At 42.4% G+C, this 230686-nt stretch carries 174 protein-coding genes and 3 pseudogenes (2 of these 177 only partly in view); 93 read left to right on the top strand and 84 right to left on the bottom strand.

The window, feature by feature from the left end:
- The 4 genes in view from AC5FX4_RS21570 to AC5FX4_RS21555 are tightly spaced (at most 15 nt apart) and all read left to right on the top strand, a layout consistent with a single transcriptional unit that may run on beyond the window.
- On the top strand, window positions 1-713 hold the final stretch of the coding sequence (locus AC5FX4_RS21570; protein ID WP_493608474.1) for a hypothetical protein. 1279 nt of this gene lie to the left of the window's left edge; the window shows 713 of its 1992 coding nt (coding positions 1280-1992); the start codon falls outside the window, past its left edge; it ends in the stop codon at window positions 711-713.
- A 2-nt stretch (window positions 714-715) separates the two neighbouring features.
- The gene (locus tag AC5FX4_RS21565) at window positions 716-1156 is read left to right on the top strand and encodes a hypothetical protein (protein WP_493608473.1); all 441 of its coding nucleotides are present in this window, start codon (window positions 716-718) and stop codon (window positions 1154-1156) included.
- Window positions 1157-1171: 15 nt separating this feature from the next.
- Window positions 1172-1396 carry a Y-family DNA polymerase gene (locus tag AC5FX4_RS21560; RefSeq protein WP_493608472.1) on the top strand — a complete coding sequence of 75 codons (225 nt, stop codon included), beginning with the start codon at window positions 1172-1174 and terminating at the stop codon, window positions 1394-1396.
- Window positions 1377-2417 (top strand): DUF4113 domain-containing protein, encoded by a 1041-nt coding sequence (locus tag AC5FX4_RS21555; RefSeq protein ID WP_493608772.1) that lies wholly within the window; start codon window positions 1377-1379, stop codon window positions 2415-2417. The genes AC5FX4_RS21560 and AC5FX4_RS21555 overlap by 20 nt, the downstream gene beginning before the upstream one ends.
- A 220-nt stretch (window positions 2418-2637) precedes the next feature.
- Here the strand turns inward: AC5FX4_RS21555 and AC5FX4_RS21550 are convergent, their stop codons facing one another.
- A complete protein-coding gene (locus tag AC5FX4_RS21550; RefSeq protein ID WP_493608471.1) occupies window positions 2638-2799 on the bottom strand; it encodes a hypothetical protein in 162 nt (53 codons plus the stop codon).
- A gap of 585 nt (window positions 2800-3384) precedes the next feature.
- On the opposite strand from AC5FX4_RS21550, the gene AC5FX4_RS21545 reads away from it, so the two are divergent.
- The 6 genes from AC5FX4_RS21545 to AC5FX4_RS21520 all read left to right on the top strand — a co-directional run bounded on the left by AC5FX4_RS21545 (window position 3385) and on the right by AC5FX4_RS21520 (window position 13850).
- Window positions 3385-5793, top strand: coding sequence for a phospholipase D-like domain-containing protein (locus tag AC5FX4_RS21545; protein WP_493608470.1), 2409 nt, complete (start codon window positions 3385-3387; stop codon window positions 5791-5793).
- A gap of 223 nt (window positions 5794-6016) precedes the next feature.
- A complete protein-coding gene (locus tag AC5FX4_RS21540; RefSeq protein WP_493608469.1) occupies window positions 6017-7684 on the top strand; it encodes a hypothetical protein in 1668 nt (555 codons plus the stop codon).
- A 13-nt stretch (window positions 7685-7697) separates the two neighbouring features.
- The gene (locus AC5FX4_RS21535) at window positions 7698-8747 is read left to right on the top strand and encodes a hypothetical protein (RefSeq protein ID WP_493608468.1); all 1050 of its coding nucleotides are present in this window, start codon (window positions 7698-7700) and stop codon (window positions 8745-8747) included.
- Between the two features lie 693 nt (window positions 8748-9440).
- A complete protein-coding gene (locus AC5FX4_RS21530; protein WP_493608467.1) occupies window positions 9441-11708 on the top strand; it encodes an amidohydrolase family protein in 2268 nt (755 codons plus the stop codon).
- Window positions 11709-12081: 373 nt separating this feature from the next.
- Complete coding sequence (locus AC5FX4_RS21525; RefSeq protein ID WP_493608466.1) at window positions 12082-12999, top strand: lipase family alpha/beta hydrolase; 918 nt, start codon at window positions 12082-12084, stop codon at window positions 12997-12999.
- The gene (locus AC5FX4_RS21520) at window positions 12996-13850 is read left to right on the top strand and encodes a lipase secretion chaperone (RefSeq protein WP_493608465.1); all 855 of its coding nucleotides are present in this window, start codon (window positions 12996-12998) and stop codon (window positions 13848-13850) included. The genes AC5FX4_RS21525 and AC5FX4_RS21520 overlap by 4 nt, the downstream gene beginning before the upstream one ends.
- Window positions 13851-14062: 212 nt before the next feature.
- Here the strand turns inward: AC5FX4_RS21520 and AC5FX4_RS21515 are convergent, their stop codons facing one another.
- From AC5FX4_RS21515 to AC5FX4_RS21500, 4 genes are all read right to left on the bottom strand, one after another.
- Window positions 14063-15043, bottom strand: coding sequence for a hypothetical protein (locus AC5FX4_RS21515; RefSeq protein WP_493608464.1), 981 nt, complete (start codon window positions 15041-15043; stop codon window positions 14063-14065).
- A 137-nt stretch (window positions 15044-15180) separates the two neighbouring features.
- Window positions 15181-15612, bottom strand: coding sequence for a styrene oxide isomerase (locus tag AC5FX4_RS21510; protein WP_493608463.1), 432 nt, complete (start codon window positions 15610-15612; stop codon window positions 15181-15183).
- Between the two features lie 182 nt (window positions 15613-15794).
- Window positions 15795-16379, bottom strand: coding sequence for a Crp/Fnr family transcriptional regulator (locus AC5FX4_RS21505; protein WP_493608462.1), 585 nt, complete (start codon window positions 16377-16379; stop codon window positions 15795-15797).
- A gap of 259 nt (window positions 16380-16638) precedes the next feature.
- The gene (locus AC5FX4_RS21500) at window positions 16639-17508 is read right to left on the bottom strand and encodes a TolB family protein (protein WP_493608461.1); all 870 of its coding nucleotides are present in this window, start codon (window positions 17506-17508) and stop codon (window positions 16639-16641) included.
- A 401-nt stretch (window positions 17509-17909) separates the two neighbouring features.
- Between AC5FX4_RS21500 and AC5FX4_RS21495 the strand changes: the two genes are divergently transcribed.
- Window positions 17910-18434: a cytochrome b gene (locus AC5FX4_RS21495; protein ID WP_493608460.1), complete on the top strand. Its 525-nt coding sequence runs from the start codon at window positions 17910-17912 to the stop codon at window positions 18432-18434.
- 17 nt (window positions 18435-18451) lie between these two features.
- On the opposite strand, the gene AC5FX4_RS21490 is transcribed toward AC5FX4_RS21495, so the two are convergent.
- Window positions 18452-18817, bottom strand: a complete 366-nt coding sequence (locus AC5FX4_RS21490) for a cupin domain-containing protein (protein ID WP_493608459.1) — start codon at window positions 18815-18817, stop codon at window positions 18452-18454.
- A 218-nt stretch (window positions 18818-19035) separates the two neighbouring features.
- On the opposite strand from AC5FX4_RS21490, the gene AC5FX4_RS21485 reads away from it, so the two are divergent.
- Window positions 19036-19701, top strand: a complete 666-nt coding sequence (locus AC5FX4_RS21485; protein WP_493608458.1) for a cytochrome b — start codon at window positions 19036-19038, stop codon at window positions 19699-19701.
- A 53-nt stretch (window positions 19702-19754) separates the two neighbouring features.
- On the opposite strand, the gene AC5FX4_RS21480 is transcribed toward AC5FX4_RS21485, so the two are convergent.
- Window positions 19755-20579, bottom strand: coding sequence for an RNA polymerase sigma factor (locus tag AC5FX4_RS21480; protein ID WP_493608457.1), 825 nt, complete (start codon window positions 20577-20579; stop codon window positions 19755-19757).
- An 876-nt stretch (window positions 20580-21455) separates the two neighbouring features.
- Here AC5FX4_RS21480 and AC5FX4_RS21475 point away from each other — a divergent pair.
- Window positions 21456-23393, top strand: a complete 1938-nt coding sequence (locus tag AC5FX4_RS21475; RefSeq protein WP_493608456.1) for a hypothetical protein — start codon at window positions 21456-21458, stop codon at window positions 23391-23393.
- A 51-nt stretch (window positions 23394-23444) separates the two neighbouring features.
- Complete coding sequence (locus tag AC5FX4_RS21470; RefSeq protein WP_493608455.1) at window positions 23445-23738, top strand: EamA family transporter; 294 nt, start codon at window positions 23445-23447, stop codon at window positions 23736-23738.
- Between the two features lie 59 nt (window positions 23739-23797).
- Here AC5FX4_RS21470 and AC5FX4_RS21465 read toward each other — a convergent pair whose 3' ends face one another.
- From AC5FX4_RS21465 to AC5FX4_RS21445, 5 genes are all read right to left on the bottom strand, one after another.
- Window positions 23798-24985 (bottom strand): aminotransferase class V-fold PLP-dependent enzyme, encoded by a 1188-nt coding sequence (locus AC5FX4_RS21465; RefSeq protein ID WP_493608454.1) that lies wholly within the window; start codon window positions 24983-24985, stop codon window positions 23798-23800.
- A 17-nt stretch (window positions 24986-25002) separates the two neighbouring features.
- Window positions 25003-25866 carry a tryptophan 2,3-dioxygenase gene (kynA, locus tag AC5FX4_RS21460; RefSeq protein ID WP_493608453.1) on the bottom strand — a complete coding sequence of 288 codons (864 nt, stop codon included), beginning with the start codon at window positions 25864-25866 and terminating at the stop codon, window positions 25003-25005.
- 202 nt (window positions 25867-26068) lie between these two features.
- Window positions 26069-26551: an aldolase/citrate lyase/malate synthase family protein gene (locus tag AC5FX4_RS21455; RefSeq protein WP_493608452.1), complete on the bottom strand. Its 483-nt coding sequence runs from the start codon at window positions 26549-26551 to the stop codon at window positions 26069-26071.
- Window positions 26552-26886: 335 nt separating this feature from the next.
- On the bottom strand, window positions 26887-29532 hold the full coding sequence (locus AC5FX4_RS21450; RefSeq protein WP_493608451.1) for a M9 family metallopeptidase: 2646 nt from the start codon (window positions 29530-29532) through the stop codon (window positions 26887-26889).
- A gap of 71 nt (window positions 29533-29603) precedes the next feature.
- Complete coding sequence (locus AC5FX4_RS21445) at window positions 29604-33236, bottom strand: PKD domain-containing protein (protein ID WP_493608450.1); 3633 nt, start codon at window positions 33234-33236, stop codon at window positions 29604-29606.
- Between the two features lie 769 nt (window positions 33237-34005).
- Between AC5FX4_RS21445 and AC5FX4_RS21440 the strand changes: the two genes are divergently transcribed.
- From AC5FX4_RS21440 to AC5FX4_RS21400, 9 genes are all read left to right on the top strand, one after another.
- Entirely contained in the window at window positions 34006-35670 is a 1665-nt protein-coding gene (locus AC5FX4_RS21440; RefSeq protein WP_493608449.1) for a S8 family serine peptidase, read from the top strand.
- 142 nt (window positions 35671-35812) lie between these two features.
- Window positions 35813-37762, top strand: a complete 1950-nt coding sequence (locus AC5FX4_RS21435) for a M4 family metallopeptidase (protein WP_493608448.1) — start codon at window positions 35813-35815, stop codon at window positions 37760-37762.
- A 360-nt stretch (window positions 37763-38122) separates the two neighbouring features.
- Window positions 38123-39628 (top strand): DUF3612 domain-containing protein, encoded by a 1506-nt coding sequence (locus tag AC5FX4_RS21430; protein ID WP_493608447.1) that lies wholly within the window; start codon window positions 38123-38125, stop codon window positions 39626-39628.
- A gap of 2 nt (window positions 39629-39630) precedes the next feature.
- Window positions 39631-40479, top strand: a complete 849-nt coding sequence (locus AC5FX4_RS21425; RefSeq protein ID WP_493608771.1) for a helix-turn-helix domain-containing protein — start codon at window positions 39631-39633, stop codon at window positions 40477-40479.
- Window positions 40480-40570: 91 nt separating this feature from the next.
- Window positions 40571-41710 carry a helix-turn-helix domain-containing protein gene (locus AC5FX4_RS21420; protein WP_493608446.1) on the top strand — a complete coding sequence of 380 codons (1140 nt, stop codon included), beginning with the start codon at window positions 40571-40573 and terminating at the stop codon, window positions 41708-41710.
- Window positions 41711-41820: 110 nt separating this feature from the next.
- Complete coding sequence (locus tag AC5FX4_RS21415; RefSeq protein ID WP_493608445.1) at window positions 41821-42525, top strand: DUF4386 domain-containing protein; 705 nt, start codon at window positions 41821-41823, stop codon at window positions 42523-42525.
- 171 nt (window positions 42526-42696) lie between these two features.
- On the top strand, window positions 42697-44088 hold the full coding sequence (locus AC5FX4_RS21410; protein WP_493608444.1) for a S41 family peptidase: 1392 nt from the start codon (window positions 42697-42699) through the stop codon (window positions 44086-44088).
- Window positions 44089-44333: 245 nt separating this feature from the next.
- Entirely contained in the window at window positions 44334-44804 is a 471-nt protein-coding gene (locus AC5FX4_RS21405; RefSeq protein ID WP_493608443.1) for a DUF2059 domain-containing protein, read from the top strand.
- Between the two features lie 102 nt (window positions 44805-44906).
- Window positions 44907-45290, top strand: a complete 384-nt coding sequence (locus AC5FX4_RS21400) for a hypothetical protein (protein ID WP_493608442.1) — start codon at window positions 44907-44909, stop codon at window positions 45288-45290.
- A 33-nt stretch (window positions 45291-45323) separates the two neighbouring features.
- Here the strand turns inward: AC5FX4_RS21400 and AC5FX4_RS21395 are convergent, their stop codons facing one another.
- The 4 genes from AC5FX4_RS21395 to AC5FX4_RS21380 all read right to left on the bottom strand — a co-directional run bounded on the left by AC5FX4_RS21395 (window position 45324) and on the right by AC5FX4_RS21380 (window position 49135).
- Window positions 45324-46508, bottom strand: coding sequence for a right-handed parallel beta-helix repeat-containing protein (locus AC5FX4_RS21395; RefSeq protein ID WP_493608441.1), 1185 nt, complete (start codon window positions 46506-46508; stop codon window positions 45324-45326).
- Window positions 46509-46674: 166 nt separating this feature from the next.
- Window positions 46675-47097 carry a hypothetical protein gene (locus tag AC5FX4_RS21390; protein WP_493608440.1) on the bottom strand — a complete coding sequence of 141 codons (423 nt, stop codon included), beginning with the start codon at window positions 47095-47097 and terminating at the stop codon, window positions 46675-46677.
- 133 nt (window positions 47098-47230) lie between these two features.
- Window positions 47231-48559, bottom strand: a complete 1329-nt coding sequence (locus tag AC5FX4_RS21385; protein ID WP_493608439.1) for an NAD(P)/FAD-dependent oxidoreductase — start codon at window positions 48557-48559, stop codon at window positions 47231-47233.
- An 18-nt stretch (window positions 48560-48577) separates the two neighbouring features.
- Window positions 48578-49135 carry a GNAT family N-acetyltransferase gene (locus AC5FX4_RS21380; RefSeq protein ID WP_493608438.1) on the bottom strand — a complete coding sequence of 186 codons (558 nt, stop codon included), beginning with the start codon at window positions 49133-49135 and terminating at the stop codon, window positions 48578-48580.
- Between the two features lie 280 nt (window positions 49136-49415).
- Between AC5FX4_RS21380 and AC5FX4_RS21375 the strand changes: the two genes are divergently transcribed.
- A complete protein-coding gene (locus tag AC5FX4_RS21375; RefSeq protein ID WP_493608437.1) occupies window positions 49416-50858 on the top strand; it encodes a chitinase in 1443 nt (480 codons plus the stop codon).
- Between the two features lie 59 nt (window positions 50859-50917).
- Here the strand turns inward: AC5FX4_RS21375 and AC5FX4_RS21370 are convergent, their stop codons facing one another.
- A complete protein-coding gene (locus AC5FX4_RS21370; RefSeq protein WP_493608436.1) occupies window positions 50918-52300 on the bottom strand; it encodes an FG-GAP repeat domain-containing protein in 1383 nt (460 codons plus the stop codon).
- Window positions 52301-52620: 320 nt separating this feature from the next.
- On the opposite strand from AC5FX4_RS21370, the gene AC5FX4_RS21365 reads away from it, so the two are divergent.
- Window positions 52621-53820 (top strand): RsmB/NOP family class I SAM-dependent RNA methyltransferase, encoded by a 1200-nt coding sequence (locus AC5FX4_RS21365; protein ID WP_493608435.1) that lies wholly within the window; start codon window positions 52621-52623, stop codon window positions 53818-53820.
- On the opposite strand, the gene AC5FX4_RS21360 is transcribed toward AC5FX4_RS21365, so the two are convergent.
- Window positions 53817-54407: a LysE family translocator gene (locus tag AC5FX4_RS21360; RefSeq protein ID WP_493608434.1), complete on the bottom strand. Its 591-nt coding sequence runs from the start codon at window positions 54405-54407 to the stop codon at window positions 53817-53819. The genes AC5FX4_RS21365 and AC5FX4_RS21360 overlap by 4 nt on opposite strands.
- A 430-nt stretch (window positions 54408-54837) precedes the next feature.
- Here AC5FX4_RS21360 and AC5FX4_RS21355 point away from each other — a divergent pair, with 430 nt between their 5' ends.
- A complete protein-coding gene (locus AC5FX4_RS21355; RefSeq protein ID WP_493608433.1) occupies window positions 54838-56424 on the top strand; it encodes a winged helix-turn-helix domain-containing protein in 1587 nt (528 codons plus the stop codon).
- Window positions 56425-56426: 2 nt separating this feature from the next.
- Here AC5FX4_RS21355 and AC5FX4_RS21350 read toward each other — a convergent pair whose 3' ends face one another.
- From AC5FX4_RS21350 to udk, 6 genes are all read right to left on the bottom strand, one after another.
- Window positions 56427-57338, bottom strand: a complete 912-nt coding sequence (locus AC5FX4_RS21350; protein WP_493608432.1) for a glycoside hydrolase family 16 protein — start codon at window positions 57336-57338, stop codon at window positions 56427-56429.
- Between the two features lie 400 nt (window positions 57339-57738).
- Window positions 57739-58242 (bottom strand): GNAT family N-acetyltransferase, encoded by a 504-nt coding sequence (locus tag AC5FX4_RS21345; protein ID WP_493608431.1) that lies wholly within the window; start codon window positions 58240-58242, stop codon window positions 57739-57741.
- Window positions 58243-58245: 3 nt separating this feature from the next.
- Window positions 58246-60675 carry an SAM-dependent methyltransferase gene (locus AC5FX4_RS21340; protein WP_493608430.1) on the bottom strand — a complete coding sequence of 810 codons (2430 nt, stop codon included), beginning with the start codon at window positions 60673-60675 and terminating at the stop codon, window positions 58246-58248.
- A gap of 90 nt (window positions 60676-60765) precedes the next feature.
- The gene (locus AC5FX4_RS21335; protein WP_493608429.1) at window positions 60766-61014 is read right to left on the bottom strand and encodes a hypothetical protein; all 249 of its coding nucleotides are present in this window, start codon (window positions 61012-61014) and stop codon (window positions 60766-60768) included.
- A 334-nt stretch (window positions 61015-61348) separates the two neighbouring features.
- On the bottom strand, window positions 61349-62572 hold the full coding sequence (locus AC5FX4_RS21330; RefSeq protein ID WP_493608428.1) for a NupC/NupG family nucleoside CNT transporter: 1224 nt from the start codon (window positions 62570-62572) through the stop codon (window positions 61349-61351).
- 17 nt (window positions 62573-62589) lie between these two features.
- Window positions 62590-63219, bottom strand: a complete 630-nt coding sequence (gene udk / locus AC5FX4_RS21325; RefSeq protein WP_476288858.1) for a uridine kinase — start codon at window positions 63217-63219, stop codon at window positions 62590-62592.
- Between the two features lie 302 nt (window positions 63220-63521).
- Here udk and AC5FX4_RS21320 point away from each other — a divergent pair, with 302 nt between their 5' ends.
- From AC5FX4_RS21320 to AC5FX4_RS21295, 6 genes are all read left to right on the top strand, one after another.
- Window positions 63522-64736, top strand: a complete 1215-nt coding sequence (locus AC5FX4_RS21320) for a phosphopentomutase (protein WP_493608427.1) — start codon at window positions 63522-63524, stop codon at window positions 64734-64736.
- A gap of 15 nt (window positions 64737-64751) precedes the next feature.
- Entirely contained in the window at window positions 64752-65453 is a 702-nt protein-coding gene (gene deoD / locus AC5FX4_RS21315; protein ID WP_493608426.1) for a purine-nucleoside phosphorylase, read from the top strand.
- A 215-nt stretch (window positions 65454-65668) separates the two neighbouring features.
- A complete protein-coding gene (locus AC5FX4_RS21310; RefSeq protein ID WP_493608425.1) occupies window positions 65669-66640 on the top strand; it encodes a YfgM family protein in 972 nt (323 codons plus the stop codon).
- 121 nt (window positions 66641-66761) lie between these two features.
- Entirely contained in the window at window positions 66762-67502 is a 741-nt protein-coding gene (locus AC5FX4_RS21305; protein WP_493608424.1) for a ferredoxin--NADP reductase, read from the top strand.
- A gap of 5 nt (window positions 67503-67507) precedes the next feature.
- The gene (locus tag AC5FX4_RS21300; protein ID WP_493608423.1) at window positions 67508-67825 is read left to right on the top strand and encodes a hypothetical protein; all 318 of its coding nucleotides are present in this window, start codon (window positions 67508-67510) and stop codon (window positions 67823-67825) included.
- A 28-nt stretch (window positions 67826-67853) separates the two neighbouring features.
- A complete protein-coding gene (locus AC5FX4_RS21295) occupies window positions 67854-68744 on the top strand; it encodes a hypothetical protein (protein ID WP_493608422.1) in 891 nt (296 codons plus the stop codon).
- Here AC5FX4_RS21295 and AC5FX4_RS21290 read toward each other — a convergent pair.
- A complete protein-coding gene (locus AC5FX4_RS21290) occupies window positions 68719-69591 on the bottom strand; it encodes a TPR end-of-group domain-containing protein (RefSeq protein ID WP_493608421.1) in 873 nt (290 codons plus the stop codon). The two genes, AC5FX4_RS21295 and AC5FX4_RS21290, sit on opposite strands and share 26 nt — an antisense overlap.
- A gap of 147 nt (window positions 69592-69738) precedes the next feature.
- Here AC5FX4_RS21290 and AC5FX4_RS21285 point away from each other — a divergent pair, with 147 nt between their 5' ends.
- Complete coding sequence (locus AC5FX4_RS21285; protein ID WP_493608420.1) at window positions 69739-70458, top strand: substrate-binding periplasmic protein; 720 nt, start codon at window positions 69739-69741, stop codon at window positions 70456-70458.
- Between the two features lie 7 nt (window positions 70459-70465).
- On the opposite strand, the gene AC5FX4_RS21280 is transcribed toward AC5FX4_RS21285, so the two are convergent.
- Entirely contained in the window at window positions 70466-71374 is a 909-nt protein-coding gene (locus AC5FX4_RS21280) for a histone deacetylase family protein (RefSeq protein WP_493608419.1), read from the bottom strand.
- Window positions 71375-71499: 125 nt separating this feature from the next.
- Between AC5FX4_RS21280 and AC5FX4_RS21275 the strand changes: the two genes are divergently transcribed.
- A complete protein-coding gene (locus tag AC5FX4_RS21275) occupies window positions 71500-72507 on the top strand; it encodes an L-threonylcarbamoyladenylate synthase (RefSeq protein ID WP_493608418.1) in 1008 nt (335 codons plus the stop codon).
- Window positions 72508-72568: 61 nt separating this feature from the next.
- On the opposite strand, the gene ribBA is transcribed toward AC5FX4_RS21275, so the two are convergent.
- Window positions 72569-73714, bottom strand: coding sequence for a bifunctional 3,4-dihydroxy-2-butanone-4-phosphate synthase/GTP cyclohydrolase II (gene ribBA / locus AC5FX4_RS21270; RefSeq protein ID WP_493608417.1), 1146 nt, complete (start codon window positions 73712-73714; stop codon window positions 72569-72571).
- Between the two features lie 861 nt (window positions 73715-74575).
- On the opposite strand from ribBA, the gene AC5FX4_RS21265 reads away from it, so the two are divergent.
- The gene (locus tag AC5FX4_RS21265) at window positions 74576-76531 is read left to right on the top strand and encodes an alpha-amylase (protein ID WP_493608770.1); all 1956 of its coding nucleotides are present in this window, start codon (window positions 74576-74578) and stop codon (window positions 76529-76531) included.
- A 37-nt stretch (window positions 76532-76568) separates the two neighbouring features.
- On the opposite strand, the gene AC5FX4_RS21260 is transcribed toward AC5FX4_RS21265, so the two are convergent.
- Window positions 76569-77579, bottom strand: a complete 1011-nt coding sequence (locus AC5FX4_RS21260; RefSeq protein WP_493608416.1) for a tetratricopeptide repeat protein — start codon at window positions 77577-77579, stop codon at window positions 76569-76571.
- 125 nt (window positions 77580-77704) lie between these two features.
- Here AC5FX4_RS21260 and AC5FX4_RS21255 point away from each other — a divergent pair, with 125 nt between their 5' ends.
- From AC5FX4_RS21255 to feoB, 6 genes are all read left to right on the top strand, one after another.
- Window positions 77705-78292, top strand: a complete 588-nt coding sequence (locus tag AC5FX4_RS21255; protein ID WP_493608415.1) for a GNAT family N-acetyltransferase — start codon at window positions 77705-77707, stop codon at window positions 78290-78292.
- Between the two features lie 113 nt (window positions 78293-78405).
- Entirely contained in the window at window positions 78406-79479 is a 1074-nt protein-coding gene (locus AC5FX4_RS21250; protein ID WP_493608414.1) for a DUF418 domain-containing protein, read from the top strand.
- Between the two features lie 74 nt (window positions 79480-79553).
- A complete protein-coding gene (locus AC5FX4_RS21245; RefSeq protein WP_493608413.1) occupies window positions 79554-79697 on the top strand; it encodes a hypothetical protein in 144 nt (47 codons plus the stop codon).
- 94 nt (window positions 79698-79791) lie between these two features.
- Window positions 79792-80043 carry a DUF2999 family protein gene (locus tag AC5FX4_RS21240; protein WP_493608412.1) on the top strand — a complete coding sequence of 84 codons (252 nt, stop codon included), beginning with the start codon at window positions 79792-79794 and terminating at the stop codon, window positions 80041-80043.
- Window positions 80044-80270: 227 nt separating this feature from the next.
- Window positions 80271-80501 carry a FeoA family protein gene (locus AC5FX4_RS21235; RefSeq protein ID WP_493608411.1) on the top strand — a complete coding sequence of 77 codons (231 nt, stop codon included), beginning with the start codon at window positions 80271-80273 and terminating at the stop codon, window positions 80499-80501.
- A 13-nt stretch (window positions 80502-80514) separates the two neighbouring features.
- Window positions 80515-82617 carry a ferrous iron transport protein B gene (gene feoB, locus AC5FX4_RS21230; RefSeq protein ID WP_493608410.1) on the top strand — a complete coding sequence of 701 codons (2103 nt, stop codon included), beginning with the start codon at window positions 80515-80517 and terminating at the stop codon, window positions 82615-82617.
- 47 nt (window positions 82618-82664) lie between these two features.
- Here feoB and AC5FX4_RS21225 read toward each other — a convergent pair whose 3' ends face one another.
- Both AC5FX4_RS21225 and AC5FX4_RS21220 read right to left on the bottom strand, forming a co-directional pair.
- Window positions 82665-83297 (bottom strand): LysE family translocator, encoded by a 633-nt coding sequence (locus AC5FX4_RS21225; protein WP_493608409.1) that lies wholly within the window; start codon window positions 83295-83297, stop codon window positions 82665-82667.
- Between the two features lie 83 nt (window positions 83298-83380).
- Window positions 83381-84241 (bottom strand): trypsin-like serine protease, encoded by an 861-nt coding sequence (locus AC5FX4_RS21220; protein ID WP_493608408.1) that lies wholly within the window; start codon window positions 84239-84241, stop codon window positions 83381-83383.
- 208 nt (window positions 84242-84449) lie between these two features.
- Between AC5FX4_RS21220 and AC5FX4_RS21215 the strand changes: the two genes are divergently transcribed.
- Both AC5FX4_RS21215 and AC5FX4_RS21210 read left to right on the top strand, forming a co-directional pair.
- Window positions 84450-85301, top strand: coding sequence for a DUF417 family protein (locus AC5FX4_RS21215; protein ID WP_493608407.1), 852 nt, complete (start codon window positions 84450-84452; stop codon window positions 85299-85301).
- Window positions 85302-85380: 79 nt separating this feature from the next.
- On the top strand, window positions 85381-86109 hold the full coding sequence (locus AC5FX4_RS21210) for a substrate-binding periplasmic protein (protein ID WP_493608406.1): 729 nt from the start codon (window positions 85381-85383) through the stop codon (window positions 86107-86109).
- 7 nt (window positions 86110-86116) lie between these two features.
- On the opposite strand, the gene AC5FX4_RS21205 is transcribed toward AC5FX4_RS21210, so the two are convergent.
- On the bottom strand, window positions 86117-86548 hold the full coding sequence (locus tag AC5FX4_RS21205; RefSeq protein ID WP_493608405.1) for an Lrp/AsnC family transcriptional regulator: 432 nt from the start codon (window positions 86546-86548) through the stop codon (window positions 86117-86119).
- A gap of 349 nt (window positions 86549-86897) precedes the next feature.
- Here AC5FX4_RS21205 and ctlX point away from each other — a divergent pair, with 349 nt between their 5' ends.
- From ctlX to AC5FX4_RS21190, 3 genes are all read left to right on the top strand, one after another.
- Window positions 86898-87809: a citrulline utilization hydrolase CtlX gene (ctlX, locus tag AC5FX4_RS21200; RefSeq protein WP_493608404.1), complete on the top strand. Its 912-nt coding sequence runs from the start codon at window positions 86898-86900 to the stop codon at window positions 87807-87809.
- A 34-nt stretch (window positions 87810-87843) separates the two neighbouring features.
- The gene (locus tag AC5FX4_RS21195; RefSeq protein ID WP_493608403.1) at window positions 87844-89259 is read left to right on the top strand and encodes an alanine/glycine:cation symporter family protein; all 1416 of its coding nucleotides are present in this window, start codon (window positions 87844-87846) and stop codon (window positions 89257-89259) included.
- A gap of 133 nt (window positions 89260-89392) precedes the next feature.
- Window positions 89393-91600, top strand: coding sequence for an immune inhibitor A domain-containing protein (locus AC5FX4_RS21190; protein WP_493608402.1), 2208 nt, complete (start codon window positions 89393-89395; stop codon window positions 91598-91600).
- Window positions 91601-91670: 70 nt separating this feature from the next.
- Here AC5FX4_RS21190 and AC5FX4_RS21185 read toward each other — a convergent pair whose 3' ends face one another.
- Window positions 91671-92087 carry a VOC family protein gene (locus AC5FX4_RS21185; protein ID WP_493608401.1) on the bottom strand — a complete coding sequence of 139 codons (417 nt, stop codon included), beginning with the start codon at window positions 92085-92087 and terminating at the stop codon, window positions 91671-91673.
- Window positions 92088-92404: 317 nt separating this feature from the next.
- Between AC5FX4_RS21185 and AC5FX4_RS21180 the strand changes: the two genes are divergently transcribed.
- A complete protein-coding gene (locus tag AC5FX4_RS21180; RefSeq protein WP_493608400.1) occupies window positions 92405-92827 on the top strand; it encodes a cupin domain-containing protein in 423 nt (140 codons plus the stop codon).
- Here AC5FX4_RS21180 and AC5FX4_RS21175 read toward each other — a convergent pair.
- Window positions 92824-93408, bottom strand: a complete 585-nt coding sequence (locus AC5FX4_RS21175; protein ID WP_493608399.1) for a DUF6151 family protein — start codon at window positions 93406-93408, stop codon at window positions 92824-92826. The genes AC5FX4_RS21180 and AC5FX4_RS21175 overlap by 4 nt on opposite strands.
- A gap of 163 nt (window positions 93409-93571) precedes the next feature.
- Between AC5FX4_RS21175 and AC5FX4_RS21170 the strand changes: the two genes are divergently transcribed.
- Entirely contained in the window at window positions 93572-94201 is a 630-nt protein-coding gene (locus AC5FX4_RS21170) for a DUF6058 family natural product biosynthesis protein (protein ID WP_493608398.1), read from the top strand.
- Between the two features lie 155 nt (window positions 94202-94356).
- Window positions 94357-95850 (top strand): PKD domain-containing protein, encoded by a 1494-nt coding sequence (locus AC5FX4_RS21165; RefSeq protein ID WP_493608397.1) that lies wholly within the window; start codon window positions 94357-94359, stop codon window positions 95848-95850.
- A gap of 37 nt (window positions 95851-95887) precedes the next feature.
- Here AC5FX4_RS21165 and AC5FX4_RS21160 read toward each other — a convergent pair whose 3' ends face one another.
- Together AC5FX4_RS21160 and AC5FX4_RS21155 are read right to left on the bottom strand one after the other, a co-directional pair.
- Window positions 95888-97090, bottom strand: coding sequence for an IS256 family transposase (locus AC5FX4_RS21160; RefSeq protein ID WP_493605020.1), 1203 nt, complete (start codon window positions 97088-97090; stop codon window positions 95888-95890).
- 44 nt (window positions 97091-97134) lie between these two features.
- Window positions 97135-97401: a hypothetical protein gene (locus tag AC5FX4_RS21155; protein WP_493608396.1), complete on the bottom strand. Its 267-nt coding sequence runs from the start codon at window positions 97399-97401 to the stop codon at window positions 97135-97137.
- A gap of 326 nt (window positions 97402-97727) precedes the next feature.
- Here AC5FX4_RS21155 and AC5FX4_RS21150 point away from each other — a divergent pair, with 326 nt between their 5' ends.
- Window positions 97728-99062: an IS5 family transposase gene (locus AC5FX4_RS21150; RefSeq protein ID WP_493608395.1), complete on the top strand. Its 1335-nt coding sequence runs from the start codon at window positions 97728-97730 to the stop codon at window positions 99060-99062.
- A gap of 332 nt (window positions 99063-99394) precedes the next feature.
- On the opposite strand, the gene AC5FX4_RS21145 is transcribed toward AC5FX4_RS21150, so the two are convergent.
- From AC5FX4_RS21145 to AC5FX4_RS21115, 7 genes are all read right to left on the bottom strand, one after another.
- Complete coding sequence (locus AC5FX4_RS21145; protein WP_493608394.1) at window positions 99395-100120, bottom strand: hypothetical protein; 726 nt, start codon at window positions 100118-100120, stop codon at window positions 99395-99397.
- Between the two features lie 278 nt (window positions 100121-100398).
- Window positions 100399-101118 carry a hypothetical protein gene (locus tag AC5FX4_RS21140; protein WP_493608393.1) on the bottom strand — a complete coding sequence of 240 codons (720 nt, stop codon included), beginning with the start codon at window positions 101116-101118 and terminating at the stop codon, window positions 100399-100401.
- Between the two features lie 15 nt (window positions 101119-101133).
- Complete coding sequence (locus AC5FX4_RS21135; RefSeq protein WP_493608392.1) at window positions 101134-103656, bottom strand: LamG-like jellyroll fold domain-containing protein; 2523 nt, start codon at window positions 103654-103656, stop codon at window positions 101134-101136.
- Window positions 103657-103675: 19 nt separating this feature from the next.
- The gene (locus AC5FX4_RS21130; RefSeq protein WP_493608391.1) at window positions 103676-106408 is read right to left on the bottom strand and encodes a DUF6603 domain-containing protein; all 2733 of its coding nucleotides are present in this window, start codon (window positions 106406-106408) and stop codon (window positions 103676-103678) included.
- Window positions 106409-106508: 100 nt separating this feature from the next.
- Window positions 106509-106958: a hypothetical protein gene (locus AC5FX4_RS21125; protein ID WP_493608390.1), complete on the bottom strand. Its 450-nt coding sequence runs from the start codon at window positions 106956-106958 to the stop codon at window positions 106509-106511.
- A 197-nt stretch (window positions 106959-107155) separates the two neighbouring features.
- Window positions 107156-111349, bottom strand: coding sequence for a hypothetical protein (locus AC5FX4_RS21120; protein WP_493608389.1), 4194 nt, complete (start codon window positions 111347-111349; stop codon window positions 107156-107158).
- Window positions 111350-111369: 20 nt separating this feature from the next.
- Window positions 111370-113508 (bottom strand): hypothetical protein, encoded by a 2139-nt coding sequence (locus AC5FX4_RS21115; protein WP_493608388.1) that lies wholly within the window; start codon window positions 113506-113508, stop codon window positions 111370-111372.
- Window positions 113509-114068: 560 nt separating this feature from the next.
- Here AC5FX4_RS21115 and AC5FX4_RS21110 point away from each other — a divergent pair.
- Window positions 114069-114707 (top strand): DUF6058 family natural product biosynthesis protein, encoded by a 639-nt coding sequence (locus AC5FX4_RS21110; RefSeq protein ID WP_493608387.1) that lies wholly within the window; start codon window positions 114069-114071, stop codon window positions 114705-114707.
- Between the two features lie 73 nt (window positions 114708-114780).
- Here AC5FX4_RS21110 and AC5FX4_RS21105 read toward each other — a convergent pair whose 3' ends face one another.
- The gene (locus tag AC5FX4_RS21105; RefSeq protein WP_493608386.1) at window positions 114781-115296 is read right to left on the bottom strand and encodes a flavodoxin family protein; all 516 of its coding nucleotides are present in this window, start codon (window positions 115294-115296) and stop codon (window positions 114781-114783) included.
- A gap of 170 nt (window positions 115297-115466) precedes the next feature.
- On the opposite strand from AC5FX4_RS21105, the gene AC5FX4_RS21100 reads away from it, so the two are divergent.
- Together AC5FX4_RS21100 and ltaE are read left to right on the top strand one after the other, a co-directional pair.
- Entirely contained in the window at window positions 115467-116345 is an 879-nt protein-coding gene (locus tag AC5FX4_RS21100) for a LysR family transcriptional regulator (protein ID WP_493608385.1), read from the top strand.
- A gap of 100 nt (window positions 116346-116445) precedes the next feature.
- A complete protein-coding gene (ltaE, locus tag AC5FX4_RS21095) occupies window positions 116446-117462 on the top strand; it encodes a low-specificity L-threonine aldolase (RefSeq protein ID WP_493608384.1) in 1017 nt (338 codons plus the stop codon).
- A 60-nt stretch (window positions 117463-117522) separates the two neighbouring features.
- Here ltaE and AC5FX4_RS21090 read toward each other — a convergent pair whose 3' ends face one another.
- The 4 genes from AC5FX4_RS21090 to AC5FX4_RS21075 form a co-directional block, all read right to left on the bottom strand.
- Window positions 117523-118308: a hypothetical protein gene (locus AC5FX4_RS21090; RefSeq protein ID WP_493608383.1), complete on the bottom strand. Its 786-nt coding sequence runs from the start codon at window positions 118306-118308 to the stop codon at window positions 117523-117525.
- Window positions 118309-118537: 229 nt separating this feature from the next.
- On the bottom strand, window positions 118538-118858 hold the full coding sequence (locus AC5FX4_RS21085) for a hypothetical protein (RefSeq protein WP_493608382.1): 321 nt from the start codon (window positions 118856-118858) through the stop codon (window positions 118538-118540).
- A gap of 328 nt (window positions 118859-119186) precedes the next feature.
- Entirely contained in the window at window positions 119187-121214 is a 2028-nt protein-coding gene (locus AC5FX4_RS21080) for a tetratricopeptide repeat protein (RefSeq protein WP_493608381.1), read from the bottom strand.
- Between the two features lie 82 nt (window positions 121215-121296).
- Window positions 121297-121461 carry a hypothetical protein gene (locus tag AC5FX4_RS21075; protein ID WP_493608380.1) on the bottom strand — a complete coding sequence of 55 codons (165 nt, stop codon included), beginning with the start codon at window positions 121459-121461 and terminating at the stop codon, window positions 121297-121299.
- Between the two features lie 759 nt (window positions 121462-122220).
- Here AC5FX4_RS21075 and AC5FX4_RS21070 point away from each other — a divergent pair.
- Complete coding sequence (locus tag AC5FX4_RS21070) at window positions 122221-123318, top strand: ISAs1 family transposase (protein WP_493608379.1); 1098 nt, start codon at window positions 122221-122223, stop codon at window positions 123316-123318.
- A 369-nt stretch (window positions 123319-123687) separates the two neighbouring features.
- Here AC5FX4_RS21070 and AC5FX4_RS21065 read toward each other — a convergent pair whose 3' ends face one another.
- Window positions 123688-124254, bottom strand: coding sequence for a hypothetical protein (locus AC5FX4_RS21065; RefSeq protein WP_493608378.1), 567 nt, complete (start codon window positions 124252-124254; stop codon window positions 123688-123690).
- Between the two features lie 552 nt (window positions 124255-124806).
- On the opposite strand from AC5FX4_RS21065, the gene AC5FX4_RS21060 reads away from it, so the two are divergent.
- Window positions 124807-126009, top strand: coding sequence for an IS256 family transposase (locus AC5FX4_RS21060; RefSeq protein ID WP_493605020.1), 1203 nt, complete (start codon window positions 124807-124809; stop codon window positions 126007-126009).
- 6 nt (window positions 126010-126015) lie between these two features.
- Here AC5FX4_RS21060 and AC5FX4_RS21055 read toward each other — a convergent pair whose 3' ends face one another.
- Both AC5FX4_RS21055 and AC5FX4_RS21050 read right to left on the bottom strand, forming a co-directional pair.
- A complete protein-coding gene (locus AC5FX4_RS21055; protein WP_493608377.1) occupies window positions 126016-126192 on the bottom strand; it encodes a hypothetical protein in 177 nt (58 codons plus the stop codon).
- Window positions 126193-126769: 577 nt separating this feature from the next.
- A complete protein-coding gene (locus AC5FX4_RS21050) occupies window positions 126770-127663 on the bottom strand; it encodes a LysR family transcriptional regulator (protein ID WP_493608376.1) in 894 nt (297 codons plus the stop codon).
- A gap of 151 nt (window positions 127664-127814) precedes the next feature.
- On the opposite strand from AC5FX4_RS21050, the gene hutH reads away from it, so the two are divergent.
- Complete coding sequence (gene hutH, locus AC5FX4_RS21045; RefSeq protein WP_493608375.1) at window positions 127815-129308, top strand: histidine ammonia-lyase; 1494 nt, start codon at window positions 127815-127817, stop codon at window positions 129306-129308.
- Between the two features lie 12 nt (window positions 129309-129320).
- Window positions 129321-131321, top strand: a complete 2001-nt coding sequence (gene hutU / locus AC5FX4_RS21040) for a urocanate hydratase (protein WP_493608374.1) — start codon at window positions 129321-129323, stop codon at window positions 131319-131321.
- A 49-nt stretch (window positions 131322-131370) separates the two neighbouring features.
- Here hutU and AC5FX4_RS21035 read toward each other — a convergent pair whose 3' ends face one another.
- Complete coding sequence (locus AC5FX4_RS21035) at window positions 131371-133035, bottom strand: hypothetical protein (RefSeq protein ID WP_493608373.1); 1665 nt, start codon at window positions 133033-133035, stop codon at window positions 131371-131373.
- Window positions 133036-133344: 309 nt separating this feature from the next.
- A complete protein-coding gene (locus AC5FX4_RS21030) occupies window positions 133345-133731 on the bottom strand; it encodes a RidA family protein (RefSeq protein ID WP_493608372.1) in 387 nt (128 codons plus the stop codon).
- Between the two features lie 193 nt (window positions 133732-133924).
- Here AC5FX4_RS21030 and AC5FX4_RS21025 point away from each other — a divergent pair, with 193 nt between their 5' ends.
- Window positions 133925-134833, top strand: a complete 909-nt coding sequence (locus tag AC5FX4_RS21025) for a phytanoyl-CoA dioxygenase family protein (protein WP_493608371.1) — start codon at window positions 133925-133927, stop codon at window positions 134831-134833.
- 258 nt (window positions 134834-135091) lie between these two features.
- The gene (locus AC5FX4_RS21020) at window positions 135092-135496 is read left to right on the top strand and encodes a PH domain-containing protein (protein WP_493608370.1); all 405 of its coding nucleotides are present in this window, start codon (window positions 135092-135094) and stop codon (window positions 135494-135496) included.
- A 311-nt stretch (window positions 135497-135807) separates the two neighbouring features.
- On the opposite strand, the gene AC5FX4_RS21015 is transcribed toward AC5FX4_RS21020, so the two are convergent.
- The 11 genes and pseudogenes from AC5FX4_RS21015 to betI form a co-directional block, all read right to left on the bottom strand.
- Complete coding sequence (locus tag AC5FX4_RS21015) at window positions 135808-136296, bottom strand: 2TM domain-containing protein (RefSeq protein ID WP_493608369.1); 489 nt, start codon at window positions 136294-136296, stop codon at window positions 135808-135810.
- A 265-nt stretch (window positions 136297-136561) separates the two neighbouring features.
- Window positions 136562-136732: pseudogene (locus AC5FX4_RS21010) on the bottom strand (TorF family putative porin); the annotation flags it as partial.
- A 49-nt stretch (window positions 136733-136781) separates the two neighbouring features.
- A complete protein-coding gene (locus AC5FX4_RS21005; RefSeq protein WP_493608368.1) occupies window positions 136782-137768 on the bottom strand; it encodes a hypothetical protein in 987 nt (328 codons plus the stop codon).
- Window positions 137769-137776: 8 nt separating this feature from the next.
- On the bottom strand, window positions 137777-137995 hold the full coding sequence (locus tag AC5FX4_RS21000; RefSeq protein WP_493608367.1) for a hypothetical protein: 219 nt from the start codon (window positions 137993-137995) through the stop codon (window positions 137777-137779).
- A gap of 536 nt (window positions 137996-138531) precedes the next feature.
- A complete protein-coding gene (locus tag AC5FX4_RS20995) occupies window positions 138532-139056 on the bottom strand; it encodes a rhomboid family intramembrane serine protease (RefSeq protein WP_493608366.1) in 525 nt (174 codons plus the stop codon).
- Window positions 139057-139226: 170 nt separating this feature from the next.
- Complete coding sequence (locus AC5FX4_RS20990) at window positions 139227-139634, bottom strand: hypothetical protein (protein ID WP_493608365.1); 408 nt, start codon at window positions 139632-139634, stop codon at window positions 139227-139229.
- Between the two features lie 186 nt (window positions 139635-139820).
- Window positions 139821-140516 carry a TorF family putative porin gene (locus AC5FX4_RS20985; protein ID WP_493608364.1) on the bottom strand — a complete coding sequence of 232 codons (696 nt, stop codon included), beginning with the start codon at window positions 140514-140516 and terminating at the stop codon, window positions 139821-139823.
- A 13-nt stretch (window positions 140517-140529) separates the two neighbouring features.
- Window positions 140530-141747 (bottom strand): BCCT family transporter, encoded by a 1218-nt coding sequence (locus AC5FX4_RS20980; protein WP_493608363.1) that lies wholly within the window; start codon window positions 141745-141747, stop codon window positions 140530-140532.
- Between the two features lie 173 nt (window positions 141748-141920).
- Window positions 141921-143588, bottom strand: coding sequence for a choline dehydrogenase (gene betA, locus AC5FX4_RS20975; RefSeq protein ID WP_493608362.1), 1668 nt, complete (start codon window positions 143586-143588; stop codon window positions 141921-141923).
- 11 nt (window positions 143589-143599) lie between these two features.
- Entirely contained in the window at window positions 143600-145090 is a 1491-nt protein-coding gene (gene betB / locus AC5FX4_RS20970) for a betaine-aldehyde dehydrogenase (protein WP_493608361.1), read from the bottom strand.
- On the bottom strand, window positions 145080-145670 hold the full coding sequence (betI, locus tag AC5FX4_RS20965; RefSeq protein ID WP_493608360.1) for a transcriptional regulator BetI: 591 nt from the start codon (window positions 145668-145670) through the stop codon (window positions 145080-145082). The genes betB and betI overlap by 11 nt, the downstream gene beginning before the upstream one ends.
- 388 nt (window positions 145671-146058) lie before the next feature.
- Here betI and AC5FX4_RS20960 point away from each other — a divergent pair, with 388 nt between their 5' ends.
- A complete protein-coding gene (locus AC5FX4_RS20960; protein WP_493608359.1) occupies window positions 146059-146289 on the top strand; it encodes a hypothetical protein in 231 nt (76 codons plus the stop codon).
- Window positions 146290-146482: 193 nt separating this feature from the next.
- Complete coding sequence (locus AC5FX4_RS20955; protein ID WP_493608358.1) at window positions 146483-146650, top strand: hypothetical protein; 168 nt, start codon at window positions 146483-146485, stop codon at window positions 146648-146650.
- 51 nt (window positions 146651-146701) lie between these two features.
- On the opposite strand, the gene AC5FX4_RS20950 is transcribed toward AC5FX4_RS20955, so the two are convergent.
- The 6 genes from AC5FX4_RS20950 to AC5FX4_RS20925 form a co-directional block, all read right to left on the bottom strand.
- On the bottom strand, window positions 146702-147718 hold the full coding sequence (locus AC5FX4_RS20950; protein ID WP_493608357.1) for an acyltransferase family protein: 1017 nt from the start codon (window positions 147716-147718) through the stop codon (window positions 146702-146704).
- 200 nt (window positions 147719-147918) lie between these two features.
- Window positions 147919-149301: an amidohydrolase family protein gene (locus tag AC5FX4_RS20945; protein ID WP_493608356.1), complete on the bottom strand. Its 1383-nt coding sequence runs from the start codon at window positions 149299-149301 to the stop codon at window positions 147919-147921.
- 91 nt (window positions 149302-149392) lie between these two features.
- Window positions 149393-150430, bottom strand: coding sequence for a helix-turn-helix domain-containing protein (locus AC5FX4_RS20940; protein ID WP_493608355.1), 1038 nt, complete (start codon window positions 150428-150430; stop codon window positions 149393-149395).
- 39 nt (window positions 150431-150469) lie between these two features.
- Complete coding sequence (locus AC5FX4_RS20935; RefSeq protein WP_493608354.1) at window positions 150470-152038, bottom strand: tetratricopeptide repeat-containing sulfotransferase family protein; 1569 nt, start codon at window positions 152036-152038, stop codon at window positions 150470-150472.
- A 71-nt stretch (window positions 152039-152109) separates the two neighbouring features.
- Complete coding sequence (locus AC5FX4_RS20930; protein ID WP_493608353.1) at window positions 152110-154563, bottom strand: TonB-dependent receptor; 2454 nt, start codon at window positions 154561-154563, stop codon at window positions 152110-152112.
- Between the two features lie 484 nt (window positions 154564-155047).
- Entirely contained in the window at window positions 155048-155641 is a 594-nt protein-coding gene (locus tag AC5FX4_RS20925; RefSeq protein ID WP_493608352.1) for a carboxymuconolactone decarboxylase family protein, read from the bottom strand.
- A gap of 111 nt (window positions 155642-155752) precedes the next feature.
- On the opposite strand from AC5FX4_RS20925, the gene AC5FX4_RS20920 reads away from it, so the two are divergent.
- Complete coding sequence (locus tag AC5FX4_RS20920; protein ID WP_493608351.1) at window positions 155753-156331, top strand: MarR family transcriptional regulator; 579 nt, start codon at window positions 155753-155755, stop codon at window positions 156329-156331.
- A gap of 70 nt (window positions 156332-156401) precedes the next feature.
- Here the strand turns inward: AC5FX4_RS20920 and AC5FX4_RS20915 are convergent, their stop codons facing one another.
- Window positions 156402-156857 carry a nuclear transport factor 2 family protein gene (locus AC5FX4_RS20915; RefSeq protein WP_493608350.1) on the bottom strand — a complete coding sequence of 152 codons (456 nt, stop codon included), beginning with the start codon at window positions 156855-156857 and terminating at the stop codon, window positions 156402-156404.
- Window positions 156858-157009: 152 nt separating this feature from the next.
- On the opposite strand from AC5FX4_RS20915, the gene AC5FX4_RS20910 reads away from it, so the two are divergent.
- Both AC5FX4_RS20910 and AC5FX4_RS20905 read left to right on the top strand, forming a co-directional pair.
- Window positions 157010-159178 (top strand): S9 family peptidase, encoded by a 2169-nt coding sequence (locus AC5FX4_RS20910; protein ID WP_493608349.1) that lies wholly within the window; start codon window positions 157010-157012, stop codon window positions 159176-159178.
- A 188-nt stretch (window positions 159179-159366) separates the two neighbouring features.
- Window positions 159367-160703, top strand: a pseudogene (locus tag AC5FX4_RS20905) (IS5 family transposase).
- Window positions 160704-160770: 67 nt separating this feature from the next.
- Here AC5FX4_RS20905 and AC5FX4_RS20900 read toward each other — a convergent pair.
- Window positions 160771-160956, bottom strand: coding sequence for a hypothetical protein (locus AC5FX4_RS20900; protein ID WP_493608348.1), 186 nt, complete (start codon window positions 160954-160956; stop codon window positions 160771-160773).
- A gap of 134 nt (window positions 160957-161090) precedes the next feature.
- Complete coding sequence (locus tag AC5FX4_RS20895) at window positions 161091-161630, bottom strand: hypothetical protein (protein ID WP_493608347.1); 540 nt, start codon at window positions 161628-161630, stop codon at window positions 161091-161093.
- 554 nt (window positions 161631-162184) lie between these two features.
- Between AC5FX4_RS20895 and AC5FX4_RS20890 the strand changes: the two genes are divergently transcribed.
- A complete protein-coding gene (locus AC5FX4_RS20890) occupies window positions 162185-163030 on the top strand; it encodes an alpha/beta fold hydrolase (protein ID WP_493608346.1) in 846 nt (281 codons plus the stop codon).
- A 76-nt stretch (window positions 163031-163106) separates the two neighbouring features.
- On the opposite strand, the gene AC5FX4_RS20885 is transcribed toward AC5FX4_RS20890, so the two are convergent.
- Entirely contained in the window at window positions 163107-163526 is a 420-nt protein-coding gene (locus AC5FX4_RS20885) for a hypothetical protein (protein WP_493608345.1), read from the bottom strand.
- A 321-nt stretch (window positions 163527-163847) separates the two neighbouring features.
- On the opposite strand from AC5FX4_RS20885, the gene AC5FX4_RS20880 reads away from it, so the two are divergent.
- Window positions 163848-166394: a putative bifunctional diguanylate cyclase/phosphodiesterase gene (locus tag AC5FX4_RS20880; RefSeq protein WP_493608344.1), complete on the top strand. Its 2547-nt coding sequence runs from the start codon at window positions 163848-163850 to the stop codon at window positions 166392-166394.
- Here AC5FX4_RS20880 and AC5FX4_RS20875 read toward each other — a convergent pair.
- Together AC5FX4_RS20875 and AC5FX4_RS20870 are read right to left on the bottom strand one after the other, a co-directional pair.
- Complete coding sequence (locus AC5FX4_RS20875; protein ID WP_493608343.1) at window positions 166383-167024, bottom strand: response regulator; 642 nt, start codon at window positions 167022-167024, stop codon at window positions 166383-166385. The genes AC5FX4_RS20880 and AC5FX4_RS20875 overlap by 12 nt on opposite strands.
- The gene (locus AC5FX4_RS20870; protein WP_493608342.1) at window positions 167017-168123 is read right to left on the bottom strand and encodes a sensor histidine kinase; all 1107 of its coding nucleotides are present in this window, start codon (window positions 168121-168123) and stop codon (window positions 167017-167019) included. Before AC5FX4_RS20870 ends, AC5FX4_RS20875 begins: the two co-directional genes overlap by 8 nt.
- Before the next feature lie 168 nt (window positions 168124-168291).
- Here AC5FX4_RS20870 and AC5FX4_RS20865 point away from each other — a divergent pair, with 168 nt between their 5' ends.
- Window positions 168292-169047: a hypothetical protein gene (locus AC5FX4_RS20865; RefSeq protein ID WP_493608341.1), complete on the top strand. Its 756-nt coding sequence runs from the start codon at window positions 168292-168294 to the stop codon at window positions 169045-169047.
- A gap of 54 nt (window positions 169048-169101) precedes the next feature.
- Here AC5FX4_RS20865 and hemH read toward each other — a convergent pair whose 3' ends face one another.
- Window positions 169102-170121, bottom strand: coding sequence for a ferrochelatase (gene hemH, locus AC5FX4_RS20860; protein ID WP_493608340.1), 1020 nt, complete (start codon window positions 170119-170121; stop codon window positions 169102-169104).
- 326 nt (window positions 170122-170447) lie between these two features.
- Between hemH and AC5FX4_RS20855 the strand changes: the two genes are divergently transcribed.
- From AC5FX4_RS20855 to AC5FX4_RS20840, 4 genes are all read left to right on the top strand, one after another.
- A complete protein-coding gene (locus tag AC5FX4_RS20855) occupies window positions 170448-171998 on the top strand; it encodes a methyl-accepting chemotaxis protein (RefSeq protein WP_493608339.1) in 1551 nt (516 codons plus the stop codon).
- 116 nt (window positions 171999-172114) lie between these two features.
- On the top strand, window positions 172115-172774 hold the full coding sequence (locus AC5FX4_RS20850; RefSeq protein ID WP_493608338.1) for a TetR/AcrR family transcriptional regulator: 660 nt from the start codon (window positions 172115-172117) through the stop codon (window positions 172772-172774).
- Window positions 172767-174119 (top strand): efflux RND transporter periplasmic adaptor subunit, encoded by a 1353-nt coding sequence (locus AC5FX4_RS20845; RefSeq protein ID WP_493608337.1) that lies wholly within the window; start codon window positions 172767-172769, stop codon window positions 174117-174119. The genes AC5FX4_RS20850 and AC5FX4_RS20845 overlap by 8 nt, the downstream gene beginning before the upstream one ends.
- Window positions 174116-177232, top strand: a complete 3117-nt coding sequence (locus AC5FX4_RS20840; RefSeq protein ID WP_493608336.1) for an efflux RND transporter permease subunit — start codon at window positions 174116-174118, stop codon at window positions 177230-177232. Before AC5FX4_RS20845 ends, AC5FX4_RS20840 begins: the two co-directional genes overlap by 4 nt.
- Here the strand turns inward: AC5FX4_RS20840 and nosR are convergent.
- Window positions 177183-178535, bottom strand: a complete 1353-nt coding sequence (gene nosR / locus AC5FX4_RS20835) for a response regulator c-di-GMP phosphodiesterase, NosR family (RefSeq protein WP_493608335.1) — start codon at window positions 178533-178535, stop codon at window positions 177183-177185. The genes AC5FX4_RS20840 and nosR overlap by 50 nt on opposite strands.
- An 87-nt stretch (window positions 178536-178622) precedes the next feature.
- Here nosR and AC5FX4_RS20830 point away from each other — a divergent pair, with 87 nt between their 5' ends.
- From AC5FX4_RS20830 to AC5FX4_RS20795, 8 genes are all read left to right on the top strand, one after another.
- Entirely contained in the window at window positions 178623-179738 is a 1116-nt protein-coding gene (locus AC5FX4_RS20830; protein WP_493608334.1) for an HDOD domain-containing protein, read from the top strand.
- A 1-nt stretch (window position 179739) separates the two neighbouring features.
- Complete coding sequence (locus AC5FX4_RS20825; protein WP_493608333.1) at window positions 179740-180279, top strand: heme NO-binding domain-containing protein; 540 nt, start codon at window positions 179740-179742, stop codon at window positions 180277-180279.
- A gap of 2 nt (window positions 180280-180281) precedes the next feature.
- A complete protein-coding gene (locus AC5FX4_RS20820; protein WP_493608332.1) occupies window positions 180282-181238 on the top strand; it encodes a sensor histidine kinase in 957 nt (318 codons plus the stop codon).
- Window positions 181239-181790: 552 nt separating this feature from the next.
- Window positions 181791-184919 carry a glycosyl hydrolase family 18 protein gene (locus AC5FX4_RS20815; RefSeq protein WP_493608331.1) on the top strand — a complete coding sequence of 1043 codons (3129 nt, stop codon included), beginning with the start codon at window positions 181791-181793 and terminating at the stop codon, window positions 184917-184919.
- A gap of 53 nt (window positions 184920-184972) precedes the next feature.
- A complete protein-coding gene (locus AC5FX4_RS20810) occupies window positions 184973-186409 on the top strand; it encodes a lytic polysaccharide monooxygenase (protein ID WP_493608330.1) in 1437 nt (478 codons plus the stop codon).
- Between the two features lie 113 nt (window positions 186410-186522).
- A complete protein-coding gene (locus tag AC5FX4_RS20805) occupies window positions 186523-188982 on the top strand; it encodes a glycosyl hydrolase family 18 protein (RefSeq protein ID WP_493608329.1) in 2460 nt (819 codons plus the stop codon).
- A 179-nt stretch (window positions 188983-189161) separates the two neighbouring features.
- Complete coding sequence (locus AC5FX4_RS20800; RefSeq protein ID WP_493608328.1) at window positions 189162-189389, top strand: DUF2798 domain-containing protein; 228 nt, start codon at window positions 189162-189164, stop codon at window positions 189387-189389.
- Between the two features lie 172 nt (window positions 189390-189561).
- On the top strand, window positions 189562-190245 hold the full coding sequence (locus AC5FX4_RS20795; protein ID WP_493608327.1) for a substrate-binding periplasmic protein: 684 nt from the start codon (window positions 189562-189564) through the stop codon (window positions 190243-190245).
- Between the two features lie 20 nt (window positions 190246-190265).
- Here the strand turns inward: AC5FX4_RS20795 and AC5FX4_RS20790 are convergent, their stop codons facing one another.
- On the bottom strand, window positions 190266-191783 hold the full coding sequence (locus AC5FX4_RS20790; RefSeq protein ID WP_493608326.1) for a phospholipase effector Tle1 domain-containing protein: 1518 nt from the start codon (window positions 191781-191783) through the stop codon (window positions 190266-190268).
- Window positions 191784-191910: 127 nt separating this feature from the next.
- Here AC5FX4_RS20790 and AC5FX4_RS20785 point away from each other — a divergent pair, with 127 nt between their 5' ends.
- The 3 genes from AC5FX4_RS20785 to AC5FX4_RS20775 all read left to right on the top strand — a co-directional run bounded on the left by AC5FX4_RS20785 (window position 191911) and on the right by AC5FX4_RS20775 (window position 195535).
- Window positions 191911-193854, top strand: coding sequence for a RecQ family ATP-dependent DNA helicase (locus AC5FX4_RS20785; protein WP_493608325.1), 1944 nt, complete (start codon window positions 191911-191913; stop codon window positions 193852-193854).
- Between the two features lie 68 nt (window positions 193855-193922).
- Window positions 193923-194327: a hypothetical protein gene (locus AC5FX4_RS20780; RefSeq protein ID WP_493608324.1), complete on the top strand. Its 405-nt coding sequence runs from the start codon at window positions 193923-193925 to the stop codon at window positions 194325-194327.
- A gap of 17 nt (window positions 194328-194344) precedes the next feature.
- On the top strand, window positions 194345-195535 hold the full coding sequence (locus AC5FX4_RS20775) for an anhydro-N-acetylmuramic acid kinase (RefSeq protein ID WP_493608323.1): 1191 nt from the start codon (window positions 194345-194347) through the stop codon (window positions 195533-195535).
- On the opposite strand, the gene AC5FX4_RS20770 is transcribed toward AC5FX4_RS20775, so the two are convergent.
- On the bottom strand, window positions 195532-196020 hold the full coding sequence (locus AC5FX4_RS20770; protein ID WP_493608322.1) for a hypothetical protein: 489 nt from the start codon (window positions 196018-196020) through the stop codon (window positions 195532-195534). The two genes, AC5FX4_RS20775 and AC5FX4_RS20770, sit on opposite strands and share 4 nt — an antisense overlap.
- Window positions 196021-196614: 594 nt before the next feature.
- Between AC5FX4_RS20770 and AC5FX4_RS20765 the strand changes: the two genes are divergently transcribed.
- From AC5FX4_RS20765 to AC5FX4_RS20745, 5 genes are all read left to right on the top strand, one after another.
- Entirely contained in the window at window positions 196615-198525 is a 1911-nt protein-coding gene (locus tag AC5FX4_RS20765) for a M12 family metallopeptidase (RefSeq protein WP_493608321.1), read from the top strand.
- Window positions 198526-199361: 836 nt separating this feature from the next.
- Window positions 199362-201377, top strand: coding sequence for a methyl-accepting chemotaxis protein (locus AC5FX4_RS20760; protein ID WP_493608320.1), 2016 nt, complete (start codon window positions 199362-199364; stop codon window positions 201375-201377).
- Window positions 201378-201493: 116 nt separating this feature from the next.
- Window positions 201494-202591, top strand: coding sequence for an ISAs1 family transposase (locus AC5FX4_RS20755; protein ID WP_493608319.1), 1098 nt, complete (start codon window positions 201494-201496; stop codon window positions 202589-202591).
- A 73-nt stretch (window positions 202592-202664) separates the two neighbouring features.
- Window positions 202665-203042 carry a VOC family protein gene (locus tag AC5FX4_RS20750; RefSeq protein ID WP_493608318.1) on the top strand — a complete coding sequence of 126 codons (378 nt, stop codon included), beginning with the start codon at window positions 202665-202667 and terminating at the stop codon, window positions 203040-203042.
- Window positions 203043-203102: 60 nt separating this feature from the next.
- Window positions 203103-203660 (top strand): GNAT family N-acetyltransferase, encoded by a 558-nt coding sequence (locus AC5FX4_RS20745; protein ID WP_493608769.1) that lies wholly within the window; start codon window positions 203103-203105, stop codon window positions 203658-203660.
- A 104-nt stretch (window positions 203661-203764) separates the two neighbouring features.
- Here AC5FX4_RS20745 and AC5FX4_RS20740 read toward each other — a convergent pair whose 3' ends face one another.
- Window positions 203765-204577 (bottom strand): alpha/beta hydrolase, encoded by an 813-nt coding sequence (locus tag AC5FX4_RS20740; protein WP_493608317.1) that lies wholly within the window; start codon window positions 204575-204577, stop codon window positions 203765-203767.
- A gap of 393 nt (window positions 204578-204970) precedes the next feature.
- Between AC5FX4_RS20740 and AC5FX4_RS20735 the strand changes: the two genes are divergently transcribed.
- From AC5FX4_RS20735 to AC5FX4_RS20710, 6 genes and pseudogenes are all read left to right on the top strand, one after another.
- Window positions 204971-207892 carry a LamG domain-containing protein gene (locus tag AC5FX4_RS20735; protein ID WP_493608316.1) on the top strand — a complete coding sequence of 974 codons (2922 nt, stop codon included), beginning with the start codon at window positions 204971-204973 and terminating at the stop codon, window positions 207890-207892.
- A gap of 259 nt (window positions 207893-208151) precedes the next feature.
- Window positions 208152-208721: a flagellar basal body FlgE domain-containing protein gene (locus tag AC5FX4_RS20730; protein WP_493608315.1), complete on the top strand. Its 570-nt coding sequence runs from the start codon at window positions 208152-208154 to the stop codon at window positions 208719-208721.
- 218 nt (window positions 208722-208939) lie between these two features.
- A complete protein-coding gene (locus AC5FX4_RS20725; protein ID WP_493608314.1) occupies window positions 208940-210055 on the top strand; it encodes an ATP-binding protein in 1116 nt (371 codons plus the stop codon).
- Window positions 210056-210172: 117 nt separating this feature from the next.
- A complete protein-coding gene (locus tag AC5FX4_RS20720; RefSeq protein ID WP_493608313.1) occupies window positions 210173-210430 on the top strand; it encodes a hypothetical protein in 258 nt (85 codons plus the stop codon).
- Window positions 210431-210570: 140 nt separating this feature from the next.
- Complete coding sequence (locus tag AC5FX4_RS20715; protein WP_493608312.1) at window positions 210571-211455, top strand: PhzF family phenazine biosynthesis protein; 885 nt, start codon at window positions 210571-210573, stop codon at window positions 211453-211455.
- Between the two features lie 9 nt (window positions 211456-211464).
- Window positions 211465-211587, top strand: a pseudogene (locus tag AC5FX4_RS20710) (IS3-like element ISAma2 family transposase); the annotation flags it as partial.
- Between the two features lie 243 nt (window positions 211588-211830).
- Here the strand turns inward: AC5FX4_RS20710 and AC5FX4_RS20705 are convergent.
- The 4 genes from AC5FX4_RS20705 to AC5FX4_RS20690 form a co-directional block, all read right to left on the bottom strand.
- Window positions 211831-212643 (bottom strand): reverse transcriptase family protein, encoded by an 813-nt coding sequence (locus tag AC5FX4_RS20705; protein ID WP_493608311.1) that lies wholly within the window; start codon window positions 212641-212643, stop codon window positions 211831-211833.
- Between the two features lie 719 nt (window positions 212644-213362).
- Window positions 213363-215267 carry a UvrD-helicase domain-containing protein gene (locus AC5FX4_RS20700; RefSeq protein ID WP_493608310.1) on the bottom strand — a complete coding sequence of 635 codons (1905 nt, stop codon included), beginning with the start codon at window positions 215265-215267 and terminating at the stop codon, window positions 213363-213365.
- Window positions 215268-215275: 8 nt separating this feature from the next.
- Window positions 215276-217234 carry an ATP-dependent nuclease gene (locus tag AC5FX4_RS20695; RefSeq protein ID WP_493608309.1) on the bottom strand — a complete coding sequence of 653 codons (1959 nt, stop codon included), beginning with the start codon at window positions 217232-217234 and terminating at the stop codon, window positions 215276-215278.
- A gap of 588 nt (window positions 217235-217822) precedes the next feature.
- Window positions 217823-230686 carry the 3' portion of an amino acid adenylation domain-containing protein gene (locus AC5FX4_RS20690; RefSeq protein WP_493608308.1) on the bottom strand. The gene runs 7452 nt beyond the window's last position, so 12864 of the gene's 20316 nt are visible here — the last part of the coding sequence; its start codon lies beyond the right edge, outside the window; its stop codon occupies window positions 217823-217825.

Here is a 230686-nt window from a genome sequence, read left to right as displayed (position 1 = left end):
AAGTAGGTTGTACCTTACCTAAATTGAGCGCTCATGACTTTAGGCGTTCATTTGCAGTATTTTTTAGGCGCTATGGATTCGGCACCTCTTCAACAATCAAATTTCAGTACAAGCATAGCAATATTAACATGTCTGACTACTACGGTAATAACGCTCAGCTTCAGTCCATGGAAGATGTTTTATTAGATACCGATTTAATCCAGTTGATGCATGAAGAAGGAGTTAACTTAGGGGTGGATATATTTGATGAAATATACAATGAATCAGAGGCTCTAAGTGGTGCCGGTGGAGAGCGTATCACCAAAGACAAATTCGAAAAGCTGAGTACTGGAGAACGCACGTACATGACACGGGGTGAAATTGAGCGTCTAGTTCGCAGCGGAACTATTTCTGTTGTCAAGCTACCCACAGGTGGATATTGCATGAATGCCTCTTGCAGCAGAGTTTGCGGTATAGGTGAGTTCGCGGCTGAAATTAAACCTTGTGAACACCAAGTGATCACCGATAAGGAAGCAAAAAAAATCCACCGACAAAATCTACGTTTAATAAAGACATTTCGAGCATTAAACACAGGCGACCCTATGATGAACAGCATACTTATTGCTACCAAGCAGAAGATCAAGCGAAACGAAATTTTAATTTACCAACACGGACTCGAGTTCCAGAGCTTTGAGGATGATGTGGAAGGTACAATAATGACTTCCGGAGTTTAGACATGAAAACAAATGGAACAGCCATAGATCGATTAAGAGCTGCACTTCAACGCTTAATGTCAGGCAAGCCAGTAAGAGTAAAGCTTACAGGAAAATTAACTCTGAACAAAATCAATAATGAAGCTGGATTGGGAAATAGCTATATACACAAGTTTAAAGAATTTATTGAATCCGAAGCTAAGCCTGCTATCGAAACATTTAACTCAGACTACGACCCGATAAGAGCAAAACTACTAGGGAACGAGACCGAACTCTCTGAGGTAGAAAAACTCAAAGTTAAGTTAAAAAAAGAAATTGCTCTAAAGGAGCAATACCGTCAGGAGCGAAATGAAATGATCTCGATAAATAAAAAGCTAGAAGCTCAAAATAGTACTTTGATGTTCAGGACCTATGAACTACAAGAGCAAGTAAACGCGCAAAATGTTGTCAAACTTTCTCGTTAACCAAGGAGACAATAGTTGTTCGCATTAATTGACGGAATAAACTTTTATGCAAGCTGTGAGCAGGTGTTCAGACCTGATATTCGCTTATCAGGATGTTGCGTTTTGTCTAACAACGATGGCTGCGTTGTTGCCCTTAACCGTCGCGCTAAAGATGCTGGGATAAAAAATTTGAGCCTTACTTCAAACAAAAACATATTATTGATAAGCATAAAATCCACGTATTTTCGAGCAACTGTATAAAATCTACGGTGATTTGTCTGCCAAGATGATGACTATTATCGGGGAGTATGTCGATAAACAATTTATTTATTCAATCGACGAAAGTTTCATTTTCAAGCATAAAGTCAATGACTGGTTTGACCATGCAACTGCCATTCGAAGAAGGATCTGGAAAGAGCTTAGACTTCCTGTTGGGGTTGGCTCTAATTTAACTCTATGCAAACTTGCAAACCACTGCGCCAAAAAGGTTGACGGCTATAAAGGCATTGCAGTAATCAAAGATGAATGCTCACGCAAAAAAATGCTAACACAATGTGGTGTAGAAGATGTTTGGGGGATTGGCCGAAAACTAAGTCAAAAGTTCAAAGCGCTGGGGGTGAATTCTGCACTCGAACTCAGCCTATACCCGCCCATGCTTGCACGCCAAATTTTCAATGTCAATGTCGAAAGAACCATAAGAGAACTGAATGGAGAGCGGTGCCTATCATGGGAAGACAGTATAGAGAGGAAAAAACAAATTTGCTCAACGAGAGCTTTCGGACAACAAGTGGTTTGTAAAGATGATCTTAAACAAGCATTAATCAACCACGCAGTCAGAGTTGTGCAAAAGGCAAGAAGACAGAAATCTCATATCAGCCACTTATTAGTGTTTGCCAGTTCATGCCCATTCGATAAGAATCAACGCCCATTTAACGCTTCGGTTACACTAAGCTTCCCTGAGCCAGTAAATGATCCAATACTCATCGCCCAAAAAATCAATGGCTGTATAAATCAAATCTTCCATCAGGGTATTAGCTATAAACGTTGTGGTGTTCGGGCGCTAGAGCTGATAAATTCTGAAAATATGCAGCTAGACTTGCTTTCCCCTGATCCAAACAATCACGACCTTACTGGCACACTCGATTCGATAAACCATCGTTTTGGGAAAGGTACAGTTAAACTAGGAAGCCAAGTTTCTAGCAAAACTTGGGAAATGAAGAGAGAATTCCTCTCTCCAGCATATACGACAAAATGGTCAGACATACCAAAAATCCAGTGTTGATATATGCACCTCACTGGTTCGTATAGGGTCTGGTTTACACTCTCAGTTCGCGTAGGGTCGGATATCAAAGTACCGCGAACCAGTTAAAGATGGTTTAACACTGGTTCGCGTGAGGCGTACTTAATTCAAACTAAATACCCAACGCGGAAACTTGAGGGTAGAAATGGAATCCGATAAATTTTATACATAACATCAATAAACAAAACACTCTAGCAGCAGTTTAAGGTTTGTTTTCATTTCTTGGCCAGCATATTTTAATAGTTACTCGTGATTCATCGTTAGACTCAATATCCAAAGTTCCTCCAAAATGCTCTAGAGTTTTTCTGCAAATAATTAATTCAATGTCATGCTTGCCTGTCTCATCACGAGACTTCTTCGACATTTAATTCACCTAATACTGCTATGAAATAATCATAACATTCTCTAATTAGGTGGCCAAAATCACTATGCCACTACATTCTATATTCCCTTATCAATTCGTATTCTGTTTAGGAAATAGGGTTGAACTACAAAAGCGGTAAAAAACGCCCACTCATAACACTTAAATTTTTGATTATATTGATTTTAGATGTGACCTTTTTTTATTCAGAAACATTACCTAAAAGCGCGGAAAGCCCCTTACTTCTAGTGAGGGGCTTTCCGCGCTTTTAGGTAAAAAATATATGCCCTAAGAAATACTCTATCGAAAACTATTTAATCTTGAAGTCATATAAATCTACTACACGACCTTGTCTCATTACCTCCATTGCTGTGCGGCCAGCAAAAAAAGGATGGTTATTTGGCTTATGTATTTGCAACAGAGCCATATGTAATACTGTGTAATAGATATTTATTCTAGATCAAGCTACAGTCGCTTGAAATTTAGCTACTCCATTTTTTAATTACAAATATTTTATTACTAGCTTATTAACACGCCAGTGTTGGTACTGGATGTACCCCTTAGTCAACTAAATCACAAGGACATGCAATGCACATCTCATCTTACTTAAAGACTATAATCCTTATTATTGTATTATGGTCGACAACGGAAAATGTATTCGCCTCTTCAAATGATTGTGAAGAATATAAATCAAGCAACAAAAGTTACGGTGTACCTCTTGTAGCACTCAAGTGCTCTAAATCAGGAGCTGTATTCAATATTTTCAATGACAGCCGTTACACCCATTTTTATAAAGGAACATGTATAGGACCAATTAGAAACGTAGATGGCTTTCCAGTTTGTGAAAGAGAAGGTGAGCCACCTGGAAGCTATCATAATTTATGCTCTCCCGCCGTGTTTGATAGGAATACTCTTACTCTCAAAGCGCTCTGTGAACAAACAAACTCGACGGGGTACTCCGTACGAAACGATGATGGCGGATTTGGATACCATAAAACCCGTTATTTTAAATACAATGAATTTGATACTAGGGGGTGTAAATATATTTTTGTTAAAAAAGCTACTGGTGTCTTAACTTGCGACAACCTCCCATGGGACGTTGCATCCCATATGCAGGCTGAATACTCCGTAGAAGAGTCCAAAGGCTTATTAAGCTATTTGCCGATAACAGAGTCTACAAAAGTAGAACTGTATAGTGTCCCAGAGTCGGGGAGCAAACCTGTTGACAGATACCTTGCCAAGTTCCGAGAGCTTATAGCATCCACTCAGTCTCACCTGACCATTGCAACTTTATGGGCTTACGAATACTCCACTCAAACCACCATACTACGTGAAGAACTAAAAAAGCTTGCGGAGAGAGCCAATGAACAGAAATCTCCTATATTTGTTCGGTTGTTATATTCCAATGCAGGTGACATAGGCCCAGAAAATATAGATGCGGTTTACCGATTTATTAAGCCAGATAATATGGGAGAGTATTTTAACCTGTACGTATATAAATTCGACTCCACAATTGAAGCTTACGCTGCCAATCACGCTAAATTAGTAGCTGTGGATTCCGCAAAACTACTTGTTGGTGGAATAAATTTCGTAAGAGATGACTACTTAGGAATCCATAAATACGAAGGTATGCCTGTTAATGACCTTTCCCTCTACATCGAACAAAACGGTATTGGATTCTTTGGACATAATTATGTAACACGGCTTCTATCAAAGAGCGACGACTGGCCAAATCATTGGAATTTGAATGGCGGCTCTGTAAGCTATCGCGACTCTCTTGTTGACTTTCCAAATAACGATTCAGTAAACCTTTCTGATGAAGTGGAGGGAGGAGACTATATCCTTGGCGTAGGAAAAACTCAAAGCTCGAATGCTGCGAACCCTAATATCGGGAAGGCCGCTATGTTTCGAATTATGGACCTAGCAAAAAAGGAAATCAACATCACTCAACAATCAATTTTGCATTTCTCTCATTCAGATATTTCTAAGGAAACTTGTGGGAAGATTGGCGATGCTCTCAAACGAGGCGTAAAAGTAAATGTACTGCTGTCTACTCTTAAAGATGATGTGAATATCGATTATACGGCGCACTCAGGGAAGAATAATAAAAAGCTAATAGAGTGTATCATTAATAATACCCCAGACTATGATTCTATCACTGGGAACCTAGCAATACGTCACCTTCATAACCCTGACTTATCGTTCGGATTACTTCATGCAAAGACTGTTAACGTTGATAACAAGTACACTTATGTTGGCTCTCACAACCTCTACTATGATAATCATGGAGAATATGGAGTCATCATCTCCAACAATATGGTTTCCAATAAATTCAAAGGTGACTTTTTTAAGCCTCTTTGGAAGCAATCAACAAGTGCGATTGCCGCAAGAAGAACTTTAGATTCAACTGAATTGAACTCTGAGCGCGAAGGTGTGTGGATTGGCGATACTGGAAGAAATGTTGATCATTCTGGAAATGTAAAATACCAGTTGAATATAGATAAGATAACCACTTTAACTATAAATCTCACATCTACTATAGACACTTATCTATACCTTATAGAGGTAGATCCGGTTACAAAGGAACATATAGTCGTAGCTAAGAATGATGATGGAGGTGAAGGATCAAACTCTAAGATTGAACAGCGGCTCAGCCCTGGTCAATATTACTTAGTCGCCGCTACCTTTAGTGATAATCAGCACGGAAATTTCAACTTATCGATTACCGAGAAGCAGGCTGACGATATATCATTGGATGACTTCAAGAAGGTTGATTCTTCAGTAGGGTGTGGTTCTGGCTTCAACTTAGCTACAGTTCAAGACGTAGAAAAAATCGGAATCGCTAATATTTGCAGAAGTATATTTACCGGCCCTTGGGATATTGCATGGCTCCAAGATAGGTTTGCTGTAAAAGGTGATGGTTACGGCTGCATATATAGAACCAAGCAAACGCCATCTGACTTTATTCACAACGATCTTTGCGTTGCAAGCAAATAGCGCAAACTTACCAATATATTATGCAAGATATCCCGTCCTTCAGGGCGGGGTAGATGATCTTCCCCTTGTAATATAATGTAATATATTTTTTCCAATAACTTGATAAGCTATAGCCATTCGCTGTGTTTACGGGTCTATAGGTTGTTTGAAAAAACACTCTTAAATAAACCCCTATTCATAATGAATGATTAACTTAAAACCATAATAGAATGGAGGCTACAGCTTGATAAAAAATAAAACTTCATTATTACTCTTGATTTCATTTTTGACAACTATGAGTTTAAGCACGTTTTCTTATGCTAACGATTTTGTCATAGGTATTGGTGATGGTGTTTGCCCACCAAATTATTCAATTGCTACGCGTTCTGATATAGAAAGCAATGAGTCAACTGTTCAGAAGCTATTAGATTTTTGGCAAATATCTAGAGTAAGCGATGATGATCCACTATTGGGCTATCAAGGGTTGGGTCATGGGTATGGGTTTACACGTATCCAAGGAACAGATTCCACAGTTTGCAGAAGTAGTGGTGACTCTACTCCACCTGATAGAGGGACTATTATCATTGGAATGGGTGATGGCGTATGTCCAGCAAATTATTCAATAGCTACACGTTCTGATGTTGAAAGAAATAAATCTACTGTCCAGCAGTTACTAGGCTTTTGGCAAATATCTAGAGTAAGTGATGATGATCCACTATTGGGCTATCAAGGATTGGGTCATGGGTATGGGTTTACGCGTATCCAAGGAACAGATTCTACAATTTGCATATTAGGTGGTAATGATACTCCTCCACCTAAGAGACGTAACTTGTCATCTAATTCTTTTTTAGTTTCGAGTGATTCATGCCCTGAAAACTATAGACTGGCGTCGGTGAATGATGTGGAACACATTGGTATAAACCAAATTTGTGATAACGTTTTTACAGGTTACTGGGACATCGCTTGGTTAACAGAGCGATTTGCTGTAAAGGGTAACGGATATGGGTGTTTGTATAGAACAAAGCAGACTCCGTCAAATTATATAAATGACAATTTATGTGTCAGTATGGACGTTAATAATACAGACTTTAGTATACGGCCTCTAAAGTTGTCATTAGTGGATGCTTTGGTCACAGAGCGGTTAAAAGACTATGGTGGAAGATATTGCCCCAAAGGCACCACATTATTAACACATAAAGATTTTGAAAAAGAAGAACTGTTAAACAAATTGTCTTCTTTGTTTAACGAGCACCCAAATGTTAAGAAGGCTGTCATTTCTAATAATTACTACGTAAATAGTAACGAACTCACTCCAAACAATGGAAATATAAAAAACTCTGTTGAATACACTCATGCTATCTGTAAGGAAATCACCGAAATTCCTTTAAACGTTACAAACATTAAATCTACACGCCTTTCTACTACGCAAGGTACAGAAACGTTAGGGAATGGGGTCAGGGTAAACAAATTTATTTTTTATGATTTAGATATTCCGTTAAATATGTCGCAAGAAAACCTCAATCTTGTTACTTCATTAGAAGATGGAGCTAAACAGAATGAATTGAATGAAGGTTTATATATTTATGTATTTAGAACGAAAGATAATCGAATTTTAATTCGACCATGCGATGAAGGTAGGCCAGGTTGTAGTGATGCAAATCGTTATCCAGATAATATTAAACCTAATAATCAAGGATATGATCACGTACGGCATTCTCAACTGAATGGCGGCTGGGAGGATGTATGGTGTTCAGGATTTATCAAAATAGGCCCTCACAGCATTATTGAAGGTATTAATAATGATTCAGGCCATTTTATAGAAAGAGGAGAGGGAAGAACACCTAACTTTTATCAGGGATGCGCAAACTATGTAAAGGAAGAGTTGATGCATCGAAAATTTAATTTCAAATAATATAGGGATGAAAATGAATAACATCTTAATTGCTTTATTGATGACTGTGAGCTTAGGTGTTTCTGCGGGATTAACCACGGATGACTTTAAAGTAGTCGATGAGGATTCTTCATGCGGTGTCGGTTATAAAATAGCGACCGTATCTGATGTTGAAAGTATAGGGAAGCATCAAATATGTTGGAATGTTTTTCCAAGTTCTTATTCTATTGCTTGGCTTCACGATATGTACGCCCTTAAGGGCAGCGGATACAATTGTGTGTTCAGAACAAAAAGAACTCCAAGTGATCATATTGGGAAAAATTTGTGTGTCAAAGTTCAATCTAGTGATGACTTAGGCGGTCCATATTTCCTAACCGGAGCGAGTTCTTTCCAACAAGTCACTTTAGCAGCTAACGCAGCAAAACTCGCTGAATTTGGTAGTTTTTTTGATAGGGGCTTATTTCTGACATCTGTTGAGCCCTTATCCAAGTCTATGGTTACTAACTATTTTAATAAGCTTAATGAAACCGAAATTACATCTACGTATGTTGTTAAAAATGGTCAAGTATATGTTGGGGTGTGGGATTTTTCTAAATACAACGGAAGTATAGATTTAAGCAATTGTGATATTGCTCGTGCCAATGACTATCGTAATGGGCTGTTAATTAATATTGCTATAGAAAATTCTCGTAAAGATAACTGTTTAATTCGTCCCTATAAAGGAAAGGAGTTAATGATACGAGATGCAATTAGCAAACACTTTCTTTTGGCACAAACAGGCGCAAAACTTTCTAATTTTGTTCCGAAAGAATGGGTTAAAAAAAGTGTTGATTATGCCGGTGAAATTAAGATTAGCAAGTTTGGTAACAGCTTTAGTTACAAAATAAATGCTAATAGCGGAACATTTAGACCCAAACCAGGGCAGATCACATGTGATGAAAACGATACTACTTATCTACGGCGTGTAGGAGAAATGTTTGTAGACATATTACACCAACCGCCGACTCATCTTCAACTTGTTAATAGAGATGGAGGATTTACAGACATTCCTTTCGAAGATCAAGGTCACTGCTCAGGTCATTGATTCCCTCCAGCCATATAAAAAGCCACTCAGATAGTGGCTTTTTAGGTGCTCTATAACAATTTGCAATTATGCCTGTATAGCTTATCTCAGCAGATGTAATTTGATTTAACTTAGAAATCCCAACAACTAATGCGAATAATGCACCCCAAAGCGCCCCTTTTTTAGCTTATACATATTTAAAGCATCATCAACCATCTGAACATCAAGTTGTTCAAAATCAAATTCACACTCTAAATCACCAAAAAGCATAGGAGCAACAAAGCCTAGGGCGAATAACAAGAACAAAACTGAAAATGAATCGCCCCGAGTTCATCGGAGACCATTTTGTTTAAGTCAGGCGACTTTACCTGGTGTGTCCGCTTTCGCCGGCTTTGTTGACTCACAGACTTGCTTTGTCTTAATGGAATTGAAGGTATTCGAACTTGCCTGAACTGGTTAATCACCTGGTTTGCAAAAGGTGCACTTAAATCGAACTAAGTTTGGGTCATTGGTTGAGTAACGGTGCGACTTCCTTTTGAATAGGAATCAAAATCGGATTTAGAAATATAACCGAACCTTGAAAGTTGAGAATTACTGAAAATTTTCATCATAATTCTCAACTTTTCACTTAAATACGTTATGAATTTCAAATATAGCCCTCAAGCCCTAACAAATAAGGTTTTTCTCAAGAATTAGTTAATTAAAAGTGTAACGGTGAATAACGATGTGATCACGGTTGACGACAGCAAAAAATTTGAGATAAAGCACGAAGACAAACCAGCGGTTTTGGTTGTTGATGGCATCATCAAAAAGGTAGGGCATAAAGATATAGTCAAAGACATAATTCAAGAAAGTTACCTAGATGCCACAAAATACAATGTTAAATATATTGATTTAAAAGAAAGAACGCTAATGCCTGGTTTTATTGAGCCACATGCGCATTTACAGATCACAGCACAGGCTGGCATGGTGAAAAATTTGATGCCTTGCTTGCCTACCAAATATCAGCAAAAGTTAGATACTGATTACGGCTGGTTTTATTACCCGAAGGATGAAAATGGCCAATCTTCCGCTTGTTATTTGTATTTAGATGAAGCCATTGCTAGCGTGGCACAGGGTTCGCTGGTGAATGGCTGGCTGGTGGGTAATGGTTTAGACCCATCGCGTATGGTGCAAAAGGAATTTGCTGATTTGAGTTTCGATGAACGCCTCAATAAAAATAAAGCGTTTTTAAACTTTCCTATGTCTTATATCAAAGACGAAGCGGGTCGGCCTATCACCGACAAGCCCGTATTTATGTTCGATCAATCAGGTCACCTAGCTTATGCCAATATGAGGGCGTTTGAAAAGTCGGGATTTTGTGATGCCAAAGTGTCGCCTGCCCAGATTGCTGAGCTTCCAACAGAGCTACAAGAAAAAGTACATCAAGTTTATGGTGAATCGACGGGCGATATCACGCTAGGATGCTATGCAACTCAAGAAAAAATGGCACTTAATCAACAAGTTTTAAGCCAACTATGTTTTGACGATGGGGCTGTTGGCATAACAGCCAAGAAAAAAGGTGAAGAAAACGGGCTATGGCAATATTCCGGCTTAATTAAAGAGTCGAGTGCTTTTATGATGTTTGTTAATGCGATAATGTCAAGCACGCCCACTGCAAGAATTAATGTTCGTGGCATGGTCAAACATGGCATGGCAAAGAGTTCAAATGTTAGCTGTCCATTGGTAAGTCATAGTGTAAAAAGTTATACCTCTGACAGTGAAAGTGGCAAGCTCCTGAGTACCATGAAATACATCCTCAATACCTCATCACAACAAGGTGTCACCATGTTTGTAGAAGGCGGTACAACGCCTGATATGAAGAGCAACTATACAAAATTGGTTGATAACGGTGACGCTTATACGCGTATTCGCTCACTTTACGATTGGCGAGAATTTAATGAACACGCTACTCGTGTGCCATTGGAGGATGAACAATATCAAGGTATGTTTTCCGCAGAGGGTATTAAGCTATTGTCAGATGGTTCAACGCAAGGCTGCAGTGCAAACCTGATGGGGGTTTATAGCGAAAGTGGGCTTTGCGAAGCATTTGGCAAAGGCCATGAAGACTATAATCAAGCTCAGATTGAAACCAACTTGCAGAGGTTTGCCGATTGCGGTTGGTATTTCAATATTCATGCAAATGGCGATCAAGCCATTACGGATTCCGTTGGCGCTTTAATCGCTATGAACGCGAGGTTAAGTGACGCCAATAATCAAGATATAGCTTGCAATAACCTTAAGAAACAAACCGACTTTAGCGAGCTACATCATACTATTATCCACTCGACGGTGAGTCATAAGCAAGGTGATAAAAAGCCAATTTCTTACCCGAGCACGATACAAACTTATCTTGATGCTCGAGAACAATTACCTCATTTATCTCCAAGTCACTTGATTGCGCATGTTGCTTATTGGGGAGCGTCGATGAAAAATGAACTTGGTACGGAGCGTGGTGATAATATTGATCCTATGGGCGATGAAAAACGCGCTGGGATCCCTTTTTCAATGCACAGTGATTTAAGTATCAGTCCACTGTTTCCACTTTGGTTTATTGAGCAAGCAGTGACACGTGACACGTGGGAATACCCTGTTTTAGCGAAGGAAGGGAAACCGCTTAACTCACAGCAAACGATATCAATCAAAGATGCCATTAAAGCGGTGACTTTAGTCCCTGCGCAGCAGCACAATATAGGTGACAAACTGGGATCTATAGAAGAAGGCAAGCTGGCTGATCTTATCATCTTGGATAAAAACCCTTTAGATTTCAATACGAACGTTGAAGGTTATCAACCAACAGATATTCATAGTATTAATGTTGAATGTACCTTTATCGCCGGTAAGCAAGTTGCTTGGTACGATCTTGAACTTTTACAAGATAAAAAAGAGGAGTTTAAGGACTCAAAATGTAGCTTCTTGTCTGAGCCAGCATCAGCACTTTAATCTCCCGCTTTATGGTGCTCAAAAATCTGAGCACCATATAAAAACCACTTTTCCCTGCCGAACATATTCCGTAATACACCACATCTTTTGAGTAAAAAACCTAATTCAACGAATTAAATTGAAAATTTTTTTCGTCAACCAATAGCAAAAACTAAAAATAAACATCAATTACTCAAACAAAAGAAACAAAATTAAATAATCAATTAGTTAAGACAACTTCAAACTAGCTTTTATTGAAAAAAACTGCGTTAACACTTGTTGCAAATGTTCGTTAAATACCAATGGGTAGTACAAATTTTATTCATCGAGGCTTGACCTCTGACCACCTTGCTTTATATTTTTGTTACTAAATTGTTATATTTGGAGCAAGGAAATGAAGAGAATTATACTAATAACGTTTATAGGGTTTATGTCGATTTTTGCACAAACTGCGCAATGTGATGACGAGCTGGAATATCCGATTGTGTTAGTCCATGGCTTGTTTGGCTTTGATAACTTGCTTGGTGTGGATTATTTCTATCGCATACCGTCGGCGATACAACAAGAAGGTGGGAATGTATATGTTGCTGAGGTGTCATCGGCACATAATTCAGAACTTCGAGGTGAGCAGCTGCTTGAACAGGTTGCTCTTGTCAGGGCCATTACTGGCAAAGATAAAGTCAATTTGATTGGCCATAGCCAAGGTGCACAAACCATACGCTATGTTGCTTCCGTCAAACCTGAGTGGGTGGCATCGGTCACGAGTATTGGTGGCGTAAACTGGGGTAGCCGCTTTGCTGATGTGGTACGTGGCAGTGTCGATCAAGGTTCATTCTCGGAGCAATTTTTAGCGTCGCTTGCCAATGGCTTAGCGGGGTTGATTGATTTGTTATCAGGTAAAGCAACCGCACCTAAAGATGCATTAGAGGCGCTAGGCGCTTTGACAACAGAGGGCACGGTTGCATTCAACCAAAAGTATCCAGAGGGTGTACCAAGTACTTACTGTGGGCAAGGCGATATGCTGGCCGATAACGACGTATATTACTTCTCTTGGAGTGGTGCAAAAGCATGGACCAATGTGTTTGACCCCGCAGACAACGCGCTTGCAATGTTCTCTCAAGTATTTGATGAAAAAGGCGATGGCTTAGTGTCGTCATGTTCAAGCAACTTGGGCTACGTGATTGGTAACGACTTTAAAATGAACCACCTCGATCAGGTTAATCAAACCATTGGTATTCATCACCTGTTTGAGACCGATCCAGTAACCTTGTATCGCCAGCATATCCGTCGCTTAAAGGCGCTGAGCTTATGAGATATTGGCACCTTTTTTCGCTCGTTAGTTTGGCCGCTGGGGCTCATCTCTTACTCAGTGCGTTGAATGTCACCGAGCAGAAAGCGCATCAAACTAGTATGGCTAAAGAGCTTGTCGAAACTAAGGTGCCTTTGGAAACGATAACGCCTGCAATGCCAGCCAAAGCTGCGCATTGTGGTGCGATCACCAAAGCGCATAAGCACCAAATTGATGATTGGCTGCTGGCGCTGCAAACACAAAGCAAGTTGGATGACTGGCAAGCGAACTTAAGCCGTTTACCCGTTTGCTTACATGTCATTACCAAAGATTATTTGGCTTACAAACAATCGCTGAGTGAGGTGGACGATAACTTAAACCTCCACGAGCGAATGGCAATGCTAACAACTTTGCAGGCACAGCATTTTAGCGAGCAAGTCATTGATGCGTGGTTTGCAGATGAAAACGCGTGGGATAGTAACGCGTTAACACGTTGGCAAATACTCTCCGATAAATCACTCAGCGCTGCGCAAAAAAACGTGTTAATAAGTGCTCATATCAGCCAACTCCCCGAAGGAGAAAAGCAACTAATAAACTTAGCACAAACCTTTAGCCAACTGGCAAAGCAGTGGCAAACAATGGATTACAACCAGTTGCGCGAGTCATATGGCGATGACGCAGCACAGCGACTTATGCAATTACAATCTGAACAACAGCATTGGCAACAACGTGTAGCGAATTTTAAAAAACAACGAGGTGAGATCCTTGTTCGGTTTGAAGATACGCAACAACAAGAGATGATAACCGCGCTTGCCCAATCACTGTTTAGCGATAACGAGCAAAAGCGCCTGCGCATTTTGCTTGAAGAGCAATGATTAAATAATAGGTGCTTGCACAAGTTCTGGTCGGTTAAGTGGCGAAGCTACGCTACCCGATATGGAGTGTTATCGTTTTGTTACAAGTAGACCAGGATAGATCACATTTTCGCCAGAAATTGTTGTTTAAACACGATGAGTAAAATCATTGTAGTCCTACTGTGGATTGCACCTATCTAATACAAGATATTGTGCTTAAGACAGTTTATCCATTATTTACAGTAAAAAGGGGTTTCGGTGCAAAATGACTTATCAGAACCACCAGAGATCAAACGAGATAAAGCTCTAACAGCATCTTTGAATTCTTTCTGATTACTTTCAACATGATTATGGCCTCCGACGTAAACGTTAAAGTAATCAATGTTGAATTTTCTGTTTTCACTGGTCCAATTTGGACTTATCTTATTTTTCCATTTCGAAGACTCACTGCAAGTTACGCAATTGCCTGTTAAGCAATTAATGCTTAAGCTTGGTGGGGACCATATAATAATTACTTCGTCTAAGTTAGTAATATCGGCTTTGCAAACATCGCGAGTCTCTCTAACCGTTTTATATCCTGTTTTACATCTTTCGTTGCTAGTGATTAAATCGTTTGTAATTGTTAAAGTTTGGTCGTCGAATTTAATTTCACTAGTATAATTGTTATTATCTGAAGTATCACATACATATTTTTTTCCTACTTTTGAAACATCAACGGGCGTTGTTCGCATAAAAGATTGAAATGTTCTTAGGTCATGGCGCCTTCCGTTTTCTTTATAATCATCTTTTGGCGTTTTATAAACTGATAACTTATCAAACATTTTGTTGAAGATTGTCATACGGCAAGCTCTGTCACCTTCTAAGGCTGCAGCTGTAGCGTCTTGTGTGAGGCCTTCGAACTCATTTTCTGAGTATGTAGCGCTAGCTGTACCGCCCATGTTCACTAATTTACCTGCAAGTCCTTTCAATTTTGCTGATATTTCACTGTGCAGCTTCACCTGACTTTTTTTCCCCTTGGCTTCTTGAATTGTGTCGCAAATGGATGATGCTGTCTGCTGAATTAACTTTGTCTGTTCTACATCTATATTACTTGCGTAAAGATTCGCGGCGAATAAGGTAGCTGAGAAATAGCAAAGGTATACAGGTATAGAGTTATGAGTCATTGTTTCCTCGTGACATTTAGGTTTTGTATGGCGCATTGAAGTCATTTTCATAAGTTATTATGGGCTGTTACTTAGAATGATTACAGCACATGAGTTTATAATTCCATTTTAGATTACCTTTGTAAACATTGGGCTAAGTGGCAAAGCCACGCCACCCAACAGTGCGTGCTTAACTATTTTTATTACAACTACATAAGTATCGACAATAACCCAAAAACCAAAGCTGTACAGGCTACTAGTGATAGCAGTGACCCAGTACGGACTATAACTTTAACCAAAAACTCAGTAGTGGCGGTTGCTGAAAATCCATCGCCCGCGATTGGAAGCGCTTTACTTGCCCCTGTTAGTGACGCAACCGTTATTCCCAACCAAATAAGTATAAATCCCAATGCACAACCGTAAGCTACAAAAATTTGTATAGATAAAGGTAGCGCTACCAGCGACCAGATGACACCAAAGATCATCAGAGCCATTGCACACTGAACCGCTGTTAAGTGAGCGGAAAGCGCCATCCGAGCGTTTTTTACAGATGGTATGAATGCGCCTTGTATTAAACCTCCAAGGAAAAAAACAGCGCCAATAAAGATAAGGTGTGCACCTATTTTTGTTAGTTCTATCATGGTCTTCCCCATGCATGCATGACGAAAAGCTCAGTGGTGCTATTTACACTCCTGATGTTGCGGATGCAAAGCGGGAAGTATTGTTGGTATTGGCTTTTGAATTTTTGCGAGGTATTCATCGTTAGTCTCCATTGAAAAAACATATGGTAAGCAACGAAATACTAAAATTCCTTCACCTAGATTCATTTTTTTAATTTGCTCAATGTTTGCGGGGCGATACCTAAATAAGAGGCGATATGATATGACTTAACTTGCTTAAATATAAACGGGTATTCGTCAAGTAAACGAGCATATCTTTGAGCTGCAGTCTCTGACATGAGCGAAAGTACACGCTTATATGTTGCGGAATAATATGTGTTATGCATCCAAATTCTTGCTAACTGCTCCCACTTTTTTTCTTGTGATATAAGCTTTTCAAGCTTTGCCAAAGATGTGACATAAAAAACCGAGTCTTCAAGAACTTCAAAATTAAGCATTGACCCTGTTTTTTCATAAAAGCTCACACTATCGTCCATAAAGTGGTTTAAACCATGTTTACTTTTACCGCGAAAATAGAGCTGCCAGGTATGTTCTTTGCCATTCATGTCAACAAGATATGATCTGGCTAAACCACTTTTAATAAACCATATCTCACTAAATACTTTACCCGCACGATGTACGGTTGTTCCTTTTTTGACATGTTTTATATCAAATATTTTGCAAGCACAGGCCCATTCATCATCATCGACAGGAATGTATTGCTCAATCATCTTTTTATAATATTTCATAGACTTATAGTTATTCTTTTATGTTGTGCCTGATGTTTTTATAACACACTAGAGTGCTCTACATTACAACTCTGATGATAAACCGCTAATGATAAAGCCTGCTTTGCTGTCGTGTGACTTTTCACCACTGCGAGCAATCATCATGTAATTGGGTATACTAATAGGTTGATTGGGGCATGGCTAAATTTATGTGACTTATTTAATGCAAGCTGTTCGCTCATGCCTGCCTTGCAGATATGAGCGGTATAACTGACAGTGCTTAGGGCTTTAATTTATACAGAACCTCTGCACTTACCCAATAAATATCGCCGTCAGAGTCTGTAGAATCTAGAGGCATGCGATTGAAGAAAAGGTATTTGCCATCTGGTGATACATAGCCGCCAAGTTCCGCGCCAGCTGAATTAACTTCAGCGCCAAGGTTAAGCGCTTCACCCCAAGAGCCGTCTTTATGTTTAAAGCTGACGTAGAGGTCTGAGTTACCATGACCTTCTTCTCGTTCACTATCCCAGATGAGATAAGACTCATCCGGTGCGATAAAGGGGTGGGCTGTCCATTTTCCTGAGTTGATGTGTGGCGGCAATAGTTTAGGGGGCTGTCGCTTACTATTTTTGATAGTTGATATACGCAGCACATCATTGTTTTTAGCGTCATCAAACACATAGGTGCCATTGTTTGATGAGGTTAAACGCATGATCCCATAGTCTTTTTTATCGATCATCGGGCCAATACTTTTTATCTCTGACCAGCCGTTTTCGGTCAGTGCTCTGTACTTTTTCCCTAAATGCATAATCTTGCCATCGTGGCTCACGATAGGGCGACCAACTCTTGGCCCAACTACTGATTCTTTCCATTGGTTGTTTTCGAGTTTAAAGCGCATGAGCCACCACTTGTTTGCGCCATCTTCTTTCCTTGTAAAATAGAACTCACGCATGTCAGGGGTAAATGAACCACTGAAGTCTCGTCTGTCTATTGAGACATAACCGGGCGCGAATACTTTGGCAGTCATTCCCGGTGGTGTTTGCCCAAGATAAGGCCCCGAGAGTTGCGGCTGTTGTTCTTGGCTAAAACAGCTAAAGCTGCTTGATAAAACAATACTTGATACTAACGCGAGTTTAAAAACTTTGGTCATGACTTACCTCATATTTTGACTTTGACTACTTTTGGATAGACGACAACTATGCTCTCATGTTCGCTTTTTGCATTGCTTGATGTTCGTTTGATTTTTCACTGACTTATTACTGATTTGACTTTAACTTATTGATTGTTAGTGTAATATTTTAATTGAAGGGTGTCTGATTGTGCTAGTTAGTGAAGGAACGTATGCATTGGTGGAGTAACGCATCAATGCTAGCGCAAATTGATATATGTCAGGTCGTTTTTTCATAAGAGATGCACAATAGAACTCAGTAACAGGGCGACTTAACTATCTATAAGCTTGGGTAAGCGTTCTATAAGGTCACTAAATTGTCTATATTTTAACCTTTGCTTAACTTTGCGAGGCGTAGAGTCGGCCAAAAAGGAATTGAGATTATGAATGCGCCATTAAATGAAATGAGGTTTGATTTTACTTCTCGGCTTTTGCATTGGTCGTCTGCGGTCATCATTATTTGGGCAATGATGTCGGGGTTGAGCATCGCATTTTTTGATTTTGGTGATAGCTGGCGAAAGTTGATACAAGAGTTCAATGTCTCTATTACAACTGTGTATATTCCCTTATTTTGCTGGCGGGTAGCGCATATGCTTAAGCGCTGTAAACCTAGTTATCAAAGCGCGTTGACTCCGCTGCAAGTACGCTGTGCATGTATCGCACATATACTAATTTACATACAAGTGGCTTTGGTTTTGGTTTCAGGCCTTTTAATGATGGACAGTCAGTATGATGTTTTTGGTCTTATCGTGTTTGAGCCCATCATTAGCGAAGCACCTGTGCAACGGGCTTTTGCAAAGTTACATCACTATGGCAATTATCTACTACTCGTTTTGGTGATTGGACATGTGCTAGCTGTGATTAAACATCAACTAGCAGGGCGAGCGATTTTAAAAAGAATGCTCTGACAAAATGGCTTTGCAGGTTAAATCCATACGTCGTTTTGTGCAGTGAGTTCACCGCCTGCGTCACCGGTATTTACCACGTTGTTTGGTTCAATGATCATGACTTTGCATTCTTGTTCTGCAAATGGCTTGTGCTCAACGCCTTTGGGCACAACGTACATTTCACCTTGAGATAGCGTGATTGTTTTGTCACGAAATGCGATGTTCAAAGTGCCTTCAATGACCAAAAACACTTCATCAGTATCTTTATGACCATGCCAAGTGAACTCGCCCTGTAATTTTGCTAATTTGAATTGATAGTCGTTCATTTGTGCGATGACTTTCGGTGACCAATGTTCTGTGAATTTTGAAAACTTGTCTTCGAGGTTTATCTTCCCTTGCTGCATCACTTTCTCCGGCTAAAAATATAATGTAGGTGTCAATTTTATTAACAAATCAGTTTTATTATATAGCATGTTTTTACCGCCAAAGACAATTGTTAGATAAATTAAGATAATCATGGCATATATCAAATTTGGATTATATATAATGATAAATTGTGTGGATTTCTGTCATTTTTTAGCATCGTTTTTGTCAAATAGTGGGATGCTACTTAAAAGGAGAAGTGCTTTCCCAAGTAGCTGATTCTTTGAGTTTAGTTATTTTTAATGGAACGATGAAGGCTATGAGGTATACAGTAAACACGCGGGTCGATATCAATGAACTTAAAGCGACGAATAGTTTCAGTGATGAGAATTGTGATAGGGAGCTCAGTGAAAGCGTTATATTTGAAAAGTATCAACCTATTCAAAAGTTTTTTCATTGGGTTTCGGCGGTTGTAATATTGTGGGCAACAATTTCTGGTTTTTCGGTCGCATTCGGTATGTTTTCTGAAGATTATAAAAATATAATTGGAAATTTTAATGTGGCCTTAACTCTGATTTTTATACCGTTTTTTATAATAAGAGTAATTGCGTGCATTTTTTTAGGCAAGCCAAAAGATAGTCGATTTTCAAAGAAGCAAACTAAGCTGGCATGTTTTGCTCATTTACTAATCTATCTGTCCATTTCTTTTGTTCTAATTAGCGGCTTACTTATGATGGAAAGAAATGTAAATTTTGGGATTTATTATACCTTTGAGCCTGTTTTAAATTCTGGTTATTATACGGCGCTATTTCTTGAATTGCATCGATATAGCTGTGCTGTACTCGCCTCTTTCATCTTTGTGCACATACTGGCTGTTTTTTACCATCACAGTAAAGGTGTGAATGTGGTCAGTAAAATGTTTTAACTATATATAACTAATTTATATATCATATTTTTAAAGCTCATTGACTATAGACGTTATGGGCTTATTTCGCTCAAGTCGATTGAACTAGTTTGGCTTACTCTTATTCGTTCTTCAATAAGGTTTATTTTGCCAATATAATCTTTTGCCTTTTGCCATTTCTCTTTATTAAAGCCATTATACGTACTTTTTGAGTTGTGCACACATGCGCGAGTTTCTCTGATAGTGATGTTTGTTTTGCATTGACAGATAGACACTTGCCTGTAATGGTCTGATATAAACTCTACCACAACTTTGCGAGCCCTAGACAAACGTTGTCGATAATTTGCTGTGCTAATGTTTAGGATATTCGCCGCCTCTTGTTGCTCAATGTCAAAAATCTCCCCGAGTAAATACGCTTCTCGGGCTTTAATGTCTAAACATTCGATCATCGCAATGCTGCAAGAGATGCTAAATTCTTCTAATGCTCTTTGATAGTGCGGGGTATCAGACTCTTGGCAATACTCTTGCTCTAAAGTTTCATGAATATTTTCATAAAGATTGTCATGGCGAATTTCTAGTTCGGCTCGTTTTTTATCTCTCATTGTTATTAGTGAATTTATAGCAATTCTATATACCCAGGTTGAAAACTTAGACTCACCTCTGAAATTGTTTAGGTTTCTAAATACTTTAAGTGCAATCTCTTGGCGCGCCTCCTCAGCTTCATCTGGATCATTTAAAAAACGGTATGCGATGGTGTATGCGTGCTTGCTCAGCTTACTAAACAACGCTTCTGTTGCTGCTTTATTGCCTTTTTTAGCTTCAACAACGAGCAAATCTAGCTCTTCATTGTGATTATATGATGCATGTTTAATTCGCCATTTACTACTTTCTTTTTTCATTTTAAACCTAAATAAATCGCAATAATGTTGCTGCTATTGTTGTCTGTATGCTTCTAATTTTTACTTATTTTTAGAGGCTTTCAAAAGGTTTTTATCTTTCTTGCTTTGTTTTTAAATGATTAATTATTCTTCTTTGTTTTGTGATTTCATAATGTTGCCTTTTAATTATTTCAAAAATGGGAAGGTTGTGTTTATTTTTTGAATTATTGTTTGTCACACACGTGTTTTTTATATGTCTAATTGTTCGAAAGAATGTTCTTTATTGCTCCTATATGCTGTGCAAACTGTGGGTTTGCCATAGATTTTATATTTTTTGGCAATAAATAATGAAAAAGTCGTGAAGCAGAAAGCATGCAGGAATAAAAACGGTGAGGGCTGTTTTTTACTCACTTATTCTAAATTTCGGGTGAGCATTTTCATGTTTTATTTCGGTGAAATACCTCCATTCTGAGTGCTGCGGGTACATGTCAGTGTACTAACAAAAAGGTGGCTAGGCTTTACGATTAGTCATGCTGTGTAACATCAAAACGAGACGCAAGATAAATGGCTTTATGAATAAATTCATTGGTTTAAAAAGGGGAGTAGTTATGTAAGTTGCAGTTGAATAACGCTTATCAGAGTTAATTCCAGCATTTAATGGGGGCAGCTTTATCTCAAATGAGGTGTTGGTGAGAGAGGCTTGATTGGGTCTCGTTTTAAAGGGAAGGTGCCATGTCACGCTCAATTGCGCTTGAACTTCTTAATCTGTCAACAGGCTATGAATTCTGATCTGCGATCACTTGCTAGAGTTTGGTGACGCAAAAATTGTCTTTTGTGCTATCAAATTTGGCTTTTTATTAAATGGATGATTATTTAAAAACAAGTTAGAGAACAATTATGAATATCTTATCGAAAGCTTGCCTTTTGGGCGCAATCACGTTTTATAGCAGTCACTCGTTCGCCCAGAATGAAACAATTTATTTGACCAATGAAGATTTTAAATATGGTACTTACATTATTGATGAGCCAGGTACATACGTTTTAAAAGAGGACATTAGCTTCAATCCTAACAGTATTGAAACATTAAGCATCACCGCTATGCAGCGTCCAGATCTTGCTGAGCGTTTTCATTTGGCCTTGCCGGTGAATCCTTATGAGTCAGGGTTTCCTTTGTTTACCCAATACAAGCTCGGTCCGTCTTCAAATAGTGAGTTTGCCCCATTTACTAGCAAATATGATCCTGCAGCTTTTGGTTTGGGGTTTTTTGCTGCGATTGTTGTAAGCGCTGAGAATGTCACGATAGATTTGAATGGCAAAGAACTAAAACAAGGTGAAGAGCATGCTTTAGTGCAGCGTTTCTTCTCATTGATAGAGCTTGCAAATCAGCCATTTATTCCAAAACAAGGGCCTGCTGACTTTGGTCACACGTTTGTTCCTGCAAAGAATGTGGTTATTAAAAATGGTAAGTTAGGCTTGTCTGCACATCATGGCATTCATGGAAATGGCAATGTTAATGTACGTATTGAAAACGTTGACTTTGATGGCTTTGAAGTGGCTGCAGTTGCGCTTAATGGCGTAGATGGTCTTCAGATCACCAATTCGTCTGCAAATAATCAAAAGCATATCCCTGTGGTAGGGCTGTTTTCTGCGGCACAATTTATTAAACACTACGTGAATTATTTAGCGCGAGTAGATTCAGCAACTGTATTGACAGTGAATGGTGTTGAATTGAGTGTGCATGATATTAAAGCGGATCTGGAATCAAGCATTAACGATGCGTTTTGGGACATTGCTAAATATGGCAAAATTGACAGTGTCATACACCCAGATGAATACGCCATGTATTACAATAAATCAGGTCTGCTTGATGGTAACTCTTATTCTTATTTGGTGAATCATATGGGGGTCGCAGTGAATGGTTTCCCTGTTATGCCACAAACTGCGGATAAGTTTCCTGCTCGAAATGTTACGTTTACCAATGTTTCTGTAGAAGAACAGTTTGCAGACATTAAAGAAGTGATTGCAGTTAACAATAATGGTAGCGCAGTGATAGACCCAAATGGTGCTGTTTTTCAACTGTTTAACCGTCATCCAGACACCGGTAGGTTAATTACGATTTCAGATGAGTCTTTAGACAGGGCGACGTATGTGGGTAATGCGGTAAGCAATGCGCAAGCGTTTGTTGCCAAAGCAAAGCTTAATGGTGAGTTTCAAAACGCGCCGTTTGACTTATCTAGACTCAACATTAGTCAAGAATTACTGAACTGGGTGGAAGGTAAGCCGGGCAACGAATACTTGTCATCCATCGTGAATTTACCCAATGGCCTACTTTGCAATGGCGACAGTATGTTCCATGTGAATAAAGGGGTAATCGGTTTTAAACTGGATGGCGCGGAGCATGTTTCATTGGTGAACACTAAAATTGGTAAAATTAAGAACTTCAGTCAACCGGGATCTTCGTTATGTGGCGATCCGAACACGGTGAAGTCGCATCCAGCAGCAACCTTATCTGGCTATGGTGGCACTGCCGCTCGAGGCTATTCTGTTTCGGGCAGCGCATTTGTAAATATCTTTGGTACTGAAATTGGCGAAGTATATTCAGCGCATGGCCATGTGAGTGGTATCGACGTATTAACCAACTCTCAAATGGTGACTTTAAATAGCATTTTGCTGAGTTGGCTTGAAGATGTGTCTGGTGTTTATCATCCTGCGGGTATTGAAGTCAGTAAAGATACTTTTGGTGCGTTTGTTCAGGATGCGTGTTTAAAATCAAACCCAGAAAATACGCTGGTTGATCATAGCCAAATGATTTTTGCTTTCACACCTAGTTGCTAATAACTCCCTTGAAAATGCAGTGAGCACATTTTAATTTTGTGCTCATTGCTTATGTATTTGCAGTCATGGCTGTCATTAGCATATGTGGGTTACGTCTCTACCTTGTTCGCATTTGCGATTTGGGGTTATCTACTGAGTAAGCATAGTGCAGCAAGTGTGACGCCATTTGCTTTGCTGATCCCCATATGTGGCATTATCGGTGCCAATGTCATGTTGCAAGTACAGCTCACTCATCTTGAAATTGTAGGGGCTGTATTGATCATAACGGGGCTTATGATTGGTGTTTTAGGTGGCAGGTTTAACGTAAAGAAAATGACTAAAAAGATGCGTATCGCAAAAGGTTAATTAAGGGCATTCTGGCTCAGTAAGTAGCGTAAACTTACCAACTGAGCCATTTCAAACGTTTAAAAATGACTGGTTGCTATGTCTTCCATCACATTCAATGCTTGTTCAAGCTGGTTTTGGCTAACGTAAGGCGCAGGTCCCAAACGTAGCTGCTCACCTCGGCTATCTGACTGAATGCCATGTTCTTGTAATTTTGCTACCCACTGGCTCGCGTTTGGCGTAGTAAGTGCCAAAAACCCGCCGTTATTGTCATGTTTATGGCTGGCAAACGTAAACGCTTGAGCAAGCTTAGGTACTGCTTCTATGCCGCTTTGTAATGTGGCGATTTGCAGTTGGCTAATCGCGCGCAGTACATTGATATCTAGATTTTGTTGTTCAAAAAAATCAAATACTGCGGCGGCACGATAATGGCTGCTAGGATCGTAGGTCGCGCCTTCAAAGGCATGATATCCAGGCCCATAAGCGACTTGACCAGGAGCTTGATCTAGCACGCTAAACTCTGCATACCAACCAGTAATAATTGGGCTACCGTCGTATCCTTGTGGGATGCGCATCATGCAGTTGCCTTCACCTGCTTGGCAGTATTTGTAGCCGCCAGATACAATAAAAGCATGTTCAAGTTGCCACGCTTTAATATCAAACGGCACCACGTTCAATGCATGATAGGTATCAACTAGACAGGGCACATTGTGTTGATGTGCGTGTTGGGCGACTAAGCCAACATCGCGAAAAATCTCGCTGGTGCCGTAGAATACTGCCGAGATCATGACTGCATCGGTGTGCGCGTCAATTTTATCAATCAGACGTTGAGCTAATGTGTTGCTTGGCGCGACGCTCACCACTTCAATTTGCATATTAAGCTGTTTAAAGCGATTAAGCTGTCTGCGCATGGAGTGAAACTCGCCATCGGTTGTGACGATTTTCACAGGGCGGCCAGTTGGCTTTTTAAAGCAGTTCAAGTCAGATAAAAATCTGAGCAGCAGCTCGTGAGTTGACTCACCTAACGTGATTTGCGCGTTGTCTTCACCGAGTAACTTGGCATAAAAGTTTTTGACCCGCTGTGACTTTTCAAACGCTTTGCCCCATTTATCGTCAACATGGGCGGCGGCATCTTGATAACATTCCAACAAGCCAATTTTGGCAACATTTGGCCATGCTTGATGTGAATGGCCTGAAAGTAAAATGCGCTCGCTGACTTTAAAATCACTGTAGTGAGGCTGCAATGTTAATGAAAGATCCAATGTCATCGTGTGTACTCCAGCGGTTACAGGTGCGTTCTTAGCTCAAAAAGCTCAGGGAAGAAGCTAATATCAAGGGCTTTTTTCAAGAACTCGACGCCCGAAGAGCCGCCAGTGCCCATTTTGTTTCCTATGATGCGCTGCACGGTGTACATGTGTTTGAATCGCCATTGTTGGAAACTGTCTTCAATATCAACAAGCTTTTCAGCAAGTTCGTACAGGTGGAAGTATTTGTCGGCGTTCTTGTACACCGTTAACCATGCATCTAATACGCTTTGGTTTGCTTCGTAAGGCTGGCTAAAATCACGATTAAGCACGCAGTCGTCAATAGCAAGACCTTGCAGTTTTAATGCATGGAGTGCTTCTTCGTACAAACTTGGTTTATGCAAAATGTCGCTTAGTTCAGCATGCACTGAGGGGTTACTTTCATGCACTTTGAGTAGTTCAGCATTTTTGTTTCCTAACAGGAACTCAATTTTACGGTAGCCGTATGATTGAAAGCCCGATGAATGACCAAGCGCATCGCGAAATTTCAAGTAATCAACCGGCGTTAACGTAGAAAGAATGCCCCAAGATTGCGTAAGCTGACTTAAGATTTGCTTTACGCGGGAGATCACCTTAAACGCGTGCCCAAAGTTACTACTTTTAATATTTTCAATGGCCTCATACAGCTCATGACCTGCAAGTTTTAACCATAGTTCGCTGGCTTGGTGGATGATGATGAATAACATTTCATCATGCTGATCCGACAGCGGGTTTTGAGCGTTTAGTATGTGTTCCAAGTTAAGGTAGTCACCATAAGACATATCATCTTTAAAGTCGGTATGAATGTCTTTTTCCATTGCACGATAATTACTTGGCTTGTTGTCTGAGTGGTATGGGCAACTCATAATTTGTTCCTGCCGTTTTAAAAAGTTGAACAACTCGAATTTATTATTCGGTGTTTTCGAGATTGAGCAAGAATAACAACCAATTAACAGAACAACAAAGAAAGCGGTGGCTGAGGTGTTTTGCTGTGTTTATTTTACTTTACAGTATATTGTTCCCACGTAGAGGCGGTTCGAACAAGCCTCTACGACATGGCGGCGAAAATCATAGCGAGTAATCATTCCCATCTTTAGCTGTATATTGCTTTAGACAAGGCGCATGTTGCACACCGTGCAAAAAGCTCATCCATAATCGAGTGAACGCATTTGACTGTGGCGACTGCTCTAGGCTGCTTAATGGTGTTTCGACTTGAATGTCATCAATATGCGCATTGTCAGATTTTCCAGCATCCCCACAACGATTAAATGCCATTTCGATGTGCAAGCCATCGGTCTTTTTAAGTAGCAAGGCTGTTGGGTCATCTTTGTGACCACAAAGTGCAACAAATTGCTTAGGGTACTTCAGACCACAGTGGCTGCCGTCGGCAAAAAATGCCATTAAGTGATTGTAATACACAACGTAATGTGTGACTTGGAGGTGCGAGCCATGGTCGAGCGGGCAATGCTCATCTAGATATTGCTTTGCAATATCAAGCTGCTGGTAGTGTGTTGGTAGTAACTCGAAATTTGAACGGGTAAGAGCAGTCATTCTAAGTTTCCTCATTCTTAAAGTAGATTCATCAGATGTTTTGTGAGAGTTCAAATTGAGTGTATGCAAGTTTTTCTGAAAATTTCACAAAAAGAATTTTACAGTGTAAATTTTACAATCTGTGTGATTTTTATCCGTTGAATGTGCGCCGTTAGATTAACGAATATTGATAAAGCAAAGTTGTATGTGCTAGTGGGGCGCGTTGGCATCGCTTCCTCTGTGAAGAGGCGGAATAGCGTAGAAAAACCAGCGGGGGTGTAGGTGCCGCAACTTGGTATTTCAGTCGATATTCACATGATATTGGTCTAACCCAATATCATGTGAAATGTTAATAACTAACGGGTATAAGAGCCAGTTAGTGTTGCACCGCTAAACATAGGATCAGCGCTTAGCATAATGTAATAGACGCCACCCGTTGTGCTATCAAAGTGGCAGGTTTCTCGGTTTCCGACTTTCCAAGGGCGACAATGATAGTCTTTTTTGCTCGGCTCACTGCCAAATTTGACATGCATGTCCAGTTCACCGGTTCCACCTGTGGTACTAAAGGTAATGTCTTTCGCATCGGCTGGCACGGTCATGGTGTACATCAGTTGACCATGATCGGCGACATTCACAGGGACAGAAACACCATTTTGTAATTCGTTATCACCGCCAATAGGTTGCTGAATATAACGGGCTAATAAGGTGGTATTTTGGAAGCCGTTGTCTGAATCTACGGCAATGTAATGCCAACCTTTTTGTATGTTATCGACGGTAATTGTTTCACTGTTGTCTGGCCCTTTTGATTCATGTGTATACTGCCAGCCGTTGTCTGGGCGACCAAACTCATAGTAAAGGTCCGCATTACCGCTGCCATGGCGTAGCGTGATCTGTAAAGATACATTTTGTAACCCATCTGGCACATACAAGGGATATTCTTTTATTCTGCGGGTGGGATCGGGTGCAACACACAATGCATGACCTGCCTGGCTGCGAGTGTCTGTTGTGGGTGGTTGCACTGCACAGGCATCTACTCCAACATTATCATTGCCTTGTATATCATCGACATTAACGGGCTCAATGGGTGAAGGAGGACGGGTTGTATCGGTACTACATCCGCTAGAATCCACTTGTTGTAACCAACTGGCAAAGGAAGTATCAAATAATTTTTGTGATACCCATTTATCAACAAGCTCAGTGCGATAGCGTTGATATTCGCCGACTTTAAATAACGCTAGCATGTCAAAAAACGCCTCGTTTTGTTGTTCGTACATATACCTTGTTGCAAGGTAGCCCCAATCATAAATACGTGTTTGGCCAACGCCATATTCATTGCTAAAAATGGTGCTGAGCGAATAAGTGCCTTTTCTGGCTTCTTCTATTGCATTGGCGTTACATGTTTTGAGAGAACTATATTCAGCAATGCCTTCGCCAAACCAGACCGTGCGGCCTGCATCATTACTGTCACCAAAATCTCCTTTGGAGATGTATCGTCCTTCTAAATAGTGAACATATTCATGGCGTAAATTCCAGATATCAAAAATAGGTCGCTCAGACACATGCTCATAGGCATAAAATGTGGCTTGATCACCGGCTTTCGCAGGGTCGCCTTCTCGATAGGTGCCGCCGTTACTGGTACTGACGTTAAACAGCACGCCGCCATAGGTCACCCATTCTTTTTTATCGTTGAAGATCACCATTTTCAAAGAGTCGTTGTCATCAGGTGTGACTGGAATGCGATTAGTGCGTAGTAATTGATGGAAGTGGTCGTCGTGGGTTTTTAAGGAATTACAGGTCCATGCTAATTGTGCTTCATCCATGTCTTGAGCCCAAATAAACAAATTGCCTGATGGGCATTCCACGCGATTGTTAAGCACTTGCTCGATAATTTCTGCTCGCTTGTTACACACAGCGTAAGTGTCACATTGGCGGTTGTAGTTAATCGATTCTAAAACCGCTAAGTACAAGGTACGTTCTTTATCGGTTTTTAATGGCCCGTAGGTCGTGAGTACTTTTGAGATCTCTGCGCTCAGTCTCCCCTCAATAGTGGCAAAATGCGAGTCGTTTTTACCTTTGTAAAAGTTAACTAGCTGGTAGCCCAAATTAAATAAATGATAGTCATTGGCTGATTTACGCAGCCAACTCAGGTTGGTGTAAATAAACCCAGTGATAGCGTCAATTAAAGCCGTGTTATGTTGCTGAGCGCGACAGGTTTCGTCTTTGGCACAATCATTTAAAACTTGCCAAAACAATGGGGTAGCCGAACGACCCCAGTCATTGATGTTCTCGTAAGACTCATCGAAACGCGCGAGTACGCCCAGTGCCATGGGGACCAAAAACTGGCCGATTTGCGCATTTTTAATAATGCCCGTTGCGCTTCTAACCACCTGCGCATGAGTGGCGGTTTTATCAAAAAAATGGCTGTTCGCATAGAGGGCATTGACCGCTTGTGTCATGGCTTGTTTTGTTGTTGGATTTACAAAGCGTCGATTATCGTAATACGCATACGCTTTTAACCAATAGAATAGGCTGCTCAGATATGCGGCGTTTGCTTGTCCATCATAGCTGCGAAGTTGGCTTTTTAACTCGGTTATAACGGTATTAAAGTTAGTGTCTGTATATCCACCGAGTGTTAGCGTTTCCGGTTTATCGTTAAATAAAGTATCAATACATTCGCGGCCATAATTTTTTATCGCATCTAAAAATACCGAACCACTGAGGTGGCTAAATGCCTGTGCAGGGCAGGTTTGCGTTGTTGCAGCTTGGCCGCTCATGACCATCAATTGCGGCTCGCTCAGTTTAGGCTGAGCCAAGTTTATCGTTGGTTTATCGCTAGTTGATTTATCGGTGAACATCGCATCGGGTATGTACTCTGCGTGTGCGCTGATATGTGCGACGTCACTGGCATGGTCAAGGGTTCCGATATCTCTATCATTTTGGGCCCAAGCCCAAGTACAGCTTAATGCTGCCACCAAAGGTGTGATCTTAATTGTTTTATACATGTTGTTTTCCTGAGTTGGAGTGAGTGAATATCGGGCACTTTTAATACTCGATTATGCCCGATATTCAAAAGTTACAGTGGGCGACAGCCGGCGACGTCGTAATCTACAACTATCGTGGCACCAGTCGCATCCCCTGAAATTTGTAAGTAGCCCCAGTAACGAGACTGTTCGTTAATTTCATAGAACAGACATTGTTGGTTACCTTGGGAGAAAGAAACGGCATCATGGTCAGTGCCATCCGTTTTTGGCCAGTGGCCGTCACCGAAGTAAACTTTGGCATCAGAGGGGGCATTGATAAGTGTGATGGCTACGGTTTTTGGACCTCGGTCCATGCCTGCGAAGGAGTGGCCGCGCGTGCCATTTATGCAGCGTGGTACATTTGGCGCGAGCGCTCTCGTATAAACACCATCGAAGTCGGCACAGGCGTCTGTTAATGGCGGGTGATCAACATTCACTGTGATGGTGGTATTAGCAGTCATGTTGTCATTGTCTGTCACGGTTAAGGTAACTTGATAAATACCTGCTTGCTCGTAACTGTGTGTTGGATTGGCAAAATTGCTTTGCGTACCATCACCAAAATCCCATTGATAGGCGGTGATCTGCCCATATTGGTCGTCAGAGCCCACGCTGCTGAAATCGACTTGTTGGCCAATTTGTAGCTGCGAAGTTGAAGCTTGGGCGTGAGCAACGGGTGGCTGAGGTGCTGGTGGAATATTCGAGCACTCAGCAAAGCTGCATAATGCCTCTAGTGCGATTACATCAGTGTTATCAACAACACCATCGCCGTTAATATCAAAACTACTGTCGATAGGTAGGTTTGCAGCGATAGCAGCGCTTATGGCATTGATATCATCAGTGTCTACATTGCCATCTTGATCGTAATCGCCGATTGGGAGTACTTGATAGATAACCTGCACACTGGCGCTGGCATTTTTATCATCGGTGACTGTTAGTGTAACTGGGTAGCTACCTGCACGTTCAAAATGGTGTGTAACCACAGCACCTGAGTATGTTAAACCGTGATTTAAATCCCATTTATATTCAACAAGCGTTCCGTCTTGATCGCTAGAGCGAGTACCATCTAGTTGCACCGCAACGCCCGCTCTCACCGTTTGATTGCCACCCGCATCAGCAACCGGCAAACGATTTGGTGCTGAGTGGTCGGCATCACGATGAATATCATAATAAGCTCTAAAACGTAGTGACTCGTAATCTTTAAATGGGTCAATCATAACTTGATAGACACCACCTTGCTCAAACTGACATAGTTCGGTTTGATTTGGTGCTTCCCAAGGGCGACAGTCATACTGAGATTTCGACACAGCTTGATTACGACTTACATGAATATCAGGGTCGCCGTTGTAGTATTCAACAAGTTCAAATGTGACTAACGACGCAGCATCAGGCACAGCAAACTCATAGTGATAAACGTGCCCATTCGCGTGAGTAGCGAGATCTAATTCATCAGCTAAATAAACACGCTCACAGTCGCTACATAATGGCGCATCATTTGGTGAGAGTTCAGTGATCACTGCACTGGTATGTGCCGTCGCGGTATTACCCGAATTATCTGTTACAGTGAGACTAACATTGTAAGTACCGGTGTGTGAGTAGGTATGTGTTGTTTGTGCATCGGTGCTTTGTGTACCGTCGCCAAAATCCCATAAATAAGATTCGATTTTTCCATCCGGATCATTTGAACCTGCACTATTAAATTCAAGCGCATGGCCCACAGCCTCATAGCGAGTTTTGCCATTGACATTAGCAAATGGCAATTGATTTTGTGTGCTGGCAATTTCATAGTAAACCTGAATTGATGCATTGCTATAGGTTTCAAATGGCTCGATGAACAGGTCAAAATCTCCTCCACCTTGGAACTCACAGTATTCTGAGATCCCTTTCCAAGTGAAAGGTCGACAATCGAAATCGGTTTTTGATACAGCACGATTTTTGGCGACATAGAGGTCGAGATCACCGTTTATTTTGATTGTTCCGTCAGCCATTTTGGGGCCTTGATAGCCACCGGGCACAACAACTACGACACGTGATGCCTCTTCAGGCACACTAAATTGAAAATCATACGTTTTACCAGGGCGTTCACTCCACGAGCCGTTGTTTTTGTTCGCCCATAAGTTGTCTATGCTCAATACAGAGTAGCGTTGCTCTCCTTCCTTTAGGTATGGGTCTTCACCCTGAAGCACGCTGAATTTCGAATTACTAAATGACGTAAAGGCATGTACAGAGGCAAAATAAGGTTCAGTCACGTCTGGAATATCGACCGTTGCAAGCTCTCTATCTCCTGCAGAGTTAAAAGACACGATGTCGGCCACCCATTGCTGTGAGTCGTCAGTTGGTGCTGTAGGAGCCTGCCCTTTTGAAACATACATGTCAGGGTCTTCTGTATGTCCATTAAGGTAAAACAAGATATTTTTAGCATCAAAAGGTAAATTTACTTCGAAGGTCTCAATCGCCCCTTTATCCGCAAAAGGGATATCGTGGTTGGCAAGTAACTTTCCACTTGGCTCAACATTCAACCCAGATACGCCATCCCATGGATGCTCACTGTTACTTACATACTGAGCTAGGCCCGTTGCTATCAAATTTTCATTAGACCAAAGTGTATTACGAGCAGGGTTATGCAGCGCTGCTGTCATCCGCATCACTTGCTCTTGGGTGAACATGGCGTAGTTATCGGAGTAGTGCATAAAGTTTTCAGTGTTGGTCGGTTGTCCTAGGCAATTTGGTGCATTATTTTGCATCTCTTTGGGCATAGACATCTGAGGTGTATCGCAGCTTCTGTCACCCGTTGAATCACAAAAGGCTTCGTTGGTAATGGAACACTGGTTGGTTTCGAAGGTATGGATCAGATTAAGCCAGTGACCAAATTCATGGGTGAGCACTGAGCGGAAGTTTTCACTGGTGTTGTTGCCCACATAATGGCCGTTGTATACAACGCGAGCGGTGCCTTGCTCCGTCATTGCAAGTTCAGGATACCAAGCGACGCCAGATTTAGTCACTTTGCCATCATCATATAAATCATGCATGAGATAAACATTCATATAACTGAAGTTATCCCACGCATCAGCCTGTATTTGAGCTAAGGTTTCGTCATCATAATTACCATACCCTTTTTGCTCACGTGCATGGCGAACGATCCCCGAAGTGTCGTTGCCTTGTGGGTCTTTCCCTGCCAACACAAACTCTATATTGAGGTTTTCTCTAATTGCTTGAAACTGTGGTGCTATCTCGGGCGAGTCGATGGATAAACCTTGAAAATCATTATTAAGCTTAGTTAGCGCGTCCTGAATTTTATCATCGGTTAAACATTTTTGTGTTTCATCCGCACAGTTGTATTCATCACCATACACATGAAAAACCACAGGAATATAATAACGCCCTGGAACTGAAACACTATTTTGGAGTAACTCTTCAGTTAGCGACGTACTTTCCATGGATTTAGACATCATAGGGCGTGAGAGCATTTTTGCTGCACGATATTGCTTAGATTCGCGCTGTAGTTCGGACCAGTCTTGACCATTGTCTTCAATGCCGCAATCGGGTGCTAACGCCTGCTGATATTGTTCGTTGTATTTGAGCTTTTCGTGACTCGGCTGCTGCTGGATGGAATGTGTGCTGGCATATGTCGTTAAATGTGCCATACAGGCACCAAACGTACAGATACCGGCTAGGGTTTTGAGTTTCATCTCGTTGTATCCTTGTTGGTAATTAAGCTTCTAATTAAAAACACTTTGATTAGCTTTTAATGGCTCTTTTATTTTCTAAGCTGCTGTTTTTTTTATTTTTAGCGAGTTGATGTTGTTGGTTGTTTGACTACAAAAGTTCGGTAGCTCAAGACATCTCAATAATGATTTAAATTGCAAAAAAAGAGTCATTTCATTCACCTTCTATTTTTAACTGATTGCGTGTGAATTCATCACCGTTTAGTTTCAGAGTCCCAAGAAGCATAGGGTTTATACTCTGAGTATTAAGTTGGTAATTACTTAACGTCTTTGGGCAAATGTGTTTGTCCGTTAGACATTTGTGCAAGATAGGGAAGGTGAATTCCTGTTTACCATAAAGTGTTTACACACCCGATCTTGGCAGATATTTGAAATTTGTTTTTCTAATATCGCAACAATAGTAAATACAAAGTTAAAATTTAAACTAGGAGTAATACGGCTATTTATGCAACAATTTCGGCGTTAGGTGAAGGGGAGATACACTGAAGCGCAGATAGGGAATTATATTAAATACATTAAAATCAAAGGTTAACGTGTTTGTTTTTTAATCTTGGTAAGCTTTTTCTTATATTTTTCTCGGCCCCGTTAACACTTGTGGTCATTTTTTAACAAGTTATACATAAGTAGGCCTATTCAATTGGTCGTAGGTTACTTTTTGATGTAAATGACAGCGATGTCCTTTTCTCTTAAAGCTAGCCAAACCTGTATTCACGTATAACTTAGAGAGTGATTTATGGAAAATATAAAAAGAAAGAGTATCAGTATTGCAATGTGCGTTATCTCAATAGTTGGCTCTACCACCCTTTATGCAAACACCCTCGCTCAAGACAATGTGAAGGAGCGATTTATTATCAAACTCAACCCTGAGTATATTTTGGATGAATTAGGGAAAACGCAATATCTTCATAAAGACATGAATGAAGCAAAAGTAACTGTAATTGATAGTTTTGCGTCAAAGGCTGGATTAACGCCAACAAAACGCTTGTTACAACAAGATGCGGTTGTTGCCTACTTAACGCCCTCAGAACTTAAAATATTAAAAGCAAACCCCAGTGTTAAATTTGTTGAGGCAGATCCAAAGCGTTACCTCTTATCTGAATCTATCCCTTATGGCATAAGCCTAATCCAAGCAAACCAATTACCCGATGTGGGTGCTGCTAATCGTAAGGTATGTATTATGGATACGGGTTATACGTTAGGGCACCCCGACTTACCACATGCGAATATCACTGGTGATGATGGTTATGGCGAGTTTGATTCAGGCAATTGGTTTGAAGATGGGCATGGTCACGGCACGCACGTGGCAGGCACAATCGCGGCGATCGGGGGGAACGATTTGGGCGTTGTTGGTGTTAATCCATCGGGTGAGCTTGGGCTTCATATTGTCAAAGTATTCGACTCACAAGGGAGCTGGACATATGGCTCTACAATCGCTGAAGCGGTTTATCAGTGTGCCGCAGCAGGTGCTAACGTCATCAACATGAGCCTTGGTGGAAATAAGCCCTCTGAACTAGAGCGAGAAGCGTTTAATACCACATACCAACAAGGTGTATTGCATATCGCCGCCGCTGGTAACAGTGGTTTTTTAAACCATCACTATCCAGCCTCTTATGATGATGTGGTTTCTGTGGCCGCGGTTGATGAGCAAGGGATGAAAGCGAGTTTTTCTACCTATAACGATCAAGTTGAAGTTGCAGCGCCGGGCGTAAAAGTGAACTCCACAACCAAAAATGGTGAATATGGGAATATGAGTGGCACTTCAATGGCAACCCCGCATGTGTCCGGTGCAGCTGCACTACTTTGGGGTTACTACCCAAATTGTACCAACCAACAAATTCGTAAGGCGCTTCAGGTAACCGCCTTAGATAAAGGGCCCGTTGGTCGGGACAATGAATATGGTTTTGGCGTGATTCAGGTGCTTGCCGCAAAGCAGTATCTTGACCAACAAGCCTGTGAACAACCAGTAGGCTTACCTGTTGCCGATTTTACCTATAACAGTAATCTTCTTGAATTGACTTTTACAGATAAATCAACAGATAACGATGCAATAGTTAGCCATCAATGGGCATTTGGTGATGGCACCAGCAGTGCGCAGTCCAATCCTATTCATGTTTACGAAAAGGAAGGCACCTACATGGTTCGCTTAGTGGTTACTGATAGTGAAGGTCATCGCGCATTGAAGATTAAAGCAGTAAATGTTGATGATGGTATTGCGCCAATATGTGATGACCGTGCTCAGTGGCAGCAAAATAAACACTATCGCATTGGGGATAAGGTGAAGTACTTAGATAAAAAATATACGGCTATTCACTGGGGAGCCGGAGCAACACCAGATGTGTTTACTCATGTATGGAAGTTTGATGGGTTATGTGACGACCCTACTCAGAACGCATTGTAAGCATCACCTCTGGCTAGACGATGACTTTTAATATCGTCTACCTGCTCATGACTTTAAATGTATCAAGTTCGGTTCAAACCATGTATCAGCATCGTCAGTCAGGTGTATTGCTATACGTGGTTTGATTTTTAGGGATAAGCTAATGAAAAACAAAATCAATAAACATCAATATTTACTCGCTTTGCTCGCTTTTAGTACATCGTCAGTGTGCGCTGCAGAACGGGTTGACGCGAGTGCATTTTATGCTGCTTTAAAGCAAAATCAGTCTGTTTATACGGCAAGTGATGCTAATGTACAAACACTACTGCGTGATGCACAAACCTTGCGCCAAGTTTCGCTACCTTCTGGCATTACAAAAATGCGCAAGCAACAATACTATCAAGGGCTTCCCTTATTGGGAGAGTCTTTCGTTGTGGGCCTCAAGAACTATGATATTTATAGTTTATATGGTGATGTAATAACACACATTAGCGACGATATTACGTCAACAGTACCAAAAATAACAGCAGAAGTAGCGATTCGAAAGATATTGGAATATACACAGCTGAGTCTCTCAACGGTTCAAAATACCACACAAAAGCTGCATGTCTGGCTAGACGAAAACAACAAAGCACATTTAGTTTGGCTGGTTTCTTTTTATAGTGACGTCGTAGTGCCGACTCGCCCCTATTTCATTATTGATGCCCACAACGGCCATATTCTAAAGCAATGGGAGGGGTTAACTCATGCCTCTACACCAATAAAAGCAAGTGGCCCTGGAGGAAATGGTAAAACTGGATTGTACTACTATGGGGCTGAAGATGGGCTTGCAAAGTTCGATGCAATAGAGCGCCAAGGTACTTGCTATTTAGATAGTGCCAATGTGACTACCTATGATATGCGTAACACCACAGGCGAACTGCATTTACACGAATTTGCTTGTTCAGAGAATACCACCAGAGAAGTAAATGGTGCGTTTTCGCCCTTAAACGATGCCCATGCTTTTGCACAGCTTACCGATAAAATGTTCAATGAGTGGGTTAACACGTCGGCGCTTAATTCAAAAATTAAACTGCGAGTGCATTATGGACAAAATAGAGCATCTGCATTTTGGAATGGAGAATTTGTAACCTTAGGAGATGGTACACAAAAAACCTATCCATCCGCTACATTAAGTGTGACATCCCATGAAATTGCACACGGCTTTACGGAGCAACATTCGCAATTGGTTTATAGCGGTCAATCAGGTGGGCTCAATGAAGCCTATTCCGACATTACCGCGGCTGCGCTGAATCAATTTGTACACCAACAATTTAACTGGCAAATTGGTGACAAACTGTTGAAAGAGCCTGGGACCGTCAGGTCAATGGATAACCCCAAAATGAGTCATACCAGCCAGTATCTTGAAGGCACAGACGTACATCGTAGTTCTGGTATTTTTAACAAAGCATTTTATGAACTTGCGACGATGACCGATTGGACCATAAAAAAAGCATTTAAACTGTTTACACTTGCCAATCAGCTGTATTGGACCAGTGATGCCACGTTTGAGTCGGCAGGGCAAGGGCTTTACCAAGCAGCTTTGGATCTCAACTACTGTGTAAACGATGTTGTACTGGCGATGGAATCGGTCGGTGTTTATGATTCAGGTGTAAAGAACGATAGTTACTGCCCAAGTCAAGATCATGACGCGGGGCCTACAGCATTGTTTACGTATAATAAAACGCAGTTGCAAGTCAGTTTTACTGATCACTCAACAGATGATAATGGTATTGCCAGTTATTACTGGGATTTTGGTGATGGTCAGTCGTCAACACTCGCAAGCCCGACACATATCTACCAACAACCCGGGAGTTATCAAGTTCGTTTGACTGTGATGGATAGCAAAAATACACTCGATCACACGTTGCAAACGATTCAGGTTGTCAGCGACAGCTGTCATGTAGCCGCTTGGAAGCCCGATCAGATATATCGCTATCCAGATAAAGCCGCGTATAACAACTTAGTCTATCGGGCTCAATGGTGGACCAAAGGAAATCGCCCAGATCTTAATTCTGGCAGTGGTAAAGTATGGCGCTACGTTGAACCCTGTTCGGGCGGCAGTGCGAACTAAAGTAATACATGGTTAGCGTTGAAGGAGGCATTCAAGTTTTGCCTTGCTTTAGCCATCTTTTCTGAAATAGGGGCAACCTAGCCCCTATGACCGCAGACTTCTTGAACAATTTTCTCTTGGATTAATGCCACCTAGCTTGTTTTCATTAGTGATAGCGCTTTGAGTGTCGCTATTTTATCAATCACTCAACCATCCTATTTGAGTTTGGTGGCTCGATACTTAACTGGGTCAACTTGTGTTATTTCGGTCGTCAAAGTTGAGCGATTTCACGATAATTTCACAAAAATAATTTTACAGTGAAATTTTTACAGGCTGTGCTATTTTTGTACTCAGGATGATCATCTCACTGGAATAAAAATAATGAAAAACGACAGTAGTTTGATGCGAAAATCTCACTTTTTGGGCACAAAAATACGTAATTTACGTAAGCGTAATCATCTGACGTTGGAAGATTTGTCGGCGCGTTGTGTGCGAGTGGATGCGCAAACAGCCCCGTCCGTGTCGTATTTATCGATGATTGAGCGTGGCAAACGGACGCCTAGTGAAGAGATGTTAGAAAATTTGTCTGAAGTATTTCAAAAACCGCTCAGTTGGTTTTTAGACAATGAACCTGAACCTGCGAGTATTATGCCACAAAAGGGTAATCATGGTGGTATTTCTGGCATGGTGTTAGAGCCTAACTTTTTATTTTCTAATGATATTTTGCAAATAGCTATTCCTGAAATGTTGTCACAAGCGGGGATCTCCGGTCGTCAGTTTGCGCAGCTTCTGATCCGCGCTCACCAAGAACATCACCAAAACCATTTCCCTGATTTGGAGCGCGCCGCGGAGGAGGTGGGTAAAAAAAACCTCTATTTAACCTCTGATGGCTTAATGACTACAGCTCAACAGTTTGGTTTAAAGCTCAATTGGTTTAATCAAGACTGTACAAGCAAGATGAATGACGAAGGTGAATGCACTAAGCATCTAGTTACTTCCTATTTTGAACAGCCTAATATTGTGCACTTGAATACACAGCTTAAACACCGAGAAAGTCGCCTCAAATATGATCTCGCGGTGCATATTGGTCATGCGGTTTTGCACAATCGAGAAGGGCTACAATGTAAGCTGACCATTGGGGGAAGTGAGCAGCATGAGGATCTGCGCCATGATACCCCGAATGCACAAGACATTCTTAATGCGTGGCGAGACTTTGAAGCGAGCTTTTTTGCTGGGGCGTTATTGTGTCCCAAGCAGCCATTTAGGCAATTACTCGATAGCGTTGGCTATGAGATCAATGTCCATAAGCAACTCAATATTTCTGCGTCGGTTGTGATGCGCCGTATGACGGTGGTATCGCCCTATCCACACTGGCATTATTTTGATGCCTATCAGCCGGGAAAATTGAAAGCGGTATATCGAGGCAATGGCATTCCGCTGCCGTGGGGGAATATGCGAGCGGTTCAAGACCCTTGTCAGCATTGGGCTGTGTTCAGAAAGTTTGCGCAGATGTCGAGTCAAAGCAGTACGCAGTTATCTATTTTGCTTGTTGAAGGTGAACCACGTTTATATTGCTGCGAATCGGTTCAGGTTTCGGATTTGGCTGGCAACCCTCATGTTTTGTGCGCAGGCGTTGATCTTAACCCTGCGATCGCTGCGCAGGGTCTTGATGTGCGCAGTGTGGTCGCCGAGTTACAAGCATTATGCATCAAGCATGGCGGAGAAAGCGTCATACCGCATCAGTTAAAACAACAACTGATGAGTGTGGCAAAAATTCTAAATATAGGTTGGGTTGAACGCGGCTTGTCGAGTGAAGTTCGTGTGATCTGTACGCGTGGTAAAGCATGCCCTCGTCAACCAGGTTGCTATGAAGGATCATCAAAGTGAAAATGGAGTGCTTGCCAGCCCCTCAATTAAGCCAGTATGTGGAGTGCTTTTGCCTCGAAAAAGTGCTCGGTCTCTACAACGTCGCGCCCCAAGGTGTGTTTGATATTATCATCAATACAACATCATTGTGGTATGGCGAAGATAGACAGTTGCTTGCTCCTTCAATGTGGCTGGCAGGGCTACATACTCGTGTTTACCCGTTATATTCTTCAGAACCAGCATGGCTTTTTACTATACGCTTAAAGCCATTTGCACTGCTGCCATTTAAGCAATTTAATCCCTTAGAAATTAAGAATACACTGCAAAACGTTGAAGGAAGTTTTCATGGCAGAAGTTTAGTCTGTCCGGTCATCGAAAAATTACTGGATGAGACGCTATCACCACAGAAGCGAATGCAACTCGCTGTTGATCTTGCGCAATCTTGGTTGAGCGAGGTTTTGAATAAATTTGATTATACTTTGCCGACGCTCTTTCGTGCCCAAGCTAACTATGTGCTTCATCATAAGGGGGATGTGCAAATTAATGCTTTGTGTCACAACTTTTCATTGAGCAAAGTGACCATGCGTAACCACTTTTTAGCGCACAGTGGTTTGTTACCAAAAGAGCTAAGCCAAATTTGGCGCCTCAATCACTTTTTGTTGTTAGCCCAGTCTCAACAATTTGACTCAATGACGTCGGCTGCTATCGCTGCGGGTTATTACGATCAAGCACATCTTATTCGAGAGTTTAAAACCGTTTTTCACATCACGCCAAAATCTTATTTTAAAAATCAGGAAGTTGATGGAAATACTATCTCTCAAATCCATAAGCGCTTTGTTGGCTCTTACGATCCCATCACGTACAAAAAATAGAGTTATTGAAAATTAGTATGTATTGGGTCGTTAATGCTATCTTGTTGCACAAATAAAAACATTAAAAACAGAGTAGTAAAAGACAAATACCATGAGCATTGATGTTGTAAAAACAGTGATTTATTCAAGCATGCTTGGTGCGATGGCATTGGCATTGGCTGACGCATTTAGCAGACCAAAGCAACTACAGACACGTTTCTTAATTGCGCTGCTGCTGTTTCTCATGGTGAATATATTAGGGGAACTTTACCTATATTCAGGGGCATACCAATTCATGCCCGCTTTAGCGGGCGCGCAATTACCAATCAGAATGTTAATGGGGCCAGCACTGTATTTTTATGCGTATGCCACTATGTCGCCAAACAAAACGTTGCCAAAAAATGCCTACTTATTGGCGCTTTTGGGACCCGTGTTGGCATTTTTAGCCATGATACCATTTGCTTTTGGCCTCAGTTCCGCAGAAAAGTTAGCACTTGCAGACCCGTTAACACGCGATGCTCAGCAATTTAAAATAGCGCTTCTGACTTGCATTAGTACCACATTCATTTTTATCTTTTTCACTGCGTGCTATTTAGTCGCGACCTTAAAGCTACATCACCGTCACTGCCAGCAGCTCATGGAGCGATTTTCTTCTATCGAACGTCAGTCTATGGAGTGGTTTAGAATTGTGCTGTTCCTTTGGGGCGCAGTCTGGTTCATGCATTCAGTTGAATATATATTGGTGTTTATGAAATGGCGCTGGTTTGGAACTGGCATCGTATTCCCATTATTTGAAGCATTGGTACTGATGACATTTGCTCACTTGGCGTTAAAGCAGTCTGTGCTTCAAGAATCCGACAAAGGTCAGCCACACACTGTGAATGTAAGAAGCAAAACGCTCAGCAATCAACGAATGGCGCAAATTGCAGTGCAATTGGAAAAAGTGATGTCAGAAGATCAAATATTTATGGACGAAAACTTGTCTCTAAGCATGCTTTCGAAGGCGATAAACATCAGTGAGAATCATATTTCAGAAACTTTATCACAGCACTTGAACACAAACTTTTTTCACTTCGTAAATGGTTATCGAATAGAGAATGCGAAAATGCTGCTCATCACGACCGATAAATTAGTCTCTACTATCGCTTATGAAGTCGGTTTTAATTCTAAGTCGACATTTAATACGGCGTTTAAAAAGCACACTGGCTTGACGCCATCGGTATTTAAAAAGCAACAAAAAGACGCCTCTTGAAGATAAAATATTGGATTAATTCGTTCGAATAGGCCCATTGCGACGATTTGAAGTACTCCTTTTTTGCACAATCCAGACACCAAACAAATTAACAATTTAAAAGGTGTTTTATGACAGCGCAAAATACTGATCAATACGCAGTGGGCAATAACTTAAATTATGTAAAGATCACGGGCTTTTTGTATTCGTTCATTATTATTCTTGGCTTTATTCCCACTCTTTTGCTAGATAATCGCTTAATTTTTCGAGCCGACGACCCGTTACAAGCAATGGCGCAATTTGAGCAGACATTTCGGTTGTCAATTTCAGGACATTTTCTCATGTATTTGCTTGTTCTGGCGCTGTCTTGGGGGCTATATAGCATTTTGAAGCCAGTTAATAAGCGTTTAGCCTTATTAGGGTTTGCATTTAGAAGCGCCGAAGCGATCTTAGGCTTTGTAACACTTATTTTTTACTTGATGCCTTTGATGATATTGAATGATAGCGATTATTTAAGTGTCTTTAATACGGAAGAGCTAAGGGCTTTGGCTATCTTATTTCTAAAAACCAGTGGTGCGATTTACTATGTGCTGCTGCCCGTAATGGGGATTGGTGCGGCACTTTACTGCTATTTGTTTTATAAATCTAACTATGTGCCTAAGGTGCTGGCAATATGGGGTATGGTTACTTACCTGTCTATGATTGCCTATGGTGTCATTAATGTGGTCATGGTTGATGCGCCAAAATCATTACATTATGCCATGTACCCTGGCGCACTGTTTGAGTTGTTATTTGGCCTTTGGCTATATTTCAAAGGAATAAAAACAAGTAGTTAGTTTTTTATTCGCATAATTGTAGTGGCCTTATTGCTAGTTTCTGTTGAGACGAGCATTAAGGCTTCTTCATACCTCATTATCAATTAATTTGCTCAGCTTAACTTTTTTACAATTTTTGCCCATCGGAGTTTGTTACCGTGTCGATAATTTGTACCTTCAGGATAAGTGACGATGAAAAGCACCGTAACATCAATTTTCAGTAGCCTTGTATTGAGTGGATTACTCAGCATGCCATTACATGCTGCTGAGATCTCACAGCAAACTAAACAACAAACAATCAGCCAACTTTCGAATGTGTTAATTGATGAATATGTGTTTGAAGATGTGGCCAAGACGCTCTCAAAACAACTTCAAGCAGAATTTGAACAGGGTAAGTTTTCACAATATACCGATGCGGAAGACTTTGCTAAAGCGTTAACGCAATGGCTGCAAACGCAGGCGAAAGACCGCCACCTAAGAGTACGCTTGAATCCAAATTCGAAAAGCGCCGCAGGCGCTAAAGCTAGGTTTAAAGATGACCTATTAAAACCAGGGCGCCACGGCGTTAGCTCTCAAGGAGTACTTGAAGTAAGCATGCTTGAAGGCGATATTGGTTATCTAAAACTGAACGCTTTTAGAGGCCTTGAAGACACCAAGCCTTATTTAGATGCAGCGATGCAGGTACTTTCTTCTGCTCAGGCCATTATTATTGATTTGCGAAAAAATGGTGGGGGCTCGCCGCAAACGGTCCAGTATTTATGCAGTTATTTTTTCTCTGAAAAGCTGTTATTAAACAGCCTGTACTATCGTAACACGGAGCAAACTCGTGATTTTTACGTGTTGGACGAAGTGGGGGGAGAGAAGTTGACTGATATTCCGCTTTATGTGCTAACCAGTAAGCGCACCTTTTCTGCGGCGGAAGAGTTTAGTTACAATATGCGCACGCGTGAACGAGCGACTCTGGTCGGTGAGGCGACAGGTGGTGGTGCTAACCCTGGTGGCATGTTCACAATTAATGAAACTTATAGAGCGTTTATTGCTACGGGCACAGCCATTAATCCAGTTACCAAAACTAACTGGGAAACGGTCGGTGTAGAGCCTCATGTGAAAGTTGAACCAGAGCAGGCATTGGATAAGGCCATCGCACTTGCCAAAGAAGCCGTCGATAAAAATTGGCAAAACAAAAAGCAACAAAGACAAAGCGATATAGCCAAGCTTTTCAAATTGATGACAGAGATACAAAGCGATACAGCATACGACGACAAGCAAAAGCATCGCTACTTGGCACAACTGAGAGATTTATTTGTTGCGTTAGAACTGGGTCGTTATGGTTTTTATGAGTTAGCAGAAGAGCAGCTAGAAACGCACCCTCATCTTGCTGCTTTAATGCTAGAAGCAAATAGCCAACAATTTCCAAAAGATGAATATATTTATGAGCTTTGGGCGCAAGCATTAAACAACGGTGGTCAAAGTAAAGCGGCCAAAGAAGTGTTGGAAGCGGGTATTAAGCAAGTACAAAGCGATGCGCAAAAACAATATCTAAAGGATCAGTTGACGCTGTTGAAAGGTAACTCGGCACTGTAACCACTTGTTTGTGATGCAGGGCACTGCGCTGCATCACTATCACCTAATCCTCTATAGAACAAACTTAAAGTAGGATCTTCAAGCGAGTTTCATTCTCTGAATCTAAAGCGGATCTGTCCAAAATTAACGTTTACCTGTAATAGGTTCTGCTGCGATAATATGCACAGCGTTGACGCTTACATATGTGATGAAATATTTGTGCATATCTAAACTGTCGAGTTATTAATTAATCATCGAGAATATAAATGAATTTATTGAAATTAGGTTTAACCATTTCATTGCTCATCATGTCGAACTTTGTAACGGCACAAACTGAAGCGGAAGTAGAAGCTGAAAAGTTGTTGAGTGTTATGGGGATGGAGCAAGCGATGAATGAATCCATGTCTAACATGGTGGACCTGCAAATTCAGCAAAACCCAATGCTTGCGCCTTTTAAACCAGTAATGATGAAGTTTTTTGAAAAGCATATGAGCTGGGAAAGCTTAAAATTCGAATTTACTTACATCTATGCGCAGGCCTTTACTGCTTCAGAGCTTAAGGAATTAAACGCATTCTATGCCACCAAAGTGGGCCAAAAAACCATAGAAAAAATGCCGGAGCTAATGGCTAAAGGCGCGCAAATTGGTATGGCACGTGTTCAAGAAAATATGCCCGAGTTGCAGTCAATGATAAAAGAAGAATCAGAGCGACTTCAAAAACTTGCAGAGCAAGAATAAGATCGTGCTTCATAGGTGAGCTTAACAGAGAGTTTTGTAAGCTCACCTATGATTGCCGAATTTCCCTTTTATAAGTACTTGCTTCAAGTCGAAGAGTTGATTATGAAAAACCTACATTGGAAATCTCTGCGTTTAATTTGGCTCCCTTGGTTTTTGCTTCATTTGTTTGTGTACATTTATTCATCATTTTATTTAGAAACATCAGATGTCGTTCAAAATATTCGGACCTGTATTACCATTTTGGCAATGCTAGGGTGCATTTGTTATGCAATTGGCTTGGCGCTGATCAATCGAACGTTTTGGCAATGCGTGTTTGTTATAGCGGTGATTGATGAAGTGATTGGTATCGTAGAAGAGTCAGGACTTGATACGTTTACTTATTTAGTGGTAGCTCCAATTTATCTCGTATTAGCGCTTTATGCATTTCAAAACAAGTCCATCTGGTTTGATAGTGCTAAATTGGCTCAAAAGCGAGAAGAACAGTAACAGCGATAGCTGCGACTGTTCCAATTGCCGATATTACTTACTTTCGTCGATAATATAATGCTGATTGTTGTGAAGCTCACGCTCAACTTGGTCGTTTAAAAAAGAAAAAGTCATAGGGCGGCGTGCTGCATCAAGTCGACCATTGTTCTCGATGGTGTTGTCGCTGATAACATGCGCTGATGCAGTGTTGGTTGCGTACAAAGTGATGCCATAGGTGCCAGGTTGAATGATTAAATTATCTTTATACACATGAGGTAAACTACCGCTAATTTGCGAATTTTGTTGTGCTGCATTGCGTGCAAAAATGCCGTTTTCACCTGCATTGATGATCTTATTATTGATAACTTTGAGATTGTCGCCATCGAGCATCATGCCGTTGCCACCACTGCGATAGATGAGGTTATCTCTTACTTGAACGTCATCGCCACCCACTTGAATGCCGGTGTTTTGCCAAACTGGCGCAAATGGGCTCACGCCTGTGCGGTAAATTTTGTTGCTGTAAATTTGTGCGTCACCTTTTACTGCGTTTAACTGAATACCATCTGCGGCTGTTTGCTCAAGCTTGTTATTGTGAATACGCACGTTTTCTAGTTTATGGGGGTAGACCGTAGTCACAACGCCATCACATTCTAGTTTGCGACTTAAACCTGTATAACCTACGTACATGCCTTCACCTTCTTCAGTGTGATGGACGTAGTTGTTGTGAATATGAATGCCCGTCATGGTGAAGTTTTCAGCCCAGGTTGCGGGGTCGCAGTTAGGATCGGTTTTGATAAGCATACCTGCAAAGCGCGCACGGTAAATTTCAATATTGTCTATTTCAACTTGTTCGCTTAGTTGGCCAACGCTGAGTGTGCCGCCCAAACGAATGCCATATGGCTGAGCTGGGTCTTGCGAAACGGATGTGAGTCTCAGCCATTTGGATTGTTCAATGGCAATACTGTACTCATACGGTTTTGTTGTTACAACGCCGTCGGCATTGCGAATAACGATAGGTTGCGCCTGTGTGCCTACGATATTTTTGAGTCTGAGTGGTCCTCGTTCCCCTGCGGCTAAACAAACTGTGTCTCCTGGTTGAATATTCATGGCAATGCCATCAACCAAATAATGCGAAGAAGGGATCTCAACATCACATGAATTGTGCGTGGTTGTATCTGCAAAAGCCGGAGTTGCAAATACTGCGGGTAGGCTTAACACTGCGATAGCTGCGTGTTTCATTACTATGTCCTTTATTAGAATGGTCGGTGTCCACAATAATTAAACAAGAAAGGGAAGGTGTTGCAAGAACTATTCAAAAATGGGTTTAAATATACGAAAATGGTATGGAAATTAGAAAATAAAAACGAAAGCGCCATGCGCTTTCGTTTTTCAAACATAAACTATCTTATTGACACTTGATAGAAGCGTATAGTGGATAACACTGGTTTTTGCTACCTGTGCTCTTGTTTTCCCACTTTTTAGAGTACCAGTTGTATTCTGCGTATGAAGACTCGTCTTCACCACACTTTACTGTGCTGCCGCTTGCTTCTTCACGGTGACCGCGCTCTCTACAGAACTGGTTGCCATTTAAAGAATTAACGAAGAAGTTATCAAGATAGCTACCGATCCAAACGCGTGGGTTGTAATAAGTAGTAGAAGTTGTTGCAAGTAAGCCTTCAACTTTAGCCACTTCAACCACAGCTTTTTCAAAAGTTACACCTTCGCCTTCAACTTGCTCAGCGTTGTTTAAAAGAGTAACAGACTCAGCCTGAGCGAATGTCAGCGTAGAAGTAAGTGCCAATAGGCTTAAAGCGATTGTAGTTTTCATAATAGTACCTGTTGTTTTAGTTTAGTTTTAAATGCAGGTACATTTAACGTGGTTTTGATGTACTTTCTGTTTCAAGAATGTTTAGACAAGGTTAAATTATTAAAGTATTCATATGACAAGGATAAGCGAGGTATTAACCCAGCTTATCTTTGAGTTGCGCATATTGGTAATAGGCAAGTTGGCCAAGGCGTCTAAATTGCGGAAAGGGCAAATAAGGCAATGGCGATTGATACAGTGGTAAATCAGGTACCGTTTTGTCTGCGACTAGTTGTGCCATTCGGTAGGCCGCTTGCGCACTAAATGATACACCCGCACCACAATAACCAAGAATATAGCCAACATTGTTTTTGAGGTGCACATGAGGCATGTCGTCTAATGCGGCAGCGATAAAGCCATTCCAATAAAAGTCGTGGTTTATATTTGCTAATGTAGGGAAGCAAGCCGATAAGCCTCGCTTGAGATTTTGTAAATACACGGGGGCGTTTTGGTGTTTGGCAAATACCGCACCTCGACCACCAAATAACAGACGGTTATCGGGTAGCAAACGGTAGTAGTATTTTAGTGTGCGCGTATCCATTGTCACTTGGTGAGTTTTGAGTCCTGTGCGTTCAAGCTCGTCATCAGTGAGTGGTTGAGTCACCAGTACGCTGCTTAAAATTGGCAAGTAACGATTATTGATGGCAGGATGTGATTGCTTGCTATTATAGGCGTTACCCGTGTAGATCACGGTATTGGCTGAAATTTTGACATCGTTGACGTGCAATATATGCACATTTTGCTTTTCTTCAACTTGGTTTACTAAAGCGTTTTCGAACAGTGTTACGCCCGCTTTTAGCACCATATCTCGGTAACCGAGCAATAATTTGAGTGGGTTAATACCAAAACCATCGGGCAGCCGCATGGCACCGTAAGCTTGCTTATTGCGCATGTACGATTGTTCAAGTTCTTCAACGGATAAAAATTCTGCGTCTCCCCCAAGCTTTTGTAAAAACAGTGCTTGTGCTTCCATAGCCTGCATCGCTTTTTGGTTATGGGCGATTTTCAAATAGCCTTTTTCTTGCGGCTCGCAGTTAATCTTGTGTTCTTTGATCAGGTCATCCACACGTTTTACTGCGGCGCTGAACTCATCATATATGCCTTTGCAGGTATCCAACCCCCATTTATTAGCCATTTGAGGATAGCTTAAGCGGCCTGAGCCTTTTAAAACGAAGCCCGCATTACGGGCACTGGCACCAAAGCCAACTTGGTTCGCTTCAAGCACACAACAGTCGATGTTGTGGCGTGTTTTTAAATAGTAGGCGGTGAGCAATCCGCTATAACCTCCGCCAATAATTGCCACGTCAAAATGACTATTGTTTGATGGAGGAGAGTTTGGAACAGGTAAGTTCGCTGTGCTTGACCAATAACTGGGTGCAAAGCCACTGGCTTGGCAATGCGCGTGAGTAAGGGGATCGTAGAACATATTTTTGTACACTTTTAATTAAAATAGCAAAGCCATTTCTGCGGCTTGGCAATGACACTCGTGACCACAGATGGTGCAAACATAGCCATCGTTGATACAGTTTTCTAACCAGCGGTCGTCATGTATTTTGATCAGCTTGCCACCCGCTTTGGAAAAGTATTTTACGGCACCATTACCTGGGCTTTGCTGCCAAAGGTGAGCGACACCCGCTAAAGCGCCTTGCTGGCGCAGCGCAACGACTGCAGCATGTAATAACGATGGACCAATACCTTGCCCCTGCGCCTTTGGTGCAACAGCAATACATTTAAAATAAGCCATTTGTGAAGGCAGAACGGGCCAGCTTTTTGGTGTGCACCATTTATCAATTGGCCACTGCTGCGCAGCGTAGCTGGTTCTAAACCCTAATAATTGATTATGTTCGTCGATTGCAACAAAGCAGGCATTAATGCCATGTTTTGTGCCTGCAGCGACCATTTTTTCAAGTCCTTCACTATCTAGGTAGTTATCACCATGCACTTGGTTGGCAAGTTTGACGACGGCTGGATAATATTCAGGATCTAATTCTTTGATGATCATATGTACTGCCTGTGTTGAATTTTCATTGTTACCTTACTGTGAATTTAAAAAGAAATCTTCATGAAAATGCAGGTACATTTAGAAAAAATCATGTTGAATCTTTTTAAAGATATTAAATAGTTACAAGTTTGGTTGGAATTTAGTCAGGCTTTTCTTGCAAAGATCGCTTGTTTGTTGATGACAAAAAACCATTGACAGCGATGTCATAAGGTTAATACTGTGGTTTGCAGTGTGAATAATATGTTTCTCACTCGATACAACATAAAGGAAGGAAAATAATATGAACAAACTAACTCCTGTGGCGCTGGCGCTCAATATAGCGGCCATTGCCAGCGCAAATGCCATGACAATTCAGCCAGACCCCGAAAATCCGGGTGGCTATTTAGTGTCAAAAGAAGAATTACAACAAGCGGCACAAAGTAAAACGAGTAACCCGATGTATGCTATTTGGGCGAAAGCCCTTGAAACAGCTGATAATGCTATCGTTGAAGCGATTGTACCAGGCGCGCCAAGTAACCCCAATAATGTAAAGCGTGTTGAACGTGTGTTCCCACAATCAGAGTGGAACTTTTTAACCAACATGGCAGCCCCTGAATATACCTATACGCGTTTTTTACGCGCGATAGGCAAGTTTCCTGCATTTTGTGGTGACTACACCGATGGCCGCAATGCGGATGCGATTTGTAAAAAATCAATCGTGACTGCGTTTGCCCATTTTGCGCAAGAAACAGGTGGTCATATTGCTAAAGACAATATCTCAGACAATCCAATGGGCTTGGAAGAGTGGCAGCAAGCTTTGGTGCATGTGCGTGAAATGGGTTGGTCTGAAGGCCAAGCTGGTTACACAACGGGCTGTGGCCAAAACGATTGGCAAAACCGCCGCTGGCCATGCGGAGCGGGTAAAGGCTATTTTGGTCGCGGTGCAAAGCAGTTGTCATATCATTTTAACTATGGTGCGTTTTCAGAAGTAATGTTTAATGGTGATGCCACTGTACTGCTTAACAACCCTGGGTTGGTTGCTGACTCATGGTTAAACCTTGCATCTGCTATTTGGTTTTTCTTAACGCCTCAAGCTCCAAAACCTGCGATGTTGCATGTGATTGACCGCACATGGACACCGTCACAAAAAGAGCTTGATGCAGGCATAGGTTACGGCTTTGGTACCACGATTAATGTGATCAATGGCGGCATTGAGTGTGGTGCACAAAATAGAAATAAAGGCCAACCGGTTAACCGCATTCGCTACTGGGAAGGTTTAGCGCACTATTACAATATTCCAATTGAGTCAGATGAAGAAAATACCTGTTGGCAACAAACGCCGTACGGCAGTTTAAACCTTAACGGTTCTGACGATGTTTTGTATACCAATTGGGAAGGCGATTGGGCGTACTATTCAGATCGTCCAGGTGGTTACTCATTTGAATGTAAGTTAGTGGGTTATCAAACAGCTTATTCGGCCTTGGTGCCGGGCGATTATGAGAAGTGTGTGACCAACTTCTATCAGTCTCACGCGAGCTGGCCTGCGGTGCGAGTGGTAGACAAGCTCGATCCACCTGATGAAGAGCCACCAGTAGGCGATGTTGCTGCGTGGGACGCGAGCAAGGTGTATCTGAAAGGCGACAAAGTGAGCTTCAAAGGTAAAGTTTATGAGGCAAAGTGGTGGACCCAAGGGGATGAACCCGGGACCAGCCAACCATGGCAATACCTGGAAGATGCAAAATAATTAGTTTAAAAAAAGCCGATAGCGGGCGCTATCGGCTTGGCTGTTGAATGTAGAGTAGGCTAGTTCAACAAGGTTTCGATTGAGCTTTTTCCTTTATCGTCGGTAAATTTAAAAACAAAGTCTTGCTTACCGTCTTGGTTCACATCCACCAATAAAATATCCTTGCCACTTTCTGGTAGTTTGTGTTTGATTTTAGTGCGTTTATCACTGAGCAATTGCGCTGAATCGCCATAGTAGACATGGAGGGTTTTGCTACCGCTTTTGAAGATAGCATCGTCTTTACCATCGCCATTAATATCACCCACGTAGAGCGACAATGCATTGTCGTCATCATTCATATTCACGGCCATTTCAACTTCTTTTTCACTCAGTGGTGTTGGTGAAAAGTGGCCGTCACTTTGTTGTTTATAAAAACCAATTTCTACATCAACGTCGGTATTGCCACCGCTTAGTGCCATTGAGGCTATCGTGCCTAAACCAAAATCGATGTGAAATTTTTGCATTTCTAGTTTGCCGTCACCGTCGAAATCATACTCAAACTTGAGTTGTCCAATAGGGGTCGAGCTTGGCAAAGCAATCGCTTGGTTTGAAAAGCCACCCTTGGCATTACCTAAATACAAGTTGTTGGTAACTTCTGCGTCCATCATATCGAACCCGTCACCTTTTGGAATTGAGCGTGTGATCAAATCAACATGGCCGTCGTTATTAATATCCTTGATTTGACTAATCTTACGAGTGTTACCATCGCGCAATGTGCCAAGCTCAACAGGCAGTGGGAGGGTTTTGAGTGTATCGTTGAAACCGGCCTTATTGCTGTAGAGTGCTTGTACTTTTTTATCATTGAAAAAGAGTAAATCTGGTTTGCCGTCATCATTGAGATCAGTAGCAATTGGATTCACGTTGTAACTAAATGAGACATCCAACGTACCTTGCGATATCTCTCCCTTAAAATCGGGTTGTGTGTGATAGGCATATTGAACGAATCCTCCTTCTGGTGTTTGCACATATAAAGAAGAGCTACTAAGCCCTGGTACAACAAAGTCGCTCAAACCATCCTGATTCACATCAATCATAAAATCGAGTTTTGAAAACGTGTTCAGTTCCATTTGGCTATAGAGTGAAGTGGTTTTTACCAATAAAACCGGCTTATCTTTAGTGGCTAAATAAATGCCATCCTTGGCAATTACAAATGCCTGTTCTTTTTTGCTACTGGCGTGTTGGCCATGATCAAAAGCAATTGCATAGTCGGGTAAAACCAGCTGATAGTTTTGGTTGTTCTGCAAATCAATTTCTTCTAGCTGTTTAAGGTCTTTGTTGTAGGCGAACAAAGTGGGCGTTTTAGTCGTCACAAGTGGCATGCTTGTGTAAATAGAAAGGGCTTGAGCTGCCCAAAGGGAATGGCTAAGTGCCAACCCTGTAATACCAATACATAACCTTTTCATATTGTACCCTGTTTATTTGATGCGATGAGCAAGAGACTCCATGTTATCGAACAAGGTATTTCAAACAATTAAGGAGATGTAATGAATTGTAAGAAATGTAATGGTTTAAATGACTTGCAATGCGTACTCAGGTGTTCTCCATAAATAGACAAGTTTTGGATTGGGTTGATTGTAAATTGAAATTCAGTCTCAAATCTATCTCGAAGAAGCGCAGTAACTCGTCACTTTAAAACTTTGACCGATTGCGGCTTGAAAACAGCAATTGATGCGGTTGCACAGGCACGTTACTATACGCCTTTAGCAACAAACCGAGACAAAAAGTGTCTGTAACTCGTCCTTTAGTCGAAACTTTAGCACAATGCATTGAGAATGTGCTGGATGCGCCGACTTATGCTGATAAAGCCCTGACCCAATTATTACAAGATAATCCGCAATGGAGCCTAGAAGAAAGGCACTATGTCGTCATCAATTACTATCATATCTTCCGCTTTAAGCGTTTACTTAGCTATTTGCTTGAACAGGAAAATATCATCAATGACGGCTTTGGATATTGGTTAGTATGTCAGGTTGTGACTCAGCAGCCACTACCTCAGTGGCTAGATGCTCAAGACTATAATTTAGATCACCTTCAGGCAGTATTAGAAAAAGCACCTCAAGCGGTGCGTTTGTCTATGCCAGATTGGTTAGATGAGATGGCGAGTGCGCAATTGGGCGATAACTGGCCTGTAGTCGCCGCAGCACTGAACAAAAGTGCCGATCAGTATCTGCGAGTCAACACCCTAAAAACAGATCTCCCTGCACTGAAAAAGTCGCTTGCTCAAGACGGTATTGACGTATCTGACGTTGATCTTGGCAAACATATCGCGCTCAAAGTGGAGTCGAATAGCCATTTATTTCGTTCAAAAGCCTTCCAAGAAGGTTGGTTTGAAATGCAAGATGCGGGCTCACAACAAATCGCGCAATTACTTCAACCTCAAGCAGGTCAGCGTGTTGTTGATGCCTGCGCGGGGGCGGGTGGTAAAAGTCTGCACATCGCGTCGCTTATGCAAAATAAAGGTTACGTTCTGGCGATGGATATTCACCAGCACAAGCTAGATGCGCTCAAAACACGCGCAAAGAGAGCGGGTGTCCATATGCTAGAAACCCGTTTTATAAAGAACAGCAAAACAGTGAAGCGACTCAAAGATAAGTTTGATCGTGTGCTACTCGATGTGCCATGCTCGGGAACGGGGGTGCTGCGTCGCAACCCGGATGCAAAGTGGTTGCTACAAAGCGAAAACATTGAAAACTTGATGTCACTCCAAGCTGAAATTTTGCAACGTTACAGCCAAATGTGCAAACCTGGCGGTCGTTTGGTTTATGCAACTTGCTCAATTCTACCTTGTGAAAACCAACAACAAGTTGAACTGTTTTTAGCAAATAATCCACACTTTAAATTGGTCGAAGAACTATCGCTTTTACCAGGTGTTAGCAGCGAGTTTGACGGTTTTTATGGCGCAGCGTTAGAGCGCACCGCTTAGTGACTCACTAATACTGAAGCCACCAATAAAATAGCCAACGAGCATGCGCCATTTAAGCGCTTGATATGTTGGTGGCTTTTCAGTACTTTTCCAAGCTTAGCCCCCGCCAGTAGCCATAAAGCATCGATCACGCTTACCACTGCAATGCACACTAAGGCGGTCAGCGCTATGGTATTCAGCTTGTGTGTGTCGCCGATACTAAACTGAGAAAATAAGGTGATCAGAGACGCGTAGGCTTTTGGGTTTATCAAGTTTAGCAACACGCCTTGCGTGAAGCTCGGCAAATCGGCCTCGGATAAATGTGTGGTGCCAGCAAAATAAAGCTTGTATGCCAAGTAAACGAGATAGCCAACACAGGCTAAGGAAAGGCTAGATGCAAGTTCAGGCGAGCTTTCTAGCAAAGAGCTTAACCCCATATTCACCAATAACATAGCAAGCGCTAATCCAGTTAAAATGCCCAGCAAAAATGGTAAATTTCGTCGATAGCCAAAGTTGGCGCCAGAGGCGAGTAGTGAAATCGGTGCAGGTCCAGGACTACCAAATAAAAGTAAGGTCATAAATAGCAAAGAGAACAGAGTGTCGTGCATAACAACTCCTACAAAGCTATGCCACCGAGCTTGTTTGCTCAGGCGCAGCGGAGTCAGTATACGGTGATCAACGATTTTTAAGTAAGGCGTAGAACGGGCATATTGTTGTTAGAATGGCAAACCGAACACATGACTCTCTAGCGCGGTTCTACGAACTTAAGATGTATTATTTACTTTTCAACAATACTTTAAGCTTTGATTACAAAGTGACGACTGTCAAATTGCAAATGGCAAAAAGCCATCCCTTGGGCATCGAACTTGTGCTGTATTGACGTATAAAAAAGCAAAATGTTGAGAGTTTTCAATTTTGTATGTCGCAATCTGAAATAAGTTTGCTGAGATAATTTCATCGTGCTTGTTTTAGGCACTTGAGTTGATTACATTGATGTTGTGTTGAACGATCAAGTAATGAGGGTCTAAAGTCGTATTTATGCCTGTTTATAAGTGCCTTGATTTTAAAATTGATATTATCTCTGGGGTTGTATTGACTCAACAGCAGCGCTTTACGCTGCGCGCTAAAACCCTACAAGTGCTTAAAATATTGCTAGAAAACCGTGAGCAGGTAGTCACGAAGAAGTATTTACTGGATACCATCTGGCACGATGTGGTTGTACAGGAGCAAGTTCTGACACAATCAATTAAAGAGTTACGTGATATTTTTGGTAATGCTGCGATAAAAACCTACCCGCGAGAAGGTTATCAATGGTCTGCGCCCGCTCAATTGCTATCGGCACAGCATGTATTAAAAAAAATGACTTTGCTGAGCGTGTTGGTGATGTGCCTTACAGGCGCTATCGCCGCGGGTGTCAGTAAGTTCTCTGCACGCCAGCAATTAAGCGTTGCATTTTTACCCGTCGAAAACGCCATCCCCGATGGGATCCATCAATGGGTGGGGTTGCGAGGCATGGCGCAGTTGTCAGAGCAATTAAGTCGTTACTCAGATCTTAATGTTGTTGAGCACGACCAAACTTTATATGCACTTGAGTATGTCAAATGGCCAGCGCAGGGCAACACATTAAGTATGCTTCGGCGTAAGCTAAACGCCGATGTATTGGTACAAACAAAAGTCACGGGCTATCCGCAAGATTTTCAATTGCATTACACTCTGTACTTTGTGCATGGTATTGAAAAAGGCGTGGAGTTTGCAAAAACCATTGAGGGGACATTCGACAAATTGACTGCTCGCCTAGCTAGTCGTTATGCAAGTGAATTGAGTGATTTACCAAAAATTTCGCGCACGGATTTTAGCAATGAATCATTTGCCAGAGGGGTTGAACTGTATTTACGTCAAGCCTATGAGCAAGCAATCCCTTTGTTTGAGTCTGCACTTTTAAATGAGCCGCAATTATACGCGGCAAGGCGCTATTTGGCGGCGAGTCATGCCAATTTGGGCGAACACCAAAAAGCCATTGCATTACTTCAACAAAGTATCGAAATCTTTCATGGTTCAGAGCCCCGTGAGCTGATCCGAGCACACTTGATGTTAGGTTATTTACTGATTAACTGGCCGCAAGGAGAGGCGCGCGTTGATGAATTAGAAAACGCACAGTTTTATATAGAGCAAGCACAGGCGTTAGCGCAAACTCAACAAGATGAATTGTTCATTGCTTATACTTATGAGGAGCTTGGTAAAATAAAACGGATGCAAGGCGCATTGAAAGAGGCCACTGAATTATTAACCAAAGCGCTGCAATATCACCAATCTTTTTATGGTCAATATGGACAAACTAATGCGCTGATTGAGTTAGCTAAAGTGGCAGCCGCACAAAGGCATTTTGAGGTCGCACAGCATTATTTACACCAAGCACAAACCATTGCCGATGAAAATGGTGCGCCTGCTAATCAAATATGGGTGCTACTTGCCAAAGCGGATATTGCTAAAGCCCAAGGAAACAACCAAAAAGCGGAGCAATTTGCATTGTTGGCGCAGCAAATTGCTCAAAACAGTGATCAACCACATTTAGTAACGCGCGTCGCATCTTGGTTTGATCAACAGTCACCTTATACGCTGAATTAAAGTTACAGGCTGCAATAGTCTTCGTATTTGGGTTGCCAGTCTGGCACCGAGTCGAGTTGTTTAACTTGTTTTGCTCTAAGTTTGTGGACTTCGCCAAGCACGGCTTGCGTATCGAGTACTTTGTTTTTACTAAAGTAAACCCAATCAATATCTTGGTAATATTGGCGCATTTCTTTGCTTTGCATGATTTGTTCTGGAATGAACCAAAGATTGAAGTTAATGGACATCGCGACCTCTGGATATACATCTGGGCCATGTTCCGCGAATAGTTGCCCATTTACAAAATAACGTAATGTATTATCTGCAACTTGCAGAACTAACGTGTTCCAGCCTTGCAAACTATTTTGAACGGTGCTGTACGCGTTTTTTTTAGTGAAAGGATTGAGCTTGAATGTTTCCCAAGATGTTGCGAACAGGGTTCTATTGCCAGCGCCCCAGCCACCATTGGCCAAGTATTCGAAATCCATTTCGCTGTAATCTGGGTCCATCGGTGCGGCTAGAGGGCTGATGGTATAAAAAGTTTCAACGATGCCATCTCCATCAGGGCCATATTGGGGCTTGTCGTTAAAATACACGCGAGCGGCGTAGGTTCCCTCAAGGTACTTTCTTTTATGACATACTTGGGTATGGCGCGTATTTTGTGCTGTGCCATCGGTTTTTGAAGTCAGCCGCATAACCGTGTTGTTGTAATCCAATGCATCAGGGTGAAAAGACACCCCCTCTTGCCACCATGTAGCCCCTTTGACCCCGGGGTGACCGGTTTCTGTTCGTATTTGCCAACCATTTTTGGCAGCATCGGAAAATGTCTTGTAACTGAAATCATCAAACATGACTTCGCCGTTCGCTAAAACCATATGTGAAGAACAAGCGCTCAGAGCAATAATGCTCAGTAGGTGTGATTTTATTTTTATCATAATTAACTCCTATTTGTTGAAAAGGATGAATTCCTCCAGTGATGGGATAGTGTTAGGAAAAGTTATGATTAAATACCAATTAAATAAAATTAAATTGGCTAGGGATATTTTGATTTATTCGCTAAGAGGTTTGATTTTAAAGGTTATATTTTTATTAGTGTTGCTTGCTGCATTTTTGATAAGTAGAAACATCAAGCGCATTGTGTATACATAAATCGTTTTCAGGTTTTGTATTTATGAGAAGGATCAACACGGTTTGAAGTGAGCAGTAGTATAAGAACAAGTTTTTTTTAATACAGAAGGCATCAGGTAATGGTAGTGCACAAATGGTTTAAGGGCCTTTGTGACCCTTTAATCAATTTAACTTTGGTGCCACGGAGCTTTTCAAGTTGCTTGAGCTTTACTCTATATCTGTTTTGAAATGGGTGAAGCCTCGTTTCTTGTAGTTGTTAAGAGCATGAGGATGGTCAAGATCACAAGTGTGCACCCAAACTCTTTTCGTGTCGCTTATGGACCAAGCGGACTCCAATGCGTGACTAAGCAATGCGCTGCCATAGCCTTTGCCAATAAAGCTCGGAGTCAGGCCAAAATATGCTAGTTCCACATTACCCGAATTTTGTATGTTCAATTCATAATAGCCGGCAATAGCGCCATTGACATACGCAACCCAAGTGCGAATTTGGTTTTCACTAAGGTATTGCTGCCAAGCATCTAAATTCCATGAAAGCTTATCGTTCCAGTTCCACTGTTTACCAATAAACGCATACAAGAATTGGTTAAACTCGGGCTGCTTATGAACCACTTCTATAATTGAAAGGTTTTTAGGGACTGCACAAATCACGACATCATCTTTACTGTGCATTTCTAAATAATAAGTGCGAATTTGGCTTTGATTAGTGCTCATCGGTTAATTGCCCTCTGGATTCGCTATTGCGTGTAATTCATTTAATTTTGCTTTGGCTCTGCTGTAAATAGGATCGAGTTTTAGTGCGTTTTCTAGGTAAGTAACCGCTTCAGTGCAGAGTCCGGTATGGATTAAGCAAATAGCTGTGTTAAAAAAGACGTTTGCTTGTGTAGTTTGAGCGGTTGCCACTTTATAGTACCTAAGCGCACTATCAAAATCCTGCATTACATGGAATAAAGTTGCCACCTCAAATGCAAATTGACCGTTACGCTCCAAGTCGAAATAGTTGTTAAATAGTCTATGCAAGGTATGTGTAAATATTTCTAATTGTGCTGAACTGCATTCATATGTGGCTAAGTAGTCACGGACCTGGGTTTGAATTTGTGTAAGGAGCCATGGGTCGAAGTTGCTCAATCTAAAAAGAGAGCAAATAGAGGTAAGGTCATTATTAGGTGATTGAATGGCTTGTGTAGCAATGGCATGAAAATCGATGGGGTTATTGCGCTCGAAATCCCATTGTAACTTGTCTTTTAAATCGGTAATTGTATCGGCATTATCTTGGTTAACGAAAAAAGCGGATATACCAAGTGGCGTATCGGCATACTCCACATGAACAGAGTCACCCCCTTTGTATTTAAACAGGGTTTTTAACGGGTGAAGATTAACTTGGGAAGAAAAACTACCGTGTACCGCTAGTGATTTTGGCGAAGCGCTTTGTAGCTTATCTAGACTGGACACGCTTTTATCAGATACCAACAATAACATGTTGTTCTGTGTTGCTTCCAAAAAGCCAATTATGGTTTGAGTCAATTCATAAGAAAACGAAATGCTCGTATTTTCTGGTAACAAATGCGCGTAGTCACTGATAAACGAATACAAAGGACTAGAGGTAACAGTCTCCAGTGATGCTTCTTGCAATTGTATGTTTAACATTTCTTTGCTGTCGCTATTACGTATCGCATCAATGTGGAATAACTGTTTTTTAAGTTCGTTATTTTGGACGGTGAAAACATCGTATGGAATGCTATCGATTAAATAGTTTGCGATGAGTACACAAGGCGAGTGTCCAACGATATCCGCGACAGTCTGACTTGCAGAAAAGCCATGATGAGAGCACACATTATATTGTTCTGCTTTCAGTAAGCCAGCGCTTATGTATTTTTTCAATTGAGGTTGCTTTGACCACGTATCTACATTGGTTTGGCTAAAGTCAGTTATTACATACTGAATGTGGAACGTGTCTGTGCACTGTAATTGATGCTGTGCAATTTCATTCAGTATATGAAAAGCGAGTTTTCCGCTTCCTGCGCCCAGCTCTATGACTTTTAATGGCTTTTTAGTGGACAGTTTGCTTTTATTAGTATGGTAATAGTTTAAAATCGCTTTGAAATAGAGTTTAGCGATGTAGGGGCTGTTTGTTATTTGGTGAGGTACTATGTCGTTTGACCAAGCTTTGATACCTTGCTCATGGTAAAACTCAGTTTGCCAGTTCCAAATTTTTGATAAAGACAACGGGACATGTTCTTCATGTATTGTGTCCTGTTTGGGTGACTCTATATGGTTTTCTTGAGGCTGCAAAGAGCTGGCAATAGAGCTCAATGAGCTTTGTGTTTGGGTGGTTGACGCTTTATCGTTAAATTGACCTTTTAAAAAGCGAATGAAATCGTGGCTTCCTTCAGGTGTATTTCCTTCTAAATGCCCTGTAATTCTATATACATTTGCAATATGCCAGCGACGCGCTAGATGCTCGTGCCCTTTTTTAGCGACTAAGGGGGTGGTGTGGTGCCAAAAAGGAAGACGTAAAAAAGATAATGCACCTTGGGTGTGATTGATGTCCCATATATTTTCTAAATGGCCGTTTTTTTCTGCAATGAAGTATTGATGCTCGACATGCTCATTGCTCACCATAATGTGAAAATCAACATAGCCACTCTTCGCCCAGTCGAGAGTTGGGTGATGATCATTGTGAGGGCTAACGTAATGGCCAGGTTCAATACAAGAGATCTGCGTGCCATAGCCTGCTTCTAGTTTTAGCCCCGTTGCTTGCTCTACAAAACGTCGCATTGACTCTGAACTGAGCATGTCTATTAAGCCTATATTTTTAGCCGCAGTGTAAAGAGGGTCGTCCTTATCCCAAAGAACATGGGTACGTGCATGCATTGTTTTGCCAAACCAATCATCATAATTTATTGCTTGTTGTGCTAGCCACTGCGGGTCAATGCTTTTGTTGACCATACCCATCTGCGCATAAAATGTGGCATCTAATATCTCTATTATCCCTTTACATGCTTGTGGGGTGAGTGCTTTATCTACAAGGTGGTAATGATTAGATTGCTTGCTGAAATCAATTAAAGGCGGGCGTTTGTCACCTGTTAGCATGGCTTGCGTGCTTGGCGTAAGCAAGTCAGAGAGGTCCTTTGGAAAACGAAACATGTATTGCTGATCCATATAATTTTAAGACGTGTACAAAGTTGTACATGAAAAGCCAACTTTGGGGTAGTTGGCTTAAAAGCATGTACAGCGTTATTGGTCTTCGTTTTTTGATGCTGCTCCATTGCACGTTGGGGCAAACTCAACAAGGGGGATCACTTTTTGTGATGGATCCACCTTTTTGCGAGACGGTGTAGTCGTGAGCGGTGTGATTGGTGGTGCGATTTTGCAAGCAGGTGCGATCTCTCCTGATGCTGCGATTTTACATTCTTGTGAGTTGAAATCAGCATATTTAGTTGACTCACCTAAATCAAGTTCATGCAGAATATGTACGTTACCCATAATATTGTCCTTTTATTTGGTTTATTGAGGGCATTAGGCACAAAGCCAGTTTAGTGCTATTTGTTTGTTCCTAAAACCTTATACATTGTGTTTTTAGTTGTTAATCATGTCAACGAATATCAATAGATTAGAGAATGCGACTGAATAGAGGGGCAATACTATGTGTTGAGAGTGTACAGATAAAAAATTCTGACTAGAGAAAAGCTAGGTACTAGAAACGATAAAAGGGCCTAGCGGCCCTTTGGTGAAGTATCGTTCAAGTTAGTATGAATACCTTAACCCCTTAAGGCATCCAACCAATTGTTTTGCAAATGCGGCATATCTCGTTAAGTTTCTAAGCTAGCGAGAGGAAAAACCCTGCAATTGCTGCGCTCATTAGGTTAGCCATAGACCCTGCTAAAACCGCCCTGAGCCCTAAGCGTGCGATATCCTTTCTTCGACTTGGCGCCATACCGCCCAGTCCGCCTAGTAAGATGGCTATCGATGATAGGTTAGCAAAACCACATAACGCGAATGTGACAATCGCTTGTGTGTGTTCACTTAACCCATCGCGATAATTCATAAAGTCTAAGTAGGCAACAAATTCGTTAACTACTAGCTTTTGACCGATAAAACTACCGGCAGTTACGGCTTCATTCCAAGGCACACCAATTAGCCATGCAACAGGCGCGAAAACGTAACCTAAAATCTCTTGTAAAGTTAGGGTTGGATGCTCAAACCAAGCACCAATACCGCCTAACATACCGTTTAGTAATGCGATCAAAGCAACAAATGCCAATAACATTGCACCAACGTTAAGCGCCAAGTGCATACCACTTGAAGCACCCGCTGCGGCTGCATCAATCACATTAACAGGCTTATCTTCATCCACTTTTACGTCAGATAAGTCTTGTTTAGGGGTTTCAGTCTCAGGCACAATCATCTTGGCCATGAGGAAACCACCTGGCGCCGCCATAAAGCTGGCTGCGATTAAATACTTCAGCTCAACACCAATTGCCACGTAACCGGCCATTACAGAGCCTGCTACGGTTGCCAAACCACCGACCATGACAGCAAACAACTCAGATTTAGTCATCGTTGGTATAAACGGTTTTACAATCAAAGGCGCTTCAGTTTGACCCACAAATATATTTGCTGTGGCTGAAAGCGACTCTGGCTTAGATGTTTTCAGCAGTTTTTGTAAACCGCCACCTAAAATTTTAATGATCCAATCCATGATGCCTAGGTAGTAAAGTACGGCTACCAAAGACGAAAAGAATACGATCACAGGCAAAACCTGTACTGCGAATATAAAGCCTAAAGAGCTTTTATCCGCAAGCGGTCCAAATAGGAAACCAATACCATCATTGGCGTATCCAATAACCGCAGAGACTGCACCGGACATACTCGCCAAAGCATTTTTACCTGCCTCAACAAAGAGTACAAAGCCACCAATGATGACTTGCATTGCAAACGCAACGCCCACTGTTCTTTTGTTTATAGCGCTACGGTTTGTGGAACAACCGTATGCCACGCTTAGCAGCATTAACATGCCCACTAAGCTCATTATTGTTGTCATGCTTTAAACTTCCCGTTTTATTCTTGCAGTAAATATTTTATTTTACTTTTAATTATATCAATCGCAACGCGATTCATACCTCCACGGGTGACAACCAAGTCTGCATTGTGCTTTGAAGGCTCAATAAATTGATAAAACATGGGTCTTACCGTTGCTTGGTATTGTTCAACCACCGACGGTAAGCTCCTACCGCGTTGCTCAATGTCTCGTTGCATTCGACGCAGTAAACAAATATCTAAAGGTGTATCAATGAACACCTTGATATCAAACTCTTCACTTAATGCGGGATCGCTTAACAGTAGAATTCCCTCTATAATTAATATCTTAGCTGGAGTTACTGTACGCGTTTTATCACTTCGAGTGTGTTGGGCATAATCATAAGTAGGGACTTCAACAGCCTTACCTTGACGTAATTGCTCAAGATGTTCTCGTAGCAAATCATGTTCAAACGCATCCGGATGGTCATAGTTCGTTTGTGTTCTATGTTCAAACGGTAAATGCGATTGATCTTTGTAATAAGCGTCTTCTTCGATAATGGCAATGGCACCCGACTCGAGTTCATTCACCAATTCGTTGTATATAGTTTGCGTAAATAGAGATTTGCCGGAAGCAGACGCTCCAGCAATGGCTATAATTGTTCGTGTCACTAAAGTTCACACCCAGCAGTTGTTAACGTTGGAAGATCACAATAGCAAAAAAGACACGATTAATCTCTTTTGCCTCGCTTAGGATGCAAATTTAACGACTTTGTATGACACAAAACAGGACTTATGTCCTCTGGACCAAAATCAACAACGCCAGGCTATTATTGAATTTTATGATGCTTTTATGATAGCGGACTTATGTCCTGTACGATTTTTTGGAGCAACAATAAAGTAGCAACCCTTGGGAGCAAAAGTTGAATAAATATACGAATGTAAACCCATTTTTTGTAGCAAAGAGGTAAACAATGGCAAGAGCAATTATTTTAATGGCTGACAGCCTAGGCATTGGCGCTGCTCCTGACGCCGAAAAATTCGGTGATGTAGGCGCAAATACGTTTGCCCACCTTTTACAAGCTTACAAAAAAGAAACGGGTAAAGCGTTAGCATTACCTAATCTAAGCCGTTTAGGGCTCGCGGATGCTTGTGAAGCAGCCGGCAAAGAGCAATGTGAGCTGAGCGATCGTCAAGCGCCAATGGCTGCTTGGGGTTATGCCAAAGAGCTTTCTAGCGGTAAAGATACGCCTTCGGGCCATTGGGAAATGGCAGGTGTGCCGGTATTGTTTGATTGGGGTTATTTCCCGAACACAGTACCTTGTTTCCCACAAGCGTTTGTTGACGAATTATGCAAGCGCGCTGATATTCCAGGCATTTTAGGAAATTGTTATGCCTCTGGAACAACGATTTTAGAACAACTGGGTGAAGAGCATGTTAAAACAGGCATGCCAATTTGTTACACCTCAGTTGATAGCGTTTTTCAAATAGCCGCTCATGAGCAATCGTTCGGCCTTGACAAGCTTTATCAAGTATGTGAAATCGCACGGGCACTGCTTGATGAAATGAATATAGGACGAGTAATTGCGCGGCCGTTTATAGGCACTTCGAGTGCCGACTTTATTCGAACGGGTAATCGTAGAGATTATTCAGTAATGCCACCAGCGCCAACAGTGCTAGACAAACTAGCGGCAGAAGGTGGTGAAGTGATCAGTGTAGGTAAAATCGCGGATATTTATGCCCATCAAGGCATTACCCAAAAGCATAAAGCGCCGGGGTTGATGAACTTGCTAGAAAAAACAGCAGAGCTAGTAGATAGCGCGCCTGATCACAGTTTAATTTTCACTAATTTAGTGGATTTTGACGAAAAATTTGGTCATCGCAGAAATGCAGTTGGTTATGCAGAAGCGTTAGCGCAATTCGATGCATATTTACCGACTATACTAGACAAGTTGCAAAGCGATGACTTGTTGTTGATCACGGCAGACCATGGTTGTGATCCAACGGCTCCGGGAACAGATCATACGCGTGAGTATGTGCCAGTATTAGCTTATACGCCGGGTATGAAGAGCGTTGCTCTTGGAGAGAGAGAAAGTTTTGCAGACATAGGTCAAACCCTTGCCCAGTGGTTTAATTTATCTGCGCTTGAATACGGTGAAGGGTTTGTTACTTCACTAAGCAAAGCATAAAGAAGGAAACAAACGATGAGCACACCTCATATTAGTGCAAACAGTGGTGATTTTGCCGAAACAGTTTTAATGCCAGGCGATCCGCTTCGTGCACAATATATTGCAGAGCACTTTTTAGAAGATGCGCGTCAAGTAACTGGTGTTCGTAACATGTTTGGTTTTACCGGAACTTATAACGGTAAGCCGGTAAGTATTATGGGTTCAGGCATGGGCATTCCTTCAATGTCTATTTACGCAAGAGAGCTAATTGTAAGTTATGGCGTAAAAAATCTGATCCGAATTGGTACTTGTGGTGGTATAAGTCAAGACATCAAAATTCGTGATGTTATTTTTGCACAAGGTGCGAGCACAGATTCAAACGTGAACCGTGCGCGTGTTAGAGGCTATGACTTTGCAGCTATTGCAGATTTTGGTTTGTTAGAAAATGGTGTTAATGCAGCACGTAAGTTAGGCATTGAGGCTAAAGTTGGAAATGTGTTTACAACTGATACTTTCTATCAAGCAGACGGTGAGTTTTACAAAGAGTTAGACAAGCTTGGCATCATGGCAGCCGATATGGAAACTGCTGGTATGTATGGTGTTGCGGCAGAATATGGTGCAAAGGCAATGGCACTGTTTACCGTGAGCGACCATGTTATCACGGGTGAAGCAACGCCTGCTGAAGAACGCCAAAGCACATTTAACGAAATGGTAAAAATTGCGCTAGAGTCAATTTAAAAAGTTTTATTTGTGGGGTTAGCAAGCCTACAGATTTAAAGTTCCTTGGTAACGTAATCGCAGAGTTTTGGAGACACGCCTAAAACAAAGCGAATCACACCCAAAAAGCCGCACCTAGTGCGGCTTTTTTTTGTTTGGTATTTATCGACAAACAAGGTCGCGTTCGCTTATCCCAGCTATGCTTGTATTTATCGATAATTGTAAAGAGTATCAGTATGGCCATAACCGCATCCTTACTTTCTGCGTGGATGATGCTCCAAGTGAGTGCACCTCAGGTAGATGAGTTTAAGACTCAAGCATCTAATGACCCACAGCAAGCGTTGCTTGTATATCCCAAATTACTGGAGCAAGCTGTCAACCCTGAAGCCAAAGTCGAAGTCCATTACGAGGCTCTGCTTGCAGCGATGAATGCAGGTGATTGGGAAGCGTATGTGAATATAGTCGAATCTTTAAAAGAATCGACACTGCTCAATCTAACACAGCCTTATACATTTAAATTACTCACACGTATTGGCGTTGCTTATCGGCTGAATTATCAATTAGAACAGGCTAAGTATCATTACAAATGTGCGTTGGATAAATCAGGTAGTGATATTGAGCATACCTTGCTCAAAGTAAATTTAGCCATTGTATATCGCTTATTAGAGCAACCAGCAATGGCGTTTCAGTTGATTGACAGCATTGATGCCGAGCAACTTTCCACCAAAGTGAGAGCGGGTTATTTTGTCGTACGAGGCAATATATTTGAAGCGTTAGGTGAATTTGCTAAGGCGTTGGATAGCTTTGAGCAGGCCTATCATCAGTATATTAAGTTAGACAATCAGCGCTCTCAAATGGGCGTTATGCATAACATTATGGGGTCGGCATTGGCAAATAAACGCCTAGATAAATTCGAAAAATATCGCACTGATTTTAAAGAAAAAATGCGTGAACACCATCCAGACTCCTTAGATTACATACAGTGGCTAGATACCATTGCGGCGATTCAAAAAACGGAAAAAATGTCCGTTACGCAAGAAAAATGGCTCAAGGAGAACGCGCGTCAGTTTACACTGCGTGGCTATAAAGCAGATATCAAGGCGCATTTAATCGCCATTAATGCGGAGCACTTGTATTCTGAAGCCCCTCTCAGCGAAGCGAAAAAAAATACCTTACCAGAGTTTTTAGGCAAGACATGGTGCACCTAGCTTTTGACTTTGTTGACATATCTGCCATGGTTTAAAGAGGTCTTTAAGTGAAATCTCGGGTAAGCAGATCACGCTTTTCGAGGAATGTTATTGATTAAAGTGTCGATGTTGGGGGATTTAAATGGCGCAGTGGAGCAGAGGGAAAGTTTTAGATGTTACATGGTGGACACCCAGTTTATTTAGTTTACAAATTGCGGCCGATATTCAGCCGTTTAAAGCCGGGCAATTTACCAAACTCGCTTTAGAAATTGACGGTAAACGAATTGCAAGGGCTTACTCATTTGTGAATCCACCGGAAGATCCGACACTTGAGTTCTACTTGATTGAAGTGACGGACGGCAGCTTATCGGAACGGCTCGCTCAGCTCAAAGCGGATGATGAGGTATTCGTTGGTTCGCAGGCCAGCGGTTTTCTCACGCTGGACGAAATTCCCGATGCAGATGTACTTTGGATGCTGAGTACGGGCACTGCCATTGGCCCATTTCTTTCGATATTGGCTCAAGGCAAGTTGTGGGAAAGATTTAAAAGAGTAGTATTAGTGCACGGCGTAAGGACGAATGCGGATTTGACGTATCAAAAGCGGATTAAGGAAACGGAAAGCTTATTTGAGCAGTTTTCCTATGTGCCGGTAGTTTCTAGAGAAACGCCCGACAATGGCTTAGCAGGCAGAATAACGCACTTGTGCCAAACTGATGAACTTGCGCAGTTTTGTGGTTTGTCTAGTTTCCCCAGTTCAAGCCACTTTATGATCTGCGGCAATCCTGAAATGGTTAAAGAAACGTCGAGTATTTTAGTGGATAAAGGCTTTAAAAAGCATAGGCGAGCGGAAGCTGGACATATTTCAGTAGAACAATATTGGTAATAATAATGACGGATGATAAACGGATAATACTAGTGTATCGCGTGGAGCCTGGATGTTTGGGCCCAACAGGTTCTGACTTTATAGAAGGGTTCTGCGATTTTGCGAATCAGAAAATTAAGCCTCCAGCCTACGCTGTGTTTAATTTTGTACCACGATACGATAAATCATTGCCTGAGCGCGAGTATAAAGTTGGCAATAAAAACTTATCTGAACTTCAAGCAGAGGCTTACTTAGATAAACTTGGAAAAGATAAAGAAGAATTTGAGGAGCAAATTGATGAGCTGTTATCACATGCGATCGAGGCTTATTTGAAGCGGAAATAACACTATGTATTTTGCTTGTCGCTACTTGTTGAATAAATTACTCCTATTGTACTTAGTTACATTTTCACAAGTCTGTGTTGCCCAGACGATTAAATACGTCGATGCGACAGTACTTCGCAATAACCCAAATAATATTTACTTTGTAAAAGTACTTGAACTTGCTTTGTCTAAAACCCAAACGAATTCAGAGCTTGATTGGTTGCAACCAATGGACGCATTAATTACGCAAAACAGACAGTTTATTGAACTCAAAAAGGGCAACGTTGACGTTATGTGGACAATGCACTCCAAAGCCCGAGAACAGCAAGCGCTCGCAATACAAGTACCATTAGCATTTGGCAGTTATGGTATTCGTTTACTAGTCATCAATCAGCATGATAATCGACTCTTCGATCAAGTTGATAGTATCTCTCAATTGAACAAGATGACGGCTTTAGTGGGCAGAGATTGGCCGGATAAGCAAATATTGGCTGAAAATGGCTTGAACTATAATGACTCAGTGAGTGAAGAAGACTTGTACGGTCTTTTGAATGATAAAGCGGGACGTTATTTTCCTCGGGCGGTGACTGAGGCAAAGGCCGAATTAGCTAACTTAGTCTCGAGCGAACAGCTCGTCGTTTATCCAAAGTTGGTGCTCCAATACCCAACTGTGATGTATTTTTATGTGCGAAAAAACAATCTTGAACTCGCGAAACGATTAGAAAAGGGATTAAAAATGGCTTTAGAAGATGGGAGTTTGAAAGCCCTGTTTTTTTCATTTTCGCATCATAAAGAGGCGTTCTTGTCTTTTGATTTTAGCAAAGCAACACTCATTCATCTCAATAACAGTCAATTGGATGCGCAGAGTGTTGCTGGTATTCTTGCGATGCAAAAGCAATTAATCAGTGATGTGGCTAAGCTTGCTCAATCAACTCATTAAAGCTGGCATTGTCATGTAAGCTCGCAAATGCGGCTTCATGCAACAATTCATTTCTTAGATTCGGCGCGTATTCCAATGCCATACGAATGTCTGCCATAGCGTCAGCATGTTGGTGCAACATGGAGTAAGCACACGCTCGCTGCCAATATGCATAGCCGTAGTCGTTATCCATATCAAGTGCTTGATTGCAAAGCTGTATTGCCACGCCGGTTTGGCCAAGCTCTAGGAGCGCATCCGCTTTATAAGCAATGGCCTCCACATCTTCAGGTTTACGTTTTAAGATCTCATCGTAGATCTCAATTTTTGAGTTCATATCGCTCTCAAGGTTGGCACGCATCCAAAGTGAATGCACCTCATTCGTGATGGTGATCTTTTTGTGGTTATTGAGAATTTCTTCAGAGCGTTCTTTTAGTTTAGATTCAAGAACTTGCAAGCGTTGCTCATATTCTTCAGTAATATTCCCCACACGTTCTTTAACGAGATCTTCCACTTTATTTTTGATGTCACGTAAAGAATTCCAACCGACCACAACGAGTATCGATGCGGTTGCGGTGATGATGAACAATACGTTGTTAATCGTGTCAGTGGTGTATGTCAGCGCGCGGTCGGCTGCATCAAGTTGTGTATGTGTGACTTGTTTAGTGAGATCTTCTCTCAGTTTTTGTTGATCATAGCGAACTGATTTAAGTTCATCTAAAATATACCTTTCTAACAAGGGCTTATACATGGGTTCTTTGAGCTCAGAGAGCACTTTTTGTTGCTCGGCCTCACTTGGTTTGTTGTCAGATTGTGCAGTGGCGCAAATGCTAAACAGCAATAAGCAGAGCAGAAAAGGGATTGATTTCATAACGGACTATACTTTTATTTTTGTTAATTGAGAATGGTGCATGAAGTTGCGCTAAAATGCAAAGAAACCCAGCGTGTGGCAGGCGGTATCGGGTTTATATGCAAGTGTTTGTATTATAATTAACCAAACTTATATAGAGTTGCCGTTATGGAAAAAATTTTCTGGTTGTTAGCGTTCTTCTCTTTCGCAATATGTGCGCAGCCAAAGCTGAATGTCGTGACAGAGGAGTGGGTGCCCTACAATTATACCAATGAGCGAGGGGAAATTGTCGGCAGGGCAACTGAAAAGGTCAAGGCTGTGTTGTCAGACGCACAAGTGGAATACGAGATAAGAAGTTACCCCTGGGTGCGCTCTATGAAATTGACCCAAACCCAAAAGAACACCATGCTTTATTCTATCTATCGTACGCCTGAGCGTGAGTCTTTGTTTTTATGGGCTTGCCCTTTGTTGGCGCCCGTAAAAGAATATTTGTTTAAGCTTCGTGAACGTAAGGATATTAAACTTAATTCGCTAGATGATGCAAAAAAGTATGTTGTTTCTTTGGTAAGAGGCAGTATTGCACACGAATACTTGCGCGCACGTGGTTTTAAAAGTGGCGTGAATTTAGACTTGACCTATGACCCCAGTGCTAGTCCAAGGAAATTGTTGGCGGGCAGGGTCGATTTTATTATTACGACAGAATTCACCGCACATGAACGAATGAAAGAATTGGGTCGCTCGTTAGACACTTTAGAAATAGTCTATGAGGTTAAGAACGCAGATGAAAGAAGGGCATGTTTAGCTTTCAACCGTAACACAGATCCAATTATTATCGAGCGTGTCCGCTTAGCGCTAGACAAGCATAATCAACAATTTGGAAGCCCGTAGGTTGTCGTTAAAGCAATGCAGCTTGTTGTATGACAATACTATGGCGTTTTGCTAAACGCTCATGATTTTTGTCATATCCGCCACCAATCACTGTTGCAACAGGTATTCCTCGGCTTTGACATAGTTTGAGTACTAGCGCATCTCTTTTCTCGATACCTTGCCAACTGATATTCAGTTTTCCGAGCCCATCGTCAGTCCATATGTCCACGCCAGCATCGTAGAGTACGATACTTGGGTTGAGATCTTCCAATAATCCTTGCAAAGTTTGCTCAACGATTTGCAAATATTGCTTATCCTCAATGTGATTTTCTAAGCCAATATCTAAGTCACTAGGCTGTTTTCTAAAGGGAAAGTTTTTTTCACAATGGATGGAGCAAGTGAATATATATGGATTATGTTTAAGCATGGCAGCCGTGCCATCCCCTTGGTGTACATCCAAATCAAAGATTAATACATTGTGTGCGTCGCCTTGCTCAATCAAAGTGGTTGCACAAAATGCTAGGTCGTTCACCATGCAAAACCCGGAACCAAAATCAAAATGTGCATGGTGTGTTCCGCCAGCTAAATGACAGGCGACACCGTGCTGTAAAGCAAGTTGCGCTGTTTTCAAAGTACCTAAAGGTGCGGTGAATGTACGTGCCATCAAAGCTTCAGACCAAGGTAATCCTATGCGTCGCATTGCTTTTTCATTGAGCCTGTTATGCCACAAATCCCACACATAGTTGTCGCAATGAATGTGTTCCAAATCTTTAGGAGAACCCAAGGATGGTTGATGGAGGTTATGCTGGATCAAGCCATCAGCTTTACAACGTTGGTATAACCTAGCGAATTTGCTCATCACAAATCGATGTTTAGGGTCAAAGCTAAACGAGTAATTAGGGTGATAAACCAAGGGTAAATGTGGGTTAAATGTCATGGTGTCATCAATTGCGTATCGGTAGTATTTACTTGTGGTCGCGCCAAACAGTTTTGGTATAATAACGGGTTTGCGATGTCTTCGCGAGTAACGCCCCCATAGTTTAACCTCTAACGAGCACGGTAATGAGTAGTAACAAAACAACTGAAGTATTATCAAAAGGTGATGAGCAGCACTTAGATAAGGCGCTGAGCTATTTGAAGCAAGGGGAGCTAGTAGCTATTCCAACCGAAACGGTTTATGGCTTAGCGGCCGATGCGGCGCAGCCTGAAGCAGTTGCAAAAATTTTTGCTGCAAAAGGTCGACCTGCAAATCATCCGTTGATTGTGCACATTGAGCACGTCAATAAAGTGCAGCAGTGGGCATCGGTTGTACCAGATCATGTTGGTGTTTTGGCTAAAGCGTTTTGGCCTGGACCGCTCACTTTGATCTTACCAAAGGCCTCTCATGTCTCTGAGGTGGTAACAGGTGGTCACGATACCGTCGGTATTCGCGTGCCAAATAATGCCAAAGTCTTGGAGTTACTAGGGCGTTTGGATTCCGGTTTGGCGGCACCATCAGCAAACCCCTATAAGCGCATCAGCCCGACGAATGCTGAGCAGGTGATGTATGGACTTGAAGGAAAAATCGCGGCGGTACTCGATGGCGGTCCCTGTGAGGTTGGCCTTGAGTCGACTATTTTAGATGTCAGCGGTGATGTGCCCACTATTTTACGTGCAGGTCCAATCACTAAATCGCAAATCGAAGCTGTGTTGGGATGTGAAGTATATGCACCTAAGTCACATAATGCGGCGGTTCCGGGCAATGTGAAAGCACATTATCAACCGAGCAAACCGGTTCAGTTAATGACGCATAAAGAAATCGCTGATTGTCTGGCGAAATTGGATAGTTCCACGCAGCAAACGGTTGCCGTTTTGTACTACTCGGAACACATGCAAATCGCGCTTGAAGGATATAGTGCCGTTGCGATGAGAATGTCTAGTGACAAGCAGGCCTATGCGCAAGCGCTATACTATGCGTTGCATCAGCTCGACCAGGCAGAAGTTTCTGAAATTTGGGTTGAAATTCCGCCGAATGAAGAAGCTTGGCAAGATGTACATGATCGGTTAACGCGCTCGGCTGCCAGTCATTAGCCTTTTATGTGGCAATAAATGCAGTCGTCATACTGCATTTATTGTGTGTTTACTCTATTGATTAGACCGTTACTTCTTGTGCGAGCGCAGGGCTCTCTGCAGGCTCGATATATTCAATGACTTTCAGGCCGAACCCTGAAAGTGCTGGGTATTTGCGTGTATGGCCCATTAATCTGATCTCAGTCACGCCCAGATCGGCCAATATCTGAGAGCCTAGCCCCGTTGTTCGAGTGTTTTTGATTTGATTGACGCAAGGTGGCTGGTAGTCGCTGCCAAACATTTCATGACCTTGCAAAGCCCGACTCAGTTGTTCGGTATCTTCACCCCCATTGAGAATGACCAAAGCCCCACCTTCACGACTGATCTTTTCCATAGCTGCCGGTACTGTCCAACTATCACTCGTTGCCTTTTTACTCAGCAGCAAGTCCAGCAGGGTGTTTTGTAAGTGTACTCGCACTAGAGTGGGCCTAGCGTTGCTTATTTGGCCTTTTGTCAGTGCGTAATGGAGCTGACCTTGTACACTATCTTTATAAGTCAATAAGTTAAAGTCGCCAAATTGTGTTGGGAAGTTGCATTGTGCAACGCGTTCAATACTCGATTCATTGAGATTTCTGTATTCAATAAGGTCGGCAATGGTACCAATTTTTAGGTTGTGTTTTTGTGCAAATAGCTCAAGATCAGGACGTCGCGCCATGGTGCCGTCTTCGTTTAAAATCTCAACAATCACGGAGCTTGGCTGAAGGCCCGCTAAACGCGCGAAATCACACCCTGCCTCCGTATGCCCAGCTCGTACCAGTACACCACCATCTTTTGCTTTTAATGGAAATATATGGCCTGGTCTGACAATATCACTTGGTTTTGCTTCTTTTGCGATTGCCGCTTGCACGGTGCGAGCACGATCTGCGGCGGAGATCCCAGTGGTTACACCGGTTGCAGCTTCGATCGAGACAGTGAAATTCGTCGAAAATTGAGCCCCATTTTTTTGTACCATCATTGGTAATTTGAGTTGCTCGCAACGTTCCGTCGTCATGGTTTGACAAATAAGGCCTCGGCCATACATCGCCATAAAGTTAATGACTTCTGGCGTAACATGCTCTGAGGCAACCATGAGGTCACCTTCATTTTCTCTGTCTTCATCATCCATAATGATCACCATTTTTCCTTGGGCGATGTCCGCAATAATCTCTTCCGTGTTGTTTATTTTCATTCAGATTTGCCTCTTTGTCTGATAGCTTACTGTTTTCATTAATTTATTCATATATGTAGTTATGCTTTGAACACTCGGTGCTGGTTAGATGCATTACGGTGTTTTTAGTCAAAGCTCGGTAAATACTAGAAACTTTGCAATGCAAACGAGTGCATAGCTGTTCAGAGCATCTGTGATAGGAGAAGTTAAACGTATACTCACAGAGTCCACTCTCTTCATTCTGTGTTTATCAAGCACTGAAATAATGCTTTGATATTGAATATCATTATTTTCCCTGCTCTCGTTTGCTGCTTTGCTCATTAAAACACTTGCCTTGAGATAGTTTCAATGACTAATACTTAAATTTCATACAAATGACAGCATGGTAACATGGCACAACTATGTGATAATTAGATTAATTCTTCAGCAAAATCACCGTGAGTTATTTGATAGAACCGTTGAGCTGTTTTTTGAAACACTCAATTCGAGTTTTGCTCGTTGCTTAACCTCTCGATTGTTATCGAATTAGCGTAGATGGGGTGTTCTGCAACAGGTATGTTCTTCGCAGAGTACGCTTTGACAGCTTGTATTTCCTGAGTTTTATTCAAAAGCGATATTGCCTTACATGGAAGAGTTGTATTGATGTTTTGAGTCGTGGTTAAGGCTCGGGTTAAGTGTATTTGGTGGCTTCTGCGCACCACCAAAATTCATTCGCGTTTTAAAAATGTGTTTTTTTGCAATGACTGCATACGTATTCAGCGGGATAAAAAGCAGTCAGTGCTCTATGTTGTTATCGGTTTGTAAATAAAATAAATAACATACGAGCACATTATGACAACATTAAATAATCTATCTAAAGTATCGCTTTTGGCTGGCACAACGATGTTGCTATTCGCAAAATCTGCCTATGCTGAACCCACTACATTCGTTCACCTTTTTGAATGGTCATGGCCCGATGTGGCGCAGGAATGCGAGACATTTTTGGGGCCAAACGGTTACGCTGCTGTACAAGTATCTCCACCTAATGAGCACATTCAGGGGAGTCCTTGGTGGACGCGCTACCAGCCCGTCAGTTACCAATTGCAAAGCCGAGGTGGGTCTGAGACGCAATTTAAAGACATGGTGGCGCGCTGTAAACAGGTTGGCGTGAACATTTATGTCGATGCGGTGATCAATCATATGGCGGCTGGAAGTGGCCAAGGTGTTGCTGGCAGCGTTTATGGGGTGAAGCAGTTTCCTATGTATAGTCCCCATGACTTTCATGAGACCTGTGCCATTAATGGAGAAGATTACGGTAACAACCCATGGCGCGTACAAAACTGTGAACTCGTCGGGTTGGCGGACTTAGATACCGACTCCGCCTACGTACAGTCACAACTTGCGGGATACTTAAATACCTTAATGGAAGCGGGTGTGGCTGGCTTTCGACTTGATGCGAGCAAGCATATGCCTGCTTCTGATATTGCGTCCGTTTTATCTCAAGTAAATGGTGAGCCTCTGGTATTTCAAGAAGTGATCGATCAGGGGGGGGAAGCGGTGAGCGCCAGTGAGTACTTTACAAATGGCCTAGTGACAGAATTTAAATACAGCACCAAGCTAGGGCAAACATTTAAGGGTGGTAAACTAGCATGGCTAAGTAACTTCGGCGAAGCGTGGGGCATGATGCCAAGCTACAAATCGGTGGTGTTTGTAGACAATCATGATAATCAACGTGGCCACGGTGGTGCTGGTGATGTTGTCACTTTTGAGGATGGTAAGTTATACGACTTAGCTAATGTGTTTATGTTGGCTTACCCATATGGCTATCCAAAAGTGATGTCGAGTTTTGAGTTTCACGGTGACAGCGATGCGGGGGCACCGAATGTGGTTGTGCATGAAAATGGTCAGCTAAATTGTTTTTCGGATCAATGGCAGTGTGAACATCGCAGAAGCATGATCGCCGGAGCAATGGATTTTAGAAACAACACGACAGCGACTTGGCAGATAAGTAATTGGTGGGATAACGGAAATAATCAAATCGCGTTTTCTCGCGGTGTGCAAGGGTTTGTCGTCATCAACCGCGAGTCGGGGGGGATGCAGCAATCTTTGCAAACGGGGCTAGCGCAAGGAGAATATTGCGATGTTCTAACTGGCAAGCTAAGTGACGATAAAGCGCATTGCTCGGGGCGCAAAGTCGTCGTGCAAGCAAATGGCGTTGCGGATATATCGGTAGCGGGTATGGACGCGCTTGCAATTCATCACAATAGCAAACTTAATAGCGGTGAAACCCCTGTCAACATTAAGCGCACAATTGTGTTCATCAAAGCGCAAACGCAAACAGGGCAAGATATGTTCATTCGGGGTGGCATTGATCATGGCTATGCTCAATCCATTGGTAGAAACTGCAGCGATAATGAACAAGCTTGCGCACTCAAAATCAGTCACAACAATTTAAAAAATCCAACCACTCATGAATGGAAGGCTGGCGACAATTGGCTCGATTGGCGCGCTTTTGAAAACGGACAAGTATCGAGTGCACAAGGTAGCCCACTAGATTGGACAACTCACCTTTGGCCAAGCGAGTGGGGGGCGAAGAAAACCGTTGAGCAAGATGGTTTTGGCGAAACACCTTTGAATCAATATGGTGCGCATTACTGGATGTTTGACGTTCAAATGGACTGTAATAACAGTATCAATGGGTGGTTTGAGTTAAAGGCGTTTGTCAAAAATGGCCAAGGCTGGGAAGGTGATATTCAACAGTCGAATACCCCTTACACTAGTAACAACCATTTTGCTCAGTGTGGAAAAATCAATGTTTTTGAGTTTGGTCAAAACAGCTATCAATACGCCGATTTTTAGTTTTCCAATACTGAAAGGTGAACGAAGTGTTTGCCTTTCAGTCCCCATTCTTGGCGCTGCAAAATCGATGATAGAGTGCCATAGTGACCACTTTTTGCGGTCTAATGCGCTCATATTCTATTAGCTGTTGGTTAAATTGTGCGCTTATCCAAGGTACATTCAGCATGTTGACATACTGTCCCATGGAATGCTTCTGGCCGTATTCGAATAAAAACTCACCATGTTTCAGTGCGTAGGCAAAACGTTCATATTGCTGTTCATTGGGGGCTTGTATTGCACTCACTAAAGCGCGCATCAGCACAAAATGATAAAAATAATGGTGATTAGTGCCTTTGAGCGCAAAGATGTTTTCTTTAACGCTGTTTTGAAATCGCCAAAATAGCACGTAGTTTTTGGATAAGACAACGGCGTTCAATAAATTGAGGCCAATACGTGCTGCACTTTCCGTTTGTCGTGCCAAACTGGCGTCTCTAAATAGTTCCTTGTACAAGGGGATGGCTTGCGTTAACTGACCACTATCAAGGTAATTGTTGGCTAAATTAATTTTAATACGTTGTGTTTGTTGCTCCGTGGTGGCAAGCTGCTGTGCTTGATTTAGTACATGCAATGCGTGCTCATGTTCGCCGTTGTGGACCATAGCAGATTGTAGGTTCAGTAAGGTATGGAACCTGAAAAAATTGTCTGATTCACTTAAATCTAGAGCACATTGATAAGCATTTTGTGCTTGCTCGTAGTGGCCATTTATTCGCAATAATACACCCAGGTTACTGAGTATTTTTGCATGGCGATTGGGTATGTAGGTTTCCCACGAATTGTCAGCGAGTTTGAGTGCAATGTCATTGGCCAGAGCGGGTTGATTACTGATAATGGCTGCGCGAAGAGTCAGTTGGTAAAATTGCGCTGAGCCTTTGTTAGCAGGTAAACTTTGGTAATGATAAAACTGCTGGGCAACCTCTGTAGGTTGCAGATCTAACTGAGTTTTTAGTGCGTTAAGGTCGGGCGGAGTACCTTGTATTAAAGCGATTAACAATGCAAAATTTAGCAGCACTCTCTACTCCACGGGTTGTTCAAAATTTGCCTGTTCATAAACCTGAAATTGAACTTGCGGTTTATAGGTTTAACCTAAGGCAGCAGTGTACCATTGAATAATAGATCATAAAGGAAATAACAATAATGTGGATCAAAAATACGCCACTTATAGGCCGCGTTGTAACTTTAGTGCCGATTAAGATGGCGCATGTTGAAGCGCTACAATCTGCGGTTGAAGATGGTCAAAGTTGGCAGCTTTGGTATGCGAATGTGCCAAAACCTGAGCAAATGCCGGATTATGTTGCCACTGCAATCCAAGGTGCGGAGCTTGGTAATATTGCTTATATCGTCATGCATAATGAAACAAAGCAGGTTGTGGGTACAACACGATACTATCAAGTGGATGATGCTAATCGTCGCGCGGCGATTGGCTACACTTGGTATGCAAATGCAGTAAAAAGAACGGCTGTAAACACCGAAGCAAAACTACTGCTACTGCAAAATTTGTTTGAGTCGTGTGATGCCATCGCCGTTGAGTTTAGGACACACTTTTTTAATCAAGCTTCTCGTAATGCGATTGAGCGTTTAGGCGCAAAGTTAGATGGCATTCTTCGAGCCCATCAAATTATGCCCGACGGTTCGCTTAGAGATACGGCGGTGTATTCAATAGTTGCCTCAGAATGGCCTGCTGTGCGTAATAACCTTGAACACAAACTGCGAAGTCATATGTAATGAGATGTAAAAAAGTACGATAGGTTTATCGCAGATTAAAAACCATTCCTTACAGAAATTCCTCGCCATTATTTTATGCTAGAAATCATCGATTGATACAAGGCAAACAGATAATGGCTACACGGTTATTAGGGATTGATGTTGCGCGCGCCCTCGCGCTATTTGGTATGATTTTAGTCAACTTTAAGCTGGTAATGGGAGCAAAGTCAGGACAAGCGGCTTTATTGTATTTTGCCGGTCTGTTTGAAGGGCGAGCGTCGGCTCTGTTTGTTATTCTCGCTGGTATCGGCTTGAGTATCCTCACTAACAAAGCAATGAAGTCTGATGATCCCTTCCGCCTAAACCTAGTACGCAAGCAGATAATAAAACGAGGTTTGCTGTTACTCGCAATTGGTTTGCTCTATACCCCAATTTGGCCTGCCGACATTTTACACTTTTATGGCTTATATTTTTTGGTTGCAGCCTGTGTTTTTAATGTGTCTAGCAAGCACTTGTTGTGGCTGTGTGTTGCATTTGTCTTTGGCTTTGTAGAGCTATTGTTTTGGTTTGATTATGAACATGGTTGGAATTGGGAAACGCTAGACTATACAGGTTTGTGGACGGGGCAAGGGATGATACGACACATGTTGTTTAATGGGTTTCACCCTGTTTTTCCTTGGGTGGCGTTTTTGCTTTTTGGCATGTGGCTGGGCCGCCAAAATTTCGCTAATAAGCGCTTTCAGCGCTTATTAGCGAAATGCGCTGTGTTTATCTTTGTCGGTATTGAGGGCATGCTTTATATGCTTCGGGCATGGCTGGAAGGTCCCAAGATGGATGTGTCGCCTGAACTGGTCTCTTTGCTGACCTCTAACATGATGCCGCCGATGCCTTATTATATGGTATCCGCCACGTCTACGGCTGTGCTAGTCATTATAGGGTGTTTATATTTGGCTGATAGATACCAGCATGCGCAATGGGTAAATGCGCTGGCAAAAACTGGTCAGCTATCGCTGACATTTTATGTGTTACATGTGATTTTGGGCATGGGAACACTTGAAGCCTTAGGGTTATTGGGCAAACAAACCATAGAAATGGCCCTTATGTGTGCTTTTGTGTTTTGCGGATTATCAGTGCTGTTGAGCATAGTCTGGCTATCATTTTTCAGATCAGGGCCACTGGAAGCGATGTTTCGACGTTTAGCGAAATAAAATGGGAACTAACTTACGGCGCTTAAGTCGAATTAATTTAAGACAATATCACCCATCATAAAAAGAGAATGTGTATGTTTTCGATGGATGTGTTTTTTGCTTCAAAGTTAACGGCATGGTTGACTCATAAACCCAAAGTGGTTGCAGGCTTGAATATAGGCGCAGGAGTCACATTTGTGTCTTCAGGTCTTGCTGTCGCGTTTATGAAACAGCGCTAGGCTTGAAAAACGCAATGTAAGCCATTATTTATAGGTATAATCTGCTTTTGAGTCAGTGCAACTCTGACTCAAGTAACTTATTTAAGGCATAACCATGAACCCTATTTTAGCAATTTTAAAAGAACACAATATCAGCGATGCGCAAGTGAATGAATTATTTCAAACGCTGACTGAGAACCCAATGATGGCAATGGGCATTATTGCCAACTTAGGCATACCTCAAGAAAAGCTACAACAATTGATGGGATTAGTGATGCAAAACCCAGCTTTGATCAAAGAAGCGGTTGAGGAGTTGGGGTTAGACTTTGCAAAAGTTGAAGAAGCGAAAGCAAAGTTAAATCAGTAACACCGTTCTATGTGCGGCGAGTGTTGCCGCCCATATTTTTCTTATTCTCAGCAATACTGACTTTCCTTTTCTCATGCTTTTCTTCGTACTCTGTTTGGATCTTAGAAAGATCTTACTAGAAAGATCAGACTTTATTCTCAGTGCTTCTTTTATTCACTTTAGGAGTGCGTTATTATCCAAGAAAATGGTAATGGGAACTATTGTCACTTGCAATAGCGTTATTTTCTATGACTCTGAACGAATTAAAACCAAAGCAAAAGGCGGTGATTGACGCCTTAAATTATCAAGATATTGCACTTGCGAGCCGTATTATGGCACTGGGCATTGTGCCGGGTGAGCAAATCGAGTTGATGAATGTAGCGCCGATGGGCTGTCCGCTGCAAGTGAAAGTAGGTGATACCCTCGTGAGCGTGCGTAAAAGCGACGCAGATTTCATTTCTTTAACAACAAACACTTAACTAAGGATTGCGGATGAAAATAGCATTAGTTGGTAATCCTAACTGTGGTAAAACCACGCTGTTTAACCGTCTCACTGGTTCCAAGCAAAAAGTAGGGAACTGGCCGGGGGTGACGGTTGAACAAAAAACGGGTCAATTTACTTTAGAAAATGGCGACGTTGTAGAGCTGATAGACTTGCCAGGTTTGTATAGCTTAGAGCAACTAGAGCCGGGCCAAGACGAGCAAATAGCGATCGATTTTCTACGCTCTGGTGGTGCTGACTTTATTATCAATATTGTTGATGCCGCGAACTTAGAGCGCAATCTCATCTTAACCACACAATTGCAAGAGATCGACACACCTATGGTGGTGGTTGCAAACATGGTTGATGTGGCTACTCAGCGTGGTAAATCACTTAATGTTGACTTGTTGAGTGATCGACTTTCGTTGCCTGTTGTGGCGATGGTGGGGTCTACAGGCAAAGGCACGGAGCAGCTAAATCGAGCCCTTGGTGTCGCTTTAAACAAGCAGTTAGAAGACAATGAAAAGCGTGTTGTTAAAGCAATGGAGCCGTCCAGTAGTAACGACCCCGTTGCAGCGACAACGGCGCGATACAAAAAGGTCAGGACGCTCACTCATGGGGTCAACGTGATCTCTCCGGAACGTTCAGATTTAACCGACAGAATTGATAAAATTGTTCTAAATCGGTTCCTAGGCGTGCCTATATTCTTAGCTATGATGTATTTAATGTTTACTATCGCGGTTAACTTTGGTGCGGTATTTATTGATTTTTTTGATATTTTTGTCGGTGCACTGCTGATTGACGGGGTGAAAGAAGTACTCGGTGGCATTGGCGCACCAGCTTGGCTTGGTGTGTTACTCGCTGATGGCTTTGGTGCGGGTGTGCAGCTGGTGGCAACCTTTATTCCAGTGATCGGTGTGCTGTATTTGTGTTTATCGCTCTTAGAAGACAGCGGTTACTTGTCTCGCGCCGCATTTGTAATCGATAGATTAATGTCATCCATTGGCCTACCTGGCAATGCGTTTGTGCCTCTCATTGTTGGATTTGGCTGTAATGTGCCAGCGGTGATGTCGGCGCGTACCATGAATAGAGAGTCAGATCGTTTGTTGACCATTATCATGGCGCCGTTTATGTCATGTGGTGCACGGCTTACTGTATACGCGCTATTTGCAGCGGCGTTTTTCCCAACCAATGGTGCCAATGTGGTGTTTGCGTTGTATTTGCTGGGCATTGTGGTTGCTGTTGGCAGTGGCTTTGTATTCAGAAAGTTGGTTTTTACGGGCGAAAAAACGCCGTCTTACACGGAAATGCCCGCATACCATATGCCGGTTTGGCGCAATATTTGGTTGACGACTTGGCACCGTTTGAAGAATTTTATTATGCGTGCAGGTAAAACCATTGTGATGGTGGTGGTGTTACTCAGTATGCTTAATTCAATCGGCACGGATGGCAGCTTTGGCAATGAAAATACCGATCACTCATTGCTAGCCAAAGGCGCTCAGATAGTGACGCCAGCTTTTAAACCTTTAGGTATTGAAGAAGATAACTGGCCAGCAACTGTGGGTATCGTTACGGGATTATTTGCAAAAGAAGCGATTGTTGGTACGTTAGATGCGCTTTACATTGGTCAAGAGCAAGAAACGACTGAGTATTCACTCGTGAATGCGACGGTTGAAGCAGTGGGCACTATTGGTACAAACCTTGTTGATTTGTTAAGTAATTTAGGCGATCCGCTTGGTTTAGGTGCCTTGGAAGAAACTGACGCCAATAGCAATACTTTACTTACCCAAATGGCCAGTCAATTTAATGGCCAAATAGGTGCGTTTAGCTACTTAGTGCTGATCTTGCTATACACCCCATGCGTTGCTGTATTGGGCGCTGTGAAGCGTGAGTCTGGTGCGCGTTGGATGTGGCTCGTGATTGGTTGGACCACATCACTTGCATACATCTTGTCTACCAGTATTTATCAATTAGCGCATTTTGCGCAGAATCCTGTTTTTGCAAGTACTTGGTTGGCGGTTATGGCAGTGGTTACCTTTGCTTGGTGGCTAGGTCTAAAAGGCTTAGGTAAACAAATGAATAAGCCGCCTACGTATCAAATTAATTTGGGGTGATGGCTAGTTGCCCAAGCGACCATTAAGTGGCTTGGGCCTTAGCAAGGCTAGTTGAATCGCGCTGTCATTTTATCAATTGATGAATATAGTGCATAAGATGCGACAATCAATAAGATAACTCCAGAGCATTTGTTGATTAGATTGGCTGTGCTTTGCTTAGATACTTTAGTAAAGGTGAAAGACAGCAATGAAAGCAACGCGTAATCTAAGACTACCCAAATTAAAAGTAAAATAGCCATTGAAGCGTGAGTGTTGTCAGTGATGTGAAAAAAGGCAGGGAAAAAAGCCATAAAAAATAAAATATCTTTAGGGTTTGAAATCCCAATTAAAAAGCCATTCCTAAACCAAGACGTCTTTATGTCTTTAGTTATATTACTAGTCTCTAAAGAAACTTTTGAACGTAAAATATCAATTGCAAAATACAAAAGGTAAAATGACCCAAGTAGAGTCAAAAGTGCAAGTGCAGTCTCATTCGTAGAAAAAACACCTTGGATCACTAAAAACGATATTGAAATCAATACAATGGAAGCAACGTTAGTTCCAATAATGGTTTTACACCCTGCTGATATGCCTCCTTTAATGCTGCTGTTTGCGACCAGGATAGCAACAGGTCCTGGTGTTCCAAGAAAAATTATAATCGCCGTAATATACATTGCTATCAGTGGGTAATCGACACTCATGCCTCGCTCCTGCTTTTTATTAGAAATGGGGGTTTTGAAAAGCTAAGCGTCTATTGTTATCAAAACAGGGTCAAAATTACTACCTAATTTGTGTTTTTCTTGAACGAGTTAGCCTTTAGTCCTATGTCACCACATACCGTAGGTAGTAATGTCTCTGTTAGCCCCGCAGGTAATTTGGCTAGCTTTGAAGTAGACAGCTGGTGTTGCTTTTGAGCGTCTCCATCCATGATGTCATTTATCCACTGATTGAAATAAGACACACGCGTATAAATCTCTACAATGCCATATTTGCCTATGCCTGCTCCCGTAAACCGAGAGCTAATTCCTAAAATATAAAATGCATTATCGCGGACGAGATATGCAGGGCCACCGCTATCGCCGCCACCGGATACGCCTTCAAAGGGTAACGCATCATTGTTTTTATCAAACTTAAATTTAAGTAACGGGCCAATTGCTTGTTCTACTTTGTTTTGTGCTTTGCGTAAGATGCCCTTGTTTTCAAAGTTATCAATGGTTTGCCCTGTTTTGCCATTGCCTGTACCTCCCACACCAATAAACCAAACCACTTGTTCTCTTTCATCCTCTCCGACATAAGGTATGGCAGGTTTGATGTCGACGATAGGCTGTGCCAATTTTATCAGCGCAATATCATGGCTTTTTCCTGGTGTGTACTCTTTGTGTACAAAAATATTTTCTACTTCATGTAGTTGATTGTTGATAGCAATCAATTTGCCTGATCCTAAACAAAAAGTCGCATGTGCTGCAGTGACGACCCACTGTGGCTTGATCAGTGTGCCATGGGCGCCATCGATATAAAACGTGGCTAAGGGGGGAAAGTCAGTGGCATTCGCTAAATACTTTTTATTGTCCACATCATGTCGAGTAACAATAGCGGTACAGGGCAAGCTGAGTGACAGTAATAGCAGCGCGAGTGTTTTTCCCATGAAGATGATTCCTACGTGATTGTTTAATCAACATACTTACCTTAATAACTTTGGTAATTCAAGCATTTGCTTTTTCAATCAAACTGCGGCGCTAGAAAGTGACAGAATGCTATATTGCGTACACTTCCCCAGATAAACGGATGGGGTGAATGTAAATCTGCATTAACTCGGTCTACCTTGGTCATATTCGTTTTATTGAGCAACTGTAATGAATCATCAGTATTTCAACCATGCAATTAAAATATGTTTAATGATCAGCCTAGCGCTGCTCGGAATTGCTTATTTATTAGATGGCAGTCCTAAAGAAATGGCTTTGATGGTGAGCTTCTATCACCTTGAGCGCTTTCTGACAGCGACTCACTTTAGCTACCTATTTGGTGTTTTAATGTTGTGTACGGCGGTGCTACTCGCATTAGGGCAAAGGCTTCGAATCGCTCAGATCGGTATGTGGCTGTTAGCAGTCATCGCTGTAATACCTTTATTCACTTTGCTTGATGCAAGTCGTTATATTCAAGATCTGGGTGGTTTTCCCATTCTTGGGTCGGGTCAAGGGGTGATCAAGTATTTGGCTTTATTGCCGTTGGGGCTAAGCCTTTTTTACTCAGCTCGATTTTCTCACGCGCAGTTGACATGGCTTAACTATATCCCCGTTGCTACGGTGTTGTTTTGGATTGGTGGACTAAAGTTCTACGAGTTTGAGGCCAAGGGCATAGTGTCACTTGTCAGTACATCACCTTTTATGTCATGGCTGTATGAACTTTTTTCGGTACAGTGGGCATCTAACCTGATAGGCACTTACGACATTTTGATGGCTGCCTTGTTGGCTGTCGCCATTAAAGCCAGAAATAAGCGTTTACTGTTGGTCGCCGCAATGGGTTGCGGTGCCGTGTTTGTTATGACGCAAAGCTTCTTATTTACCGCCAGTGGTGCGTTTAGTTCGCAAACCGTGTTGGCAGGACTGGGTCAGTTTGTGATTAAAGATTTATGGTTTATTAGCAATTTATTGGTGATTTTACACTGCGCATATTTACATGATAGTTGCGAAACTAAGCGGCAGTAACAGAGTTGGTTTTGTACATAAATTGCGCTGAATGCTATAACTAAAGAACGTATCAAACGGCGTGCTCTGAGGTTGTGCAATGAAATTCTGGCTCTTAGGTTGTTTATTTTTTATGAGCCCAGCTTTTTGTGCAACCTATAATGTTCTTGTTTATCATGGCGCTAATCCACCTTATAGCTTCAAAGAACAACAGCAAGTGGTGGGGATCTTTGCCGATATTTTTGAGCGTTTGGCTGAGTTGACAGGGCATGAATTTAAATTCGTCGCTACCTCCGTAGCCCGAGGGCAACGCTTTTTTGATACCAAACAAGTTGATATTGAACCTGGGGTCAGTCCACACTGGCGTATTCATCAAAAAGTACCCGGAATATATACGCAAACCTACGCCACATCGACAGAAGTGTTACTCGCAAATCACGGGAACACGTTAGAAAACATCATTCAAGCCTATGGCAGCGTGGTTGGCAAAGTTAGAGGGTATCGATATGGTTCATTTGAACAGCATTTCGACGAAGATAAACTGCTGATCTATGAAAATGTTTCTGAAAAAGAACTACTTGGTCAACTTGCCTATGGCAGATTAGATTATGTGTTAATTGGTAAAGACACCGCGCATTACTACATGGCCAATAACGTACCGTATCGTCAGTTTAAGTTTGCCTACACGGTTGAAACCGCTGAAGTCGCGATGCGTCTGCAACCACACTTAACCACGTTGCAACAAGAGCTAAATCAAGCACTACAAGTCATGATTGATCGCGATGAAATAGATGCAATCTATATCAAATACACAGGCCAAAAAAATTAGCGTGGGCTTAAGTTGTTGACAGCATAATGCTGGTTTCACTATTCAAAATACCGTTAATTTCTCTTACCTCTCGTAGTACACCGTCAAATTCGCTGAGGTTTGCCGCTTTAATCTCGACAATAAGGTCCCAAGCACCATTGGTGGTATGGATCTTAACGAGTTCGGGAATACCTCTGAGTTTGTGGATCACTTGAGATGTGGACTGACCGACAACCTCAATCATCATTATGGCGCGTACACAGTCACTATCAATTTGTTCATGGACCCGAACAGTAAACCCGAGAATGGCGCCACTACTAATAAGCCGGTCTAAACGGTTTTGTATTGTGCCTCTGGAGACTTTAAGAGAATTAGCCAGCGTTGATACTGATGCGCGGCCGTCCTTTCTTAACACTGAGATGAGTGCTTTGTCTAAAGGGTCATATAAATAAGGTTGCACGTTTCACCATATCGAATATCACTGTCATTAAGCATAGAAATATACATTTTGTACTAAGTGGATATGTAAAATGTCAAAAAATACCACATATTGTATATATTTTTAGCATTTTAACTGCTTTGTTGCCAGTTTATAGTATATCTCTAATTTGCTCACAGCTTCTTGTAGCGAAACGGATAATCGGCATGAACGGGTATCTACAATGGTGATCTGTCAAGTAATCAGGCATAGAGTGCTTGAAAGCTCGCACGATACACTTTGTTCATCTATGGTAATGAATTATGACATTGACTTTGCACGGTGAAATATCTTGCACAAACGAAGTCAGTAGCGCAGTACAGGTTGTAGTATGAATCAATTACAAACGCCCAATGCAGTGGTGATGATCCGCCCTCACCATTTCGTCTCTAACCCACAAACGATGCAAGACAACGCTTATCAAGTCAGCGTTGATAGTAAAAATGTGAGCGAATTGGCTTATCAAGAAGTGTCTAACGTTGTGCGCTTATTACAAAACGCTGGTGTGGCGGTCCACTTATTTGAAGATAAAACGCAGTTAACACCAGATTCTGTGTTTCCAAACAATTGGTTTTCAACCCATAGTGACGGTCAACTGATCACCTATCCTATGTATGCCGCAAATAGACGAGCGGAAAAACGAGAGGACATCATTGAATTTTTACATCAAGAATATGAGGTGGTTTCGAGTACATATTTGAGTCGTTTGGCTGACAGTGGATTATTTTTGGAAGGAACCGGCTCCATGGTTCTCGATCATCAACATAAAGTGGCTTATGCAGTACAATCAAAGAGAACAAATCCGCAATTGGTGGAGCAAGTATGTGAACAGCTAGGATACCGAGCCGTCGTTTTTAATGCCTTTGATGAACAAGGCGTTGCGATTTATCACACCAATGTGTTGATGTGCGTGGCAACTGATTTTGTCATGATAGGAATGGAGTTAGTTGAAAAGCAACAGCAAAACGCGTTACGGTTAATGTTCGAACAACAAAATAAAGCGGTGGTTGAGTTAACACCTAGGCAAATTGCGCAATTTTGCGGCAATGCATTAGAGCTACAAGGGCACGATGGCAGAATATTGGCATTATCTCAAACTGCTTATGATGCGCTTACAAAAGCGCAGCGTACGCTGATAGAGCGTACAGCAAAATTGCTGCCAATGGCGATCCCGACGCTGGAGTCTGCTGGTGGTTCAGTGCGCTGTATGCTAGCGGGAATTCACTTTAAAAAACAACAATAATGAAGCACATAAAAGTGCTCTAATGGGGCTCATTATGGTCAACGAAGTCATCGCAAGTATCAATGGTCTATTGTGGGGAGAAGGTCAGTTATTGATTTACCTTCTACTTTTTGCTGGAGCTTGGTTTTCAATACGCCTCGGTTTTATACAGGTACGTCAGTTTGGTCATATGTTCACCTTGCTCAAGGGAAGCGGTAAGGCAAGTAAGGAAGAGGTCAGTTCATTTCAAGCGTTATGCACGGGCTTGAGCGCAAGGGTGGGAACGGGCAATTTAGCAGGGGTTGCGGTGGCGATTTCGCTCGGCGGCAGTGGGGCTATATTTTGGATGTGGGTCATAGCTTTGTTGGGTATGGCCACTGGTTTTGCCGAAAGTGTGTTGGGCCAAGTTTACAAGGTACGAGATAGCCAAGGTGAATTTAGAGGGGGTCCTGCCTATTACATCGAAATGGGTTTGAATAAGCGATGGCTCGCGATTGTATTCGCGGTATGCTTATTTTTAGGTTATGGCTTTAGCTTTAGCGCCATGCAAACAAATACCATTACCGATGCTTTGTCTTTTGCTTTTGATATTCCTCGCTTTTATTCTGGTTTGGTGATCACAGTACTCGCTGGATCAATTATTCTGGGCGGCTTTAAAGCCATAGCGCGTTTTGCTGAACGTGTAGTGCCCGTCATGGGGATCGTGTTTGTGAGTGCGGCATTGTTAATTACCATTATTAATATTGCAGATGTACCAGCCATGCTCAAAGACGTTTTTCTCAGTGCGTTTGGGTTACAAGAGGCTGGGGCTGGCGCAATGGGGGCTGCAATAAAAAATGGTGTGCAAAGAGGTTTATACTCAAATGAAGCTGGGGCTGGGAGTGTACCCCACGCCTCTGGGGCGGCCAGTCCTGTGCCGAATCACCCTGTAACCCAAGGTTATATCCAAATGCTGGGTGTCTTTTTCGATACTATTGTACTGTGTAGCTGTACCGCCGTAATTATTTTGCTTGCAGATATTGATATTAGCGGTGAAATGGAAGGAATTCGTTTGACGCAAAATGCGATGACAGCACATCTTGCCCAAGGGGGGATTTACTTTGTCGCTGCAGCCATCACCTTGTTTGCGTTCACTTCGGTAGTTGCAAATTTTGCTTATGCAGAGAGTAACTTACATCTGTTTAAACTCGACAATAAGATAGGAAGGAGCATTTATACCTTAATGTATTTGAGCATGATGTTATGGGGCGCAACCGCCACTTTAAAAGAAGTGTGGAGTCTTGCAGATATGGCACTGGGCCTGATGACATTGGTTAATATTTTTGCAATAGTGCTGTTAACGCCCACTGTTGTGGCTTTAACTAAAGATTATCAAACACAAAGACAACAAGGAAAAGAGCCCGAGTTTGAAGCGCAAACAGTCGCGATACAAGGTCATTGCGAATCAGGGATTTGGGTTAAAGAAGGATAAGCTATAACAAAAAGAGATAAATAAACTTGTTAAATAATTATAAAGTAATTGACATTAAATATTAATAAATTTATGTTTGTCCCTTCTTTGGGCCCTTTTGGGTCTCATTATAATAATAAAGAAGGATGTCACCATGGCAAAACAAGCGTTAGTGGCTTTAGCCGTATCACTCGCATGCGGCTACTCATACGCCCAACCCGTTGAAGTAAAGCTAGAGCCTCTTCTAGACAATCAAGGTGGTAAAGCTGAAATAAGCCGAAATCAATTACTAAAAAGCCAGTGGCACTCAGCTCGAGGTAAAGCCAGTGGTAGTGGTTTTGATAATTCAAAGCCGTTAACAGCGCAGGGCCGTGCTTGGTCAGGCAAAGTTACAACAGATAGAGTATTAGCGCTTCTTATCGATTTCCCTGATTATCCAGTTAATGCGGTGACGCCTGATTTAACTAAAAACTACTATTCAGATTATTCGCCAGAGCACTATTACGACATGCTATTCTCGTCAACAGGCTATGCGGGTCCGTCTGGTCAAAATCTGATGAGTATGAAGCAATACTACTTAGATCAAAGTGGTGGCTCATATCAAGTTGAAGGTCAAGTGTATGGCTGGTATACCGCAAAACATAATGCTGCTTACTATGGCGCTCCGGGTGGTCCAGGTCAAGTAGATAGTAATGCACGTGATCTTGTTTTAGAAGCGATTAATCACTTAGCCAATGACCCTAATGTGGACCTGAGTTACTTTGACCAAGAAGATCGCTACGATTATGACGGTGATGGTGATTTAAGAGAGCCGGATGGGGTGATTGACCACGTCATGGTCTACCACTCATCAATTGACCATGCTGCCGGTGGTGGTGCACTTGGTGCGGATGCAATTTGGTCACATCGCTCTTCAGTTGGTTTTCAACCTGTCGGTGGCACGGGCTACTTGATTAATGATTATACGCTTCAACCCGTTGATGGTGCAGCAGGTGTATCAGCACACGAGTATGGCCATGACTTAGGCTTACCAGATGAGTATGACGTTAACTATACCGAAGATGGCTTAGGCGAGATTGATAAAGCACCGGGCTCATTGGTCGGTTATTGGTCAGTTATGTCTGGTGGTTCGTACGGCGGTGAAATATCAGGCACAGCACCAACAGGTATGAGCCCATTTGCGAAACAATATTTACAATCGTCTTTGGGCGGTAACTGGTTCGTCGGTACAGATATTCATGAAAATGACTTAAATGCCACAGGTAGTATTTTCAAATTGGATACAGCGTCAGTACGCGGTGATAACAATGACTATATTCGTATCGATCTAGAAGATAAAACGGTACAAAAGTTAGAGCCCAGCGATAATAAAGGCTTTATCAGCTCTGAATTAGTCGGTTCTGACCTTACCATCTATACAATAGATTTCCCTGTGGATTTATCTGCTCAAGCAAAATCAACATTGTCATTTACAGCGGACTACGACACTGATAGCAATAACTCACTTGTACAAGTTCGTGTGAAAAATGCAGCAGGCGAGGAATTTGTGCTAGATGGTAACATTACCGACACTGCTAGTCGTTTCTCTCAATATATTGGAGCTGGATTCACAGGTTACTCAGGTGGTAAGCGTCAGGCAGAATTTGATCTATCCGCTTTTGCAGGCCAAAACGTAACCGTATCTATGCAATATTGGACATTTAATACTGGTTTCGTCGGTGTGATGTTTGATGATATTGAAGTAGTGTCGGACTCAGGTGTATTGGCAAGCTTCGACGCTGATAATGCGAGCAACCCAGGACTAACTGTGAATGGTTTTGAAGCGTCTAACGGTGAGTTTGATTATCCACATTACTACTTAGTAGAGTGGCGTCAGCACCTTGGTGTCGATAAGTCTCTAGAAAAAACTTTCCGTAATATTAGCTACGAACCAGGTATGTTAGTTTGGTATGTTGACACGTCATACCGTCCAGAAAGCACAGATGGCAGTAATAGAGTTGTGCAAGGTGATAACCACGTTGGTAACCACCCTGGTGATGGTTGGTTAGGTCTCGTTGATGCTGATAGAAACCCAATTATGTATAGCACAGGTGAAATGGCTGGATCTGAAATTCAGATCCGTGATGCGGCATTTAGTTTAGATGTACAAGCGCCTTTTGATTGGAAGAGCATTACTCGCGGCGTGACTTTATCTGACCCATTCGTAAACAATAACCCTCGTTTTATCGACTGGGATGATTACTCAAACTATCGCCGTCCTGCAACGGGCCGTAATATTCCTAAAAAAGGGATTATTATTGATGTACTTGAGCAAAGTGATGACAAATCAGTAGCGTCAATTCGAGTATCAAAAGTTTGGTAATCTAAGCTGTTACTAGGTATAAAGCCACAACATATCAAGTGTTGTGGCTTTTTATTTCGCCTTAATTTATTCAATCATCATTATTTCGTTCGGATGGTATATCACTAAAATATTCAACGAACTCGACTTCGAATCCGTCAGGGTCAATAAAGTAAGCATTGTGTCTGTAAGGATTCGTGTTACTACTCTTGTCTACTGGGTAACCGGCCTCTTCAAGCCTTTTTATTAGCGCATCCAAGTTATTGACTTCAAAAGCATAATGCGCTAAGCCGACTTGGTGGCCTTCTAAGACGCGGTTGTTGCCTTCACCATGATCACTTAGCGCAATGTAGTTGTAGTCATCGCCAAAATGAAGCCAGTGACGTGCTTTTCCATACCACTCACCTTGGCCTTCACTGCGTACATGCCAATGTGGAAATGCGGCTTTATAAAAATGTAACGATTTCTCCATGTTAGAGATAACGATATTTACGTGCTCTAGGCGCATAATTTACTCCCTACTTATTATTCATAGTGTTATTTATTAATTCGATGATCCTGTCTAACAAATTTGGATTCAGTGCCTGTTTAAGTGTCATCTTTCGTTCTCCCCTACGAGTTGAGATAACTTTAGAACCTCAAGTTAACTTTAGGTAAAGGCCTTTTTTCACTTTTTTGACTCTTTCAAGACGGCGTTTAAATCCGTGTCAAGAGGTACGATCTGCTAAATGCAGGTAGTGCTTAAACAAAGAGTTACGATATGCTTGCTGGAACAAAAGGAGCGAGCGATGAATCGTCTGTAATTAAACGAAGGTAAATAACTTAATGAAAGCAATGTTTGTATTTAGTGTGATGGCCGTGTTGTTGGCAAGCTTTGGTGCGAGTTCACAACCAGCCCCTGTCACATTTAGCGAAGTAGTCAAGAGTACCAAAAGTTGGGATGGCAGCGAATTACCACAATATCCAGAGGGAAAGCCTGAAATTACCATTTTAAAAGTCACCATACCTGTCGGTGCCACGGTTGTGGAGCATAAGCACCCAGTCATTAATGCTGGTGTTATGCTCTCTGGTGAATTAACCGTCACATCGCAAGAGGGTAAAGTGCTTAAGTTAAAAGCGGGAGATCCAATCGTTGAACTTGTGGATCAATGGCATACTGGCAAAAATGTGGGCACTGAGCCGGTAGAAATAATGGTATTTTATGCGGGCATAGAAGGTCAGCCATTAAGCATCAAGCACACTGATTAGTGTGCTTGTATTCTTGGCGTGACAATCGGTTTTTTATCATGGTCAAAAAGGCAATTAGGGTGCGCTTTTCCTTGTAGTTTCCAGCGTAACAGGTTCAAAAGGGTGATCAAGACCAGCTTTTTTGATGTATGAGTGCCTAAATAGGAAGCTGGAACTCGACCTAGTGCACCGTTTAAGTGAACTGCGCCTTTTACTGGCCCAACTTTTTCCTCTAATTGCTCATCGTGGATAAAGTTATGGATCAAACCAATGAAGGGCCAACCAGCTCCTAGCGTATTGCCTATGGGCGTGTTACAACATTGCGCATACCAGCGAAATAAACCAGACTCAGACAAACGTAAACACGCCACATGTTCTAGCCCACTCAGGATTTTAAAGTCGCCTATTGGCACTTGTACAATACGAGTGCCACCATACGAATCGACTATATTTTCCGAGCTATGTAGGGCTTTTGCAAATTGTTGGCAATCTTTACAATAACAGCGCAGGTGATTTGAGTTTGCCGCACTAATATTTGACACATTCGCCCGTATGCTGCCACATTGGCAACTAAGGGATAAACTATGTTCCGTATTTTTCATCGTATCTTCCATTAATTTATTAAATGTTTTATATGCAGATAAAACTTATTTTTATATAAATTGTTTTTTAAATAAAAGCGCTAATGGTTTGTTGCTTATTATTATTAGGTTGTGTGATAATGCCAAATTAATACGGAGTAGTATAATTAAGGAAAGTACTTTAGTGCAACTGATCCATTATCTAAATAACTCATTTCTAACTTTACCTCAGTTACTGAATCATACTCAAGTGAGTGAAGCACAGCTTAGGCAGCTGCAACAACAAGGTTTAATGCCGCTAGCCTCTTATCGCTTGAAGCTAAATGTGAATTGTGAATCATTTTTTGGTCCTCATGAACAAAGTGATGAGATTGAATATTATGCGAAAGGTTACACATATTGGCTTGGAATTTTGCAGTCGATGCCATCGGCTGAATGTGCTTTTGAGTTATTTTCGACGCGCTATAAGCAAAAAATCGAAGAGTTGAAGCGCCAAGGCTACCATTGTCACGATCCTAAAGTTAATGAAGGAATAAAAGCTCATATTGAGTCTGAGTGGCCATATTTTCTATCTGGCACTTACGGCTTATGTACACGCTCAGGTTTACCCGAAGACATCGCAGCTAAAGAATTTGCGATTGCTCAAATCAACGAACTTACCGCATTTGAACAACTGAATGAAGTGCAAACTCAAAGACTAAAAAGTGCGGTGGACCTATTGGATAGCGTAAGCTCGCAGTTTGCACCTCATGAGCGCAAGCGCAGTTCACGTTATCGTTTGATTGATGAAGTCAGGCAATTATACCGATTATAATTATTTACATTTGTGATGGTTTTTTGTTAATGAAATTTTTCTTTCTTAGTTCTTATTTTTTGTTGTTTGGTGAATCATTGAAGTGAACTTTGGTGTTATTTAAAATCGCATTTTTAACTTAGTTTTTTAATATAGTCAAAAGGAGAAAGACTATTATGATGTTTGTCGGATTAAAAAGAGATAAACAATTTAAACTCTCTTTATTTGCAGTTTTTTTTTCCACAATGCTATCTGCTTGTGGAGGGAGTAGCGGTAACCGGGACACTGTAAAAAAAAATGAAAATCAACTTCCGACTGTGGTAATAACGGCCATCGCGGATGCTGAATCTGGCAGCGAAGTACGTTTAACAAGTACTGCGAGTGACCCTGATGGAACGATTGCAAGCTACCAATGGTCGCAAAAGTCAGGCCACACTGTGACAATCCGAGATAAAGACCAAGCGAACGCCTCTTTTACCGCTCCGGTACTTGATACCGACAGTACGCTTGAGTTAGAGCTTTTGGTAACCGATGATAAAGGCGGTAAGGCAAAAGACACCATTACTGTGAAAGTAAAACACAGGGTTCCGGGTAATGTGAATTTACCGCCGCTGGTTTCTATATCAGCGCCAGACTCAGTGACATCAGGTACCGAAGTTCGAATGGTAAGTACAGCAGAAGACTCTGACGGAACGATTGCAAGCTATCAATGGTTACAAAAATCAGGCTATGCAGTAACAATCCGAGATAAAGACCAAGCGAATGCCTCTTTTACCGCGCCAGTACTAGAGGGTGATACCACGCTAGAGTTTGAGTTAGTGGTAACGGATAACAACGGCACTAGAGCAGTCGATACGGTGAGTATCAAGGTGAAAACAGCTTTGAGACAAAGCGCCAGAGAATACAGCAGTTACAAAAGTTGTAACGTTGAGACGGCACGTACGGTGTTTGAAAGTTATCAAAATACACAAAGTTTGGCTTCTAAAGTAGCGCTTAGTAAGTGGTTATGTAGTGCGCAAAATAATGTTGCTGATGAGCTGATGCAAAGTATTGTGAATCGCTTTTCTGTGGAAGGTGAAACCAGTACTGTTGAACAATGGAAAGAAGCAAATTGCTCTGTTGAAGATAAATCATACCGAGGCAGTCGAGCTGCGCATGCGCTCATTCAAGTAGCTGATGAGACTACAGTGGCAACTTGGGCTAAATGTATGCAAGACTCCAGTGATAGTCCTTTAGTTTGTTATGCTAAAGAACAGTCTGATGGGGTATTAGTACACGTTGGTATTAAACCTCAACGAGGCCATTTTGTGCCAAGCTCTGCTTTTGTAAAAAACCTTTCAAGCAATGATGTACTGCCAACGACTCTGAATGAGGGAACAACCACAGTGCTTTATCAACGTGATGATGCAATGAAAAGTGCTTATTTTGAGTTGCTAGGTGTTGATAATCAAGGGGTAGAATATAGCTGTGGTTATAGCATGGCTTCTCAAGAACAACTAGAAGCTGATGCATGTGAGCTTGTTAGACAGCAATCCTTAGAGCAGGGGAAGATCACTGAACGTGATTATATTTACTATCGGAATTTTGATGTTGTGCCTTTGTTTGTAAATAGCAATAGTGGGACAAGACCTATCACTATTAGTTGTGAAGGATACAAGCAAGCTCCTTAGTTGAGGGCGTTCAGAATTCTGTGTCAGCTAATTTTGGTTAGATATCTAAGACATCATCCAAGCGCCCATCGAAGTGAATCGCCAGTTGAGACAATGTCATATTCCAGTTCTGAATTGGCATTGTCCATTTCTTAGAAGCATTCAATATCCCAGCATACAGTAGCTTAAGCAAGCTGTTTTCGTTTGGGAAGCCGCCTTTAGTCTTGGTCAGCTTACGGAATTGGCGATGTACAGCCTCGATAGCGTTCGTGGTATAGATGGCCTTGCGAACGTACTCTGGATACTTAAAATAAACGGACAGGTTTGCCCATTTGTTTCGCCAAGAACGGAGCACTATCGGGTAATGTTGCCCCCATTTGGACTCTAAACGCTCAAGTTCCATCTCTGCTGCTTCTTTGCTCACAGCGCGGTAAACTGGTTTTAGATCAGCCATGAACTCCTTTTGATGCTTGGAAGCGACGTACTTCATAGAGTTGCGGATCTGGTGAATAACGCATTGCTGAACTTCTGTATTTGGGTAAATGGTTGCAATAGCTTCAGGGAAGCCTGTCAGCCCATCCACGCAGGCGATCAGGATATCTTCAACGCCACGGTTATGCAGATCCGTTAGTACAGATAGCCAGTAGTTCGCGCCTTCTGACTCAGATAGGTACAGGCCAAGCAGCTCCTTCTTACCTTCGACGTTTAAGCCTAAGATCGTGTACACCGCTTTGCTGACATAGCGGCCATCTTCCTTAATTTTGTAGTGGATAGCATCAAGCCAGACGAACGGATAGAGCGCATCTAATGGTCGTTGCTGCCATTCTTTCAATTCGGGTATCAAACAGTCGGTAACGCCTGTGATGGTAGCCTCAGAAACGTCAATACCATACATATCTTCAACATGGCCGCGGATATCACGATAGCTCATGCCAAGCGAAAACATGGATAAGATCTTGCGGTCGATCTCATCAGTTAACTTAGTCTGGTTTTTCTTAACTAGCTTTGGCTCAAATGAGCCTGCACGGTCACGCGGGGTATCCAGTTCGAAAGTGCCCACTGAAGACTTAACGGTTTTCTTACTAGAACCATTTTTACGGTTAGGCTGCTCGTCATCTACAAGGTGCTGTTCCAGCTCTGCTTTTAAGGCAGCTTCGGTGATCTGTTTGATAAGAGGGGTTAAGAAGCCATCTTTGCCTGTCAGATCTTGCCCTGACTGAAGGGCTTTAATGGCTTGTTCTAAATCGAAGTCTTTGGTCATGTGTCATTCCTGTTTTCTTAATGATACTGAAATGACACAGATTTCTAAACACTACCTTTTAAAAAGTCGCCTATGGGTACTTGCACGATCCGTGTACCGCCATATTCATCAAGTACACTGCTCGAACCATCTAACACTCTTGCAAACTGTCGACAATCCTTGCAGTAACAACGCAGGTGATTTGAGCTTGCAACACTTATATTTTCTACGTGTGCCTGAATACTGCCACATTGACAGTGAAGTGATAACGAAGAAGTGGTATTTGCCATTATATTTTCCGTAACTTGGCTGATGATTTTGGTTTTGATCATACGCGAATTCAAGTGTGAAGTGCACCACTCGTTAAATTTGGTTGCTTTGTCCTTCGAGCAACTGCTTGTAACTCATGGTATCAACTCTTGTTTTTTGGCGATTGCAAAGTACTACCAACCGGCAGTTGATCTCTTCTCACCGTTTAACCATAAGTGGTGTACTTGTTATTTGAATTCGGGGGAGTTTGATTTGCAAAAAGCTATTTAGTCGACACTGAAAAACACTTAATGTATTGATCTTCTTGATGATCTAAACGATCTTACTATCCTCATTTTGCAAGGTTTGTTTTCTCACCCCTCAAAACCTTGCAAAATGGAGATTAAAAATGAAGCCAAAAGCGACTAACCATACACCACAAAAGCAACTGTTCACGATCGAATTGATTGACCTCGTGGCGCCCAACCATGAACTGGTTAAATTGGCCAACATCATTGATTGGCAGCGTTTAGAAGCCGAATTTGGTCAACTTTATAGTGCAGATACTGGCGCATTGGGAAAACCCATTCGGTTATTGGCTGGATTGGAATATCTTAAACAAATTCATAAACTTTCGGATGAAAATACGGTCGCCATGTGGTGTGAAAATCCCTATTGGCAGTATTTTTGTGGGATGCAGTTTTTTACTCATCAGATGCCGTGTGACCCAAGTTCGATGGTTCGCTTTCGCAAGCGAATTGGCGAACAGGGTGCGGAATTGATGTTGTCGCTCACCGTCGATGTCGGACTAAAAGTCGGCGCGGTAAAAGAAAGTAGTTTGCGCGAAGTAGTGGTGGATAGCACCGTGATGGAAAAGAACATCAGTTTTCCAACCGACAGTAAACTGCTTGAACGATGCCGTAAAAAACTAGTCGACCTCGCCAAACACGCAGGTATCACACTGTGGCAAAGCTATGCGAGAGCAGGTGTGAAGGTCGCAAATTCAGTCAGTCGTTATGCGCATGCCAAACAATACAAGCGGATGCGTAAAGCATTGAAAAAACAAAAGTCGTATCTTGGTCGAGTGTTCCGCGACATTCTTCGTAAGTTAGATACCAACCCTTCAGCGGCGATGGTCGTTCAACTCCGCCAAGCTGAAAAACTGCTCAAGCAAGATAAATTCAGTAAATCGAAGCTGTACTCACTGCATGAGCCGCACGTTGAATGCATAGCGAAAGGTAAAAGTGCAAAACCGTACGAGTTTGGGGTAAAAGTCAGCGTAGCAACGACGGTGAAGGAACAATTTGTCCTATGCTGTCATGCCATGCACGGCAACCCTTATGATGGTGACACCTTGTATCGCACCTTGAAAATAGTCGAAGACGTCACCAACATTCGCCCGTTTACGTGTTTTGTAGACCGAGGTTATCGCGGTCATATGGCACAGCGGTATGAAGTCTTTATCGCAGGACAAAAACGCGGTGTGACACCTGCGATAAAGAAAAAACTCAAGCGGCGCAATGGGATAGAGCCCATCATCGGGCACATGAAAAGTGATGGCCATTTGGGGTTAAACCGCTTGAAAGGCATATTGGGCGACAAACTCAATGCCATTTTAGCGGGTATCGGGCAAAACTTCAGAAAAATTCTAAGCCTATTGAGGCTTTTTTACGTCTGGATTTTATGTTGGTTGAAAATGTGTCTGAGTTGGAAAAATCGGACAAATATCGAATTGTTTCGCTAGACTTGCTGTGGATGAATTGGGAACGGAAAGGCTCGGTTAACTGGAAAGCCGAGATTTTCAGAATCGACTATTTAGTATTTTGCATGATAGTTATTAGATACCCGCCTATATTATCATCAAAATATAAACGACGATATCCATCCTCAACCTCTTCCCAAACGAAAGAACGGTACTCATTATAGGCATCTACACTTAATGGTGGACTGAATTTATACCTAAAAATATAATTGAATAAATCTAAGCTATTAAAGTTTGGATTTGATATCTCTTCTGGGTTTATATTGTAGTTTGATGAAAATTTTTTGCTTAAAAACCTATGAATTTCAGCTTGGCTATTGATATGCTTTTTTATGTCTTTTACTTTTTTTGTTAATGAAATTTTGTTTGTCACCTAATTGGTTATCACTTATCATAAGGAAAATAATGCCATCTCTTTGCGCTGTTACTCTATAATCTTGTTTTATCCATGGTTGCTCCATTGAATCAAAAGAGATTAAGTTTTTAAAATCATGGCTGTCTAATTTGCTTAAGATAGGTTTGTCATAGTGGCCTTTAGCTATATAAACTCGAATGTTGCCATAGCTATCATGGTTAAATTGGTTATTTAAGCTTTTCTTTTTCATACGTAGACTCAAATGACCAATAGATGTATCCTTTGGGAAGTGCTTCCAGGCATATTTTAATGGATTTTGTTCCGTTACATCTAACATTAAATTATCCACAGATGTATTGACACCGCCACTTATTCTGAATTTAATAACTTCTCCTTTTTTTACTTCTATTCCTGTATCTAACCAAAGTCTACTTGCTGACAAGAATACTGTATGTTGATTATCTAATGCATGATTTATCTTTTCCTGAATGGCTTCTGATTTGGATAGGTTTTCTATATTGTATTGGTTAAAGGTTAGCGTGGAAGAAATTGCAATAGTTATAATAAATCCACTGCCAAATAACCACTTTAATACAGCAATATTTCCTTTGATTTTTGACCACTCCAACTCTATTTGACGTAGCCGGTCTTCGGAATTGCTCTCGTTATACTTTATATCTGCCATAAATCTGTCCATTTTAATGTTGATTTCGAAGTTTTTTATAAAATATGGCTGTTTTTTATGTGTTTTTTACGGTGCTAAGACCTTATTTCAAGATGTAAATAAGGCCTTAGTTAGCTTCTCCTTTAGAAGGTAGTAGAAAGGTTTATAAAATGGCCTAGGTTTTTATTTTTTCAGGTTTGAAAAAGTCTTATTTAAAATGCCGTTTTTTACTTTAATATAATGAAAAGTTAAAATTAGGAGTGAGCTTATTTCCTATTAAGGCTTGTGATGGTAGTTAATCAGCTTAATGCTTCAATTAAAGCTTTGATTTGAGATTTTTGAGTTGAAAATGATTGTTTAATTGCTTCAATTTCATTTTGCATTTTCTGAAAATCGCTTTGGCGTTCATCCTTTTCAGGGCTTCCTTCGGCGACCCATGCGCTAAAGTCTTTGATAAGCTTTAACTCAAGTCCTGGTGAATATTTAGCCGCGATAGCTTTTTCAACCTGGCGCTGTAAATCGGTCTTCAAAATAAGCGCTTCTTCTAATGAACATACTATGTCTTGTTTCAGTACTTGTTCAATCGTCCAATGCTTTATTTCATTGTTCTCAATGTACTGATAAGGTTTGGCTAACGTTAAGAGGCCTTCATCAATCTGTTCGAGAAGTGTTTTTTCGACTATAAGATTGTCGTAAATTTTTTGATTGGGTTTTATTTTTATTAAACCCTCTTTGACTTGCTTTTCAATACTTTTTTGAACTATCTTGCCTTCTGCAATTTCACTGTTATTTTCCAGATCTAGCAAGCCTTGTTCAACTTGTTGCTCAATGGTAAAAGGAATGAGGTCGCCTTGTGAATTAACTTCAAAATGATCAGGAAGTTGTTCTCCTTCAAACCACGCCAGAACCTGTTCTTTAGTCGCTTCCGGAAATACATCGGCTAATGTAAATGTGCTATCTTTACTAATTGCGGCTGAACAAATGATTTGGTTTGATTGAGAGTCAATAAGTAAGTACATATAAATTATCCTATTTTAAAGAACACGAATTAGTTTAAGAAGGCCCACATAACGAGGAATATTGTTACTGAAGGGGGTATAACCTTGCACTGTATGATAATGGTCACTTTCATTATCGGTGTAACCATCGTGGAAGCTGCCCCAAGTATATGAGTAATAACCACTACCACCTGTATCATGGCCATTCTCCCAGTTTATAACTCCAAACCTACTTCCAGAAGAATTGTAAGTTGATATAGTTTTTCCGCTATACCATAGCCAGTTATGGTTATGTTTTCCTTCACTATTGGTTCTAAAATTATTGTAGTGCCTATGGCTGTCATCCCCACCATAATTAACACCATAAAAGCTGGAAGATGTTTGTCCTCTTACAAAGCGCCCAGTTAAATTAGGCAACGTTTTTCCTCTTAATGAGATATCTACACTTGTATCATTGGAGGAGATTGATGCGCCATTTGCTATCATCCAGCCAGCAGGAATAGGTACCGACAAAGAGGGACGGTACCAATCAATTACGGTTCCTATTGGCACTATGCCTTTGCCACTAAAGACATCTCCTTTAATGGTGCCTGCGACTTCTAACTGCGCTGAGGGCGTGTCTGTACCAATTCCCAAAGAGCCCGTAATTAAAGTATTTCCGGTAAATTTACTGTCACCATTAATTTGCGCGTTGCCGTTGTTTATCATATTACCGTTAATCGATAATCTATATAGCTCATTGGGGGCTGTACCAATACCAACATTTCTATTTCCAGATATTTCTTTATGTACTATCGGTGTTTTTTCGACTTGAACTGTATAGCGACCATCCCAATAACCGGGAATATCTTCATAGTGTATATATAGATTAGTGTATCCAGACTTTTTGTTGGTACGAATGTTACTTAGTGTGATGTTTAGCCGCTCTTCTGCCGCTAAAAACTCTATAGGTGCATAAAAATAAAACTCAACTTGGCTACCAGTATCGTTTTTACTTAGGTCTAGTGTGTGAATATCCCACTGTTCGGTTTCTTCGTTGTATACTCTGTAAGTGAGCGTAGCGGTGATCGCATTTAACTGATCTTTTGAAGCAAGTGCAAAATCAGAATCAGCGCTATCAAACGTTAGTGTAAAACGGGTATTTTTCTCAACATCAGGGTTACCGCTTATGAACTTTATACGGTTCTGATCGGGGTTTAATGCCGATTGTCTCATTATATTCGTTAGCACAATTTTTACTTCGCTCGCAGTACCATCGCTAGGTTGGTCTGAGGTGGCATCATTTAATATCTGATTTGAGCCTAAAATGGATAGACTAAGAGGTAAATCTCGTTTACCAGTCTGATTTACGATATTGACCGGGAGAAGTCGGCTTCCTTCAATTACAGTAGGGTCACTTACATAATTTAGGTTATGATAACTGAGTGCTACCTGAGTGGTTCTCGACCCTACCTCAGCATTGGCACTTATGTAGTTTAAAGGCAAGTCTAAACGACCTGATGGTGACATAGAAAGGTCGCTTTCCCCTGTATAAAGCACGCATAGCATTAACTCATTTCGCTCACCTAAATTGTTAAAGCTTTTTGCTTTCCATCCAGAGGGAGAATCAATGATTTGGGGGACTTCTGCATCTGAAAACGTATTCGCTTTGAATGTAAGTGCAAAATGGTAATTTGAAGGAGTGGGTTCTTCACCAGCTTTACTCTTAATTGTGAGTGCTTGCCCAGATGTATTAATTAGCTCCCAGCTCAGTGTATTTAAATTTGAGTCATGACTGATATAAAGTACATTAACTACCTCATCGTCGATGAATCTGGTGGCAATAGGGTTGGTTTGTTTAAATACGGCTAAGGCAGTTTTATCTTGCTCCATCGCGGTTTTGATTGCGGCTGTACTTAAGACTTCCTCAAACAAGTTAAAACCCGCGAGCTGTCCTTTAAAATAGCCACTATCATTTAGAGTGTTGTTTTGTGCGCTTATTTGTGTGTTAGGGCCAGCATTCTCCCCCGCCCCTAGGCGTATAGCACGTGGGGATGTAGAGGTAGCCTGAACCAAAGAAGTTAACTGCTGTGAATCAACCTTATTGCCATTTACAAACAGAGCAAAACTAAGTGTCTGTGGTTCTATGGTCAATGCTAAGTGGTGCCAATTATCTTGGTTTAATGGGGTTTGACTACTAAGCAAGGTATTTCCAGGTTGAAACAGCTCACATTCAAGTATGCCATTGCTTAGTCGTACTTGTAGTTGGTCATTATCAAAAATAATTTGTGTTGTTGGGGTTATCGCATGGGTTTTATACCAAAGGCAAACTGTCAATGGTAGCGGGGGCAACCTTAATTCGGGGAAAAATTCTATATACCCAACTTGTTCTGGAGTTGGGTTAAACAGGCTGGCGCTACCAAATAAATCATCGGGTGAAGTATCAATATTATCGACAGTTCTCCCTATGTTTTGGTTGGCTTTGTCGTATACTTTGCCATCTGTAAATTCATCTAATGGTACAGATAGACGAGGTAAAACAACTGCATTTTTATGCACAGGTGTATTTGCTTTTGACATCTTGTTTCCTTATTTAACTTTATGCCGCGACCATAGCCGGGCAGACGAGAAATGCTTGATTGAAATTAGCTTGGTAGTTGTGCTCAAAATCTGTATCTAAACGCTTTTTAAGCTGGGTTAAATTGTGATGACTTTTATCTAAGTTAAGGATGTTTAGTATTGAGTTGCGGTTATCTTGATTAGCATCATTCAAGAGAGTTTGCATAAAGGGCTTAATTTTACCTGATTGTGGGTCAGGATCTAACTCCAGTTGCTTCTTCCAGCGCGCCAATCCTGCTCGCTTAGGTACTTTCACATCAAATCTAAAGTTGCGGGTTTCCTGAGCCACTGTTTCATCTGGCAGAGGAGGAATAGTTGGCTTAATTTCAACACCAGCTAGTAAATTGGTAACTAGCTGGGCACTGTTTAAGGAGGTACTGGATGGGTCCCCCCATAGGGCCTCGGGCATATTTTTATGAATGGGTGAAATCACAAACTGGTTGATACAATCATGGCCGTCTTTAGATACTGTTATTTCCCATTTGGATTCATTAAATGTACTTAGCTGCATGGGTTTAACGGAAAAAGCTTTTCCTGTATGACTGACCCCTGAGTTTTCGGTACGTACCTGAGATAAAGGTAATACTGAATCTAAACTGAGTTTAAGTTCTTTGGGATTGACAATTTGGCCGTGTTGTTGAACTTGGCTCTCTCGTTGTGATGTTATCAATCCATCAGTTATGTTAACGGTACAAAACTCATCGTTTGCTGATGATAAAAAATTATTTTTAAATTGAGACCAGGTAAGAGGAGTAGATGCAGGCTTTGTTGAATTTCCTATCGGGATATCAAAGGATATGATGTCCCAATCTATATGGGCTTTTCCCGAAAAATCCGGACCCCAAATTGAAAGACCCGCGCTCAAATGCAAATCAAAACGTTTTTGTACAGATTTTTTGATTTTAAATTTCCATGCGCCAAACCAAGCTGAGCCTTTAAACAAAGCTGAAATACCTACTCGCACTCGCATATCTGCTTGGTAAGCAAAGGGCTGCCAAGCAATTATAAAATCGGCTGCGGCATCAAAATAAGCCTGTACTTTACCGTACAATTCAGCTCCGCCGATGCCTATATCAAAGCCCACGCGAAATGACTCTTCATAGCTGGCTCGCAAATTTCCACCTGCCATCAGCATACCAGGTACAAGCGCATAATAGAGGGAGCCTTTTATGCTGAGGTTACTTGCAATGGGCCAGTTAAATGCGAGCCGAGGCACTTTAGGGTAATGGGCGGGTTTTTTAAACGCAGGATGATAGCCTCCCATCGTATAGACAAAGTCACCCGCATGAGGGCCAGCAAACCAAGTTGACAGTGCAAATCCACCCGTTAACTTACAGTCCCGCGAAAAAAGGTAAGACTCAGGAGTGAGCACCCCCTCGACTTTTAAGTTGTTTTTCTCAAAGTCATATTTGGCTTTATAGGCAATTTCTGCCACGGCTAAGGGGTTGCTTGATTTCGCAGGCACCGCGATTTTTGATACCCCAATCACATCCAGATCTGTTTTAGAGCCAAGCTGCAAAAGTAATAATGCAAATGAGTCAATCAGTTCAAAGCTATTAAACTTTAAGCCAAAAGCTAAAAAGGAGTTACCCGCAGAAGCTGGTAAATAACGAAGCTGACGTTTTAGGTAGGGCATAGGATCGGATTTACCTGCTTCGCTTACCACAGCTTCAACAAATGGAAACGTCTTGATTTCATTGACTTCTGGCACTTTAATTGCGCGGTTATAACCAAACCCAGCGCTGAGACCTGTTACTCTAAAAAAGGTAGGGCCTATACCGATATCGAAATGACTAACACCATAGCAAAAGAGCGAAGGCATACCATTAATTGTTTCATAGGCACCAGTTGCTAGGATATTTAGCTTAGGTGTTTTAATGGTGATCAAACCGCTATAAGCGTTTTTATTTGAGCTGTTATTATTGGTCGTTTTTAATAAAGCGCCTGTAATGGCCACCTGACCCTTATTATATCGAATACCAATGCCGCTGAGATCAAACTCAAGGGCTAGCCTATCTAGAGGAGACTGCGCCGCCAGCCCTTCTAATATCAGGGTCAACGGACCCATGCTTAAGTCTGCATCTAGCAATAATTTTAATGCATCTCCGTTAAGCTGAGCCCCTAGACGTTTAATATACAAAGGTCCTAGCTGAGAGTTTACATCCAGCCAGACTGTTGGTCTTGAATGGGCTTGGGTAATTTCAGATTTTGTATTTAGGCTTTTCAGTTGATGGCTGTTACTTGCTTGACTAACCAGCTCAACTTTTTCGTATATAGGGATGGCTAACGGGGTGCTTCTTCCGTCAAACTCTAGATTGGAAAGAAGCTGAATACGGCTTTCTTTTTGCGTATTCTGGCCTACTTTTTTGCTCAGAGAGTTTAAGAGTAAAGACAGGTTTTTTAACGTTAATGAAAAAGGAATTTTTTTTCCTAAAATAGGGATATCAGCCAAGGCAAGCTCAAACCCTAAATCGGATTTCAGAAATTGTTGATTTTGACTTTTGCTCGCACCAAGTGTAATTGTATTTACCGGGATAGGGGGTACGTGTTGGCGTATTTCGTCCGGTGCAAGTGCATTGAGTTCAATGTCTTTAAACTGACCGATTAGAAAATCGTTCGAAGAGTCATAAGCGCATGTGACCTGATGACCCTTAAATTCGGCATCCACCGAAATTAGCTTATTTGGCCCATCAGAGTTATTTGATCTGTTCATTGCTAACTGGTCCCCAGTTAAAGTGAATGGCGTAGTGAGACGAGCAGAGAGGAAAATAGCGATCTAAGGTCAATGCCTTATCTCGCTATAGGTTACTTAATTACGCGGCGCTGACATACTCAAGCAGCGTCTGCGCTTCGGCAATACCCATTTCGTTAATAATTTTAGGGTTTTGTGTGTCCCATACAATTAAAGAAACAGTTTTAACTTTGATAGGCCAGTCAGCTGTTAGATTGGCAGCGTGAAGCTTAAGTGCAACTGCATATTCTTTGCTTGGCTGTGCCGTCGGTGACTCTTTGACAGAGCTGTAAAAAATCTCCTGTAATGAAAGGCTAAGATCAGAACCAATTGATCCTGGTAAAACAATATCATTGACACCGATAAAGCTACCTAATTCACTGGTTACTTCATCCAGTGTTAGTTGCGGGGCTGGTAACGCTTGGGGTTTACCATATACCACCATCGTTTCCTTGGTATCTTCCTTTTTATATACTGCGTCTACATTACATTTTAGCATTTCTGCTTGAGCTAATACTTGTACGTTAGCCATAGTTATTTCTCCACAAATAATTAATATCTAAATAAAGTTTGAGTTAAATATGTTGAAGTTGAGGTAAATAGGTTTAGATCACGTTAAATTAAGCATTAACACCTCCTTATGATTAAATAAACTGAGAAACGAAAAGTGAAAAGCCGAATATATTGATTTAATGAGTGAGTTTTCGAGTGCACAGATTGAAGCGGTGACTAATTGTTATCCGATGAGGCTTTTCTCAATTTTTGCCAGCCTTCAATCAGTGACTGTGGTGAGTTAAAATGCAAATCTGGATTAACAGAATTGATGCCAACAGCGTAAAGATCCAGCACGTGTTCGACCATGCCTTCTAATCCCTTAAAATCAGAGGAAAAATGAATCTCAGATTTATCATCAACTTTTAATTCTCTATCATCTTTATTCATGACTTGTGCTGAAGAGGCTGATTCATTTATTGATTTCAGCCATTTAACTTGACTCGATAATAAATAATTCCATAAATCAGCTACTTTTTGGTGGGTTTCACTTGGAGCGAGGTCTAAGAAGGCAGTAATAAAGGTTTGCTTTGAGATCCTGGCCTGCGGAAAAACCTCTAACCATTGCTCTGTTTCTTCTGATTTACGCTCAACCCAAGACCAAGCGTGGTCTTTTACGGGTCTCAGCGGCATCTCATATTGCCCTTGTGCTGTTAAAACTGGCGCATGGAGAAAACTGACCTCTAAATTTTCTAGTGCTTCTCGGTAACACTCCTCGGGTATACGTATTTCTTTATTAGGCAATACGCCCACCGTTGCATGAAGACTGCCTTGTACATCCATGAGTAAAGTCATCATTTGCGCGGAGTCAGAGAGGCTCTGATAAAAGTTAATTTCCTCATCAGCGTGCGTTTTTATGTGCGGATCTGGTCGATGATCTGGCACTTGCTCGTTACTTTGAGGGGAATAAAATACTGGATAATGCGCGTTGTCTACATCTCCGTCGCGACTTAGTTGCTCTGACTCGAAGTGGATAACATCTGTGTAGTCTGTGTCTTCAAGCCAATATCCCACTAGTCCATCATTGAGTTGCCCGCTTTCTCCCATCCTCACAGGAAAGTTTACTTTGTCGAACCCATCTGAAGTTCTGCGCTGTTTGCCTATATCTCTTCTAAAGGTATTCCAGTCTTGATTGATCGCAGGCTGACTCGCTAGTTCTAAATTTAGCGAGGCGCGCACAACAGCAATGGGTCTGCCGATCAAAACGGCTGCTCCTTGAACGGCTGTATGTTTTTCTGCATGTATATTGTCTAATGCATCGAGCAAGGTGTTATTGAAATGAGTTAGGAAGTCATGTCCTGAGCTGTTATCGATGTCTTGCTCAAGGGCATCGGCTATAAACTTGGCAACTCTGCGTAAGTGCGAATTGCTTATGTCTGTCCAGTTTTTTGCTGCATCACTATCGATCGCTTGTCGCCAACTACCAGCTTTAAAATAACCAAGTGCGTGACCTTCAGCGTTATAAAACATCAGGCTCTGGTCATGTTTGTTGACTAGAAGCCAGCCACACACAGGGGTATTGTGCGTGGTATTTTGTAGCGGTTTTTTATCGTGTGATGCATCAAGCCAATTCAAATTTAGTCTGGCAGGTTGTGCAAGTCTTGGCGGTAGCTTTATTAAATGTTTACTTCCTGGTGAAGTCATTTTATAGCTACTTAAGACCCGTTCACAGTTTAAATCTTTTACTTGGCCGAAACTATCTACTAATCGCAGCTGCAGTAACTTCAAGCAGCCTGTACGAATAGGGTTAAAAACATTTAATGGGCTGGGAGCCATTGTCAGGCTGTCTGAGATGGCATTTGATACTTGCAAGTCGCTGAATTGTCTGTATTGCTCGAACCCACAAGGATCTTCAACGGGCAATTCTAATGTGTTTTTGTGCATTTGTAGCGCTTGATTAAACCCACCCAAAGACTGGGCTAAGATGGGGGTATCCAGAATATAATTGTAGGCAGACAGCAGTGTATACACAGGATCTGAATACGGTTGGTGCTCATTTATCAAGTAACTTTCTTTGTACCAAGCTTTGATTTTGGCGTGATTTACTTGTAAATATGCGCTATCTGTCAGATCAGATGTAATATCATTATCTCTTTGATATTCATAAACTAAACGTCTTTTTGTGATTAGGTTGTATTCAATATCTGATTTTACCGAGCTATTGGCATGTGCAGTCAATAAGCTGGTTCCTGAATAGATATGACCAATTCGAGCGAGCTTTCCTTTATTTTTTTTCAAAGATAGATCAGGGTCATTTACTCTAGCTTGATAGTTATCTGTAATAAAGCCAGTAGAGTAGAGCCCTTTGTTCTGATGAAGGTTGCTGTTACTTAGGGTTGGGTAAAGCTCTACCTGCCACTCTAAAGCCAGTGGATTCCATGGCTGAGATTGCCAAATCTTTAAATGAGAGTCTGAATTATTCATACATTCGTGGACTTTATTGCTAAGCAAATTGAAATCTCGCTCTGCCACAAAGGGTTTATCATTTGAACTAGTGAAGATTTGACACTCAAGCATCCCATCCTGCCCATGTCGTTTACCTTGTTTAACGCTATCACCATCCATTAGAATTACGGGATCATTGGGTTCCCAAAACCTATGGACTGTGATTTTCTCAAGCCGATAACGTACACCAGCTATTTTTTGCTGTAGCTTGCTACGGATAAAAGTGAGTTTTTGACTCAACTTGACGGCGACTGAGTTTGTGGGGGAGTCTGGCGTAACTGTGTTGTCTGCATTTAAAGTACCTACATAGTTTCGCTTTTGTTTAATGCACGGCATCGCGCTGGATTCTAAATAAAACTTAAGTAGGTCGGCATCAGGATGGTAATCGATTGATTCATCACCAGGATAGCAGCTGACAATATATTTGTACCAATCTGCAAACAGCTGCTTCCTTAGATTTTCTAGTTCCCTCCAGCTTTTGTCATACTCATACTGTAAGGCATTAAGCTCGTTGAGGTTTTGGTTTATCTCATTAAGTTCCGCTTCAGATATCTCTCTTACTGACGGGGAGGCTTCATTTGTAGTGCTTTGCTCTGTTTTGAGCTGCCACTCATATCCACCAGAAGAAGGTTTAAAACCTAGTTCATGGCGCAGCTCTCTAAATCTGGCCATAACGTCGAGCTTTTTTTCTTCCAAACGGAAATTTAGCTGCGCTGCTTCGAGTTGATCTTCAAGTGTTTTCAATGATTCGCTACTGTTACTGCCGCTCTCGAGTAAAGCGTGAGCGACTCTGGCAGATAAGGCTTCTGTTTCTGTATTGGCGATACATAGGCTGACTTCCTTCTTATCGTCTTGGTCTGATGTATCTTTTGGATTGAATTCAAGGCCACCAAAGCACAGCAAATGCGTGGGGTTATCGGGCGACTTGTTTTCCCAGTTAAATTTACTTTTTATTGTTTCGTTTACTTCTTCTGGTGCGGTATTCTTAATCGCTTTATACAGTTCGTCGCTATGCGGGTCGCTATACCAACCGGTAACTTCATATCTAGTATTGCTTAAATCTGCATTTGGGCTTTGATCATGAAAACCAAAAACACTAAAGCAATTTGGATAAAATGCTGCAAAAGTCGGCTCACCATATCCTATGCTGGTTAACGACGGATAGTACTCTGCCTTATCAAATGTTTCTTGCCATGAAGACAGGGGCATTTTTCTCCCCATATAACGATAAGGTTGATTAGACCTGGACTGTGAGTCTATCGGTTGGCGAAGTACTGCAAAGAAACTTTCTACATCACTTTGCTCGTGGTGTGCTAGTTCCTGATTAATTTGCTCAAAAGAAACAGGTTTGAGCCTAAGTGAGCCTTGATTTACATCGTCAAATAGTGTGTTTAATAAGGAGCTGTCTGACTGAATTGATTGAGGAAAACTAGAAACTGAATATTCAAACTGTTTGTATTTAAAAGTTCTTGAGTTGTTATCAAAACACCAGTAATTACTATCGTATGGAATGCTTACGGCAGAGCTCACTTTATCAATACCAGGTGGATATAAATAGTCGCTTTCAACCACCCATTGTTTCTCTATTTCCCAGTTTTGTGTGATTGATGAACTTTTTTTTCGGCGCGTAATAAGCCAGCGGTTGGGAACTTCGGGAAATTTTAGCCCTTGCTCGCCTCGGGTGAGCGCATCTGGCAATGCCCAGTGTAAATGTACGCCTTTACCTAGTACTAGGCGTTTATTTTGAAACGCCTTGGAAGTTATATATTCACTTATGTTGGGTGAATCACTATTAAAACCCTGACTTAAAGCAGGCTCATAGTGTGACTGGCGATGAAAATCAGCCGCTTGCTGAACGACAGTTTCTGATTGACTCTCAATCACGAGCGCATCCAACTGAACTGGCACCATTAAATAGTTTTTCATGATGTTTCCTAAATTTTAGGTTAAGAATTGTCTTGAGAATGAATTATGAAGCGGCCTTTAGATTGGCCTTCCAGCATATACATGCCAAAGTGGCCTGAATGAAACTTATTGTCCTGTGAAGGGGTATCATCACTAATAAAGGTGGTTACGGCTTTGAAGATAGCCTGAAATGTTTGATTTAAATTATCGATGTCTATAATGGGGGTTGGCTGTTCGGGTGATTGATTTTTCACCGGTATGGCAAATTTACTTCCATCGCGATTGGGGATGTAAGAGATGGGGGAACCATCAGGCATAGAAAAAGCTAAATCACTAGCGGCGATCGCGTTTGCGAGTTCTTCAAGTGTTTTATCGACCGTCAAATTTGGGTTGGCTTTTAGTACAGAGTTATAGATAAAGTCTGTCCTACAGTCCTTTTCTAACACTCTTTGCTCGTTATTGATTGATACATCCAGCCCAAAATGCAACCCCTCAGGTTTAAGATAAAGTTCCGCGGTTAACAATTTTCCTTCATATAGACATAGTAGGGAATCTGGGCCTAATATTCGTTTTTTTACAAACGGCATTTTACTTTGTTCTTGTTCTTGCGTTAATGGAAGTTCACCTCCAATCAACTCCGGATAGGCATTACATAGCAAATCAGGGTAGTCGGCGACTAGTTGTGAGCGAACAATAAATCCAGATATTTCTTTATTTACTAAGTGGGTAATAAAGTGAGTGATCTCATTATAATCCTCTAAATTGGGAGTGGTATTTTCACTCACGCGGTGCAGATCCCCTCCTATACTAAACGCTCCGTAAAGTAGACACTCCAACCAGTGCTGGTCCAGTTTGAAAAAACGCACGGACTCCTTGGGCAACATTGCTTCGTTGGGTACTAAATAATTAAATGGCACACCTTCCATCACGGAAAGCTCATGTAACCATGACTTAATGTGTTCTTCTAGTGCTTTTAAATGAGCTTTATCATGGTGCTCATCGCTACCAAAACTCTCTTCAAATACCGTTAGTTTTTTTGAGGAGTCAAACTCAAAGTTTTGATGAATGTGCTCATTTTCATGGTGTTTCCATTGATAAAGTGCAGATGAAAAATGCACGTCATCTAATGCCAGTGCTCTTCCAAGCTGAAATGCGGCAGAATATGACATGTCAAACATGCCTGTATTGTCAATATAGCGGGTGAGCCCATCTGAAAAGTCAGGCAGGTCGCTTAAGGTTTTAAACTCTGTTGGGGTATCTGTTGGATGCAGAGGGCCGCGAAACCATGAAAAGGTGGTATCTGCCTGCCTTAGTTTATGGGGAAGAACGCAGTAGCCCCGTAGGATAAGTTTATTGACTAAATCAATGGCCGTTTGATTTTCATTTTCTAAATTGTGTTCTATTTCTGGCTGCGATAACGTTGATACATCCAGTTGTTCAACTAAGCTTTCGAAGTCTACTTTGTTGTGTTCAAAACACGTAAATTGCCAGCTTTTTAAGCTCGTAAGTTCAATAAAGTCACTGTCACTTTTACCCATGAAATTAAATTCTTGGTTTGAATCACAATAGCGGTCTTCCACGGACACCAAGTGAACATGCGTATTTGAGCCGGGCTTAGGTAAGCGGTTTGCAACAACAATGGCCATTTCAGTTTCAGGGTCTGAGCTTGGACTATTTTGCTTTAATCGAACGTGTGATTGCAGCTGAAGTTCTTTACCTGACGGGATCAACTCTTTTAATAAGGAGCATTGTACATCAAGAAGAACCGTTGATTTATTTACATCACTGCCAGCTGAGTCTGCTTCGTTGACTGTTCTTATTACAACTTTGTTGGTATCCAGTTCTTCTTGGTCAAAAACTAATAGGGTGACCCAGGGCTCAAAAGCCTCGTTACCAAACGCAGAAAGTTCCCAAGGGTAGCTGCTTCGTGTTATTGCAATATGGGGCAAACAGTCGTTATATCGGCCTAGGCGCCCTGGAGGTGGGTACATTCGATATATCAGTGTTTCATTGAGCGAATAACGCTCACTCTGAACTTGAAATTTTAATTCAAATTCATTTTTCTCAGAGCTGTCGTTAATGCCAGCTTGTATACTGGACGCAACATTTAAAACATAATTACCAGCCTCCAGTGGTGGCTTGCGATATCTTAAAAACTTGATTTCTGGTGAATCAACCATGTTATGCACACCTTAGGTATAATATTCAGGTTATTGAAAGTAAAACCGATTAAGAGTTGATAGTGTAAGGAAGTAAATTGGGATTTGCTTTTAGGCAAGCTCCGCCACATCAGTTACATATAAACTGATTAACTATTTACCCTTGTAGTCAATAAACGCTCAGGAAACTGATTTGTGAAATTTTTGTAACTAAATTGTTTTATTATGAGGTGTCGGCACCTATAAAAAGCACCTTGCATGCAGGTTTTTTGGTAATAAAGCGCGATTTACGGCGTTGAAGGAATGAACAAACTGGTAGTGGCATTTATGATTGAATGTATAAACTATTAACGGAAGCACGAAGTACTTCACAACATAACTGGTTTAGAAAAGCTGCTTTTAAAGTGTCTGAATGATATCAATCACCCAGAGCGAGCACCAAAACGTCAATACTGATAGTCGACTAAATAGTCTTTTAGGCGGGCATGATTCTAATTATGAACCACTGTGGTATTATACAGTGCTTTATAATGTGTCGCGCTTAGAATATAGCGCGAGCCAGATTAAGGAAGATATTTGTAATGCAGCTTGTTAACTATTTAAACGATTCATTTTTAACTTTACCTCAACTGCTTAGTAATACCCACGTGAGTGAATCACAACTCAGACAGTACCAAACGCAAGGGGTAATGCCTCAGGCTTCCTATCGATTGAAATTAACTGTGAATTGCGAGTCGTTTTTTGGTCTTCATGAGCAAAATGACGAAATTGAATATTATGCAAAAGGTTACACATATTGGCTCGGAATATTGCAGTCGATACCAGCAACGGAATGTGCTTTTGAGTTGTTTGCAGCGCGTTATACGCAAAAAATCGAAGAATTAAAACAACAAGGATACCGCTGTGAAGATCCTAAACTTAATGAAGGATTAAAAGCACATATTGAGTCAGAGTGGTCACATTTTTTGTCTGGAACCTATGGCCTTTGTACCCGCACTGGTTTACCTGAGGACATTGCCACAAAGGAATTTGCGATTGCTCAGATCAATGAACTCACCGTAGTCGATCAGCTTGATGACGCACAAATTCAAACACTGAAAAGTGCCGTTGACTTATTGGATAGCGCTAGCTCGCAATTTGCACCCCACGAGCGTCAACGCAGTTCTCGTTATCGTTTGATTGATGAAGTAAGGCGGCAGTATAAGCTTGAGCAATGTTAATGGCCACAGAGTGATTTAGTTGTGCTTTACTCGCGTTTAAATCGAGAGTGTAAAGCACGGCCATGCTTACATACTACACTCGAAGCGATTTGACGAAGAGCTCTAGTTCATGCTGATTGTAAGCAAACCCTTCCCGGCAGTTAGCATGCAATAACCCAGCATTATCTATATCAAAATAACTGAATAGCTTTGCAAAAAAACCTTCGAGTATCGGGCACATTAGAGGTTGTGTAGATGTGCTGATCACAAACCCTCGCTTGTTTTTTAAGCCTTTACCAATGAGCTTAACTTGTGGGTTTTCGGTCAATTCAGTCATGCGGTCGATAAGGCGTTTCATGTTTGAAGTGACACTGTGCCAGTAATTTGGGGACGCGAAAATGATATTTTGTGCCCACTCAAGTGCATCGGCAATGGCGTAAAAGTCGTCGTGGGGGTAGTCATTCGCGTAGTTATAATCTTGATAGGTAAGCTTATCGAGCTCAATGACTTTTACTTTGTCCGCATCAAGCTGCGTTTGAACCTGCTGCATCAGTTTATAGGTATTACCTTGTTGGTTGGCACTTGAAAATAAAATAACACTGTTTTGCATATTGTACTCCTTTGAATATGCAGCAAGGTTAAAATCTCAAGTAAGGTTTAAGTAAAGTGCTTTTTGATTGTGGGTAAAAATTAATAGGTACAAACTTTAATTCTATTCACCGAATCAAAGAGGTATGTTTTACTTGTCGGTAGATGTTAAAAGTAGGAACTCAGGTTCAAATGCTCAGAATTACATTAGAACAGTGGCGTATGTTTCGCATGGTGGCAGAGCACGGTGGCTTCAATCAAGCAGCGGAAAAAATTCATAAAAGCCAATCAAGTATCCATAATGCGGTGAGTAAAATAGAACAGTCGCTCGGTGTAAAAGTGTTTTACGTCGAAGGCAGAAAAACCAAATTAACGGCATCTGGAGAAATGTTGTTAAGGCGAGCCAACTATTTACTAGACGAGGCAAAAAAGGTTGAAGCGATTGGACAGACTTTATCCGCAGGTGTTGAAACCTCTTTACGAATTGCGGTCGATGAAGTTTTTCCACATGCCATTTTGTATCAAGCATTAGAAGCAACCTCTTTGGAATATCCTTTGCTGAGAATTGAGTTGCTAGAGTCAATTTTAACGGGCGCACAGGAACTTATAGAAAATGACCGTGCTGATATTGCCATTTCTCCGATTAATTTAGCCGATGGATTTAATGAACAGCTATGTCAAATTGAATTTATACCGGTCTCGAGTCCTGATCATCCATTACAAAAATTAAATAGAGAACTAACGCTTGAGGATATTAAAGCATTTAGACAAATTGTGATCCGAGATTCGGCACATAGTAAAAATACTGATTCAGGCTGGCTTGGAGCCAACCAGCGTTGGACCGTCAGTCACTTACAAACGTCTATTGATATGATCACTAACCAGTTAGGCTTTGCGTGGTTACCCACAAGCTCGATAGAAACACATTTAGACGCTGGAAAGCTCAAAAAATTGCCACTTAATAGAGATACCACGCGCACTTCTCCTTTGTATTTGGTGTATAAAGATGACGATCGCTTGGGTCCGGCTGCGCAAGTTTTTATCGACGCATTGCGGTCGTTATGTGTTTAGAGCCATAACAGTGGCTAGTGCGACTCTCAAGATGTAATTTATAAATAGTAAGCAAACGAGACGCTTACAATTCGATTGAATAAGAAAGGAAGTAAATCCAATGATAGATTTTCGCTCAGATACAGTGACCCAGCCATGCCAAGAAATGCGCTTGCTAATGAGTAATGCCGCAGTTGGTGATGACGTCTATGGTGATGATCCAACGGTAAATGAGCTTGAGCAATGGGCTGCAAAACGTCATGGATTTGAAGCCAGTTTATTTGTTAGTTCAGGTACACAGGCAAACTTGCTGGGTATTTTAAGCCACTGTGAAAGGGGTGATGAGTACCTGTGTGGGCAAAGTGCACATAACTATCGTTACGAGGCCGGAGGTGCTGCGGTACTCGGCTCGGTTCAACCTCAACCTATTGAAAATGAAGCCGATGGTTCATTGTGTTTTAAAAAACTCGCAGCTGCGATTAAACCAGATGATAGTCATTTTGCGCGAACAAAATTACTGAGCTTAGAAAATACCATCGGCGGTAAGGTGCTCAGCTTACAGTACCTAGCACAAGCCAGAAAATTTACCCAAGAAAACAACTTAGCATTACATCTAGATGGTGCTCGTGTATACAACGCGGCCGTTGCGCTCAATGTTGATATTACAGAGATCAGTAAACACTTTGATTCAATGACAATTTGTTTATCTAAAGGGTTGGGCGCACCAGTCGGATCTTTGTTGTTAGGTGATGAAACATTCATTAAAAAAGCGCGTAGGCTGCGCAAAATGCTGGGCGGTGGCATGCGTCAAGCGGGCATTTTAGCAGCAGCGGGACTCTATGCTTTAACCCATAATGTCAGTCGATTAACGGAAGATCATGACAACGCGCAGTATTTAGCGCATCAACTTAATAAGTTACCGGGTTTTAGCTGCGACAATTATCCCGTTCACACCAATATTGTGATGGTGGATATCGAGTCGCATGTTGATATCAAAGGCATAAGTGAGCAGTTAAAAGCGCAAGGCATTGTGATCACGCCTGGTTATCAAGGAATGCGTTTTGTTACCCATAAAGATGTGACAAGACAAGATATTGATACCTTACTTACAGCACTGAACACGTACTTGCTCGCCTAAATCAAAAAATAAAGCGCAGTAGTTGGCCTAGTGCGCTTTGCTACCCTTTCGTTAAAGCAATTATTTGTAAAGGTGGGTCAATTCACTCGGCACTTTGGTAGAAATGCTGGCAACGCGCTCTGTAGTTGTATCGATACCAACAAATGTGGTGGTGTCGTTGCCCGGTACACATAGCGTTGACGTCATTGGGCCTGTGCTGCTATTGATTTGAGGGAAGTGCACACGCGTGATATTAGTAGAATGCGTGTTATGCACAGCTAGGTTCATACAGCCGGCAAGCATTGGAAACTTGATGCCGTTTTGTTTTGTATAAGTTTGCAGATTTGCAATTTTTGAACCTAGGTTATTGGCATTTTCGGTAGTTTGCATACTGGCACGACCGTGATTACTCACTTGCAATGAGGAACGTCCGTAAACAACTAAGTCTGCTGAAGGCGCTGCATTACCCAAAAAGTAAAAATGTACGTTACTTGATGGGATCAAAATAGTTGATTCCGTTTCTTTGTAATCAATGTTGATCCAACTAGAAACCTGTTGGATTGACTTGGTCATAAAAGCACGGCCCCAGTGGATATTAGCCAGCGTAACCGCAGGCGTCATATTTTTGATAGTACAAGATGACTCGTTGTACAACATAATGCATCGGCCGCCATTACTCTGATATTCGTAATCAAGCACGACTTCAAAGGTGTGTGCTGCTTGACCTGAATCAGGCATAGGCACTGAATGAGTGACGCCATCAGTGGTTGCCGCAAGCTTAAAGGTAATATCTTGTGCTGCATTAGCGCTAAAACCTGTAGATGCGAGCGCAAACGCTAACCCCGTTAGAATTGTTTTTGTTTTCATAACTTTTCCTTAGTTAGTTTGTTAAGTGAGATCGATGTAGCGATCCGACGCTCACAGTACCACATGGTAATGCGGTGTATATGAAAAAATTCATAGGGATATGAAATTAATTAAAATGTGTGAGAGGGGATGACGCAGTAACTAGGAAAATTGGCTTACGAATAATGGCTATGAGTAGCTTTATATTTAGATGAGTTATATGCCGAGCATTAACTCGGCACGTTAATAATTACTGCTCGATATAACAGATAACCGCCGCTTGTTGTGGGTTATCCTGTGTATCTTCGATTAGGTAAGACGCCTTTTTAGAGTTTTGACATAAACACATGTCGTAATGACTGATCATATATGCATTACCTACCGCATCTTCATCGGTTTTTTGAATGCTACACGTTGGCTCACGCCAGATTGGGTCCCAGCCGCTTTGACCGATAGCAACGATTTTAATGTTTTTAGGTGCAGTTGCAGCAACGTTTGCTTGCTCAAGATCTACGTTAGCGGTTGCGTTTAAAGCGGTACATGCCAGTAAAGTCGCGAATAACTTTTTCATTTTTCTTCCTTAAGTGAAATGAGTAGTGATAGAGTTTAAACTCTAATCGGTCGCTATTGTAAAGCTGAAATTGCATAATTCAAGTATGAATATATTAATAATTTGATAAATTACTGTGTTGTAACTATTTGATATTTCGTCTTTTTAGAATTGTTTGTGGGGTTTTTATCTCGTTATGTTGTGATAATGTAAGCCACCTTATTGCTAAACATTGTTTGCAGTTATGCAAGTGAAAAGCATCCACATCATCTATGCCAATATGTGCGTGGTCGTTGCCACAAGCATGTTAGCGAAGTGCCATGGAGTAGCACTTATCGTTAATAGACCATTATTGATGGTGTAATATTTTAGGAATGCGAATAATAAAATGTGCACCTTCAGCGTCTTCTACACATTCTATTCTTCCTTCTAATATATGCACGACCGAGTTGTAGATGATATTCAGCCCTAGGCCAAGGTTACCTTCACCCATACGGGTTGTATAAAAAGGATCAAATATGATTTTGCGCTTGTCTTTGTCAATGCCTTCGCCATTATCGACGTAGTGGATAAGAACATGCTGTGTATCATCTTCTTCCACTTTAATAGTGACATGAGGTTCGTCAGTGTCTGCAAACCCATGTTTGACCGAATTTTCAACTAACTGGGTAATGACCTTGAGTAATACAGGGGCGTAAGAAGTGATCTCAAATGTGTTACCGCAAATTTCAAATTGAACGGGTAACGCCAATGTAGGAGTTAGAGTTTTGATATTCTCTTTTAAAAATATTACGGGTGAAAAGGTGGTTAACTCTGTCATTTGTAGTTTGGCAGACATCATTTTAAAACGCTGGATCATATCTGCGGTTTTTTCACTATTTTTTTGGCTTAGTTTAAGCAGCTCGGTAGACTCGTTAATAAACATCCCTAATTGATCGGGGGTTAATGTACGTTCAGTAAACCGCGCAGCGAGCTTTTCGACTAATGACTGGAGCGTTGAGTCGGCGGTGATCACTAAGCCCAGTGGAGTATTGAGCTGATGCGCCATACCCGAAACAAGCGTTGTCATTGCACGCATTTTTTCTGACTCAACCAGTTTTTCTTGGGTGCTTTGTAGCTCATCAAGCAGTATTTGCAATTGACGTTTGCGTTTATTGAGCCGAAACATAAAAACCCAAGTGAGCACAATAATAAGTGAAGCACTTAAGAGTATAACCCAAGCTTGGCGACGCTCTGATTCAGCCATAGCAAGAGTGACTTGATGTGCTTGCTCTAGCTGTTCGAGCTCCATCTCTTTAGTGCGTAACTTAGTTTGCGAGACCATGTAGGCAAGCCCAATAGAGGCTTGCTTGTCAGCAAATTTTTTGGCAATCGCACTATATTGATCTAACGCTTCTAATGCGCCGTGTAAGTCGCCCGTTTTTCTTTTTAACTGACTTTTTAACATCAAAGCTTCTTGTAAAGTTGAGAACTGTTGATGCTGCTTACCTAGCAGTACAACTTCTTCAAGCATTTTAACGGCGTCATTATCTCGGGCTTGCTCTGAATAGGACTTTGCCAGCTCTAGTTTGGGCTTGAGGGTTTTTGAATGGGCATTTTGCACTTGCCAATTATCGATAGCCTGTTTGAGGTGTTGCTCTGCTTTTTCATACAGTTTTTTTGTAGAATAAACGCGGCCAAGATTATACAGCGACCACGATTCATGATACTTGTAGTTGTTTTTTTGCCTGATCTCTAAGGCTTTTTCGTGTAGCGCTAGCGCTTTGTCTATATCCCCTTTTAAAAAGGCCACTTCCCCTAAGTTATTCAGTCCTGTGCCTTGCTGCGAAGTTAAGTTTTCTTTCACCGCTGAGTCGTAAAAGCGTTGAAAGTAATGCTCAGCTTCATCGAGTAAGCCCAATTTTAAATACACATGACCAATGTTGTTCTCTGTTTGATAAATAAACTCCGGACGGCCCAGTAATGGTGCTTCTTGATACGCTTTTAAGTTATATTCAAGTGCCAGTTCGTACAGCTGCGCATTAGAAAAGGCACTGGCAGAAATACTAAAGTAGCTGTACAAAATCCCCGGCTCATCAATATCTCTAGCTAATAGCCTTGCTTGCGCCAGCGTGCTCATGGCCTCTTCAATGCGATCAGCATTGATTTGATACCAAGACTTTAAATAGAGTAATCGGATAGTTTGGGATTCCGCCAACTCGGCTTGATGCTCAGCCAGCGCTTTATCAACTTTGCTAATACCTTCAACAGGTGATTGACCCGCTGCGCGACTGATCTGTGAACGTAATTGACTAAAGGTTTCGTCAGGTAATTTGGCAAGTGTATACAAGGGTAACAACAAACTAAAAACAACAAAAAATAAGCAATGTAACTTCATGCAAATACAGCTTTTGCGACTACAAGAGTATTAAGTCTAGTCAATGTTACCGTGTTTACGAGTTGTACCTACGACTTATTGCTTAGTTGTTCCATTGTTCACGACGCTCGGAAAAATACTTGAGGGTTTGACGGATGGGGTAGATTGAGAGGGCAGTGGCTTCAATCATATTACTGGACCAAGCGCCTGCAACATAGAAAGGTATAAGTACATGGAAGTCATAGTAGCCTCTCGCGATTAACTCCATCAACAAAAGTGCCATATAAACAAAAGCCGCATACATGCATACTCTAGCGGTAATCGAAAATAAGCACCCCTTAATTCTATGGATTAGATAGAATGTTAATAGCAAAGTGAACTTGTAGATTATCATCCCAGTATAAAACACCTTTATATGTGTTATCTTATCGAACTTTAGTGAGAGTAGATGTCTTTCTACCTCAGTTCCCATCAAGTGAAAAGCAGTAAATAAAAAAGCAGTGATAAAGCATGAGTGCAATTCATGTAACTGAAGGGAGTTAAGAAAACGATGTCGGGCAGTGAATAGCGCCCATCGATGTTTGGGAAGTTGCGTAACCAAAAACCACAAAAGAACTAGCAAAAAGTAACAGTTGAGTATCCAGCCTAATTTATAGAATAGTTCATTCATAATATATTCAATTAAGAGCTCTTTCGCGGCGTTCGGCAAAGTACTTTAAAGTTTGACGAATGGGGTAGATGGAAAGTGCTGAGATGGCAAATAAGTTGCAAAACCAGCCTCCAAGCACGTATAAAATACTTAACTTGTGATAATCAAAGTAGCCCCGAGCCACTAACTGCATAAAATGAAGAAGGATTATAACGAAGGTTATATACATGCAAATGCGTGATGTTAACGAAAACATACAACCTTTTAAACGGTGGACGGTAAATAACCACGGCGGGATCGCACTTTGTAAAAAGGCTTTAACACCCGCCTCTTTTCTGATCTAATAACGCCCACATTGTCACTATCTACTTGTTAATTATGTCGTTATTTAGCCACCTTGAACTTGTTGAAGATAAGCGTTCTTCTATCAATCAACATCATGATCTTACTGATGTTTTGTTTCTTATCATCTCGGCGGTTTTATCCGGTTGTGAGGGCTGGAAAGATATTGAAGTGTTCGGGCACAGTAAACTCCCTTGGCTCAGACAGTTCAGAGCCTTTAAACACGGTATTCCAACGCGACATAGCATTGCACGAATTCTTAAAACAGTGGAGACTGATTCATTGGTTTTGGCCTTGTTCAGTTGGGTCAACGAGCAACGGTCTCAATCTGATAAGCCAATCATTGCGTTTGATGGTAAAACCTTGCGCGGTGCCAGTAAAAAACGTGAGGATAACTTACACTTGGTGTCCGCCTTTGATTGTGAGTCCGGCCTAACCTTATACCAGCGCACGGTTGAGAATAAATCCAATGAAATTCCCGCAGTCAGAGTACTATTGGATGTACTAGATATTTCAGATTCAATCGTCACATTGGATGCGTTGCATTGTCAAAAAGCGATGCTATCAAAACTTACCTCACGAGGGGCTGATTATCTGGTTCAGGTTAAAGCAAACCAGAAAACACTCTATAAAGCAGTCACTTCGTGTTTTGAAACTGCCTTTGCCCAAGAGGAGAATTTACCTGAAGATGTACAAGTCAGCAGTGGTCATGGGCGTCAGGAAACGCGCATCACTTATGCACTGAAAGCAGATAAACTGCCTGAAGAGATAAAAGCAAAATGGCCTGGACTCACTTCACTGGTTGCGGTTGAAAGACACAACAAGTCCGGCTCAACAACAAAAATAGATACGCACTTTTATGTTACTTCTGTCGAGCCAGATGCGCAGATGTTGCAAAAAGCCATCCGCCATCATTGGCACATCGAGAACCAACAGCACTGGGTGTTGGACGTGGTGTTTAAAGAAGATGCCTGTCAGATAAGTGAGCCGATTTCTGCGGAAAATATGGCGCTATTCAGACGGGTTGTTCGCAATCTGGTAAAACAGCACACAGGCCGTAAAGATTCGATACGTGGTAAATGCGTTCGGGCTAGTTTTGACGATGAATTTAGGGCAGAGCTTATCTTCGGTTAATGGTTGTTAACGAAGTATGCTCTCACCCTGGGTAAATAACAAAGTTAAGAAGGTAAACTTTTGTATTATCAGGCCAGTATAAAACACTCTGATTCGAGTTGTTAGATCATAGTCGAGTTTAACCAAGTACATTTCTACTTCACCATCTAAGATACAAAAAATGCTATACGTGATAATTGTAATAAAGCATGAATGTAGTTCGTGTAGACTTAGTGAGTGAAGTTGGCTTTTGCGTGCGAAAAAAAGAGATGATTTATAATAGGGAAATTGCATGAGCAAGTACCATACAACTAACAACAAGCAGTAGCTTCTAGCAATCCATCCTAATTGGTATAACAGCTCATTCATAATGACTATCAATCCATATATTTAATTGAGTGCTCTTTCTCGGCGTTCGGAAAAGTACTTTAAGGTTTGCCGAATGGGGTAGATAGAGACTGCTATGGTTTCTGCGATATTGCAAAACCACGTTCCTATTTGGTAAATGGGGCTAAGTTGGTGGTAATCCAAATAGCCTCGTGCGATTAATTGCATAAGCATAAGTGCAACAAAAATCAGAGACATATACATACAAACTCGCGCTGTTCTCGAAAAAAAGCACTCTTTTAATCGATGTAATAAGTACAGGGTTAGTATGAGTGTGAATTTAAATACCATGGTGCCAACATAAAACACTTTAATACGACCAATCTGCTCAAATTTAAGCGAAAGCAGGTATGCTTCGGTCTCAGCGCCAAAAGCGCGGAATACAGTAAATACAAAAACAGTAATAAAGCATGAGTGCAATTCGTGTAACTGAAGTGAGTTAAGAGAACGATGTCGGGCTGTGAATAGTGTCCATCGATGTTTGGGAAGTTGAGTAACCAAAAACCACAGAAGAACTAGCAAAAAGTAACAGTTGAGTATCCAGCCGAATTTATATAAAAGTTCATTCATGATGTTCATTCCTATAAACGCATGGAATTTATTCTAATTTACATAGATGTTTGTTCGGAACCGTTACTGATTTGGTTTGGATGCTGATGCTCGTTTTTCTTTAAAATAGGTTTTCATTGCCAGAAGTGGGTATTTGGCTAGGGCACTGACAGCGATTAACTTACATAGCCACATGCCTAGGGCATATACCATATTGAGGTCGTGATAATCATATACACTTCTTACTACTAGTTGCATAAAAGCCAGAAGCATCACGATGATAGTTGCATAGGTGCACGTCCGAGCTGTGGGAGAAAATGAACAACCTCGAATCAAATGGAGACAAAATAGGGTTAATATAAAAGCAAGTTGAATGATGAGTATACTGGTGTAAAACAGCTCTATAAGTGGTGCTCTTTCCATATCTAACGATAAAAGATACATTTCAGCTTCGGTACCAATCGTGTTAAAGGTCAAGTAGCTAAATGCGGTTAAAAAGCATGAATGAAGTTCGTGAGGTAGTGTTTAGAAATCTGTGTCATTTCAGTATCATTAAGAAAACAGGAATGACACATGACCAAAGACTTCGATTTAGAACAAGCCATTAAAGCCCTTCAGTCAGGGCAAGATCTGACAGGCAAAGATGGCTTCTTAACCCCTCTTATCAAACAGATCACCGAAGCTGCCTTAAAAGCAGAGCTGGAACAGCACCTTGTAGATGACGAGCAGCCTAACCGTAAAAATGGTTCTAGTAAGAAAACCGTTAAGTCTTCAGTGGGCACTTTCGAACTGGATACCCCGCGTGACCGTGCAGGCTCATTTGAGCCAAAGCTAGTTAAGAAAAACCAGACTAAGTTAACTGATGAGATCGACCGCAAGATCTTATCCATGTTTTCGCTTGGCATGAGCTATCGTGATATCCGCGGCCATGTTGAAGATATGTATGGTATTGACGTTTCTGAGGCTACCATCACAGGCGTTACCGACTGTTTGATACCCGAATTGAAAGAATGGCAGCAACGACCATTAGATGCGCTCTATCCGTTCGTCTGGCTTGATGCTATCCACTACAAAATTAAGGAAGATGGCCGCTATGTCAGCAAAGCGGTGTACACTATCTTAGGCTTAAACGTCGAAGGCAAGAAGGAGCTGCTTGGTCTGTATCTATCCGAGTCAGAAGGCGCGAACTACTGGCTATCTGTACTAACGGATCTGCATAACCGTGGCGTTGAAGATATCCTGATAGCCTGCGTGGATGGCCTGACAGGCTTCCCTGAAGCTATTGCAACTATTTACCCAAATACAGAAGTTCAGCAATGCGTTATTCATCAGATCCGCAACTCTATGAAGTACGTCGCTTCCAAACATCAAAAGGAGTTCATGGCTGATCTAAAACCAGTTTACCGCGCTGTGAGCAAAGAAGCAGCAGAGATGGAACTTGAGCGTTTAGAGTCCAAATGGGGTCAACATTACCCGATAGTGCTCCGTTCTTGGCGAAACAAGTGGGCAAACCTGTCCGTTTATTTTAAGTATCCAGAGTACGTTCGCAAGGCCATCTATACCACGAACGCTATTGAGGCTGTACATCGCCAGTTCCGTAAACTGACCAAGACGAAAGGTGGCTTCCCAAACGAAAACAGCTTGCTTAAGCTACTGTATGCTGGGATATTGAATGCTTCTAAGAAATGGACAATGCCAATTCAAAACTGGAATATGACATTGTCTCAACTGGCGATTCATTTTGATGGGCGCTTGGATGATGTCTTAGATATCTAGCCAAAATTAGCTGACACAGAATTCTGAACGCCCTCGTTCGTGATGCTGGATAGTTGATAGATCCTTTTTTACTCCAAAGAATAACTTCCATCGCATTTTTGAAAACTTAATTAACCAAAAAGCAACAACAAAGAGTTCTACCGCTATTAGGAGCCAGCTTAATTCATAAATAAATTCATTCATACCTATTCCTTTAATGTGTTTATCCTATCCCATACAGGAATATAGAGTCGTTTGATAGAAATTGACTGCGGCCATTTGTGGGGGTTGATTACTTCCACTAGTGCCACCACCTACCTGCCGAGATTGCTCCTTTGACAGCGACTTTAATTTCTTTGCTTTTAGATTTAATTTAATTGAGGTTTTCATAATCCAGTCCTTATTTATTGATATACATCCCTCACCTCAAGAGGTGAATGTTAACCTTGAGTACACAAAATAGCAACAAGCTTAATGTTAACTCCCACGTATTAGGTTGGTTTGTATGAATTTATTTATACGCATATACCTGCCTGTGCTCAATAGTAAGCGGCAGTCAAAGTTATGTTACTGTGCCGAGATTAGTTCAACAAATAAAATATTTAATACGTTGGTCGCACGGTAATGCTGACGTTGCGGGTTTGGATGTTTAATAACAAGCAATAGTGGTGATTAACATTTCTATATAGATTTTTGATTTTCAGCCTTATTTTTATCCTGAACAGACTCCATAGCTACCTAATTCTAATGGGTTAAAGGAGGGGTTAAAAACCCATACAAATTAACGGTGGCAACGTTTTATTTCTTTAATCAGTGCATTAGCCAGCGGTGAAGCTGCGTTGTTTTTTGACGAAATCAGCATCACTGGAATTTGATAATGGTATTTTTCTGGAAAAATAGGCTTAAACAGGCCCTTTTCAACCCAAAAGTTGGCGTAGTGTTCGGGTAAGTAACCAATAAATTGCCCAGAGAGAATTAAATGGGCAATGCCTTCGTCGTGATACGCTGTGGCGCTATTTTGGTAGTTTAGGCCATCGTTACGGGTTTCTTTGTCGCGTAGGTAGTTACTGGTGATCACTTCAGCGCTGTGCAGTTGCTTGCTGACTTCAGAGGTTGGGCAATCAAACAAAGGGTGGCTTTGAGCACAGTATAAAAAGTTGGTTTCGTTATACAGTGGGATGTATTCAAGCCCACGTAAATGATGGCGGCTGACACCTAAGCCAACCAAAGAGCGACCATTCACTACTGACGTTTCAACTTCTTTTGCCTCACATACATTAATATCAAATTGAATTTGGCTACTTTGTGCTTTGAGTGCCGCAATGGCTTGCGATATGCCGCAACGTGGGTCGTTGACCATGGTATCGATGACAGAAATGGTGGCGCGACCTGACAGCGCGTTTTTAGAACTTGCCACCGTAGTTGCAAATGCTTCGCATTGTTGTAGCAGCTCTAATGAGGCTTGGTAGGTCACATGACCAGGCTCGGTGAGCTCAAAACCGCTGCGCCCGCGTTTGCACAATTTTACCCCAAGGCGTACTTCAAGGTCCGATAAATGCGAACTTATGGTGGAGCGGCCAATGTTTAAACGCGACTCAGCGGCAGATAAACCACCGCATTCCACAATGGCTACAAATATTCTCAGTAACCGTAAATCAACGTCTTGAACTTGCATAACACGACTCTGTTAATGGTCAAACTTTTAGTTCGACAAAATCGGAATGAATTACGATTATTATGCATTTATAAAACATCTTGCACAAGTTAGCATGAGCCCATAATAGCGATAACAAGCATCGCAACAAGATGATATTTGGGAGAATAATATGACATTTAGATATGGTGTTGACCGTCTAAATTTAGATATCGTAAACGGTATTGCTGGTGGCAGTATTAAAGCAGAGCTTTGCCAGCAAGCACTTGATAAAATTAATCAAAGCCGTCGCAATGTCGATAAAATGGCTGCCTCGGATAAAGCCGTATACGGCATTAATACCGGCTTTGGCCCACTGTGCGATACACAAATTTCACCTGAAGAAACCCATTTATTACAAAAGAACTTGCTGATAACTCACGCGGTAGGTGTGGGTGAGCCAATTGCCAAACCGATTTCAAAGCTTATGCTGATCACTAAGGTGCATGCCTTAAGCCAAGGCTTTTCAGGCATTCGCTTAGAAGTGGTTGAGCGTATGCTAAAGTTCATTGAACTTGACTTAATTCCGGTTGTGCCAGAGCAAGGCTCGGTTGGTGCATCGGGTGATTTAGCGCCACTTTCACACTTGTTCTTACCATTACTTGGCGAAGGCGAATTTTGGCAAAACGGGCAAATCATCCCTGCGGCGCAAGCACTAAAAGAGCATGGTTTAGAGCCGTTAGAACTACATGCCAAAGAGGGCTTAGCGCTTATCAACGGCACGCAGTTTATTTTATCTCACGCCATCACCGCGCTAACCAAAATGCGCTATTTGCTTGATTTGGCAGATCTTGCTGGTGCCATGAGCATTGAAGGCATGCAAGGTAGCCAATCACCATTTAGAGAAGAACTACACCAAATTCGTGCATTTGAAGGCAATATTGAAGTTGCAGCGCGTATGCGTCGTTTCTTTAAAGACTCGCAAAACATGGCGGCGCACACAGATTGTGACCGCGTACAAGACCCATACTCATTACGCTGTATTCCACAGGTGCATGGTGCATCTCGTAATGCGTACAACCACCTTAAAGAGCTAGCCGAAATCGAGATGAACTCGGTCACCGACAACCCAATTGTGATCAGTGAAGAAGAAGCCATCTCAGGCGGTAGCTTCCACGGTCAGCCTTTGGCAATGGTGTTAGATTATGCGTCAATCGCAGCCGCGGAGCTTGGTAACATTTCTGATAGACGTTGCTACTTGCTGCTTGAAGGCTTACACGGTTTACCGCGTTTATTAACCACATCGGGTGGTTTGAACTCGGGCATGATGATCCCACAGTACACCACAGCTGCATTGGTGACTGAAAACAAATCACTGTGCTTCCCGCCATCAGCCGACAGTGTGCCAACTTCAATGGGTCAAGAAGATCACGTGTCTATGGGCAGTATCTCAGGTCGTAAATTAAATCAAATTTTAGGTAATCTTGAGAAAATCTTCGCTATTGAATTGATGTACGCAGCGCAAGCGATTGAATTTAGACGCCCGAATACGTGCTCAGAGTTAATTGAAGAAAACTTTAAAGTGATCCGTGCAAAGGTTGCCAAACTAGAAGAAGACAGATTATTAAAACCTGATATTGATGCCATGATTGCATTGGTTAGATCTCAAGCATTTACAGTGAATTAAGGGAGCGTTGTGATGAATTTTCAAGAACAAATTAAACAAGGGATCCCAAGCGTTTTGCCTGCGCCAAAGCCATATCCGGCTGATGCTAACCGAGCGCCAAAGCGTAAAGACATTTTAACGGCTGACGAAAAGCAATTAGCCGTTCGTAATGCGCTGCGTTATTTTCCAAAAGAATGGCACCAAGAGTTAGCGGCTGAATTTGCCCAAGAGCTGAAAGATTTTGGCCGTATTTACATGTATCGTTTTAAGCCGAACTACGAGTTAAAAGCGCGTTCAATTTCTGATTACCCTGCTAAGTGTGAGCAAGCCGCCGCAATCATGTTGATGATCGATAACAACTTAGATCCAGCAGTTGCGCAGCACCCTGAAGAGCTGATCACCTACGGTGGTAACGGTGCGGTATTCCAAAACTGGGCGCAGTACTTGTTGGCAATGAAGTACCTAAGCGAAATGGAAGAAGACCAAACGCTACATATGTACTCGGGCCACCCTATGGGCTTGTTCCCATCATCAAAAGATGCGCCACGTGTCGTTGTGACCAACGGCATGATGATCCCGAATTATTCAAAACCAGATGATTGGGAGCGCTTTAACGCACTGGGCGTAACACAATACGGCCAAATGACAGCAGGCTCGTTCATGTACATTGGCCCGCAGGGTATTGTACACGGCACAACCATTACGGTGATGAACGCATTCCGTAAAGTGTTAAACAAAGGCGAAAGCCCGCAAGGTAAGATCTTCCTAACCGCAGGTCTTGGCGGCATGAGCGGCGCGCAGCCTAAAGCGGGTAACATTGCGAACTGTATTACGGTGTGTGCGGAAGTGAACCCGAAAGCCGCGACCAAGCGTCATCAACAAGGTTGGGTGGATGAGCTAATCGACAACATGGATGCGCTTATTGCACGAGTGAAACAAGCGCAAACGAACGAAGAAGTGGTGTCGATTGCTTACATCGGTAACGTGGTTGACGTGTGGGAAGCATTCTATGAGCAAGAGATTTTTGTTCACTTAGGTTCAGACCAAACATCGCTTCATAACCCTTGGTCAGGCGGTTACTACCCGGTTGATATTAGCTATGAAGAGTCAAACCGTTTAATTCGTGAAGAGCCCGAGCTATTCAAAGAAAAAGTACAGGCAACGCTGAAGCGTCATGCGGATGCGGTGAACAAACACACTGCCAAAGGCACGTACTTCTTTGACTATGGTAACGCATTTTTACTTGAAGCATCACGCGCTGGTGGCGACGTGATGGCAGAAAACGGTATCGACTTTAAATACCCGTCATACGTGCAGGATATTCTTGGCCCTATGTGTTTTGACTATGGCTTTGGCCCATTCCGCTGGGTATGTACGTCGGGTAAACCGGAAGATTTAGATAAAACCGATGCGATTGCCGCTGAAGTGCTGAATAAGATCATGGCCGAGTCGCCAGAGGAAATTCAGCAACAGATGCAAGACAACATCACTTGGATCAAAGACGCCAAACAAAACAAGCTAGTCGTAGGCTCGCAAGCGCGTATTTTATACGCCGATGCGCAAGGCCGTGCTGAAATCGCCAAAGCTTTTAATGATGCAATCGCGCGCGGCGAAATTGGTCCTGTGGTGCTTGGTCGTGATCACCACGATGTAAGTGGCACGGATTCACCATTTCGTGAAACATCAAACATCTACGACGGCAGCCGTTTTACAGCCGATATGGCCATTCACAACGTGATTGGTGATAGCTTCCGTGGTGCAACTTGGGTGTCTATCCACAATGGTGGCGGTGTAGGTTGGGGCGAAGTGATCAATGGTGGTTTTGGTATGCTACTTGATGGTTCACCAGAAGCGGAAGGTCGCTTGAAATCAATGCTATTGTTTGATGTAAACAACGGTATCGCTCGCCGCAGCTGGGCACGTAATGAAGAAGCCAACTTTGCTATCAAACGCGAAATGGCCAGAACGCCTAAGCTGAAAGTGACGTTAGCCAATAACGTAGATGATGAGATTTTAAATAACTTGTCGTTTTAAGTGGTGAATTGAGCTGCGTCGATCGGCGCAGCTCAGTGTTTTAATTACTTTAAAATGGTGCACAAACCAGTCTTACGCCATTGAGTGCAGTATCGTCGTCATCGCCTTGAGCGTCTTCAACTCTCGTAATAATGCCGGTTACGGCCTGGCCAGATGGACATGAGTATTGACTACTCCAGTCTCCCCAGCTGCTATTTGCGCCCGCTGAGATCAAAGTACCGTTCTGACAGTACAGTTGTACATCGTTGGCCGCTGTGTCATCACCTCCTTGTGGTGGCTCTGTTTGCATTCTAAACCCGGTAACAGGGTTATAACCCCCCGAGCAAAATGCATCTGAACTCCAGTTACCCCATGAGGCGTATTTACTGTAAATTCTGTAGTAACTGCTACTGCCTTTAGGTGCGCAATATAGCTCTACATCATTCAGCGCAGTATCATCACCATTTCCTTGGGGAGTTTCGCTACGCATACGGTAACCAAATACGTAATTATTTGTGCCACACTTTACGATATTACCCCATCCACCCCAATAGCCATCAGTGGCTTGACGGTGTGCATAATTGCCTGATGGGATCATAGTACCACCACGAATTTGATCAATGCACCTACGTGTGTCACCGCCAAAACTGCAAGTGAGCGCAGCACTTGAGCGATATGGCTGGTTATATCCATCGCTATCACCATGCGTGGTGACTTGGTTGACAATGGTGTTAAAGTTCCCACTTGAATAAGCTAATGCATTGCCTATGTGTGCTCGGTTGTAGCGTTTAAATGAGATTTGATTGGTTGATGTGTTTAAAGAAACACTCCAAAATATATTATGAAAGGCTGCATTAACATTCACAACGGGTACCGGGCTATCGTGCTTGTTTCTGATATTGCTACCAAAAGCATCTATGACAAAACCTGGACTATTCTCTTTGTAATTACAGTGATCACCACCACCACCTTGGTTACAGTGATAATGTCCATGAATGATAGCCGCTAAGTTGATGTCCCTTACCGCAGACTGAAAATCGCCAGAATAACTGCCGCCTGGGTAGTGGCCAACAATGATTACGGGTTTGTCTGTACCTATTTTACTGATTGCACGTTTTAAGTAGGCAACGGCATTTTGAGAGTAAATTTGGTTATGTAGCTGGATCAAATATGCAGCCGCATTGCTTGAAGACGTACCAGGCTGGGCAAGTGCTGCGGTGTAGTAATACGCATCTGCACTCGTGCAGTAATGCCTTGGACTATGATTAAATGATGAACAATCGCTTCCATCTATGTTGGTGTGGTATTCATCAAAGATTTTCCAACCTTTGTTATAAAGATCTTCGTATGAATGTAGTTCACCGTAGTTGTCAAAGCTTGTTTCATCGTCGGCTAAATCATGTGAATCATGGTTACCTAGCCCGTCTAGCACTTTCACACCAAAACTTTCCATGTATTTATGTGCATTGCCGTATGTAGTTCGTCCATCACCATCCATTGTAAGGTCACCAGCAATAGGAATAGCCTTAATACAATTCGTACACTTTGATGCTAATATCGCCGCATCTCTCATGGTGTTTTGCGCCCTAGCTGTTCCTGCGCTATCAGACCAACCAAATTGCGGGTCAGCGATAGCGAAGAAGTTGATTTCTTGAGCTTGGATGGTGCTACTAAAACAGCCTAGTAATGTTACACAAGCAAATTTTTCTAACATTCTTACTCTGTTATATTGCATTCTTCTCTCCTTAGTTGCAGTTGTATAAAAAGGGGCACCTGTTTTCAGGTTGAGAAATTATTAGACAGGAAAGTGAAAAAGGTTAATTACATAAGATTACATGTGCGGCATAACTGCAGGAGATTATCCGGTGGTGTGAACTGGGCTTGGGGTGTTTGTGCGAGATTCGATAAGAGCTTGATGGGCTGGTAAGTGAGTTGAAGCGTCATACAGCTTAACAGAGCATGCATAATGGGCTCAAAGCTTGGGTAAGAGAGTTGGCAAATAAGTTACGCGCCTGTGGCGCGGCTTGATACAATACGCCCACGATTATCCATCACTCACAATCGCATCCACTTCAGTCTCTACCAGCCAATCTGGGTCAATAAAACCTTTTACCTCTACAAACGTACAAGCAGGGCGTATTTGCGAGAATAATTCTCCGTGCGCTTTAGCAGCTAACTCCCATTGTATTATGTCTGTGAGCATAATGCGTGTTCTGATCACATCTTCCTTACGACCACCCGCTTGTTCAATGGCATGAATTGATAGTTCTAAGCAATATTTGGTCTGGGCATACACATCACCAATATGTACGGATTTTCCTTCTTGAATTGGCGCTGTGCCAGCGACGGCAATATGATTACCAATACGGCACGCCCGTGAAAAGCCGATAGGCTGTTCTAGGTGTGAGCCCGAGCTGATGTTTTTTCTCATTGTAATCCTTATTTAGTATTGGTCTTGACTGACTATAAAGTGCTGACTGATTGAGGTCAAAGTTTGCCATCTCGGGTTACTAATCTAATTTTCTATATTGCTGATAAAGATGTATAACCTATTCTTTAATAAACACAGCAGGTCGACTATTTAACTTAAGGTCTAAAGAAGAAAATAATACAGGGAGTGGAGCATGACAAAAATAAGTAAAGATAAATTAGAGTTTTATGATAAGCATGGCTTTGTAAGGCTTGAAAATGGGTTGAGTGATGAATTGCTCAAGCGGCTGAAAGATTTATCCGCAAAGTTGGAGGAGTCAGCCAAGCAAGAGTTTTCAAAAGGGGAAGTGAGCAATCAATATTGCATGTCGGTAGAATCGGGGGAACCGAGGTTATTTCGTTATAACGACTTACTATATGACGCGCCTGAACTGATGATTGAACTGCTAGCAACACCTTGCATGATGGCAGTGTGTCACCAGCTTTGTGGTATTGGCTGTGTGCCAATGGAGTTAGACCTGTTGTACAAGTATCCTCATCCTCACCCACATGTAGCTTGGCACCAAGGGGCAATGCACCCTCGTAACTACCCGTATTTAAATGTAGGGATTTATCTGGATGATGCGGATATCGATGATGGTTGTTTACGGTATGTACCCAATACACAGCACCAGCTTCAAGATATTTACCAATTATCCAGTGTGCACGGCTGGGAGATCCCTGGGGTAGTGCAACAAAACGCCAAAGCAGGTGATATTTTGGTGCAAGATATGATGATTTTACATAGCTCTGAGCCCAAGCGTTCGCCGGGCGTGCGTAGAACCATTTACGTAGAGTTACGGCCGATGGCAGGGATCGAAGAAAGTAAAGCGCAGAGCCGTGAGTGGGCAGAGTTAAGAAAGCAATGGATGGCGCATGTTATTGCTGCTGCGAATGAAGCTGATGTACCCGAAGATTGGGCTGAGTTTTACGGTAAACCACAGATTGAACTCAAAGAATTAGTTGAAAAAATAAAGCAAAGGGAAGAAGCCCCTATTCCAGCAGTGTGGGCGCCAAGCCCTGTTGCGCATCCTGACTATCCAACTCGGGCAGATTTACGTTAGCAGCTTTTAATACGGGCAGTACCTGCGACCGCGATATGGTTACCAATGCGACACGCCCGTAAAAAGCCAATGGGCTGTTCAGATGTGAGCCAGAGCTAATGTTTTCTCTCATTGTAACCCTTGTGTATTAGTACTTTTGACTGGCTATAAAATGCTGATTGATAGAGGCAAAGTTTAATTTTATTATATTTATTAGCTTGTTATGGTTGCTTTATTTAGTATAATCAAGCCGTTTTTGGTATCATCAAGGAGGTTCTCGTGCCTGATAAAAGAGTAATTTGGCAAGGTTCGCCATCTCAAGTAACTAATCTGTTTTTCTATATTTTCTGTATAGTGATCCCGTTTTTAATTCCTTTCGCAATATGGCGATATTTGTCTACAAAAAAGACAAAATATATCCTTACACCAACACGGTTAAAAACAGAAGTTGGCGTACTGAACATTAGGCGCGATAATCTCGAGTTGTTGAGAGTGAGAGATTATGCAATTGAAGAGCCTTTGTTTCTTCGTTTGTTTGGTCTGGGGAATATTTACCTTGAAACTACGGATAGAAGCCACCCTGACGTTGCAATTCGAGCAATTAAAAAGCCCCAATGGGTAGCTGAGCAAATTTATGCTGGTAGCCAAGGATACCATATGCATGAAATAGAGATAATCGAGTAACTATGTTTTTAAAAATATTGCTTATCCTCGGCTGTTTGCTTCTGTTTCTAAGCGTTCTATCTGCCGCTTTTTTATTTAAAAATGCGATTAGTGCTACGTCTTCTCCGTATCGAGAAAGTAAAGCGTTTACATTGTGGGCATTATTTATATCTGGGTTGATTATAGGGTTGGCTTTTACAGGTATCGCGCTGAGCTTCATATAACAATGCAGGCAAATATATTCACTCACTGTTGCGACATATAAAGCAGCTCAATTTCGTATTATCAAGCTGATAGCATACATAATCAGCTTGATAAGCTTGGACTCATTTCTAGTTTTTATCGTCTAGTTTTCTACCCAAGCGTTTTTCTATTTCGTGTTTTTCCCACTTTGCGCCAAAAATGCTAGAAACTTCATACGCTTCTAAACCGTGACTGACAATGCCTATGCCCCAGCCAAGGGCTGCCCACCATGCCCAAATATATCCTGGGGAGGTAAGATAATTGAGTATAAACAAAAAAGTGATGGTGACGAAGTAGGTAAGTAAGTGGCTGTAAAAACTCTTTATTGCTCTTACTTGTTCTATGACTTCGTGCTCTTCATTTGTAATGTGTACATGGGTGTTTGAAGGTTTCATTTTTAGCTCCTGTTGCAGTATTGCGACCGTTGTTTCAAAAACAGCAGCTAAAGACTTCAATGATTCTAAGCTAGGTGTGTGGCCGCGTTCGATACGCTGAATTGTTCTAAGACTTAAGCCACTTAACTGTGCTAAGTGATCTTGTGACCAACCTCTTTGCAACCTTAATTTTCTAATAATCACTGTTTTGTCCTTGCTGTTGTGGTTGAGGAGAGCTTAATAGTAATACCTCGAACTCTGTTACGTCATGGATGTGTTATTTGTATGACAAAGCTTATTTATCATGAGCTTACAATAAACTATAACATCTAAACAGTTGTAGCTGTAAACACAAAAATGTATGCATGTATCTGGTGTGGTGAATTAAGGTGTTTACTCGTGCGTATGAAAGGTGTGTGAAAAAGGCCAAGCAAACGCTTGGCCTTATGACTAGGTATAGTGGTTCGTCTTACAAACCAAAAGTGCGTGAAACGCCCTCCACGATGCGCTCGTCGGCGGTGTTAGAGTCAATACTGGTGTTTTCCGCAGCCACTTCAATATCAAATCCTTCAACATTGGTTTGATAAGCTAAGCGATAATGGTGATAAGATTTATCACCAGCGTCCCACATAAACTTGTCCCGTCTAACGATATAGACCCAGAACATTCGGTCTACAAACCACGCTGTGCTATAAGTCAAAAAAGTCATCCAGGCTACCAGCATAACTAAAAGATGGATAACGATTTTGCTGAATCCTTTCAGATAAATGACGAGCCATAGCCTTTACCGTTTTATTCTCTACAAGTATAGCTTCTCCATGTATAAGCTCCTTTTTAAGATTTTCAATATGCGCTTCTAAACTTTCCGTTACCGCTTTTTTACTCCTTGCTGAAAATCGACGCCAAACAAGTGCGGGAGGCTCATCGCAAGTTTTTATTTTCTTATGCTCTAAATCAAGCTGATAAGCTTTTTGGCGAAGCATTTTTTCAAGTGCAGCTATGGTTTTATTATCAAAGGTAAAGTCAGCGTCTGCGACATAGTTTTGGTAAAGCCTGAGAATAGTTACTGCATCATTATTTTTACGCGCAGCTAGTAATTGTTGCATAGTTTCATGCTTTTCAGCTTTCTTGGATTCATTAACTTCTTTATCAGGGTGAAGAATACTAGCTAGGCGCTTATACATTTTATTTAGTTGGCTAGACTTAAAAAGCTTATCTAGTGCCTCTTCATCAGTTTGTTGTTTAAAAGCTTCTTGTTCAAAAAAGCTTTCAAACTCGTCTTGATATTCAAATTCTTCATGTTCGTTGTCAAATGTTTCTTGAGTACTGCTATCGCCATTTGCTTCTTCATAGCTGTCGGTGAGCTTCTTAATATGTGCTTCAAGCAGTGAAGGGTTTTGAGCTACAGCCCTCAGTTCATCTTCACTTAAATTTAACTGACCATGAAACATGCTATCTAACATCATTCTGAGTTGTTCTAAATCATTATCCGTGATTTCAACAGATGTAGATTGGTGATATGCCGTCAACGCATCCGAGAACTCACCCCTTAACGAGAACGTATCAATATCATCTGCAAATGGGTGGTTTTCTAAATAGTCAATTTCCGAGTCAATCCACGCCATTAACTCTTCACGTTGGTTACTTGTTAAAGACTTTCTTGGAATAAAGGTCAACAAATGTCTTACACTTCTAACTGCCTGCTGGACCACTTCTTTTCGTATGGTAGAACGGTTTCTTCGAAACGTCTGTACAACGCAGTTATTTTATTTGTTAAATTTTCATTACGTTTCTCTTTTTTCTCTATGTTTTCCCATAATGATTTGAGGCTGTTAATGTTTTCAGCACCGTCATTTGATGACGCTGAAAGTTTAGTATGAATTTTTGTAAGTTTAGTAGGCATTGTGGTGCACTGTTGAAAGGTTGAACTCATGGGCTAAGAATAACAAGTTAACATAAAGAAAGTGATTAAACAGCAGCGCTGAATATATTTGTAACTAGCGCACAAGAGTTTGATGAATCTTTAGCAATTAATTCGGATGCTGCTAAATGTGTTTACAAGAATACCCGCTCGACTCAATATTGAGCGGGCAATAAGCATAAACTAGTTTACGAGCTTATAGGCTACCCAAGTATCCCCGAGTTTTTCATCGGTGCCTTTCATCACGTTTGGCAAAATATCTGTTACATTCTAATGCCATGTACAGCCTGTTTTGTTTAAACCTGAATAGGTAGGTGTACAAATTTAGTAAGCGAATAAAAGCGCCTTGATGTAGTTGAGTGATCTACTGGTTTATACTCAGAAAACGTTTCAAAAAGCCCTTCGTTTCATAGCAACACACTGCAAACGACGAAAGGTAAAAAAAGCCTTACAATCAGTAGGTTTATGATTGGAAAAGAATCAGTGTGTGGCTTAAGAACTAACATATGGACCAGAGCTTAGTTTGAGAATGATTTGCGTTGTGGCTTTATTCGGCAATATAAAATTGCACCTATCGCGCCCAGTAAGTGACCAATATGGTCGACTTTCATGCCAAGATCGCCACTGGTATGATTATTTAATATCGAATTGATAGCTAGCATAAATACAACAAATAAAAACAATAAAATAGCGGTGAACCACTCTTTTGTGTTTAACTGTTTATCATCAGTAAAATAGGCGGCAATCAGCGCAAAAATTCCCCCTGACATTCCACTTACCATGATATTTTCTGAGTAGAAAAATATCGATGGTGCGGATGCCACCGCACCTACGCTGAGCACAGCCAAATATCTTTTGGCGCCAACTCGGCGCTCATAAACCGACATTAGCCCTAAGCCAACAACATTCGCGACAACATGAACAAAGCTGCCATGGATAAATAAGTGTGTGACAGGCTGCAATGGGAACATAGCGAGTTGCTCTAGGCTATTACTCAAAGCCAAGACGCGGTATAAGTCCTCATTAACCTGTATAAAAGTCATATTGGTCGTTAAAAGAAATATCAACAATAGCAAAACACCAGTCCATATTGATGCTGATATTGTCTTTATATGTTCACGGTAGCTAAGTGGTGTCGCTTTTAAGCTACTTGGTGTGGGTTTGACAAAGATCAGAACACCAATATACACCGTAATGGTAATTAGAAATAAGATCATTGTTCGACAGTGATACTATTTTCAATGTGTTGCTGCACTTGTGGTGACAACTTCGCCACTCTTTCTAAACCCTTTAGTTGGGCATTAACGGTGAGTGTTCGATTGTTTTTGAAGACAAAAAACATGGGCTTTTGTATTAGTCCTTTGCCAAATCTAACGCTTTCGATTTCCTCAAAGGTAAAAAAATCATGTTCCCTAAACTTACCTAACAGGCTTAGTTTATAGAAAAAGATACCTTTTTCTGTGACGGCTAAAAAATACACTCTCATGCTGAGAACAAATAGGGGGCCAATTAAGAGCACTAACCACAAATTGGGTGGTCGAACAGCTTGAAAGAAGCCAATTAACCGATCATCTGCGTTTAAGTTTTTTTCTATATACGCTTGTGCTTTATCTTTATTCATCCATGAACCTAATTATATATTACGGGGTATCACCGATACTAATGAGTTGCTAACGGTTTATCTACAAATAAGAACTTAACATGATTTATTGCCACCTGCTAGCACTGTGTTTTAGAGAGACTTTGGGTGATAAAAAGAAAAGGCCAAGCAAACGCTTGGCCTTATGACTAGGTATTGTGGTTCGTCTTACAAACCAAAAGTGCGTGAAACGCTGAACACGATACGCTCATCCGCTGTATTTGAATCAATACTGGTGTTTTCCGCAGCTACTTCAATATCAAATCCTTCAAAATTGGTTTGATATGCCAATCTGTAGTGGTAGTAAGACTTATCGCCCGCATCCCACATAAATTTGTTGCCATCAAGCGAGTTAGACACATCAAAGCTTGCGCGTAATGTGTGGCCTGGTGCTACTTCTACATTGTGTGCAACCATATAAATGACTTGGCCCACATCTAAACCAAAGTAATCCCAGCTATACCAAAAGTTAAACTCGGTTTTACCTAGGGCGTTGGCGTAACCGAACTTGCTGTACGCTTCAAAGTAGTTGCCATCGCTAGAGTGACTATCGCCATGGTAGCTGTAATAAGCTAAACCATAGTCAACGCCCCATTGGTCGTTCAGTGTGACAAACTTACCAAGGTAGAAGTCCCATTCTAGATCGGTGTTGCCAAAATCAACATTTGACGCCCAAGTACCAGCGTAAAGGCCATTGTCAAAGGCGTAATCTAGACTGCCTTGCAAAGCGGGATCGTTCTTAGTTTGGCTTACACCATTAAAGGTGTAGTCTGAGGCGGCCGTAACTGTTGTCGACCAGTTTGCCATTGCATGGCTTGAGGCAAGTGCTAATGCACCTAAAATTAGTGTTCTCGTTGTTGTCATTATGTTGTATTCCTTAGCTAGCAGTTTCTATTTTGCTGTAATCAATTTTGTTGTCTTTTGGTGAGCTATCAATTTGGCTGACCGTTTTAAGCTTGTTATAGGCAATATAAGCTGCACATGAGATGAACAAGCCAATGACTAATGCGCCAACCCATTGAATTTGTAAAAACTCCAGTTTAAACAATAAAGTTAACAATGATAATGCAACTATGTTAAAAAACATGTAGTTGCGCATGCCTAAACGCTGCACAGTCAGATTCAAGTTGTCTGTATACAGCCGTATCAAAGAGTCGAGTGAGTTGATCACAAAAACAACACCGACGAAAACCATGGCAAAATTTTGAATGCCCGCAGTCGATATTCCGGCTTCATGATAGTGATAAAGTACGCTGAACCAGACCGCGATTGGAATGGAAGGGAACACTAACATGGCTGCAAGCACTTGATAAGTTTTAAGCCCACCAACAAAGCGAGAGGTGAATTGACCGATCATGATGCTCCATGCGAACCACCAAAATAGGTAGAACTCGTGGTAATCATTGAGCGGCAATACAAATTGATTGATGTTTACAAAGTAATCGCCAATCAGTGCAAACTTATTAGCAAAACTGCTCATTGCACTATCACCAAAAATAAAGGCGGCGCTCCACATATACGCAATCAAACCAATGAATAGCCAAGTGGTTGAAATACTTAGAAATCGTACGTACTTTAAACTGGTGCTTGAATACACGGCAAAGCAAATAGCAGCAAGCACAACAAGATAGAAAGTTGGAATTATCGAGCTACCGTCACCGACCTCAGGTAAATACCAAGGCAAGTTAGACAGCAACAAGTAAGCTGTAAACGCACAGGTGCCAATAATGATCACATTATTGACTAATTTCACCCAAGGAATTTCAAAGAACTTCACTTTGGGTTCTATTACGCAGAAATAAAAACAGGTAAGGAAATAAAATCCCCAGATCAAAAAGCCCCAAAAACCAAATTCAATGGCCAAAGGGTTTGCAAACGCATACTCTGGGCTTGCTTTTATGTCTGCGTAACCCGCAAACTCCGTTAAAGGAAACATGATCAGTCCGACATCTAAGCCCGACGTGAACAAGATGGCGATAAAAGTAAATGTTTTAACTGGTGTGACGCCAACACACTGTAAATTACCCCATTTAAACAAAATTAAAGCAATTGCCAATAGGGTGAAAATGATACCAGCACTAAGCCATAAGGTCATTGTCACCCTCCCAAAATAAGTAAAAGTAACTCATTATTTCTCCATTGTTTTTTTATTTATCTCGCATTAATGCTTAAGAGTTAGGACCAAGCCGAACTCCTTGGGATAACCAATTTATCCCGCACGCCACTGCGAGCCCCACTCAGGTATGGCTACCTGAGCGAGTGGCCAATTTAGATCTCCGAACTACGCTGCGTTTGTTGCCATTGTGATGTCATAGCAACACTTGCATTAAGGTTGTTTAGTGGTGTTTTGCCTAAAATATGATCTGCTGCTTTTTCAGCAACCATAATTGTTGGCGCGTTTAAGTTACCGTTGGGTATGGTTGGGAATATAGACGAGTCAACCACACGCAAACTGTTGATACCGTGAACTTTGGTTTGTGAATCAACCACGGCCATGTCGTCTTCGCCCATCTTGCAAGAGCAAGAAGGATGATAAGCGCTTTCGACTGCTTGGCGCACGAAGGCATCAATTTGTTCATCGGTTTGTATGTTTTTACCTGGCTGAATTTCACCGTCGCGATAATCATCAAACGCACTTTGCTCGATGATCTCACGAGTCAAACGTACGCAGGCTCTAAAGCCTTCAATATCCTCTGGGTGTTGAAGGTAATTAAATTGTATTTTTGGCGCGTCTTCTGGGTTGCTAGAAGCAATGCATACTGAGCCACGACTTTTAGGCTTGTTGTGGCCAACATGCACTTGGAAACCATGGCCATCAAACGCGCTTTTGCCATCGTAGCGAATAGCCGCAGGTAAAAAGTGGTATTGAATGTCGGGCCATTCCACACCTGGTTTAGAGCGAATAAAGGCACATGATTCAAAATGGTTGGTTGCCCCTAAGCCATCTTTATTTAAGATCCAGCGTGCGCCAATTAAGCCCTTTGAGATAAGCCCAAGTTTGCCATTTAGGGTAATGGGCTGCTTACATTTGTACTGGAAGTAAAACTCCAAATGATCTTGCAAGTTTTGCCCAACACCCGGTAAGTGATGTTGTACTTCTACACCTGCTTTTTCGAGCGTGTCTTTATCGCCAATGCCAGATAGTTGCAGTAGGTGAGGGGAGCCAATCGGCCCTGCACTTAAAATAACTTCGCGTTTAGCTAAAGCGGTTTTCACTTTGCCTTTAATTTTAAATTCAACGCCTTGTGCTTGTTTATTTTCAAGCAATACGCGCTGAGCTTGTGCGCCAGTGATGATGGTTAAGTTACTGCGGCGCTTGATTGGGTCTAAGTAGGCGCGACTAGCTGAACAGCGACGGCCGTCTTTTACCGTCATATGCATGGGGCCAAAGCCTTCTTGTTGCGCTGCATTGTAGTCATTGGTTTTGGCGTAACCGGCCTGTTGACCCGCTTCGATAAACGCGCGGTAGAGCGGGTTTTCCATCTCGTTACCGTTATTGACGCCCAAAGGCCCTTCGGCGCCGCGATGTGCGTTTTCACCTAAGTACCATGATTCCGCTTTTTTGAAATACGGCAAGCATGATTGGTAATCCCAACCTTGCGCACCATGTTGTTGCCATTCGTCAAAGTCTTTTGCGTGACCACGCACATACACCATGCCATTGATGGACGATGAGCCGCCCAGTACCTTACCGCGTGGGCAGTGCATTTTTCGATTATCTAAATAAGGCTCAGGCTCGGTATGAAACTGCCACGCGTATTTGTCGGTATTCATTGGGATCGACAGTGCCGTCGGCATTTGAATAAAAATGCTTTTATCGCTACCGCCTGTTTCTAACAGCAGCACTTTATGTTGGCCGTTTTCAGTCAGTCGATTGGCCAACACGCAGCCTGCGGAGCCTGCACCGACGATGATGTAATCATATTTCTGTGTCATGCATCCTCCAGTTAAAATGGGCTTTCGATCTTGTTCATTCCTACGTAAACCGATTTGGTCTGGGTGTATTGGTCGAGCGTTTCAATACCATTTTCTCTGCCAATACCAGAGTGTTTGTAGCCACCCACAGGCATCTCTGCTGGTGAGTTGCCGTAAGCATTTATCCAGCAAATTCCCGCTTTAATTTGGTGTATAACGCGGTGCGCTCGCTGAATGTCTTTAGTGAATACGCCTGCGGCTAAGCCTAAGTGTGTGTTATTGGCACGTTCGATAACTTCTTGCTCATCATCAAACACCAAAACACTCATTACCGGGCCAAAGATCTCTTCTTTGACTATGGTCATATCGTCGTTGCAATCAACAAAAACGGTCGGTGCTACAAAGTAGCCATTTGGTGCAGATTCAGGACTAATAGCTGTGCCACCGGTGAGTAATTTTGCGCCTTCCTCAATGCCTTTTTGAATGTAATTCATCACCAATTGTTGGTGTGGTTTTGAAATAAGCGCGCCTAGGTTGACCGCTGGATCCATTGGGTCGCCGGCAATAATATTTTGCTCGGTGCGGTTTTTAAGTTCATTGATAAACTGCTCATACACGTTGCGGTGTACGTAAACGCGTGTGCAGTTTGTGCAAATTTCACCTTGGGTGTAAAAGTTGCCTAACATGGCTGCGCTCACGGCTTCAGTGATATCGGCATCATCAAACACAATCAGTGGTGATTTACCGCCTAATTCCATCGTGACTTCTTTCAGCGTGTTAGCGGCACTACTCATGACTTTTTTGCCAGTGCCCACTTCGCCCGTGAACGATACTTTTTCGATATCTGGATGACCTGTCAGCCATTGGCCGACTTCTGCTGCACCTTGCACTACGTTAAATACGCCCGCAGGCATGCCCGCTTCGATAAAAATTTCAGCCAGCTTGAGTGCGCCAAGCGGTGTTTCTTCAGACGGCTTAAACAGCAACACGTTGCCAGCGGCAAGGGCTGGGCCTGACTTCCAACACGCAATTTGCAACGGGTAGTTCCAAGCGCCAATGCCCGCACAAATACCTAGCGGCTCTTTGCGGGTATAGTAAAAATCGTTGCCAACCATTTGTTGCTGACCTACTTGGGCCGGGGCAAGGCCTGCGAAGTACTCAATCACATCGGCACCGGTTTGCACATCAACACATTCCGCTTCTTGCCAAGGTTTACCCGTGTCGAGTACCTCAATTTTTGCCAGTTCATCATTACGGGCCCTGAGCAACTCAACGGCTTTTAATAGAATGCGGCTACGTTCAATGGGTGCCATTGCTGACCAAGTGGCAAAGCCCTGCTTTGCACTGTTGATCGCTGCTGTTTGCACGTGTTCATCGGCAACTTCAACGCGATAAATAACCTTATCCGTTGCCGGGTTTTTTACCTCAAAACTTTCACCAGTTTGGTTAGGCAGGTATTGGCCGTGAATAAAATTTTGGTAGACGGGGACGTTGTGCGTCGAGGTTGTCATATTAGGCTCCATACTGGCTGATCAATGAGCGAACGTAGTCTTTTGCCAGTCCCTCACTGTGTTTAAATTGGTCTTTGTCCGATTGAATGAGTACGGCTCTAAGCCATAAACCATCAATCATGGCGGCACTGAGTTCGGCTGCGCGTTTTGCGTTTTGCCTATTCATCAGTTGTCGGAATGAACTCGCAAGGTTGCTGTATAAGCGTTTGCTGTTCACGTTTTGTAGTCGGTGCAGTTCAGGGTCGTGCATTGACTGCGCCCAAAAACTTAACCAAGTACGGGTCGTATCCTTTCGTTGCTGAACTAACGCAAAGTTTGCCTCAACAATGAACATCAGTCGTTGCTCAGGTGATGTGTTGGCGTTGGCTTTTGCTATCAATTCAACTTTTAAATTTGATAAAAGATGACGAACGGTTGCTTCAATTAAGCCTTGTTTACCACCAAAGTAATGGCTGATTATCCCAGAAGATAACCCCGCTTTTTTGCTAATACTGTTAATAGTTGTACCTTGTAAGCCAAGCTCAGCGACCGATTCGATGGTTGCTTTTATAAGCTGCTCGCGGCGCACAGGTTCCATTCCGACTTTTGGCATATTTTTATTAATTGAACGTTCAATAAAAATAAAGCTTAAAGAGTTAGGAACTGTATTTCAATGTTGACATTTGCGTATAGCCCGTTCCAAGCTGCAAAGTGAGTTAATTAAGATTTTGATTTTAAAATATTTATTTTGCTCTGAAAATAATTGGAATATTTTTTGTGCAAGCGTTCTAGGTGGTGAGGTTTTGAACAGAAATAGTGCATATAAAGGGCATAAAAATTTTTCGGCCATTTAAACCTTTTAGTTAATAGCGACGACTAACCTAGTTTAAAACAACATCCAACGTAATCTATCAGGGAGTGCTATGCGCGTTTTTATTTAAATTTCTTTCATTTTAACAACGTTCTTTGTTGGACAAGTACATGCTCAGCAGGGTAAGAAAGTGCTGATTATTGCTTCTAATTTATTCGATATGGGCGACCCAGAAAAACATGATGCGAGAAATAACTTATGGGAAGTCGCACCACCTTATCATGTGTTTGTCAGTCACGGCTATGAGGTTGATTTTGCCTCTCCCAAAGGAGGCAAAGTGGCGTTTATGATGGACCCGCTTGGGATCAGTAGTTACACCATAAAATATGAAGGCTTTTTAGATAAGGCGAGCGTTCGCTAAAGCCTGAGCAGGTAGATCCAAATGATTATTGGGCGGTATTGTGGGTGGCAGTGGCCACAGCCCGGGCGCATTTGCCAACGTAAAGCTGCACAATGGCCAATATATGGTCGTAGGTAAACGTGTTGCAGTGTTCCCCAATTCTACCGAGCGTGAAAAAAGTTGGGCAAAATAGGGGACGTTACTACCATTTTTAGTGGAAGATCAACTAACCAAACGCGGTGCAGAAGCACAAAATAAAGACACGTTACAAGACAAGCATGCCGTGGTGATTGATGAGCGTATTGTATCGACGATGTTTCTACCGTCTGCGGCAAATGTAGCTAAAGAAATGATTATCCTAAAACAGGCTGGTGAGGGGTAGTTCACTACACTGTGGAATATTTGCTATCGGAAATTTGGCAAGTGCCGCATTTTATGCGGCGCTTTTCTTAATGCAATTTCTGATTTTGTTCGCAATTGGCTTTTCAAAAAACTGATAAGACAAGTAAGCAACTAGGATGCTTAAAAATAAAGATAAAAGTAGCTTAAGCTCCGTTGAAAGTGATAATTGATTAACCGAATTAATAATCGGCATATGCAGCAAATACAACGAGTAAGATATTTTACCAATAAAATCGCCTAACTTGTTTGCTAGGAAAATGTTGTTATCAGGTACCAAAAAAACCACACAGAAAAACACGGTACTCATCACCAATAACACTTCATAACTTAACCACATTCTTTGTTTTGCATCTGAGGTAACCGGGCTAAATTCTGGGTATAACAAGGGGATTAAACATAGCACCAAGATAAAGCCATGTTTTTTCATGTAACTTGGAATAGCGATAGATTTGTAATGTAGTCCAAAAATAACGCCAATAAAAAAGTAAGGCAGTGTTCTCAAGATGCTAAACAAGTTGTAGGGTACGCCATAAACATCGCCAAATATTTTGGGGAAATTGGTTAAAAACAACAGGATCATCGTGGCAACGATGGCGACATACACATAGCCAATGCGGGTTTTAGTAAACGACCAAAATAGCACAAAAATAAAGTAAAACTGTACTTCAGGTGGAATGGACCACAGTACACTTTCGCCATACAAAAATAGTAAATGCCCTAATACAGTGTTGAAGTCTTTTATGCTGTATAAAATATCTAACTCAGCAAGTGTGAAGAGGTAAGAACTCAGTACAACAAGGAGATACAAAGGCACCACTCGTCCAACCCTTGCAAGGATGTAGCGTTTTACGTTGTCACTGCTAAAAGACTCGCTCATATAAAGATGTGACATCAAAAAGCCGCTCAATAAAAAGAACAGCATAACGCCATAGGCACCAGACCCTCCACCTAACGCGCCATCTAACCAGTTGGTGATATCACTAAAATGAGTAAAAAATACGATGAGTGCGGCCAGTGCTCGTAAGGTGTTGAGTTTTCTTATTTGCATTTTATTATTGTTTTTATAAAGTTAAGTCACTTAAGAAGCAGTCTGCTTTAAATACCGACTTCCTATGTTTTTGAAAAAAGTATTGGTATCAAATATATGAGTATGATGCCAGTTTTATTTTTGGTACTCGTACAGCTCTATCGTATTGCCTAATGTGTAAAAGCCACAGCAAAATGCGGCTCTTCCTTATATCGATGCTGTTAGTACTTTTTTAATAACACCCAAAGCTCTGAAAGTAGGCTGCGTTTTGCAATTGCCTTTTCTTTGAAGTCACTGAGTTGCTTTTGCGTTAACCATACTCCTCGTTTACTTACGGCGTCTGGATTTTTCAATACAGCAAAGTCTTCAATTGGACTTATTCGTGTATAAATAAAGTCGGCGGCGAGTCCTTCTTTGATTTGCCCAATTTTATGGTCAAGTTTCATGGCTTTTGCAGGTGAAAAGGTTGCGGCTTTTAAAACTTCAAAGTTATTGAGCCCCGCTTGGGCCAATAGCGCCATTTCTTGGTGTGTTGCTAAGCCATGGGGTGACCACAGTACACCCGCGTCAGAGCCAACCAGTACCTCAATGTCTAGTTCGTGCATCTGTTTGGTTATTTCAATGAGTTGATTGAGTGTTTTACGATTATATTTAGCCATCTTTGGCGATGCGTTTAACCATCTTTTTACTTGGTCGTTTTCTTCACCGTATGCCAGTATGGGTGAAATATAGTGTTTTGGTAAGGTGTTCAAAAAGTCTGCTTTGTCTTCGCTAATTTTGGTTAATTGCCAGAATATGTTTAGTGTTGGGGTGATTGGCACATTAAGTTGTTTTAATTCTAAAAGTACTTGAGTCAATTTTTCTTGGTCAAACTGATGATTGAGTACACTTTGCAGTATTTCTTCCGTGTGCTCCAGAGATTGTAAGCCTTCCAAGTCACTCCAAGACATGTTGCCAGACAAATTAGGCCCATGTTTAGCGACAGGCATGTTGAGTTCATTGGCTGTGGTTATCAATGATGTAAGCGCCTGTTCGTTTAAACTGCCATAGGCTTTTATTAAGTCGTAACCGGCATCTTTCGCTTCAATAACTGATTGACGAGCAGCTTGTGCGCTATTGATATATTTGGCGAGCGGAGTGTTTTGGTAGCCAGTAAAAATAGGGCTGCTCACCGTGGCGCTAGCTCCAATTAAATGTCCTGAATTCACCTGATCTCGCCAAGTTAGCTGCTCGGGTGCGCCATTTAAAATGCGCACATGGGTGACGCCATGGGCTAAATTGCTCATCAGGGCGCTAGAGTCATAAAAGTGGGTATGCATGTCAACAAGCCCAGGAGTAAGGTAGCCACCTTGACCGTCAATGATTTCGTAAGTTGTAGATTCTCTACTTAACCCTTTGGCTATTAAGTTTATATTTCCATTTTTGACGATAATGCTCTGATTTCGCAAAATTGATTCGTTGACTGGGTCAATAATATTCACATTTTTCAAAATAAAGTCGTTACTTTTTGGTGGTGCGAGTGGGGCGTTGCAGCCGTTGAGTAGCAAAGCAAGTAAAATGCTAGCTAGGAGCCAAAGTAGGTTAGTTGGAGTTAGGTTCGTCATATGTTCACTCAAATAAGTTGCTTTATTACCGCCTATTTTGAATTAACAAACCAAGTTGAGCGTCCAATGGCAAGAATTTAGACGTACAAAATCATGCTTTTGACGACGTGTTGAGCGTATTTTTGTACTCGGTTGGCGTCATACCTGTTTGTTTTTTAAATGAATAATTAAATGATGACTTTGCGTTAAAACCTGCTTCAATGGCAAGTGTAAGTAATGACTCACTTGCTCTTTCTCTCATTGCCTTTTTAATGTACTCAATACGAAAAGTGTTGATGTAGTCATTAAAACTTTGTCCTGAATTCAGGTTGATAGCACGGGAAACATCGCGCACTTGCAAATTGGCCTGTTGTGCAAGCTCTGTGAGCGTTAATCGGCTTTGTAGATACCAAGCATGTTTTTGTATTTGCTGCTGCAAATGTTCAAAAATAGCCTGATAAGAGTCCGCACTTTCTTTGTTCTTTTCACAGTCATCTGGTGTCATTGGCGTGTTGCTCAGCGTGCAGATCACCGTGTGGTCACGGTTCAGTTTTGCAGTGAGTAGCATCAGTAAAATGAGATTGATTAAAGTGCCTAGACCTTGTCCGATCACATTGAGTTCGTGTGTTAAGTAGGGCTGTGCATTGAGGCGGACTAAGTCTAAAGCATTATTAACTGACATTGCGATGACCAGCCAACCAAGCCAACGCAAAGTAACCTCTTGTGCGTCAGAACGATAATCTTGTAGTCGTAGGTTGAATTGATAAATGTGATACAAAGCGAGTCCAGCGTAAATAAAGCGCCATAATGTGCCAACCAAAATAACCTGTTGAGTGAATTGGGTGAATGGCAGCGCTAAAAGCATAGGAGCTAGATGTAAGTATTCTATTTTATTAAGCTTACAGGTCAGAGACTTAACAACTAAATACAACATCGGCCCAAATCCAATAACAAAAATAGGTGTGATTAAATGGCGTGTTCGGGTGATGTTAAGTTCTTCAAGCAAATTGAACGCTGCCGAGACGCCGATCATGGCAAAAAATCCACAAATAACGCGATAGCGAGGGTAGGCACTTAAGATTAATATGCTCAGGGACGCAACGCCCAAGCCAAATGCTTGGAGTAGATTGACGGGGTTCACTTCAAACACTTAGACACTCCAATCGAGTATTGGTGAGTACATATGCTCCTACCATGGAACACCTTGATCATTAAAATAAGCTTTTATTTCATTAAGGTATGGCTCAAAGTTACGCCATCGACCGATGGATTTACTATTGAGAGGCTCTCTGACTTGGACTTTGCTTGCGGTAGAAACTGGCGCGGTGTTTAAGTGAAAGTCTAAACAGCCTTGTTGCCAATTTAAGCCACAGTGCTTAAGTAAATCGCGTATATGTTGTTCAGGATTTTCAACCAGTGATTCGTATTGCAGTAATTTAACCTGTTCACCATGCAGGTCTTGCCAGTGTTGCATCAACTGATAAAAACGGGTGTAAAACTTGGCCGTGTCCATTAGATCAAGCGAGTAGCGATAATAAGGATTATTGATTGTAAATAATTGGCGATAATTACCAATGCAAGTATCTAGTGGGTTGCGCAGCAAGCAGACGATTTTGGCGTTTGGTAGCGCTTTACGTATCAAGTCGATGTAAAAAAAGTTGAATGGCAATTTATCAATAAAATGCGCGCTATTGCCCGTTACCACACGAGTTGCATCAAGGTAGGCTTGCCCAAGTTGCTTAAAATCGAGTTGGTATGCCGCATCAAGTGTGGTGTTGTCTAGCACATGTGGTGTATTTGTTTGAGCCAACCGCTTGGTGCATATGCCAAAATCTTGTAGTTCTCCTGCCGACATAACATCTGAATGGCTTGATAAAATGCGTTCTACTAAGGTTGTGCCAGAGCGAGGCATGCCTAACACAAAAATGGGTTCGTTACTGTTGTGTCCAATCCTGACCTGTGTATGTTCTTCACTCAGCGTTTTTATATGTGCAAACAGCTTAGAGGATGCGTTGTTGTCGAAGCGGGCTTGTTCGAGCTTGGCTTTCTTTCCCTTATTTAACGCTTCAAACGCTTGATCATATTGTTTTAAATCTTGGTACTCTTTTGCCAAAGCGTGACCTATATGCAGTTGAGCATCTGGATGCGATATGTGTGAAAAAACGCTGCTTAAGCGTTCTAAGTGGTTGTTGTCGTGGGTCGCTTTGGTGAGGTCGGAAAGCGCAAAATGTGCTTGGTGCTGTGTTGGGTTAATTTGTATTGCTTTTTCAAAGGCTTGCTCTGCCTGAGCGAAGTTTCCTAAAAATTTAGCGCACACACCGTAGTTGTAGTAAAACTGTGGGTTAGTCTGTGTGATTTCTAGTGCTTTTGTGTAAAAGCGCATGGCTTGTTCGTGTAAGCCTATATGGCACATGGCAACGCCTAGCGTATCTGCCGTCAGTGCGCTATTCACGGTTGCTAGGTTTACTTTAGTAGCGGTCGCTTTGGCTTGCTCAAGTTGCCCATCAAGGGCATAGCATTTTGCAAGCTGTGCCAAGTACTCTGAACTTTGCGCATACTCTAGCGCTTTTTCAATTAAGGCAATGGCTTTTTTAACTTGGCCGACTTGTACGTTGATCATTGCCAGTAAAAAGTAGGCATCCGCATGGTGTGGTTCAGCTTGCACAATAGACACGAGATATTGGTGTGCTTGCTGTATGTCGCCTTGGTTTAGCGCTTTTATGGCATTTTGGTGTAGCTGGTTGATACTGAGCGTCATAAGTCATTATTCTTTTTAAAAATAAAAAAGGCTCAAACTAAGTTTGAGCCTCTAGCGTAACGGTATCTTGGTTACAGTTCAAATTGGTAATCGAACTTAACACCAATGGTGAGTGGTCGGTTTAAGAAATGACCATAGTTGCGTTGGATCTGTGAACCATTGGTTTCTATTTGAATGTCTTGAACGTCCCGTCGCACTGATGTGTATGCATATTTATTAAATAGGTTGTTGATATATAAAGTGGTTGACCATTGATCCCCAGTTAATTTAGCCGAAATATTGCTTAGGGCATAACCAGGTATCATTTCGCCATTTGCTCTTAATCCTACCTTACTTATCGTATCGCTTTGAGCCGTTAAGCCGTAGTTGATATCAAGTAGTTTGTCGCCCAGTATTTCCGTTTGGTAATTAATACCCAGTGAGAACTGATGCTCTGGAGAGCCTGGTAATCTATCTCCATTCTTACCATCGACAAAAACCAATGTTGAATCATCATCTTCGCTCGGCAGTCGTTTCACCCTGAATAAGTTTTTAGCATCTTCAGTTAACTCTACTTTGGTGTAAGCGTAGGTTGCATAGGCCGTGAAAGAGTCAGTGAGCATCGCTCTAGTCGCAATTTCTAAGCCTTTAGCATTGGCTGAACCAGCATTGGAAGTATATGGAAGTTGTCCAACTTCTGTTGCACCCTCAATTTGAGCATCTTTCCAATCAACATTAAAGACTGCGGCATTAAAGTGCAGGCGATTTTTCAGCCAAGTACTTTTAAGACCGAGCTCATAATTAGTCGTCGTATCGTTTTTGTAGAGCATTTCACTTGGTTGACCACAGCCCGTTTGCTTATCTGGCTGTGGTACTTTGCATGCTTTTAAGCCGTTGGAGCCACCTATTCTAAACCCTTCACTTATGGTTGTATAAGCCATAACGGTATCTGTAAACTGGTAGCTGACGTTAAATTTAAATAAGCTGCCGTTGTCATTTGCAGGACTATTTTCAAATTCTAAATTTACTTTGTCTGGGCCAGCATCACCATAAAATGTATTGCTTAGAGGGAAATCTACTGCTGAATCTGCGCTTATATCATATTCATAAAAGCGTGCGCCAAGTGTGATAGTAAGCATGTCATTGACTTGGTAACCGACTTCGCCAAAGATGGCCTTTTCTGTGGTCTGTGAACGATCGACTGAGTAGTATTCAAGGTTATCTGGACGTATGAATCGAGGTTCTCCTGAGGTATTGTTTGCAACCAAGAATTGGCTATAGCCAGGCGTATACTCTTTGCTTGAACCATCTTCTTTATGTTTGTTGTAAAAACCCCCAACAATCCAGCTCAAATCTGAATCACCTTGTGAAACTAAACGGATCTCTTGCGTGAAGTTTTCTTCTTCTTCGATTTCACGAGTGAAAGAAGAGAATGACGGGAATTCCTCATAACCATAATCAAGGCGGATCAGTAGGTCGGTTTGGTCGCGTTGGCCGTAGGCATCAAACTCTGAAAAACCTGTTGCAGATACAAGTTCAGCAAAGCCTAAATCCGCTTTTATTTCTAAGCTTAATAAAGAGTCTGTCTTGTCTCTTGGCTCTTCATAGCGATAGGCTGATTCATACTTACCAATTTTTGCGTTTAAACCATTGTTTGGGTTAAGTGCGCTGTGGTGGACGATTGAACGACCTTCACTTTCTTGCTTTTGGTAGAAGTAGTTAATGGTACTGTCGAGCCAGTCATTAGGCATCCAGCGCAGTGAAATACGACCTGTTTTAGTATATTCACCGTTATTATCCTTTGCCTGACGTAAATTCTGCTCAACCTCACTTTGATTTGACCAATCGGGGTCAGGCATAGAAACACCGGCATCACGCACAACATAGTTATAATCAATAAAGCCAGGATCTTTGTAAAGATTAACGCTTGCACGCACAGCGAGCTTATCATCGATGATTGGGGTATTAAAAATAAAGCCTGATTCACCACCCAATGAGTCACTTTCACTGATTTGAAATACGTCACCGTATACTTTACCTGTGGTTAGGTCCAATTCTGGGCTTTTAAGCATGTAACGAATGGCACCGCCTAACGTACCTGCGCCATATAACGTACCTTGTGGGCCGATTAATACTTCAACGCGCTCCACATCGGTTAAACGCATATCAATAGCGACGGGTATTTCGTTGATATAGGTTGCCACTGTGCCACCATCTGAATCCGGGCCTGATGAATTTGTATTCAAACCTCGCACAATAATGGGTGAACCAGAGCGACCACCTTGATCGGTGACGGTTAAACCCGGCACCCAACGTGCGACATCGGCCAGTTCACCAATGTTTTGATCGCGCATAATATCGCCATCAAGTGCAGTGATATTCAGTGGTGCTTCTTGCACGGAACCCGAGCGGCGTGTAGCTGTAATTTGTATGACTTCAAGCGACTTGTCTTTTGCCTGAGCATCATCGGCGAATGCTGATGTTGATGCGAATGACGCGCTTAGAGCGCTATAAACCGCCATAGAGAGTATGCTTGGTTTATACATTGTTTTAATCCCCGTTGTTTGTGTTGTTGCTTTTATGCTCAGACAGAAAAGCATAAATCAGCATAGGCGACAAGCCTGTACAATAATTGTTGTGAATATATATTCACAACACCTGAAAAGGCATGCATTTTAGTCTGGGTTTTTTAAAAATACAGCTAAATTTTGCATTTATATTTTTTCAAAAAATATTTTAGAAACCTGGTGGATAAATAATGTCGATGGTGGATAGAAATACATGATTAATGCATTTTTTATCACTTTAAGTTTGCTTTTTAGGTAAGGTATCTCCCCTTGAGCGTGGAGGAGTATGGAGAGCGACAGCTATTTTTTTGCTCGTACCGTGATGGTGAGCTAAAGAAGGTGAACTCGCTGAGGGCACTGTGATGAGGCTGGACTACGGCCCTCATTCAGCTTTTGTTGTTGTTTTCAGTGCGCAGCTATGAGTAAGGTCATACCTCAGCAAGTTCAAATCGGGGTTTTAGCCTTACTTTTGGTGTTTCCCAACCTGCCATTGGTTGTTAGACAAATATGTTTCACCCGCATCAATGGCACCAGACTCTAATGTGGTTGCCATTGAGTCATTCCAACGGTTTAGGTAACCAAATAAAGAAATCACGCCCAAAATTTCAACAATTTCGCCATCATCCCAATGTGCTTTTAGATGAGCTTCAATGTTTTCATCTACAGCATTTGGCACACTCGATGCGGCAAGTGCAAACTCAAAAGCCGCTTTTTCACCAGCGTTGAATAGCTCGCTATCACGGAATTGCCAAATATGCTGTAGGCGCTCATCACTGCCACCATAGCGTTTTGCAGCCAAAATTGTGTGTGCTTCACAATAGCGACAGCCAGTGTTTGCACTGGTGATGTAACCAATTAAACGTTTCAGTTCACTGGTAACTCGACCATGATTTTCCATCACTGCTTTGTTGAGGTTAATAAATGCTTTGGCGATGTGAGGGCGGATCTGCATCGTTAACACACTGTTTGGGCAAAAACCGAGTGTTTCGTTAAAAAATTTAGCTAACTCAGCGACTTCTGAGTTGGCATCTTGTGCTAAGGGGGTAACTAAAGCCATAATGAGTTCCTGTTTAATTATTTTGGTGTTGCATTTGCAACATAATTTAAGCCGTTTTTTCCTGTGTGTCTACAAAAAATGAACACAATTATAAAAAAGTGTGGTGATTATATGAGCAATAAAGCACGGCAAGCCGCGTTTAAACTTTCAGAGCATACAGATGAGCCGTTTGATTTATATCATCATGCTCCCTATCGTATTGCTGTTGCCAGTAACCTGTTGGCACTTGATAGAGATGCTTATATTCGCAATTTAACTGGGCTAGAGACGCGTGAGATCCGCGTGCTACTTAATGTCGGATCATATGGACCTATTAATGCAGCGGATATCGCTTATCAATCGCGCTTAGACCCTTATTCAGTGAATCGTGCGATTAATACATTGCTAAAACTTAATCTGATCTATGCAGACCAAAGTAATGAAAAGCAACGAAGTAAGCCTGTTATGCTCACTGACGAGGGCAAACCTTTGTATCAGCAGATCGTCGCGCATATGAAAAAGCGTGAAGCGAATGTGTTGGATGGGATCAGCGAAAAAGAAAAAGCATTATTACTCGCACTGCTCGAAAAAATTGAGCTGTGCGCCGAAGCCGCATTGGCAAAGAGTGCTGAAAATCTAGAAGCGCAAGGTCAAAGTATTACTCGTGATCAAAAAGAAGTTATACGTTGGCACAAGCGCTCTATTAAGTAACCTTTGGTTTGGCTACGACTTAAAACTCAGTTTGCTTTAAGTCGTTTACCCAAAGCTCGGGCAAATTGGGTTAGTGCATCGTATCCATTCTATCTACAACAACGAGACGTTCTTTGATCAAGCAAGTGTCTTGATTATCTACCAGTGTGTCTATGTAGCGGCCATTGATCAGCGTGGTTGGCTTGCTTTTATCGTTCTTATCGCTCAGGTAAAGGACAAAGTGTGCCACGCTTGTTAGCGTATTATCGGTGCTTGGGGTGACTTGAGTGCTGGTAAGCATGTGAATACTCTTCTTAGTTTTTAAAGCACCTTCCACTCTTTTTGCAATTTGCTCACTCGAACTTAATGCCACGTTTAACTTGGGTACTGAAAAGGTGGCATCGTCTGTGAACAGCGCTTGGTAGCTTTCAACAGGGCCTTTATCTCTGAGCTGAATATAGTCATGCAATGTTTTTTCACAACGTGCTATTGACTCAGCTGAACCACGCACAACTTGCGTAGAATTACAGGCAGTTAATGTAAACATAGACAAAAGCAATAAAAAATAAGGTTTCATAAAGACTAGCTGTTAACGAAGTTTTACTTAGACTACTGTTCCTAAGTTGATAATTCAATTATATTTAGCGGCGAATAATTTGGTCGTGTATTTCAACACGACAAGAATGCAAGGACTAGAAAATGAAACAATTTGCGCTGTTGCCGCTGGCTTTATCATCAGTCATGTTGATGAACGGATGCCAATCTATCACTCAGCAACCAACACAAGTTGAGCAAACTCAACAAGCGATGCAAGTAGCTGCACCCATCGCTAAAAAGTTACCTCACATCACGCATATCCATGGCTATGAGATGATTGATAATTATCATTGGCTGAGGGATGACACACGCAGCAGTGCTCAAGTTCTAGCTCACTTAGACAAAGAAAACGCATACGCAAAAGCAATGCTAGCCAATACAGAGCCTTTGCAAGCGCAACTATTTGAGGAAATTAAGAGTAAAATCGCAAAACAAGAGCGTTCGGTACCGGTGCAAAAGGGCCGATACTATTACTATTCAAACATGGTAGGTGATCAAGAATATCCCTCCCTTTATCGCAGCGCTGATGTACAAGGGACCAATTCTGAGTTGCTGATTGACATGAATGTCAATGCGCAAGGTCATGATTATTACGCCATTAAAGAGACACAGATCAGCCCTGACGATAACTTGTTTGCTTATGCCGAAGACACTTTGAGTCGCCGTATTTATACAATCAAAGTTAAAAATCTGACCACTGGTAAATTGCTTGTTGATGAGATAGTGGGTGCTGAAGAGTATTTTGTGTGGGGTAATGACAATAAAACCATTTATTACGTTAAAAAAGACCCAGTTTCACTGCTAGGCACACAAGTATACCGCCATAGACTCGGAACTCCCCAAGCCCAAGATGAGTTAGTGTATGAGGAGCAAGATCACACTTATTACACTTACTTAGGTAAAAGCAAAGATGGAGAGCAAATATTCATCCATCATTACAGCACTGAATCAAAAGGTGTTTCTGTGTTGTCGGCTGATGATAATAAAGCAAAGCCAACAAGGCTCGTCACGCGTCAAAAAGGTTTAGAGTACTCAATCGCCAAGTTCAACGACTGGTATTATATTTACACTAACCTGAATGCGGTGAACTTCCAATTAATGAAGGCCAAAGTGTCAGAAGCTGCTGACATGAGTAAGTGGCAAACGGTGATTGCACATGACCCAGATGTAAAGTTGGAAGACTTCACGCTGTTTAATACGCATTTGGTTTATAAACGACGCGTTCAGGGGCAGTCAAAAATTACCATCCGTGCACTTGATACCCAAGCAGAGCATGAACTGAAATTCAATGATGCAGGTTTTGAGGCAGACTTAAAAGGCAACACTCGACTTGATAAAGACAGTGTGCGTATTAGCTACACCAGCTTAACCACACCAGAAACCGTGTATGAAGTTGATTTGAACAACTTCAACAAAGTCACCTTGAAACAAGACAAGGTATTGGGCGATTTTGATGCCGCTGATTATGCATCGGAGCGTATTTTTATTACGGCAAGAGACGGTGAGAAGGTCCCTGTATCACTGGTTTATAAAAAGTCACTGTTCAAAAAAGATGGCTCTAACCCATTGTTACAATATGCTTATGGCTCGTACGGTGTGACGATCGATCCGTATTTTTCAATTTCGCGTTTGAGCTTGTTAGATAGAGGATTTGTATTTGCGATTGCACATATTCGTGGTTCGCAAATGTTAGGCCGCCCTTGGTATGAAGATGGAAAAAAACTTCATAAAAAGAATACCTTCAATGACTTCATTGATGTAACGAAGGCGTTGGTAGCACAAGGTTATGGCGATAAAAAACGCATTTATGCGCAAGGCGGGAGTGCGGGTGGACTGCTCATGGGGGCCGTCGTTAACCAAGCACCAGAGCTATATCATGGTGTGCATGCCGCTGTGCCGTTTGTCGATGTCATTAATACAATGTTAGATGAGTCATTGCCGCTCACCACGAATGAATATGACGAATGGGGTAATCCAAATGACAAAGCTTATTTCGATTATATGCGCTCGTATTCTCCGTACGAGCAAGTTAAAGCACAAGCATATCCAAATATGTTGGTCACGACTGGGCTACACGATTCTCAAGTACAGTACTTTGAGCCTGCAAAGTGGGTTGCCAAATTACGAGAGTTGAAAACCGATGATAATAAACTGCTGTTTAAGGTAGATATGGAAGCGGGTCATGGCGGTGCATCGGGTCGATTTAATCGGATCAAAGATAGAACTTTGAATTACGCCTTCTTTATTGAACTGGCCAACGGTCGTTTATAAAAGTGAGCGCGTAAAAAAGCCCAGAAGATCTGGGCTTTTTCTTTAATTAATTAAAATATAATTTATTTAGTCGACACTGAAAAACACTTAATGTATTGATCTTCTTGATGATCTAAACGATCTTACTATCCTCATTTTGCAAGGTTTGTTTTCTCACCCCTCAAAACCTTGCAAAATGGAGATTAAAAATGAAGCCAAAAGCGACCAACCATACACCACAAAAACAACTGTTCGCGATCGAATTGATTGACCTCGTGGCGCCCAACCACGAACTGGTTAAATTGGCCAACATCATTGATTGGCAGCGTTTAGAAGCCGAATTTGGTCAACTTTATAGTGCAGATACTGGCGCATTGGGAAAACCCATTCGGTTACTGGCTGGATTAGAATATCTTAAACAAATTCATAAACTTTCGGATGAAAATACGGTCGCCATGTGGTGTGAAAACCCCTATTGGCAGTATTTTTGTGGGATGCAGTTTTTTACTCATCAGATGCCGTGTGACCCAAGTTCGATGGTTCGCCAATTCGCAAGCGAATTGGCGAACAGGGTGCGGAATTGATGTTGTCGCTCACCGTCGATGTCGGACTAAAAGTCGGCGCGGTAAAAGAAAGTAGTTTGCGCGAAGTAGTGGTGGATAGCACCGTGATGGAAAAGAACATCAGTTTTCCAACCGACAGTAAACTGCTTGAACGATGCCGTAAAAAACTAGTCGACCTCGCCAAACACGCAGGTATCACACTGCGGCAAAGCTATGTGAGAGCAGGTGTGAAGGTCGCAAATTCAGTCAGTCGTTATGCGCATGCCAAACAATACAAGCGGATGCGTAAAGCATTGAAAAAACAAAAGTCGTATCTTGGTCGTGTGTTCCGCGACATTCTTCGTAAGTTAGATACCAACCCTTCAGCGGCGATGGTCGTTCAACTCCGCCAAGCTGAAAAACTGCTCAAGCAAGATAAATTCAGTAAATCGAAGCTGTACTCACTGCATGAGCCGCACGTTGAATGCATCGCGAAAGGTAAAAGTGCAAAACCGTACGAGTTTGGGGTAAAAGTCAGCGTAGCAACGACGGTGAAGGAACAATTTGTCCTATGCTGTCATGCCATGCACGGCAACCCTTATGATGGTGACACCTTGTATCGCACCTTGAAAATAGTCGAAGACGTCACCAACATACGCCCGTTTACGTGTTTTGTAGACCGAGGTTATCGCGGTCATATGGCAGAGCGGTATGAAGTCTTTATCGCAGGACAAAAACGCGGTGTGACACCTGCGATAAAGAAAAAACTCAAGCGGCGCAATGGGATAGAGCCCATCATCGGGCACATGAAAAGTGATGGCCATTTGGGGTTAAACCGCTTGAAAGGCATATTGGGCGACAAACTCAATGCCATTTTAGCGGGTATCGGGCAAAACTTCAGAAAAATTCTAAGCCTATTGAGGCTTTTTTACGTCTGGATTTTATGTTGGTTGAAAATGTGTCTGAGTTGGAAAAATCGGACAAATATCAAATTGTTTAGCTAGACTTGCAGTGGATGAATTGGGAACGGAAAGGCTCGGTTAACTGGAAAGCCGAGATTTTCAGAATCGACTATTTATTTTTCGTTTTTTTTGACTTCATCATTCTTGAAGCAAGCGCACACACGATATAAATCAAGACAAGAGAGTTACCTATCACCAAGACCTCTTTATCTGTCGCAAACATCCACAGGGCAGCTAATACCACAAATGCTAGGGTGAAATGTGAAACTAACGGGTTTACTTTCTTACTTTTCATACTTAACTGCTTTGTCAAAAATATCGAATAGACTTTTTGTGATTATACCGTTCAAAAAGCAAACAGGCGAGAAAAGTTGTAGATACAGCCAAAAAACTAAGTGAAAGGTAGTGATTTTGGCTGGCTTTTCAGTGTTATTTTACAATTTTGTACTTTTCATTGGCTTTAAAAGCTTCCGCTTCATATGGTGACTGCGCGTAACCATATTGTGCTAAATCAGAAATGTACTTTTTAGAAAACTCATAGACCGACGGCGCATTTTCAAGTTGTTTAACGTGTACAAGCTCATGTGCCATTTTTGGTCTATCTAATTGATAGCCATGACGAACGTAAATAGAGTAGCCAAAAACTTGTGCATTATTAACAATGTTTTCTCCAATAAATCCTAAACGCTCACCCATTGTTTTAAGTGCTTTGTTTTCAATAGGGTAAGGAACTTGGTCGGTATATACCACCCTTACTTTCTCAGGATGTAAAACACCGATTTCCTTAGCTAAGTGGAGATCTTCTTGACTGAGAGGGGTGCCTTCAGCTTGCCCTTTTTTATCTATTTTTTCTGCCCATTTTGCATATTGTGGTAACAATTCTAAAAACTGGCTGACATCCGGTTGGTTTGCTGAAGCGGTGCAACTTAGGCCTAATACTGCAGCTAACAAGATACTTTTGTTAATCATAGGTTCCCTTATTTTTTATTTGAAGCAGCAGTATATAGTATAACCCCATAAATATTGAGAAAAAATCAATAAGAACGCCCTTGTTACGGGAAAAATCGCCAACCGGTATGGAAATTGAAATCGGGGTAAAATGAAACAGTATGAGATCTGATTGAATAAAGCGTACTGTTTGCAACAAGAAATACCCAGCCATTGCCATGAGTGTAAATTGATGTCGACGCCATGTACCGTATGCGCCGCAAGCAGGTATCACTACAAAGAAACACCCAACCAATAATAGGTTATACATGCCAGATACAGAACCGCTGGCTGTTAATATAAATCCTATTACCGCGTAACAAGTGCAAATAATACTGGCAATTTTATACGGCAAATTTGAACAGCCTATGTTTGATTTTGGGGCCCATATATTAGGCATTAGATAGTGTAAAGCAAACCTTGTTGTCGTGAATATTGTTCAATTAAAGTTTCAGAACTTTCTGAAACTTTAATTGATCAAGGTGTGCTTTAAACATACGATGTACTGGGATTTACAAAAATAAAGAGAAAGGACAATGAAATTACTTAAAGCCGCACTCATCAGCATGACAGCCATTGCTGCAACAGCATATGCAAACCAATCAGACCACCAGCACGAATACCAGTTTGTCGAAATAGGTGGCAACAAGCTTGCTTATTCATGTAAAGGACAAGGAGACACCACTGCGTTACTGATCGCTGGAATGGGGTTAGATGCCCATGAAACCTACAAAAACACCTTTCACCGTGCTGATCCTAAAGGATATCGTTTGTGTTTTTATGATAGAGCGGGCACAGGCAAAAGTTCGTTTGCCAAACCGCATGTGAGAAACATATTAGCTCTAACCCAAGAGCTAGAAGCATTCGTAAAAGCAACGAAGATGAAAAACCTTGTATTGGTGCCACATTCATTTGGTGGGTTTGTTGCCAGAGCATACGCACACCGTAATCCAGAGAAAGTAAAAGGCATGGTACTCATTGATATTGCTCATGAATCTTGGTACCAAGATATGAAAGCTAAAATGTCAAAGGAAGCTTGGGGAATAATGAACTGGATCATTAATTGGGAGCGAGATACACACTCATTGGAAGACTTTGAAGAAGCGTCGTTACATACTGAACTGTATAAAATCGATCGCAGCATGCCTGTTACTGTGTTATCCAGAGGGATCCCACATGTTGGCGTTAGAACAACAGGAATGCGCTATGAGGATGTTGATATTTATACAGAAACTTGGAATGATTCTCAGCAAAAAGTAAGACAGATCAGCGATAATGTGACACCCGTTACGATGAAATATGCGTCTCACTTATTTGATCAAACCGATCCAATCATTGCGCTTAAATATATAGATGACATGGTCACAAAAGTGACCAAATAGGCTTACTAGCGTAACACCAGCTTAAATACCGCCATAGTGACTCGTTAACTTTTTTGGCGGTATTTACAGCCCTATTTTAAGCCTTATCGCTACATCTAAAATTAACAGTAACAACGTAAGGCGCTCCTAGCGAATGCTGTGCCAAAGCGCCACCAATGGCGGCAACACCCGCAACGTCATCAACATAGCCATCGCCTAATATCCAAAGCCAAGTACCCACGTCCGTAACACCTTCTGCGGTATTGAGTTTATTTAGGTATTCTTGCTCTGGCTTTTCGCCTTGATAATCAACGTCTTCGTTAATTACGTACATGCTTTTGTTACTTTGATCGCAATAGTCTTTGGCTTGATCCAAAGCTTCCTTAATGCCAGAGCTACGGTCGGTCGATTTGATCACAACGTAATGTTGGTTGTTTTCGCCTGGTCTAACATCATCGTGATGTGCGCACGCGCATAATACGGCAGTGGTAGTGAGTGCAAGGAGTAAGTTTTTCATGGTGATCTCTTGTTTTGGTGATTTGGTGAAATTATTGCCATTGCGGGCTTTGTGTTCCAGTAAGAATCTGTAAAAAATTGATGGAGGCTTGTTACTTTTTTATACACACTGACGTGTGTCATGCGCTCTACTATGCTTAAAACTAATGATGTACTTAATTGTTCCTCTTATAGGTTTAACTTATTGTAATTTAAGGCTGTTTAATGACGGTTGGGCCTGTTTTGTTGAATCTATGAGGTTGAAGAGCTAGGGTTACCAATACTACGGATATGAGTTTTCAGTCGTTTAGTGTGACAAAATAAAAGAGTGATACGGATCGTTATGCATTTATCTTTCAGTCAATTTTATCGTTTATCCAGCGGAAAACCGCGTTATCAATATGCGCTAGAGCACGTTTACAAACGGTTTTCTGCGGCTCATTGCTTTATTGGCAAGTTTATCGATGGTGGTCACTCAGTGAGCACGTTGTCGTATTTAAAAGATGGAATGCTGAGCAATAACATGATCTACGAGCTGGCTTGCACACCTTGCAAAGATGCAAAGCGCAAAGAAAATGTTTGCGTCATAGAAAATGACTTGCAGCGTTTATATCCTGAAGATTTATTGCTACCTCAGTTAGGTGTCGTGGGTTACTTAGGTATCACATTGCGTGCGCCAGACAATCGCCCTGTAGGCATCATGGTGTGTATGTTTGAACAACCAATGCTGGTGACTAGTGAAGATAAAGCATGGTTCACCGAACTAAGTTACATGGTGGCAACTGAGCTGAGCCACAACCTTGAAATGTCTGAAAAAGAACACCTTCTCAAGCGCCTTGCGATGAGTGAGCACATCGCAAAGCTAGGCTCATGGGTTTGGAAAACCTACGAAGATACCCATTGGTTTAGTGATGAAATGACCTGTTTGCTTGGCATCAAGTGTGACTCTCTGTCTTTTGATGATTTTGTTGCTTGTTTAAAGTCTGAAGATTCTCAGCAGCTTATGCGCATGCTTGAAAATGTAAAAACAGGCGAGGTGGAGTCATTTAGCTTAAATTTTACTCACAAATTAAGTGATTCGAATAAGGGGCTGTTTCACATTATTGCACGTGTTGAAGCCAGCAAAGATAACCCCGATGGCTTTATTTTAAGAGCAACCGTGCAAGATGTAAGTTATGCGTCAGCATTGTTAAAGCAGTTAGAACTCACCGATGTGGTTTTTAAAAACGCGCAAGAAGCAATAATGATAACCGATAGCCAAAATAGAGTGATGATGGTTAATCAGGCATTTGAGCAGCTTACAGGTTACTCAGGTGAAGAACTACAGGGCGCGAACCCAAACGTTCTATCCTCTGGTAAGCAAGATAAACAGTTTTATAAAGACATGTGGCAGCAGCTGCTGGAGCAGGGGAGTTGGAAAGGGCAAATATATAACCGGAGGAAAAACGGCCAAATTTATCCTGAAGAGTTATCGCTAAATGCCGTGCGAGACAAGCAAGGTAACATCTCGAATTTTGTGGCAATTTTTCACGATATAACCAAGTGGAAACGCAATGAAGCAGAACTCACCTTTTACGCTAATCACGAAGTGCTCACAGGTTTACTAAACCGTCGTAGCTTTATCATGGCACTAGACAAAGAACTTACCGACCAAAATAACAGGCACAGTGCTCGAGCTTTATTGTTTATTGGTTTAGACCGATTTAAAGAGGTGAACGATTTATACGGACCAGAAGCGGGAGATTATGTACTCGTTGAAGTGGCTGACCGTATTCAACGAGCCATTAAGGCTAAGGACATAGCGTGTCGCTTTGGTGGTGACGAGTTTGCTGTGCTACTTCACATTCAAGATGAAGCACAATCGCTTGCAAGTGCTAGGGTGATCAGTGCGCGCTTGAGTGAACCATATGTTTTTGAGGAATTGACCATTGAGTTAACTGCAAGCGTTGGGGTTGCGCATCTCGAGAAAGAATCGCTTAAGCCAAGCGCTGATTGGGTTAGAGACGCGGCGCATGCTTTGGGCAATGCCAAAAAATATAGACAAGGTCATGTCGCACTGCACAATGAAGTGTTGCAAAACGCACATCTGAATAAAATTAAACTCAGAGATAAGCTTAAAATGGCGCTGCGGGAGTCATCGCTTAAGGTGTACTATCAGCCAATTATTGATGTAAAAACGGGGCGTATTAAAAAGTTCGAAGCACTGGTTAGGTGGATTGATGTTGAGCTTGGTATGGTGTCACCTAGTACGTTTATCCCAATTGCGGAAGAGTTTGGCCTAATTGATCTTATTGGCCAGCATGTGTTGGAAACCAGTTGTAGAGACCTCGCCGCCTTACACCGTGCTGGGTTTGAGCATATTAGCTTTTCAATTAATCGCTCGGTCAATGAGTTTAAACAATCAAATAGCCAGCTTACTTTGATCCCAGAAGCGATTGAGAAAGTGGGTTTACCTTTAGAAGCGGTCACGATTGAGGTGACCGAATCCGTCGCGGCCAATAAGTACACATGGCGTGTATTAGACCAGCTAAGAATGAAAGGCGTACAAATTGCACTTGACGACTTTTGTACAGGCTATTCGTCGCTCAGCAACTTAATTGAGAATCAGGTCGATTTTGTCAAAATAGACAAGTCATTTGTTGATAGTTTAAAACACGAGCCTAACAAACAAATACTCATAAAATGTTTGATTGATTTGAGCACCCAACTGGGACTTGAAGTGATTGCTGAGGGCGTAGAGCATCTTGAACAACTCTGTATGTTGGAGCAGTTTGGTTGTCACTTAATTCAAGGCTACCTATACAGCTCGGCCAAACCCATAGATGAATGTTTGGCCATGCTCACACAAGAACAAACGAGCTTAATCAAAGCGGTCGATTTACTTCAGTAAGCCCAGTTCCAGCGTTTTTAAGATGGCTTGTGTTCTATCGCGCACTTGTAATTTGCTGAGTATATTCGAGACATGGTTTCGCACGGTCCCTTCTGCATTAAATACAGCAGAAGCGATTTCTTTGTTCGATTTTCCTGCCACCATCAAGGCTAAAATTTGTTTTTCTTTATCTGTTAAGTCGAACTGTTCTCTGTCTACGGGCTTTTGTTGTGCTTTTATTAGCTGTTGAGTTAATTCGCTTTGCAGCACAATTTCACCCTCATGCACGCGTTCAATAGATCTGACTAACTCTTCCAAAGACACGTCCTTAAGTAAGTAACCACGCGCACCGGCTTCCATACCACCCAGTAGTAAGTCGTTTTCATCAAATGTAGTCAGGATAAGAAACTTAGCGTCACTGCCTTTGGCTTGCATTGCTTGTAGCACTTCAAGCCCTGAGCCATCGGGCATACGCATATCAAGCAAGATCACATCGGCATTAATCTGTGCGTTGTTAAATTGATTTAAAAAGTCATTACCACCGGTCGACTCGCCGGTAACACAAATATTGTCCGTCAGGGTGAGTAAGGAGCGCATGCCTTGTCTGATCAGGCTCTGATCATCGACTAAATGTACATTTATTTTATTCATATGGGACTCTAATGGTCAGGGTTAATCCTTGTGGGCTGGGTGAAACAAGTAATTCACCGCCCAATTGGTTGATCCGCTCTTGCATGCCCGTCAATCCGTTACCAAAGCGCAACTTATGATTGAACATACCATCATCGCTGATAACGAGTTCAAGCTGGGATTGATCGTGTTTTAGCGAAATCGAGATGTTTTCTGCCGTATTGGCATGTTTAAGTGTATTGGTGATAGCTTCTTGGCTGCATTTGAGCAAGCATTGCGCAGTATCGAGCCGTACTTTGTCGAGAGCTCGCTCTATGTCTAAATGCACTTGAACTCTGGGGGTTTGTTGAGCAAGTTGTTCTAAGCACTCAAATAAATCAAACCCGATGCTTTCCCGTTTGTCGCTGACTACTCTACGGGTGGTTTGCAGTGCCGCTTTGGCTTGTTCATAGCAAGACTCTAGTTGAGGTTGCTGCGCTTCTGAACAGGTTCGCCGTGCAATATCTAGATTGATGATCAATGAGGTGAGCGCGTGGCCTACTTCATCGTGTAAATCTCTTGCCAGTCTTAAACGCTCACTTTGAGCTGAGGCCGTGCTGAGCAAGGTTTGCGTTGATTCTAACTTGGCATTGGTCAGTGCAAGCGCCTCTTTGGCTTCACGTTCACTCACCATTCTTTGTGTGACGACCAACGAGAAAAAATGAAACGCAATGAACATTGCCGCATCGCTAAACAACCAACCATGTTCCCAGTAGTTTGCTTGGCTGACTAAGAACAAGCAGTGGATCGCAAAAATATATAGAAAACAAATGTATTTGGGTGCATAAAACACCAAAATTGAGCACATCATGACGCTATAAATAAGCGTGAGACCCAGTGGAGAAACATAAAACAGCGTACCCACAATGCCAATGATACCGAGCAACATGACATGACGAATGCGATACCCATATGATTGGGATTCATTCACAACCAACAAAATAAGACCGAGCAGTAAGAAGTGGAGCAGATACTCACCATTGCTCGCAAGTGGCGGTGTGATCCGCAACATGCTAGGTATTGCGACCGCTGCCCAAGTAATAAATACCGTGAGTAGCCAGGTTGGTTGATACTTAAACATTGATCCTGAAGCCTTTTTGATTGTCATCTTAACCAGCTTTCGTGGTGCTGAAAAGGACTAAATATAGGGTCATGACATATGTCATGACAATAACGTGACAAACGTGACTGTGGCAATAGCGCCCATTTTCTTAATCTAACGTCATCAGTTTTGATTGAGGAAAAAGTCATGGAATACATTCACAAGTTTGCTGTTTATACACATATCATTTTGGGCTGCTTTGCACTCGTGTTGTTTTGGGTCCCTGTTATTGTGAGCAAAGGCAGTAAAGCACATAACCGCTTTGGGCAGTACTACAACTGGTCAATGTATGGCGTGTCTATATTGGGTATCGTCGCCTGTATACTGGTGCTGATAGATCCAATGACCGCTAAACCTAAAGAGTTTACAGATGCCGTTGTTCAAGCTAGCTATGTGCAGCAAAGCCGTATTTTTTCTATGTTTTTATTGATGCTCTCTTTGCTTGTGTTAACGTCAATTTATCATGGTGAGCGAGTGTTGAAAGTGAAAGCGCGCAACGAACAGTTAAGAAACCCGCTTCATTTAGGATTACTTGCGTCGTTAATCATCTCAGCATTAATTGCTTTTGCGCTTGGATTACAACAGTCACAAACTTTACTGATTGTTTTTGCCTGTGTATCCGTGTCTGTATCAATCAGCATGCTTCGTTATATTTTCAAATCAGAGATCGCGCCAAGAGCGTGGGTCATTGAACATATGGGGGCAATGCTCGGTTCAGGGATTGGTGTTTACACGGCATTTTCAGCCATGGGTGGTCGACATATTTTGAGTTATTTATTAGGTGAGCAAGCCATATTTTTAAGTTGGATTATGCCTTCCGTTATTGGGGTAGTTGGCATCTTGTGGTCAAAACGTTATTTTAGCGAAAAGTTTAAGGTGAAGGCTAAAGTCAAAACAGCTTAACAAGCGTAACAGCTAATAATTGGCAGCGCGGGCATTGCGCGCTGCCAGATGTTTTTAAAGTAGCGGTTTTAATACATCATATAATGCGTTGATGTGGTCGTCTCTATCATTTAAAGCGGCGATATAACGGTACTTTTCACCACCAGCATGTTCAAAAATTTCGCGGTTTTCTACTTCTAACTCTTCCAAGGTTTCTAAGCAGTCGGCGCTAAACGCTGGGCTGATAATCGCAATATCTTTAATGCCTTGTGCTGGGTAGCCTTCTAATGTGGCGTCTGTGTAAGGCTTCAACCATTCGGCTTTACCAAAGCGACTTTGGAATGTAGTTTCGACTAGTGATGTGTCTAGCCCAAGCTTTTCAACCACTAAGCGAGTCGTTTGCTGACATAAGCAGTGGTAAGGATCACCATTGTCTAAAAACAGTTTTGGCATACCGTGATATGAAAACACCAGCTTTTGCGGTGTGCCGTTGGCTTGCAAGTCTTCGGCAATCGAATTTGCTAATGATTCAATATATAAATCATTTTTGTGATACCCGTTGATAAAGTGTAGCTCAGGCACCCAACGCCACTTTTTAAGCACATTGGCTACCGCATCAAAGGTCGACCCCGTGGTAGGGCTGGAATATTGCGGGTACAAAGGCAGCACTATAATGCGTGTAAGCCCTTTATCGCGTAATGCCTCTAATCCTGCTTCAATAGACGGGTTTCCATAGCGCATAGCCATAACAACCTCTGTATTTTCGAAGCCATTTTGCTTGATCAGTGCTGCTAACTTATCGGTTTGCTGCTGTGAAATGTCAATGAGAGGAGAACCCTTTTCTGTCCAGATGCTCTGATAAGCTTTAGCTGATTTTTTAGGGCGAACGCGCAAGATTATGCCATGTAATATCATCAACCAAATTAAGCGCGGGATCTCAACAATGCGAGGATCAGACAAAAATTCAGCGAGGTACTTTCTAAGCGCTTTGGGGGTTGGGGCATCGGGGCTACCCAAGTTGGTAACTAATATGCCTGTTTTTTGGTTAAATCGCCCATCATGGGGATTGTCGGTGATCGCTGAAAATCGTGACACACACGGCTCCTTTGATATCTGTTTGAATGCAAAGCATCTAGCTCTGGCCAATTTTACAAGATTATCAGTACGTTCGTCACGGTAAACTCGATCTGTTTGCAACGCTATCTATAATTAAAATCACATTACGCTAAGAAAAACGTCACTCATGGCGTCGTATTAGCGTGAAATGTTTCTAAAATGGGTGTTTAGGGCATGGTTTTGACTCTTTTTTCGTGCAACTTAACACAATATGATTGCATCAAGTAAGCAGGAAGAGTAACGTTGCGACCCATTTTTAACAATATGCATCAAGTGCTTAAGATTCATTTAGGATGTAAAGGTATATGCGAGTTAATCAGCCAGTCACACAGCAACAGAAACATTTTGGCCAAAATGTTAAATTGATTTCGGTTACTGATCTACAAGGAAGAATTGTTGATTGTAATGACCATTTCATTGCAATTAGCGGCTTCTCAAGAGAAGAACTCATTGGGCAACCACACAATATTGTGCGTCACCCAGATATGCCAGAGCAAGCCTTTGCAACCATGTGGGCACAATTAAAAGCCGGTAAACCATGGATGGGGGTGGTTAAAAACCGCTGTAAAAATGGTGATTTTTACTGGGTAGATGCATATGTGACGCCCGTCACTGAAAATGGCAAAGTGGTTGGTTATGAGTCGGTCAGACGTTGTCCAGACAAAGAGACGGTTACACGCGCAGAGGCACTTTACAGGCAATTAAAAAGTAACAAATCTCAAGGTGTTAAGTTACCTAAACTTAGAGTGATTTGGCCATTAGTGATGTTGTTTATTGCAGTTTTACTTTGGACTTTTGTCTCTCAAACAGGAGCGTTCGTTTGGGTTATTTTCAATAGCATGGGGGTGTGTGCTTATAACTTGTGGCGTGACAGTGAGCAATTAAGACGTTTAGAAAATAGTTTATCCCATAGCTTTTGTGACGAGGTAGCCAAACAGGTGTATTCCACTTGGGACGGCACCATGGCAAGTATTCAAGTACGTTTACTCAGTGAGCAGGCGCACCTTGATACCGTGATCACACGTATTGAATACTCTGCGAAAGATGTCACCTCGGGTGCGCACGAAGCATTAGAAAAAGCGGGTGACAGTTATCAGCAGCTACAAAAGCAGCAACTTGAAACCGAGCAAGTGGCGACGGCCATGAACGAAATGTCGACTACAATCAACGATGTATCGGGCAATGTTCAGATCAGTGCCGAACATGCGCAAAGTGCATTGTCGATGGCAGATGAAAGCGCGCGTTTAGGCGAACGAACTCGCCAAGCAATAGAAGCGTTAGGGCGCACGGTGTTAGAGATAAGAGATTCAGTACAAGGTGTGTCTAAGCAAACGTCACGAATTGCAGATGCAGCACAAATTATCGAGCAAATTGCGGAGCAAACTAATTTATTGGCATTAAATGCAGCAATTGAAGCGGCACGCGCTGGCGAGCAAGGGCGCGGGTTTGCGGTTGTAGCCGATGAAGTACGTCACTTGGCTCAGCGTACACAGCAGTCAACTCATGAGATCCACACCATTATTAGTGAACTTAGTGATAGCACTCAAAATGCGGTGAATATTGCTCAACAAGGTGAGCAGGAGTCGCTTTCAGGCATAGAGCAATTAGTACAAAGCACAGATATGCTCAATCAAATACAGCAAGCGATCAGCCAAATTCATGATATGTCGATGCAGATTGCTGCGTCCGTAGAGGAGCAAGCTGCGGTATCTGATGACATTAATCAGCAGGTGGTGAATATCGCCAGTCTTGCGAATGACAGTTTGCACAGCGCAGATACAGTTAAGCAAGTGAGTGGTAATTTGACTTCTGTGGCAAATGACATGTATGAACTTGTTGTCCGGTTTAAGCGCTAGGCGAGCTGCCATGCGCACCCGTTTAATCAAAATTGCGATTTTGATTAATTAATTGACTCGCTTCTTAAATTTGGGTCGCTATTATTTAACCATGTGATTAAATAATAGCGACTCGTATGAATTCCCCTTCTAGCAACAAAGCAGGCCGCCCAGCCAAGCATAATGACGAAGCTCGAAATGCATTGATCGGCGCCGCGCGACATAAATTTACAAAAAAACCTTACGATAAAGTCAGCATTCGTGAACTTGCAGAGTATGCGGGCGTGAATTCTGCGCTGATCAAATACTACTTCAATAATAAAGAGGGCTTATACAGGGCGATGATCCTTGAAGTGACAGGCCAAGTGATGCGGAACATACAAACCCACTTGAACAGCAGCCACTTTACGTCGATCAGCGAGGTATTTCGTAGTTTCACCCAAGTAATGAAGTTATCGCCTGAGTTTCCGCTATTAATGCTCAAAGAAGTGATCCTCAATCAAGGTGTATGCCGTGATTTCTTTTTGGAACAGTTAGGCCATTCGCACTTAAAAGTGATTGATGGCGTGTATGCACACTTTGCAAATCAAGGAAAAATCAAACCGGATGTGAACCCTATGTTATTTCGTATCTCATTGATGAGTATGATGATTTACCCTTGGTATTTGCGAGAGCTACTACACAAGATGGAGGGGATTGAGTTTGACGATGTATTTTTAGAATCCCTAGTGCAACACAATACCTTGTTGATGACCAGTGGGCTGTTTCAGGATGTTCAGGAGAATCTTAATGATTGAGAAAATAGTCGCTTGGTTTCAGGCAGGTAAAAAGCGAGGCTTAATTTTATTACCCGTATTGGGCGTACTTTTTTTCGTTTTGATGGTGAAACTTAAGTCGCCACCGGCAAAAAACAGCGCTAATGCGGTTGTGCCTCCAGTGCAAGTCGGTTTAGTCAAAAAACGTGAGTTACAACATCAGATTGTCGGTTATGGGCGTGCTCAAGCTAAGCAAATTTGGCGAGCGATTTCTGAGGTGGAAGGTCGTGTGATCTATAAACACCCTGACTTAGAGGTTGGGGCTATGCTTGCTGCGGGCACCGTTGTGTTGAAAGTGGATCCTGTTGACTATGAACTTAAACTAGCGCAGACGAAATACGATTTGAACTCGGCGCAAGCACAAGCGGATATGATTAAATTTAATCAAAAGAAAACCACGCAATCACTAGAACTGGAATCGCAGCGATTAACGATTTTAGAAAAGGAGTTAAAGCGAAAGGAGGGATTACTGGGTAAAGGTTCGGTGTCGCAGTCTACGGTTGATCAACAGCGCAGCCAAGTATTTGCGCAACAACAGAAAGTGTTGGAATTACAGACCAGTGTGAATTTAATCCCATCAGACTTGGAAGTTGCACAGGCGAGAGTACAAGTTCAGCATGCACGCGTGCAAGAAGCGCAACTACAGCTGGACAAAACCACCATCATACTGCCACAAGATAGCCGCATTACGGCGGTGAATATTGAAAGTGAACAAGTGATCACCATGCGTTCAACGCTATTTGAGGCTCGCCATTTAGGTGATATGAAAGTGGATGCACAATTTAATTTAGCGCAAGCTCGCGCTTTGTTACGCCAAGTTTGGGTGTCTCAAAATAGTCATGAGCAGGGGCTACCAGATGTGAGACGACTGCCGCTTAGCGCTACTTTGCGACATTACAACAGTGACATGTTAGAGCAACCCGCATTAAGTTGGCCTGCCAAGGTCACTCGTGTTCTACAAAATACCCAGGCAAGCAGCAATAGCCTACAAATGGTCCTTGAAACACAAAATAAGTGGCAAGATTTTAACCCAGTGGCACAACCGCCTTTGCTGGGCGATATGTTTGTTGAGGTGACGGTTCAAAGCCCTGCGAGACAGTATTTGAGCGTGCCGCAAAATGCACTCAAAGATGGATATGTGTTTATAGTTAAAGACAACAAACTAGTCAAAAAGCCAGTTCATAAGCTGTTTTCTTCGGCCGGATACGTTGCGCTCGATAGCAACTTACCAAATACACTTAGTGAGGGCGATTTAGTGCTGGTAACTGAATTAATGCCTACATTAGAGGGAATGCAAGTTGAGGTTGTTGAAGGTGGTGAACAATGATCGCCTTTTTTGCTCGTCACCCAACCGCTGCCAACTTATTGATGCTGATTATTTGTATCGCAGGATTAACCTCATTACCGCAATTGAAGCGTGAAACGTTTCCCGAATTTAGTAGCGATAAAATTGCCGTTACCGTCATTTACCCAGGTGCTGGGCCGAGTGAAATAGAGCAAGCATTGTGTGTGGTGATGGAAGACGCGATTGACGGGTTAAACGGTATTGAAACCATGAGCTGTGAGTCGCGCGAAGGTGTGGGCACACTCACAATAGAAGCGCAAGAGAACTACAACGTTGCACTTTTACTGTCGGATGTTAAAACGCAAATTGATGCCATCGATAATTTTCCACAACAAATAGAGCCCCCCATTGTAAAAGAGCTTGGTAGAGATCAGCATTTGATTTCTTTGGCGGTATCTGCGGATTTACCAGTGCATGAGTTGAAGTTGTATGCGGAGCAGCTAAAAGCGCGTCTTAAGCGCCAGCCGGGTATCGACATTGTGGATATTCAAGGTTTCTCTGATCAGCAAGTCAAAATTGAGTTGTCGCTTTTTAAACTCAGAGAGTATGGGTTAAGCGCCAACGATGTGGTGGCGTTGTTGCAAAAGCAAAACGTGAAGTTGCCCGCAGGCAACTTCAGTGATGGCAATAAGCTGATGCAGGTACGCTTTGATCAACAACAACTCACCGCGCAAAGCATCGCTATGCTGCCAATAAAGAGTTTGAGCAATGGTGAACAGATCTACCTAAAAGATATCGCAGATGTGTCAGAAGGGTTTGAGCTTGATGAAGAACAGATTATCTTTAATGGTCAACGAGTTGCCTTATTAGATATTAAAAAAGCCAAGCGTCAAGATGCCATCAAACTGGTTGAACAAGTTTCACAATGGGTTGCAGATGAACAACAAAAAGCCCCTCATGGTGTGACGCTCACTTTAACGCAAGATACCGCACAAATTGTGAGAGATCGATTGAGTATGTTACTCAACAATGGCTGGCAAGGATTCGTGCTTGTCTTGCTGGTGATGTACTTGTTTTTCTCATTTAGATACTCGTTTTGGGTATCAATGGGGTTGCCAGTGTCATTTTTGGGGGCTTTTGCATTGATGGCCTTAATGGGGGTGAGTATCAATATGATCTCCATGGTGGCGCTGCTGATGTCTATTGGTATTTTAATGGACGACGCCATTGTTATTGCGGAGAGTATCGCCGCGAAGGTTGAACAGGGCGAAGACATTGATGGGGATGCAATTAAAGGTGTATTGAAAGTTGCGCCGGGCGTATTTTCTTCCTTTTTGACCACTATCGTTGTTTTTATCGGGTTGGCTTTTATTAGTGGAGATATTGGTAAGGTATTGAAAGACATCCCTTTAGTTCTGATCGCAACGATTTTTGTGAGTGTGATTGAGGCCTTTTTTATTTTACCAAATCACCTGATCCACTCTTTACATAAAGGGGTGAAGGAAGATAAATCACCTTGGGCATTTAAGGTACGTTTTACAAATGCATTTGAGCATTTTCGCTCAAAAACATTAGCTGCTTGGGCGCATTGGTGTGTGACCAAACGGTACTATTTTATTGGCGCTGTAGTGGCATTGTTCTTCGTGTCGATTTCATTACTAGCGGGTGGCGTTGTTAAATTTAAAGCTTTTCCTGTGCTTGAGGGTGATACGGTAGAAGTTAGACTACTACTGCCACCTAGTACGCCTTTTACGACTACCACTCAGGTTGTTGAGCAATATGCCCAAGCGCTGACAAGGGTGAATACGCGTTTGTCTGAAAATGAGAATAGCTCACTTGTTGAGCATGTTACGGTACAGTACAACCGTAATTCCGATGCATTTGAGCAAGGCGAGCATTTGGCGACGATTCGAGTTGATTTGTTAACAGCGCAAAGCCGAAACACCAAAATGGCCGAACTTATCTCACTTTGGCGTAGTGAAGTTGGTGTGATCCCAGGGATCCAAGCGGTTTCTTTTAAGGAGCCGGTGCTGGGGCCTGCTGGTCGAGCAGTCGAAATTCGTATTCATGGGGCCGAACTTGATACGCTGATGCTCGCAGCACAAAAATTAAAAACAGATTTGGCCCACTATGAAGGGGTGTCTAATATTATGGATGACTTGCGACTGGGGAAAAATGAATGGCGAGTTCGTTTACAGCCCGGCACCCTTGCGCAAGGGATCGATGGTTATGCGCTGGCGACACAATTGCGTACGGCATTGTTTGGGCAAATTGCCGGTGAAGTGCAACGAGATAACACCAGTATCGAGCTGTATGTAAAACTTCAAAAACAAGATAAGGACAGTGTAAGTAAGCTACTCAATTACCCAATCAAGTTAAATAATGGCACGCAAGTACCCTTAGCCAGTTTGGCGCAATTGAGCATTGAGCAAAGCGTAACACGAATAAATCGCGTGGATGGTCAACGTACTGTAACCATAACTGCGGATGTGGATGCGCTAAAGGCTAATACCAATGAAATCGTCAATGAAATAAAGGCGAACAGCATTGCGACATTACTTGCTAGTTACCCACAGTTAAGTGTTAGCTACGAAGGAGAAGTGAAAACGGGTGGCCAAACAGGTAAGTCAATGGCGGGTAAGTTTTTGCTCGGCATGGTTGGGATCTTCATTATTTTGAGCTTTCAATTTCGCAGTTACTTTGAACCCGTTATGGTGATGTTAGCGATTCCACTCGCTTTAATTGGCGTTGTTTGGGGACATTTCTTGCTAGGTTATGATCTTTCGATGCCGAGTATGATTGGCTTTATTTCTTTGGCTGGTATTGTTGTCAATGACTCTATCTTGCTGGTGGCATTTATTAAATCCCATGAAATGAAGGAAGGATGTCTTGAGCGTTCGGCGGTGTTGGCTGCTAAAGCGCGTTTTCGGGCAATTTTTATTACCTCAGCGACAACCATTGCAGGGACGTTGCCGTTGTTATTAGAAACAAGTTTACAAGCGCAAGTTGTACAACCCCTGGTGGTTAGCATGGTATTTGGTATGGCCTTGTCGACTATCTTGATTGTCTTTGTACTGCCAGCTATTTATGTGTTGCTGGAGGATTTTAGTTTGACTTCGAAGCACCATTTGCGTTCGGATACACCATCAGTCTAAATGGCGTAGGCTTCTTTTGTTCGAGCTGCTTGAGCTTGGCAATTGAAGCGGCGCTGAACACATGGCCTTTGGGTAGTAGCATGATACCTTGATGGTTGTGCACGGGTAATCCAAGTGTCATGCCCGGGTTGAGTTGATCGCAGTTTAAGATCTGCATCGATCCGGTTGCTTGATGTTGTTTACTGATTTTATCAAAGCCTTTTTCCAGCGCGGCCACGACATTTGGCGCATATAAATGGCCGCTAAATGCTTTGATATGGGAAAGGGCGTCGAGTTGTTTTTGTTCTTCTGATTTGGTGTTCATGTCTATGGATTGCCAAAAGTCTCGGGCAACGCTTAATATTTGCGCGCAAATGGGGATATCGTCAGCAATGAGACCACTTGGAATACCCTCGCCGTTATATTTTTCGAATTGGTGGTAAATACCTTCAGTCACGTCATTTAAATGTTGAGCAGGCATAAGCATTAACTGTGCGGTAGCTGGATGGGTATAAAACAACTTTTTTTGCTGATCGCTCAGTTGATTTACCGGCACACTATATAACTCGGGATCCATTGCCAGTAAACCCACTTGTGCTAAAAAGCCAGCCATACCCGCCGTTTGTACTTGTTTTGCTGTGAGTGACATATGTTTGGCGATGATGCGGCATGTTTTGGCAATATTGCTCGCCAATTTACCATCGAGATAAGGATTTGCGTTGATAAAGTTATAAAGGAGTTCTACAGTGGCTTTGTGCTCACCCTGTTCATGCGCATGTGCTATTTCAAGCTTTTTAAGCACCTGACGAATTTGTGCCGTGCGCTTTTCTACCAGCTTTTCTAGGGAGTGATTTAGCTCATTGAGTGCTTCATTTTGCTTCAATATGTGTGCTTGTAAAATCGCGTTACGTCTTTTAAGGCGGTATTTTTCTATCGCAAGAGTTATCACATGGATAAGGTTATCATTTTCCCAAGGCTTATTGACATAGGCACATACATGCGCGTCGTTAATGGCACCAATTGCCGTTGTCGGGTCGACATAGGCAGTAAGCAGTATACGTTGTGAATCGGGTGCGAGCTTTTGTGCTTGAGCAAGAAATTCTAAGCCATTCATTTGCGGCATGCGCATGTCGCTAATAATTACATCAAACTCGTTGTTTTCAAGCGCCTTTAAGGCTTCCTCGCCTGACGAGTAGGATTGCGTTTGAATATGATGATGACGCAGTAGCCGAGTGAGTGAGCGAAGCACACTGGGCTCATCATCCAAACACAGAACCTGATATGGACGCGCATCTAAATTTTGTAGATCTGCTATATCTTGCATAAAAAACAGTGTATTACCCAAGTGTATGTGAATAAATTTAGTCTAAGCTATTAATATGCACAACCTTTAACGAGTAGCGAAAAGACAATGACATCACAGGGTTTGATGATATTGCTAGTAGACGATGATGCCTTGATATTAAAAGCATTGTCGCGCTCACTGCAGCGTCTGTATGCACAAATAAAGGTTGTGTGTTTGCAACAGCCTGAGTTATTTGAGCAGTATATTAAAGAGTATGGTCAACCCGACGTTATTTTTTGTGATGTGCAAATGCCAGGTGTGACGGGGCTAGAAGTGCTGGAACGAGCAAAAGATATTTGTCCTTGTGCGACACGTTGCTTGTTAAGTGGTGATTATAATCGTGACTATCGTAGCCAAGTTAACAACACCATCCACTTTCATCTGGTAAAGCCATTCACGCAAGCACACCTGCAAGAAGTTATTTCAAACACTTTAATCATAAAAAGCTTACCTTTAACCAACAAAGTGAGAGTGGAGCTTGGTCGGCTAGATGGGTTACCTTGTTTAAGTGCGAGCGTGTCTCGGCTATTAGAAATACTACATTCTAATTCGGCGAATATTGCAGAGTTAGTCACATTAATTAGTCATGATTCCGTGCTGGTGGGTAAGTTATTACAAGTCGCCAATTCTGCGTTTATGGGGTATCAAACTCATACACTTGATCTCAAAGAGGCCATAGTTCGGCTGGGGCTGGTTGAATTAAAAGCGCTGGTAACCTGCTATGAACTCACTCAATTATTCAGCCATGAAGTTAAACAAGAAGACATTGAAACCTTGATCACAACGTCACTCGGCAAGGCTATGATGGCTAAATCGCTGGGAAAACATTTGGGCTTGAAGGTTGATTTTCAACAGGCGCTTTTTGCTTGTTGTGTGTTGAGTGCCGTTGGCACGCTAACTAAATTATGTATCGATACCAGTGATGCTATTTCAAATCACACACTCAGCGCATATTTACTCGCATTATGGGGGTTTGAATTGCGTTTGGTACATGCACAGTTAATCGACCAGATCATCAGCAGCGATGATGAACTTGTGTTGTTTCATGCTGTTGTTGAGCAACTGAGTACGCGAGAATCCTTCTCTTTAACGTATGAACTTGAAAGCGCATTGTCGCAGGCGGGACATCAAGCTGGTATCACTGATTGGTATACGAAGCAGTGGATAGGTAAAGGAGAGTAACATGAAAGGTATAATTTTTAGAGGGTTAGAGGAGTTGGTCGTGAGTAATTATGGCATGCAAACATGGAACCACTTGCTCTCACAACATGCTCCTGATAGTCGAGTTTATATATCAGCGCAAAGTTATCCTGATGCAGAATTGCTTCATCTTGCCGAGCAAATTTCAGTAGAACTCGACATCCCCATGAATGAGTTGTTAAAAGGGTTTGGCAAATTTCTATTTGGTTATTTAGGTCAATTTCATGGTGATTTAGTTAGCCAATTTGTTGACTTTAAAGCTTTAATCTTAGCTATTGACTCTGTTATTCATGTTGAAGTGGCCAAGCTGTATCACGAGCCACATTTGCCTGTGATTGATTGCCAGCAAATATCAGATAAGCAAATTCTGATGACTTACAACTCCAAAAGGCAGCTATGTATTTTCGCTGAGGGACTGGCTTATGGTGCTGCCGCCCACTATCAGGTTGATCTAACTGTAACACATCAATATTGCATCCATTCGGGTGATGCTGAATGCAAGTTACTGTTGGAATGGAGTTAGTTATGGATAAATCGCAACAAGATTACATCCAAGCATATGAACGTGAGAGACAGGCTCGCGATGAATTGGAAAAGTTACTAGAAGAAAAAACCAGAGCTTTATTTATTGCTAATCAGTCACTTGAAGAAAAAATAAAATTACTTCAAACACAGCAAGCCGTGTTAATGCAAACAGAAAAAATGGCGACTTTGGGCACGTTATCCGCTGGGGTTGCTCATGAGATCAATAACCCTTTAGCCTACTCAACAAGTAATTTAGAAAGTTTGGCGTATATTAAACCCATGCTTAGCGAATTGCTGAGTGCGTCTAAAGCATTTATTGATGGGGATATTGGTGCTGACGAATGTCTTGAAATATTTAAAAGGCTGAACCAACAACAGTCTTTTGAATTTGTAGAAACGGATATTGATGAGCTACTGGAAGATGCTCAGGAAGGGTTAAGACGAATTGGTGCGACGGTTGCTAATTTATTAAGTTTTGCTCGGCCAAAGAACAACCTTTTGGCGATGGGAGATATCACAGAATCAATAGAAAGCTCGCTTAAATTACTGAGTAACCAATTAAAAAGCGTGCATTTAATCTGTCAGATGCAGCCAGTACCACAAACTTATTGCAATTTAGCGTCTTTAAATCAAGTGACGGTCAATTTGCTATTAAATGCCAAACAAGCGTGTGAAGGTTTAACGCGGCGTGCTGAAATTATTATCGAGCTCTATTCAAAACACGATCAGATCATCTTAAGTATCGAAGATAATGGATGTGGTATGAATGAAGAAACGATATCCCATATCTTTGAACCATTTTTTACCACTAAACCAGTTGGACAAGGAACGGGCATGGGCATGGCGATGGTTTACGGCATAGTTAATGAACATCAAGGGCAGATCAAAATCAGCAGTGTGCTTGGCGAGGGCACAAAAATTACCTGTGAGTTTCCTATTACCACACCAAACGACTAGCCATAATAGCGTTCCTTGCTAGTCACGCGTGACTGCCTCGGTGAGGGCGCATTTCAACTCTCGATAGGGTAACCTTTAATAAAGTAAAAACTCTATAATTTAACACCAGCAAGAAATGACATTAATTTAACTTTACGTTTACGTAAACGTGCAGGTTGTTTTGATTATACTAATTGAGAGCAAAAAAAAATAACATATATTTTTTAGGAATATACTGAGTTTACCCGATATAGGAATTAACGACCTTTAATTTGCTGTAAAGGTTATTTGCTATGTGACAATTTGATTTCACAACTCTATGTTTTAAAAAATTAAATTTTTCATTTATGAATATCTTTATATGAATGCAATTCAACTTATTACTGAAAATAACGAAATGAACTTGACTCAGTATAAAGGTTGTACCTATACGAACATATTACTACTTTTTGCTTGTAAGACCGTTTGTGGTGTTTAAAAATTAAACGCATGACGATTGACGACCAAAATTTATGTGTTAGCTTTAATGTTAATTTGTTAAACAAAGGTTACATGTAAAGGTTGGAGATAATCATGAGTTCACAAAAAATACTCAAGTCGGCGCTTAGGTTAAGCGCGCTTAGTTTAGCTTTAATAGGTACGCAGTCTTTCGCGTATAACTGTGACGGGATCCCTGATTGGAATCCTGGAGGCACTTATACCGGAGGTACAAAAGTTCAACAAAACAAAGTTGCTTATGAGGCAAAGTGGTGGACACAATCAGAACCAGAAAGCCACTCTGGACCATGGCAAGAGTGGAATAAATTGGGTGATTGTGACAGCGTTGTCAATAATAAGAACCCTCAGATCAATCAGTTAAGCCCCATCAATAATTCTGAATTTGCCGTAAATGACAGCGTTGCCATTGTTGCAAATGCAACGGATGAAGATGGTTCGGTGGCTAAAGTTGACTTTTACGTCAATGGAAATTTACTCGCGACGGACACGTCAGGTACAGCGGATAATTTTGAAGCAGTTTGGACAGCCGTTGAGGGTACGCACACCATTTCTGTCGAAGCAACCGACAATGAAGGTGCCGTATCGACCAAGTTGAGTCATCAAGTTATTGTTAAGAGTGACACACCTGTTAACAAAGCACCGGTCGCGGTGTTGAGCATTGTTTCAATGCCAGATCAGATCAAAGTGGGCTCAAGCGTTAAATTTGCGCTGTCAGGTACTGATGAAGATGGCCAAGTTAACAAATTAAGCTTCGGGGTTAATGGCACAGAGGTTGTAGCAACAAATGGCAGTGCTACTGAGCATACATGGCAGGCAACTGAACTTGGTCAAGTGACCTTTACGTTGACGGTGACTGACAATGAAGGCGCAACGGGTCAAGTCAGTAAAACAGTCAGTGTCGTTGACCCAACTGCCGACCCTGATGCGTGTAAACCAGCTGGTTTATATCAAACGCCGGGTGTAAACACACCTTACTGTACCGTTTACGATGAAAACGGCCGTGAGCTAATGGGCCCAGATCATCCTCGCCGTGTAATTGGTTACTTTACAAGCTGGAGAAACGGTGCCAATGGTCAGCCAAGCTATTTGGTTAATGATATTCCTTGGGACAAAATTACTCATATTAACTATGCGTTTGCACACGTTGATGCAAACAACAAGGTGTCAATTGGCGATCCAAACGCGCCGGGTAACCCAGCAACAAATATGGAATGGCCGGGCGTTGTGGGTGCTGAGTTAGACCCAGCTTTACCGTATAAAGGCCACTTCAACCTATTGAATAAATACAAGAAACAACACCCAGATGTGAAAACACTAATTTCAGTCGGCGGCTGGGCAGAAACGGGTGGTTATTTTGGTTCAGACGGCAAACGCGTTAATAGCGGCGGTTTCTATACCATGACAACCAACGCAGACGGTTCAGTCAACCAAGCGGGTATTGATTCTTTTGCTAAGAGTGCCGTTGAATTTATCAAAAAATACGGCTTTGACGGCGTAGATATTGATTACGAATACCCTTCTTCAATGGATGACAGTGGTCACCCAGATGATTTCCCAATTTCGAATGCACGTCGCGCAGGCTTAAACGCATCATATCAAGTATTGATGAAACGTTTACGTGAAGAGTTAGACAAAGAAGGTGAAAAAGACGGTAAGCACTACATGTTGACCATTGCATCTCCTTCGTCAGGTTATTTATTACGCGGTATGGAAACATTCCAAGCGGCTAAGTACCTAGACTACGTGAATATTATGTCTTACGACTTACACGGTGCATGGAACTCACATGTTGGCCATAACGCTTCACTGTTTGATACGGGTGAAGACTCAGAGTTAAAAGCTTGGAATGTGTATGGCACTAAAGAGTTCGAAGGCATTGGTTACCTGAATACAGATTGGGCCGTGCGCTACTTTAGAGGTGCTGTATCGGCTGGACGTATCAACATTGGTATTCCTTACTACACACGTGGCTTCCAAAATGTACAAGGTGGTACGAATGGTCTTTGGGGACAAGCATCCTTCCCAGATCAAACAAATTGTCCTCCTGGTACAGGTAAAGGCGAGAAAAACAAGTGTGGTAACGGTGCGGTAGGTATCGATAACTTGTGGCATGACAAGAACGATGTTGGTTTAGAAGTGCCGGCTGGTTCGAACCCGCTTTGGCACGCAAAGAACCTACAAAAAGGTGTGATGCCAAGCTATGCGCAAGCCTACGGTCTAGACCCAGAAAATGACCCATCAGATAGACTCTCAGGTACTTATACTCGCCATTATGACTCGGTCGCAGTTGCGCCATGGTTATGGAATAACGACAAGAAAGTCTTTATTTCTATTGAAGATGAAGAGTCAATGGCGACAAAAGTTGATTACGTTATCAACAATGGCCTTGGCGGTATCATGTTCTGGGAATTAGCTGGTGACTTTGATTATGACGCTGCGAAAGGCGAATATTTCATGGGCTCTAGTTTAACCTCTTTGGCATACAATAAGTTTAACCAAAGTGGCGCACCGTATGATGTCAATCAGGGCAATAAGAACTTTGTGTTGCCAGCATCTTCGGTGGATGTGAGCTTTGCAGCGAAAGATTTCCCATTAGGTGATGCTAACTACCCAATTAGCCCGACATTCTCGTTTACCAATAACTCTCAAATCGACTTAACGGGAGCAAAAATCTCGTTTGATGTGCCGGTTTCAACTTCAGCCATTTTCAAATCGAATTGGAATTCGCAAGAGAAGCTTGGTATGGCGGTTGACGTTAACGGCTCAAATGCTGCGGGTAATAACATTGGCGGATTTGAAAATAACTTCCACCGTTTCTCTATTACGCTAGTGAACTCTTGGGGTGGTACGCCTAAGTCGTTCGCACCGGGTGAAACGGTTAATGCTCAAGTCATGTACTACATGCCAATTACCGGTCCTATCAACTTTATTGCTGAAAAAGACGGTCAAAAATATGCCTTCAAGTTTGAGTATCCAAAACTGCCAGATGCGAAGCCAGGTGATGGTGGTACGGATCCAGTTACTAAGTGTAAAGGCGTGCCGATCGAGAACATCGTTGTATACCCAACACTTCCGCAAGGTACGCATGCGGCCGCGGGTGACCTAGTCCGCCAAGGTGACAAAATCTTTGAAGCCAAATGGTGGACAAACAAAGCACCTGAAGGCAGCAGCGACTACCAAAAAGTGTGCACTGTTTCACAGTAAGTCACCGTTAATAGATTGGGCAGCGAATGCTGCCCTTTACTAAGGATAGAGTTATGAATAATCAAAGATTAAAAACATCGTTATTAGTCGCCGGTGTGAGTGCGGTCGTGGCGAGTACGTTTAGCTTTAAAGCTTCAGCCCATGGCTTTATGGATTTTCCAAAAGCACGTCAGTCAATTTGTGAAGCACAAGGTGGCTATTGGTGGCCTGAAGATGGCTCAAACATTCCAAATCAAGCATGTCGTGATGCCTTTTTAGAATCAGGCTACGTGCAGTTTGTACAAGAGCATGAGTTTTCAGTAAATACAGCCAACTATAACGACCAAGCGGCTGTTGAGGCGAACGTACCTGATGGTAAGCTATGTTCAGCAGGTTCAAATGAAAAGCGTGGTATGAACTTACCTTCACCGCACTGGCAAAGCACTGAAGTTACGCCTAATGCGCAAGGTGAATTGGCCATTCGATTCAGAGCAACAACCCCTCATAATCCCAGCTTTTGGAAGTTTTACATTACTAAGCCAAGCTTTGACCCCGCAACCGATGAACTGCGTTGGGAGGATCTTGAATTAGTAACGGAACTGGGCAATGTTGATTTTGTGAAAGACCCTGATGGCAAACGCTACTACGACATGAAAATTTCGGTGCCGCAAGATAGAACAGGGCGCGCAATTCTATACACCCGTTGGCAGCGTATTGATGTTGTGGGAGAAGGCTTTTACAACTGTAGTGACATCACGGTTGTTCGTGATACAGGCCCTATCACTTGGACTAGTGCAGGGTACTTTGTATCGCAAGGTCAGCAACCCAATGTGGGTGACACAGCATGGGCACGTGTGTTTGATGGCACAGGTAAAGAGGTGGTGAGCACATCACTGAAAATCACCGACTTCAACCACGGCAACTGGGCTGAACAACTTGCACAAATGTTGAATTTAGACCATGCAAGTACGGTAAAAATTGGCGTAAAACAAAGCGATGGCTCAATCACGTTTGACCCACAAAACTTGCTATCAAACGAAGTGTTTGTAAGTAACGAAAACTATACTTATAACCTTACCATTCAACCAAAACAAGATAATACGCCCCCACAAATTCATCCACCAGAACCGCTTACCATGGATGAAACGAGCACCGTTACTTTGCATGTGCACGCCTTTGACGATGAGCAACAAGAGCTGACTTATCAATGGCAAGTGCCAAGTGAACTGGCTTGGAGTGGAACGGGTGCGACCATTGAACTGAGAGCCCCTGAAGTGTCTGAGGACAAGTTACTCAATATCCGTGTCACTGTGTCTGATGGTGAATTGAGCACGAGTGCCGACATTCCTGTGACGGTGAAAGATACTGACCAATCGACCTATCCAGCTTGGCAAGCGAGCGCGACCTATGTCGGTGGAAACAAAGTCTCTCATAAAGGTCAGGACTATGAAGCAAAATGGTGGACGCGCGGCGAAGAGCCGGGTACTGCGCAAGTTTGGAAGAAATTATAAGTTGCTAATTATACCGCTACGTTGAGCCGTAGTAGCGGTTAACTTAAGTATTGGTACAACAATCATCCACCGTTATCGGCTGGATACAACATGTAAATAAGGTTGAGAAAGAAATGAAAATGAAGCATTTAACGGCTGCAATAAGCCTCGCAATGATCTCGGGTTCGGTTTTAGCTGCGCCTTCTACACCAAGTTTAAGCTGGGAGCCTCAGCAATACTCTTTTGTAGAAGTAAATCTTGATGGAAATGGCTCCTACAAAGATTTAGTGAAAGCGAAAGAGCAAGTGAACATTAGCATTAAATGGAACGCTTGGAGCGGCACGGGTGGTGATGGTTATAAGGTGTACTTTGATGACATGATGGTGAGCGAAGGCTCACTGCCTGCGGGCACCAAGAGCGGTACCATCGAGTTCCCATATGCTAAATCTGGCCGTCATACTTTGTATCTAGAATTGTGCGAAGGGCAAACATGTGCTCGTAGCGCAGGTAAAGCCATCGTTATCGCAGATACTGACGGTGGACATTTAGAGCCATTGGCGATGAATGTTAATCCTAACAACAAAAATTTTGGCACCAATCCAAACTACGTAACAGGTGCTTATTTTGTTGAGTGGGGGATTTATGGTCGTAACTTTGATGTGACTCAAATCCCAGCGCAAAACCTATCACACCTGTTGTATGGCTTCATTCCGATTTGTGGCGCGAATGAGTCGTTAAAAGAAATTGAAAACGGTAACAGCTGGCGTGCTCTGCAAAAAGCATGTGGCGGTTCAGCCGATTATGAAGTGGTGATCCATGACCCTTGGGCTGCGGTTCAAAAGGCACTTCCAGGTGTTGATAGCAATGACCCAATTCGTGGTACCTATGCTCAATTAATGGCGCTAAAACAGCGTTATCCTGATCTAAAAATTCTCCCTTCAGTGGGGGGGTGGACATTATCAGACCCATTCCATGGTTTCACGACTAAAGCAAACCGTGACACTTTTGTGGCGTCGATGAAGAAATTCCTAAAAACTTGGAAGTTCTACGATGGTGTGGACATTGACTGGGAATTCCCAGGTGGTGACGGCCCTAACGGTGATTTAGGTGACCCTGTAAACGATGGTCCTGCGTACGTTGCTTTGATGCAAGAACTACGCGCGATGCTAGACGAGCTAGAAGCGGAAACAGGTCGCACGTACGAACTGACTTCAGCAATTGGTTCTGGCTACGACAAAATCGAAGATGTTGACTATCAAGCAGCATCGCAATACATGAATTACATTTTTGCGATGACTTATGACTTCTACGGTGGTTGGAACAATGTAACAGGTCACCAAACAGCACTTTACTGTGGTTCTCATATTAGCACTGATGAATGTAATGGCACGGGTGTTGATGATAATGGTGATCCGCGTAAAGGCCCAGCTTACAGTGCGCACAATGCAATTAAACTGCTATTAGCTCAAGGTGTTGACTCTAAAAAGCTGGTAATGGGCGCAGCAATGTATGGTCGCGGTTGGGAAGGCGTTATGGACGCTAACGCAACTATTCCAGGCAATCCAATGACCGCTCCGGGTAACGGTAAGTTTACTGGTACCAACGCACAAGGTGTTTGGGAGCCAGGTATTATGGACTACAAAGGCATCGTCGCTAACTTGTTAGGTGCAAACGGTACAGGTATCAACGGTTTTGAGGCGGGTTATGATGACCAAGCTGAAGCTGCATACGTTTGGAACCGCAGCAATGGTAAATTGCTCACGTACGATAACCCGCGCTCAGTAAAAGCAAAAGGTGGTTATGTTAAAGTAAACGACCTAGGTGGTTTGTTTGCGTGGGAAATTGACGCGGATAATGGCGATATCTTAAACGCAATCCATGAAGGTTTAGCAGGTTCTGTGCCGCCGAACCGTGCACCGGTTGTAAATGTGGACAGCCAAGTGTCGGTTTCAAATGGTGGCTCTACGACGGTAACTGCAACCGCAACTGACGCTGACCGTGATGCATTAACATATTCTTGGACGGGTGATGCGGCGTTAACACTTGCGAACACGAATAGTGCAAGTGTGAGTGTAACGGCACCAACGGTAACTGCTGATACTAACTATAAACTAACTGTAACAGTATCTGACGGCAAAGTTGCTGTATCAAAAGATGTGACTGTAATGGTTACAACCGCGTCAAACACGGCACCAGAGCTACAACCAATTGCTGATGTAATGGTAGATGAGAACGCACAAGTGAGTGTGAGTGCGGTGGCATCAGATGCTGATAATGACGCATTAACTTACACATGGAATGTACCAGCGGGTCTTACTCTTGTAGGTTCTGGTGCAAATGTAAGCTTAGCAGCAGGTGAAGTGTCTCAAGATATGGTTTACACAGTGTCTGTTTCTGTATCTGATGGTAAAGCATCTGTATCTAAGTCTTTCAAAGTGACAGTGAAAGATGTAACAGCGCCAGTAGATGCTTGGGATCGCAGCAAAGTATATTGGGGTGGCGATATCGTGTCATACCAAGGTAAACAATACCGTGCAAAATGGTGGACACAAGGTGAAGAACCAGGAAAAGCACAGGTTTGGGCTGCACTATAACCGTTTATAGTTGCAACCCTCTAAGGCGGCGATCCAAGGACGAACCCGCGTAATATTTGAAAAGCGCCAATGAGTCATACTTATTGGCGCTTTTATTTAGAATCGATGACCTTCGTGGAAATATTAGGCCAGATATAATATGCTGACCGCAACTTTGATTATGCGGTTTTTACGTATTTATGCAGTCGATTAAGCATCGCGTTGTTTATACATTTATCCTTTCTTTTGTTTTGTCTGTACTGATGACCTTATGGGTGACGTACCTAAATTTAGGCTTATCAAGCACATTTTTGTATTCATGGGGTAAAGCTTTTTTACTGGCTTGGCCTGCTGCTGCGTTCATTTCATTCTTTGCCGCTCCGATGGCTTTGCAGCTCACTAATTACCTATTCTTAAGAGAAAAGTGACGATTCGGACTTTACTAGAAATTGCAATAAAGTTGGTATTCTTGGGGGATCACTCCATACTCTAATCTGAATAACAAATTTGAGATGTTGTATTAGTTTGTATTGCCGCATTTTATTTATCTCTTTCTTTTTCATAGCATTCTTATCACACGGTTGTGAGCGCACATACAAAGTGGGCGTAGGAACAGCATGGCCTCCTTATGTTATGTATCAAGATGAGCATTATTTTGGACTTGATGTGGAAGCCACACAGCAAGTGTTTTCAGCTGCGGGTATGTGCATAAAGTACGTTCGCTTGCCATCGTCAGCGCGTGGCATTACAGAATTAGAAAGAGGCTTTATCGACATATTACCTTCTGCAAGTTATAGCGACCAAAGAGCTGAAATCGCATTCTTTAGTGCCGTCTATCGCAACGAGAAAATGCGTTTGTTTACCCTCGATAAATTAGACACAATTGACAGCTTGGCTCAGTTATTTGCTGCTGATTATTTATTCACCGCTAACCCGGGCGCCTATTATGGGCAAGAATTGTTAGAAATACTCCGGGTTGAAAAGTACCGGAATAACTACTTTGAAGTAGCGAGCTTGGAGCAGCGTATGGAACTGGTACGCAGGGGACGAGTTGACTTTTTGATTGAGGATGAAGCCAGTGGGATTTACTACAAAAACCAACTAGGCTATAAAACATTGCAAGTGCATCCATACGTTGTTCATGATAATGGCATTCACTTTATGCTCAATAAGAATGCCTTTAGCCTAGAGCAAGTGGCAAAAATCAACCAAGCTATTGCCCACACAGCCAACATCGTCAAAACAATTGAGCAAAAGTATTTGGGCGCGGCGAGCAACGAGTGATTCTACATTGGCGTAACATGTTACCCCAATCGCGTTACTTCTAACTCAATGGCACCTCGGTTAAGCCCATAATCACACATAATGTCGTTGGCAAATGGGGCAAACTCACCATGTTGATTAATTTTTATATCTCCGCCACCGTTAAGCGAAAAAGCATGTTGATCGTCGGCGTTAATACAGCCAACTAGCGAAAACCAAGGTCTACCCGGCAAACGTTTGTACGGTTCCATCATTTCCATTGGTAATTGTTTTACGCCCACTGTTCTGTCAGGGCGCTGCCAGCCACTTGCGGTTACTTTGACGTCTTTGTCGTACCAGACCTGATCGTCGATTGGGTTAATGCGATAGGTCGCGCCTTTTTCTAACCAAAGGCCTGTGTGATTGTATAGCTCACAGGCAAATACTTTCACTCGTCTGCGCTCTCCCACTTGTAAAATGTTGAGCTGCTGAGTGGGTAATTCAAGATGAGGATTGAGCCCTTTACACAGTAAGGTTTCACCATTGGCGTACTCTAGTCGATGTGCTAACCCTTTTAAAGACTCTGGTCTGTAGCTGCTGTTATTGTATATTCGTTTTGCAACACTGTGATGGATAATGGGTGGTTCATCACTGACTTGGTTATCTTTCATCACTACGCACAAGCGATTGGTTGCTTTGAAATTAATATTGCCCCAGAAGTAATCGTGTTGATGACTTGGTGCAAGCGCATCTGGCGTAATTGCTAAATCGTCAGCATCGATTAACAGTGAGCCATCATGGGGCAGCAAACTTGCATAATTAATTTGATCGCGCGTGAGCAGATCAACCGGTATGTGTAAGGCTTCTAACCACTCAATGGCGTAACGGAGGCAAATATCAGATAAGCCACTGCGATAAAAACCGCCACCAATATCTGAATGACTTCCGGCAAACCAAACTTCATGTACATTGGGGGCTTGGTTAAATAAGGTAGATTCGAACGCTCTGCGTTTATCATCGAGACTAACGCAATGCAGCGCGGCTTCAACATTACTCGCAACGTCGTGCTCTGCAAAAATAACATGCTCGGTACCGCAGGTCGCTTTGGTTATTTTGCTAAAACCGATGGAAGCGATGGTATCAAAAACACATAAGTACACTTCACTATTGATATGTTTTTCAAGACATTTGGCAAATCGACGCGCTAATGCAGCACCTCGACTAAAGCCGATGAGGAGTACTTTGTTGCCCGGCTGATAATGGCCTTCAAAATCACGCATCGCCTGCGACAAAATACTCGCCACATCAGTATTCTGTGGTGCAAGTATTTGGTTTAAAACTTTTTTAACCGTACTACCTTGATTACCTATGCCGCTGTAATAAAAGCAGCGTTGAGCCGAAAAATGGCTGGGTGCTTGTGGATGAATGCGCCCCCCAAGTAGTAAATGCAGCTTGAGAACGTTACTTATTTCGCAGTCTTCTTTAAATTGTTCGGCGCTGTATTGCTGTACATCTCTGGGCTCACTACCTGTGCCATCAAAGCTAAAAACCAAAAGTGAAGATTCAGAAGGGCTAGACATGGTTTTCTCCTTTAATGAGCAAGTAGGTCGTTTGCTTTTAACATATTTTTACTGCACGAATTGGGTTAATGCTAATCACAAAATGTGATACTTTTAAGTCAAACATTCTTCCCATTGAGACCACACTATGGAGCATGGACAGCAGTTGCTAGAAAGCTTATCGCAACATTTTGGATTTGCCAGTTTTCGACCCGGGCAAGCACAAACAATTTCGGGACTACTTGAAGGAAATTCATCACTGGCTATTTTCCCGACCGGATCGGGTAAGTCATTGTGTTATCAATTAACTGCTTTACACCTTCCTAATTTGACCCTCGTTGTGTCGCCGCTATTAGCGTTGATGCAAGATCAAATTGCGTTTTTGAATGGGAAAGGGATTCAGGCGGCGAGTTTAGACTCGAGCCAAACGAAAGAACAAAGTCAAACGGTCATGCAGGGTGTCAGAAGCGGTAATATAAAAATTCTCATGGTGTCGGTCGAGCGTTTTAAAAATGAACGCTTTAGAGAGTTCATTAAGCAAGTACCAGTGTCTATGTTGGTGGTTGACGAGGCGCACTGTATTTCTGAATGGGGTCATAATTTTAGACCTGATTATTTAAAGTTACCTCAGTATCGACGTGAACTGAATATTCCTCTGGTGCTTTTGTTAACTGCCACTGCGACTAAAAAAGTAAAGTTAGATATGGCGAGTCGGTTCGATATTTCACAAGCGAATATCGTGCAAACTGGGTTTTATCGTCACAATTTAGATTTAGCGGTCATAAGCGCCCAAGAGCAGCAAAAGCTGCCTATGCTCATTCAGCAAATACGCGCAGAGTCAGGGGCAGGCATAGTGTACGTCACCTTGCAACAACAAGCAGAGCAAGTGGCAAAGCAACTTCAGGCCGCAGGGGTTAAAGCGGCTGCTTATCATGCAGGGCTTGGCGATGACATTCGCCGTCAGGTACAGCAGCAGTTTATGAACAATCAATTGCAAGTGGTGGTTGCAACCATCGCTTTTGGTATGGGAGTGGATAAATCGGATATCCGCTTTGTGTTTCATTACGACTTGCCCAAATCAATAGAAAACTACAGCCAAGAAATTGGTCGAGCGGGCAGAGACGGTGAACATGCTCGTTGTTCAGTACTGGCTAATTTAGACGGCGTGCCTACCGTTGAAAACTTTGTTTATGGTGATACGCCGGAACGTGCTGGTATTGAAGCCGTTATCCAGCAGTGTTTGAATGAGCAAACAAATGGTAAGTGGGAAGTACAAGAGTTACCGTTATCCAAAACCAGCAATATTAGATTGCTGGCACTTAAAACTCTCTTAGTGCAGTTAGAACTTGCTGGTGCACTTACGGCAAAGTACGCCTATTACGCTGATTTTAGGTATAAATTTATTACACCTCAAAATAAAGTACTCAGTCAGTTCGATGCTCAGCGCCAAGCATTTTTACAGCAAGTGTTTGCACACACTCAATTTAAAAAGGTGTGGGGCACGCTAGACATGCAAGCATTGCTCAACTTAGGGGTAGCGCGTGATAGAGTGGTTTCTGCACTGGACTACTTGCATGAAAAAGGCCTAATTGAGCTTGAAAGTAAACGTATGGTGCAGGTTTATGATGTCAATGTCGCTGTGATGTCGCAATCGGGGTTAGTGGATACCCTTTACCAATATTTTAAAGAAAAAGAACAAGCGGAACTCAAGCGAATTGCGGCCATGCTTCGCTTCTTTGAACTTGATAGATGTTTAAGTGCCAATTTAGCGTATTACTTTGATGATAAAAATGTGCCTAATGCGTGTGGTCATTGTAGTGTGTGCCGTGGCTATGTGGCGCGTTTATCGGCCAGTCAAGCTATTGAAATGCCAGATGATAACACTTTGCGCGACACCATTTTCGCTTTGCAAAAACACCTCAGGCAAGGCAATGTTGCAGTGAGTACAGAGACCATCATTCGCTTTTTAACGGGTGTTACAACCCCCTTTATTTCACAATATAAGCTCAAACAACTCCCAGGTTTTGGTTGTTGTGAAGGCGTGCGTTTTGCACAAGTGACGGAGAAGGTAGAAAAACTAGGGTTTATGTAGCAAGCACGCTCATAGATGGTTCAGATGCGTGCAGTTACTTTACTCTTTTGTATTTATTGAGTGTGGTTATGAAAAGATATTTCTCATTTTTGATGCTGCTTTTTAGTAGTCAATTGTTAGCGCAGCAAAATGTGTATACATTCGATGTCAGTGTTGCAAATGTACCACCCAGTGCGTTTGAAAATGAAACACGACAATACCCCAAACCCAGTGATTTTGTGTTGCAAGTTTATCACCCCATGAGCACGCAAGCAGGTGAGCGAGCCGCCTTGGTGACGATAAAAAACTCCGCCAATGGTAAACGATTTTTTGAGGCTGAGCATGTACTGGCGTTACTGGCCAATGGAGAGCGAGTCACGCCGACGATGACGAAGCAAAAATATGCTTTAGAAGGGGGTGAATCTTTGACGGTGACGCTCGAGTTTGGCAAACACGACTATCCCTTGATTAGTGTGTATACTTCTGAAAACTAATAAATAAGTGACGAGTTTTGCATTCACATATATCGAAACTAGCCAATAGCGCGGCTAAAGATCAACGCCTCATTATTGGGCTGATGAGTGGTACCTCATTGGATGGACTGGACGTTGCACTGTGCGAGGTGTCGGGCTGCGGTCAGCAAACCCAAGTGAATGTTTTAGCATTTACGACCTGTGATTACCCGCAAGATGTGAAAGATAAGATCCTACATGTTTTTGCCAAAGAGCAAGTCGACCTAGAGTATTTGACGTTATTGAATTCATGGTTAGGTAATTATCACGGACAGCTGATCAATCAATGCCTCAATGCTTGGCAAGTTGCGCCAGAGCGTATTGATGTGATTGCCAGTCATGGACAAACCATTTATCACTGCCCACATCATCAACATGCGTACAGTGAGTTTGGCAATGGCACGTTGCAAATAGGCGATGCCGATCATATTGCTGTCACGACTGGGATCACTACGATTGCTGATTTTAGGCAAAAGCATATTGCTGCTGGTGGAGAAGGTGCGCCACTCGCTCGCTATGGTGATTATTATTACTTTTCAAGCAAGCATGAAAATCGCATTTTGCTTAACATGGGTGGGATCGCCAACCTTACTTACTTGCCCAAAAACTCCGCATTAGACGAGATTGTTTGTTCTGATATTGGCCCAGGCAACACCATCATGGATGCGTACATGCGCAAACATTTTAATCAGCCGTTTGATAGTGACGCGTTAGTCGCGAAAAAAGGCATTGTTAATCAAGCACTTTTGGCTGAATTACAAAGTGACCCATTTTTCAAAAGGGCATTACCAAAAACAACCGGGCCAGAAGTTTTTAATTTAACCTTGTTAGAAAATGCACAACTTAAATCAAAAACACAGTCTTTGAGCCATGAAGATGTCATGGCGACGCTGAATGCCTTGTCGGCAAATGAAATTGCACATCATATAAATCAGTTAGCGGATGGTGACACCACGGTGTATAGCAGTGGTGGTGGAGTACACAACCCTTTGCTCATGGCGCAAGTGGCTAAGCAGCTAAACGAGCATATTACGTTGCAAAGTAGTGATCAGCTCGGTATTCATCCCGATGCCAAAGAAGCAGTGTTGTTTGCTATGTTAGCCAATGAGTGTTTAAGTGGCACGGCAAGTAGCCTTACAAACTCAAGCGTGCCTCTGGTTACAATGGGAAAAATTAGTTTTCCCGATTAAAAGATTGCAAGTAAAGACGCCATCAAGTTGGCTGTGCGGCGTTTAACCGCGGACGCAACAGGTGATGGCGATTCTTTAAGGTTGGGGAAATCATCATTTGATTGAACACACTGAATGAAGGCATTGTATTCAACCGTATTTTTAACCATTCCATGACGACCCACTAGACTCAGCTGCACAATATATTCTCCCGATACCCCTTGCCCTCGCATTAGTAAGCTAGCATGACCATTTTCAATCGTCTGCTTAGTTAAGTGCGTCTCAGCATTGAAGCTACTAGAACGTCCGGTCAGCGGCGTAGCAGATAGGGCAATCACGTCGCCTAACTGTGCATCGAAAGGTAGCTCACATAAAAACGGTGTACCTGTGGATGTGTGCTTTAGTTGTAAAGTATCGTACTGCAGCGCGTGTAAACAGGCCTGATCTTCGGCATGTTCATCTAAAGCACGAGCTGAAAAACTGAGCAGTACTGGTGGTTGTGTCATTTTTACATGGTTTGGTTAATTTTAAGTGGGGCGCATTATTAATGATAAAAATGACAATTTTATGACTTTGATGAAATAAGCCACAAATTTGTAGCATTTTTTTATTGCTTGTTGATGATATAGGAACTGTGTGGAGCTAAAACTCTATATTCACGTGTTGTGTACGGGCGTCTTTTACTCGAATTTTTTACATTACTTGCGGATCTGTCACTGTGTAAATAAGACGCCCTGTTATGGCAATATTTATTAGCCTTAAGCGACAAGGTGTCATAATTATTTTTGCAATAAATGCCATATATAAATTCATTAATTTAATACTATTCATAAGGTTATGGGCTGTATTTTTGTTGTAAGTAGATGAATTTATCAGGAGGGACCGGAATAGCCTATTCTTTGTTATATATATGATTTAAATAACACCTTTAAATACAATAAATTATGTGAATATGTCACATTATGTTTATTTTAATGTCAAAAAAATGTATCCAAATTTAACTAGTTTGGCCGCGAATGAAATATCCGCTGCTGTGCTTTATCTGCATGCGATAGTTCTTCCAAAGTCGTTACGTGTTCAAATTACTAAGGAAATTTTTGATGTTATCAACAAAAGCAATTCTAACCTCGGTCGCCATTACTGGGCTGTTTGTTACTTCAGGTTACGTTAACGCGAGTGATTGGATCCCAATTTATTCGCCAGAGCCAGATGCACAAAAAGGAGAGTCGCTATTTGGCTACTCTGCGCAAGGGCGTGAGACCTTTGAAGTCAAAACGAAAGATGGCAAAACAATGACCGTTGTTGATGTGGGCGGCTATGGGTATGTCAGTGATATGATTTTGGGCCGAACCCAAACACTGAAGCAGTCAGGTTATCGGGCTGATATGCCTACGTTGCAAGTATCAATGAGTGATCAAATGGTAGCACAAGGTGCGGTTAGACATGTGAACTCAGGGTATAAATGGCCAAATGGCGTTGTACCTTATGTGATTGACTGGAGCCTTGGCGACCAAGCGCGTCGCGATTTTCAATATGCTGTCGAGCACTGGAACGCGAACACCAGCATTCGGCTGGTGCCTCGCACTAATCAAGCCGATTATATTCGCGTGCAAAATGGAGGCGGTTGCAGTTCATGGATAGGACGTTCAGGTGGTGCACAAACGCTAACGCTTGCCAATAACTGTGGACGTGGCGCGGCGGTGCATGAAATTGGTCATGCAGTGGGTTTATTCCATGAGCAAACGCGCACAGACCGAGATAACTATATTCGCATTCTTTGGCAAAACATTTCCTCGAACATGGCCTATAACTTCCAAAAAATAGGGTCTAACCAAGGTCATAATCATGGTCAATATGACTACGACTCGATCATGCATTATCGCACTAATGCATTTGGCGTTGGCGGGCGACGCACCATACAAATTCTTGACTCCAATGTGAATGAATACCAAGTCGGGAATGGCCAGCGTTTGAGCCAAGGTGACTTAGACGCCGTGGCTTACATGTATGGTGGTCAAGATCCAATCGAAGAGTGCAGCGTACGTAGCATCGCAAATAAAGAAGCCGTGACATTGTCGTCACAAACAGGTCAGTCACAGTGCTTTAAAATTAATGTTCCTGACAATGTGGAAAACTTTGAGGTTGTTACTTCGGGTAATAATGGTGATGCCGATCTGTATGTGCGTAAAGGACAGCGTGCAACGCAAAATAGCTATGACTGTAAGTCAGATTCTGAAGACTCAAATGAGTCATGCTCGGGTGCGGTAGATAAAGGGGAATACTACATCAATGTGTATGCCTACCAAGGCTACAACAATCTGCAATTACGCGCGAGTTACGAGTTAGGCGACGATGATGGTGGCCCAATTGATGACGATTGTGAAGCTCACGAATTGCTGGATGGTCGCACAGTTACACTAAAGAACATTGCCGCACAAACCAGTATGTGTTTTAAGGTGAATGTGACGCAAAACGTTCAAACACTGATGGTTAACTTATTGGGTGGCACAGGCGATGCGGATATTTTTGTAAGACGCAATGCGCCGGCCACAAAAGATTTGTTTGACTGTGCAAGCACCTCGCAAAGCAACGATGAGGTTTGTTCGCTCAATACCCAAGCCGGAACTTACTACATTCGCGTATTGGCGAATAATGCGGTGGCCGATACGGCGTTATCAGTTCAACTTCAAACATCGGGTGATGACGTTGAAACATATGTCGGTGAGATCTCAACACCTGATGAAGTTGATATTCATCCAAATGGGCAATGGTTTGAATACGATGGTGGACGATTGGTCGCGAGCTTAACGGGTGATAATGACGCAGACTTAGAGCTAAGCTTAGAAAAATGGAACAATAATCGTGAGGCTTGGGAGCAAGTTGACGCGTCTACTGGCTCTACTTCGAGTGAGTCAATTGAATATCAGGCAAGCTATGGTTACTACCGTTTTAAAATTTACAGTTGGGATAGCCAGGGCACTGGTAAATATGAATTTAAACTAAAAAAATAATGAGATGAAGAAAGGGCTGGCGATATACATCGTGAGCCCTTTCATGCATTTGAGAGCCTTTTTTTGGGTTATATTGCTGATTAAAGTGATGAAAAAATCACAGCAGTTTTAGGCTTAAAGATAATCACCAACCCAATTAATAATGTGATGGCTTTTGCGGGTTAATTTGTCCATCCACTTTAAATACCCTATCAACTTTTCGCTTTGTTGTTATATGCGGTTTTCAACTCTGCGTATCGATCGGAAGATCTGAAAACAAGGCCAATATCTCGTTTCATGGCGTCATTCACCTTAGATCTGAAACTTGTGAAACACAGTGAAATGAATGGTTTTTTAGCATACTTATGCATTTTTATACTCTAATTCGTCGAAGTGGCGGGGTTAAAATGATAGTTGCTATTTTAACCTGTTGATATATAACAGTTTGTCATGTTTGGGGGGGGGTAAATAGTTATGCTTGTACCTTCTAATCGACAATTTCCATTGATATACTCCCGCCCCGAAATTAACTCATCGGATGTGTCCTATAGGCACATATTAACTAGCATGTTGCTGATTTAGCGTGGGAGAGGGCTTGAATATCCATAAACCTATTTGAATTGATAGTGAAAATTCAACGGCAGTACAATAATCATAAAATACACCCATTGCTCTAGAAAATTCTTTGTATCTACACATTTGAATGCGACAATCTTCGTAGACCTTTTTAAGGTACATCATTTAACCGCTTGAATATTGAATAATTTATTTCTTTTTATAAATGGATTAATAATATTTGGTGGCGGCCTAATTTAAATTAAAACTCGTTTTATATAAGTAGTATTAGGTAACTTTTTATGAAATCACCTCAACGAGATGCACAGTCAAACATTTCCCTGACGTGGCGACTTGTCTTGGCGGTATGCTCAATTGTGTCAGTTATTTTCATCACTCTGTCGGTGATAGCGGTTAATCGGATTCAAACCGAGAGTACCGAGCGTATTAAATCTGGACTAGCAAGAACAGTTGAAAACGAAGCGCGTAACGTCAAAGAGTTGTTTGTAAGCCGATATAAAGTGCTGCAAACGGCGTTTGATTCGTCAACCATGCAAGCTTGGCTTAGTAACCGCACGCAAGCATGGGCACCATTAGACTCAGAACCTCAATATGACGCTGTAAACAACTACCTGAGCCGCATTGTAAACAGTGAGCCTGAAATTATCAGTGTGTTTTATAGTCCTGAAAAAACCCGTGAGTATTGGGACGAAAGTGGACGCATTCCGCGCAAAGTGATGACGCGCCCAATTACAGAAATTCCATGGTGGCAATTAACCACGGCCGAGGGCAAAGGCGTGGTGAATGAGCCTTTTGAAGATAGTCGAACGCAAGTGGTATCTGCCGCAATTTCTAAACCTGTGTTCGACCAAAGTGGTCGTCGCATTGCCATTGCCGGTATCGACCTCAAGTTAGAATCTATTCAAAAGCAAGTAGCTAATAATGCAAAATTTAATGGTGCTGGACATGCATTTTTGTATCAACACGATGGTCGTCTTATCACGATGTTACCCAACACGCATATTGAGCCTGAAAATAGGACTTTAAAACAGCTTGATTTGCTTTCTGGTAATTCAGGCTTTTTAGCGCTAGACAATTTGGATGATGATTTGTCATTTTTTCCAGTCACTTGGCAAAACCAAGCCTTTCTCGCTGCGGTTGTGAAAGTTGATATATCAGAGCCACAGATGAGCTGGCGCTTGGTGCTATTGTACCCTCAGGCAAAAATAGATGAGCCGATTAACAGAGCGATTTGGCAACTGATTTTAATGACGGTTGTTTTACTCATCATCATTGCATTGGTATTAGCTTGGTCAATTAAAATGGGCCTTAAACCATTGCAAGAAGTTGCGGATGCGATGGCCCGAATAGTTAATGGCGATGGCGACTTAACGCAACGTTTAGAAGTGAAAAGCAATGATGAGATTGGCAAGGTAGCCAGCCTGTTCAATGACTTTGTAAACAACATCAATGGCATTGTGAGTAACAGCCTGCGGGTGTCAAACTCCGTTTCAGCGTCAAGTGCTAACATGCAACAAATGATGGTGAGTGCTGAGCAAGCCGTTAAAGAACAAGACTCGCAATTAGACATGGTCGCAACCGCAACCACAGAATTGTCGCATGCAGTGAATGAGATCAGCCGTAACGCACAAAAATCAAGTGATGCAACCATTGAGGTAAAAGAGCAGGTTGAGCATAGTATGTTTTTAGCCACGCAAGCCGATCAACAGATCAACGACATGGCTACCAGCTTTAAGGAAAACGAAGCGCTGGTCAGTGAGCTGAACACCAGTAGTGATCGCATAGGTGAAGTACTTGATGTGATAGGCAAGATTGCAGAGCAAACCAACTTACTTGCGCTGAACGCTGCGATTGAAGCTGCGCGTGCGGGTGAACACGGCCGAGGTTTCGCGGTCGTTGCTGATGAAGTGCGCACACTGGCAAGACAAACCCAAGACTCAACACATAACATCCAGACAATCATCAATGCATTACGAGAAAATACGAAATGTGTGTTAGAAGTGATGTTGAACAATCACGCGCAAGCCCAAGAAAGTGTGACACACGCGCAAGCAATTCATCAGCAATTAACTGAGCTAACAACGCGGGTTGAGCAAATTCAAATGCAGTCAGTGGAAATTGCGACGGCAACACACCAGCAATCCACCGTGCTTGAAGATGTTTCTAAAAACATCGTTACCACCAAAGATCTTTCGCATAGTACGTCTGAACTTATGCAAAAGGCCAATAGTGCTGGTGGTCAATTACAAGAAGAAAGTGAAGCGCTGTTACAAAGTTTGCAACACTTTAAAATCTGATAATGGACAAACTTAGGGCCAGTAGCACGGCGGGATCGCATTTTGTAAAAAGGCTTTAACACCCGCCTCTTTTCTGATCTAATAACGCCCACATTGCCACTATCTACATGTTAATTATGTCGTTATTTAGCCACCTTGAACTTGTTGAAGATAAGCGTTCCTCTATCAATCAACATCATGATCTTACTGATGTTTTGTTTCTTATCATCTCGGCGGTTTTATCCGGTTGTGAGGGCTGGAAAGATATTGAAGTGTTCGGGCACAGTAAACTCCCTTGGCTCAGACAGTTCAGAGCCTTTAAACACGGTATTCCAACGCGACATAGTATTGCTCGTATTCTTAAAACAGTAGAGACGGACTCTCTGATTTTGGCCCTGTTTAGTTGGGTTAATGAGCAACGAATTCAATCTGACAAGCCAATTATTGCATTTGATGGAAAAACCCTGCGTGGTGCCAGTAAAAAGCGTGAGGATAACTTACACTTGGTGTCCGCTTTTGATTGTGAGTCTGGTTTAACTTTGTATCAGCGTAGCGTAGAAAGTAAATCCAACGAGATCCCAGCAGTTAGGGCCTTATTAGAAGTGCTCGATGTTTCAGATGCAATCGTCACTCTGGATGCGCTACATTGTCAGAAAGCGACGCTATCAAAACTTACCTCACGAGGGTCTGATTATCTGGTTCAGGTTAAAGCAAACCAGAAAACACTCTATAAAGCAGTCACTTCGTGTTTTGAAACTGCCTTTGCCCAAGAGGAGAATTTACCAGAAGATGTACAAGTCAGCAGTGGTCATGGGCGTCAGGAAACGCGCATCACTTATGCACTGAAAGCAGATAAACTGCCTGAAGAGATAAAAGCAAAATGGCCTGGACTCACTTCACTGGTTGCGGTTGAAAGACACAACAAGTCCGGCTCAACAACAAAAATAGATACGCACTTTTATGTTACTTCTGTCGAGCCAGATGCGCAGATGTTGCAAAAAGCCATCCGCCATCATTGGCACATCGAGAACCAACAGCACTGGGTGTTGGACGTGGTGTTTAAAGAAGATGCCTGTCAGATAGGTGAGCCGATTTCTGCGGAAAATATGGCGCTATTCAGACGGGTTGTTCGCAATCTGGTAAAACAGCACACGGGCCGTAAAGATTCGATACGTGGTAAATGCGTTCGGGCTAGTTTTGACGATGAATTTAGGGCAGAGCTTATCTTCGGTTAATGGTTGTTAACGAAGTATGCTCTCACCCTGGGGCCAGTAGTCTGGCCCTACTGTCAATATATGGAAATTGCTCATGAAAAACCCGTCAACATTATTGGTTGTTAATAACCTCAAAGAGTCACTCGATTTTTATACAAAAGTCTTGGGTTTGCAGCTAGCTGAATCGTATTCAGATTGTATAAAGCTAAACGCGGGGGAACATGAAATAATCCTGTTTCAAGGCACAGACACAGCGGTTCCATATGCGCACGGCTATCACTCAAATTCGACATTATTGTTCACCGTAGATAATTTAGACAAAAAAATTGATGAACTTAAAGCTCAAGGCGTGCAGTTTGTACACAAAACACCTAATGAGAATCGTTGGGGACGTTATGCCGCATTTAAAGATCCATCTGATATTATCCATGAACTTTTTGAGCATAGACTGTCAGGTTTAATAAAACCCTAATTGGCAGATCTGACAGATTAAGTTTATTCTATCATTCGCATTTTATATCAAGGATTAATGATGTATCCCCCAATATTAAAAACAAACAATATCGTAATACGAGCCTTTGAAGAAAAGGATTTGCAGCGGTTCGCCGATTATCGCGCACAAGCCAGTGTGGCGAAATATCAGAGCTGGAGTGACTATAGCTACCAAAATGCACTAGATCTTTTCGCGGGCACGGATTATGAAAGCTTTGGTACGGTTGGATGTTGGTATCAATTAGCCATCGCAGATCGAGAGTCAGATTCTTTAGTTGGTGATCTCGCAGTACATTTTATTGATGATGCGCAAGTTGAAATCGGTTTTACAGTCGACCCAGCATTTCAAGGTAAAGGCGTTGCGAGTGAGTCTGCGCACGCTTTGCTTCACTATTTGTTTAACGAACTTAAAAAACACCGAGTTGTTGCAACGACGGATGTACGCAATGTGGCTTCTTATAAAACTTTGGAAAAGTTGGGCTTTCGTCGAGAGGCGCATTTCATTCAAAACATCTATTTTAAAGGTGAATGGGGTGATGAATACCAATACGCTTTATTGTGCTCTGAGTTTAATAAGCTTGAGTGCCAACTGGCTTAGGTACTTATTCAAAGGTGCTTAACCCCTTAGTCTTTTGTCGCCTGCTGTGAAATTTCGCTTGCTCACTAAGTGAACAAGCGAAAGTTGTATGTCAATGGTGAGTATTATTTATAATTCATACTTTTAAACGCATCGTATACGGCTAAATGCAAGGTGTCGCCGTGGTCGAGTTGTTCAAAATAATTGAATTTGATTTGGGCTTTATCTTTAAGCTTTGGCGAAATATTTTCGTGAAGTTGTTTGGCCACTCGTTCCATTAACTCACCTTCTTTGCCCACACCGATATAAACTGATTGAGGTAGGCTAGGTGGATTAAATTTACCGGCTAATAACGATTCGTCGTCCCACCATAAACTAGGGCTGACTATCACATAGTGATCAAATAGTTGAGTATGGTTAAAGAGAACTTCACTGGCGAGTAGCCCCCCTAATGATTGCCCTATAATGGTTTTTGTTTGGTTGGTGCGATAGCGGCTTTCAATCAAAGGTTGTAATTCTTCACCTAAAAAGCGGATAAATTGCTTGGCACCACCATGCGTGGGCAACTCGCGTTTATCAATTTCATTATTACTGGGTGTGGTGAAATCATGTTTTCTGTCGACATTGCTAATGCCCACCACAATGCTTTGCGGCAAAATCTTCAACCAAGGAAAATTGGCAAACTGCACAAGCCCTGCAATATGAATAAAGTCCTCGTCTTTTGAGCCATCTAGCAAATAAATAACAGGAAACGTTTGTTGTTTACTTTCGTTGTATCCGATGGGTAAGTAGACATTGACCGTTCTACTTTGTTTGAGTATGTGAGAGTCAAATGACAATGTATTGGCAAACTCAAGCGGCGTTGTTTTTATATCATTTTTTGCGATTGCAGCAATAGACATGAGTATGCTGAATAAAACGAGCGTTGTCCTAATCATCAATACTTTTCCTTATCGAACGGGTGGTCATTTATGCTACTGCTAATTTGATTAATCTTAAAGCTTTTGAGGGGAGTGATAATGTGTCACTGACCATATGAAGATAAGGCTTTATATAATGAAAAGTTCGTATTTTAAATGGTTGAGATTTGCTTTTTACGTGCTATGAATAAATTCATAATGTGTTGATTGTTATAAATAAGTGCACAGTTTTTACGCTAAAGGTAAAGTGATTTTACGCTTGAAGTGACTGATTCTTAGCGATTAAAACGATAGGTTTATTTTAAGAGGGTTGCTAATATTGTTCTTAATTCCTGTTTTTTTGGAATAAAAAATCTAAAGTTGTTGAGTAATTTTACTTTTTACACACTTTTAATATAAAAGGACTACACAATGAATTTGCACACATATCATAACGCCATTTTAAGCTTGGCGTTGGCTAGTTTACCTTTTGGCACTTTGGCAAACATCGACAAGGTGACGCACACCCATCAAGTTACTAAAGCAGATGCACTTCTGATTAATAACAAACAAGCCGTGTTGAACACCGCCTCTGTCTGTACAGCAACAAACACCGTGCAGCTGGGTAGCGAGGAACGTACAACGGTGAATGGCCGTAGTAACACGGTTAAAGGTAAGGGGAATGAGCAACTTAACCCTGCCCAGCTGTTGATGCCGGGGGCCATATTGTGTATTAAAGGTGCGCAAAATGGCGCAAGTAATGAATTGCGCATTGAAAATGTGACTGGCAGTGAAGCACAACCTATTACGGTGATAAACACCGGTGGACAAGTGGTTTTCAAAAATAGTCAAAGCAGTGGCTATATTGATACCGCCATTGAAGTGTTAAACAGCCAGTATTTGCACATCACAGGCTCTGGGAGTGAGGCATTTGTCTATGGCTTTAAAGTGGATGGGCGCGTAGGCACGGTTCGTAAAGGCGTTGCTTACTACAAGCGCAGCAGTGATATTGAACTTGATCACATAGAAGTGAGCCATGTGACTCAATCAGGCTTGAACCTGAAAACCTTTAGCAACTGCTCTGATGGCTCAGTACCCGCGCGATATGCAAAAGAAGGCGAAACGGCACAATTTTATGATGCCTATAACGAGCCCTTGGTGCTGCATGACAGTGTTTCGCAATACCAAAAAGAACATATGCATGATTACAACAATGACGGTGAAATTAATCAATTAGACGCGAGTTCTAAAGAGGATATGGTGTTCCGTAATGCCAGTTTTCATGACAATTATATTCACCACACTGGCACTGAAGGCATGTACATAGGCTCAAACGGCAGCTATCGATTGTATAAAGCGAGCGAGCACCCGGACCCCTTTCATTTACCGGGATCAGGCATGGGGGGTAATGAAAGGCGCATTTGTCAGTATTATCAGCAAACGGATAAGCAAAATCAGGTTGCCTTTGGTGACTACAACGAGCCAATTGCGGGCCAGCTCATTGGCGTAAAAATTTTCAACAACACAGTGGACAGCACAGGCTGGGATTCTATCAACGTTAAATCGAGTGCCATTGGCTGCGAGATATTTAATAACCAGGTTACCAACTTCTCAACCGCAAATGAAAACCGCGACCAAATTGGTGCAATTAGCCTGCAGAGCAATGTTTACTGCGATGTATACCGTAATACCCTAGAAGGAGGGGAAAGTGGCGGTTTCGGGCTAGGCATTCATGCGCCCACACTTGGTGGTGTGATTGCGAATAACGTTATTAAAGATGTTGGTAAAGGGGCTAGATATGGCAGAGAAGCCGCGATACAAGTACGCTTTAATACCGATGATAGCCACCATAAAATGTACAATGAGTTCAATCAACATATTCCTTGGCAGCAAATTTATGCTGGAAAGTCTCATCATGTGATCAACAACACCATCATTAATCCAGTTAAAGAAAGTGTCGATTTCGGTATCGATTTAGAGGCACACAGCGTTGCCAATAACTTAGTGATACCAAGCGGTACACCCATGGATATTGATGGGAACGTGGTACTAGCTAACAACTTAACGACCTCAGAGAACGTGTTATCAACGAACGAAGCTTTGCCTTATGCGTTACTGCCTGATACCGCAGCGGTGAATACAGGTACAGATATGCCAACTGAGTACGGTATTGATAGCACGCATCTAGTAAAAGATTTAGTGAACGTATCACGCCCTTTGCAAGGCGCTTATGATATTGGTGCGTTGGAATACGTGAGTCTGCGTGTGCTAGCCGATGAGGGAGGCACGGTTGTGAGTACACCAAATGGTATTGATTGCCCGACGGTGTGCGGTCATGTATTCGCTCCGACTCAACTTATCACCTTGAATGCAGTGGCGGATAGCACGCATGACTTCCTGGGTTGGCAAGGGTGTGATCAAATAAGCAACGGGCAATGTGAGGTGACCGGGTACAAAATTGTAAAAGCAAATTTTGCCCCTAAAGTTCTGCGGATCAGTACCTTTTCACAAGGCAATGGAGACATTTTACCGAATGGACCAATCTCAGTTGTACGCGGCGGTACACAGGTTGTAGACATCGTTCCAGCGCCTTTACATCAAGTATCGGCTTTGCAAGTTGATGGTGAAGTGGTTACACCCAGTGAGCAGTACGTTTTTGAAAATGTGGTTGCGCACCATGTTGTTGAAGCAACTTTTAGTTTTGACCCAACTTACGCTGAGTTACTGACATTGCAGCTTAACGAGCAGTCGGGCAATACGGCAGTTAATACAGGTTCGCTAAGCAGTGTTAATGGTGACGTTGAAGGGGCAACATGGATCGTTGATGGTAAACATCAAGGCGCGCTGTACTTTGATGGCGATGACCATGTCAACTTGGGCGCGCATGAGTTGATGGATGTTGACCCTGAGCAACACAGTTTTACTGCCACGTTGTGGTTTAGAACCACCAAAAGTGGTGCGTTGATCTCTAAGGTAGTTAAATCTAACGAGCAGGTGCAGTTTTATTTATATGCCGGTAGTAACGGTGCTTTATATGGCAGAGTTGGTTTGGAAGGGGATACTTATCGAACCATTCGAAGTGAATCCGATACGATAGATGATGGTCAATGGCACTTTGCTGCGCTGGTGAACAATCACAGCGAGAATGAATTTACCTTATATTTGGATGGTCAGCCAATAGGCACAAAAATGTCGGGTTTTATGCCAAGCAATGGCATGGATATTTTGCTGGGCGCGCGCCGAAATGGTGATAATCAAAGCATCGGAAACCACTTTAAGGGCGATTTAGACGATGTACGCTTTTACAAAAAAGCGTTAAGTCACAGTGATATTCAGGCACTTTACAATCAATAACTGCTATCTATACATTGTTATAAGCATCTGGCCAAGTTGATATTATTTGGTCGGATGCTGCCCATTCTTGCTACGCGTTATTAGGTATTAGTACGCATAATTATTAGCCCACATTGCGCGTGTCAGTACCTTCTCGTTTCTTCCTGTTTGTATAACTTATTCCTAGTTGTTATATTTCGCCCGCAAATTTATTTTTGGGAACAATCATTCATTGATTGTGACCGTCATTGATTTGCTCAATAAACTTAAGGATGAAGAAATGAAAAAACTACTCTTACCATTATTTATGGTTGCCGCTACTGTTGCCTTTGACAGCTCATCTTCGGAGCAAGTGTCTGATTTAAAAACATTAGATAATAACTCCTCGGTAAATCTCTCTTTTGGAACATCAAAGGTAAAGTTGGCCTTAAATTTACCGTCAGGTCGTTTTGAGCCGATATTAGACACGCAAAATTTTACCCCAGATGATGTCTTCAGTTATAACGCAAGTACTGCAACGTATGTTTGTATGCGAGACGGCAGTCAGCAGTTGTTGCAGGCATATCTGCTGCGCGTTGATAGCCTAAAATGGGATGTATATTTTAGCCTCGATAGTGAATTGGTGAACATTGAAGGGGGCGCACTAGGTGGCTCAGGCGTTAATAAAGCGTCTATAGAGTTTGATGCAAATGGGCAGTTTGTAAGACAAATACCTTACCTCTTAAATACGGTGATAATCCCCTCTCAAAGACTCAAGCAAAAAATTGAGTTCGACTTTTACAGTGGAGAAACAACCAGTTTTGATACGTATTTTGAAGTAAAAGAGTTAGACGTCAACGGTTGTAGATAACGCCTAGCCGTTACATGAGTAGTCTGTCACGACTACTCTTTAAATACGAAGCTTTAATTTTTCCTTTTTAGGTGATAGCACACGTTGTGAGTTTTTAGTTATATCTATATACTTTTCAATGGGTTGCTTGATTTAAATAAAAGGCTTATGGTCTATTATGTTTGATTATGTATACTGTGCATAATCAAACATAATGGTGCATATCAGAGTGACAAATCATGAAAAAGATCAATTGGCATTTTCAACGCAAAGCGCTAGCAGAATCTTATTTACAAACGGTTTATCAAGGGGCCGTAAGTCGGATCGCCTTGCTCGATGTGCGCCGAACCGGAAAAACCACGTTTTTGCTTAAAGACTTGTACCCCATTGCAATCGATAATGGTTTTATTCCTGTGTACATCAACTTGTGGGGGGAACCTGACAGCCCGACATTAGCCATCACTCAGGCCCTGAACAATACGCTCACCGCGTTAAATGAATCGGTAAAAGGCAAATTGAGTGATTTAGCGAAGAGTGAAATCAAAAAACTCGAGGTGGGTAACAACGTATTTGGCAAGGCGACCATCGAATTTAGCGATAAAAATGCGCACAAGCCCAGTGAGTCTGAGTTATTTAAAATTGGCCAATTGGTCGAAGCACTCTTTAAAAAATGTGGTGATAAAGTCATTATTATTATTGATGAAATTCAGCATTTAGCGTCTTCAGATAAGTTTTTACCTGTGCAGCATGCACTGCGCACCGCGTTAGACACCTACAGCGACATTTGCGTGGTATTTGCGGGGTCTAGCCGCTCTGGCGTAAACGCCATGTTTTCAGACAAAGACAAGCCATTTTATGACTCGGCCTTTATGATCGACTTTCCACGGCTTGACGAAGAGTTCGTTCGGCATTGTTGCAACATATTGAAAAAACACTTCAATTTAGAGTATGACCCGTTGGCGATGAATGATTTTTATGAAGAAATCGACAAATCGCCCTTTTGGATGATGAAGCTTGTCACCTATCTAATGGCCAATCAGGCATCGCTCAAAGAAGGCGCGGATTACATCAAAGCCTTGATGATCCAAGACGGGGATTTTGAAAATCTGAAAAAACGTCTAAGAGACATCGATATTGAAGTATTACGACAAATAAAAAAAGGCAATAACGCGCTTTATAGCGCTCAGATGGTAGAGTATTTGGCCCAAACAACGGGGATGAATGTAACGCCGTCTACCATTCAAACCTGTATCAAAAAACTGAAAACGATGACGGTAATCTCCCAGTACGGCGACAAATACTACATTGAATCACCGGGTTTTATTAAATACTTGGAAACACAAAGCAGCCAATAATAAGTTTGAAGCGAGTGAGATAGTTGTATTAATTTCACTAAATATTATTTGTAATGGGTACATTGATTTGCTATTTATGTAATTAAATTAGCATGTTGAAGCTAGGGCCTCTGAGCGATGGATTTAGATACACGTATTAAAAGAGTGGAGCGTGACAACCGAAAATTATTTGGTTTCATGCATCATTTTGTTCTTATTTTTGCATTTTTTACGCTAGTTGTGGCTCTGATGGTATTTGTTGACCCTATGATTGGCGTCGCGTGTTCGGGGTTTGTGGCGTTTTTTCTCAATTACTATTATTCACAACATACATTTAAACAACTCAATGCACGCATTAGCCTATTGCAAAGAAAGCTTGAGCGAGCAGGAAAATAAACGCTTGAGTAAGACAACCCACTTTGGTTGTATACAACAATATTAAATGTTTCCAAGTCGGATGGCGTTTAGCTTATACCGACCTACAGCACTTAAAAATCGCATCAAGAATATAAGAAAAAACAAGAAGGTGATATACAGTGGCCGGTTACTCCGAAAATAGCCCAAATAAGCACAAATCTGCCACCGTTTATATTGTGGATGCGTTTGTGCATCAAAGCCAAGGCGGTAATCCAGCAGGCGTAGTGGTGACAGAACGATTAAGTGACCGTTCGATGCAAATGATTGCGCACCACATGGGGTTGTCGGAGACGGCCTTTGTATTCGATATAGGTTATCAAGGATACAGCGTTAGGTTTTTTACGCCGACACAAGAAGTCGACTTCTGTGGTCATGCCACACTCGCTGTAGCGCACCATTTGTATAGTACGAATCTAATCCAGGCTGGCACATATCGTCAACACACTAAAGCAGGGCCTGTTGCAGTCAAAGTAGAGCAGAGCCAAAAAATTACCATGCAACAGAGAGCGCCGCGGTTTGGTCAAGCGTTTGCTGCTGCTGATATTAGGCCATTGTTTTTAATGCCAGATGTTGATTTTATTGAGCAAGACTTGAAAATTCAGGTTGTTGATACCGGTTTGCCTGATCTATTACTGCCCGTGAAAAGCGATATGTTGGATAAGTTAGTGATAAATGCACACGCGATGGCAGCGTTTTGTCAGCAGCATAACCTAGCAAGTGTGCATGCGTTTGAAATGTGTAACACGCAGAGCAACCACACTGCATACACTAGAAATTTCGCGCCCCATTGGCAGATACCCGAAGAGTGTGCGACTGGCAGTGCCAGTGGTGCCTTACAGTGTTATTTGAGACGCTACACCCATTTAGGCAATGAAGAAGCTTTATTTCTACAAGGCGTTGCTATGGGGAGACCTTCACAGATCCATGTTTCATCTAATGATGATGACAAAGCAGGGCCACTGGTTGGCGGCAGGGCGATGGCAAGAGAACAATGTGACGTTTAACTAAATATAAGCGCACAGGTTAAGCGTCAACAAGAGCTTGAAGAAGAAAATGCCAAGCTCAAGAAGATGTACGCTGACGTCAACCTAGAAAACCACGCGATTAAGAAATCAATGACTCTGACCCCATTGGTTCGTTCAGTTATACATCCAATTTAGAAAAAAGCATATCAAACGGTCAAAGTAAGATGGCACTTCGTTTATATCGAAAGCTAGAAACAGCGAGCAATCGTCTCTTAAGTGCAATAGCAGACCCTGGTAGTAGCTCGTTTATGCCCCAAAACGAGTTAACGTAAATGCTCTAAGGGCGACTTTGAGCGAGAAACAGACGCACTAGAACATTTTTGGACAAGAGGAAGCTGGCTAACCAGCTTTTCATCATTTCTCCAACCTTAATAAATGCCGAAAGATTGATTCGTAACGTCCGCTAACCTGAGAAGCGGAACTTAACATCCCGAGAAGCTTCGCCTTGTTTTCAGGCTTTAAGGTTCCTTCGATATACTTGACGTATAACCCGTGGATCGCTTCATGGTGTTTATTTTGGACTTGTAAGCCTATGTCGTTAATTGCGACGCCAGTTACTAGCTTGGTCTTTTCGGGAGGACTAGAGAACTCTTTATGATACTGATAACCGTAACCGTGTATTAGCTTCTTAACCTCCCAAATAAAAGCCCCAGGGACAACCTTTCCAGAAAACGTTAAGTCGTCAACATAGACCGTAAAGGTTATCTGATTAGTAGCGGACAACTCGCCTATTTTTTCAAACATCGGCAAAGACGAAAAGAACGCTAAGATCTGACTTAAAGGACTCCCCGTCGGGATATGGCCATTAACACAAGCTAGATTTGTAAGTATTTTTGATACGTCAGGCGAACAGAATAAACAGGTTCTGAAAAAATGATAGACGGCTTCTCGTTTCGTCGACGGGTAATATTTCTTAATATCTAGTTTGACCAGCGCGGAGCCTTTTACGTGGGCCTTGGCGTTCGTTATATGAGATTTTTTCTTGATCCCTGAGTGGAGGTATTCAGGAGTTTCTATTCGCTGTAAGAGCTTAAATAGCCTCTTGTGGACTTGCTCTAAAATTGACTTCGGGACTTGGACTTCTCGGTCTTTTCCGTTCTTTTGGATAGTGAATATTCGGAAGTTATTTTCGTCTTCGGATAAGTTCAGTAAGACTTTAAGATCCATACCGAGTAACTCGGCTAGCTTCCTTTTTGCCTGTAATTTATATAAGGGCGATTGATCTATCGGATAACGGTTCCGCGTTCTCAGTTCTCATTCCTCCAACGATATAGTTATCTAGAGGTCCCGAGCCATCACCCTCGACGAGCCACTCCAAAAAGTTACTTATCGGGTCCTCAACCCATCTATAAAATCTATAGAGAGCCAAGAGTTTAGTTAGCCATTTACATGGCTTGACTAGATGTTTAACGACTTTACGTCGCCGCATTCGGGTCTGTTCTTCTTTACTTGGGTCGTCTGTATCAGACATAACGTTATCCTCATAGTTACCGGGGCGATTGCCACCGTCTCACGCGTAACTTAAGGACGGGAGAAAAGAACAGTTTTTACCCTCTAGATTCCAAGACCGTTCGTTTCTCACCGAACGGCCTGCACGTCATTCATTGGTACATGTCATAACGAGTAATACGACGACACGACGAACGGATGAGCGCGCAAAGTGTTAGGGTTTTATCCCCACGGAAACTAACGCTTCCCAATAGTGTGAGATTATTCCCGTTTTCCAAGTAGTAATATTATGGGGGCGTTTATCTATTAATCAACACTAGGGAGTTAAATTTCTCTAACTTATTTTGGGACATAAGTGAATTGCAGATTTCACTCAATTAGCAGTTAAAGAATTAGAAAAGGTATTACATTACCCCCAAATGGGGCGACCAAATTCATTATACTACCACACTTGGTGGGATCACATACTCCTGAACACCGGCAGCCGACAACAACGCATAAAAATCTGCGATCTTGGTTCTTTGCCCTCTTTGCTGGCAATAGGAAAAAATAGCCCTTTGTTTAGCGCGAGACAGCGCCACAAAAAATGTCGATAGACCTTCGGAATCGCCGGGTCGATAGGACCACCAAGCATTATCATCGATCCCCATGAAAATAGTTGTATCGAATTCCAGCCCCTTGCTTTTATGAATAGTCATTAGCGGAATCTGATTTGTACCTTCAAATTCTTCCAGGAAATTTCCCCAAGAACTCTGGGTATCAACACAGTTTGTAAAAAACTCTTCAAGTGCTGCTAGGTTTATTTCAAGCAGATCTCCAGTCGCGTAACGAGCAAATGTTTTCCGAAGATCATTCAAATCAATAAAGGCAATAATTCGTTCAAAAACGAGGCGAGCATTGTCAGGTGTAAGTGATTGTCGCATCAACTCCTTGAGTTCAGAAATAAATAATGCTAATCGGCGTTCAACCTGTCTCAGTGCTTTTTCATCTTCTGGGGGTGTGTTACGAAGCAGCTGTACATCTGCTGATAATTGATTCCAAACTTGCGCATTTCGATGCCCAAGTCCCAGCCGTAGAAGATTAGAAAACAAAATAGTCAGCTCCTCAGCAAGTAAATCTTGAAGAGTAGTTTTACCTATTTTCACACTTTCATTTCGCAAGCAAAGCCCGTACTGAGTTAAATATGAAGATAGCTGCTCTTCGTAATCCTCAGGTCTTTGACGCACCAGAACGGAATAGTCCCTTGGATTCAATGACCTGCTTCGCATGTCATTCGCAATCCACTGCGCCAAGTAGCTGGCCTCTTGATCTACGTTACAGCTAAAACAAATCCAAGCAGCATCACCAGATACCTGACTGTGGTTACTTGTTTGAACCTCTCTCACCTCATGGTCAATAGTTTGTGCAATAACATGTTGTATCCTGACCAGTTCTGGAGAAGAGCGGTGATTAAGCAACAGCGGATATCGTTGTGCCGAAAAATCGGCCTCAAACTGATGAAACGCATCACCTCGGGCTCCGGCCCAACCCATGATCCTCTGCTTATAATCCCCCACAACCGTTACCGTTGTTTCACTATAACCGAAGGCTGACAACAGGAAATCATACTGACCATAAGTCGTATCTTGGAATTCATCCACAAAGACATATGGATACGTTGCTCTCAGAGCTCGTCGCACATGGACATTGGTACGAATTATATATTCAGCCAGCCGATTTATTGTCATGAATGTCAGTTGTGATAGTTCTTCATCTCCGCAACTTACTTGTTCGGCTAACCAATTATCATAAAGAGTCCGTTCCCCTATGTCGTTCGAAGCTAGACCAAGTTTCCTTGAGCCAACAAATGTAGACTCAAAAGTTATTGGGTTTATTCTGGCTATAGCATTCAACAATCCGGAGATATGACTATTTTTTTGCCGCTCTCGACCTAAAAAACGGGTTATCTGCTGGCGAGTTGCAAAAGTGACATCATATGGTTTTGTTGGTCTCCACTGTGGTGGCAACGCCATACGAAAACGGTCAACTATATTTTTAGAAAAAGCGTCGAAGGTCATCGAAACAAATCGACTACCTAGCTCTTCTGGAGACCGTTCTTCCACCCTATCTGCGAGATTTTTTGCAGCGTCGGTCTTAAATGAAATGGCTAGAATTTTTTGGTTTGGTGGGCATAGGCCAGTCTCAAGCAAATATGCAGCTTTTTGCGCTAAAAACTCTGTCTTTCCTGCACCTGGGCCAGCGATAACGCTTATGGACTCTCGTCGCCATAGTGCTTGCCAAGCATTTGGCTCAAGCTCGTCGATCCCTTTGGGCCGCCAATGATCGGGTTGAATAAACTTCACCTAGCCCCCTAGCTTTGAAGAGCTGCGTGAATAGACTGAACTAACGCTCGCAGTTCTTCTGGCGCGTTCTGGGCCAACTGTTCTGGCGTAATAGATCCAAGCACTCGGATGTGCGTGCTAGGCTTACCTCTTCCTAAGAACAGGTATCTGTACCAGCGCAGATTAAGTAGGTCGTCAGCATAAAATTCAGGGTTTCCCTCGTCGCCCATGACGGCATGACCAGGCTCCCCACGACTAGATGGACCGGTAGAGCTTTCGTCGGGTGCAATCCGATATTGTTCGGGAAATGCTTTTAGCATCGAATAATCAATGTCTAATGGGCTGGAGAAGTATACGTTAAAACGGGGTTGCCGAAGATAGCTAACCCAACGACTCATAAATTCATAATCATCACGCCTGAAGGTATCAAACTCAGCCAGATTTACAGATACCCCGTCAGCATGCACTCCATGAGTAAAAATACTTTCAGCTGGTATTCCATATTCTATTAACTTGGCGACTGCGTTCTTAATCCTTCCCCAGCCACCGCCGTGCCGCCCCCAATCCAGATCGAGTAATGTGATAAAGGGGATCTGTAAATCTGTTAGCAAACGCCACATGTGGTTTACATGTCGGCCCCCTAATGGAACCATGGCGACAAAAGACTTATCAATTGGTATTCCCATCGCTTCTGATATAGCGGGAAGAATTACCTCTTCGGAAGCCCCCTCCCCGAGAACCACGACCTTAGCGAAATACAACTCTGGATAGGCTCTCACCGCTTGCTGGATGTACTTTGCAGCTTCATTCTCTTCATCGGGTAAAGTCAGTTGACGAACAACAGTGGTGTTTGATTCTGTTTGTAGCCTGAAGTGCCTTACTTGCGTTGGTTGGATCCTGGCGAGAATGCTCGGCGAATGACTAGATAGTACTGCTTGAGCTCTTAAGCCATGCACTAGGCTGCTGATCTGGCTTATGATTCGAGATAGATAGTATGGGGCTAGGTTATTCTCCGGCTCCTCAAGTGCCAATATAGTCAATGAGGGCAAGGGCAAGTCTGCACCAAGAAAATCGTCACTCTCTGGTTGGGCTAAGATCTCGGTTTCAACATCGAGAGTGGCTGAAGTCATAGCGATGTGAAACAACGAACTTTGGCCATCACTTAGCTCATCAATGCTTCGATCTCGACCACTTTCATCTGGGTGCAGCAGTACCTCTACTTTACGAACAAACTCTTCAAAACGTAGGTCGACCGGACGAAACTTCGGTGTACTATCAGTTCCAGCAGAATGCAGCTCCTGCCAACGGTCTGTGAGCTTTCCAGTCACGGTACTAATCGCATTTTCACCCTCAAAGGATTCATTCAGCTCTGTAGCCTTTTGAGTAAAAGATGATCGAACTTGTTCTGACCAGTTAATAGCTTTCCAAAGCCGACCTTTCAGAAAGGCTGATACCTGGGAAACTGCGCATCGTGTGGCTGGTACGTAGATCAATTGGATTCGAGAGCGATCCGCTGGACGCACGTTGCAAAAATCACTCTCTTCAGGCTCACCCCATGTCGTAACCGCGCGGAACTGGCTCGTAATGTAACCATCTATTGAGCCATCATCTTCCCATTCCGCGTCCAAGCGCAAACGGCACTTCAATTTGCCGCCCTCATCTGTAACGCTCATATGGTGAAAGAAGTCTGGTATTACGGAGTGATCTCCGTCTTCATCATTCAGTTCAGGGAAAGCGACAATGGCTTCAAGCGTGAGAGTTCGCTTACTTGGTATTTCTGCTTCCAAAGAGGGAATATGAAAATCCTGACGACGGATCGTCCGCTGCTCGTTGGATATGCCGAACATTCGTTGCAAAGCCTGCATCAAGACCGTTTTCCCAGCACCATTTGCTCCAACCAGGGTGGTTAAATCCGGATCGACAGCTATGCTCTGACCTTCTGGTCCAAAGCTTCTAAAGTTCTGTAGGATTATTCTCTCAATATGCACAGCAGGTTCCCTCTTCTAAATATCCACAAATTTGGATGGGGCTTCTATTGTAAACTTTCAACTGACAAAGCACGGCCATGTTATCGCGGATCGGTTACTGGATCAAAAACGACCACCTTGGGGGACCGTAATAAGAGTAACGTTGAAGTCGCTTCTAAGTAGTGTTATCAGGTTGGTTATACCCCTGACAGCTGTTTCCAGACTCTACGATAGTCATCTCCAGACATTGAAACACTGACGTCGTATGCCAAGGTGAGAGCAGGTAAAGTCATCACAAAAGCTCTACCTTAATGGCTTTATCGAAAATTGACGGCATCAGCGCTTCTAGCTCAAATGAAGCGGACAGAGGCTGAAAGTAGTTACGCTTCAAGGTCCAATACTGGCACTGCGCCGTCCTTTCGGCTCTGACTCATCTCTGTCCAAAAGTGAGTTTGTCCATCGGTTGATCACACAGCTCAACCAACCATTAAATAAACTACTCCCTTTCCTACACCCAACAGTTCATATGAACTAATTGGTTTACCAACACGCCCAATCAAGCGTCTCAATTACACTCGTGCATAAATTGAGACGCTTGGGTCGGGGCGTTTACTCTTTGCTAGGTTCACAACGTGATTGCCAAATATCGGCGTAGTGTTTGTCGGTGTGCCACTGTTCGAAGTAGGTGCCAAACAAGTCGCGCCAGTCTATGGCGTTGATCTCATAGTTGGCGAGTAACGACAGGTAATTGTCTTTATTGTAGGGCGACATGGGCATAAGGTAGCTTTCGAATAGGTATTCATCATAGCCGGGTCTTGCGGTGAGTAACCCTTGCATAATGATCCTGTCATTGCCTTGAGCCAAGCTTTCAATATACGCGTTGCAAGCTGCAATAAACTCTTTTTTATCAACGGCTTTATGGGCGCAGTGCTGTGTTTCAGCAAAGTTGTAAAAAGTGTCGACTGGCAGTGGTTCAGCATTGGCGACATGAAAGACGGTATTGCGTTTTTTCTCATCATTCATGCCTCGCACAATGGCGGTTGCTGCTTTATCTACTGGAATAATATCAAGTAAATAAGGTGATTGAGCGGGTTTTACGGGCACTTTTAGCAGCATTTTTAAAATACGGTGGAAGATATCATTTGTATTGCCAATCCCGGTTTTTGATGACCCCGATATTTGCGCAAAGCGATAAATGGTATAGGGCACGCCTGCTTGTGCAGCTTGACGGATGTTTTCTTCTTGCACCCATTTAGATTGGCCATAGCCACTACAAATAAGCTGCGCATCTTCCACTTCAATAAAGTCTTCAATAGGGTTGACCGAAAAATGCGAATTCTTGATTTGCGTGCTGGCCGTTGTGCTCGATACAAAATGGAGCATTTTCAGCGAATGAGTTGTGGCGATATCAAGCAATTGATTCGTCCCAGCAACCGACTTTTTAAACGCAAAATAAGGTTGAATGTGATTCACATAGGAGGCGGTGTGAACAATGTGCTGTACTTGCGCACAGAGCTTGTGCCAGTTTTTATCAGACAGCCCCAGTTGCGCTTGTTCCATGTCGCCAATCAGCGGTACCACACGTGTCATATCGATTTTTAACTTGTATCGTTTAGCGGCTTGTACAATGCGCTGTTTCGCTTGTTTTAATGATGTTGCACGCACCAAGCAATACATGGTCGCGTTGGTTTCATCCAATAACTGCTGCAAGATATGGCTACCTAAAAAGCCCGTTGCACCAGTGAGTAGCACTGATTTTACTTCACCCTCAAATGCATTATGTAAACCCGTGGTGTTTGTCTTGGGGGTAAAACCTGCATCCAAAATAAAGTCGGGCTGCGGCTGCACTTCAAGTTGTTGACCGTTTTGCTGCACTTGGGCAAGTCGTTCAATGTCATCAATAAACGCACCAATGGTGTTCATATTTTTGAATGCATCGGCTTGCAGTTCAATGCTTAAATGTGCCTTTAATTGCGCAAAGGTTTTGAGCAGGGAGATTGAGTCAAACCCGTATTCATACAAGTCGCAATCAAGGTCTAACTCATCGGCGGGTACGCCAATCACATTACTCACCACGTGGATCACCGCACTTCGCACGTCAGCGTGCTCAACGCTATCAATGGCCAGATTTTTGGGCAAGGCACTTGCTTCACCAAGCGTGGTTTTACGCGTTAATAGTCTTGCCGTATTTTGGTAAATTTTATCTGGTGTTTGGCTTAGTAATGCGCCAACCGCAGTATATTCTGAGCTGAGCAAAGACTGCATCAGTGCAAACGCTTCTGGCATATTGATTAGCTGGTAACCCTTCTTTTGCGCAAAGCTATTTTCAATGCTTTTAACTGGGTCGTCTGAGTGCCAATACCCCCAGTTTATGGCCAGTGTTTTGCCGTGTCTTTCACCTGCCTTAACTGCTTGTTGGCGCTCGGCAGCAAAGGCGTTTTGAAAGCCATTGCCATACGAGTACGACAGGTGATTGAGACTACCAAACACCGCCATGGAGGCAAACATCACAAAAAAATCCAGCTCAGCGTCTGCAAAGGTGTTATCCAGGCACAGTGAGCCTTGCACTTTTACTTGCATGGCGTGTTCAAAATCGTCCCAGCTATTTTCGTCAGACGTAAATACCGTACCAAGATGAAATAGTCCGTTCAAAGATAACTCTTTGTCGTCAATAAATTGCTTAACGCTGTTGAGGTCATTTTGCGATGCAATATCGGCGCAGAGATAATGTACGTGGCCCTTATTTAAGGCGCGCAGTGTTGCAAGCGCTTCCGCACAGTCAGGTTCTTGTCGCCTGCCAAGCAGTACGAGAGTGGCATCATATTCACGCAACAGCTGTGTGCAAAGCGCTAAACCAAGTTCTCCTAACGCGCCTGCAATTAAGTAAACGCCATTTTGTTTGAACTGAACGTGCGTTGGTGCAGGCGTATCACATTGCTGCAAGGCCTGCGCAAAACGTCTGTCATCTTGATATTTAATATGATTGGGCTGCGAGGTTTCACCGTTCAAAATTGGGCAAATCAGCTCTTGAAGTAGTTTGTCGGCCCAATTTTCCGCGTTGTTTGCAAATGCAATGAAGATCCAGCTATGAGATGAGTTGCGCATGGTGTAGCTTCTAAGCAATGCGCTGATGTCGTCATGCGCGCTATGCTTACCACTCATAGGTTGAGCGTAAAACAACTGCATGGCATGTTTATCAAACGGCGAAATGGCCTGCATAAAGGTATACAGCGGTTGAATACGTTTTTGCACTGACTCGAAATGAGCTTGTTCACCGATAAAAAACACCACATCGGGGAGTGTGTCTGATGTGAACTTTAGCGTATCTAATTGAGCAAACAGTACTGTTTCAACGTGTCCATTGTTTAGCTTGGTTAAAAGAGGCGCTTGGCGCTTGTTATTTTCGGCAACGATCAGCACCTTTTTATTAGCCAGTACGTGCTCAAGTTGTGATTGCCAATCTGTCGGGCATGTGAGCGACTGTGCTTGCCACTGATTGTTGAGTAGCAACCATGGAACCTGAGTTTGGTTTGCTACACGCGGCTTTTGTTCAGCAGCAATAAAAGGCGTTGTGGGCAGATGTAACTTAGTGGGTTTGTCTGTGTAGAGGAACTGCCAGTTTACGCCTTTACCTTCTAGCCAAAAACGCAGTAACGCCTCAGGGTGATGTTGCAGTTTTTGCGCATTGTGATCGTCAAGCGTAGGCGCTTTAGAGCCTTTCACCGCGTGACAGCTAAGCTCATCGCACGCCAATGTTTGTACCAGCTGTTGTTGTAACGACTCAATGGAAGACACCGTCCAACCTAAGCGGTATTGATGTGCCGTTCTGCCAACCTGTAGGGTATAAGCGAGCGACGACAGTGCGGTGTTTGGATGTGCTTCAAGATACGCTTCTAGCTCGTGCATTTTGTGTTTTAACGTGGCTTTGCTGGTGGCAGATAATGTGATGACATGCGCGGGCGCATCACCACTTAGGTCATGTATCGGCGCGCGCTGTGATTGTTGAACGGAGTATTCCTCTAACACTAAGTGGGCATTAACACCGCTTATCCCAAATGAACTCACGCCCGCTCTGCGTGGCTGCTCACTGTGCCATGGTGTGGTGTCAGATTGCACTTTGAATGCAGAGTTTTCTATTGCTAAATAGGGGTTTAGTTCATCCACATGTAACGATGGCACTAAGGTTTGATGTTTAAATTGCAGCAACACCTTAATCACACCTGCAATACCCGCTGCAATTTCAAGATGACCAATATTGCTTTTTACCGAGCCAAGCGCACAGTGGTGTGAGGTTATAGAGTCAGTCGCTGCGTTTTTATAAGCCGCTTTAAGTGCGTCTAGTTCAACGGGGTCCCCTAACGAGGTGCCCGTGCCGTGACATTCAATATAGCTCAGCGTGGTGGGGTTTATATTGGCGTCTTTCCAAGCTTGCTGTAACAACCTTGTTTGCGCTTTTGCGTTAGGCACGGTAAAGCCTTGCGATTTACCACCGTGATTGATGGCGGAGCCTAACAACGTGCCGTAAATTGGGTCGTTATCTTGTTCTGCCTGCGATAGCTTTTTCAGAAAAATCATACCCACGCCTTCTCCACGCACGATGCCGTCTGCTGCGGATGAGAAGGTTCTGCAGCGACCAGTTGGCGATAATGCACCGATGTCATGCATTGCTAACGATGCCACGGGAGAGTCGATAACATTCACGCCACCCACAATCGCTTGGTCACATTCGCCACTGCGAATGGATTGTATTGCCTTGTGAATCGCGACCAGCGAGGACGAACAGGTGGTATCAATGCCTTCACTCGGGCCATGTAAATCCAAAAAGTAGCTCATACGATTAGGGGCATAGGCCGCAGAGGTTACAAGGCCATCGTGGTAACTTGCCTGACAGCCTATGAATAATCCAGTATTGGTGCCCGCCAGTGCTTTGGGATCGTAACCGGCATCTTCAATACACTTCCACACATGGGTCATCAATAAGCTTTCTTGCAGCTTGATGCGTTCACTTTCGGCGGGCGCAATATTGAAAAACAACGGGTCAAACGTTTGATTTCGTTCAAGACGGCCAAGCCAGTTGATCTCATTGGGGAATGGGCCACCTGACCAGTTAAATTCACTCACACAATCTTGTTTATCAAGTAGGTTTTGCCAAAACTCTTCGAGGTTATTGGCCTTTGGAAATTGTGCGCTCATACCGATAACGGCAATACGATCATCGTTGTTATTTGCTGCGTATTCATTGCTTTGAATATTGTTCGATGGTGCAACATCACTTTGCTGGTTAAGCAGTTTATCGCTGTGCTCATCAATAATATGGCGCACTAGGCCGTTCAGCGTTGAATGCATAAACAGCACGCTTGGCGACAGTGCTAGCTGATATTGACTGTTTATTTGGTTGATAAAAGTGATAAAGGCAATGGAGTCAGCCCCCAAATCACCCAAGTCAGTGTTTGGGTCGAGCGCATTCACTTCAACACCTAAAATGTTGGCTGCGATGTCTGCAAGGCCGTTTTGTAACTCAAGCTCTAAGGCTGCACTATTTGCAAATTGCGCTAACTGACGTGTTTCGCTTTTTGCTGCGTTTGCGCTCTTGTGCTGCGTAAATTCAACCAAGGTTTGTGGGTTCTGTATGGCTGTATTAAACGCCTCAATGCCTAAATGAGTGGGCATCGGAGCAAAGCCTGTATCACTGAGGATGTTGGCAAAGTCAGGATTAATTTTCATCCCGCCATCTTGCCAATATGGCCAGTCGATACTGGCACTTAAGCCATGGCGCTGCCCGCTTTTTACAAGTGCGCAGCGGTGGTGCATATAGCTGTCTAAAAAGGCGTTGGCAGTGGCGTAATCAATTTGCGTGAGTGCACCATTGATGCCGCTGAGCCCTGCAAAACAGGCAAAAAAGTCCAGTTGTATGTCTTGCGTTGCTTCATCTAGCGCCACAACGCCCGTGACTTTAGGGGCCAATACTTGTTTAAAGGTTTCGGCGTCTTTTTTATTTAAAAGCGTGTCGCGCACAATGCCAGCAGCATGAATAACCCCCGACAATGTGCCGTGCTCAGCGAGAATGTCTCGCACTAATAACAGCACATCCATTTTGTGTGATACATCTAGCGCACGGTATTGCAATTGCGTGTTCGCGTGCTTTAAGTCACGCAAATGCGCTTGTACATCTGGGTGTGATAACGGCTTTCGGCCAGTCACAATCACGGTTTTATTAATTGGTTTGCTGTTTAAATCTTGAATAAAGTGCCGGCCAATTCCACCAAAGCCACCGGTAATAAGGTAAACACCGCCGGGCTTAAATGGTGACATCGCGGTTTGTTCAGCTGTGAGCTGATACTGCAATACTTGGCGATTACCTTGGTGATAACGCACAACCGCATCTTCAAAGCCCTGTATGTTTGCCGCGATCTGCGTTGCTTGGTGCGCGCAGCCATCATTCAAGATCAACAATTGTGTTTTGATTGCTTGGCATTCTAGGCTCGCCGTTTTAAGTAGCGCGTGAAAACAGCAATATAGGTTACCCAAAGTATCTTCAAAGCCATTGTCCGCCACTATCAGTTGTAGTTTAATTGGCTGTTTAGTACTGGCTAGGCGCTGAATAAGTTCAACTAACTGAACGCCAAAATCGCTAATTTTTTGCTCAATGGCAAAGTGGCGAGATTGCAGTTTATGTATTGTCGCGTTCGGTAAATCGATTGATGGCATATCACACAACACCACATGGTGGGCATCGTTATTTGACGCAGCAACATCACTTGTTTCATTCAGTGGCTTAGTTACCCACTGAGGCGTTTTGAATAGTAATGTGCCGTCACTGACTTGATTAGCACTGCTTTGCTGTGGCGCTATGGCTGTTTGCGCATGGGCGAGCGGCATGGCTTTAAGTGCAAATGGGTAAGTGGGTAAACTTAGCTTCGTCAACTTAGCGCCTTGGTATAAAAAGTCCCAATTGCTATCGCCATTTTCTAGCCAGTTTTCCAACAGGGTATCGAAGTGACCGTGCTCAAGTAGAGTAGTTAAGCTTTCTTGATTCGTGTTGTGCTTTGCTGCTTCGTCACTTGCTTGCACAAAGTTTGGTGATGCTAAGTAGTCATCCAGCTTGGCTTGTAAATCACTAATTGAATTAACAACAAAACCTGTGCGCACCGGCATCACAGTTCGGCCCGTTTGCAATGTGTACGCAAGGCAAACGCGTTGTTGCTCGGTGAGAGGGTGTGCTGCCAAATATTGCTTTAACTGAGCAACCTGTTTTACCAGTACTTCTGGGCTTTGCGCCGAAAGTACAATGATTGAAGGCTGCGCCGACAATGTATCTGCAAGTGCGGCGTTTGCAAAGTTGCTCGGTGCTTCTTCAAGTATCGCATGGGCATTTGTACCACCAATGCCAAATGAGCTGACCGCGGCGCGTCTTGGCAGTAACGGTGTTTGCCAATCCATAGTGCGATCAACGATATAAAAGGGTGACTGAGCCAGTTCAATGTGCGGATTGGCGTTTGTATAGTGCAAAGACGCCGGTAGCTTTTTATGGTGCAGCGCCAAAGACGTTTTGATGAGGCCTGTTAAGCCCGCTAACGTATCAGTATGCCCTAAGTTTGACTTTACGCCGCCAAGGCCACAAAACTGTTTATCGTTGCTGTGCTTTTGGTAAACCTGTTGCAGCGATGAAAACTCAATCGGGTCGCCTAGCGCGGTGCCTGTGCCATGGGCTTCCACGTAGCTAATTGACGCAGGTGACACCTTGGCCGCTTGCAGCGTTTGTTCAATCACGCTCATTTGTCCTTGGGTGCCCGGTGCGAAAAAGCCCGCTTTGTCTTTGCCGTCATTGTTTATTTTAATGCCTTTGATCAAGCTGTAAATGTGATCGGCATCACGTGTTGCATCGTCGGCACGCTTTAATACAATAACCGACACACCGCTACCGCCAATCATACCATCGGCTTTTTCATCAAAGACTTTACAGCGCGCGTCTCCAGCAAAGTTAAGGCCCGCTTCATACTGGTAACCCGTGTAGTGCTGCGGGTATAAACAAGCGGCACCTACAATGGCGTAATCTATTTCTTTGGCTTTAAGTGCACTGCATGCCAATGCAATGGCTGACATGGACGATGAGCAGTTTGAATGCACGAATAAGCTTGGACCGTTAAACCCAAGGTGATAAGAAATGGTGGTCGGTAACGTGCCTGGTTGGTTGATGGTTGATGCCACGTAATCATGTGCATTTAAGACAAACTGGCCGTCTTTGAATTTATCTTGCAGGTTTAAATCAGGGCCATCGGTAAGCGAAGAGGATACATATACCCCCGTATTTGGCATGTTTTCTGGGCGGTAACCGGCATCTTCTATCGCCTTCCAAGCGTGCATGAGTAGCTGCCGCTGCGAGTAGCTCATGGTTTTGGCGTTCTTTTCACTGATATTAAAAAACGCGGGGTCAAAGTGATCTTGCCCGTCTATCCATGAATCAAGCCAAGTAATATCACCTTGCTCGTTCGACTCGCTCAGGCGCTTGATCAAGTCTTTTTCTTCTACAAGGTTATGCCAAAACGCTCGGTGATCGGGCGAATCGGGGTATTGGCATGACATGCCGATCACCGCCACATTTTGTGTTTGTTCTGTTACGGCTGAGGTCGACGTTGGCGTTTCAACTGGCATGATTGTGTTGTTCTGTTGCAGCCCCTTGGCATACTCAGTCATTGCTGCAATGGTACTGTATTGGAAAATCTGCGTAATTGGAAAGTCGATACCTAACTGCGACTTAAATTTAGCACTGAGCACATTGGCGAGCAGGGAGTTACCCCCCGCCTCAAAAAATGGCAGCTGTGCGTCAACATGCTCTACTTCTAATACTTGCTGCCAAATTTGGGTAATGGCCGTTTGTAGGCCTGATTGCGCGGCGGTCGGTTGCTTGCTAACAAGAACAGGGTCGCTTTCAGTACGCAATAGCGCGCTGTTTGCTAGAGGCTTTTCAACTGTTTGGTTGAAAGGTAGTTGCTGAAGCAGCGCTTGTTTGTCAATTTTTCCGTTTGCTGTCAGTGGCAAGTGAGGCACATATATAAAGTAGCTTGGCACCATATAGTCAGGCAGCATGGCTAATAGATCTGCACGTACCTGAGTTGTAGGCACCGCTTCAGGCGCAATGAGGTAAGCAACCAGTACTTGTCCTAATTGCTTGTGTGCCGCCGTCACATAGGCATCACTGATATAGCTAAGAGATTGCAACGCATGTTGCACTTCGCCTAGTTCAATTCGATGGCCACGAATTTGCACTTGCTCGTCTGCTCGGCCGATATACTCAAACAACCCCGTGTCATTTAAACGTGCCAAGTCACCCGAGCGGTAAAGTCGCTGACCACAAGGATGGTTAATGAAGCGCTCATTGGTGAGCGCTGTTTGGTTATGATACCCGCGCGTTACACCACAGCCGCCAACATAAATTTCACCGACTTGTCCTTGAACAACCGGGTTTAATTGCGCGTCGAGTAGATGGATGCTGTAACCAGGTAAGGGGCGGCCTATGATACTTTGGTTGCTGTGATGACTTACCAGATTGGTATCAATCGTGACCTCGGTCACATGCACCGTGGTTTCGGTAATGCCATACATGTTGACAAGCTCTGGCTGTTTGGCAGGCATAGGGTGTTCAAACCAAGGGCGTAGCTTGTTTAAATCCAACGCTTCGCCACCAAAAATAATTTTACGTAAGGCGTTGCTGCCATTTGTGTTGGTAAGCAATTCGTCCATAAGCGGATAAAACGCTGAAGGAGTTTGATTTAAAATGCTTACTTGGTTATCTATAACAAAACGGGCAAAGCGCGCCGACTCTTTACGTGTTAATTCATCAGGAATAAGCAGCTTGCCACCATTCAGTAGTGCGCCGAAGATCTCCCACACTGAGAAATCAAATGCATAAGAGTGGAATAAACACCAAGTATCTTGCTCATTAAAGCCAAATAAAGCGCGCGTGTTATCAAACAAATTACACACGCTGTGATGCTCCACAAGTACGCCTTTTGGTTTACCCGTCGAGCCAGAGGTGTAAATGATATAGGCTAAATCGTGGCTGGCAGCGTGATTAATATTGGTGACATGAGAATGCCCAGAAAGTGCCGTTTGTAGATTGATAACTTGATGATGTTCAATCGTTTGAGCGTGAGGTAAATCAGCCCCCAGTACAACAAGGCTAGGCTGTGCATCTTGCAAAATATGACTGATGCGTGCCGCAGGTGAATTGGCATCCAGTGGTACATAGGCAGCGCCTGCTTTGAGAATGCCTAAGATAGCGACAATAAGCTCAATAGAAGGCTGAGCGCACAGAGCAACAAGGTTTTGTGTATCTTGCTTAAACTCGGGGTGTGCGCGCAGAGTGTGGGCAAAGCCATTGGCTTTGTCGTGCAATGCTTTATAGCTAATGGATTGCATACCAAAACAGACCGCTGTACGTTCTGGGTGTTTCAGCGCTTGTGTGTCAAATAACTCAACTAACGTGTGTTGTTGCGCATGATTTTGACGAGTAGGCTGAACACTGACCTGAACGGGTGCAAAGAGGCGCAATTCATCAAGCTTTTGATTGTGGTTCAACATCACTTCGTCGAGCAGTGCCAAATAGTCTTTGGCTAACGCGTCAATCACATGGCTTGGGTAAATGGCACCATCAAATTTAAACGCCATGTTAAAGGTGTTTGGTAACGGGGTGACTTCTAAACTCAAGTCTAACTCAGGCTCTTGCAGGCATTCACGCCACAGTGACTCAACAAGTGCCTGATTAGCCTCAACCCAGTCCGGCGTTAAGAAATTGTGATAGGCAAAACCCATTTGGAAAATAGGATGACTGTGCATGGCCCTTGGTGCTTGAAGGGCATTAACAATTTCAGGGAATGGGTAACTACTGTGTTTTATTAAGTCGTGCAACTGGCCTTGGTTGGTCTTGGCTAATTCTGCAAAAGAGCACTGCAAGTTAAGTTGGGTGCGCAGAGGCAGCTGGTTAACAAACAGCCCCATGGCATTGCTCATTTCTTTGCTTGGACGATGCAAAACCGGCACGCCCAAAATAATATCGTTTGAGTGCGTTTTTGCGCTCAATAACGTTTGGAATGCCGACAGGAAAAATGCCGCAGGGTTTATCGCATGCAATTTGCAGTACTGGTTAATTTTTTCGACCTGCACATTATTGATCGGAAGTTCAATGCGCTTGGCCAGTTTTTGAACACCCGTTGGTTGTTGTTTTTGCGGTAGCGCCAACACAGGTAATTCACCCTGCAATTGTGTTTGCCAGTAGTGCTTTAACACAGAACAATGCGGGCCATTTAACATTTGTTTTTCCCAATCAAGGTAGGCAAAAAAGCCAAAATCGGGTTGTGGTTCACTTAAAACTTGCCCTGACACGCGTGCATTGTAGGCTTGCCATAATTGCTCAAGTAGCAAAGTGGCTGACACACCATCAATAATCAGGTGATGAAATGTCAGTGCCATCACATCACATGTTCGCGCAGCGTGTTGCACGCGCCAATATTTTGCACGCCACAGCAACTGGCTTTGCAGTGAAAGCGCATCCTTATCATCGAGTGAGAACGGCTTTTTAAGGTCTTGATTGATAAGTTCCACGAGCGCAGTTTTTGAGTCAACTATCATCGTTTGTTTTTCAAGCGTTGGCGTAAGAGCTGTGATTTGTTGTTGTGGTAAACCCTCAACCTCTGACATGACAAGTGACAAAATAGGATGCTTTTTAGTGAGCCAGTTGAGTGCATCTTGCATGCACGGCACATCAAGGCTGTTCACTTCAAATACTACGGGAACGTGATAGTGACTCAAGGTTGGATTTTGCTTGTGTAGCAACCACAAACCTTGTTGCGCTTTAGACAGTGGCATGAGGGCGCTTATACTTGGTTGCTCACGCTCAATTGCGGGTGCCTGCAACGCGGGGGATACTTGATGTTGTGCTAAGTAGTCACTGAGACCCGATATGGTACTTATCTCAAACAGCAAGGTGGGTGGTAGCTCATCAATATCTAAAAAGTTATCAGATTCAAGCTTTTGCACTACCGACATAAGCATAATGGAATCAAAGCCCATGTCTTTAAAATCCACGTCTTCGTCTAAATCTTGGCTGTCAATTTTAGTAATGTCTGCAATCACAGACTTAATGTAGGCCGTGAGTTGGGTGCGCTTTTTGCCCAGTTGTGAGGTTGTTAAACTCGACGGTGCTTGCAGCGTTTTTCCATGCCATAACTTGGTGAGCTTATTCGTATCACCAAATAAAAAGCAGTGCTGGCTTGGAATACTCGCGAGCGCAAAAATACGATAGAAGGCATCAATACCTTGTGCATTTGACAGCGGCTCAATGCCCTGTGCGTGTAAGAAAGACTGGGTGAGTGAGTCGACTTGCATACCACCTTGCGACCAAAACGGCCAGTTAATAGAGAGGCTTAAGCCAAAGCGTTCACCTTTTTGTACACGCACTTGTCGGTTGGCCATAAAGCGGTCCATGTAGGCATTGGCGCAGGCGTAGTCGGCCTGACCCATGTTGCCAAACACGCCGGCAATTGATGAAAAACAGGCAAAAAAGTCCAGATCAAATGCCTTGCTTGCCTCATCTAGTGCCACTAAGCCTGCCACTTTTGGTGCAAATACTTGCGCGACCTCTTGCGCTGTTTTGTTGCTGATCAACTGATCTTTAATAACCCCTGCACTGTGAATTATCCCCGTGATCTGCGCATACTTGGTTTTTAACTCAGTAAATAGTTGTGTGACGGCAATTTTGTCTGAAATATCAACCGACATATAACAAAGCTGTGTAGTGCCACTTTTCAGCGCATCTATTTGGTTTTGTATATCTGCGTTAAGTGCGCGTCGCCCGACAAAGATTATCTGAGCGTGAGATGTGTGTTTGACTATCTCTTTTGCAAAGGTTTGACCTAGCTGGCCGAGCCCGCCGGTGATCACATAGACACCATTTTCTTTCCAAGGCAGCGAGTTTGTCTGGACGCCGTTTGACGCCTGTAAACCAGTACCGAGCGAATTAGTGTTTAGCGGATGAGTGCTCAGTAAATCAAAGTTGAGCACGTGTCGTTGGTCACCTTGATAGCGTATGTACTCATCTGCTTGTGCGGCTTCCTGCGCTAATAATGGCGCTAGGCTATTGCTATGTTCAACGATGAGCAGTTGAGTTTTAAGGTGGCTATATTCAATCGCTGCGGTTTTGAGTACGCCGTTGATTGCTGATAGTAAGCCTGTTTGGTCTTGAATAACGACTTGGATCAATGTGCCACCATTGGTGTGCGTGTCGAGCTGGTTAAAAAATGCGACAAGCTGGTTGGTATAGTCTTCAAGTTGCGCCTCGATACTTGGCTTAGTGCTGACAAGGCATGTGGACGGTATCGAAAGAGACTCTGCCAGATCATTGCCAATGAGCACTACATGTCGGTTTGGCACACTGTGGGCCGTTGATTCTAACGCCTTGGGCATCCAATTGGGTGT

The sequence above is a fragment of the Pseudoalteromonas sp. ATL1 genome (assembly GCF_058933015.1).
The sequence above is the reverse complement of the archived record's forward strand: the minus strand, read 5'-3'. Positions and strand labels throughout refer to the sequence as shown.

Coding starts and splice junctions, on each gene's coding strand:
- AC5FX4_RS21420 (WP_493608446.1), top strand. CDS start 40,571: ATGAGCATTGATGTTGTAAAAACAGTGATTTATTCAAGCATGCTTGGT.
- AC5FX4_RS21505 (WP_493608462.1), bottom strand. CDS start 16,379: ATGAAATATTATAAAAAGATGATTGAGCAATACATTCCTGTCGATGAT.
- AC5FX4_RS21430 (WP_493608447.1), top strand. CDS start 38,123: ATGAAAAACGACAGTAGTTTGATGCGAAAATCTCACTTTTTGGGCACA.
- AC5FX4_RS21425 (WP_493608771.1), top strand. CDS start 39,631: ATGGAGTGCTTGCCAGCCCCTCAATTAAGCCAGTATGTGGAGTGCTTT.
- hutU (WP_493608374.1), top strand. CDS start 129,321: ATGAATTTTCAAGAACAAATTAAACAAGGGATCCCAAGCGTTTTGCCT.
- AC5FX4_RS21400 (WP_493608442.1), top strand. CDS start 44,907: ATGAAAAACCTACATTGGAAATCTCTGCGTTTAATTTGGCTCCCTTGG.
- AC5FX4_RS21210 (WP_493608406.1), top strand. CDS start 85,381: ATGAAATTCTGGCTCTTAGGTTGTTTATTTTTTATGAGCCCAGCTTTT.
- AC5FX4_RS21370 (WP_493608436.1), bottom strand. CDS start 52,300: ATGAAAAGGTTATGTATTGGTATTACAGGGTTGGCACTTAGCCATTCC.
- AC5FX4_RS21245 (WP_493608413.1), top strand. CDS start 79,554: ATGTTTTCGATGGATGTGTTTTTTGCTTCAAAGTTAACGGCATGGTTG.
- AC5FX4_RS21165 (WP_493608397.1), top strand. CDS start 94,357: ATGATGTTTGTCGGATTAAAAAGAGATAAACAATTTAAACTCTCTTTA.
- AC5FX4_RS20730 (WP_493608315.1), top strand. CDS start 208,152: ATGAAAAAACTACTCTTACCATTATTTATGGTTGCCGCTACTGTTGCC.
- AC5FX4_RS21225 (WP_493608409.1), bottom strand. CDS start 83,297: ATGAGTGTCGATTACCCACTGATAGCAATGTATATTACGGCGATTATA.
- AC5FX4_RS21175 (WP_493608399.1), bottom strand. CDS start 93,408: ATGAAAAATACGGAACATAGTTTATCCCTTAGTTGCCAATGTGGCAGC.
- betB (WP_493608361.1), bottom strand. CDS start 145,090: ATGGAGCCTAATATGACAACCTCGACGCACAACGTCCCCGTCTACCAA.
- AC5FX4_RS20885 (WP_493608345.1), bottom strand. CDS start 163,526: ATGAAAAACTTACTCCTTGCACTCACTACCACTGCCGTATTATGCGCG.
- AC5FX4_RS21455 (WP_493608452.1), bottom strand. CDS start 26,551: ATGACTGCTCTTACCCGTTCAAATTTCGAGTTACTACCAACACACTAC.
- AC5FX4_RS21445 (WP_493608450.1), bottom strand. CDS start 33,236: ATGAAACTCAAAACCCTAGCCGGTATCTGTACGTTTGGTGCCTGTATG.
- AC5FX4_RS21090 (WP_493608383.1), bottom strand. CDS start 118,308: ATGAAAACAAAAACAATTCTAACGGGGTTAGCGTTTGCGCTCGCATCT.
- AC5FX4_RS21415 (WP_493608445.1), top strand. CDS start 41,821: ATGACAGCGCAAAATACTGATCAATACGCAGTGGGCAATAACTTAAAT.
- AC5FX4_RS20875 (WP_493608343.1), bottom strand. CDS start 167,024: ATGAATAAAATAAATGTACATTTAGTCGATGATCAGAGCCTGATCAGA.
- AC5FX4_RS20740 (WP_493608317.1), bottom strand. CDS start 204,577: ATGATTAGGACAACGCTCGTTTTATTCAGCATACTCATGTCTATTGCT.
- AC5FX4_RS21390 (WP_493608440.1), bottom strand. CDS start 47,097: ATGAAAACTACAATCGCTTTAAGCCTATTGGCACTTACTTCTACGCTG.
- AC5FX4_RS21250 (WP_493608414.1), top strand. CDS start 78,406: ATGGCTACACGGTTATTAGGGATTGATGTTGCGCGCGCCCTCGCGCTA.
- AC5FX4_RS20780 (WP_493608324.1), top strand. CDS start 193,923: ATGAAAAGATATTTCTCATTTTTGATGCTGCTTTTTAGTAGTCAATTG.
- AC5FX4_RS21320 (WP_493608427.1), top strand. CDS start 63,522: ATGGCAAGAGCAATTATTTTAATGGCTGACAGCCTAGGCATTGGCGCT.
- AC5FX4_RS21360 (WP_493608434.1), bottom strand. CDS start 54,407: ATGCACGACACTCTGTTCTCTTTGCTATTTATGACCTTACTTTTATTT.
- AC5FX4_RS20825 (WP_493608333.1), top strand. CDS start 179,740: ATGAAAGGTATAATTTTTAGAGGGTTAGAGGAGTTGGTCGTGAGTAAT.
- AC5FX4_RS21185 (WP_493608401.1), bottom strand. CDS start 92,087: ATGCGCCTAGAGCACGTAAATATCGTTATCTCTAACATGGAGAAATCG.
- AC5FX4_RS20985 (WP_493608364.1), bottom strand. CDS start 140,516: ATGACAACAACGAGAACACTAATTTTAGGTGCATTAGCACTTGCCTCA.
- AC5FX4_RS20785 (WP_493608325.1), top strand. CDS start 191,911: ATGGAGCATGGACAGCAGTTGCTAGAAAGCTTATCGCAACATTTTGGA.
- AC5FX4_RS21190 (WP_493608402.1), top strand. CDS start 89,393: ATGGCAAAACAAGCGTTAGTGGCTTTAGCCGTATCACTCGCATGCGGC.
- AC5FX4_RS21475 (WP_493608456.1), top strand. CDS start 21,456: ATGAATATCTTATCGAAAGCTTGCCTTTTGGGCGCAATCACGTTTTAT.
- AC5FX4_RS21265 (WP_493608770.1), top strand. CDS start 74,576: ATGTTGCTATTCGCAAAATCTGCCTATGCTGAACCCACTACATTCGTT.
- AC5FX4_RS21565 (WP_493608473.1), top strand. CDS start 716: ATGAAAACAAATGGAACAGCCATAGATCGATTAAGAGCTGCACTTCAA.
- AC5FX4_RS21140 (WP_493608393.1), bottom strand. CDS start 101,118: ATGTACTTACTTATTGACTCTCAATCAAACCAAATCATTTGTTCAGCC.
- AC5FX4_RS21465 (WP_493608454.1), bottom strand. CDS start 24,985: ATGACATTGGATCTTTCATTAACATTGCAGCCTCACTACAGTGATTTT.
- AC5FX4_RS20745 (WP_493608769.1), top strand. CDS start 203,103: ATGTATCCCCCAATATTAAAAACAAACAATATCGTAATACGAGCCTTT.
- AC5FX4_RS20830 (WP_493608334.1), top strand. CDS start 178,623: ATGACATCACAGGGTTTGATGATATTGCTAGTAGACGATGATGCCTTG.
- AC5FX4_RS21350 (WP_493608432.1), bottom strand. CDS start 57,338: ATGATAAAAATAAAATCACACCTACTGAGCATTATTGCTCTGAGCGCT.
- AC5FX4_RS20910 (WP_493608349.1), top strand. CDS start 157,010: ATGAAACAATTTGCGCTGTTGCCGCTGGCTTTATCATCAGTCATGTTG.
- AC5FX4_RS21510 (WP_493608463.1), bottom strand. CDS start 15,612: ATGATAGAACTAACAAAAATAGGTGCACACCTTATCTTTATTGGCGCT.
- AC5FX4_RS21340 (WP_493608430.1), bottom strand. CDS start 60,675: ATGTTTCGTTTTCCAAAGGACCTCTCTGACTTGCTTACGCCAAGCACG.
- AC5FX4_RS20790 (WP_493608326.1), bottom strand. CDS start 191,783: ATGTCTAGCCCTTCTGAATCTTCACTTTTGGTTTTTAGCTTTGATGGC.
- AC5FX4_RS21195 (WP_493608403.1), top strand. CDS start 87,844: ATGGTCAACGAAGTCATCGCAAGTATCAATGGTCTATTGTGGGGAGAA.
- AC5FX4_RS20805 (WP_493608329.1), top strand. CDS start 186,523: ATGAAAATGAAGCATTTAACGGCTGCAATAAGCCTCGCAATGATCTCG.
- AC5FX4_RS21065 (WP_493608378.1), bottom strand. CDS start 124,254: ATGAATGAACTTTTATATAAATTCGGCTGGATACTCAACTGTTACTTT.
- AC5FX4_RS21075 (WP_493608380.1), bottom strand. CDS start 121,461: ATGGAGTTAATCGCGAGAGGCTACTATGACTTCCATGTACTTATACCT.
- AC5FX4_RS21345 (WP_493608431.1), bottom strand. CDS start 58,242: ATGAGCACTAATCAAAGCCAAATTCGCACTTATTATTTAGAAATGCAC.
- AC5FX4_RS20705 (WP_493608311.1), bottom strand. CDS start 212,643: ATGGATCTTAAAGTCTTACTGAACTTATCCGAAGACGAAAATAACTTC.
- AC5FX4_RS21080 (WP_493608381.1), bottom strand. CDS start 121,214: ATGAAGTTACATTGCTTATTTTTTGTTGTTTTTAGTTTGTTGTTACCC.
- nosR (WP_493608335.1), bottom strand. CDS start 178,535: ATGCAAGATATAGCAGATCTACAAAATTTAGATGCGCGTCCATATCAG.
- AC5FX4_RS21275 (WP_493608418.1), top strand. CDS start 71,500: ATGAGTAGTAACAAAACAACTGAAGTATTATCAAAAGGTGATGAGCAG.
- AC5FX4_RS21450 (WP_493608451.1), bottom strand. CDS start 29,532: ATGTATAAAACAATTAAGATCACACCTTTGGTGGCAGCATTAAGCTGT.
- AC5FX4_RS20945 (WP_493608356.1), bottom strand. CDS start 149,301: ATGACGAACCTAACTCCAACTAACCTACTTTGGCTCCTAGCTAGCATT.
- AC5FX4_RS21480 (WP_493608457.1), bottom strand. CDS start 20,579: ATGAAAAAAGAAAGTAGTAAATGGCGAATTAAACATGCATCATATAAT.
- AC5FX4_RS21490 (WP_493608459.1), bottom strand. CDS start 18,817: ATGCAGCAAGGGAAGATAAACCTCGAAGACAAGTTTTCAAAATTCACA.
- AC5FX4_RS21545 (WP_493608470.1), top strand. CDS start 3,385: ATGCACATCTCATCTTACTTAAAGACTATAATCCTTATTATTGTATTA.
- AC5FX4_RS21180 (WP_493608400.1), top strand. CDS start 92,405: ATGAAAGCAATGTTTGTATTTAGTGTGATGGCCGTGTTGTTGGCAAGC.
- AC5FX4_RS20750 (WP_493608318.1), top strand. CDS start 202,665: ATGAAAAACCCGTCAACATTATTGGTTGTTAATAACCTCAAAGAGTCA.
- AC5FX4_RS21105 (WP_493608386.1), bottom strand. CDS start 115,296: ATGCAAAACAGTGTTATTTTATTTTCAAGTGCCAACCAACAAGGTAAT.
- AC5FX4_RS20980 (WP_493608363.1), bottom strand. CDS start 141,747: ATGACCTTATGGCTTAGTGCTGGTATCATTTTCACCCTATTGGCAATT.
- AC5FX4_RS21120 (WP_493608389.1), bottom strand. CDS start 111,349: ATGAAAAACTATTTAATGGTGCCAGTTCAGTTGGATGCGCTCGTGATT.
- AC5FX4_RS21515 (WP_493608464.1), bottom strand. CDS start 15,043: ATGAAAATGACTTCAATGCGCCATACAAAACCTAAATGTCACGAGGAA.
- AC5FX4_RS20845 (WP_493608337.1), top strand. CDS start 172,767: ATGATTGAGAAAATAGTCGCTTGGTTTCAGGCAGGTAAAAAGCGAGGC.
- deoD (WP_493608426.1), top strand. CDS start 64,752: ATGAGCACACCTCATATTAGTGCAAACAGTGGTGATTTTGCCGAAACA.
- AC5FX4_RS21535 (WP_493608468.1), top strand. CDS start 7,698: ATGAATAACATCTTAATTGCTTTATTGATGACTGTGAGCTTAGGTGTT.
- AC5FX4_RS21145 (WP_493608394.1), bottom strand. CDS start 100,120: ATGGCAGATATAAAGTATAACGAGAGCAATTCCGAAGACCGGCTACGT.
- AC5FX4_RS21305 (WP_493608424.1), top strand. CDS start 66,762: ATGGCGCAGTGGAGCAGAGGGAAAGTTTTAGATGTTACATGGTGGACA.
- AC5FX4_RS21380 (WP_493608438.1), bottom strand. CDS start 49,135: ATGATCATCAAAGAATTAGATCCTGAATATTATCCAGCCGTCGTCAAA.
- AC5FX4_RS21495 (WP_493608460.1), top strand. CDS start 17,910: ATGAATGCGCCATTAAATGAAATGAGGTTTGATTTTACTTCTCGGCTT.
- ltaE (WP_493608384.1), top strand. CDS start 116,446: ATGATAGATTTTCGCTCAGATACAGTGACCCAGCCATGCCAAGAAATG.
- AC5FX4_RS21240 (WP_493608412.1), top strand. CDS start 79,792: ATGAACCCTATTTTAGCAATTTTAAAAGAACACAATATCAGCGATGCG.
- AC5FX4_RS20895 (WP_493608347.1), bottom strand. CDS start 161,630: ATGATTAACAAAAGTATCTTGTTAGCTGCAGTATTAGGCCTAAGTTGC.
- AC5FX4_RS20880 (WP_493608344.1), top strand. CDS start 163,848: ATGCATTTATCTTTCAGTCAATTTTATCGTTTATCCAGCGGAAAACCG.
- AC5FX4_RS21355 (WP_493608433.1), top strand. CDS start 54,838: ATGCCTGTTTATAAGTGCCTTGATTTTAAAATTGATATTATCTCTGGG.
- AC5FX4_RS20755 (WP_493608319.1), top strand. CDS start 201,494: ATGTCGTTATTTAGCCACCTTGAACTTGTTGAAGATAAGCGTTCCTCT.
- hutH (WP_493608375.1), top strand. CDS start 127,815: ATGACATTTAGATATGGTGTTGACCGTCTAAATTTAGATATCGTAAAC.
- AC5FX4_RS21070 (WP_493608379.1), top strand. CDS start 122,221: ATGTCGTTATTTAGCCACCTTGAACTTGTTGAAGATAAGCGTTCTTCT.
- AC5FX4_RS21060 (WP_493605020.1), top strand. CDS start 124,807: ATGACCAAAGACTTCGATTTAGAACAAGCCATTAAAGCCCTTCAGTCA.
- AC5FX4_RS21035 (WP_493608373.1), bottom strand. CDS start 133,035: ATGCAATATAACAGAGTAAGAATGTTAGAAAAATTTGCTTGTGTAACA.
- AC5FX4_RS21280 (WP_493608419.1), bottom strand. CDS start 71,374: ATGACATTTAACCCACATTTACCCTTGGTTTATCACCCTAATTACTCG.
- AC5FX4_RS21130 (WP_493608391.1), bottom strand. CDS start 106,408: ATGAACAGATCAAATAACTCTGATGGGCCAAATAAGCTAATTTCGGTG.
- AC5FX4_RS21405 (WP_493608443.1), top strand. CDS start 44,334: ATGAATTTATTGAAATTAGGTTTAACCATTTCATTGCTCATCATGTCG.
- AC5FX4_RS21330 (WP_493608428.1), bottom strand. CDS start 62,572: ATGACAACAATAATGAGCTTAGTGGGCATGTTAATGCTGCTAAGCGTG.
- AC5FX4_RS21520 (WP_493608465.1), top strand. CDS start 12,996: ATGAGATATTGGCACCTTTTTTCGCTCGTTAGTTTGGCCGCTGGGGCT.
- AC5FX4_RS21125 (WP_493608390.1), bottom strand. CDS start 106,958: ATGGCTAACGTACAAGTATTAGCTCAAGCAGAAATGCTAAAATGTAAT.
- AC5FX4_RS20800 (WP_493608328.1), top strand. CDS start 189,162: ATGCAGTCGATTAAGCATCGCGTTGTTTATACATTTATCCTTTCTTTT.
- AC5FX4_RS20840 (WP_493608336.1), top strand. CDS start 174,116: ATGATCGCCTTTTTTGCTCGTCACCCAACCGCTGCCAACTTATTGATG.
- AC5FX4_RS20995 (WP_493608366.1), bottom strand. CDS start 139,056: ATGACTTTTATACAGGTTAATGAGGACTTATACCGCGTCTTGGCTTTG.
- AC5FX4_RS21110 (WP_493608387.1), top strand. CDS start 114,069: ATGCAGCTTGTTAACTATTTAAACGATTCATTTTTAACTTTACCTCAA.
- AC5FX4_RS21410 (WP_493608444.1), top strand. CDS start 42,697: ATGAAAAGCACCGTAACATCAATTTTCAGTAGCCTTGTATTGAGTGGA.
- AC5FX4_RS20760 (WP_493608320.1), top strand. CDS start 199,362: ATGAAATCACCTCAACGAGATGCACAGTCAAACATTTCCCTGACGTGG.
- AC5FX4_RS21440 (WP_493608449.1), top strand. CDS start 34,006: ATGGAAAATATAAAAAGAAAGAGTATCAGTATTGCAATGTGCGTTATC.
- AC5FX4_RS21525 (WP_493608466.1), top strand. CDS start 12,082: ATGAAGAGAATTATACTAATAACGTTTATAGGGTTTATGTCGATTTTT.
- AC5FX4_RS21100 (WP_493608385.1), top strand. CDS start 115,467: ATGCTCAGAATTACATTAGAACAGTGGCGTATGTTTCGCATGGTGGCA.
- AC5FX4_RS20935 (WP_493608354.1), bottom strand. CDS start 152,038: ATGACGCTCAGTATCAACCAGCTACACCAAAATGCCATAAAAGCGCTA.
- AC5FX4_RS21255 (WP_493608415.1), top strand. CDS start 77,705: ATGTGGATCAAAAATACGCCACTTATAGGCCGCGTTGTAACTTTAGTG.
- AC5FX4_RS21375 (WP_493608437.1), top strand. CDS start 49,416: ATGAACAAACTAACTCCTGTGGCGCTGGCGCTCAATATAGCGGCCATT.
- AC5FX4_RS20890 (WP_493608346.1), top strand. CDS start 162,185: ATGAAATTACTTAAAGCCGCACTCATCAGCATGACAGCCATTGCTGCA.
- AC5FX4_RS20765 (WP_493608321.1), top strand. CDS start 196,615: ATGTTATCAACAAAAGCAATTCTAACCTCGGTCGCCATTACTGGGCTG.
- AC5FX4_RS21215 (WP_493608407.1), top strand. CDS start 84,450: ATGAATCATCAGTATTTCAACCATGCAATTAAAATATGTTTAATGATC.
- AC5FX4_RS21025 (WP_493608371.1), top strand. CDS start 133,925: ATGACAAAAATAAGTAAAGATAAATTAGAGTTTTATGATAAGCATGGC.
- AC5FX4_RS20870 (WP_493608342.1), bottom strand. CDS start 168,123: ATGTTTAAGTATCAACCAACCTGGCTACTCACGGTATTTATTACTTGG.
- AC5FX4_RS20735 (WP_493608316.1), top strand. CDS start 204,971: ATGAATTTGCACACATATCATAACGCCATTTTAAGCTTGGCGTTGGCT.
- AC5FX4_RS21290 (WP_493608421.1), bottom strand. CDS start 69,591: ATGAAATCAATCCCTTTTCTGCTCTGCTTATTGCTGTTTAGCATTTGC.
- AC5FX4_RS21050 (WP_493608376.1), bottom strand. CDS start 127,663: ATGCAAGTTCAAGACGTTGATTTACGGTTACTGAGAATATTTGTAGCC.
- AC5FX4_RS20725 (WP_493608314.1), top strand. CDS start 208,940: ATGAAAAAGATCAATTGGCATTTTCAACGCAAAGCGCTAGCAGAATCT.
- AC5FX4_RS20925 (WP_493608352.1), bottom strand. CDS start 155,641: ATGGCTTTAGTTACCCCCTTAGCACAAGATGCCAACTCAGAAGTCGCT.
- AC5FX4_RS20720 (WP_493608313.1), top strand. CDS start 210,173: ATGGATTTAGATACACGTATTAAAAGAGTGGAGCGTGACAACCGAAAA.
- AC5FX4_RS21235 (WP_493608411.1), top strand. CDS start 80,271: ATGACTCTGAACGAATTAAAACCAAAGCAAAAGGCGGTGATTGACGCC.
- AC5FX4_RS20915 (WP_493608350.1), bottom strand. CDS start 156,857: ATGTTTACATTAACTGCCTGTAATTCTACGCAAGTTGTGCGTGGTTCA.
- AC5FX4_RS21500 (WP_493608461.1), bottom strand. CDS start 17,508: ATGACCAAAGTTTTTAAACTCGCGTTAGTATCAAGTATTGTTTTATCA.
- ctlX (WP_493608404.1), top strand. CDS start 86,898: ATGAATCAATTACAAACGCCCAATGCAGTGGTGATGATCCGCCCTCAC.
- AC5FX4_RS21310 (WP_493608425.1), top strand. CDS start 65,669: ATGGCCATAACCGCATCCTTACTTTCTGCGTGGATGATGCTCCAAGTG.
- betI (WP_493608360.1), bottom strand. CDS start 145,670: ATGCCAAAAGTCGGAATGGAACCTGTGCGCCGCGAGCAGCTTATAAAA.
- AC5FX4_RS21000 (WP_493608367.1), bottom strand. CDS start 137,995: ATGCCTACTAAACTTACAAAAATTCATACTAAACTTTCAGCGTCATCA.
- AC5FX4_RS21220 (WP_493608408.1), bottom strand. CDS start 84,241: ATGGGAAAAACACTCGCGCTGCTATTACTGTCACTCAGCTTGCCCTGT.
- AC5FX4_RS21385 (WP_493608439.1), bottom strand. CDS start 48,559: ATGTTCTACGATCCCCTTACTCACGCGCATTGCCAAGCCAGTGGCTTT.
- AC5FX4_RS21550 (WP_493608471.1), bottom strand. CDS start 2,799: ATGTCGAAGAAGTCTCGTGATGAGACAGGCAAGCATGACATTGAATTA.
- AC5FX4_RS21395 (WP_493608441.1), bottom strand. CDS start 46,508: ATGAAACACGCAGCTATCGCAGTGTTAAGCCTACCCGCAGTATTTGCA.
- kynA (WP_493608453.1), bottom strand. CDS start 25,866: ATGAGTTGCCCATACCACTCAGACAACAAGCCAAGTAATTATCGTGCA.
- AC5FX4_RS20990 (WP_493608365.1), bottom strand. CDS start 139,634: ATGAATAAAGATAAAGCACAAGCGTATATAGAAAAAAACTTAAACGCA.
- AC5FX4_RS21470 (WP_493608455.1), top strand. CDS start 23,445: ATGTATTTGCAGTCATGGCTGTCATTAGCATATGTGGGTTACGTCTCT.
- AC5FX4_RS21300 (WP_493608423.1), top strand. CDS start 67,508: ATGACGGATGATAAACGGATAATACTAGTGTATCGCGTGGAGCCTGGA.
- AC5FX4_RS21155 (WP_493608396.1), bottom strand. CDS start 97,401: ATGATCAAAACCAAAATCATCAGCCAAGTTACGGAAAATATAATGGCA.
- feoB (WP_493608410.1), top strand. CDS start 80,515: ATGAAAATAGCATTAGTTGGTAATCCTAACTGTGGTAAAACCACGCTG.
- AC5FX4_RS20855 (WP_493608339.1), top strand. CDS start 170,448: ATGCGAGTTAATCAGCCAGTCACACAGCAACAGAAACATTTTGGCCAA.
- AC5FX4_RS21115 (WP_493608388.1), bottom strand. CDS start 113,508: ATGGTTGATTCACCAGAAATCAAGTTTTTAAGATATCGCAAGCCACCA.
- AC5FX4_RS21435 (WP_493608448.1), top strand. CDS start 35,813: ATGAAAAACAAAATCAATAAACATCAATATTTACTCGCTTTGCTCGCT.
- AC5FX4_RS20810 (WP_493608330.1), top strand. CDS start 184,973: ATGAATAATCAAAGATTAAAAACATCGTTATTAGTCGCCGGTGTGAGT.
- AC5FX4_RS21160 (WP_493605020.1), bottom strand. CDS start 97,090: ATGACCAAAGACTTCGATTTAGAACAAGCCATTAAAGCCCTTCAGTCA.
- AC5FX4_RS20850 (WP_493608338.1), top strand. CDS start 172,115: ATGAATTCCCCTTCTAGCAACAAAGCAGGCCGCCCAGCCAAGCATAAT.
- AC5FX4_RS21055 (WP_493608377.1), bottom strand. CDS start 126,192: ATGAATGAATTTATTTATGAATTAAGCTGGCTCCTAATAGCGGTAGAA.
- AC5FX4_RS20865 (WP_493608341.1), top strand. CDS start 168,292: ATGGAATACATTCACAAGTTTGCTGTTTATACACATATCATTTTGGGC.
- AC5FX4_RS21285 (WP_493608420.1), top strand. CDS start 69,739: ATGGAAAAAATTTTCTGGTTGTTAGCGTTCTTCTCTTTCGCAATATGT.
- AC5FX4_RS20770 (WP_493608322.1), bottom strand. CDS start 196,020: ATGACACAACCACCAGTACTGCTCAGTTTTTCAGCTCGTGCTTTAGAT.
- AC5FX4_RS20820 (WP_493608332.1), top strand. CDS start 180,282: ATGGATAAATCGCAACAAGATTACATCCAAGCATATGAACGTGAGAGA.
- AC5FX4_RS20920 (WP_493608351.1), top strand. CDS start 155,753: ATGAGCAATAAAGCACGGCAAGCCGCGTTTAAACTTTCAGAGCATACA.
- ribBA (WP_493608417.1), bottom strand. CDS start 73,714: ATGAAAATAAACAACACGGAAGAGATTATTGCGGACATCGCCCAAGGA.
- AC5FX4_RS20815 (WP_493608331.1), top strand. CDS start 181,791: ATGAGTTCACAAAAAATACTCAAGTCGGCGCTTAGGTTAAGCGCGCTT.
- AC5FX4_RS21030 (WP_493608372.1), bottom strand. CDS start 133,731: ATGAGAAAAAACATCAGCTCGGGCTCACACCTAGAACAGCCTATCGGC.
- AC5FX4_RS21335 (WP_493608429.1), bottom strand. CDS start 61,014: ATGGGTAACGTACATATTCTGCATGAACTTGATTTAGGTGAGTCAACT.
- AC5FX4_RS21150 (WP_493608395.1), top strand. CDS start 97,728: ATGAAGCCAAAAGCGACTAACCATACACCACAAAAGCAACTGTTCACG.
- AC5FX4_RS20930 (WP_493608353.1), bottom strand. CDS start 154,563: ATGTATAAACCAAGCATACTCTCTATGGCGGTTTATAGCGCTCTAAGC.
- AC5FX4_RS20900 (WP_493608348.1), bottom strand. CDS start 160,956: ATGAAAAGTAAGAAAGTAAACCCGTTAGTTTCACATTTCACCCTAGCA.
- betA (WP_493608362.1), bottom strand. CDS start 143,588: ATGACACAGAAATATGATTACATCATCGTCGGTGCAGGCTCCGCAGGC.
- AC5FX4_RS20950 (WP_493608357.1), bottom strand. CDS start 147,718: ATGCAAATAAGAAAACTCAACACCTTACGAGCACTGGCCGCACTCATC.
- AC5FX4_RS21085 (WP_493608382.1), bottom strand. CDS start 118,858: ATGAAAAAGTTATTCGCGACTTTACTGGCATGTACCGCTTTAAACGCA.
- AC5FX4_RS21135 (WP_493608392.1), bottom strand. CDS start 103,656: ATGTCAAAAGCAAATACACCTGTGCATAAAAATGCAGTTGTTTTACCT.